Raw genomic sequence first — 228,354 nt, forward strand, 5'->3', positions numbered from 1 at the left:
CGGGCCGCGGTCGGGCCCTGGTGTCCACCCCGCCTTACATCATTAGATGCCCTGGGCATCTAATGATGCGACGCGACGCACTACTCGTCTGCGAGGTCTCGATGACGGAAACGACCGCACCCGTCGCCTTCCCCCAGAGCCGGACCTGCCCCTACCACCCGCCGGCCGCCTACGACGCACTGCGCACCGAACGCCCCCTGACCCGGATCACCCTCTTCGACGGCCGAGAGGCCTGGCTCGTCAGCGGGCACGCCACCGCCCGCGCGCTGCTGGCCGACCCGCGGCTGTCGTCCGACCGCGACCGGCCCGGCTTCCCCGCCCCCACCCGGCGCTTCGCCGGGATCCGCAACCGCAGAACGGCCCTGCTGGGCGTCGACGACCCCGAGCACCGCGTCCAGCGGCGGATGGTCGTCGGGGACTTCACCCTCAAGCGGGCGGTCGAACTCCGGCCACGCATCCAGCAGATCGTGGACGAACGGCTCGACGCGATGATCGCCCAGGGTCCGCCCGCGGACCTGGTGAGCGCCTTCGCGCTGCCCGTGCCGTCCATGGTGATCTGCGCCCTGCTCGGCGTCCCCTACACCGACCACGACTTCTTCGAGACCCAGTCGCGGCGGCTGCTGTGCGGCCCGGAGACCGCCGACGTCCTCGACGCCCGCGACCGGCTGGAGACGTACTTCGGCGAACTGATCGACCGCAAACAGCGGGAGGCGGGCACCGGCCTGCTGGACGACCTGGTCCACCGGCAGCCGCGCGTGGGCGACCTCGACCGCGAGGGTCTGATCGCCATGGCCCTCATCCTGCTGGTCGCGGGCCACGAGACGACCGCGAACATGATCTCGCTCGGCACCTTCACCCTCCTCCAGCACCCCGAGCGGCTCGCCGAGCTGCGTGCGGACCCGCGGCTGGTGCCGGCCGCGGTCGAGGAGCTGATGAGGATGCTGTCGATCGCGGACGGCATGCTGCGTCTGGCCGTCGAGGACATCGAGGTGGCGGGGACGACCATCCGCGAGGGCGAGGGCGTGGTCTTCGCGACCTCCCTCATCAACCGCGACGAGACGGTCTACCCCGATCCGGACACGCTGGACTGGAGCCGCCCGGCCCGTCATCACGTCGCGTTCGGCTTCGGCATCCACCAGTGCCTCGGCCAGAACCTCGCCCGCGCCGAGCTGGAGATCGCCCTGCACAGCCTCTTCGAGAAGCTGCCCGGCCTGCGCCTGGCCGCCCCGGCCGAGGAGATCCCGTTCAAGCCGGGCGACACGATCCAGGGGATGCTGGAACTCCCCGTGACCTGGTAAGGGCCTGCGCACACATGCACATCGACATCGACATCGACATCCACATCGACAAGGGCGTCTGCATCGGCGCGGGGCAGTGCGCCCTGACCGCCCCGGACGTGTTCACCCAGGACGACGAGGGATACAGCACGCTGCTGCCGGGCGGCGAGGACAGCGGCGGTCCGCTGCTGCGGGAGGCGGCCCGCGCCTGCCCGGTCGGCGCCATCGCCGTGTCCGAGACGGTGAGCTGCCCCCCCCGGGATCCACCTCGGCCCCCCCCGAGCCGCCGGGCCGCCTCGCGCGGGCCCGGCCGCGGGCTCGGCGCTCCTGGGGAGGCCCGAAGGTCCAGGAAGCCGAGGACGCCTGGAACGCCCGTGGCCCGCACAAGGTGTCCCTCGCCTACTCGCCGGACTCCGTCCGGCGCAACCGCGACACCTTCCTCACCGGCCGCGCCGAGATCGCCGAGTTCCTGACCCGCACGTGGGAGCGCGAGCAGGAGTACGCGTTGCGCAAGGACCTGTGGGCCTCCGACGGCAACCGCATCGCCGTCCGCTTCCAGTACGAGTGCCGGGACGGGCGGGGGGCAGTGGTGGCGCCGCTACGGCGACGAGCTGTGGGAGTACGACCAGCACGGCCTGATGACCCGGCGCGAGGCGAGCATCGACGACGTGCCGATCGGGGAGAACGAGCGCCGCATTGCCGGCCCCCGGCCGGAGCCGGAACGCGCCGACACCTTGCCGGTCCGGTGAGCCCGGGGGGAGTCGCTAGGGTTCCGGGATGATCGAACAGGCCGCCCGCAAGCCCTTCCTCTACGTCGTCGTCTGCGCCGCCGGCATCGCCGCGGACCTCGGCGAACTGATCACCGCCGCACAGGCCCGGCACTGGGAGGTGGGAGTCATCGCGACGCCCGCCGCCATGAACGGCTTCTTCGACACCGCCGCGGTCGAGGCCCGGACGGATCGCCGCATACGCTCCGCCTGGCGCACGCCCGGCGAGCCGCGTCCCTTTCCGGCGCCCGATGCCGTGGTGGTCGCCCCCGCCACCACACCGTCAACAAGTGGGCGGCAGGCATCGCCGACACCCTCGCCCTGGGCACCCTGTGCGAGGCCGCGGGGCTCGGGGTGCCGATCGCCGTCCTGCCGTGCGTGGCGGACGCCCTGGCCGCCCACCCCGCCTACCGGGACAGCCTCGAACGGCTGCGGGGCATGGGCGTGAGGTTCGGGGAGCCGTACGCGGGAGAGCCGGGGGAGGACGGCGGACGACCGGACTTCGGCTGGGAGCGAGCCCTCGATCTGGTCGAACGCCGCTGACGGACAGGCCCGGGGCCACGCGCGGACGGCCTTTCAGGAGCCCCGCCCGGCCTTGCCTTTGAGCGCACACGAACACATACGCTCCCCGTGAGATCCCCCCGAGAGCAGGAGCAGCAACCATGCAGTACGTGAAGCTCGGTTCGACGGGCCTGGACGTCTCGCGGATCAGCCTGGGGTGCATGACCTACGGGCTGCCCGATCGCGGCACCCACGAGTGGACCCTCGACGAGCAGGCCTCGCGCCCGCTGATCCGGCAGGCCGTCGAGGCGGGCATCACCTTCTTCGACACGGCCAACGTCTACTCCGACGGCACCAGCGAGGAGATCGTCGGCCGGGCCCTGCGCGACTTCGCCCGCCGTGACGAGATCGTCCTCGCGACGAAGGTGCACGGCCGGATGCGGCCCGGACCGAACGGCGGCGGCCTGTCCCGCAAGGCCATCATGACCGAGCTCGACCACAGCCTCACCCGCCTCGGCACCGACTACGTCGACCTCTACCAGATCCACCGCTTCGACCCGCACACCCCGGTCGAGGAGACGATGGAAGCCCTGCACGACGTCGTCAAGGCCGGCAAGGTCCGCTACATCGGAGCCAGTTCGATGTACGCCTGGCAGTTCTCCAAGGCCCAGTACACCGCCCGTCTGAACGGCTGGACACGCTTCGTCTCCATGCAGAACCACTACAACCTGATCTACCGCGAGGAGGAGCGCGAGATGCTCCCCCTGTGCGCGGACCAGGGGGTGGGGGTGCTGCCCTGGAGCCCGCTCGCCCGCGGCCGTCTCACCCGGGACTGGGACACCACGACCCGGCGCGGCGCCACCGACGCCTTCAGCGGCAGCCTGTACCACGACGGTGACCGCACCATCGTGGAGGCGGTCACCCGCATCGCCGGCGAACGGGGCGTTTCCCGCGCGCAGGTCGCCCTCGCCTGGCTGCTCCACCAGCCCACGGTGACCGCACCGATCGTCGGCGCCTCCAAGCCCGGGCATCTTGAGGACGCGGTGGCCGCCGTGGAACTCCGGCTGACCGACGAGGAACTGGAGGAGCTCCAGCGCCCGTACGGCCCCCACCCCGTCGCCGGCCACTGAATCCACCCCTCGACGGTCAGTGAGGCCCCTGCGGCGCGAACTCCGTTCCGCAAGGGCCTGCCCCCTCGCTCTCCGCCAGCTCCACCCTCGCCCCGCTCATCGCCCGCGTCCGGTAGAACCGCCCGATCCGTTCCGTCGACCGGCCCACGTAGTGCCCGATGAACGACCGCCGGAACCGGTCCGCCGTCCGGTTCGGCTGCGAGCCGTGCACCAGGCTGCCGTTGAAGAACAGGACGTCACCCGGCGCCATGTCCACCGGCACCGGCGCCAGCCCGGCCGGCGGCGGAACGTACTCCCGGGCGAAGGACACGTCCGCGTCGGCCTGCTCGGGGCAGAACAGGTCCATCAGGTGCGTGCCCGGCACGACCTCCAGCCCACCGTTCTCCCGGTCGATCACGTCACAGGCCGTCCAGGCCGCCACACACGTGCCGGGCTCCACCCTGAGGTAGAAGTTGTCCTGGTGCAGCGCCTGCCCCCGGGCGCCCGGCGGCTTGAAGTAGAACATGCTCTGCGCGGCCAGCACCTCCTCCCCGAGCAGCGCCTCCAGGACCGTCCGCAGCCGGGCGTCGAGCAGGATCTCGCGCGCGAAGTCGTTGATCTCGTGCGGGTGCATCACCCGGGGCCACACGTGCAGGGGATCCGCATCCGGCCCGTCCACCGCGCGCGGCTCGAAGTGCCCGGGCACCGGACCGGCCGCCCGCAGTGCCGCGAACTCCCCGCACAGCCGGTCGATCTCGTCGACCGCGAAAAGCCCCCGTACCACCGTGAAACCGACCTCGTCGAATTCCTCCCGGTACCGGTGGAGCCCCTCGCGGTCCAGGATGGAGGCGCCGACTGCACCGTTGCCCGTGACTGTCATGAATGCACTCCTCGCTCGGGTGTCCTCGGCGGAAAACGCTAGGCCCCCGCGCCGCCCAGGAGGATGCCCGTGCGTGCTGACGGATTGCCCGAGACTGGCGCGCCGAGAAAGACCGGGCGGACGGGGGGTACCGGGGACGCCGAGGAAACCGGGATCGCCAACGGTGCCGGGAAGGCCGACGGTGCCGGGATCGCCGACGGTGCCGGGAAGGCCGACGGTGCCGGGATCGCCGACGGTGCCGGGAAGGCCGACGGTGCCGGGAACGCCGACGGTGCCGGGAACGCCGGGGATCCCGCCCCGCCGCCCGGACTGGTGGTGCTCGGCCACTTCGACCAGCCGCACGGGTACGGCGTCAGCCGGCCGCACGGGTCCGCGAGCTGGCTCTTCACCTGGACCACCGCAGGCCGGGGACGGCTGTGGCAGGGCGGTGCGAACACCTCGGCCGGGGCGGGCGCACTGGTCGTACTCGCCCCGGGCGTCCCGCACGGGTACGGCGTCGAGCCCGGCGCCCGGAACTGGCGGTTCTGGTGGGCGCACTGCCAGGCCCGCCCGTCCTGGGCCGCCTGGCTGCGGCCGTACGACGCCGGTCACGGGATGTACGTGGTCACCTCCGTCCCGGCCGGCGTGCACGGCCGCGTCGGGGCGGCGTTCCGGCGGATGCACAGCGACGCCCGCTGGACCGGCACCGAAGCACCGCCCGGCGGGGCACCCCCGGACGGGCAGGTCGCCGTGGCGCACGGCAGCGCTGCCCGTGAACTGGCCCTGTGCGCACTGGAGGAGATCGTCCTCCTCACCACCGCCCGGCTGCCGGCTCCCCGGCCCGGCCTCGACGCACGGGTCCGTCGCGCACAGGAGCTGATCGACGCCGACCCGGGCGCCCCGCACACCGTCCGCTCACTCGCCGAGGGCGTCGCGCTGTCGCCGTCCCGCTTCGCCCATCTGTTCAGCAGCCAGCTCGGCCGCTCGCCCATGCGGGCCCTGCGCGAGGCGCGGCTGCGCCATGCCGCCCGGCTGCTGGAGAGCACCGACCTGCCCGTGGAACGCGTCGCGGTGGCCTCGGGTTTCGTCAGCCCGTTCCACTTCAACCGCGCCTTTCGCGAGCGCTACGGGGCACCGCCCGGGGCGTACCGCGCGACACACGGCGGTGCGACCGGCTGAGCACCGCTATTGGTTCTGCCGCGGACCTCGAAAGACCGGTGCGGAAACGCCGCCCACCGCGTGAGCTGCTGCTCGGGGGTGACTCAATGGTTTCCAGGCACCCGACGGGCAGGAAAATGTCAGTCGTAAAGAAAGGGGTAGACGGCACGGAAATCCCTTTCGCGCCACTGGCTGACTTCTTGTCAAAAGCCGCTGTGCGCCCACGCAATACGCGAAACCGCGAGATCGCTTGTTCCCTGTCCCTGACCTGTGCAAAGGTGTGCTCTGTCGGTGTGCCCCCACACGCCTTTCTTTCGTATGCGTGCGGCCGCCGGCCGGCATACCCCTTGGTACGGACTTTGTTCCGCATGTCCTTGAGAGGAATGCAGCCGTGAAAGACGCAGGCCCGTCGAATTCCCCGGCCCCGGCCCGCGGGTTCGGTGCGACGGACGAGCAACTGAGCTCGGAGCTCAGGAAGTGGACCGGGGCGACGCCCGCACTCCACCCCGTCGGCGAACTGCTGGACCGGCACTGGGAGGCGGCCTTCTCCTACGCCCGGCTGTGCACCGACGGTCCGCGCTCCGCGGGCATGCTCACCACCGCGGCGTTCACCCGGCTCTTCGGCGAGACCCTCCGGCAGAACGGACCGACCTCCGCGTGGCGGCCCCATCTGCTCCTCACCGTGCGGCGGATCGCGGCCGAGTGGGCGGGCGACCACCGATTGGACATGCTGCACCCGGCACTGCTGGCCGGCACCGGCGAGGGGGAGCGGCCGGCCTCCCGGCTGCTGCCGTCGCGACACCGGCGCCTGCTGTCCGGCGCCTTCCAGCGGCTGCCCCAGTCCGCCCGCTGCCTGCTGTGGCACGTCGAGGTCGAGGCCGAACCGCCGGCGTCCCCGGCCGCGTTGCTCGGCCTGGACGAGGAGGGCGCGCGCGTCGAACTGGACCGGGCCCGCGACCGGCTGCGCGAGGAGTGCCTGCAGCTCCACCGTGAACTCGCCCCCGACGAGGAGTGCCGGCGCTATTTGCGGCTGCTCGACGTGACGTACCGGCGTGGGGGTCTCGAGATCGACCCCGATCTACGCGCGCATATCGAGGGCTGCGGGCACTGCAGCGTTGCCGCGGACCAGCTCGACCAGTTCAACCACGGCCTCGGCGTCGCCCTGTCGGAAGGGGTGCTGGGCTGGGGCGGGCGGGGCTACGCGGAGAGCCGGACCAGCGAGGCGGGAGACCACGCCGGAGGTGGGCGGCCCGCGGAGCGCCGACGGCCCGGTGCGGAGGCCGGTGCGGCCGCCGGGGCCATGGTCGGCGCGGCACGCGAGCTGTTCCCGGACCCGGTGGCCCTGGCCCGCGAGGTCTTCCCGGAGCCGGCCGGTATGGCGTACGAGATCATGCCGGACCCGGTCCGTGCGGCGCGCCAGGGCTTTGCGGGACCGACGGGTGGCGAGGGGCTTGCGGAGTCGGCCGGTGAGGCGGGCGAAGGCTTCCCGGCCTCGCCGCGTGCGGCACGCGGGGCCTTTCCGGGGCCGTCCGGTGCGGCGCGCAAGGGCCTTTCGGATCCGGTCCGTGCGGCTCGCGAGGGCTTTGCGGGGCCGAGGGGTGCGGGACGCGAGGTCCCCCCGGGGCCGAGGGGCGTGGGACGCGACGTTTCCCCGGGGCCGACGGGTGCGGGGCGCATAGGTTTTGCGGGACCGACGGGTGGCGAGGGGCTTGCGGAGTCGGCTGGTGAGGCGCACGAAGGCTTCCCGGCCTCGCCGCGTGCGGCGCGCAAGCTGTCTTCGGGGGCGGCCCGTGCGGCACGCAAGGGCCTGACGAATCCGGCCGGTGCGGCGCGCAAGAGCCTGACGGATCTGGCCCGTGCGGCGCGCGAGGGCTTGTCGAGTCCCCGCGCGGCGCGCGAAGGCCTCGCGGATCCGGCCGGTGCTTCGCGCGAGGGCTCCGCCGGCCCGGCCGGCACGGCGGGTCGGTCGTTCCCTGCCCCGTCGCGTGCGGCGCGGGAGTCCTTCCCGGGGCAGCCCGGCGACGGGCGTGAGGTCTTCCCCGACCCGGTCGCCCTCGCCGGCGCGGTGGGGGAGTCGTTCACCGAGCCGAGCGGCCCGGCGTCCGCTCCGCCGCCCCCTGCCGGGGTTGAGAGCCGCGACCCGGCCGAGGACACCGCCGAGGCTCCGGCCGGCGCGGGCCGCTCCCTGCCGACCGCCACAGTGGCCCCGGCCCACCGACGCGAAGGCTCGCGAAGCGCTGCCCGAAGGTCGGGCAGGTCCGCCCGGAGGGCCGCCCGCCGTGTCGCACGGCGGCGCAATCTCACCGTGGGCATCCTGACCGTCGGCGGCCTCGTGGTCCTGCCGCTGGTCCTGTGGTCCACCGGCGACTCCGGTGACAACGCCCCGGCCGGCGCGGGCCGACCCGCCGGGGAGGCACCCGACCCCGACGCCGGCGAAGGGAACACCGACCCGTCCCGGACCGGCGCGGGTGACGCACGCCAGGGCGCCCTGCACGGCCGGCTGCGCAACGTCGCCTCGGACCTGTGCGTCGGCATCGACGGCAAGAAGGCTGTCGAGGGCGCGGAGGCCGAGCTGACGACCTGCTCCGCGGACGCCGCCCAGCAGTGGACGTACGAGACCGACGGACTGCTGCGCAACGGCGCCGCGCCGGACCTGTGCCTGGACTCGCAACTCGGCTACTCGCTCCGGCTGGCTCCCTGCGCGGGCGCCTCCCGGCCGGACCCGAAGAACATCCGCTACGACTTCACCCTGCAGGGCGCCCTGGTGCCCCGCTGGGACCAGGACCTCGCCCTGGCCCCCGCCGCGACCGACGGCTCGGGCGCCCTGGTCCTCAAGGCCCGGACGGACGACGAGGTCCAGCGCTGGGTGATCGACAGCACCAAGGCCGATCTCCAGATGCAGGCCGTGAACTGGAGGGACACCGTTCCGGCGACCCGCTCCGCCCCCGCACCGTCCCCCGGTCCCGCACGGTCGAAGACACCCGAGCCCACACCGACTCCGTCCCCGGCCTCCACGGCGCCGGAGAAGACGCCGAGCAGCCCGGACGCCACCGACCCGTCCTGCTACCGCTACGGCTACTACTGCGACTCCGACGGCCGGTACGGCAACCCTGGCCATGGTTACCCCGGCTACGGCTACGGCCGCGGCGGAGACGGCCGCCGCTGACCGGGCGTGGGCTCAGACGCCGACGACGGCCAGTGACAGCCACAGTGCGGTCACGGCCGACACCAGCGCGGCCGGTACGGCGAGCAGCCCGAGCCGTGTGAACTCGCCCAGCCCGACCCGGTGCCCGCCCTGCTGGACGATCCGCCGCCACAGCAGGGTCGCCAGCGATCCGGCGTAGGTCAGGTTGGGGCCGATGTTCACCCCGAGCAGCACCGCCAGCACGGCACCGGGACCGGACCCGGCGGTCAGGGGCAGCAGCACCAGCACGGCGGGCAGGTTGTTGATGAGGTTCGCCAGGACCGCGGCCAGCGCCGCCACGCCCAGCAGGGTGAGCAGCCCCGAGCCGTCGGGCAGGACGTGCCGCAGCGCGTCGGCGAGCCCGTGGTCGACGACCGCGCGCACGACGACGCCGAGTGCGAGCACGAACGCCAGGAACGCCGGTTGGGCCGAGCGCACCACCGCGAGCGGCGTGGCCCGGCGCCGCACCAGCGCCCGCCCGGCCAGCACCAGCGCACCCGCCGTCGCGGCCCAGGCCGGCGCGATCCCCACGGCGGAGGCCACGACGAACCCGGCGAGTGTGCAGCCGACCGTGACGAGGGCGAACAGCGGGAGCGGTTCGGGACGAGGGGCGGGGTCGGGGGAGGGGACGGGCGCCGCGAGTTCGTCGTCGAAGAAGCGGCGGAACACCAGGTATTCGGCGGCGATGGCGGCCAGCCAGGGCAGGGCCATCAAGGCCGCGAAGCGGGTGAAGCTCAGTCCGCTCGCGGTGAAGGCCAGCAGATTGGTCAGGTTGGAGACCGGCAGCAGCAGCGAGGCGGTGTTCGACAGATGGGCGCAGGCGTACAGGTGCGGTCGTGCCTGCACGCCCATGCGGGTGGCGGTGGCGAGCACCACCGGGGTCAGCAGGACGACCGTGGCGTCCAGACTGAGTACGGCCGTGATGACGGAGGCAAGCGCGAACACGGCGGTCAGCAGCCGTGTGGGGCGCCCCGCCGCCCAGCGGGCCATCCACGCCCCGCAGGCGGTGAAGAGCCCTTCCACGTCGCAGAAGTGGGCGAGCACCAGCACGGCGGCGAGGAAGCCGACCACGGGCCCGAGGCGCTGGATCTCCTCCCCGGCGTGCTCCGGCGAGATCACCCCGAGGGTGATGGCGAGTCCGGCGGCGGGCACGGCCAGCACGGCCTCGGGCAGGCCCTTCGGACGGGCGACGGCCCAGATCAGCACAGCGGCGAGCAGGGTCACGGACAGGACTTCGGCGAGCGGGGCGTTCAGGGCGGTGTCCTCCGGAGCGTGATCTGGTCGTGCCCGCCCATGAAACCAGGCGCTGGTAAGAGAACTGCCGGGGCCTGCCCCGTCCTGTCCGGCGCGCGCCGCCCGTCGCGAAGACCGCGGGGGTCACCGCCCGGCTGCCGGCCGGTTCGGCGGCCGCCGCGGCGGCACCGTGCCGCCGCCCGCCTGCCGGTGCGGAGCGGGTGCTCAGAGCTCGTCGCCGAGCAGGGCCAGCTCCGCCCAGATCGTCTTGCCCTCGCCGGTGTGCCTGCTGCCCCACCGCTGGGTGAGCTGGGCGACCAGGAGCAGACCGCGACCGCCCTCGTCCCAGGTCTTCGCCCGGCGCAGGTGCGGTGCCGTGTGGTTGGTGTCGGACACCTCGCAGATCAGCGTGGCCGCGTCATGGATCAGCCGGAGCCGGATGGGCGGGGCGCCGTAGCGGATGGCGTTGGTGACCAGCTCGCTCACCACCAGCTCGGCGGTGAACGTGGCTTCGAGCAGCCCCCAGCGCTCCAGCTGGTCGACGACCTGCTTGCGGATGGGGGCCACCAGTGCCGGGTCGGCCGGGATGTCCCAGGTGGCGACCTGGGCGGACGGCAGGCCGCGGGTGCGGGCCAGCAGCAGGGCCACGTCGTCGCTGGAGCCGCCCGGCGGGAGGAGGGTGTTCAGCACGCGGTCGCAGGTCTCGTCCAGGGAGCCGGAGGAAGCCGACAGGGCCTCGCGGAGCATCCGGCCGCTCGTGTCGACGTCCCGCTCACGGCTCACGAGCAGTCCGTCCGTGTGGAAGACCAGGACGCTGCCCTCACGCAGCTCCACCTCGGCCGCCTCGAACGGCAGCCCCCCGACACCCAGCGGTGGCCCCGAGGGCAGGTCGAGCTGGCGCGCCGGGCCGCCCGGCGGCACCAGCAGGGGCAGGGGGTGCCCGGCGCGGGCCAGGGTGCAGCGCCGTGACACCGGGTCGTACACCGCGTACAGGCAGGTCGCGCCCACCTCTCCGGTGCCGTCGTCCCCGCCGGACTCCTCCGACAGCCGGACGACGAGGTCGTCGAGGTGCGTGAGCAGCTCGTCGGGCGCCAGGTCGATGTCGGCGAGTGTACGGACGGCGGTGCGCAGCCGGCCCATGGTGGCCGAGGCCTGGATGCCGTGACCGACGACGTCGCCGACGATCATGGCGACCCGCATCCCCGACAGCGGGATCACGTCGAACCAGTCACCGCCCACGCCGGAGCGCGTGGCCGGCAGGTAGCGGGACGCGGCCTCCACCGCCGCCGTGCGCGGCAGGGTGCGGGGCAGCAGGCTGCGCTGCAGGGTCAGGGTCGTCTCGCGCTCGCGGGAGTAACGGCGCGCGTTGTCGATGCAGACGGCGGCCCGGGCCGTGACCTCCTCGGCCAGGAGCACGTCGTCGGGGGTGAACGCCTCGGGGCGGCGGAAGCGGGTGAAGACCGCCACGCCGAGGGTCGTGCCACGGGCCTGCAGCGGCACGGACATCGTGGAGTGGATGCCGTACTCCTCGATCCGCTGGAAGCGCAGCGGGTCCCAGGCGAGCCAGCGCTCGAGGTCGCCGGACGCGCCCGAGGCCACGACCGTGTGCCCGGCCACCAGGGAGGCGGCCTGCGGGGAGTTCTCCGGGTAGACATCCACCTGCCCGGGCTCGGCGACGGCCTCGGGGCTGCCCTTGTTGACGGACTGGTGGGCGGACCGGCGCAGGCTCAGTGGCGGGATCGGCGGCCCGGAGGACTCGCCGCCGTACTCCCGGGGGTCGAGCAGGTCCACGCTGACGAAGTCGGCGAGCGCCGGCACGCACACGTCCGCCAGCTCCTGCGCCGTACGGGTGACGTCGAGGGTGGTGCCGATGCGCACGCTCGCCTCGTTGACCAGCAGCAGCCGTTCCCGTGAGCGGTACTGGTCGGAGAAGTCGTGGGCCGTCACGCACACGCCGCGCACCCGGCCGGTGCCGTCGGTGAGCGGGGCCATCCTGGCCAGCCAGGCGTGGGCCCCCCGGCTCTCGCCGGTCGCCTTCATGTACGTCTGCATGTCCTGCCGCCGGCCGGTGCTCAGCACCCGGCGCAGATGCTCCTCGAGCTCGGCGTTCTGCGGCCGGCTGCCGATGTCGGTGGGCTTCAGGCCCAGCATCCGCGCGGCGGGCAGCCCCAGGAGGTCCGCCATGGCGTCGTTGAGGCCGCGCAGCCGCAGCCGCTCGTCGAAGATCATCGTGGCGCAGGGCGACTGCGTCAGGGCCAGGCGCACCAGCGGGTCGTCCGAAAGCTGCTGGTCGGCGGCCTCCGGCGGGGACACCGCCAGCCAATCGGTCGCCTCGGCTCCGTCGGGCGGTCTGCGGTGGGCGAGCACCCAGAGGGACACCGCATGCCCGTCGCGGTGACGCAAGGTGAGCGTGCCGCTCCAGCGGGAGCCCTCCCGCACGGACGGCGGGTCCGCGCCGTCGGCCAGCAGCGCGGCGGCCGGGCGGCCCACGACCTCGTCGGCCGTGTGCCCCAGCAGACGGCGCGCACCCTCGCTCCACTCGGTGAGCGTGCCGTCGACGGCGATGACGGCACGGGCGGCCACGCCATCGTCGAACGGCTCGTCCGGACTCATCGTCGCGACTCCATACGGACACTCACAGTGAACAGGGAAGTCAGTTGAGTTCCAGCGTAGTCCGTAGGCGCCCGGCGTGGACCGGTAACCCCGGTGCCGCTCCCCGGCGGGGGCGGGGCGCAGTTCCGGCCGAAGTGATCGCCGGGGCAGAAGGGCCCGGCCGCACCCTTGACGTCCGGGTGTGACGCCTCGACAGAATCTGTTTGTTCGCGATCAGTTGTGAGTACTTCTGGGCCCTCGTGAGGGAGATTCCATGTCGGTCACGCGCAGATCGGTTCTGTTCGCCTCCGCGGCCGCGCCCGCGGCAGGAGCGCTGCCCGGTGCCCCGGAGGCGTGGGCCGCCGGGCAGACCGGCGGCGCGCCCGGCCGCCGGACCGTCGCACTGCGCGACGGCTGGCGCTTCGCGCTGGTGAACCCGGGGGGCATCACCGACCCGACCGGCGCCTTCGCGGACGCCCACCTTCCCGGCTACGACGACTCCGGATGGCGCGAGACGGCCGTCCCGCACGACTGGAGCATCGAGCAGACCCCCACCACCGAGCACGGCACCACCAGCGGCACCGGCTTCCTGCCCGGCGGCCTGGGCTGGTACCGCCTGGCCTTCACCCTGCCGCCCACCCTCGCCGGCAAGCGCGTCTGCGTGGAGTTCGACGGCGTCTACATGGACTGCACCGTCTACTGCAACGGCACGGAGGCCGGCCGTCACCCCTACGGCTACACCGGTTTCGCCCTCGACCTCACCGACCTGGTGCACACCGACGGCACCACCGAGAACGTGATCGCCGTCGAGGTCCGCAACCGGCTGCCGAGCAGCCGCTGGTACTCGGGCAGCGGCATCTACCGCGAGGCCCGCCTGGTGATCACCGAACCGGTGCACGTGGCCCGCTGGGGCACCCGCGTCACCACGCCCGAGATCTCCGCCGAGCGTGCCGTCGTACGGGTGGCCACCTCCGTCGTCGACGCCTCCGGCAAGGGCGCGGACGTCGAGATCGTCTCCCGGATCACCGACCGCAGGGGCCGGACGGTCGCCCGTACGTCCTCCACCACCGCGGCCGTCACCGGCGAGCGCACCGTGACCCACGAACTGAGGGTCAGAAACCCGGAGTTGTGGGACTTCGCGACACCGCACCGCTACACCCTGCACACCGAACTCCGCGTCGGCGGCCGGACCAGCGACACCTACCGCACGGTCTTCGGCTTCCGCACCTTCCGCTTCGACCCGGACGAGGGCTTCTTCCTCAACGGCACCCACCACAAGATCAAGGGTGTCGACCTCCACCACGACCTGGGCGCGCTCGGCGCCGCCGTCAGCATCGACGCCGTCCGGCGGCAGCTGGAGATCATGCGCTCCATGGGCGTCAACGCCCTGCGCACCTCGCACAACCCGCCCGCGCCCGAGGTGATCCAGGTCTGCGAGGAGCTCGGCGTCGTCCTGCTGGTGGAGGCGTTCGACTGCTGGCGGACCGGAAAGAACCGGTACGACTACGGCCGGTTCTTCGACGAGTGGTGCGAGAGGGACGCGACCGAGATGGTGCTGGCGGCCCGCAACTCGCCCGCCGTACTGGCCTGGTCCATCGGCAACGAGGTCCCCGACTCCACCTCGACCGCCGGCCTCGCCATGGCCGACCGGATCATCGGGGCGATCAGGGCGTCCGACGACACCCGCCCGCTGGTCATCGGCTCCGACAAGTACCGCCGCCTGCCCGCCAAGGGCTCCGCGGCCGATCTGATGCTGGCCAAGCTGGACGGCCTCGGCCTGAACTACAACACCGCCAAGTCCGTGGACCAGCTGCACGCGGCCTACCCGCACCTGTTCCTCTTCGAGTCCGAGTCCTCCTCGGAGACCTCCACCCGCGGCGCCTACCAGGAGCCCGAGCGCCTCAACACCGGCGAGAACCACACCCCGGGCCGACGCGCGACCTCCTCGTACGACAACAACCTCGCCTCCTGGACCATGAGTGGCGAGTACGGCCACAAGAAGGACCGGGACCGTAAGTGGTTCGCCGGGCAGTTCCTCTGGTCGGGCATCGACTACATCGGCGAACCCACCCCCTACGACGTCTTCCCGGTCAAGGCGTCCTTCTTCGGGGCGGTCGACACGGCAGGCTTCCCGAAGGACATGTACCACCTGTTCCGCAGCCAGTGGACCAGCGAGCCGATGGTCCACCTGCTGCCGACGACCTGGAACCACGACAAGGGCGACACGGTCGAGGTGTGGGCGTACGCGAACGTCGCCACCGTCGAGCTCTACCTCAACGGGAAGTCGCTCGGCGTACGGCGGTTCGACACCAAGAAGACCCTCGACGGCCGCACCTACCTGGAGACGACCGAGGCGACCGGTGACGACAAGACCTTCACCGACGGCCCCCACCCCGGCAGCTACACCAGCCCGAACGGCAGCGCCGGCAAGCTCCACCTGACCTGGCGGGTTCCCTTCGAACCGGGCGAGCTGAAGGCCGTCGCACGGCGGGGCGGCACGGTGGTCGCCACCGACGTGCTGCGCACCGCGGGCGCTCCGCACGCGATACGCCTGACCCCGGACCGCGAGTCCGTCGCCGCGGACGGCCGCTCCCTGGTCTTCGTGACCGCCGAGGTCGTCGACCGGCACGGTGTGGTGGTGCCGGACGCGGAGCACCTGCTCTCCTTCACCGTGAAGGGAGGGTCCCTCGCCGGACTCGACAACGGCCGGCAGGAGAGCGCCGAGCGCTACCAGGCGAGCACCCGGACCGCCTTCCACGGCAAGGCCCTCGCCATCGTCCGGTCCGGCACCGAGGCCGGTGCGGTGAAGGTGACCGCCCGCGCCGAGGGGCTGCGCGCGGACACGGCGACCGTACGGGCCACCCGGGCCGGGGACCGGGCCGAGACCGCGCCGCCCGCCTTCGAGCCCGCGCACCCGGCCCCCGGCGGCCACCCGCACGCGGACGCGAGCTACTCCGGCCGTCCGGACACCCTCCCCTCCGCCATGCTCGACGGCGACTCCGCCACCGGCTGGTCCAACGGCTTCCTCAAGGAGGCCACCGCCCTGCTGCCGGCCTTCGACGGCGCGCGGGCCGAGGACTGGGTCTCGGTCGACCACGGGCGCACCCGCGGCTTCGACCGGGTGGACGTCTCCTTCACAGTCGACGCCGCCCACAGCCTGCCCGCCACGATCGCGGTGGCGGTGTGGGACGGCCGCGCGTGGCAGGGGGCCCGGGACACAGAGATCGACTGGGCGGCCGCGTCCGGCGCCCCCACTGTGATCACGTTCAAGGCCCTGCGCGGCTCCCGTATCCGGCTCACCATGACCAGCCGGCACCCCGGCGAGCCCCGCGGCGCGATCCGCATCAGCCGGCTGGACACTCCGCCCGCCTGAACCCCGGGCGCCACGGTCCGGACGGGTGACGAACAGCCAGTCCCGTCCGGACCGTTGACGGGGCGTCACATCTGCCACAACCATGGCCTCGTCCGCATCTGGGAGCGCTCCCACGCCGAGCGCCACCCGCACCTCCCGGAGGAGCCCAGACGTGAAACGACGCAGAACCGCCCTGCTGTCCCTGACGGCGCTGATGGCCACCGCGCTCACCGCGCTGCCGTCGGCGCCCGCCGGGGCCGACGAGGCCGAGCAGGTCAAGAACGGCACCTTCGACACCGGCACCGCGCCCTGGTGGACGACCAGCAACGTCACCGCGGGCGTCTCCGACGGCCGGCTCTGCGCCGACGTCCCCGGCGGCACCACCAACCGCTGGGACGCCGCCGTCGGGCAGAACGACATCACCCTCGTGAAGGGGGAGTCGTACCGCTTCTCCTTCAGTGCGACCGGGACGCCCGCCGGGCACGTGGTGCGGGCGATCGTAGGCCTGTCGGTGTCGCCCTACGACACCTACCACGAGGTGACACCGCAGCTCAGCGTCTCCGGCGACCGCTACTCCTACACCTTCACCTCGCCCGTCGACACCGCGCAGGGCCAGGTCGGCTTCCAGCTCGGCGGCAGCGCGGATCCCTGGCGCTTCTGCATGGACGACGTCTCGCTGCTCGGCGGGGTGGCGCCGGAGCCGTACGAGCCCGACACCGGGCCCCGGGTCCGCGTCAACCAGGTCGGCTATCTGCCCGCCGGGCCCAAGAACGCCACGCTGGTCACCGACGCCACGGCGAAGCTGCCCTGGCAGCTGAAGAACTCCGGCGGGACGGTCGTCGCCAAGGGCACGACCCTGCCCCGAGGCGTCGACGCCTCGTCCGGGCAGAACGTCCACTCGATCGACTTCGGCGCCTTCCGCACCAGGGGCACGGGCTTCACGCTCGTCGCCGACGGCGAATCCAGCCGGCCCTTCGACATCGACGCGAGCGCCTACGAACGGCTCCGTCTCGACTCGGCGAAGTACTACTACACCCAGCGCAGCGGCATCGCGATACGCGACGACCTGCGGCCCGGCTACGGCCGCCCGGCCGGGCACGTGGGAGTGGCGCCCAACAAGGGCGACACCGCCGTGCCCTGCCAGCCGGGCGTCTGCGACTACACCCTCGACGTCGGCGGCGGCTGGTACGACGCCGGCGACCACGGCAAGTACGTCGTCAACGGCGGCATCTCCACCTGGGAACTGCTCAGCACCTACGAGCGCGCCCGGCACGCGCGCACCGGGCGGGCGGACAGGCTGCGCGACGGCACGCTCGCCATCCCGGAGAGCGGCAACAAGGTCCCGGACATCCTCGACGAGGCACGCTGGGAGCTGGAGTTCCTGTTGAAGATGCAGGTGCCCGACGGCAGGCCACTGGCCGGCATGGCCCATCACAAGATGCACGACGAGCAGTGGACCGGCCTGCCGCTCATGCCGCACGACGACCCGCAGAAGCGTGAACTGCACCCGCCGTCCACCGCCGCCACCCTGAATCTGGCCGCCACGGCCGCGCAGGCCGCCCGCCTGTACCGGCCCTACGACAGGGCGTTCGCCGGCAAGGCCCTGGCCGCCGCGCGCAAGGCATGGTCGGCCGCGCTCGCGCACCCCGACCGCTACGCCTCCGAGAGCGACGGCATCGGCGGCGGTGCCTACCCCGACAGCGACGTCACCGACGACTTCTACTGGGCGGCGGCCGAGCTGTACCTGTCCACCGGGGAGAAGCGGTACGAGGAGTACGTCCTGAAGTCGCCGGTCCACACGGCCGACCTCTTCAAGCCCATCGGCTTCGACTGGGCCCGCACCGGACCGGCGGGGCGGCTCGACCTGGCGACCGTGCCGAACAAGCTGCCCGGCCGGGACGCGGTGCGCCGGTCCGTCGTCCAGGGCGCCGACCGCTACCTGGCCACCCTCAGGGCACACCCCTACGGCATGCCGTACGCGCCCGACGGCCACACCTACGACTGGGGCTCCAGCCACCAGGTGCTCAACAACGCCGTCGTCCTCGCCACCGCGTACGACATCACCGGCGCCTCGAAGTACCGGGACGGCGCGCTGCAGAGCATGGACTACATCCTGGGCCGCAACGCGCTGAACATCTCCTACGTCACCGGCTACGGCGAGGTCAGCGCACAGAACCAGCACAGCCGCTGGTACGCCCACCAGCTCGACCCCGCTCAGCCCAACCCGCCGAAGGGCACCCTCGCGGGCGGGCCGAACTCGAGCATCCAGGACCCCTACGCGCAGAGCAAACTCCAAGGTTGCGTCGGCCAGTTCTGCTACGTCGACGACATCCAGTCCTGGTCGACCAACGAGCACACGATCAACTGGAACGCCGCCCTGACCCGCATGGCGTCCTTCGTGGCCGACCAGGGGTAGGAGAGGGGCAGCGATGCGCTGCCGGGGGAGTCCGTCGGGAGGACTCCTCCGGCACGCGCGCGTAGCCTGGTGTCATGCCAGCGGTGCGGGTCGACGGCATCGAGGTCGCGTACGACCGGGTGGGCCAGGGCCCGCCCCTCGTGCTCGCGCACGGCGCCATCGCGGATGCCCGTCAGTTCCGCCCCCAGGCCGAGGACCTGGCCGACGAGTTCACCGTCGTCGCCTGGGACGAGCCGGGCGCCGGCCGCTCCTCCGACGTCCCGCCCGCCTTCACGCTGGCGGACTACGCCCGCTGCCTCGCGGCCGTCGTCGAGGACGTGGACCTCGGCCCCGCCCACGTACTCGGCACCTCCTGGGGCGGGACCGTCGTGCTGGAGCTCTACCGGCACCACGCCGAGGTCGTCCGGACGCTGCTTCTCGTCGACACCTACGCGGGCTGGAAGGGTTCGCTGCCGGCGGCGGAGGTGCGGTCCCGGGCCGAAGGGGCGGAGCGGATGCTGGCCGTCCCGGCCGAGGCGTTCGCACCGACCATGCCGGGTCTGTTCGCCGGGAAGCCACCCCCCGAAGCCGTACGCCTGCTGTCCGTGATGTCGGCCGACACCCGGCCCCAGAGCATGCGGACCGAGCTCACCGTCATGGTGGAGGCCGATCAGCGGGATCTGCTGCCGCGGATCGCGGTACCCACGCTCCTGCTGTGGGGCGAGCTCGACACCCGCTCACCCGTGGCGTCCGTGGCCCACCAGTTCCTCGAAGCGATCCCGCGGGCCACGCTGGTCGTGCTCCCGGGCATCGGGCACCTCAGCAACATCGAGGCCCCTGAGCCGTTCAACCGGACCGTCCGGGAGTTCTGCCGCGCCCACTCCTGACCCGCGGCGCGGTCCCGTCCGCCCGCGCCCGATCGTGGGCCCGGGGGTCACTGGGCCGTCCTCGGCAGGTGGGCGAGCTTGTCGGGGTTGGCCACGACGTAGATGCCGCGCACCCGGTCGCCCTGCGGCGTGAGGTCCAGGACCAGGACGGCGAACGGCGCGTCACCGTCGAACAGCACCACCGCGTCGTCGCCGTTGACACGTCGGCGGTGCCAGACCGGGTGGTCCGGGCCGCCCCGGCCGGCGGTGAGCAGACGGGCCACCTTGTCCCGGCCGTGCACCGGACGCAGACCGGCCCGCCGGCGCTTGCCGCCCGCGTCGGTCCACGCCGTGACGTCCGGCGCGAGCACCTCCATCAGCTCGGCGATGTCCCCGCCCAGCGCCGCCCTCAGGAACCGCTCGGTCGCCTCCCGCCGCACCCGCGGATGCGCCTCATACCGTGGCCGCCGGGCGTGCACGTGCTCCCGGGCCCGGTGCGCCAACTGGCGTACGGCGGCGGGGGAGCGGTCGATGATCTCCGCGATCTCGGCGTGCGGATAGCCGAACACCTCGCCCAGCACGAACACGGCCCGCTCCAGCGGTGTCAGCGACTCCAGGACCACCAGCATCGCCAGTGACACCGACTCGGAACGCAGGGCCGGGCTCTCGGCGGTCTCGCTCTCCTCCGGGGCGACCAGGGGCTCGGGCAGCCACGGGCCGACGTACGTTTCCTGCCGACGGCTGATGACGGCACGGCGGCGCAGCGCGTGGTTGACCGCCACCCGGACGAGATAGGCACGCGGGTTGCCGACGCCGGCCAGGGGGGCGCCCCCACCGCGGGCCGTCCAGGACAGCCACGTCTCCTGCAGGACGTCCTCGGTGTCGGCGACGCTGCCGAGGATGTTGTAGACGACGCCGAACAGCAGCTCGCGATGGTCGGTGAACACCCCGGTCGCCTGGTCGAGCGGCGAGCCGGTGCGGTCTACGGAGAACTGGGTCATGCGTGGGCCTCCCGTGGACGTCTCACCCCTGTGAGCCGGACGGGGCCCCGGAATGTGACACCGAACGGTCTCCTGTGACCCACATCACCGGACGACCTTGCTCGTGGTACCACCTGAAAACCATCCTGACCTGGGGGTATTTACGAGTCAGTACCCGAGCGGTACCGTGATGGCATGCCAGCTCTCAACGTGGAGTTCAGCGACCGCGAACTTGAGGACCTCAGGCAGATCGCCAAGGAGCGCGGTACGTCCATGAAGGCACTCGTGCGGGAGGCGGCCGCGGCCGACATAGCCCGCCACCGGGCCCTGCAGGAGGGCGCGGAGGCCTTCCGCCGGTTCTTCGCCACCCACGCCGACGAGTTCGCCGCCGCGTTCCCCGACGACGAACCGCCCGCCAAGGGCGAAGGGCGGGCCGCCTGACCCATGGCGCCCGTGATCCATATCGACGTGCCCTGGCTGCTTCAGCGCCATGAAGAGGTGCTGCCGGACCAGCCCACCGTCAACGACTTCTCCGCGCTGGTCGCCGCCGTCGCCCGGCACCGTGTCGACCCGCCGCGTCTCGGGGTGAACTCCGACCCGGCCTGGCGGGCCGCCGCGCTGCTGCACGCCATCACCGTGCTCCGGCCGCTGCCCTCGGCCAACGCCCGCTTCGCCTGCGCTACCGCGGTGGCGTACATGTTCGTCAGCGGCGTCGGCATCGACCCGCCCTACGGCGCCCTGGTCGACCTCGCCCGCGACCTGCTGTCCGGCACCACCGACGTCTACGGCGCGGCGGACCGGCTGCGGTCCTGGCAGATCTGAGGAAGCGGGCCGGGTGCCGATGCACACAGGCCGCAGGGAAATGTCGAAAACGGGTGCGATCCGTGCACATCCGTTCCCCGTTTCTGACTTTCTGTCAATGGTGGGGATGTTGTCCGGGCGCCTTGTTGGCCGTGTGCGGGTTGTGCGAGAGTGAAACGCGCGTGCGGGGGGAATGGCCGGGTGTCGCACGTGATTTGTGGACCACGTCCGATTCGCCGTCGGTGAATTATCACCTCCCGCGCACCGTCAAAAGAGGAACGCACCAACCGGGCCTCCTTTTTCGGCGACAGAACTTCTGTGTGTCACATGCGTGGGAAGGAACCATCTCAGTGCCCACCCCCCACCCCCCTCGTCCTCCGTATCCCCCGCCCGGCGGGGATCCGGGGGAATCCGATGAATCACTCGCCGCCCCACTGAGAGGCAGTCCGGAGGGCGAGGTCGCCGCCCATTCCGTGGCGCTGCTGATGGCGCGGCACTACCAGCCGGTGCACGACTACGCGGTCATCTGTCTCGCCTCGTCGGCGCAGGTCGCCGCCATGGTGACCGGGACCGCCTTCCACCGGACCCTCAACCGCCTCGCGTTCGGCGAGTCCGCCGTCGCGCTGCGCCCGGCCCTGCTGGTGACCGTGCGCGACACGATCCGCGAGTGGTCCGCCGACGATCGAATAACAGCCGTTCTGCCCGCCTTGCAGAAACCGGCCGGAGGACGCGGGCTGCGCGCGGCCACGTCCATGACGCCCGAAAATCGGACCCTCGCGGAGCGGGCATTCCAGGCACTTCCCGCGGACTCGCGCTGTTTGCTCTGGCACGCAGAGGTCGAGGCAGATCCTTTAAGCGTCCCGGCCGGACTGCTCGGCATCGACGCCGACATCGCGGCGGCGGCCCTCGAACAGGCGCGGGAGGCATTCCGCCGAGGCTGTGTACAGGCCCATCGCGAACTCGCACCGACCCATGATTGCCGGTTCTACAACCGCCTCCTCGACGTCCCGATCCGCCGGGGCGGCGCACTGCTGCCGGACGTCCAGCAGCACCTGGACGAGTGCCGCTACTGCCGGAACGCCGCGGAACAACTGAGCCATTTCGAGGGCCCGCTGGGACCTCTGATCGCCGAGGCGGTGCTCGGCTGGGGCGCCCGCCGCTACCTCGACTCACGCCCGGGACGTGCCGCGCAGGCCACGGGGGGCGCTCGTGCGAACCGGCGCGGCGGCGGACGCCGGGGCGGCGGGCGGCACGGGCTGCTGTCCCGGCTCCCCGTGCCCGCCCGAGGCCTTCCGGAGGCGCTGCGCTCCTCGCGGGCACTGCTCTCGGGCGTCGGCGCGGTGTCGGCCGGGGTGCTGGCGACGATCCTCATCATCAGCGCGTCGTCCTACGACGGCGGGGAGGCCGACCCGGCCGGCTCCGACAGCGCCGCCGGCGGCAAGGGCTCCTCGTCGGTCACGCCCCCCGGCAAGGCCGGGCTGCCCGCGGCCGAGGGGGTGATGCGGCTGCGCAACGCCGGTGCCGATCTGTGCCTCGACATCCGCGACCTGCCGAAGGAGGGTTCCGGTACGAAACTGGCGGACTGCTCCCCGGTGTGGACCCAGCAGTGGACCTACGAGGACGACGGGCTGCTGCGCAGCGTCGCCGATCCCGGGCTGTGCCTGGACTCCCACAAGGACGCCGGTGTCGTCGTCCTCGGCACCTGCGCCGAGGAGGATGCCGAGCGGGGCGAGGACGTGCGCTACGACCTCACCGTGCAGGGGGAGTTGCTGCCCCGCTGGGACGAGCAACTGGCCCTCGCCCCGGCCGGGGACGACCCGGACGCCGACATCGTCGTCAAGGTCCGCGACCGCTCCTCCGACGCCCAGCGGTGGCAGGCCGAGCCCCTGCCGGCTGCGTCCGGTTCCCTGTCGATCGAGGAACAGGGCGACCCGGCGGCCCGCCAGGTGACCCTGGCCGACGGCCGGACCGGGTGACGAAGGACCCTGAGGCCTGACGGGGCTGTGCGGCGGACGCGCCGCGCAGCCCACCCCTCACGCCGGATCCTCGACGAGGTCGGCAGGACCGATCGTGTCCGGCGTCGCATGGCCCGACAGGGCGAGCGTCAGGTCCAGTTCGGCGAGCAGGCAGCGGATGACGTGCTCGACACCGGACCGGCCGTCGAGGCCGAGGCCGTAGACGTAGGGGCGGCCGACGAGGACCGCGCGGGCGCCGAGGGCGAGGGCCTTGACGATGTCGTCGCCGGTGCGGACGCCGCTGTCGAAGAGGACGGTGAGCCGGTCGCCCACCGCCTCGGCCACGCGGGGGAGCGCGTCGGCCGCCGCGACGGCCCCGGCCACCTGACGGCCGCCGTGGTTGGAGACGACCACACCGTCCACCCCGGCGTCGGCGGCCAGACGCGCGTCGTCCGGGTGCAGGACGCCCTTGAGGACGATCGGGCCGTCCCAGTTCTCCCGCAGGAACGCCAGGTCCGGCCAGCTCTTGGCCGGGTCGGAGAACATCCCGACGAAGTGCATCACCGCCGCGTTCGGATCCTCGTGCACCGGCTTGGCCAGGCCCGCCCGGAACGCCGGGTCCGAGAAGTAGTTGGCGGTGCCCACGCCATGCAGGAACGGCAGATAGGCCTGGTCGAGATCGCGCGGCCGCCATGACAGCAACGGCGTGTCCAGGGTGACGACCAGGGCGGAGAACCCGGCCGCCTTCGCCCGGTTCAGGAAGCTGCGGGCCACCTCCGGGTCCTTCGGCCAGTACAGCTGGAACCAGCGCTCGGCGTCGCCCATCGCCTCGGCGACCTGCTCCATGGGCGTGCTGGACGCCGACGACAGGATGAACGGCACGCCCTGCGCGGCGGCGGCCCGGGCCGCGGCGGACTCGGCCTCCGGGTGCATGATCGACAGCACGCCGACCGGGGCCAGGGCGAGCGGGGCCGGGAGGGCACGGCCCAGTACCTCGACCGACAGGTCCCGCTCGTGCACGTCCCGCAGCATGCGTGGCACGATCCGGCGGCGCTCCAAGGCCGCCCGGTTGGCGCGGGCCGTACTGCCGTTGCCCGCGCTGCCCGCCACATAGCCGACCGGCCCGGGCCCGAGCCGCCGCTCGGTGAGCTCCTCCAGCCGGGTCAGATCGGTGGGGAGCCGCGGTACGGCGCCCGTCATCCCGTTCAGATAGATCTCGTACTGGAAGTCCGCCCAGTGCCTGCCCACCGTACGCCCCGCCTCTCGTCGTCTCCTCGTCGAGACCGCCCTGCGGGCGACGATACCGAGCGGTATGCGGTCCGCGGGATCAGGGCCGGGCCACCGCCGCGTGCAGGACGCGGGCCAGTTGGCGCGGCTGCGAGAACATCGGCCAGTGCCCGGTGTCCAGCGTCACCAGGTCCCAGCCGGAGTTCTCGAGGAGCGCGGCCACGGCCGGCATCGGCTCGTCCCCGTCGAGGAGACACTTCACGTACGTCGCCGGCAGTGCGTCCAGGGGGCCGGCCAGGACGGCGGGTTCGGTGAGCGTGACGCCGGGGTGCGGGGTCGAGCCGCCCACGATCCGGGCGATCTGCTCGTCCGTCAGCCCCTGCCCCGCGTAGTCCTGCGGGCCGAGGGGCAGCCAGTACCCGGCATGGTCGTCGATCGCCCGCCGGACGTGGTCACTGGGCCAGCCCGACAGGAAGGACTCCCCGTCCACCGGAACGTTCCCGTCGACGAACACGACGCGCCGCAGCCGGTCGCCGATCCGCTCGGCGGCCTGCCCGACCGGGATGCCCGCGTAGCTGTGCCCGACCAGCACGACCTCTCGCAGACCGAGTCGTTCCACCTCCTCCACGATGTCCCGCACGTGCGTCCGCTGCCCGGCCGGCTGTGTGTCCCGCCGCTCGGCGAGGCCCGACAGCGTCAACGCATGGACCGCGTGCCCGGCGTCGCGGAGTTCCGTGGCCACCTCGTCCCATGCCCACGCCCCGAGCCAGGTCCCTGCCACCATCACGAAGTCGCTCATGCGGGCAACGTAGCCGCGTGCTCTGACAACGCCTCGCGGCCGCCGGGCTGTCGGCCCTGTGTCACTCCTGGTCGTCCGCACCGGACGTGTGGTCCGGCTCTGCGTCCGGACCTTGGGCCCGGACCCGCCGCACGTGCTCGAGCGAGTCGCGCAACTCGGCGAGCCAGTCGTCCGTGTGGCGCTGCACCAGGCGCACGCACCAGGCCAGCGCCTCGCTGCGGCTGCGGGCGACGCCGCCGGCGATCAGGGTGTCGAGTACCTGGCGTTCCGGCTGCCGCAGCCGCGTCATGACCGGCGCGGCGACGTGCGTGAAGAGCGTGCGCCGTCCGCCGCACTCCACGCCCCAGGACACCTTGCGGCCGAACCGGTGCTCGGCCTCCCGGGCCACGGCCATCCGGTCCTCACGGGTGCGCTCCCGGAACTCCTGCGCCCGGCTCTCCAGGGCCGCGTCCCGTTCGCCGGCCGGGGCGTCCCCGGCCAGCCGCGGTGCGGGGATGCGGCCGATGACGGTGATCTCCTCGCGGTCGACCGTGATCTCGGCCAGTTCCTCGAAGAGGTCATCGGGCAGGCGGCCGGCGAACCAGCCGCGAAGCTTCTCTCGCTGCTCATTCGTAATCATGTAATGACGATTACTCGGCCAGTCCATGAACACAAGGGGTCACGAAGGAGTCGGCCCAGAGCGGAATCGGAATGTTTCAGGCCTATTAACGAAGACGTGGAAACCGGCCAGCTGGCCGCTTCGCACCCCCGGGAACCGCGCGGTTACGGGCTCCACCGGCGTGAACTCCGTAACTTCGCGCCACTGATTCAATACGCAAGGTTACTGAAACCCGTGGGGTCGATGTGTGTTTCCGCGGCGGACTCGGCAGACTCGCGCTCGCCGCTCCGGGCACCGACCGAGCACGGACGGCACACCCTGTCATCGATGCGGAAGGATGCACACAATGCGGACCACCGCGCGCTGGGCCATGACCATCGGCATGACGGCCACCGCCGTCTGCGGACCCCTCTCCGGGGCCGCGCTCGCCTCACCGGGTCAGGCCCCCACCGCGCTCTACGCCCCGTCGGCCCTCGTCCTCACGGTGGGCCACGGCGAGAGCGCGCTCGCAGCGACTCCGGAACGCGCGGTCACCCTGACCTGTGCCCCGAAGGCGGCCGGCACGCACCCGGCGGCCGGGGCGGCCTGCGCGGAACTGCGCGGTGTGGGCGGCGACTTCGACGCCCTGACCGCGAAGGACGGTGTGATGTGCACCAAGCAGTACGACCCCGTCGTCGTCACCGTCGACGGCGTGTGGCAGGGCAAGCGCGTCTCCTATGAGCGCACCTTCTCCAACGACTGCATGAAGAACGCCTACGGGACGGGCGTCTTCTCCTTCTGAGAGGGCTGAGCCCACAGACCGGGATCGCGCTGGAACCGTGAAGCACAGCGGGCCGTGGCTGGGGAGCCGGGCCGTTGTCACGAGGAGTCGCGATCTCGCACAAGGAGGCCGGCGGGCAGTGTGGGGCTGCCCGCCGGCCTTCGGCCTTTCGCTGCCCCGCGGCCTGGGGTCCTTATCTCTCAGGCCCGGTCGCGGTGGCTGGTGTCGCACCACGGGTAGCGGCGGCTGCGGCGGCATGTGCACAGGGCCACGCGGAAGCGGTCGGAGGTGACCACCGAGCCGTCCTCCAGCTCCACCTCCACCGGGCCCTCCATCAGCAGAGGGCCCTTGCGCTGGACGGTGACGCGGCGTGGCTCGGCGGGCCGGTCAGACGGGGAGTTCGGCACGGACGACCACCAGCTCTTCCTTGTCGTCGGTCGCGGGCAGCAGCCCCCGCTCCCGCAGCCAGCTTTCCCGGCCGCGCAGCACCGGCCCCAGGGCGATCCGGTGCCGACGGGTCACCGCGGCCTTCAGACCGGCCGTGCGCAGCTGCCCGACGGTCGCGTCCGGGCCGCTGAGTGCCGACTGCACGAGCAGCAGGACCCCGCCCGGCCGCAGCAGTCCGGGCGCCTCCCGGCAGATACGGTCGACGACCAGACGCCCGTCGGCGCCCGCGTCCCAGGCCCGGGCCGCGCCTCGCGGCGGTCTGCGATGACCGTCCGGCGCCGGCACGTACGGCGGATTGGCGAGGATCAGGTCGAACGTCTGTCCCCGTACGGGGTCGAAGAGGTTCCCGTGCCGGATGCGGACCGGAAGCCCCGCGAGCCGGGCGTTCAGGCGTGCGGCCCATACGGCGCTCCAGGACACGTCCACGGCGGTCACACGGTGGCCCCGGCGCGCGGCGTGAAGGGCCAGGGCACCGCTGCCGGTGCCCACGTCGAGGACTTCCGCACCCGGGGGCAGCGGCTCGTCGGACAGGGCACCGGCCAGCAGCTCGGTGTCCTCCTGCGGGGCGTACACGCCCGGGGGTACCAGTGCAATCACGGACGCCGGGTACCCCGGCCATCAGGAGATATGAGCTGTTTCCCGGGCAAGCGGCGCACGCAGTGACGAACGGGAGGCACGCCAGTCGGTGAGCAGCCGGGCGCCGAAGCGTTCCTCGACGAACTCGGTGGCATCGACGCCGAAGGCGATGTCCGGAGCGAGGTACGGCTCACGCTCGAGCAGTCCGCCGATGACGTCGTGGCGCACCACCTGCTCGTGGACCGCGTCGGCCTCCACGTGCTCGTCGTAGAAGTGCTCGGCGGCGGGCCCGGCGCCGGTGCGGCGCATCGCCTCGGCGAGCCGCCGCGACCCCGGTGACGAGGTGATCTCAACCGTCGCGAAATGGCCGACCAGGGCGCCCCTGAGAGCCCGGTGCAGCCCGAACAGGGACATCATGTTCACCGTGACCAGGGCCTCGGCACACGCCGCGTCGAGATAACGCCCGTACGCGGTGTCCAGGCCCAGGTCCGTCATCAGGTCGGCGAACAGGCGGGCGTGGACCCGCTCGGCGCGGCCGCCGCCCCACTCGTCGAACTCCACCGCCGCCATCGCCGCCTTCGCCCGGCCCGACAGCCGCGGCAGCACCCAGGCGTGCGGGTCCGCCTCCTTGAGGTGGTAGAGGGAGCGCTGTGCCGCGTACTCGCGCACCTGCCACAGCTCGCCCTCGTCGCGCAGGAAGTGACTGACGCCCGTGCCCTGCACGGGCTCGACCAGCAATCCGGCCAGTGCCTCGTCCACGCTGTCGTGTACGTGCGCGTCGGTGCGCAGCGCCGACAGAAAGCGGTGTTCCATGGCAGCTCGGACGCGCAGCAGGTCCGGGTCCCACTCGCGCTCCGGGGGAACCTCCGCGAATCCGCGGTAGTGCAGCTCGTAGCACAGGTACAGGGCGAGCTGGAGGTCGTCGCCGTACACCTCGGCGCGGGCGACGTCCTCGAGGCCGGGCAGCCGGCCCGCGCCCCGCAGATACGCGTCGACGCCCCTGCTCAGGGGGCCGCGCGGGGTGGGCAGTGGTGGTCCGTCGTGCTCCATGCGCGCCGGGTACCCACCCGGCGGCCGAGGTCACCCGCCGAGTGGCGCTCGCCCAGGGGGTACTCCGGCGTGTCATGAGCAACCGGGCTGCGGGGGTGGTCGTCACCGGTAACGAGGACCGGGGCACATCATGTGATCAACGAGATGAGATCTCGGGGCCTGGAGGACATCGGCTGGACCATCCCCGGCCAGGCGTGGACGTACGGGAACCAGGGGCCCGGCCCCGGGCCGGGTTTCCCCGACGCGGAGCGGGGCCACGACTGGTTCGCGGTCGACGGGGCGAGCCGTGGCCGCGAATCCGCCCGGGGTGGCACGGGCCCTGGCGGCGCGGCCGCTCGGGCCAGCAGCCCAGTGGCAACGGCGCGCCCGCATCCCGTCAGTCTCCCTCGGACTGCTCCTGCGCGCGCGTGTTGGGGGTGATGGCCTCCCCGGCCTCGCCCCGGTGGCGGCGTTCCTCTGCGGAGTCCGCGGTGCGGGTCTCGGCGTCCTCGACCTCGCGCAGCACCTCCTCGAGTGCCGTCTCGGCCGGCTTGCCGTGCCGGTCCTCGGCGTGGTCGTGGTCCTTGTGCTGGGACACGGGGTCTCCTTTCCTCGTGTGGTTCGTCCTGTCTCGGCGGGTGTTCAGCTTCCGGCGCGGGCTATGCGCAGCGGCACCGGATCGGCGGGGGCGGTCTCCTCACTGCGCAGGGCGACCTCCGCCCACCAGGAGGGGCCGTCCTCGATGTGGCGCAGCAGCACTCCCTCGCGGATCGCCCAGGGGCAGACCGTGACGGCCTTGATGCCGGTGAGCTTCAGCGCGGTGTGCCCGACCACGGCTCCGGCCAGGCTCTGGGCGGCGCGGGGTGCGGAGATGCCGGGCAGGTGCGCGCGTTCGGCGGCGGGCAGGGCGGCCAGCCGCGCGATCGCCGTCCGCAGGTCGGAGCGGGTCATCTGCCGGTCCACGAAGGGGCCATGGCGTCCGGGTGCCGCGCCGCACAGCCGCCCCAGTTGCTGGAAGGTGCGGGAGGTGGCGACCGCGGTGCGCGGGCCCTCCCAGCGGATCCGCGCCGCGACGTCCCGCAACTGGTGGCGGACCTTGCGACGCAGCGCCCGCACCCGCTCCGGCGACGGCGGGTCCTCGTCCTCGAAGAACTCGTGCGTCAACCGCCGCGCCCCCAGCGGCAACGACGCCACGAAGTCCGGCAACCGGCCTCGTCCGAAGGCGACTTCGAGCGTCCCGCCGCCGATGTCGAGCAGTGCGAGCGGTCCCGACCGCCAGCCCATCCAGCGTCGGGCCCCGAGAAACGTCAGTTCCGCCTCGACCTCACCCGGCAGGGTGCACAGGTCGACGCCCGTCCGGGCGCGGACGGCGCGCAGCACCTCGCGCCGGTTCGGCGCGTTGCGCACCACGGCGGTCGCGAAGGCCGGCGGTCCGGCGGCGCCCCACCGGGCGGCCGTCCTGTCGGCCTCGGCCACGGCGTCGACGAGTTGCGCCACGGCCTGCTCCGGAATGGGTCCCCCCGGTGCGACCTGCTCGGACAGCCTGAGCCGCCATTTGGCGGTGTGCACGGGCAGCGGCACACCGTCCGCCGCGTCCGCGACCACGAGTCTGACCGTGTTCGATCCCACGTCCACCACGCTGATTCGCATGGCCGGTGGGTACCCACTTCCGGGTCCGCCCAACAGGGCGCGGGCGGCGGACCGGCGAGGACGCGCCACCGGCGGCAGGGGAGGAGGGGGCAGCGGGGAAGGGACGGGGAGAGGGGACGGCCGTGGCCCTGCGCACGACGGTCCCCGGCACCCCCGTCGGTCACATGTGCACGACCGGCGCCGCCTCCGGGTCCTGCTGCGGCACCCCGCGCCGGTGCAGCACCAGGGTGATCAGCGCGCCCGCGGCGAAGAACCCGGCCGACCACCAGAACGCGGTGGTGTAGCTCTCGATCGTGGCCTGGGCCCGCACGAGCCCGCTGCTCGGGTCCTTGCCGGCCAGGTAGTCGGTCGCCGCGCTCGCGGCGAGGGTGTTCAGCAGTGCCGTGCCGATCGAACCGCCCACCTGCTGCATGGCGTTGACGGTGGCGGAGGCCACGCCCGCGTCCTCGGCCGCGACTCCGCCCGTGGCCAGTTGCATCGCCGACGGCATCACCAGGCCGAGCCCTACGCCGACCACGACGAGCTGCGGCAGCACCGCGCTCGCGTAGGAGGAGCCGACGCCGATACCGGTCAGCCAGGCCATGCCGGCGGTGGCGACGGCGAAGCCCAGCGGGACGACGGTCCTGGGACCGAGGCGCGGAAGCAGCACGGTCGTGCCGAGCTGGGCCATCACCATCAGAGCACCGACCATCGGCAGGAACGCCACACCGGTCTTCGTGGGGCTGAAGCCCAGGTGGAGTTGCAGATAGTAGGTGAGGAAGAGGAACACCCCGAACATGCCCGCACCGCTGATCAGCAAGGCCAGGAAGGACGCCCCGCGGGTGCGGTCGAGCAGGATGCGCAGGGGCAGCAGCGGGTGGGCGGCGCGGGTCTGCCACCAGGTGAAGGTGGCCAGCAGTACGGCGCCGGCGATCAGGAGGCCCCAGGTGAGCGGCGAACCCCAGTCGTGGGTCTCCGCGTTGGAGAAGCCGTAGACGACGGAGAACAGGCCGCCGGCGACCAGGATCGTGCCCGGCACGTCCAGTTTGGCGGTCGTGGCGTCGCGGCGGTTGCTCAGCAGGAGCCAGCCGCCCGCGAAGGCAACCACCGCGATGACGACGTTGACGTACAGCGTCCAGCGCCAGTCCAGGGCGTCGGTCAGGATGCCGCCGAGGAGCAGGCCCACCGCACCGCCGGCACCGGCGATGGCGCCGTAGACGCTGAAGGCGCGGGCACGCTCGCGCGCGTCGGTGAACGTGGTGTTCAGCAGTGACAGCGCGGCCGGTGCGAGCAGAGCGCCGAAGACGCCCTGGAGGGCGCGGGCGACGACCAGCGTCTCGAAGTCGCTCGCCGCGCCGCCGAGCGCCGAGGCGGCGGCGAAGCCGACGATGCCGACGAGGAAGGCCGGTTTGCGGCCGAACAGGTCGGCGATCCGGCCGCCGAGCAGCAGCAGGGAAGCGAACGCCAGCGCGTAGGCGGTGACGATCCACTGCCGGTCGCCGTCGGAGAAGTGCAGGTCGGCCTGGGCCGACGGCAGGGCGATGTTCACGATGGTGGCGTCCAGCACCACCATCAGCTGGGCCAGGGCCACGACCGCGAGGATCCACCACCGCTTCGGCGAGGCCGCAGGGGGCGTCGTCCGGGCGGCGGCGCTCTCGGGCGCGCTGTCGGTGAGGGATTTCTGTGGCATGGGAGCACCCGTTTCCAGGGATGGCGTACGAGAGAGGCATGATCAGCTAAACGAAACGGTTTCGTACACACAGAGGTTAGAGGAGTCTGAGCGAAACGACAACGTTTCGCTAGCGTTCGCTCGCCTCGTGCCGGTCGAGGCGCTCATATTCCTTGACGTGCATATAACGCAAGGGGCATATTGGGGCCATGTCCGACGCCGCCCTCTGGACCGCGCTCGCCGACCCCCATCGGCGGGCCATCGTCGCCCTGCTCCTGGAGCGGCCGCGATCCGTCGGTGAGATCGTCGAGGCGTGCGGACTGAGCCAGCCGAGCACCTCCAAGCACCTGAAGGTGCTGCGCGAGGCCGGTCTGGTCCGGGTGCGGCAGGACGCCCAGCGCCGCGTCTACGCCCTCGACCCGGGCCCCATCGCCGCCCTCGACGCCTGGCTCGCCCCGTACCGGGCGCTGTGGAACAAGAGCCTCGACGCGCTGGGGCGCCGCCTCGACGAGACGCCGGAAACCCCCGAACCGCCCGCAGCGAAGGACTGATCACCGTGACCACGGACCTCACCGGCACCTATGTGACCCTGGGCGACGGCCGCCCCGCCGTCCGTTTCAGCCGCGTCTACGACCATCCCGTCGACCGGGTCTGGCAGTTCGTGACCGACCCGGATGAGCTGGAGCGCTGGTTCCCCTCCCGCGCCGAGATCGAGCTGCGCCCAGGCGGCACCATCTCGTTCAGCGGAGACCCGCACATGGAGGCCTCCACCGGCCGGGTCCTCGCCGTCGACCCGCCCCGGCACCTGTCGTTCGACTGGGACGGCGACGAAGTCCACTTCGACCTGGCGGAGACCGACGGCAAGCGCACCCGCTTCACCCTCACCAACGTCCTCGCCGCCGAGGACACCGCCGCCCGCAACGGCGCCGGCTGGGAGCTGTGCCTGACCGCCCTGGACACCAGGGCGAGAGGCGAGGAGGCCACCGGTCCGCACGCCGGACCCGACGCACCCTGGAGGGACCTCTACGCCGCCTATGTCGCGGCCGGCCTGCCCTCCGGCGCGCCCGTGCCGGGACAGGACTGACGCCTCACGCCATCTGACGCCGCACCAGCTCGTGCAGCCGCCCGTTCGTGTCCGCGAGGAGCTGGGCGGGCGGGCCCTGCTGGATGACCTTGCCCTCCTCCATCACCACGACCCGGTCGGCGTCCATCACCGTCGACAACCGGTGCGCGATGACGACCCGGGTGGCGTTGAGGGCCTTGGTGCTCTCGATGACCGTGCGCTGCGTCTCGTTGTCGAGCGCGCTGGTCGCCTCGTCGAAGAAGAGGATGCGCGGCCTGCGGATCAGCGCCTGGGCGATCATCAGCCGCTGGCGCTGGCCGCCGGAGACGGCTCCGCTGCCCGCGACGATGGTGTGCAGCCCCATCGGCATCCGCTTGATGTCCTCCGCCAGACCCGCCATCTCCGCCGCCGCCATCGCCTCCTCCGGCGTGTACGGCTCGGTGCCGCAGATGACATCCAGGATGGAACCGTTGAACGGCTGCGCGTGCTGGAGCACCACACCGCACTGACGGCGCACCGCCGACTGGTCCAGGGCCGCCAGGTCCTGCCCGTCGTACAGCACACTGCCCGACACGGGCCGGTCGAAGCCGATCAGCAGCCGCAGCAGCGTCGACTTCCCGCAGCCGCTCGGGCCGACGACCGCGACGAACTCGCCCGGCCGCGCCTCGAACGACACGTCGTCCAGGACCAGCGGACCGTCGTCCGCGTACCGGAAGGACACCCGCCGCGCCTCGATCGCCCCCGTCAGCGGACCCGGCCGGGTGCTCGCCGTGCGCACCTCCGGCGTCGCGTCCAGCACCGGCTTGATCTCCTCGAACAGCGGCAGCGCGGCCACCGCCGAGACGAACGAGCCCGTCAGCTGGGTGACGGAGGTCAGCACCATCGTCACCGAGGTGTTGAAGGTCAGGAACGCCGCCGCCGACATCGAACCGCGGGCCGGACCGGCCAGCAGCATGAACATCAGCAGGGTGCACAGCGGCAGGTACACCGCGCCCAGCACCGTCGTGAGGTTCTTGATGCGGCCGACCTTCTGCTGGAGCTCACGGCTGCGCGCGAACTCCGACGCCCACGCGGCGTACGCGTAGTTCTCGGCGGCGGCCACCCGCAGCTTGGGCAGACCGCGCAGCGTCTGGAACGCCTGGTTGTTCAGCTTGTTGGCGAGCACCACCAGCCGTCGCTGCCAGCGCACCTGCCACAGCCCGAGCGCCAGGAACACGGACGCGATGACCACCAGCATGCCGATCGCGGCCATCGCCATCGGCACGCTGAACCAGAACAGCAGCCCCAGGTTCATCGCGCCGACCGTCACCGACTGGGCGACCGTCGGCCCGACTCCCGCCAGCAGCCTGCGGATCGAGCTGATGCCCATGGCCGCGCTGGCCAGTTCGCCCGTGGAGCGCTCGGTGAAGAACTTCGTCGGCAGCCGCAGCAGCCGGTCCCACACCGCCGGCTGGAGCGTGGCCTCGATCCGGCCCTCGATCCGCAGGATGGTGAGATTCTGCAACAGCATGAAGGCCGCGGCCACCACACTGCTCAGCATCACCGCGAGACACACCTGCACGATCAGGCCCGTCTGCGCCTTCGGCACGAACTCGCCCAGCACCTTGCCGGTGGCGACCGGTACCAGCGCGCCGATCGCCACCGTCACCAGTCCGCTGAGCAGCAGACCCGTCAGATCGCCGCGCATGCCCTGCATGCAGAACCGCAGCAGCCCCAGCGGACTGAGCCCACGCTCCGGCAGGGGACGGTAGAACATCACCGCGCGCGGCTCGAACTCGTCGGCGTTGGCCTTCTCGATCGGCGTCTCACGCCCGGTCGACGGATGCACCGCGACATAGCCGCCGCGCCGCCACAGCAGCGCCACCGGCGCGCCCGACAAGGCTCGCTGGCCGACCAGCGGCCCCACGTTGTCCCGCCACCAGCGCCCGTCGAGCCGTACGGCCCGGGTCCGGACGCGGGAGGCGAGGGCGACCTGCTCGACCGGGTCGAGACGGTCGCCGCCGGTGCCCTTCTGGGTCGGCTCGGTGATGCGGATCCCGGCCGCCTGCCCGACGAGCTTGCACGCCGCGTACGTGGCGTCCGCGTCGGCCGAGGTGGTGCGTTTCGAGGAGCGCTTGCCGATGGAGGCGAGCAGCGTCCGGTCGGCGTGGGCGCGCACCGCCTCACCGGCCTTGATGCCCTCGGCCGTCCGGGTCTCGTGGGTACGCTCCAGCTGTTCGATCCAGCGGTCCAGCGTGGTCAGCAGCCGGTACTGCTGGTCGACCATCGACTGCCACAGCGCCGGGTCCATCAGCAGGTCGGCCGCGGCCTCCGCGCCGTACAGCGAGCCGTACTGCACGCTGCCCGGCGGCACCTGCATCCAGAACACGTCGTCGTCAGTGGGCGCGGCGGCCCGTTCGGTGGCCATCGGCGCCTGGAAGAGGATCGACAGGCTGCGGCCGACCCCGAGGGCGAGCGCGTACTCCAGCGGACTCGTCGTCGGCGGCACGTACTGCGGGTTGCCGTACTCGTCGTACGACCAGGTCGCCGTGTTGGCGGGCTGGTACAGCTCGCGCAGGCCGATGCGGTGCACCACGCAGTCCCGCAGCGGCCGGGCCACCAGGGTGTGCTGCGGGCCCGGCACCGGGCCGAGCACCAGCGAGCCCGCCTCCAGCCGGCCCAGGTGGTGCCAGTGGCCCTGCTGCCCGGCGTCGACCGCGAACAGGTCCACGGCGCCGGAGGCGACCAGCCACAGCACCTGCGGGCCTTCGAGGTCGAGCCGGTTGAACCCGGCGCAGTCGATGCGCGAGCCCATCTGCCCGAAGGCGCCCAGCACGAGGTCGCCGTCGTGTCCTTCGTGAACGGCCGTCATCTCACCGCTCCCTGACCAGTGCCGCGTACGCTCCGCCGCGGGCCACCAGGTCCTCGTGCCGTCCCCGCTCCACGACCGTGCCGTGCTGCAGGACGACGATCTCGTCGCTGTCGCGCACCGTGCTGAGCCGGTGTGCGATCACCACGCAGGCGCAGCCGCGCCGGCGCAGGTTGTCCATCACGACCAGCTCGGTCTCCGCGTCCAGGGCGCTCGTCACCTCGTCGAGCACCAGGATGCTCGGCCGTCGTACCAGCGCCCGCGCGATCTCCAGGCGCTGGCGCTGCCCGCCGGAGAAGTTGCGGCCGTCCTGCTCCACCTTGCTGTGGATGCCGCCCGGGCGGCGTGTGATCACGTCGTACAGGGCGGCGTCGCGCAGCGCGTCCTCCACCGCGTCGTCCGGGATCGACGGGTCCCACAGCGCCACGTTGTCGCGGACCGTGCCCTCGAAGAGGAACACGTCCTGGTCGACGAAGGACACCGAGGCGGCCAGCGCCCCGCGCGGGATGTCCTCGATGCGCTGCCCGTCGATACGGATCACGCCCTCCCAGGGCGCGTACAGCCCGGAGATCATCCGAGACACCGTGGACTTGCCGCTGCCCGAGCCGCCCACCAGCGCCACCTGCTGACCGGGGCCGACCGTCAGATCGAAGCCGGTCAGAAGGGGCTTGTCGAGGGGGCTGTAGCCGAACGTGATGTTCTCCAGCTCGACATGGCCCTGGAGACGGCGCGTCGACTCGGCGCCGCCCGGGCGGCCGTAGAGCGGGTCGGCCTGGAAGTTCTCCACGTCCTTCAGCCGGGCCACGTCCGCCGCGAAGTCCTGGATACGGCCCGCCACGCCGTTCAGCCGGGTCAGCGGGGCCGTGAAGCGGGTGACCAGGGCCTGGAAGGCGACCAGCAGACCGACCGAGATGTGCCCCTCGACCGCCCGCATGCCGCCGATCCACAGGATCAGCGCGCTGTTGAGGGTGGCCAGGGTCGGCGCGACCACGCCCAGCCAGGCACTCGGCACGCCGAGCCGCTGCTGCTCCTCCAAGGTGGTGGCGTGCTGCCCGGCCCACTTGCGGAAGTAGCCGTCCTCGCCGCCGGTCGCCTTCATCGTCTCGATGAGCTGCAGGCCCGTGTACGCGGTGTTGGTGAGACGTGCGGTGTCCGCGCGCAGCTTCGCCGTGCGCGTCGCCCGCAGCCGGACGACGACCCGCATCGCGACGATGTTCAGCAGGGCCACGCCGATACCGACGAATGTCAGCTGCGGGTCGTAGGAGTACAGCAGCACCGCGTACAGCACGACCACGATCGCGTCCACGCCCGCCGCCGCGAGGTCGCGGGACAGGGTCTCGGACACCGCGTCGTTGGACTGCAGGCGCTGCACCAGGTCGGCCGGGCTGCGCTGGGAGAAGAACGTCACCGGCAGCCGCAGCAGATGCCGCAGGAAACGGGCGCTGGAGAGAGTGGAGGAGATGATGCGGCCGCGCAGCAGGTTGGCCTGCTGGAGCCAGGTCAGCACGACCGTGAGCAGGACGCAGGCCGCCATCGACGCGAACAGCACGCCGAGCAGCGAGGTCTGGTTGCCGATCAGGAACTCGTCGATGTAGGTGCGGCTGAGCGCGGGCACCGCCGCGCCGACCGCCACCAGCAGCAGGCTCGCCAGGACCGCGGCGGGCATGGTGCCCGCGGTGCCGCGCAGCCGTGCGGGCATCGCGCCCAGGACGCCCGGCTTGCGGCCGCCCCGGGTGAAGTCCTCGCCGGGCTCCATCACCAGCACGACACCCGTGAAGCTGCCGTCGAAGTCCTCCATGGGGACGAAACGGCGGCCCTTGCCCGGGTCGTTGATGTAGACGCCCCGGCGTCCGAAGCGCCGGCCCATGCCGTCGTAGACGACGTAGTGGTTGAACTCCCAGAACAGGATGGCCGGCGACTTCACCTCGGCGAGGGCGGCCAGGTCCATCTGCATGCCCTTGGCCGTCAGGCCGTAGGAGCGGGCCGCCTTGAGGAGGTTGCTGGCGCGCGAGCCGTCCCGGGAGACGCCGCAGGCGATGCGCAGCTCCTCCAGCGGGACGTGCTTGCCGTAGTGGCCGAGCACCATCGCCAGGGAGGCGGCGCCGCACTCGACGGCTTCCATCTGGAGCACGGTGGGGGTACGGACGCTCTTGGCCCGGGCCTTGGGAACCTTGCGCTTGGGCGGGGCGGCGCGGCGTCTGCTCCGGGGCTCCTGTGCGGTCGCGCTCATGGCAGCAGCCAGTCGACGGGGCGCTGGTCGGCCAGCCGGATCGAACCGGAGGCCAGCGTCATGGAGGCCAGCTTGTAGGGCGGCCCGTCCGCCGACGACCACCGGTAACCGCTCTTCGTGGCCGAGGACTTGTCCAGCCGCACCGTCACGGCCACCGGCCTGCCCTTCCTGGTGAACTGCTCGCCCAGCTGACTGTCCCCGAGGAACGCCGCGATCGTCTGCGGGGACTGGGCCGAGCGGTCCACGGACTTCACATGGCCGCGCAGCACGCCGTACTCCTGCGTCGGCACCGACTGCACGGTGAGGTCCACGGCGGCGTCGTCGGGGATCGAGGCGGCGTTCTCGGCGGGGACGTACACGGTGGCGTAGAGCGGGTCCGTGGTGTGGGCGACCTTCTCCACGGCGGCGACGTTCGCGCCGGTCTGGATGATCTGCCCGACGGTCGCGGCGAGCGCGGAGACCCGGCCCGCGTCGAGCGTGCGCACGACCGCTTCGCCCTTGGCGGTACGGACCTCGAGCACGGGGGAGTCCGCGGGCACCTGCTGGCCCTGCTTCGCGAGCACGGCGGTGACCTGGCCCGCGACGGGGCTCTGCAGGAGGTAACTGCCCTGCCCGTGCGTGATGATGGCGGGCGCGCTGACGGTGGAGGTCACCGATCCGGTCACCGCCCACACCGAGGCGGCCGCCATCGCGACCACCGTCACCGAGAGGACGAGCCAGCCCTGCGGACGGGCGAAACGCACCGGGAGGTCGAGTTCCTCCGGTGACTGGAGCTTGGCGAGGGCCTGTTGGCGGAACTGCAAGGAACTTCCCTCACCCGTGGAAGAGGTGGTTACGGAACCCGAAGAACCCGGAACCGCCGGCTGCGGTTCCGGGAATCAACGGCACAAAGGCTCGATCAGAGGCCGGAGACCAGGCCGGTGACCGGGGCCGTGTTCAGGCCGGTGACGCCCTCGACGGTGCCGACGGCGGTGTCGACCAGGCCGGAGACCGGGGCAATGCCGTCGACGGTGTCGGTGACGGTGTTCACGGCGTTCACGGACAGGCCGCCGGAGATGGCGTCGAGCTGGGCGTCGGCGATCTCGACGGTCTCAACCTGGGGGGTGGAGTTCATGGTGGAACTTCCCTTCATATGGATATCTCACAAGGGGGGAGCGGCCCCCTCTGGGGACAGATGACGGCCGCGACCGCGAGCGCCGGGCATCCGTTTCCGAGTGCCCTGAGCGGCCCCCGCGGTGCGATGGATCAAAGCACGCCGCTGCTTCGCGCTTCCAATCAACCAACCTCCTCACCAGGCAACTTGCGCCCCACCGGCACCGATCCGTGGAGATCCGGGCACTGCTTGGCGGCGAGTTCTTCACATGCGCCACCGCATCGGCGCATCCAGGCCCTTGAGCCGCCGGGCGGCGAATCCGGCACTCCCGCCCCAAAGGCGTGACCGACACGGCCGGGCTGTGGATAACCCTCCTTTCGGTGACCGGGTTGAGCAGTCGATGTGCAGATTCGCTGAAGCCGGGGTTTGACTCCGTGATCGCGACAGATCGTTTCCGGACGGATACGGAGCGTTCCGTTCCGTCATGCCGGGGCGGCGCCCGGTGCTGAAAGGCCGTCATCCGGCCATGGCTCGCCGCGGCCCGGCCCGTCCCGCCCTGCTGGACCGGCCCAGGTGAACAGGGCGGTCCCGGGATCAGCGGTCGGCCTGCCCACGGCGGGAGTTGGCTGATTCCGCGATGCGAAGGGATCACTTGCAATCGGAATTGAACGCGCCGTGCGGCACGTGCGTACCAACAGCCATCCAGGCGCCCCCCAGAAGCTGCCGGACGACGGCACCTACTCCGTTCCCCAGGAGGAGAGAAGTTTGAGTCACAAGCGAATTCCGAAGCGCAAGGCCGCGATAGCGGCGGGCGGCGTGGTGGCGCTCGGCGCGGCCGCGATCCTGCTCCCCAACGCCAACGCCTCGCAGGACGGTTCGTCCGGCGACGCGGCTGCCGCGCCGAAGACCCTGAAGGCGGGCGACGCCTCGGATCTCGCCTCGCAGCTCTCCGGGCTCCTCGGTGAGGCGTTCGGCGGCTCCTACTACGACAGCGACAGCAAGCAGCTCGTCGTCAACGTCGTGCCGGGCGACAACAACAACGTGATCGTGCAGGCGAAGGCGGCCGGCGCGAAGGTCCGCGAGGTCGACAACAGCTGGTCGGAGCTCCAGGACGGCGCGTCGACGCTGAAGTCCGAGGCGACCATCGCGGGTACCTCGTGGTCGATCGACCCGCGCACCAACAAGCTCCTGGTGACCGCCGACAGCACCGTGACCGGTGCCAAGTGGGACAGACTGCAGAGCACCGTGCAGGAACTCGGCTCCGGCATGGCCACGCTCAAGAAGTCCTCCGGCACCTTCAAGCCGTTCGTCTCCGGAGGCGACGCCATCTTCGCGGGCGGCTCGCGCTGCTCCCTCGGCTTCAACGTCACCGCGGGCGACGGCTCCCCGGCCTTCCTGACGGCCGGTCACTGCACCCTCGGCGGCAACGAGTGGTCCGACACCCAGGGCGGCCAGCCGATCGCCACGGTCGACCAGTCGACCTTCCCGGGCGATGGCGACTTCGCACTCGTGAAGTACGACGACCCGGCGACCGAGGCGCCCAGCGAGGTCAACACCGGAAACCAGACCGTCCCGATCACGGAGGCCGCTGAGGCCACCGTCGGGCAGCAGGTCTTCCGGATGGGCAGCACCACCGGGCTCAACGACGGGCAGGTCCTCGGCCTCGACGCCACGGTGAACTACCCGGAGGGCACGGTCACCGGTCTGATCCAGACCGACGTCTGCGCCGAGCCCGGAGACAGCGGCGGCTCGCTGTTCACCCAGGACGGTCTCGCCATCGGCCTTACCTCCGGCGGCAGCGGTGACTGCACGGCCGGCGGTGAGACGTTCTTCCAGCCGGTGACCACCGCCCTGGAGGCGGTCGGCGCGACCCTCGGCGCGGGCGGTGCCGCGGGCGGCGGTGCCGGTGACGAGGCCGGTGCGGGTGCGGGCGAGGAAGCCGGCGCGGGCCAGGAAGCCGGTGCGGGCGACGAGGCGGGCGCCGGTGAAGAGGCCGGTGCCGGTGAGGAAGCCGGTGCGGGTGCCGGAGCCGGTGAAGAGGCGGGCGCCGGAGCCGGTCAGGACGCGGGTGCCGGTCAGGACGCGGGTCAGGGTGTCGAGGACAACTCCGGTCTGACCGAGTCCCGCTGACCCTCGAAGAGCCGTCGGCAACCGGTCCGACGCAGCCGGCCCGGGTCCGCCCCCTTCCTGGCGGAACCGGGCCGGCTCCCCTGCGCTCGGGGCCGGTTGCCGCGCCCACCGGCCCTACCCGAGGGCCCTGATCAGCAACAGGGCGATGTCATCGAGCCGTTCCTCCCCGTCCGCGCGGTGCCGCTCGTGGTGGACGAGGCTGTCGGCCAGTTCGTCCAGCGGCTGGTCCCCCGCGTCGGTCAGCTGCCGGCCCAGATCCGCGAGAGCCTCCTCGAAGTCGGTACCGGGAGACTCCACCAGCCCGTCGGTGTAGAGGACGAGCAGCGAACCGGGGGGCAGGGCGACCTCCGTCGTCGGGTACACCGCCGAGGCGTCGATGCCCAGCAGCGGACCGCCCGCCAGATCGAGGACCCGTACCCGCCCGTCCGGCCGTCTCAGCAGCGGCGGGGGGTGGCCGGCCCGGGACATGACGGCCCGCCCGTGCTCCGGGTCGAGCCGCAGGTACAGGCAACTGGCGAACAGGTCGGACCCGAGGTCGAGCAGCAGCCGGTTGGTGCTGCGCATGACCTCCTCGGGTGCCTGCCCCACGGTCGTGTAGGCCCGCACCGCGGTGCGGACCTGCCCCATCAGCCCGGCCGCCGTCACATTGTGACCCTGCACGTCCCCGATCACCGCCGCCGCCCGCCCCTGGGTGCCCACCAGGTCGTAGAAGTCGCCGCCGATGTCCATGCCCTGAGTGGCCGGAACATAACGGCCGACCGCCTCGATGCCGGGCAGCGACGGCAGGGAGTGCGGCAGCAGCGCCTCCTGCAGGCCATGAGCGAGCCGGTGCTTGGCGTCGTACAGCAGTGCACGCTCCAGCGCCTGGGCGATCAGCCCGGCCATGCTCGTCATCACCGCCTTCTCCTCCGTGGGGAACGGGTGCGGCTCGGCGTAGGAGAGCACGCAGGTCCCCACCGGGCGGCCCTGGGCGATCAGCGGCAGGAAGGCCCAGGCCGCGAACCCGTCGGGGGTCGCGAGCCGCGCCGGGTACAGGCGCTCCAGCTCTTCCTGCGTCTCGAAGAACGCCGGCACACCCGTCCGCAGCACCTGCGTGCCCGGTGTCGACTCGGTCAGGGGCATCCCGTCGAACCGTTCCACCACGTGCGGGTCCCGGTACCCGCGGTGCCCGAGCACCCGCAGCCGCTTGGCCCGCGAGCCCAGCATCACCAGGGCCTGGCTGCCCACCGCCGGAGCGATCTCGTCCGCGACCAGCTGCACCACGTCCTGCACCCCCACCGCCTCGGTGAGCGCGCCGGCCAGGTCCAGCACCTGGGAGATGGTGACCAGCCGGGACGGTGCCCCGTCGCGCGGCGGTTCGGTCCGGTTCATCCGGGACACGGCCCTGGACCTGGTGATGCGGACGCTCAGGCCCGTCGTGCTCGGGTACAGCCGGAACGACAGCCATTCACCGGGCGGGCGCAGCGCCACGAACGAGGTGACGTGCTGGCTCAGCAGCGCCGCCCGGTAGCGGTCCTCGTAGACCGGGTCGTTGAGCCAGGGCACCGACGCCCACAGCTGCGTGCCGAGCAGCCGGCTGACCGGGACGTTCAGCAGCTCGGCCGCCGCCGCGTTCACGAAGCCGACCCGTCCGTGCAGGTCCAGCGAGACCAGCCCGTAGGGCAGCCGGCTCACCATCCGGGCCGCCTCGACGGTGCCGAGCGTGCCGGCCATGCCGCCCACCAGGGGCGAGGCGAGCAGGTCGGTCTCGGGGTGTGGGGGGATGCTGTGCTCGGCGGCCCGCTCCAGCCGGACCGCCAGCCGGCCGCAGGCCGCGGTCAGGTGCTCCCGCTCGTGGTCGGACATCTCCGCCGGATGCGCGCCCGGCCACGTCACGAAGACCGCGCCGTAGACGGTGGACTCCGTGGCGACCGGCACCGCGGCCAGGGCGAAGGGGTAGGGCAGTACCACGGCGATCCGCGGATACAGGCGGGCCATCTGCTCCTCGCCGCCGACCCACACCAGCCGCCGCTCGCGCGCCGCGTCGGAGACCGGGATGGGCGCGCTCAGGCCCACCCGCTCCCAGGGCGCGGCGAACGCCCGCGGCAGACCGGCCATCACCGCCATCTCCAGCACGGGCTGGTCCGGTGCCATCAGGTACACCGCTCCGGAGTGGGCGTGCACCTCGTCCATCATCGAGGCCAGCGCCAGCGAGAGCAGGGGACGGCCGACCGGCGTCCTGGCGGCTGCCGGCGCCTGCGCGGACGACTGCACGTCGGACACGCCGACCACCTCCTCGCACGGCCGCGCGACCGGGTCCAGGAACAAATCTCCCCCCTGGCGGCCCGTCCCGCACGACGAGCGGTTCGGGAACGGTGCCGGTTACCGTCGGTCACACGGCTGTCGGCCCCACAAGGGGCCCTCTCGTACCCCGAGCGCCCCGACCCATGCCCCCGTAGTCGAAGCGTCGGCGGGCGTACGGGCGCTGGGCGTGCGCCCCCGCGCCTCCTGATGGCCGGTTTCTCGTGTACACGCAGGGTCACGGTCGCGAACAATGGGGCACGCGCTCAACACGACGAGCGGGCGTACGGCGAGCGGAGGGGGTGGCAGTGATCCGGGTGCTTCTGGTCCACGACGAGTGTCTGGTGCGGTCGGTGCTGGCGGAGTGGCTGCGGCAGGAGTCCGGCCTGGCGGTGCACGACACGTCGTGGCGCGGCGCGCCGGGCCTGGTGCGGTCGGTTCGGCCGGACGTGTGCGCGGCGGACCTGGAGTGCGCGGACTCCTACGGCATCCCCCCGCTCGGCGAGCTGTGCCGGCCGGGTCCGGACCGCGTGCGCCCCCGATTACTCGTGCTCGCCACCGCGAACCGCCCGGGCCTGCTGAAACGGGCCGTCGAGGCGGGGGCGCTCGGGTACGTCGACAAGGAGGGATCCCCGCAGAATCTGCTGCGCGGGATCCGTCGTGTCGCCGAGGGGGAACGTTTCGTCAACGACTCGCTCGGCTTCGGGTTCCTCAAGGCGGCAGAGATGCCGCTGACCCGAAGAGAGCTGAGCGTGCTGACCCTCGCGGCCGAGGGCGCCTCCATCGCGGAGATCGCCGGGAGCCTGCACCTGTCCCACGGGACGGTGCGCAACTACATGGCCGCCATCACCCGCAAGACCGGGGCCCGCAACCGCATCGACGCGATACGCATATCGCAGGGCCAGGGCTGGCTCTGACTCCTGCCGGGCCAGTGCGGGAGTCCAGCTCCCGCCGGGCCAGTGCGGGAGTCCAGCTCCCGCCGGGCCGTGCGGAGTCCAGCTCCTACCGGGCCAGTGCGGGAGTCCAGCTCCCGACGAGGTCCCGGTACAGCGCGGAGGCCCGCAGCAGTTCCTCATGACCGCCGTACGCCGTGTTCCGGCCGTCCATCACCAGGATCCGGCCGGCGCGGCGGGCCGAGCTGATGCGGTGGGCCACCACCACCAGGGTCCCGCCCGGACGTGCGGCGAACGCCCGCTCGGCACGCGCCTCCGTCTCCGGGTCCAGATGGCAGGTCGCCTCGTCCAGCAGGGCGAGCGGGGCGTACGAGAGATAGGCCCGGGTCAGCGCGACCAGCTGCCGTTCGCCGGCCGACAGCGCCGTGGGATCCACCCGGGCGCCGAGCCCTCCGAGCCGGTCGGCCAGGGGGGCCAGGCCGACCGCCTCGGCCGCGGCCAGCAGCTCCTCCTCGGGCACCGGGTCCGGACGCAGGTAGGTGAGGTTCTCGGCCACAGTGCCGCCGAAAACGTACGCCTCCTGCGGGATGAGCACCCGCGCGGCGGCCGCCTCGGGGCCGGGGACGGGGTGCCCGCCGACCCGGACGGTGCCGCGCGAGGGCGTGAGCAGCCCTGCCACGAGCGCCGTGAGCGTGGACTTGCCGGTGCCGCTGGGTCCGACGACGGCCAGGTGCGCGCCGGGCGGGAGAACGAGGTCGAGGTCGTGGACGACGGGCGCGGAGGCGGGGCCGTAGGCGAAGGTGACGGAGGCGAGGGAGACGGCCGGGGGCGGGTCCGCGGTGGCCTGGTTCCGCGTGGGGCGGGGGAGCGGCATGCCGCGGCCGTCGTGCGCGGGGCGGGTGCTCCCGTCCCGACCGGGTGCGTCGGTGTGGTGGGCCGGTTCGCCGGCCTCCTGGGGACTGGCGGTCGTGGCGGTCGTGGGGCGGGGGCTCGCGGCCTCGGGCGCGACGGCCTCGCCACCCGGCGCCGGCTGCCGCCTCCCGGCGCGCGAAGGCGGGGCGGCGTGGTCGTCGGCGGCGGGTGGCGCGGCCAGTCTGCGCAGGACCACCGTCAGGCGGGAGCCGCTCGTGCCCAGGCCGTGGATCAGGTTGCGCAGGGCCGGAAGCAGGGACTGGGTGACGTAGGCGAGGGCACCGACCAGGGCGCCCGGGGTGACGCCGTGGGCCAGGAGCCAGGGGGCTGCGGCGAGCAGCAGCACGATCGGCAGCTGGCCGCCGATCGTCAGGGACGCCACCCGCAGCACGCCCCAGTGGGCGAGCGCGCGCGCCGCCCGCAGTTCCGCCTCGACGCGCTCCCCGGTGCCCGCGGCGATCTGCGCCTCGGCGCCGGTCGCCGTGATGTCGCGCAGGCCCGGGCAGACGGTGCCGAGATCACCGGCGAGGGCCTCGTCGGCGACCAGGAACGCCTCCTGCCGCCGGGCGAGGGGCCGCAGCGTCGCGGCGAACAGCGCCGTGCCGACGGCCAGCGGCGGTCCCACGACCAGCAGGAGCGGCGGGGCGAGCGCCAACAGGCCCGCGAGGGCGCCGGCGGAGGTGAACACGAAGGAGCGGGAGACCATGACCAGTCCGGCGAAGGTGTCCCGGGCGATCTCCACCTGCTGGGTGAGCCCGGACAGCGAACCCGCGTCACCGCTGCGCACCCCGCGTGAGACCACCCGTTCCACGAGCCGGTCCCGGAGCGGTTCGACCAGGTCGGCCACGGCGGCGTAGACCCGGGCGGTGCCGTACGCGCCGAGCAGGACGCCCAGGCCGGTCACCGCCAGCCAGACCAGGCCCACGTCCGCCCGGCCGCGCAGGAACCCCTCGTCCAGGGCCCGGGCGGTGCCGTACCCGATGAGGAAGGTCTGCCCGGTCTCCAGCACGGACCAGACGGCGAGTCGCAGCAGCACCCGCCGGCGGGCCAGCAGGAAGCGCAGGCCCCGGGCGGGGAGGCCGGTGGCGGGCATCACGAGCACACCCCGTTCCCGGCAGGAGCAGCCGCACACGCCCGGCCACTCATGCCGTCACGTCCTTTTCCCTGTTCGTCCCGCCACGGGTGTCCGGAACCGGCCGTGAACCGCCGTCGCCCGCTCGGGAGCCGGCGGCGTCCGGCCCCTCGGCGAACACCGCCCGGTACTCCGCCAGCCGCCACAGCTCCTCGTGCCGTCCCACCGCCCGCACCCGTCCGTCGTCCAGCCACGCCACCGCGTCGGCGCTCGCGGCCGTCGCGCCGCGGTGGGCGACCAGGAGCCGGGTGCCGCCCGGGCCGTCGCCGAAGAGGGCGTCGGTGATGTGGCGTTCCGTCACCGTGTCGAGGCTGGAGAGGGCGTCGTCGAGGATCAGCAGACGCCCACCGTGCGCGAAGGCCCGGGCGAGGCCCAGCCGTTGGGATTCACCGCCCGAGCGCGGGGCGTCGGCGACGGCCGTGCCGTATCCGTCCGGCAGGCGGCGCACGAAGTCGTCGGACAGGGCCGTGCGGGCCGCCTCCCGGATCCGGCCGGGGGAGGGGGAGGGCAGGCCGAGGCCGATCGCCTGCTCCACCGTGCCGCCGAGCAGGGCGGGGCGGGCGAAGGCGTAGCCGACGGCGCCGCGCAGGTCGTCGTGCGGCAGTTCGCGCAGCGGCACCCCGTCGAGGAGCACGTCGCCGCCGTCCGGGTCGGCCAGCCGTCCGGCGAGCGCGGCCAGCAGCGACTTGCCGGAACCGGACCGGCCGACCACCGCCAGCGTCGTGCCGCCCGGCACGTCGAGGTCCACCCCGTCGAGCACGGTGCGTCCGCCGCGCCGGGCCGTCACCCCGCGCAGCTCCAGCCGCCCGGGACCGTCGGGCAGCCTGCGGGCGCCGTACGCGGTGGCGGGTTCGGTCGCGACCTCGCCGAGGCGCCGGGCCGCGGCCCGGGCCCGGGCCAGGCCCGCGAGCCGGCCGACCAGCACACCGACGCCGGTGGCGAGCACCGCGTACCGGGAGGCCGCGAGCACCTCGCCCACCGAGAGCCGGTCGCGGCTGAGCAGAACCCCGGCCACGGCGACGACCGCGAGTTGCAGCAGGGGCGCCACGGCGACCGCCCGGGCCGCGGCCCGCCCCTGCACCCGCCACATGCGGTGCCCGGCGCGGGACAGCTCGGGCAGCGGCCGCAGCACACGGGCGGTCTCCCGGAGCTCCGTGCCGGCCGCCCGGACGGTGCGCACCCCTTCGACGGCCTCCGCCAGCGCGGCCGCGATCCGGCCCTGGGCCTGCTGATAGCGCGACGCGGTCTCGGAGGTGTCCCGCGAGACGGCGCGCAGGAGGAGGGCCAGCACGGGGGCTCCGGCGAGGAACACGGCCGCGAGCCACCAGTCGATCACCGCCAGCGCGACGACCCCGCCGACGGGACCGGCGAGCGCGGCCAGCAGCGCGGCACGGGCCGCCGGAGCGGTGCCCGCCTCGGCGGCGTTGCCCACCAGGCGCGCGACGAGGTCACCCGCACCGAAGCGGTCCGCGGCGCGCGGGCCCACGCCCAGGACGTGCCCGGTCAGCCGGCGGCGCAGCCAGGCCGTGGTACGGGCGTCGACGGTGCCGGTGAGGACGGTCTGGGCCGCGTCGAGCAGCCCCAGCAGCAGGACGAGGCCGGCGCAGCAGAGCACCCAGCGGGTCGCCGGGGCCTGTGCCAGCAGAAGATCGAGGGCCCGGCCGAGCGCGGCCGGAAGCAGCAGTTCACCACCCGTCGCGGCGATGCTCACCAGGCACAGCGCCACACAGCGGGACCCGCTGTACCGGGTCGCCGTGCGCAGCAGCGTGCGCGCGTGTCCGGCCGCCGGGTCGTCGTCGCCGCGCGAGGTCATACGGGCCTCTCCTGAAACGGGAAGGACCCCGGGCGGCCCCTCCCCGAAGGGAGAGAGCCGCCCGGAGCCTGCAGACCGTAGATCAGAGACAGAGCAGAACGCTCGCGGCGCTGATGCAGGAGAGCAGGCTCACCGTGCTGTTGCCGCCGCCGGTCATGCGCTCGTCGGACTCGATGGTCTGCAGGTCGAGAAGTGCCATGGTGTGTCCTTCCATTGGGTGTCCGTCCGTGGTCATCCGTGGGGACGGGGTGGTGTCACGACTCCGCGGGATCGCGGAACCGCGTCATTGGGGCCGCCTGCCAGGCGGCGGGAGGAACGGCAGGTGGGCGCCGGTCGCCGGGTCGAGGGCCGCGCCGAGTGCCAGCAGGCAGCCTGCCGTTCCGGTGGCGAGGTCCATGGAGAGCCGCATCATCTGGTGGCCGGGGAAGGCCAGTTGGCCCTGGTAGGCCATCGCGAACCAGCCGAGCCCGGCGATCTGCGCGGCCAGCCGGTCCTCGGTCGCGCCCGGCGTCGTCGTGCGGCTGAGGTGCAGGATCATTCCGGCGCGGCCCTGGAAGAGTCCGGGCTGCGCGTAGAAGCGGGAGGTGGCCGCGGTGAGCACCCCGGAACGGGCCGCCTCGAACTCCCCGGCGAGACCGGGGGAGTGGGCCACGAGGTCGTCGAGGACCATGCCGAGGCCCGCGCTGCCGTCACCGAGGTAGGGCAGGGTCCGCCAGCCCTCGTCGACCTCCAGTGACCCGTTCTCGCGGGTCACGCAGGACGCCAGGTCCCGGCGCAGGGCCACGGCCGCCGCCTCCAGCCAGGCCTCCTCACCGGTCCACTCGTACTGCCGCAGCATGAGCAGGGCGGCACCGCTCGCGCCGCGCAGCAGCCCGGCGCGCGGGCGGGACGTGGCGGGCACCGGCTCGGTGAGGCGCTGGACGAGGATCCGCGCTGCCTCGTGCGCCCGCTCGCCCAGAGCCGCCTCGCCGGTCGTACGGGCCAGATGCCCGAGGACCAGGCCCAGTCCGGCCAGTCCGCCGTGCAGGTCGGAGGAGAGGTTCTGCCACCGTTCGGCGAGGATGCCCTCGACCAGGTCCAGCGCCCGCTGCCGGTGCCCCAGCCGGTCGAGGACCAGGGCGACGCCGGCGAGCCCGTCGTACAGGCCGAGCGGGGTGCCGACCGGCGCCGGTGCCGTGCGGTCCAGCAGCCAGCGCTCGCCCTCCTCGTACCGCTCGGCGCCGGCCGCGTCCAGCGCGAGCAGGACGCCCGCGGCGCCGTTTGCGAGCCCCAGCCCGCCGCCGTCGGAGAACTGGGCCACGTCGCCGGGGAAGAGCCGGTCCTCGCGCTCCGGGGTGGCCGAGGCGAGGATGGCCTTGACCATCGAGTCGCGGCTGTAGGGCCAGTCGCCCGGATCCACCGGCGCGCAGGGAGCGGCGGGCGTACGGCCGGACACCTCCCGCGTGATCTCGGCGACCGCCTGGTCGAGGAACTCCCGCGGTACGTCCGGGAACTGCTGCGAGATCACCTCCGCCAGATGCGCCGCCTTGCCGCGGTCGACCACGAACAACGTGGTCACCGGCAGGAACAGGGCCAGCCGCAGACAGGCCAGCGCGTACCGGTCGATGTCGGCGCCCCGGCGGTCCGGCGGCGCGAAGAACCCCGGGTGGGCGACGACCTGACGGCCGTTCTCCTCGGCCGGGGCCGCGGCCTCGAAGTCGAGGAGGAACACCGTCTCCTCGTCCGGGGCGACCATGATGTTGAAGACGTGCAGGTCGTTGAAGACGATGCCCCGGGCGTGCACGGCCGCCACGGCCTCCTCCACCTTGCGGTGGATGCGCAGCGCCCACGCCGTGTAGGAGGCGACGGCCTCCGCGTCCGGGTCCTGGGTGAGCAGCGGATGCCGCTCGGCGAAGAAGGAGTTGAGCGGACGGCCCTCGAGGAAGTCCATCACCAGGAAGCGGTGCCCGCCGAGTTCGAACCAGTCGCGCACCTCCGGGACCACGCCGGTGCCCGCGACCTGCTCCAGCGCCCGCTTCTCCCGCTCCAGCCGGGCGATCGCGTCGGCGCCGTCCGAGGCGAGCCCCGCGTGCGGCCGGCCCTCCTTGAGGACGACCTTGCGCCCGTCACGGGTGTCGGTGCCCGCGTACACCCCGCCGCCGTTGGAGAAGTGCAGCGCCTTCTCGATGCGGTAGGGCAGCTCGCCCGTCGTCGTGTTGTTCCGCGCGTCGAGATGCGGCTTGAGGAACGCCGGCAGCGCCACCCACTCGGGCACCTGGAAGGACGGCGACCGCCGGTCCGGCACCAGCCGTCCCTCGCCGTCGCGCACCGCCGCCACCAGCGAGCCCCGCTCGTCCACGACGAACGCCCGTGCGAAGGCGCCGTAGCGGACGTACAGGGGACCTTCGCCCCAGCGCAGATCGGTGAGGATGTACGGCCCCTCGAACCCCTCCAGTAGGGCGCCCAGCTCGCGCAGCACCTGGTGCAGCTGCTCCTCGTCGGCCGGGTAGACGGTGACGAACTTGCCGCTGCCGTCGCGCGGCGCGTACTTGGTGTTGCGCAGGTGGAGCAGGTGCGGTCCCGGCACGAACTTGAAGGGAACGCGCCGCTCGACGCAGTAGTCCCACACGATCCGGGCGACGTCCTCCGCGTTCGCCCGGGTCGCCGAGGCGTGGATCTTCCACCCCTGGGCCGGGCCCTGCAGCGGTTCGCCGTCCGGGCCGAGCGGCGTCATCGTCTGCCAGTCGCCGATCCGGGCCGACGTCCAGCCCTCCGGCAGCGGCCGGCGGGCCGTCTCGTAGAGGTGGGCCGCAGTTCCCTGCCCGCCCCGCGCCAGCCGGTCCGGCGTCTCGTAGAAGTGCCGGTCGGCCAGCGCGTACACCTCGTACCGCTTGTCCATGCGTCCCCCTCCTGACGAGCACCGAGCTTTCCAGCCACCGGACGGGCACGCACAGTCACGCCTGTCACGAGAACACCGTGCGGAACGCATGCGTAAAGACATGTTCGGTTTCTTTCGAGCGTGGTCGCCGACGCTCCTCCACGGAACGCCCACAGGGGCTGCGCAGGTGTCTCATAAGCGCTGTAATGGCCAACGTGGTCAGTCAGGGCGCCCAGGAGCGCGGAACGCGAACGCTGCGTGCCGAAGGTGCCCTCAGGGCGATCGCGATCGATCAGGAGTCGCCCGAACGGCTGCGCCGCGTCCTCGAACAGGCACTGGTCTTCGCCGGTGCGTCGCTCGCCGCCGTCTACGCGCCCAGCGAGGACGGCGAGCTGCTGTGCCTGATGGAGTCGGCCGGAGTCCCGAGGGCCCTGTACGGGCTGCGCGACAGCTACCCGCGCGCCGGGCGGTCCCCCGTCGCCGAGGCCCATCGCCGCGGACGGCCGGTGTCACTGGGCCCCGCGGAGCTCGCCGAGCACGCCCAGGCACGGCGCGTGCCCAGCCGGGAGTTCTTCCTGACGGCCCTCCCCGTGCGGGGGGACGGTGGCTGCCTGCTGGCGGTGAGCGAGCGCCCCGAGGGGTTCGCCGCCGACGACCTCAGGTGTCTGGAGCTGATCTCCGACGCGGTCGCCTTCACCGCCCCGGCCGCACCCCCGGAGGCCGGCGAGCTGCCACCGAGCGCTTTCACCCTCGCCATGGACACCGGCCGCGTCCGGGTGGGCGACGACCTGCTGGACCTGTTCGGCCTGGACCCGGTGGAGTTCGACGGCCGGGTCGAGACGCTGCTCGGTCTGACCGTCCCCGAGGACCTGCCGTCGCTGATGTCCGTGGTGGAGGCCGACCACATGTCGATCGGCGACCGCGAGCTGGAGTTCCGGGTGCTCCAGCCCGCCGGCCCGCCGAAGTGGCTCCGGCTGCGCGGGCGCCTGCTGCCCGGCGGCGAGGGCCGCCCGGCACGGCTCGTCGGCACGGTCGTCGACGCCTCCACGCTGCGCTCCGACGTCACCGACGTGGCCCGGGTCCAGCGCCTGGCCACCGCGCTGGCCACCGCCGTCACCGTCCGCGACGTCGGCAAGGCCGTGGTCGCCGCACTGCGCAGGCCGCTGCGGGCCGACCGGATCGCCCTCGCCGAGCTGGAGAGCGAGCGACTCGTCGTCACCGTGCTCGACCCGCCCGAACCCGAGGCCTGGCCCGAGTTGTGGCGGTCGGAGTGGCGCACCGAATGGCCCGACGCCCCCGTGCGCGCGATGCCCACCCTCGCCGCGGCACTGCGCGAGGGCCGGGCCCGCATCTGGCCCGCCGGCAGCCCCCTGGAGCGCGCCCTGGCCGAGGTGGGCCCCGGCGGCCTCGCCGTCCTGCCGCTGCCCGCCGGGAACCGTATGGCCGGCGCCTGCCTGATCGGCTGGGACACCCCGCACGACTTCGGCACCGACGAACGCGCCCTGCTCACCGCCTGCGCCGGACTCGCCGGACAAGCCCTGGTCCGGGCCCGGGCCTTCGACGCCGAGCACGAACTCGTCGGCATGCTCCAGCGCCAGTTGCTGCCGCGCAGCCTGCCGCGGCTGCCGGGCGCGGTGGCCGTCGCCCGCTACCTGCCCAGCACGGCCGGGCTCGAACTGGGCGGCGACTGGTACGACGTCATTCCGCTGCCCGATCACCACGTCGCCCTCGTCATCGGCGACGTCCAGGGCCACAGCGCCGGCGCCGCCACCCTCATGGGCCAGATGCGCACCGCGCTGCGCGCCTACGCCGTCGAGGGGCACCCCCCGGACGTGGTCGTCGCGCACGCCAACCGGCTGCTGACGGACATGGAGAGCGACCTCTTCGCCACCTGCTGCTACGTCGACGTCGACCTGGAGGAGGGCGCCGCCTGGTGCGTGCGGGCCGGGCACCTGCCGCCGGTGCTGCGCTACCCGGACGGCCGGACCGAGATCGCGGAGGCCGAGGGCGGCCCGCCGCTCGGCGTGGTCACCCGGGCCGACTTTCCCATGAGCCCGCTGCGGCTCCCGCCCGGCACCCTGATCACCCTGGCCACGGACGGGCTCGTCGAGACGCCCGACTCCGACATCGACGAAGGCATGGACCACCTCGCCGGGCGACTCGCGGACGCCGACCCCGCGGACCTGGGGCTGGTCGCCGACGCCCTCCTGGGCGACGCCCCGCGCAGCGACGACGTCGCCCTGCTCCTGTTGCGCTACGACGGCATGGCCCTGCGCCCGCTGCGGGAGAGCTGGACGGTCTGGCGGGTGCCGCAGGCCGTCGGGCACGCGCGCCGCTTCGCCCGGCGCACCCTGCGCTCCTGGGACGTCACCGCCGACTACGACGCCGTCCTGCTCGTCGTCTCCGAACTCGTCACCAACGCCCTCGTGCACACCGACGGCAAAGTCCGCATGGACCTCACCCTCATCGGCAACCGTCTGCGCGTCGCCGTGGCCGACGCCTCCCCCCGCTCGCCGGTCAGGCCCGCCAGCATCGGCTGGGAAGCCACCGGCGGCCGCGGCATCCTCCTCGTCGAGGCCCTCGCCGCGACCTGGGGCACCCTGCCGGTCAGCGGCGGCAAGCAGGTGTGGGCCGAGCTGCTGCTGGGGCGCTGAGCACCCGTCCGGCCCGGGCGGTCGCTCGGCTCAGCCCAGCCGCTTCAGCATCTCCTCCGCCAGTGGGGCCGACGACGCGGGGTTCTGGCCCGTGACCAGATTGCGGTCGGTGACCACGTGCGGGGCCCACGGCTCACCGGCCCGCACGGTCGCCCCGGCCTCGGTGAGACGGTCCTGGAGCAGCCAGGCGGCCCGGTCGGCGAGACCGCCCTGGATCTCCTCGGCGTTGGTGAACGCCGCGACCTCGTAGCCCGCGAAGACGTTGCGGCCGTCGGCCCCGACGGCGGCCAGCAGCGCGGCCGGCCCGTGGCAGACGACACCGAGCGGCCTGCCCGACTCCAGCGCCCGGGCGAGCAGGCGGCCGGAGTCGGCGTTCACGGCGAGGTCCTCCATCGGGCCGTGGCCACCGGGGTAGAAGACGGCCGCGTAGTCCTCCAGCCGGACGTCCTCGAGCCGCACGGGACGCCGCAGCTCGGTGAAGGACTCCAGCGCCTTCGCGATCCGGTCGGCGTTCTCCTGGCCCCCGTTCACCTCGGGCGCCAGGGACGCCCGGTCGACGGTGGGCTCGACACCGCCGGGCGTGGCCACGACGACCTCGTGGCCGGCGGCCCGGAACGCCTCGTAGGGGGCGACGGCCTCCTCGGCCCAGAAGCCGGTGGGGTGGCCGGTGCCGTCGGCCAGGGTCCAGGTGTCGGCGCCGGTGACGACGAAGAGGATCTTCGACATGGGGTGCATCTCCAAAAGACGGGCCGCGGTCGTACGGTGCGGCGATGGCTCGGACGAGGACGACCGTAGGCGCCCGGGCCACAGGTTTTCCAATGGCCCATCCGATGGCAGCCATAGGCTTTCCGATGGCGGGGCGCGCTATGGTCGGACGGCGTGAGGCCCATCGACCCCCTCGGCACGACCGGCACCCCCGCGCAACCGGACCTGAACCTGCTGCGCACCTTCCTGGCCGTCTACCGGTCCGGCTCCTTCACGGCCGCCGCCCCGCTGCTGGGCCTGTCCCAGCCGACCGTCACCGCCCAGATCCGCTCGCTTGAACGGCAGACCCGTCGGGAGCTGTTCGAGCGGCTGCCGCGCGGGGTCGCCCCCACCGCCGTGGCCCACGAACTCGCCGCTCGCGTGGCGGCCCCCCTCGACGCCCTCGCGGCGGCCACCGGGCACGGCCCCCGGGCGGAGTCGCACGCCGAGCCGGTCCACCTGGCCGGGCCCGCCGAGCTGCTCTCCACCCGGGCCCTGCCGGCCCTCGCCCCGCTGGTCACCGAGGGCGTACGGCTGCGCGTCTCGACGGGGCTGACCGATCCGCTGCTCGACGAGCTGCGCGCCGGCCGCCACGACCTGGTGATCGCCACCACCCGGCCCCGTGGCCGCACCCTGTCCGCGGTCCCGCTGACGGACGAGGAGTTCGTCCTGGTCGCCGCACCCGCCTGGGCCGACCGCCGGGCGGAGCGCCCGGCCGCGGACGGCCCCGCAGGGTTGCACGACGTCCCGCTGATCGCGTACGCCGAGGATTTGCCCATCGTGCGCCGCTACTGGCGGCACGTCTTCGGCCGCCGCCTGAACTGCCGCGCCGCGGTCTCGGTACCGGACCTGAGGGCCGTCCTGGCCCTGGTCAAGGCCGGGGCCGGATTCAGCGTGCTGCCGCGCTACCTGTGCGCCGGGGAACTGGCGTCCGGCGCCCTGGTCCTCCTCGCCACCCCCGAGGACGCGCCGATCAACACCGGCTTCCTGGTCCAACGGCCGGGCACCTCGGACAACCCGCACGTCACCCTCGTGCGCGACCGGCTGATGGAGGCCGGCCGTACCTGGTGATGCCGCGGCACGACCGGGTACCCGGAGTGGCGCAGGACGGAGAAACCGCCACGAGCCGAAGGAAAAGGAAGCGACACATCATGGCTCAGCATGTCCGCGACATCATGACCGCCGATCCGGTCACCGTCGAGCCGCAGACCTCCGTTGCCGAGGTGGCGCGCATCATGCGCGACGAGGACCTCGGGGCCGTCCTGGTGACGGACGGCGACCACCTTCGAGGCCTGGTCACCGACCGCGACCTCGTGGTGCGGTCGGTCAGCAAGGGCGGCGACCCGGAGCGGATCAGCGTGGCCGGCGCGTGCAGCGACGAGCTGGTCACCGTCGGTCCCGACGAGGATCTGGTCCAGGCGGTGGAGCTGATGCGCGAGCACTCCGTGCGCCGCATCCCGGTCGTCGACCACGGTCACCCCGTCGGCATCGTCTCCCTGGGAGACATGGCCATGGAGCGCGACCCCGAGTCGGCGCTCGGCGACATCAGTGCCGCGCGCCCCAATGCCTGACAGGGCATCCCGTCGAACGGTCCCGCGCCTCCAAGGGGGCGCGGGACCGTTCGCGTGTGCCCGGAACGCCGGCAGATCCGAGAGGAGTTCCGACGCGGCCGCGCAGGTGTTCCGCGCCTGGTTTGTTCGGTTTCTCGCCGGGCACTCGAACACGAGCGGAACCAGAAGGAAGATGATGAGTCGTGGAGTCCATGGACACCAGTGAGAAGCCCGTCGTCCGTCAGTACGAGACCGGCTGGTCGAAGGCACGCCGCCTGCGCGGAAAGGCCGCGCTGCGGACCTGCCTCCCCGCCGTCGGAGACCGGGGCACCCCCGGAACGGTGCGCTCCGGTGCGGAGTGGAACATCGTCCGTGGTGAGGACTGACACCGCCTGATCCCCCTCCATGAGGCCGCGTGGTGACGATCCGGGCAACTGCGCGCATCGGCATCCGTAAGAAGTGATGTTCACGACCGCCGGTTCACGACTAAGGTGAGCCGAATGAAGGCTCTCGTGCTGTCCGGCGGCGCAGGAACAAGACTGAGGCCGATCACGCACACGTCGGCCAAACAGCTCGTGCCCGTGGCCAACAAGCCCGTGCTGTTCTACGGGTTGGAGTCGATCGCCGAGGCCGGCATCACCGAAGTGGGCATGATCGTCGGGGAGACGGCCGCGGAGATCGAGGAAGCGGTCGGGGACGGGTCGAAGTTCGGTCTGGACGTCACCTACATCCCTCAGGAGCGGCCCCTCGGGCTGGCGCACGCGGTGCTGATCGCCCGGGACTACCTCGGTGACGACGACTTCGTGATGTACCTCGGTGACAACTTCATCGTCGGCGGTATCACCGGCCTCGTCGAGGAGTTCCGCGAGAACCGGCCCGACGCCCAGATCCTGCTCACGCGCGTCGCCGACCCGCGCGCCTTCGGAGTCGCCGAACTCGACCCGTCCGGCCAGGTCATCGGCCTGGAGGAGAAGCCCGACCAGCCCAAGAGCGATCTGGCGCTGGTCGGCGTCTACATGTTCACGCCCCTCATCCACGAGGCGGTCCGCGCCATCGAGCCCTCCTGGCGCGGCGAACTGGAGATCACCCACGCCATCCAGCACCTGATCGACACCCGCGCCGACGTGCGCTCCACGGTCATCAAGGGCTACTGGAAGGACACCGGCAACGTCGGCGACATGCTCGAGGTGAACCGCACGGTCCTCGAAGTCGTGGAACGCCGCATCGACGGCGACGTGGACGACGGCTCGGAGACCGTCGGGCGGGTGGTCGTCGAGGAGGGCGCGCGGATCGTGGGCTCCCGTGTCGTCGGACCGGTCGTCATCGGTTCGGGCACCGTCGTCAGCAACTCCTACGTCGGTCCCTTCACCTCCGTCGCCGAGAACTGCCGGATCACCGACAGCGAGCTGGAGTTCTCCATCGTGCTGCGGGACTCCTCGATCCAGGGCGTCGGCCGGATCGAGTCCTCGCTGATCGGCCGGCACGTCGAGGTGACCCCCGCCCCCAGCGTTCCCCGCGCCCACCGCCTCGTCCTCGGAGACCACAGCAAGGTGCAGATCACTTCATGAACCTCCTCGTCACCGGCGCCGCCGGGTTCATCGGCTCCCGCTACGTCAGCGCCCTGCTCGCCTCGGACGCGCCCGACGCGCCGCGCATCACCGTGCTGGACAAGCTCACCTACGCCGGCACCCTCGACAACCTCGAACTGACCCACCCGCGGCTGGAGTTCGTCCAGGGCGACATCTGTGACGCCGAACTCGTCGACAAGCTGACGGCCGCCGCGGACCAGGTCGTGCACTTCGCCGCCGAGTCCCATGTGGACCGCTCCATCAGCGGCGCCGCCGACTTCGTCCGCACGAACGTCCTCGGCACCCAGACCCTGCTGGACGCCGCCCTGCGCCACGGGGTGGGCCCCTTCGTGCACGTCTCCACCGACGAGGTCTACGGCTCCATCGAGTCCGGCTCCTGGCCCGAGGACCACCCGCTCCAGCCGAACTCCCCGTATTCGGCCTCCAAGGCCTCCTCCGACCTGCTCGCCCTGGCCTACCACCGCACCCACGGCCTGGACGTGCGCGTCACGCGCTGCTCCAACAACTACGGCCCGCACCAGTTCCCCGAGAAGGTCATCCCGCTGTTCGTCACCAACCTTCTCGACGGCCTCCCGGTGCCGCTGTACGGCGAGGGCCGCAACGTCCGCGACTGGCTGCACGTGGACGACCACTGCCAGGGCGTCGACCTCGCCCGCACCAAGGGCAGGCCCGGCGAGGTCTACAACATCGGCGGCGGCACCGAACTCACCAACAAGGAGCTCACCGGCCTCCTCCTGGAAGCCTGCGGCGCCGGCTGGGACCGGGTGGAGTACGTCGAGGACCGCAAGGGCCACGACCTGCGCTACTCCGTCGACTGCACCAAGGCCCGCGACGAACTCGGCTACCGTCCCCGCCATGACTTCACCACCGGCCTCGCCGAGACCGTCGCCTGGTACCGCGACAACCGCGCGTGGTGGGAACCCCTGAAGCGGCGCGTCGCCCAGGAGCGGGCATGAGGTGGCTGGTCACCGGCGCGGGCGGGATGCTCGGCCGTGACGTCGTCGAGGAACTGACCCGCCGCGGCGAGAGCGTCGTCGGCCTCGACCGCGCCGCCCTGGACATCACGGACCCCTCGGCCGTGGACACCGCCGTACGGCAGCACCGCCCTGGCCTCGTCGTGAACTGCGCGGCCTACACGGCCGTCGACGACGCCGAGACCGACGAGGCCCGCGCCCAGGAGATCAACGGCGACGGCCCGCGTCTGCTCGCCCGCTCCTGCGCCGCGCACGGTGCCCGCCTGATCCACGTCTCGACCGACTACGTCTTCTCCGGCGAGGCCCGCACCACCCCCTACCCGGAGGATCACCCGACCGGCCCGCGCACCGCCTACGGCCGCACGAAGCTGGCCGGGGAGCAGGCGGTACTGGAGGAACTCCCCGGCGCGAGCGCGATCGTGCGCACGGCGTGGCTGTACGGCGTCCACGGCGGCAACTTCGTCCGGACCATGATCGGTCTGGAGGCCCGCCGGGACACCCTCGACGTCGTCGACGACCAGCGCGGTCAGCCCACCTGGAGTGCGGACGTCGCCGAGCGGATCGCCGACCTCGGCCCCCGGCTCGGCCCCGAGGCGCACGGTGTCTTCCACGCGACCAGCTCCGGCGAGGCCACGTGGTTCGACCTCGCCCGGGAGGTGTTCTCCCTCATCGGCGCCGACCCGGACCGGGTGCGCCCCACCAGCAGCGCGGCCTTCCCCCGGCCGGCGCCCCGCCCGGCGTACAGCGCCCTCGCGCACCGGAGGTGGCAGGAGATCGGCCTGCCCCTGCCCCGTGACTGGCGCTCCGCCCTGCACGAAGCACTGCCCCGTATCCGCAAGGAGATGTCCCAGTGAGACGGCACGGGTTCCTGCCCCGTGCGGCGTGGCATGCCGAGCAACGCTGAAGGTCAGCCGCGGCGGCGCGTGCGTCACGTCGACCCGCCGGAGGTGTTCCCGCCCGCCCGGCGTCGGCCACGCCACCTCGCAGCCCGCCGACAGTGAGTTGCTCCACCGTCCGGTGTCCGGCCGGTAGGCCCCGATGAAAGGAAATGCCCCCGCGATGTCGATGCGTACGATTGTGAAGTCTGCCTTGGGCGAGAAGAACCTGCGGGTTCTGCGCCGACTGAAGAAGCGCCTCTCCGGCCAGCCGGCCAGGCCGGCCAAGCCGACCGGACTCGCAGCGATCTCCGGTGATCTCAACAAACTGGCCGTGCATTTCAAGACGGACAAGTGGGGAACGCACCGGTACACGCAGCACTACCAGCGCCATCTCCAGCACCTGAAGAACGAGTCGTTCAACCTCCTGGAAATCGGAATCGGCGGTTACAGCCGGGCCGGCCAGGGCGGGGCGTCGCTGCGCATGTGGAAGCACTTCTTCCCGAAGGCGCAGATCTTCGGGATGGACATTCACGACAAGTCTTTTGTGGACGAGGACCGCATCACGACGTTCGTCGGCGACCAGTCCGACCCCGCGTCCCTGAACGCCGTCGCCGACAAGATCGGCGAACTCGACGTCATCATCGATGACGGCAGTCACCGCAGCCCGCACGTGATCACGACGTTCGAGACGCTCTTCCCCCGGCTCAAGGACGGCGGCATCTACGTCGTCGAGGACACGCAGTCCTCATACTGGCCCGAATGGATGGGCAGCGAGGACCTCGACGCCCCGCACACCAGCATGGCGATGCTGAAGCGGCTGACGGACGGGCTGAACTACGAGGAATTCGTGGATGAGGACTATCAGCCGACCTATACCGACCTGAACGTCGTGGGCGTGCACTTCTACCACAACCTGGTGATCATCGAGAAGGGCAGGAATGCCGAAGGCAGCAACAAGCGGAGTGCGCTCAAGCAGCGCTACGCCAAGTCCTGACCCCGGCGAGTGCGACAACCCCGGCCGCCGGGTCTTCTCGCCGGCTGTTCGGTGGCATCTCCAGGAGCGAGGCCGGGCAGACAAGGTCGCTACGACCGGCTCGGGCAGAGTCCGGCAACCGCCGGGCTCTGCCCGATCAAGCGTGTCGCACGGTCGGGCGGAGGCCCGGTACGAGCTCAGCTGTTCAGCCGCCCCCGCAACCGCTCGTAGTGGGCGGCGCAGTCCGCGTACGCGGGAAGCAGTCCTGACCGCTCCGCCGCAGCCAGAGACGGCGCCGCGGCGTCCTTGTCGGACAGTACCGGCGTGATGCCCTCGGGCCATTCGATGCCCAGGGCCGGGTCGAGCGGGTGGATGCCGTGCTCGCGGCCCGGGGCGTAGCCCTCCGAGCACAGGTAGACCACCGTCGCGTCGTCGGTGAGGGCCATGAAGGCGTGGCCGAGGCCCTCCGCGAGGAACACCGCGTGATGCGTGTCGTCGTCGAGCCGTACGGCCTCCCATGCGCCGTAGGTGGGGGAGCCCACCCGGATGTCGATCACCACGTCCAGGACGGCACCGCGCACACACGTGACGTACTTGGCCTGGCCGGGCGGCACGTCGGCGAAGTGCACGCCCCGCAGCACGCCCCGCCGCGAGACCGAGCAGTTGGCCTGGGCCAGGGACAGGTCGTGCCCCGTCGCCTCGCGGAACTCCGCGCCGCGATACCACTCGTGGAAGCTGCCCCGGTCGTCCGGGAAGACCTTGGGTTCCAGGACCCAGGCGCCCTCTATTCCCAGCGGTCGCATGCCGTCACCGTCCTTGGATCCTGATGCGGGAATTCACCTTCCGGCGTGCGGCGCCGAGCACCCGGCGCGCGCCCCGGGCCAGCCGCAGCGCGACCCCGGGCCCCGGCACCGGCGTCACCAGCACGCTCCCGCCCCCGGCCCGCAGCGCGAACGGCAGGCCGGCGAAGCGAACTCCCTCGGCGCCGGGGTTCAGGCACACGGCCACCCGCCAGACGTCGCCCGAGAGGTCCTCGGCGGGCAGGTCCGCGGCCAGCAGCGAGCCGGGCCGGCCGGCGTCGGGGGAGAGGGTGCCGGACGTCTCCAGGATCCGGCTGGAGGAGACGAACCTCAGCGGCACCTCCGTGTCGCCCGGGACGTGCACCGGGAGCGCGACACGGATCCGCCCGCCGGAGACGGTGACGTCCCCCAGCTGCACACGGCCCAGCCCGAGCCGCTTGCCGCGCGCGCCGAGCTCCAGGGAGAGGTTGCCGTGCGGTTCGGTCCAGTACGGCAGCACCGGGCGGTCGCCGACGACTCCCGCGTGCGGCGTGGGCCGGTCCTCGCGCGGCACCGGGCCCAGCCGGCACTCCTTGGTCCAGCCACCCGACTTCACCCGGACGAGCGCGTCCCAGGCGCCGTCGCGTGGCAGGTCGGCCGGGTCGACGGTGGCGGTCGCCCGCAGCACCAGGCGGACCTCCTCGCCGTCGCCGACCGGCACCGTCTCGCGCGTGAACTCCACCGGCTGGAAGTACTGCGCGGCGCTGGAGCGCTCCCGCAGCAGCAGATCGGCCGTGGCCTGCCCGAACCGGGCGGCGGTCTCCGAGGCCACCCACCGCACCGCCTCGGATACGTCCTTCGGCACGTCGGTGAGCGGCGTGGCCTCGGCGCCGGCGGGGAACAGCATCGGCTCGCCGCCGGACAGGTACTCGGCCGTGAAGCCGATACGGAGCGAGCCGTCGCGCCACTCGATGTCCCCTGGGACGGCGGCGGGGGCGACGCCCGCCTCCCACTCCGCGAACGCCACGACGTCGTCGTAGCGGTCGGCCGCCGTCAGCGCGGCGATGACCTGCTGCGTCGGCTGCAGTCCGGCGGCGACACCCGGCCCGAAGCGCTCGACGACGACCTCGTGGATCTCCCCGAACAGCTCCCTGCGGTAGTCGTCCGGCAGGTTCAGCAGACGCCGCGCCCGCAGCCGCTCCACCATCTCCACGCGCAGCCAGCGCCGGAACAGCCGGTCGCGCACCGGACCGGGTTCCGTGTACTGCTCGACGACGTCGAGGGCCTCGCGCAGGTTCTTGAAGTAACCGACGGGATCGAAGCGTTCGAAGCCCGCGTTGGAGCCGTCGTCCCGGCGGATGTGGTAGTAGCAGACGTAGTCGCTGAGCACCGAGACGTTCTCCGCGCGCAGATACGCCTCGGCGATGAAGACGTGGTCCTCCAGGCGCCTTCGGCCCTCGGGAAAGCGCAGGCCGATGCGGTCCAGGAAGGCACGGCGGAGCATCTTGTGCGGGGTGAGACTGTCGATGAGCGGGGCGTTCTCGACGGTGGCGCGCGGGCGGTTGCGGCGGAACAGCTCCACCGGCACCCCGCGGTTCTTGCCGGCCATCTTGCCCACCACGACATCGGCGCCGTGGGTCACGCCGTAGTCGTACATCCGCTCCAGGGCCTCGTCGCCGAGGTAGTCGTCGTTGTCGACGAACATCACGAACTCGCCCCGGGAAGCCTCGATGCCGACGTTGCGGGGCTTGCCCGACCAGCCGGAGTTCTCCTGGTGGATGACCTTCATCCTGGGGTCCTCGGCGGCGAGCGCGTCGAGCCGGGCCGGCGTCTCGTCGGTCGAGCCGTCGTCGACGAAGATCACCTCGAACTCGTCGGGAGGCAGCGACTGCCGCTGCAGCGAGGAGATGCACTCCTCGATGTAGATCCCCGGGTTGTACACGGGGACGATGACGCTGACCTTGACCGGCATCGGGTTTCCGGGCCCCTTCGGGTCGCTTGCCGTAGACGTCCTGTTGTACTGCGTGTTGCCCGATGCTAACCCGCTCGGCGAGGTCGCCTCACCTTTCGAGACCTCGCCGTGATCATCTCCGCGGACGGCAACTGAGCTGCTGCGTCTGTCTGTTCGCGGTCAAGGGGGTTGCGGGCCGGAGCGGCCCGCAGCGCCTAGGCTGAGGGCGTGCGCCTGCTTCTCATGTCGGACACCCACCTGCCCAAGCGTGCCAGGGAACTGCCCGCCCCCCTGCTCGCCGCGCTCCCGCACGCCGACGTCGTCTTTCACGCCGGGGACTGGGTCGACACCGGCACGTTCGATCTGCTGGAGGCCCGCTGCCGCAGGCTCGTCGCCGTGTACGGCAACAACGACGGGCCGGACCTGCGCGCCCGGCTGCCGGAGGTGGCCTACGCCGAGCTGGGCGGGGTGCGGTTCGGCGTGATCCACGAGACGGGGTCCAAGCAGGGGCGGGAGCAGCGGTGCGCCGCCCGCTTCCCCGATCTGGACGTGCTGGTCTTCGGCCACAGCCACATCCCCTGGGACTCCACGGCCCCCTCCGGCCTGCGCCTGCTGAACCCGGGCTCCCCGACGGACCGACGCCGTCAGCCCCACTGCACGTACATGACCGCCACGGTCGCCGACGGGCGGCTCACGGACGTGGAACTGCACCGGCTGCCGCCCCGCACACCGAGCTGACCCGCCCCGGCGCGCCCGTGGCATGATCGCCGCATGGGTCAGGACGAGGGCTACCTCCTGGACAACCGGCAGGCCGAGGCCGGCACGCGCTTCGACGCGCTGTCGGCCCTCTTCGACGCCTCGACGTTCCGCCACTTCGAGACGGCCGGGATCGCCGAGGGCTGGCGGTGCTGGGAGGTCGGGGCCGGCGGGCCGAGTGTCGCTGCGTGGCTGCGCGAGCGGGTCGGTCCGGCCGGGCGGGTGCTCGCCACCGACATCGACGTGTCCTGGACCGGTACGGCGGCCACCGAGGGGGTCGAGGTGCTCCGGCACGACGTCGGCCGGGACGCCCCTCCGCCCGGCCCCTTCGACCTGGTGCACGCCCGTCTCGTCCTGGTCCACGTCACCGAGCGCGAGGCCGCGCTGCGCTCCATGGTGCAGGCCCTGCGGCCCGGTGGAGTGCTGCTGGTCGAGGACGCCGACCCCGCGCTGCAGCCGCTGATCTGCCCCGACGAGCACGGTCCCGAGCAGCGGCGGGCCAACCGGCTCCGCACCGGCTTCCGGGAACTGCTGCGGCAGCGCGGTGCCGACCTCTCCTACGGGCGCAGACTGCCGAGGCTACTGCGCGAGGGCGGCCTGGCGGACGTCGAGGCCGACGCCTATTTCCCGGTCACCTCGCCCGCCTGCGACGTCCTGGAGGCGGCCACCGTCCGGCAGGTACGGGACCGGCTCGTCGCGGCGGGCCTCGCCACGGACGAGGAGATCGACGGGCATCTCGCCGCAGTGGAGGCAGGACGCCTGGACCTGGCCACCTCGCCGATGATCTCGGCCTGGGGCCGCAAACCGACGGGCGACGGCTCGCACACGCTCGTCTGAGGTCGCCCCTCTGACAGACAGCCCCTCACCCGTGCCCCTCTTCCCCCTCCGGGAAGCCGGTGCAGGGGAAGCCGGGCTCCAGTTCCACACCGGTGGCGTTCAGGAAGAAGGCCACCATCTGGTACTGGCCCACCAGCATGACGATCTCGATCAGTTCGGCGTCGCCGAAGTGCCCGGCCAGACCCTCCCAGGTCGCGTCGGACATCCTGGCATCGCCGTGCAGCTCGTCCGCCGCGCGGATCAAGTGCCTCTGAAGGTCCGTCCAGCCAGCAGCCTCCGGCCCTTCGCCGATGCGGTCGATGTCCGCGTCCGTGACGCCCTCGGCCCTGGCCAGGGGGAGGTGCCGCCCCCACTCGTAGCGCGCGCCGGTGTTCCACGCGGTACGCAGGATCAGTAACTCACGCACGTCACCCGGCAGTCGGCCGCTGCCGAGCAACTGGCCACCGAAGGGCAGGAACCGCTCGTACAGATCGGGGTGGCGGACGAGCGTGGTGAAGATGTTCGGGATCCCGCCCTCGGGGTCGTGGGGAGCGAGCGCCAGCAGGTCCCGGATCCGCGCGTCCCACCGCTCCTCGGGGAGCGGCGTCAGCCGTGGACGGGTCGGTCGGGCGGCTTCGTGGCGCTGTGACATGACGGCCTCCAGTCTCCGGGGGACTCACCCTAGGAGACCGGCCGAACGCTCAGCGAGTGAAAGGCGTGGAGTGGATTCAGCCGGTCGGGTCGAGCACGATCTTGCGGACGCCGTCGGAGCGGCCCGCGAACAGTTCGTACGCCGCCGGGCCTTCCGAGAGGGCGAAGCGGTGCGAGACCACGACCTCGGGCCTGATCCGTCCGGCACGGGTGAGGGCGATCAGCGGAGGGAGTTCGTAGTGCACCGAGCACAGCCCGATGGCGAACTCCAGTTCCTTGACCTGCGCCAGGTACATGTGGAACGGGAACGCCTTGTTCTGGCTGACCCCGATCACACTGACCCGGCCCGCCTGCCGGACGGCCTTGACGGCGAGCTGGATGGTGGCGTCGGAACCCACCGCCTCCACCACGGCGTCCGGTCCGCGGCCGGATGTCATCTCCCGGATGGCCGACCGCACGTCGTCACCCTCGACCGGCTCGACGCCCAGGCCCGCGGCGAAGGCGCGGCGCTCCGCGACCAGGTCCACGCCCAGCACCCGGGCCGCGCCCATCGCGAAGGCGGACTGGGCGGCCATGAGGCCGACCGGTCCGAGGCCGACGACCAGGACGGTCTCACCGGGCTGGATGCGGGCACGGCGGCAGCCGTACCAGGCGGTGGGGGCGTTGTCCGTGAGGACGACGGCCGCCTCGTCGGAGATGTCCTCGGGCAGGTGGACCAGATTGACGTCGGCGCAGGGCACGGCCAGGGCCTGCGCCTGGCTGCCAGGAAGCTTCGGGCCGACTCCGTAGCAGAGCTCCGTGCTCGACGTGGCGCGTTCGCAGCGGGCGGTGAACCCGGCCGCGCACTGCCCGCACCGGGCACAGCCGACCGAGGCGGGCACCAGAACGCGGTCACCGGGCTTGAAGCGGGTGACCTGGCTGCCGGTGTCGACGACGACGCCGACGCACTCGTGTCCCGGCGTGTAGCCCAGTTCCGGGCTGAATCCGTTGCCGCCGTAGATGTGCAGGTCGCTGCCGCAGATGCCGGCCGCGGTGACCCGCACCACCGCGTCGGACGGGCTGGTGACGGCCGGGTCGGGGACGTCCCCGTAGCGGATGTCGTGACGGCCGTGGTAGGTCAGTGCCTTCATCGGATCTCTCCCGCCCCGGTCCGGTCAGTCCGCGATCTTCAGCACGAGCTTGCCGTGGTTGTCACCGCGGAACAGGCGCATCAGGGTCTCGGGGAAATCCGCGACCGAGCCGGAAACCACGTCCTCCACGGACTTCAGCCGGCCCTCCGCCCGCCACGCGGCCATCCGCGCGATGCCCTCCGCGTACCGTTCGGCGTAGTCGAACACCACGATGCCCGTCATGGAGGCGCGGTTCACCAGCAGCGACAGGTAGTTGGCGGGGCCCTGCGGCTCGGTGCTGTTGTACTGGGAGATCGCGCCGCAGACCACGACGCGGGCACCGCGCGCCAGCCGCAGCAGCACGGCGTCCAGAACGTCGCCGCCCACGTTGTCGAAGTACACGTCGACGCCGTCGGGGGCGTGCTCGCGCAGGGCCTTGCGGACGTCCTCGCTCTGGTAGTCGATCGCGGCGTCGAACCCGAACTCGTCCACCACCATCCGGCACTTGGCCTCGCCACCCGCGATGCCGACGACCCGGCAACCGAGGATCTTGGCGATCTGCCCGACGACGCTGCCGACGGCACCGGCCGCTCCGGAGACCACGACGGTCTGGCCCGGCTCGGGACGCCCGACCTCGATCAGGCCGAAGTAGGCCGTCAGACCCGACATGCCGAGTGTGCCGAGATAGGTCGGCAGGGGAGCGGCCGCGGGATCGACCTTGGTCACGCCGCGTCCGTCCGACACGCAGTACTCCTGCACGCCGAACGTGCCGGACACGTGGTCGCCGACCGCGAACCCCGAGTGCCGGGAGGCGACCACCCTGCCCACCGCGACGGCGCGCATCACCTCGCCGATCTCCACCGGGCGGATGTAGGACCTGCCGGCGTTCATCCAGCCGCGCATCGCCGGGTCGATCGACAGACAGAGCACCTGTACCAGGAACTCCCCATCGCCCGGCTGCCCCGCCGGCTCCTCGGAGTGCTCCCAGTCGGTGGAGCGCGGCTCTCCCACGGGACGTGCGGCCAGGCGTATCCGGCTATTGATCAGGCTCATCTGCGGCGACTCTCCTCGGCTCCGTACCGTCCAGTCGGTACGGCCGTGAGCGTACGGGTGACCGCCGTGCGGGGCAAGAGCCGGTCCGCTACGTCGTGCCGTTCATGCCGCCGGCCCGTGCGGCGGGTCAGTCCTGTCCCGGCACCGCCATCTCGCCGAGGAGCGACCAGTCGTCCTGCGGGACGTTCGCGTTCACGATGCGCGGCGTCTCGGCCAGATGGGGAGGCAGCGTCTGCTGCGCGGCCTTGAAGTGGGCCGACTGCACGTGTGCGGCACCGGCCTCGTCGTCGCGGAAGGCCTCGACGAGCACGTACTCCGACGGCTCGTCCACGCTGCGCGACCAGTCGAACCACAGGCAACCGGGCTCGGCACGCGTCGCCCGGGTGAACTCGGCGGCGATCTCGGGCCAGCGGTCGGCGTGCTCGGGGCGGACGCGGAACTTCGCGGTGATGAAGATCATGGGAGATTTCCTCTCGCTGGTGCGCTGGTGCGCTGGTGCGCTGGTGCGCTGGTGCGCTGGTGTGATCACTGTGTCAGGAGGACCCGCGCGGATGCACCGCCCCCTCCGTCGCGGTGAGCGGCGCTCCGGTGCCGCCCCAGCGCAGCGCCACGATCTCGGCGGCCACGGACACCGCCACCTCCTCGGGTGTCCGGGCCCCCAGGTCCAGGCCCACCGGTGAGCGCAGCCGGGACAGTTCGCGTTCCGTGAGCCCGGCCTCGGCCAGTCGTGCGGCCCGGTCGGTGTGGGTGCGGCGGCTGCCCATCGCCCCGATGTAGGCGGCCGGCCGGCGCAGTGCCTCCGTCAGCAACGGCACGTCGAACTTGGGGTCGTGCGTGAGCACACAGATCACGGTGCGCTCGTCGGTGTCGGTCTCGCGCAGATAGCGGTGCGGCCACCGGGCGACCACCTCGACGCCCTCGGGGAAGCGCCGGGGCGTGGCGAAGACGGGGCGGGCGTCGCAGACGGTGACCCGGTAGCCGAGGAAGCCGCCGATGCGGGCCACGGCCGCGGCGTAGTCGATCGCGCCGAACACCAGCATCCGCGGCGGTGGCGCGAAAGACTGCAGGAACACGCTGACGGCGTCCTCGCGGCGCTGTCCCTCGGGTCCGTAGTGCCGCATGCCGGTCGCGCCGAGGGCGAGTTCGCCGCGGGCGTCGGCGGTCACGGCCGCGTCCAGGCCGCGTGTGCCGAGCGTGCCGAGGGTCCGGTCCGGCCACACGGCGAGGGCGGCTCCGCGCGGCGCCGGTCCGTCGGCCACGGTCGCCACGGTGACCGGCTCGCCCGCCGCGACCGATTCCGCGACCGCGCCGAAGCCGGGATCCCACTCGGGCGTGACGGCCCGCACGAGCAGTGTGATCTCGCCGCCGCAGGTCAGGCCGACCGCGAAGGCGTCGTCGTCGCTGTAGCCGAAGGTCTCGAGCCGGGCCTCGCCGTCCGCGGCGACGGCCTGCGCCAGCTCGAACACCGCGCCCTCGACACAGCCCCCGGACACGCTGCCGACGACCTCCTCGTCCGGGCCCACCGCCATCGCCGCCCCCGGATCGCGCGGCGCGCTGCGGCTGACCCCGACGACCGTGGCGAGGCCGAACGGGACCCCGGCCGCGTACCAGCGGCCCAGCACCGGCAGAACGTCACGCACGAGCCACTCCTCTCCGTCGGACGCCCCGCCGGGTACCCCCGTGGCGGTTAATTCCGTTGTGGCCCCCGGCACGCGTCTGCTGCACTGCACAGGACAGCGAGATCGGCGAGTCCCGAGGAGTTCCGAATGCGCACTGCGTGCATGTCCCCCCAGCCAGGAACGGACCTCTCTCCGAAGGACATGACGCTTCGTGCACCTGCTCAACCTTGGAATTCTCGCCCATGTCGACGCCGGTAAGACCAGCCTGACCGAGCGACTGCTCCATTCGGCCGGGGTGATCGACGAGATCGGCCGCGTCGACGACGGGAACACCCGCACCGACACCCTCGCCCTGGAACGCCGGCGCGGTATCACCATCAAGTCCGCCGTCGTCTCGTTCCCGCTCGACGGCGTGACCGTCAACCTCATCGACACCCCCGGCCACCCGGACTTCATCGCCGAGGTGGAGCGCGTCCTCGGCGTGCTGGACGGCGTCGTCCTCGTGATCTCCGCCGTGGAGGGCGTGCAGGCGCAGACGCGGGTGCTGATGCGGACGCTCCAGCGGCTGCGCATCCCGACCCTGCTCTTCGTCAACAAGATCGACCGGAGCGGGGCACGCCACGAGGCGGTGCTGCGGGAGATCGCGGCGCGGCTGACTCCCGCGATCGTGCCGATGGGGACCGCCGCCGGCCTCGGCACGCGCGCGGCCCGCTTCGTCCCCGGCCCCGGACCGGCCGGTGCCCTCGACGTCCTGACCGGGCACGACGACGCCCTGCTGTCCGCGTACGTCGAGAACACCGTCACGGACGAGCTGCTGCACGGGTCCCTCCTCGCGCAGACGAGGGAGGCGCTCGTCCACCCGGTGTACTTCGGCTCCGCCGCCACGGGCGCGGGAGTGGAGCCGCTGCTGTCCGGCATCGAGACCCTGCTGCCGGTGGCCGACGGGGACGCGGACGGCCCGGTCTCCGCCACCGTGTTCAAGGTGGACCGGGGCCCGGCGGGGGAGAAGGTCGCCTACGCCCGCATGTTCTCCGGGACCTTGCGCACCCGCGACCGGGTCCCCTTCGGGGCGGACGGCGCCGAGGGCCGGGTCACCGGCATCAGCGTCTTCGGCGACGGCACGGACGTCCGCGAGGACTCCGTGGCAGCCGGCCGGATCGCCCGCCTCACCGGGCTCGGCGACATCCGCATCGGTGACGCGATCGGCCAACCCCGGTCGGCGTACGAGCACTTCTTCGCCCCGCCGACACTGGAGACGGTCGTCGTCCCCGGCCCGGACGTCGACAGAGGGGCGCTGCACCTGGCGCTCACCCAGCTGGCCGAGCAGGACCCGCTCATCGGCCTGCGTCGCGACGAACGCCGTCAGGAGACCTCCGTCTCCCTGTACGGCGAGGTGCAGAAGGAGGTCATCCAGGCGACCCTCGCCGAGGAGTACGGCCTCGACGTCGCCTTCCGCGAGACGACGCCCCTGTGCGTCGAACGGCTCGTCGGCACCGGGCAGGCCGTGGAGTTCAACAAGAAGGACCCCAACCCGTTCCTCGCGACGGTCGGCCTGCGCGTCGAGCCGGCACCCGTCGGCTCGGGCGTCCGCTTCCGGCTGGAGGTCGAGCTCGGGTCGATGCCGTACGCCTTCTTCAGGGCCGTCGAGGACACCGTGGGCGAGACCCTCGACCAGGGCCTGCACGGCTGGCAGGTCACCGACTGCGTGGTCACCATGACCCACAGCGGCTACTCGCCCCGCCAGAGCCATGCCCACCAGGGCTTCGACAAGAGCATGTCGAGTACGGGCGCCGACTTTCGCGGTGTCACCCCGCTGGTGCTCGTCGAGGCGCTGCGGCGGGCCGGTACGCGGGTGCACGAGCCGATGCACCGCTTCCGCATCGAGGCGCCCGCCGACACCCTCGGCGCCCTGCTGCCGGTGCTGGCCCAGCTCGCGGCCGTACCCGAGACGACGCGGAACCGAGACGACCTGTGCGTTCTCGAAGGCACCGTGCCGGCCGCCCGGGTGCACTCCCTCCAGCAGATTCTGCCGGGGCTCACCCGGGGCGAGGGCGAGCTGGAGAGCTCCTTCGCCCACTACGCACCCGTCACGCACGGCACGATCCCCGAGCGCCCCCGCACCGACCACAACCCGCTGAACAGGAAGGAGTACTTGTTGAACGTGACACGAAGGGTGGGTGGTTGACCTGCGAGGGTTCAGCGAATGGGAACTTACTCTGGAGTCAGGGGTGTTGACGGTGTCCTGATATCGCCGGACTGTAGTGGACATGCCGACTATCCGAGCGCGTCTCCTGGTCGTCCTGATCGTCCTCTTCGGTTCGGTGTCGGTGGCGGGCGTCCCGCCGGCCACCGCCGCGCCCCCGTCCGGCTCCCTCTGGTTCGACGACCCCACCGTCACCGTGCGCGACGGCCGCTTCACCGACGCCCACGGGCGCGAGATCGTGCTGCGCGGCTACAACGTCTCCGGCGAGACCAAGCTCGCGGAGAACAAGGGCCTGCCCTTCGCGTCGGTCGCCGACGCCCGCAAGTCGGCGACCGCGCTGCGCGCCCTCGGCGGCGGCAACACCGTGCGCTTCCTGCTGTCCTGGGCCTACGCCGAGCCCGAACGCCGCCAGGTGGACACCGCCTACCTGGCCGCGGCCACCGACCAGATGAAGGCCTTCCTCGACGCCGGCATCCGGGTCTACCCCGACTTCCACCAGGACCTCTACTCCCGGCACCTCTTCGACACCGACAGCTGGTACACCGGCGACGGCGCTCCCAAGTGGGCCGTGGACGCAGGGAACTACCCCGACGAGTCCTGCGGCATCTGCCTCTTCTGGGGGCAGAACATCACCCAGAACGAGGCCGTGAAGCGTGCCTCGTACGACTTCTGGCACAACGCGCACGGCGTGCAGGACGCCTTCCTCGCCACCGCTCAGAAGACCATGGCGTACGTGCAACAGCACCTCAGCGCCGACCAGTTCAAGGGCATCGCCGGCTTCGACCCGTACAACGAACCGCACGCGGGTGCCTACGACTCCGGGCAGACCAGCCGCGCCTGGGAGAAGGACGTGCTCTGGCCGTTCTACGAGAAGTTCCGGGCCCGCATGGACACGGCCGGGTGGCGTGACAAGCCCGCGTTCGTCGAGCCGAACCTCTTCTGGAACGCCAACATCGACTTCCAGAAGCAGGAGGGCGGCCTGCTGGACGCCGGCGCCCTGGGACCGCGCTACGTCTTCAACACGCACTTCTACGACCAGAAGGCCATCTCCGGTGTCTTCATGTGGGGCAAGGCGGCGGACGGCCAGTACGCGGGCGACTTCCGCACTGTCCGCGACCGGGCCGCCGCCGCGCGGACGGCCGCCGTGGTCAGCGAATTCGGGCACCCGCTCGCGGGCAACGTCTCCGACAAGGCGCCAACCGTTCTCAAGGCGATGTACCAGGCACTCGACTCACGCCTCAAAGGCGCCGACTGGTGGTCCGACCCGGCGGCCTCGGGGCCCGTGCTCTCCGGCTCCCAGTGGCAGTGGGACATCTACAACGGCCGTCACCACGAACCGATGAACGGCAACCCCGGCAAGGTGCTCACCGCCGGCGACGCCTGGAACGACGAGGACCTGTCCGCCGTACGCCTCGACGACGCGGGCAGGCCCGTGCTGCGCCAGGACGCCCGGCTCCTGGACCGTCTCTACCCGAGCGCCACGGCCGGTGAGACCGTCGGCTTCACCTACGAGGACCGCTCCCGGGACGGCTCGACGACCCTGACCTGGAACCCGGTGCCCGGCTCACTGCCGAACGTGCAACGACTCGTGGGGTCAGGGCAGTACGGGCTGCTGCTGTGGCGCTCGAACGGCGGCTCGGCACCCACCGAACTGCACCTCCCGGCAAGCTTCCCGACCGCGTCCACCACGGTCGTCTCCGATCTGGGCGCGACCCACGCCCCGCCGTCGTACACCGCCTCGACCCCGGTCGGCGTGGCCCAGGAGCCCGGAGGCACGGGCAGCCGCCGCCTGCTGCTCACCGCGCCGGACTCGGGCGTCCTGCACTACGCGCTGGTGACCAATGGGGCGACGGCTCCCGCGGCGGATCTGCTCGCCGCGGCCCGCTCGGAACTGGCGGCCTGGGCGGCGAAGGAGGTCAACTAGCGGACGGGCTCGTCCAGCCGGCGGCTACATGGCCGAGCCGGACGCGCTGCGGGTGGTCACCGACCGGTACGGACACGACCTTCTTCCCGGTGGCGAAGTCGATGGCCGTGACCTGGTCGGTGCCGCTCTCGGAGACCACGCAGGACTTGCCGTCACCGCTGACCGTGGCCCAGTAGGGCTTGGAGGCGGTGACGAGCGGGCCCTCCTGGAGGGTGGCGCGGTCGACGACGGTGGCGTAGTCGTCCATCGTGCCCGCGACGCACAGCTTGCGCCCGTCCGGGCTCATCGAGATGCCGTGGTGGCGCGAGTCGTTGACGAAGGTCGTGCGGTCGTCGCCGGTCGCCGGGTTCTTCGGCAGGGTCTTGGTCCGGGTGATCTTCTCGGTGGCGATGTCGTACTCGAAGAAGCCGTTGAAGAACGAGACCTGGAAGTACAGCTTCGACTCGTCCGGCGAGAAGACGGCCGGGCGGACGGCGTCGGAGTAGTCCTTGAGGCCGAGCGCGTCCAGCTGCGGGCGCATGTCGATGACCTTGACCTGCTCGAACGTCCTGGCGTCGACGACGGTGATGCGCCGGTCGCCCTTCGTCCAGTCCAGCCACGGAGCGTCGGTCTGCGTGTTCACGTCGCCGATCGCCATGTTGTAGATGTACTTGCCGTCCTGGGTGAAGATGTTCTCGTGCGGCTTGTCGCCGGTGCCGAACTTGCCCAGCTCCTTACCGGAGACGATGTCCAGCACGTGCACGGTGTTCGAGGTCGACGCCGACACCGCCACCCGCTTGCCGTCGGGGGAGACCGCCATGTGATCGGAGCGGTAACCGGACACCGGGAAGCGCCAGTTGAGCCGCCCGGAGGCGAGGTCGATCGACACGACGTCGGCGAAGCTCGGCCGGGAGACGACCACCGACTTTCCGTCCGGCGTCGAGTACATGTCGTCGACGAACTGGTCGTGCCCCTCACCGACACTGTTGCGGATCGCCATGAAGTAGATCCACTTGATCGGATCGGCGTTGATCGCCGCCATCCGCTCGTCCTTGTCGGGGATGACGTTGATCCGGCCGATCTTCGCGAAGTCACCGCTGGAGCGGATGACGTCGGCGGTGCCGTCCCAGTTGTTGCCCACGAACAGCACCTCGCGCAGCGCGGCGGAGGAGCCCGGAGCGGCCGCGGTGGCGGTGGTCGCGGGAACGGTGGCGGTCAGGGCCAGGGCTGCGGCTACGGAGCACAGGTGCCGGCGTCGGAAGACGGGCATGACGGCTCCCCTCTCTGCTGTGGGGTCGCTGCTGGGGGGCGAGCTACGTGAGTGGGACATGCCAAATCGGGCCACGTGCGGAAACTGAACACGCGTGCTTTCAGAGTCAACTTACTGAAAAGTAAGGAAGGGGCGGCCTTCTCCACAAGACCGCGTGCACGACAAAATCGGTGGTCGGACGACGAAGGGAGAGCCGGTGCCGGGCAGACTCAGAGCGCCGACCGGCCGCTACGGCGGCAAGACGGCCGGGGAGCGGCAGGCCGAGCGACGCCGGCGGTTCCTCGACGCCGCGCTGCGGCTGTTCGGCGACACCCCGGGCTTCCGCTCCACCACGGTCGCGGCCCTCAGCGAGACGGCCGGGCTGTCCACCCGGCAGTTCTACGAGGAGTTCCGCACCCTCGAGGACGTGCTCGCCGCACTGCACCTCCAGGTCAACGGCTGGGCCGAGGCCGCGGTGCTGGAGGCCGCCGCGGGCGCGGCCGACCTGCCCCTCGCGGAACGCGCCACGGCTATCTTCCGCGCCTACGCCGGGAACGTCACCGCCGATCCGCGCCGGATCCGCATCACCTTCGTCGAGATCATCGGTGTCAGCCCGCACCTGGAGGAGCAGCGGCTCGCGCGCCGGGCCGGCTGGGTGGACCTCATCTGCGCCGAGGCCGACGCGGCCGCCGCACGGGGAGAGGCCGCACCCCGCGACTACCGCCTCCCCGCGACCGCCTTCATCGGCAGCGTCAACGGCCTGCTGCACGACTGGAGCACCGGCTGGGTCGACGCCACGCTCGACGAGGTCGTCGACGAACTGGTCCGGCAGCTGCTGGGGATCCTGTGGCCGCCGGGATGGAAGCCGGAGGGGTGACGGCGGCCGCGGGGGGCGGGGACCTGGACCGGTCCTGACCGGCTAGGCCCACACCAGCACCACGAGATCCACCGCCACCAGCAGCGCGACTCCCAGCAGCACTCCGGCCAGCAGCCACGCCCGGAGCCTGCGGTGGACCGCCTCGTACTCGGCCCGCAGTTCCTCCGCGCGTCGGGCCGTGCGCTGCCACGAGGCCCGGGAGAGGGCGAGATGCTCCGCCGCGAACCGCCGGGCCACCTCCGCCCGTTCCGCCTCCGGCAGCCGGTCGAACCCCGCGGCGAAGCGGGCGGCGGCCGTACGCGCCTCCTCGCGGGCAGCGGCGGCCAGGAGATGGCCCTCGACCTCGTTGTGGAATGCCCGCAGGTCCACGGGGAGCCCCTCCATGGCGGTCATCGGTGCGTCAGCTCCCGCTCGGCCGCCGCGACGGCATCGTGGTGCAGGTCGAACGCCGGGGCCTCGCTGCGTATCTTCGGCAGGGCGACGAAGTTGTGCCGCGGCGGGGGGCAGGACGTCGCCCACTCCAGGGGCCACGTCCTGCTCGACCGGACGTACCCGCCCAGCTGGAGCGACGCCCCGCCCCAGTCGCCCCCGCCCCACGACCCGGCGCGGCTGCGCGCCTACCTGACGGAGGCTCAGTTCACCGACGGGCCGCTGACCACGCCTGAACTGCTGGACGCCACGGCGACGCTGCTGGACCACTGGACCCTCGGCGCACGCGAGAGCGCGGCGCTCGCCCGGCTCCTGGCCACGGCGGAGGGACTGCGGCCGGCCAGGTGACCGACCGGCTGGGCCGGCGAGGCCAGGCCTACGTGAACGACTCCCGCGGCGTCCGCCGCATGCTGATCATGGACCCGGGCACCGGTGCCGTCCTCGGACTGGAGAGCACCCTCACGGCCCCGGAACCCGCGTTCGGTGCCGAGGAGGGCGACGTAATGTCGTACAGCGCCTGGATGCGCTGATCACACCCCGGGTCCCACCTCAGCGGTGTCGCTCCTCCTAATCGTCCCAGGCCTGGATCAGGGTCTGCTCCGCGATCTTGCCATCGCGCAGCGTGAGCATGGACTCGGACAGGACGCGCACACCGTCTGCATACTGACAGCTCTCGCTGTAGGCGGCCTCGTCGCCCTGGACGATGCACCGCTCCACCTTGTGCGTCATGTCCCGGCTGTAGACGTCCTCCAGCATGCGACCGATCTCGTCCCGGCCGTGAAGGACTTTGGGGTGGCTGGGCTGGGTGGTGTGGTCGACGATGCGGAACTCCGCGTCGTCCGCGTAGAGCGAGAGCAGGATGTCCGGCTGTCCTTCCACGCCCCGGCGCAGTGTCTCTCCGTCGAAGGCGGGGTCTGCCGCGGTTCCCATGATGGACCTCCTTCGAAGGGCCGCGACCCGCTCGGCAGCGGGCCGCGAGGGTCTCACTCCCGAGCCTCCTCCCGCCCGGCGGTCACGGCAAGCGCAGCGGAAACAGTGAGCTTCACCCGGGTTCTCACCTCAGTCCGCCGAGGCCAGGAACTGCGTCGCCGCCAACTCCGCGTAGAGCGGGTCCCCGGTCACGAGCTCACGGTGGGTACCGACGGCACGGACCCGGCCCGCGTCCATCACCACGATCCGGTCGGCCATCGTCACCGTGGACAGCCGGTGCGCCACGACGAGGACCGTGGTCGTCCGGGCCACGTCCGCGACGGTGTCGCGCAGCGCCGCCTCGTTCACCGCGTCCAGCTGCGAGGTCGCCTCGTCGAGCAGCAGCAGCCGGGGGCGGCGCAGCAGCGCCCGGGCGATGGCGACGCGCTGGCGCTCGCCGCCGGACAGCTTGGTGCCGCGGTGCCCGACCAGCGTGTCGAGGCCGCCGGGCAGCCGGGTGACCAGGCCGTCGAGGCGGGTCGTCTTCAGTACAAGCGCGAGGGCGTCCTCGTCCGCCTCCGGATTTCCCAGCAGCAGGTTGTCCCGCAGGGAGCCCGACAGGACGGGGGCGTCCTGCTCCACGTAGCCGATCGCGGCACGCAGCAGCGGCAGCTCCCAGTCGTTCAGGTCCCGCCCGTCCAGGGTGATCACGCCGGACTCCGGGTCGTAGAACCGCTCGATCAGCGAGAAGACGGTGGTCTTGCCGGCGCCGGACGGGCCGACGAACGCCGTCATGCCCTGCGCGGGCACGGTGAACGTGACCCCGTGGTGGACGTAGGGAAGGTCGTCGGCGTAGCGGAAGCGGACGTCGTCGAAGGTGACGGCGGCGGGCTGCGCGCCGGGCTCGGGCAGGCCGGCCGCCTCGGCGGCCGGCTCGGCGGGAAGGCGCAGTGCCTCCTCGATGCGGGTCAGGGCCGCCGCTCCCGTCTGGTACTGCGTGACCGCACCGACGACCTGCTGGATCGGGGACATCAGGTAGAAGACGTACAGCAGGAACGCCACCAGGGTGCCCACGTCGACCGCGCCGGTCGCCACCCGGGCGCCGCCCACGGCGAGGACCGTGATGAAGGCGACCTGCATGGACAGCCCCGCCGTGTTGCCGGCGGCGGCCGACCACTTGGCGGCCCGCACGCTCTGCCGCCACGACTCCTGCGCCGCCTCGTGCAGCGTCCGCTCCTCCCGGTGCTCCGCGCCGGACGCCTTCACGGTGCGCAGGGCGCCCAGGATCCGCTCCAGCGAGGCGCCCATGACCCCGACCGCGTCCTGCGCCTGCCGGCTCGCCTTGTTGATGCGCGGCACGATCACCCCGAGGACCACGCCCGCCCCCAGGATCACAGCGAGGGTGACGCCCAGCAGCACGGTGTCCACCAGACCCATCATCACGACCGTGGCGACGAGCGTGAGCCCGCCCGTGCCCAGGCCGACCAGCGAGTCGGTGGTGACCGCCCGCAGCAGGGTGGTGTCGGAGGTGATGCGGGCCATCAGGTCACCGGGTTCGCTGCGGTCCACGGCCGTGATCCGCAGCCGCAGCAGATACGACGACAGCGCGCGCCGCGCGCCGAGCACCACCGACTCGGCGGTGCGGGTCAGCACGTACGAACCCAGCGCCCCCAGCGCCGCGTTGGCCACGACCAGGGCCGACATCGCCAGCAGGGCACCGGTGATGGCCCGCTCGTGCGACAGGTCGTCGATCAGGTCCCGCGCCACCAGCGGCAGCAGCAGCCCGGTCGCCCCGGTGACCAGGGACAGCAGCGCACCGGCGAACAGGGACCAGCGGTGCGGCCGTACGTATCCGAGGAGCTGCCGCCACGCGGGGGTGGCCGTCTCGGTCTCTGCGATGCTCACGGCGCTCCCTCGGCGTCGGCGGAGCGTTCAGGCTACGTCTCAGCCGCCCCCGCGGCCTGCCCCTTTCGCGTCTTCGCGGGCGGAGCGGGTGGCCGATCCGCGCCCCTTACCGATCAGTCGCGCGTAGGGTCGGAGGGGAACGGACCCCGGCCGACGAAGGAGTCAGCACCATGGCCCAGGAAGTACGCGGCGTGATCGCACCCGGCAAGGACGAGCCGGTGCGGATCGAGACGGTCGTGGTGCCCGACCCGGGGCCGGGCGAGGCCGTGGTGCGGGTGCAGGCCTGCGGGGTGTGCCACACCGACCTGCACTACAAGCAGGGCGGCATCAACGACGAGTTCCCGTTCCTGCTGGGCCACGAGGCCGCGGGCGTGGTCGAAGCGGTCGGCGCCGACGTCGGCGATGTCGAGCCCGGTGACTTCGTGATCCTCAACTGGCGTGCGGTGTGCGGAAAGTGCCGGGCCTGCCTGCGCGGGCGGCCCTGGTACTGCTTCGACACGCACAACGCACAGCAGAAGATGACCCTCGCCTCGACCGGCCAGGAGCTGTCCCCGGCCCTGGGCATCGGCGCCTTCGCCGAGAAGACGCTGGTCGCGGCCGGCCAGTGCACCAAGGTCGACCCGCGCGTCGCCCCACAGGTGGCCGGGCTGCTGGGCTGCGGTGTGATGGCCGGCATCGGCGCCGCGATCAACACCGGTGACGTCGGCCGGGGCGACTCGGTCGCCGTCATCGGCTGCGGTGGTGTCGGCGACGCGGCCATCGCCGGGTCGCAGCTGGCCGGAGCGGCGACGATCATCGCCGTCGACATCGACGACCGCAAGCTGGAGACCGCCCGTTCCATGGGCGCCACGCACACCGTCAACTCGCGCGAGAACGACCCGGTCGAGGCGATCCGCGAGCTCACCAACGGCTTCGGCGCCGACGTCGTCATCGAGGCCGTCGGCCGCCCGGAGACGTACGAGCAGGCGTTCTACGCCCGGGACCTCGCGGGCACGGTCGTCCTCGTCGGTGTCCCCACACCCGAGATGAAGCTCGAACTGCCCCTGCTCGACGTCTTCGGCCGCGGCGGAGCACTCAAGTCGAGCTGGTACGGCGACTGCCTGCCCTCCCGGGACTTCCCCATGCTGATCGACCTGCACCTGCAGGGGCGCCTGGACCTCGGCGCGTTCGTCACGGAGACCATTCAGCTCGACGAGGTGGAGAAGGCCTTCGAGCGGATGCACCACGGCGACGTGCTGCGCTCGGTGGTGGTGCTGTGATGACGACGCGCATCGAACACCTCGTCACCTCCGGGCAGTTCAGCCTCGACGGCGGCACCTGGGACGTCGACAACAACGTGTGGATCGTCGGCGACGACCACGAGGCGATCGTCATCGACGCCGCCCACGACGCCGACGCCATCGCCGAGGCCGTCGGGGACCGGCGGCTCACGGCCATCGTGTGCACGCACGCCCACAACGACCACATCGACGCCGCCCCCGCCCTCGCCGAGCGCACCGGGGCCACCATCTGGCTGCACCGCGACGACCTGCCGCTGTGGAAGCAGACCCACCCGGACCGCGAGCCGGACGCCTGGCTGGTCGACGGCCAGGTGCTGGAGGCAGGCGGCGCCGACCTGCGGGTGCTGCACACCCCGGGGCACGCCCCCGGCGCGGTCTGCCTCTACGACCCCGGACTGGGCACCGTCTTCACCGGCGACACCCTCTTCCAGGGCGGCCCCGGCGCCACCGGCCGTTCCTTCTCGCACTTCCCGACGATCATCGACTCGATCCGCGACCGGCTGCTCGTCCTGCCGTCGGAGACGACGGTCCGCACCGGCCACGGCGACTCCACGACCATCGGCGCGGAGGCCCCGCACCTCGAGGAATGGATCACGCGCGGCCACTGAACGCGACTCGCCCGTAAAAGGCGACAGAAGATGTCCGGCTTACCCGTCACGCTGAAGGCCGCCAAGCAGTCACCGTCATGGGAGGCCGGACATGTCAGCTCCGTTGCAGGGCAAGGTCGCACTGGTCGCGGGTGCGACCCGGGGCGCAGGGCGCGGGATCGCCGTGGAACTCGGTGCGGCCGGCGCCACGGTCTACGTCACCGGCCGCACCACCCGCGCCCGCCGCTCGGAGTACGACCGCCCCGAGACCATCGAGGACACCGCCGACCTGGTCACCGCGGCGGGCGGCAACGGCATCGCCGTGCCCACCGACCACCTCGACCGGACGCAGGTCAAGGCGCTGGTGGACCGGATCGCGCAGGAGCAGGGCCGCCTCGACGTCCTGGTGAACGACATCTGGGGTGGCGAGAAGCTCTTCGAGTGGGAGACCCCCCTGTGGGAGCACGACCTCGACAACGGCCTGCGCCTGCTCAGGCTCGCCGTCGAGACGCACACCGTCACCAGCCACCACGCCCTGCCCCTGCTGCTGCGCAACCCCGGCGGTCTCGTCGTCGAGGTCACCGACGGCACCGCCGAGTACAACCGCGAGAACTACCGCGTGAACTTCTTCTACGACCTCGCCAAGGCCTCGGTGCTGCGCATGGCCTTCGCCCTCGGCCACGAACTGGGCCCGCGCGGCGCAACCGCCGTCGCCCTCACCCCCGGCTGGCTGCGTTCGGAGCTGATGCTGGACGGTTTCGGAGTACGGGAGGAGAACTGGCGCGACGCCTTGGAACGCGTCCCCCACTTCGCCATCTCCGAGACCCCGCACTACGTGGGCCGGGCCGTGGCCGCACTCGCCGCCGACGCGGACGTGGCGCGCTTCAACGGCCGGTCCCTCTCCAGCGGCGGACTCGCTCAGACGTACGGCTTCACCGACCTCGACGGCAGCCGCCCGGATGCCTGGCGTTACCTGGTGGAGGTCCAGGACGCGGGGAAGCCGGCGGACGCGACCGGCTATCGCTGACGAGGACGCCCGGAAGTCAGTTGTCAGTAAGACCCCACCTGCACGGATATGTCCCCTCCGTGCCGGTGGGGTATGTCACTGTTCCGTCCCAGCACGCCCGACCGCACAACCGGAACCGCCCCTCGTCCGTCTAGCTGGCAGACATCACAGACCCGTTTTCGCGAAAGGGCATGACCAGCCATGGGGGACGTACGCAGACGGAGCGCCGTCGCACTGGGGATCACCGGTCTGGTGGCACCGCTCACGCTCGCACTGGGCGCCGCACCGGCCCAGGCCGCGAGCTGCACCACACAGGCCGGCCCGTACCAGAAGCAGGTCGAGAAGTTCCTCGGCCGTCCGGTCGACGGCAAGCAGTCCGCCGCCGACTGCAAGGCCATCCAGGCCTTCCAGACCAAGCACGGCATCACGCCGAACATCGGCTACGCCGGATCCGTCACCTGGGGCGTGATGGACCTGATGCAGAAGCAGAAGGCCGTCGGGTCGAACCCCAACAAGGACGGCAAGTGCCCGGTGAACAAGGGCCGCATCGCCTGTGTGAACCTGACGCTCCAGCTGAGCTGGATCCAGGACGGCAAGAAGCTCGTCTACGGACCCGTCCCGGTCCGCACCGGCCGTAACGGCGACGAGACCCGCACCGGCCTGAAGAAGATCTACTGGCGCAACATCGACCACGTCTCGTCCATCTACGACGTGCCGATGCCCTACGCCCAGTTCTTCGACGGAGGCCAGGCCTTCCACCAGGCGAACGTCAGCATGTGGAACCCGCCCGGCTCACGCGGCTGCGTCAACATGACCAAGACCGACGCCAAGAAGTACTGGTCGCTGCTGAAGAAGGGCGACGACGTCTTCGTGTACGGCCGCAAGCCGGGCACCTGATCACAGGCACCCGGCTCGAACCTCGCGTCCCCTACTGGGGCGCGTCCCCGAAGTCCGGGATCTCCAGCCTGACCCCGCCCTGCCGTGCCGACTCGTGCGCGATGATGCCCGGCAGGGTGTAACGGGCCGCCACCCAGGCGTTCACCGAGGGCAGCGTGCGGTCGTTGACCGCGGTCACGAAGTCGTCCACCAGGAAGTGGTGGCTGCCCTCGTGGCCGTTGTGGAGGTGGTCGAACTCCCTCGGCAGCCGCGCCCGGTCGTGCACGGGCGCCGACCCGGAGGTGAAAGCGGCCCGCAGCTCCGGCGCGATGTGCTGCAGCGAGGGGTCGTCGGGCGCCATGGTGGGCTTGGGCTCCAGCAGTTCGCTGATGTCCTTCACCCCCTGCTTGTCCTGCCACAGGGCGACCGTGGCGAGCTGCTCCATGCTCGCCTCGGTGCCGAAGAAGCGGAAGCGTGATTCCCGTATGTGCGAGGGGTAACCGACCCGCCGGAACTCGTTCGTACGGAACGAGCCGCCGCCCGCCACCTCGAACAGCGCGGTGGCGTTGGAGACGTCGTTGCCGAACTGGCTGACGTCCTTGTCGAAGACGCCGTCGCCCCGGTCGTCGACCACACCGATCGCCGACACGCTCACGGCGTGCGTCCTCCAGGCGCCCAGCACACCGCCGACCGCGTGCGTCGGGTACAGCAGCGGGGGATAGCTGGCGGTCGCCTTCCAGTTCTCGCCGCCGCTGTACTGGTAGGCCTCGTAGAACCCGAGATCCATGTCGTGGACGTAGTCGCCCTCGGCGTAGAACAGCCGCCCGAAGGCGCCCTCGGCGATCTGGTTGCGGGCGTGGACCGTGGCCGGGTTGTACTCGCTGGTCTCGCCCATCATGTAGGTCAGCCCCGTGGCCTTGACCGCGTCGATGATCGCCGCGATCTCCTCCGTGCTGATCGCCATGGGCACAGCCGAGTACACGTGCTTGCCGGCGTTGAGGCCCTGGAGCACCAGCGGCCCGTGCGTCCAGCGCTGGGTGAAGATCGCGACGGCGTCGACGTCCTCCGACTCCAGCATGGCCTGGTACGAGGGGAAGGTACCGGCGAGCCCCTGGGCGGCGGCGAGCTGTTCGGCCCGCTCCGGCAGCAGGTCGGTGACGTAGACGTCGCTGACGCCGGGGTGGGCCTGGAACAGCGTGGCGAACTGGCCGGAGAACTGGCCGGCGCCGACGATGCCGAGGGAGAACGTCATGGAGCGCGTGCCCTTCACTGGGAGAGGATGAGGTTGATCTGGTCGTTGGTCTGATCGAGGCTGCTCACGGGCTTGCCGTTGCCGTAGATGTCCTCCATGGCAGGGGCCATGAGCGCCGTCATGTCCGCCGAGTAGCTGGCGATCGGGTAGGAGAAGGTCCGGGAGTGCTTCTTGTCGGCCACGGGTTCGGTGAACGCCGAGACGTCGATGCCCTTCTCCCGGTACGCGGCGACGGCCGCCTCCGTCCCGGCCCGGGTGGCGGGGAAGACCACGCCGGACTTGCCGACGACGGTCTGGCACCGGTCCGAGGCCAGGTAGGCCACCCACTTGCGGGCGCCCGCCTTGTTCTTGGAGGCCTTGGTGATCGAGTCGGCGAGGCCGTTCATCATCGTGGCGCGCTTGCCGGTCGGGCCGACCGGCGTCAGGGCGGTCTTGATGTCCTTGCCCTTGAAGCCGGCGTAGGTGGAGATCATCCAGGCCCCGTCGAACGCGGTGGCCGCCTTGCCCGCCGCCACCTGGGTGTTCGCCTGGTTGGACTGGACGTTGTAGTCGGACAGCGGTGGCATGTAGCCCTTCTTCGCCAGGCCGAAGTACCACTGGACGACGGACTGGAAGGTCTTGCTGTCGTACTGGTACTTCGTGCCCCAGCGCGGCTTGTCGAGGTAGTTCCACCCGGCTGAGGCGGCGAAGTTGCTCCACTGGGTCTGGCCGTCGCCGAAGCCGCCGCCGTTGCTGGCCATGCCGTAGACCTCGACGTTGTCCTTGTCGAAGCCCGGCTCGTCGCCCCGCTTGCCGTTCCTGTCCACGGTGAGGTGGGCGATGGCCTTCTCGAAGGTGCCGCCGTCCCGCGGGTTCCAGGAGAGGCCGTTCAGCTGCTCGGCAGTGAGCCCGGCCGCCCGGGTCATCTTGGAGTTGTAGAACAGCGCTACGGTGTCCCAGTCCTTCGGGGCGCCGTAGCGGTGGCCGTCCTGGCCGATCCAGTTGGCGGCGAGGCCCGGCTGGTAGTCGGAGTCCTTGATGCCGAGGTCGTCGAGCGGTTCGAGGACCTTCAGGTCGGCGAACTGGCCGAAGTTCTGGATGTGGTCGGTGAACACGTCCGGCTGGGTGCCCGCGATGAACCCGGCGGTGAGCTTGGTCCAGTAGTCGCTCCAGCCCAACTGGGTTATTTTCACGTTCAGTCCGGGGTTCTCCTTCTCGAACCCCTTGGCGCAGGCCTGGTAGGCGGGCAGCTGGTTGGCGTCCCACAGCCAGTACGTGACGGTGTTCGCGGACGATCCGGCGGCACCTCCCTGCGCGCATCCGCTGACCAGGGACAGCGCCAGCGCTCCGGTCACCGCGGCGAGCGGACGAAGTCGAATTCGCATCACAGTCCCCTTACTTGATCCCGGTGAAGCCGATGGAGCTGACGATGCGGCGGGCGAAGCAGGCGAACAGCACCAGCATCGGCAGCGCGGCGATCAGCGTCGCGGCCATGAGCCCGGACCAGTCGACGCCGGTCGCCGGGGTCTGCGCCCGGAAGACCGCGAGCGCCACGGTGAGCACGCGCGAGCTGTCGCTGTAGGAGACCATCAGCGGCCAGAAGTAGTCGTTCCAGGAGGTGATGTACGTCAGCACGGCCAGCGTGATGATCGGCGTGGACGCCATGGGCAGCACCACCCGGAAGAAAATCTTGATCTTCCCGGCGCCGTCGAGCAGCGCGGCCTCCTCGACCTCCTTGGGGATGTTCATGAAGAACTGGCGCAGGAAGAACACCGCGAACGGCGTCATGAACATCGTGGGGAGCGCGATGCCGAGGAGCGTGTCGATCAGGTGCAGCTGCTTGATGAGTACGAAGTTCGGCAGCAGCGTGAAGATGGCCGGCACCATCATCCCGGCCAGGAAAAGCCCGAACACCTTGTCCCGGCCCCGCCAGCGCAGCCGGGAGAAGGCGTACGCGGCCATCGCGGAGAAGAAGATCTGGCATCCGGTGATCAGGGTGGACACCAGCACGGAGTTGAGCAGGTAGCGCCAGAAGTCCAGCCCGCCGCCCGCGCCGCCCTGTGCGACGGCCTCCTCGGCCGACTGCAGGCCGAGCGCCCGTTCGAAGCCGCTGGTGGTGAGGTCCACCGGCAGGGGGTTGGTGGGGTCGGCGCTCAGCCCCGCGTTGGTGGACAGCGCGGTGCGCAGGATCCAGTAGAACGGCAGCAGGGTGATGAGGACGATCAGTCCCATCACGGTCCAGGCGGCGGCCCTCCCGAAGGGGAACCTGCGCCGCACCGGCCGCAGGGTCGTCGGTGGCGTTGTCGTCACGGCAGTCATGGCGGTGTCTCCCTTCCGTCAGCCGAGGTCGGTCCGGCCGGCCCGGGTGAGCCGGTACTGCAGGACGGTGATCGCGCTCAGCACGACGAGCAGGGCGACGGACATGGCCGAGGCATAGCCGAACTGGAAGCGGCCGAAGGCGGAGCCGTAGATGTAGTACTGCAGGACGTTGGTCGCGTTCGCCGGACCGCCGGCGGTGGTCACGGCGACCGTGTCGAACACCTGGAACGACCCGATCACCGTCATGATCAGCACGACAGCGAGCACCGGCCGCAGCAGCGGCATGGTGATCCGCCAGAACATCCGCCACTCGCTCGCGCCGTCCACCCGGGCCGCCTCGTACATGTCGTTCGGGATCGCCTGGAGACCCGCGAAGAGCAGCAGGGCGGTGTACCCGACGTGCCGCCACACGTTGATGAGCGCGATCGTCGGGATCGCCCAGGTCTCGTCGGCGAGGAAGGGGATGCGGTCCACCCCGAGACCGCTGATGATCTCGTTGCCGATGCCGAGCTGGGTGTCGAGGATCCACAGCCAGACCAGACCCGCGACGACGTTCGACATCAGATACGGCGTCAGCACGATCCCGCGCAGCATCGCCGACTGCGTCAGCCGCTGGAGCAGGACGGCGATGGCGAGCGCCGCGACCGTCTGGACGCCGATGTTGATGACGACGTACTCGACGGTGACCCACAAGGAGTCCCAGAAGATGGGGTCGTTGACCATGCGGACGTAGTTGTCCAGACCCACCCACTCCGCGGGCGTCAGCAGGTTGAAGCGGGTGAAGCTCAGATAGATGCCCCGCAGCGTCGGCCAGAGCAGGAACACCAGGAAACCGAGCAGCGCCGGCGCGATGAAGACCGCGGCCAGCCGACCGTCCCCCCGGTCCTCGCCGGACACCCCCCGGCGCGGCCCGGTCCTGCTGCGGGCCTCCGCCGCCTCGCCCGAGGGCAGACGCGACGGAGGACTGCTGGAGGCGATGGTCATCGGGAGACTCCCTCGCTGCGGCGGCTCGTTCTGGCGGGACTTACTTTTGGTGCGAAACAATTGCTGCGTCAAGGGCCCTGCAAACATCTTTTCTCAGGAACCGACATCTGCTTAGAGTGGTCATGTTGGTTTCAGTGCGAAAAAAACGGGTGAGGGGAGTCGGACCTTTCATGACCGAAGGAACCTCCGGCTGGCTGCCGCTGAGCCCGGGCGAGCGCTCCGTGGCGATCGAGGTACTGGTCCACGGTCCGCTGTCGCGCTCGGAACTCGCCCGCAGGCTGGGCCTGTCGGCAGGCAGCCTCACCCGTCTGACCAAACCGCTGATCGAGTCGGGTCTGCTGGTCGAGGTGCCCGAGGCGGGGACGCCCGCGGAGGCGCGCCAGGGCCGCCCCTCGCAGCCGCTGGACGTCGTCGCCGAGTCGGGCTTCTTCCTCGGTTTCAAGATCACCGAGGATGCGGTCTACGGCGTCGTCACCACCCTCCGAAGTCACATCGTGGCCCGCCACGACCGCGTGCTCACCACCCACGACCCCGCCGAAGTCGCCGATGTGCTGGCCGCGATGACCGCCGAACTGGCCACGGGTCACCCTCGCCTCGCCGGGATCGGCATCGGGGTCGGCGGCTTCGTCCAGGACCGCGCGGTGGTCGGCGAATCCCCGTTCCTGCTGTGGCGGGACGTCCCCCTGGCCGAATTGGTCGAGGAGCGTACCGGCCTGCCGGTGATCGTCGAGAACGATGTCGCGGCCCTGGTCGAGGCGGAGACCTGGTTCGGCGCCGGGCGCGGACTGGACCGCTTCGTCGTTCTGACCATCGGCGCCGGCCTCGGCTACGGGCTGGTCCTGGGCGGCAAGCGGGTGCCCTTCGCCGAGGAGGACCGTGGCTTCGGGAAGCACTGGATCATCGACTCCCACGGGCCGCTCACCCCGGACGGCAGGCGCGGAAGTGCCGTCTCGCTGCTGACCATCCCCAGCATCCGCTATCAGATCCGGGCCGCCACCGGCGAGGACCGCACCTACGAGGAGATCCTCGCCCGCGCTGCCGCCGGGGACCCGATGCCCGCCCGGGTCGTCGGCGAGGCGGCGCGAGCCCTGGGCACACTCGTCGCGCAGATCTCCAACTTCGTGATGCCGCAGAAGATCCTGCTCGCGGGGGAGGGGGTCGGGCTGATGGACGTGGCAGGCGAGACGGTCGAAAAGACGGTTCATGAGCTCAGGCACCCGCTCGCCGCGCCGGTCGGCCTGGAGACGAAGGTGTCCGACTTCCACGACTGGGCCCGCGGTGCGGCCGTGTTGGCCATCAAGGTGCTGGTGCTGGGGTCGGCCGAAGCGTGAACGACGGCGAACCTCCCGCAGCCGAAAGGTACTCACAGGCGGTTGATGTGAACAGCCTCACGTTTACCGGGAGATGGACGTGATCAGTAACACTGTCCGAAATGACCGTTTAGCTCGTGATTACTCACATCGCCTTCACGTCCGGCGACGTATGCTTCACAGCATGTCCACCACTGTTGAAACCTCATCCGAGCGATCGGCTGACGAGGTCAACGAGGAGATCCGTGCGCTGTGGCGCCGGTCGGGCGGGACACTGAGCGTCGAGCAGCGCGAGGAATACCAGCGGCTCGTCCTGGAGTGGGCCGCCGCGGCCCCGAACTAGGCGCCCGCGGCCCGCCCCTCGTTCCGGCCCGTCAGCGCATCGGACCCTCGTCGAAGGGCACCCCTGATCCAATGGGTGCCCTTCCGGCACTGTCCTCGGCCGTCGTCTACGGCATCGTCGTCCCCCAAGCTCTCGGCTGCGCTCGAGCAGGGTGCTGCCCCCACCGCCGGCGGTCTGCTGTCCCGGCGGGTGCACCACACCGCCGTCGCCTTCCTCGGAGCCGGTGCGGCCCTCTCGCCGTCGCCGTGGCCGGTGCGGGGGTCGCGACCGTGCTGCTCACGCTGGGCTGACGAGGACACCCGGCGACGGCCCGCCGCCGACGGCGTCATCCCCAAGTCGCCGAATAATACTGCCGGTACGCCTTGCGGTCCTGTTCCGCGCGGATCCAGCGGGTCGCCACCAGGGCGACGAGGCTGCCCGCGATGACGAGCATGCCGGGGCCGACGTTGCGAGGGTCGGTGAGGCGGCTCAGCAGGGTCGACACGTCCGTGCCCGTGATCGGCGCCGACGTACCCGGCGAGGCCGCGCCCTGCGACGCCGACGGGGCGGGTGCGGCGCCCGTGCCGCCGGCCGACTTGGCCACGATCAGCTTGACGCCCAGGTCGGTCAGCGCCTTCGTCACCGGCTGGAAGAAGGTCGTACCGCCCGCCTTGCAGTCCCCGCTGCCGCCCGACGTCAGCCCGAGCGCGATGCCGTCGGCGAACATCGGGCCTCCGCTGTCACCGGGTTCGGCGCACACGTTCGTCTCGATGAGGCCGCTGACCGTGCCCTCGGGGTAGTTGACCGTGGCGTTGAGCGCGGTCACCTCTCCCTCACGCAGTCCGCTGGTGCTGCCGCTGCGGAAGACCTTCTGCCCGACCTCCGCATCGGCGACGCCCGTGATCCGCACACCCTTGCCGTCACCGATCGCCACCACGTCCGCGCCCTTGCCCGCGCGGCCGGCGTCGTACTTCACCAGGGAATAGTCGTCGCCGGGAAAGCTCCCCTTGAGCGAGGTGCCGACCTGCTGCCGGCCCCGGTCGTCGGCGAACCAGACGGAGCCGTCGGGACCGCAGTGCCCCGCCGTGAGGATGAAGTCGCTCTCCCCGTCGGTCACGTTGAACCCCGCAGAACAGCGCCCGGCCGTCGACAGGATGGGCTGCGCGCCGTTGAGTCGCGTCGTGAACGTGCCCTCGGTGCGCTCCATGCGCACGAAGGAGCCGATGCCCTCGGCGACCTCGGTCATCCGGGACCAGGCCGAGGCGGAGACGGTGCTGTCGCCCCGCACCACCACCTGGTTGTTCTTGTAGTCCAGGGCCCACGAGGTGCCGGAGACCCGGGGGGCCGAACGCAGTGTGGCCGCGGCGGACTTGAGGTCACTCATGCTGTGGCCGACCATCTTGGCCCGCGCCCCGGCGCGCTCCACCTCGGCGGCCGCCTTCTCGTCCGTCACCGCGACGACCGGCCGCCCGGACGAGTCGATCCAGCTGCCCGCCGTGCGCGCGTTGCCGAGCCGGGACACGAGGTCGGTGCCCTCACCGGTCGCAGGGGGTGCGGTGAAAGGGACACCGATGACCGGAGCCGATGGCTCGCTCGCCACGGCGTTGGTGACCATGGCTCCTCCGAGGAGGAGTCCGCCGACGGCCGCCAGCCGTGTCACTCGCCGGACGACCCGTCGTCGTGCGTGCCTCATGCATGGCTCCCGAACCCGAACATCACGCTGCGAACACCGCGGGGCCCTCCTTGAGTTGAGTGCCCCTCATCCATACGGGGCGCAGCCCCGCCGCGTTCAGCGCACCGGTGATCTCTTCGGGCCTCACCCGGCGACCGGGTCCGCGAGCAGCGCCCCGCTGCGGGCGTCGCCCCACACCGAGCCCGGATCGACGTAGGGCCGCAGCAGGGCCGTGAGCGCCGGATCCCCGCGGCCGTTCAGCTCGTCGGAGGCGATCTTGCGGGCGATGCCGGCGAGGAAGTCCGCCACCTGCACCCGTGCGTCGTCACGGGCCACGACGAGCCGCAGCCCGGCCAGGCCGGTCCCGGCCTGCCGGGCGGCCCCCTCGATCCACGCGATGCGGTCGGGCGTCAGCATGTTCTGCCGGTCGTGCACGAGGTGGACGGGCCGGCCGTCGCGGCTCCAGAGGGCGGCCGTGCGCACGATCGCCGGGAGCAGCGGGTTGAGCAGCGGGATCAGCGGCGGCCCGGCCAGAAGACCGTCCCGGTAGGCAACCGCCCGGTGCCGGGTCGCGGCCAGGCGCTCCAGGACGCTCGCCGCGTCCGTCCGCGGCCGCTCCCGGAGCAGGGTGTCGACGGTGCCGTAGAAGGTGTCCACCGGGTCCCCGTCCTGACGGACCCGCAGCAGCCGGTTGGCCGCCTGGAGGAACGTCCGCCAGCCGGCCTCCCCGAAGGCCGGGCGCCCCGCGCGGAACAGAGCGGCCGCCTCGACCGCCTCGTCCAGCAGCAGGCCTAGGGTCCGGTCCACCACGAAGAACGTCTTCTCCATCAGGTGCACCCGCGCCCGCCCGTGGATCGGCCCCCGCGACGCGAGCAGCCACTCCAGCACCGCGCGGTGCTTCTCCCGCAGCAGGTGGTTCGCCTTGTACTCCTCGGCCGGTGACCTGATGCGGTCCCGGATCTCCCGCACCGTCGCCGCGGCCGCCGCCTCGGACAGCGAGACACCGGCGTGCGCGAAGACGTCGGTGTTCCCGCCGGTGAGGTTCTCACCGTCCGACCCCGACTCGTCGCAGGCGATCTCCAGCAACGGGTGCACCGCCCCCCGATGGCCGTCCGCACGATTCCCGCTCACCGCACCGCCCCCTATCGTGTGCCCATGAGCAGGATCCCGCACGATTCGTCCGGTGAACCCGATCCCCTGCAGCACCTCACCCTCGACCGCCTCCGGCGGCGCACCAGCGTGAAGTGGCGCAGCTACCCGGAAGACGTGCTGCCGCTGTGGGTGGCCGAGATGGACGTGCCGCTCGCGGAGCCCGTCGTGCGCGCCGTCACCGACGCGCTCCACCTCGGCGACACCGGGTACCCGGCCGGCACCGCCTACGCGGAGGCCCTGGCCGCCTTCGCCGGGAAGCGGTGGGGCTGGGACGGGCTCGCCGTGGAGCGCACCGCGCTCGTGCCGGACGTCATGCTGGGTGTCGTCGAGATGCTCCGACTGGTCACCGCACCCGGTGACACCGTGGTCGTGAACCCGCCGGTGTACCCGCCGTTCTACCAGTTCGTGGAGCACATGGACCGGCGGGTGGCCGAGGCCCCGCTCGGGGCGGACGGGCGGCTGGACTTCGGCGTCCTGGAGGAGACCTTCCGGCGGGCCGTGACCGACCGGCGACGGGCCGCCCATCTGCTGTGCAGCCCCCACAACCCGACCGGCACCGTGCACACGGCCGCGGAGCTGTCCGCCGTCGCGGCTCTCGCCGAGCGGTACGGCGTGCGTGTCGTCGCCGACGAGATCCACTCCCCGCTGGTGCTCGGCGGCGCCGGGTTCGTGCCCTATCTCAGTGTGCCGGGCGCCGAGCGCGGCCTGTCGCTGATGTCCGCCTCGAAGGGCTGGCACCTGGCCGGGCTCAAGGCCGCCCTCGCGATCGCCGGGCCCGGGGCCGCCGCCGATCTGGAGCGGATGCCCGAGGAGGTGGGGCACGGGGCCGGCCACGTCGCCGTCATCGCCCACACCGCCGCCCTGCGCGACGGCCTGACCTGGCTGGACGCCCTGCTGGCCGGGCTCGACGCCAAACGGCGGCTGCTCGCGGACCTGCTGGCCGAGCACCTGCCGGCGATCCGTTACCGGCCGGGCGATGCCACCTACCTGGCCTGGCTCGACTGCCGTGCCCTCGGGCTCGGCGACGACCCGGCCGATGTCTTCCTGCGCCGCGGCAGGGTCGCCCTCAGCTCCGGCCTGCCCTTCGGCACGGGTGGCACCGGCCATGCCCGGCTCAACCTGGCGACGTCGGACGAGGTGCTCACCCAGGCGGTGCGGGCCATGGCGGCGGCGCTCCACTGAGGCCCGGAGCGTGCTCGTACACTGCCCGCCATGGACGACACGACGCTGGACGCGCTCGGCGCGGGAAAGTACCTGCTGCTCACCAGCCACCGCAGGAACGGCACGCCCGTCGCCACCCCGGTCTGGGTGGTGCGCGACGGTGCGGCACTCGGCGTGTGGACGGCCGCCGGCTCCTGGAAGGTGAAGCGGATCCGTAACCGCGCCGACGTACTCGTCGGCCCCTGCGACCTGCGCGGCAACCCCACCGGCGACCAGGTGCCCGCGACGGCGGAGATCTGCGACCCCGCCACCACCGCCCGCTACCGGCGGCTGATCGCCCGCAAGTACGGCCTGACGGGCCGGCTCACCCTGCTCGGCAGCCGGTTGCGCCGGGGCGTGGACGGCACGGTGGGCATCCGCATCGCTCTTTGATGAGGAGGCGTCAGCTCCACGCCCGGTAGGGCTCGTCCAGGAGCTGGAAGACCGGCTCGCCCCGAACCGGGTCCTTGGCCGTGGACAGCCGTACCCGGTCGCCGCTGTGGATACCGATCGGCGGGCCCATCACCCGGCCGCGCACCACGAAACCCTCGGCCATCTCGATCAGCGAGACGTTGCGCGCCGCGGGGGTGTTGCGGTGCACCACGGTGGAGTGGCGCACCGTGCCCGTGCCCTCGGCCCGCTCCGTGCGCAGCTCGCTGCCCCGGCAGACCGGACAGAGCAAGCGGTGGTACATGGCGGTGCCGCACCAGGTGCAGCGCTGGTAGAGGATGGCCTCGGAGTCCTGGCCCCTCGGGCCGAGCAGACCCGTCGCGGAGCCGGCTGCCTGCTGAGTGACGCTTCCTGAGTGGTACACGCTGGTCAACTCCCTGCACTCGGCCGGAATCCGCGTACGCGATCACTCGCGCACACGGGTGCGCGGCTCGCCGTGCCACCGTGCACGCAGCACAGAGTATGGCACTCAGTGCCACTCGTAAAGGCACTCCGTACCCTCAATCTGGGGTGGCTCAGCCGCGCCCCAGCGTCGTCTCGATCTCCTGCACGACCCGCCACAGCGGCGCCCCGCGCCGCGACACGACGACCACCACGTCCTCCGGCTGCTCCACGGCGGGCGGCACCGGCACGCCGCCGAACGCCGACTGCACATAGGTCAGCGCGCGGTCGACCGCTGCGCTCGCCTCGCCCTGGCCGTCCGAACGCAGCCAGGAACGCAGCGCGTTGTTGTGCGCCGCGACCACCGCCGCCGCGATCACGTCGGCCTGCAGGGTGCCGTCCCGGCAGGTGGCGAAACGCCGGCGCAGGTACGCGGCGAGGGCCCGCTCGTAGCGCCACACCACCGACAGTTCGTAGGCGCGCAACCCCGGGACCTGCTTGGTGAGGCGGTAGCGCTGCACGGAGAACGTCGGGTTCTCGGCGTACATGCGCAGCACGAGCCGGGCCGCGTCGCAGACCCGTCCCACGGGTTCGTCGTCGTCGGAGCCATCCGCCAGGAAGGCCGTCATGTCGGCCAGGCAGCGCTCGTGGTCGGGGAAGACCACGTCTTCCTTGGAGGGGAAGTAGCGGAAGAACGAGCGCCGGCCGACTCCGGCGAGGGCGACGATGTCGTCGACGGTGGTCTGCTCGTACCCCCGCTCCAGGAACAGATGGAAGGCCGCCGCCACCAAGGCATCCCGCATGGGCCGCTTCCCGGTGCCCGCCTCGGCTTTCTCGGAGCTCATGAACGCGAACGTAGCACCCGGAAGGGAGATGGCACTCGGTGCACTCGCAGGGAGGTACTGAGTGCACTGTCCGCCGGACGTGACCGGCCGCTGAACCCCGGGCGCGACGGCCGCGTATCCAACGTCGGACGCCTCGAAGGCGGGCGCCCCCGGCCCGGACGAAGGAGAGCAACGTGTCGACACCGTCCGAGCCCAGGCCGCCGCAGGACGGCCCGGCCCTCGAACCCATCCGCGTCCTGCGGCCCCGCCGCACCGACGCGCTCGCCGAACTGATGCGGGAGTTCCGGCAGGAGACCGGTCAGGAACCCGGCGGCCACCATTCCGTCACGCTGCCCGGGCCGCCAGCCGGCTCCGAGGCCCGGACCGAGGAACTCCCGCCCGTGGCCCGCGAGCTGCGCCGGCCCGCGGACGCCGTACCCCCGGGAGCCGGGCTGCGCCGTGCCGCCGTCGCGGTGGCCGTCCTCGCGGCCGCGGTCATCGGCTTCGGCGGTGCGCTCCTGCTCCGCGGCGAACACCCCGACGACCACGCGGCGCCCGCGCCGCCGCGGTCCGCCCCCTCCGCCCCCGACCCCACACCCACACCGCCCCCCGCATCGCCCGCCCCGCCCGCCGCCGCGCCCGTGGACCCGGACGGCGCCGGCACCCTGCGCGAGGGAGCGTCCGGTCCCGAGGTGACCGAACTCCAGCAACGCCTCCTGCGCATCCCGGACGTCTACCGGGACGGCTCCACCAGCGGACGCTACGACCCCACCCTCACCGCGGCGGTCGCCCGCTTCCAGCTCTGGTACGGCATCCGCGGCGACGAGACCGGCGTCTACGGCAACGACACCCGGGCAGCCCTGGAGTCCCGCACCCCGGCGGGCACGAGCTGATGTGTGACCATGGCCGGCATGGACGAGTTCATCGACCGGCTGAACCCCGAGATGTACGTGGTCACGGCCGCCGCAGGGGGTGAACGAGCGGGCTGCCTGGTCGGGTTCGCCTCGCAGTGCTCGCTGCGGCCCGTGCGGTTCGTCGTGTGGCTGTCCGAGCTCAACCACACCTTCCGGGTGGCCCGGAACGCGGACGTTCTCGCCGTGCACCTGGTCGGCCGCGAACAGCACGGCCTCGCCGAACTGTTCGGCGGACACACCGGCGACCGGACCGACAAATTCAGGGACGTGCCCGTGCGGGAGGCGTACGGCGGGGCCCTGGTCCTCACGGACGCGCCGGCCTGGTTCGTCGGCCGGATCGTGACGCGCACGGGCGGCGGCGACCACATCGGCTTCGTCCTCGACCCGGTCGAGTGGGGCGGCCGCCGGGAGGACGGCGGGCCGCTGCTGCGCCTGTCCGACGCCGTCACCATCGACCCGGGCCACCCGGTCGACTGACGACGCTCCCCGGCAATCGAAAGCCGGGCAACGGCTGGGGCAAGCAGCGGAACGGCGAGTCCACGCGGCCGCACCCTGGCCCCGGGCGACGCACGAGGCGCCCGAACCGCCGCGAACCGAAGGCCATGCCCATGAACGGCTCCCGCATCCCCGGCCTGGTGCTGCCCACCCTGTTCCTGCCGGCCCTGCTCGCGGGCCTGTGGTGGTACTGGCGTCACCGCGGGGACTCGCGAGGCGGCGTGCCCTACCGGTCCTCAGGCCCCGGGACCCGGACGTCCACCACGCACACGTCGTCCCGCCGCACATCGGGCAGCATCCGCGCGAGCAACGGCCCCAGCGACCCGGGCCCGTCGCCGTGCGGAGCGGCCACCGCCTCGGCGAGCTGCTCCAGCCCCCGGTCGATGCTGTCCGGAGGGTGCTCGACCAGGCCGTCGGTGTACAGGATGAGCCGGTCGCCCGGGTCGAGGCGGCACTCCGCCTCCTGGTAGACCGGCCTGGCGGCCGCCCCGAGCAGCATGCCGCCGGGGCGGGGCAGATACCGCGCCCGCCCGTCTCGCAGCAGCAGCGGCGGGGGATGCCCCGCCTGGGCCCAGACCAGGCGCCGGCGGCGGGGCTCGTAGCGGGCGAGCACCATCGTGGCGGTGGTGTGGGAGTCACGTGAGTGCAGCAGCAGCGTGTTCAGCCGGGCGAGCGCCCCCGTCAGGGACGAGCCCGTGATGACCATGCCCTTCGCGGTGAACCGGAGCTGGGCCATCGTGGCCACGGCGTCGACCCCGTGCCCGGCGACGTCGCCGACCACCAGCAGCGCGTCCCCGTCGGGCAGTTCGATCGCACTGAACCAGTCACCGCCCACGTGCACACCCGACTGGGCCGGCAGATAGGCGACCTCGACGCGCAACCCGGCCAGGTGCACCGGCCGGTTGGACATGGGCAGCAGCGCGTGCTGAAGCCGCGAGGCAAGGGTCCGCTCGGCCTGGAGCACGTCGTGCTGCGTCAGGATCGCCCGCTCGCTCTCGACCAGGGCCAGCTCCGCACGCCGCCGGGCGGTCATGTCCTGTACGAAGCCGTGCACCTCCACGGGTGTGCCGTACCGGTCGGGCACCGCTTCCGCCACCAGGCGCAGATGGCGGATCCCGCCGCTCGTGCGGATCCGGAACGGCACGTCGAACGGCCGCCCGTCGTGGACGAGTTCCCCGACCGCGCGCGTCAGCGCCGGCGTGTCCTCGGGCAGGGCGAGCTCCGGCACCTCGGGCAGGGGCACCGGACCGTGCGCGGGATCCCGCCCGACGAGCGAGAACACCTGGGTCGACCAGGACGCCTCCTGCGTGGCCAGGTTCCAGTTCGCCCAGCCGAGACTGCCCAGCCGTTGCAGGTCCGCCAGGCGCTGTTCCTGCCGGTCGGAGGAGCCGTGCCGGATCCACGAGACGACGAGGGCGTCGCCCAGCGGCGCCACCCGTGCCCGGTAGACGGACAGCTCGGCGACGCCCGCCACGACCTCCTCGTGCGCGAACGGCTCGCCCTCGTACGCCGTCCCGGTGGCCAGCACGTGCAGACAGCCCTGCCACAGCGGCTCGGCCGCCAGGGCCGGGCGCAGTTCCAGCAGGCGCCGCCCGGCCGGTTCCTCACCGGTCCGGCCCAGCAGATCGCCCACCTGGGTGGTCGCGGCCTCCACCCGGAAGTCCTCTGTCTCACCCGTCGCGGACCGCAGTGGCGTGAGCAGCATCGCCGCCACCGGCAGCGCCTCGAACAGCGCCTGCACCGCGTCCGTGGCGGCGTCGGCGTCGCGCTCGGGCGGGATCTCGAAGGCGCGCAGCCGGCCGGCGCACAGACCGGTGACGCCCCGCAGGTGGGTGCGGTCGCGTGGGGTGAAGGCCCCGGCACGGCCGCGCAGCACACCGATGCAGACCTCGGCGGAGCCCGCGGCGAGCACGGGCAGCCAGGCCCGCGAGCGCCACCGGTCGGGAGGGTCCCCGATGAGCAGGTACCGCCGCTCGTCCGCGGCGAAGTCCTCCAGCCAGCGCGGCTCGCCCGCCTGCAGCGCGTCCAGCGCCGCCATTCCGCTCAGCGGCGGCACCTGGCACCACTGGGCCGCCAGTTTGTCGTCGATCCCCGCGTGCCCGATCAGCCCCAGGCCACCGTCGGGCCTGCGGGCGTAGATCAGGACCGCGTCCGCCGACATGTCGGGGCCGAGATGCTCCAGCAGGCACCGGGCGAGGTCGTGCGGCGTCATCACCCGAACGAGGGCTTGGCCGAGACGGGCCAGGGCGGCGGCGACGTCGTCCGGTACCCCCGGCTCCTGCGGGGCACCGGCCCGGCCGGGCGCCTCGATGCCGTAGGACTCGCTCGCCCTGCCCGGGCCGGACGGCATCGGCGTGAGTGTGCCGAGGGTGATCCAGCACTCTTCCAGCAGGGTGCGGCGGGCGGACTTGGCCCGCTGGAGCAGCTGCTCACCCGCCGCGTCCGCGGAACAGCCGGTCAGCGCCATCACCGCGCCCTTGGCCCGCTCCACGACAGCGGAGACGGCCGCCTGGTCGCGCAGCCGGTCCATCTCGGCGCGCTGCCGGGCGACGATCTTGGCCAGTTCGACCAGGTCCGGTGCGGCACCGGACTGCGCCGGCGTCACGGGCTCGCTCGTCACGCGTTGAGCATTGCACACCTGGCCCGATCCGCAGACCGGCTTGCGCGCAGGGACAGCTTGTGCGCCTCCGTGGCCCCTTCGGTCACACAGGTCTCAGGGGACACCGGTCAGTGGCCGTCGCGCGGGTACAGCCACAGCCGCAGCAGCCGGCTGAGCCGCGGCATCACCAGGTACGTCAGAAGGGGCAGCAGCACCAGCGGGAAGACGGCGGCCCGCAGGGGCAGCGGCCAGCCGGTGGTGTGAGGTGTCACCAGCCACTGGATGAGCAGGGTGAAGGGGTAGGCGCCGAGGAAGGTGGTGAGGACCATCTTCCACCGGGGCGGGGCCTGCACCGTGGTGCCCGGCAGGCTGAACCACGTCTCCATCCCGCTCGTCGACTGGCGTTCGCTGCTGACCTCGGTGGCGACGTCCTGGATCCGCCGGTGCCAGCGCGCACGCTCCTCGGACTCCAGCCAGGCGGCGAGCCGGTGCTGATCGGACCAGCGCAGCACCGCGTGGTAGCGGTGGCCGTCCTCGGGGGTCAGCCACGAGACGCCCTCGTTGCCGGGGAACTGTCTCGCGCAGCGGGTGATGCCGTGCGTCCACTCCTCGAACCGCTCTTCGCGGCCGGGGCGCACCTGCCAGGTCAGGACCGTGGTCACGGGCTCGCCGCGCCGGGCTTTCGTGGTGCTCATTCCTCCACGTGTGCCACGCACGGCGCCCGTCATGCCCGGTGGCTCAGGGCTGGCGGTTCGCCTCGACCAGGGCCTGGGTGACCGCACGGACGCTGCGCGCGATGTGCTGGAGCTGCATGACCTCGGCCGCGTACAGCTTGATCGTGTGCTCGATGACCCCCTCGTGCAGGCCCAGTCCGGGCAGGTCCGCGCGGGCGGTCTGCAGGGCGGTGCGGGCGACCCGGATCTCGTTCTGGACCTGGATGTGGGCGTGCCGGGCGAGGAGAACGGGGTGGCGGATGAACACGGGGTAGCCGGCGTAGCGCGTGGGCACCAGTTCGCGCAGCCATTTGGCCGCCGAGCGCTCCCAGTCGTAGCTCCCGGGCGTCTTGACCTGGCAGGGCCAGTCGGGGCTGATGCGCGTGGTCGTCAGTTGCATGATCATCGCTTCCGGGTGTGCGGCGTCGTAAGGGTGGACGACGGGTCGGGGCGGCCCCGGCCTAGGGGATGACCGGGGCCGCCACGGACACCCGGGACCCGGAGTGGGTAGGACCCGGCTCCACGGGTGCGGAACGGATCCGGAAACCGGCCGGGTCGCGATCCGTGAGCAGTATTTATATATGCCATCCGGTTTGCAAGGAGCATGAAAACATTCATGCGCGCTTTGTTGTGGATGGTCTTCTTGTGGGAGCCACCGGGCGCCGTCAGTCCCTGAGGAAGAACTGGTGCTGGTCGGCCACCTGCTCGTACTCCTCAAGACGCGCCTGCGTCCGCTCCGGATCCGCGTCGGTCATGGCCTGCAGCAGTGCCGAGCACATCACGCCCGGGGCCGCATAGGAGTCGAACACCAGCCGCGACCCCGTCCCGATGGCGAAGACGACGTCGGCCTCGTCCGCGAGCGGTCCCAGTGCCAGATCGGTGATCAGCGCGACCTTGAGCCCGGCGCCCCGCGCGACCCGCACGGCCGTCAGGGTCTCCTGGGCGTGCCGCGGCATGGAGAACGCCAGCACCCAGGTCCCACCCGCCTCACGCGACTGCAGCAGCGCGTCGTAGGCGACGCTCCCGCCCCGCGTGACGAGGCGTACGTCCGGATGGATCCGGCGGGCGGCGTAGGCGAAGTACTCCGCGAGCGAGACGGAGATGCGCAGTCCGAGGATCGTCAGGGGGGCCGACGAGGAGAGCTTGCGGCCGACGTCGATGACCACGTTCGGGTCGGCGAGGTCCCGCCGCAGGTTCTCGAGGTTCTCGATCTCGGCGTCGACGGCCGCCTGCAGTTCGTTGCCCCGCATCTCCTCACCCGGGCCGCCCGCGAGGGTGCCCAGCGCGATCGACTGCAGTTTCTCCCGCAGGGCCGGGTAACCGCTGAAGCCGACCGCCGAGGCGAACCGCGTCACCGAGGGCTGGCTCACGCCGACCCGGTCCGCGAGATCCGTGATCGACAGGAACGCCGCCTCGGTGATGTGCTCGATCAGGTACTGCGCGATGCGCCGCTGTCCCGGGGACAGCCGGGGACGGTCGAAGAGCGCCCTGAGCTGGGCGGACGGGGAGACCTCCGCTTCGGGGGCGGCTTTCCCCGAAGTGATCGCGGATGCCTGTGCGCGTGCCTGCTGCGGCGATGGCACCGGTGCGCCTCCTTCGTCTCCCACGGACGTTCAACATAGCTCACGCGCAGGGTGACCAGGGCTTCTCCGGGCGGCATGAGCTGCCCGGCAGGGGGTTACCCGTACGCCGGGCGGGAACCCGCCGCCGCACAGACCCGAAGAGAGGAGCCCCCGTCATGACCGTCCCCGAGGAGAACCGGCCGAAGACGGAGACCACCGACGAACTGCTGGAACAGCACGACGAGAACCGCACGCGCCCGCCGGGCGCCACCGGCCGCACGATGCGCGAGGCCCTGGAGGAGGCCGAGGTGCGCCCCGACGACTTCGACGACCGCTAGGGGCACCCCCCGACACCCGGCCAACCGACGACGCATCCGGCAGGAGAGACGGCATGGGCGCGCTGAGTGCGCTGGAACAGACCCTGGAGAACCGCTGGGACGCGCTGTGGGCGCGGCTCCTCGACAAGGAACCGGTCGAGGTGCTCGACGCCCTTCGGCGCGAGTGCGACGACAACGCCGTCGTGTGCCGTGAGGGCCGCGTCATGGTCCCCAACGCCTACGACGTGGAACTTCCCGACGACGTGCACGACCACCTGACCCGCACCGGCACCGACGTGGGCCAGGCACTGACCGACAGCCTGTCCCGCCACGCGGAACGCCGCGGCTACGAGTTCGCCGGCCCGCTGGCGGTCCATGTGGCGAAGTGCCCCGACGTGCCCAACGGCCGCTACCGGGTGGCGAGCAGGGTCATGCAGCACGTGAGCGCGGACGGATTCTTCTACGCGGCCCACTGACGTGCGGGCCACGGCACTCAGCGGCGGTACAGCGTGATCGAGTGCCCGACATCGTCGACGGGGCGGCTGCCGCCGATCAACTCGGCCAGCCGCCCCGTGGCCTTCGCGGCAGCCGAGTCGGACACGGCGAGCAACCCCCGCACTTCACGGAGCGGCACCCGCCGGGGATCCGACGCCTCGATGCCGTAGGCGGACGGCACCCCACCGCCCTTGTACACGAGCCACACCCGCTCACCCGGATACCGCTCCCGCAACCGGTCCGCGAGCCGCCCGAGATCCTGCCCCCAGTCCACGTTCGAGTCGTGCAAGTACTCCCGGGTCCGGCCCGGCCCGCCGAACGCCTCGTTGGAGTAGGGGAGATAGAAGGGGTACGTCCGTACCGAACTCACCGCGGCGAACGCGATCAGCACCGCCACCCCCACGGACACCCACCGCCGCCGCGCCACCAGCACGCACCCCGCCGCCACCGCGAGGAACAGGGGCAGGAACACGGCGTACCGGGTCCCGAAGTCCCGCGCTCCCTGCATGGCGGCCGCCAGCAGCACCAGCGGACCGGCCAGCACATAAGGGGCGGCAGGCCGCAGCCGCCGGACCCCGGCGACGGCCGCGGCACCCCCGGCCCACAGCACGAGCATCCCCAGCGGCGTCTTCACCAGCAGCGCCGCCGGCAGGTAGTACCAGAGCGAGCCGTCGTACAGCCGCCCGAACAGAAACCCCCGCCAGGGCCGGTTCTCCAGCCCGAACTGCAGGCGCATCCCGTCCCGGTAGGCCTCCGGGAACGGCATCATCTCCACCAGCAGCCCCCGCAGCCCGCGCACCACCGGCACATGCTGCTCCGCAACCCAGCGCAGCCGCGGATCCACCATCAGATACGTGACCCACACGACGGCGACCGCGGCCAGGGCCACACCGGAGGCCGCGAGGACGGCCCGGCGCCGGCCGGCTCCGGAAGCCCGCCGCACGGACACCGCGGCCAGCACCGCCACCACCGGCACGGCGGGCAGCGTGCTCATCTTCGTGGCCAGGGCCGCGCCGAGCGCGACCCCGGCGAGCGGCACGTACAGCCGGGGCCTCCGGCGCGCCCGCCACACCAGCCACGCCGACGTCAGCGTGAACCCGGCGGCCGGTACGTCGAGGGTGGCGAGCGAGCCGTGGGCGATGACGTCGGGGGAGAAGCAGTACAGCGCGAGCGCGGCCGACCCCGCCGCCCGCCCGGCCAGTTCACGGGCGAAGGCGAACACCACCAGGCCGAACGACAGGGTCAGCGCGATCATCGGGAGGCGGGCCCACAGCATCAGCCGCCAGGGGTCGTTGCCCGACCCGTACAGCAGATGCCGGCCCCACTGCCCCTGGTCACCCGCGAAGCCGGGGTCGACGTGCGGATCCGCGAGGGCGACCCCCGCACCGAGGACCAGCTTGCCGAGCGGCGGATGCTCGGGGTTGTGCCGCAGCCGGTGCTCGTGCACGTACTCCGCGGCCGCGCCCACGTACACCGGTTCGTCGATGGTCGGGGTCTGCTGCACGGCGGTCGTGACCATCGCGAAGGCCATCTGGGCGAGCAGCAGGACCACGAGGAGGGTCACCGGCCACCGTCGGCGCGGCCTGCGGGCGGTGCCGGCCGGTGCCGGGGGCGACAGCGACACGGGCCGCGGAACGGCGGGAGCGATCCAGAGGTCCCTCATGGACCCACTCTGCATCAGCCCCCGCCGAAGAAGGCGTTACCGCCTCACGAGTCGCACCGACAGACCGTCAGCCGTGTACACCGGCACGGCCCGCAGCGTCGTCGAGTCCAGCGTGACACGGTCGAACCGGCCGCGCAGCTGCGAAGCCGACAGGACGGCAACGGTCGTCCCCGCGGCCGGCGGCCGCTCGGCGTCGAGCCGCAGGGACAGCACACTGCCCCGGCCCAGCAGGATTCGCCGGCTCACCGTCAGGGCCGGGCCGTGGTTCCCGCGCAACGGCAGCTCCAGCGTCGACTCGCCCTCCTGGACGTACGAGCCGCGCACCCGCGCGACCCGGCCCGCGCGGAGTGTGCCGCCCGTGACGTGCACGTCGCCCTGGCCGAGGGCGCCCGGTGAGGCGGCGACCAGGGTGCCGGCCTCGACGGCGGTACCGCCTCGGTAGCAGTTGCGGCCCGTCAGGGTGAGCGAGCCCGAACCGCGCTTGGTCAGACCGCCCTCGCCCTCGATGTCGTTGCGCCAGCTGTCGGCCGCGTGGAAGCCCCCGGCCGCCGCGTCCAGGGTCACGGTGACGTCCCGTTCGAAGGCGCCGTACCCGTCCGCCGCGGCGAACAGGTTCAGCCTGCCCCACTGTTCGAAGCCGTCCAGCAGGACGTACCCCGACGGCAGCGCGGTCGTCCGCAGCACGTCACGCCGCTGGTCTGCGGTCAGGTAGGGCAGCCGCGTCTCCAGCAGCACCTCCGCGCCCTTCGGCACCGTGAGCGGGTCCTCGCGGCCGCGGCGGGGCAGTATGTACGTCAGCCGGGGCCGGACCGAGCGGGCGTTGGCGTCCCGGTCGGCGTAGGGGTCGGTGCCGGTGTCCGCGGAGTGCGCGTACGCGTACAGGGTGTCGGCCGTCGTGCCGGTCTTCTGCGTGAAGTAGGCCAGGGCCTGGGCGCGGGCCGCCGCCTTCACCCCGGAGTTGGCCGGGTCCGCCAGCGTGGCGGCGGCCAGTGCGGTGGCCATGATCCGGCCCCCGACCACGTCGACGGGGGAGTGCATGCCCGAGACGATCCGGGTGTCGGCGAGTTCCAGGGCGCGCGTCACCAGCTCCTGGAAACGCTCCGGAACCGCGTACGCGTAGGCCAGCGAGGCCAGGTGCACGGCGTTGGTGTGGCCGCTGGGGAAACCGCCGTCCTCGGCCGGCTTGTCGCTGCGCTGGCGCAGCAGCTGCGGGGCGACGACGACCTTCGACTCGTACACCGGGAAGCCGAACTCGTCCTTCCTGCCGGTGTCGACGACCTCGCTGTCCTCGTTCATCCGCCACGGCCGCGGGTACAGATAGGCGAACTTGGCCGGGTTGCTGGAGGCCCAGTTGCCGCGCAGGGTGTCCACCAGCCGGGCCACTTGGCCGAGTTCGGAGTCGTACGAGCCGGCGCCCAGCGCGGAGCCCGCCGGGGCGCCGGCGGGCACGGCGTCGTCGATCTTGGCCGGCGGTGTGCCGTCCGGGGCGCCGGTGATCGACGTGACGGCCTTGGCCCCCGTCTTGTACAGGGCGGCGAGCGGGCCGAGGCCGTCGATCATCGAGTAGCTCTGGTGCTGGCGGTCGATGACGAAGGCCTTCTTCGCCTCCGCGTCGGTGCGCTCGGCGGTGATCCGCTCGCAGTAGCGCACGTTGGCGCGCAGTATCTCCGGCATGAGGGGGGCGCCGGTGTTCCAGGCGCCGCCGGTCTTCCATACCTGGGCGAAGCCTCCCAGGGCCCGGACGACCGCGTTGGTCTCGGGGGTCTGGTTCGCCGAGACGTTGGTCTTGTAGTCGTCGACGAACGCGGCGGGGGCGGTGGCTGCCTTGGCGTCCGCGGCGCCCAGCCACCCGACGAAGGCCGGCGCGGCGACCAGCGCGGCCGAGCCGCCCAGGGAGGTTCTGAGGAAACCCCTCCGGTTCAGGGTGGGGGAGTGGTGCCCGGCGGATGACGGCATGGGTGTGCCTCTCTTCGGTTCTGCGGCCCTGCGGCCGGGTGCGATCGTGCGATCTTGCCCGATGCGACGGGGAGTTGGGTGTCCCGTGCGTCGGGTGGTGCCTGGAAGCGAAGAACTACGGCCGGGGCGTGTCCCGTCGGCGAGGGTGCTGCGGCCGGGACATGTCCCGCGGGTGAACGAGGAGGACACCCGCGCCCCGGCGCGTCACAGCAGCGAGCGTGCCAGTGCCACCGCGCCCTCGACCGGCGGCTCGCGCAGCGGCCTGGTGCGGGCCGCGGGCACGGTGTCGGCGAGGGCCGCGGTGAGGGCGTCGTAGAGCGCGGGCTGGGACAGCACGGTGCCGCCCGCGACCACCACGTCGTCGACGACGGCCCCGCGCGCGGCGAGACGGGCGACGAGCGCGGCGAGGGAGCGTCCCGCCTCGGCGATCACGGCACGGGCGAGCGTCGAGCCCGCCTCGGCGGCCGTGAAGACGACGGGAGCGTGCCTGCCCCACTCGGCGGAGACGTCGGCGGCGCTCTCCAGGGCCGCGCCCAGCGCCGGTACCTCAGGGACGCCCAGCGAGGCCACGAGACCCAGCGCCAGCTCGTCGGGTTCCTCGCCCCGGTCGTGCGCCGCCCAGACGGCACGGGCCGCCTCCCGGACGAGACCGGCGGCGCCGCCCTCGTCGCCGAGCACGGCCCCCCAGCCGCCCACCTGGACAGCGGTGCCGTCGGGCAGCCGCCCCACGGCGACGGACCCGGTACCGGCGACCAGGCCGACGCCCTTGGCCAGACCGGCGGCGGGAACGAGGAGCTCCGCGTCGCCCACGACCAGCACGGGCACGCCGAAGGCACGCTCCAGACCGTCGCGGATCCGCGCGCACTGGCGGGGCGTCTCACAGGCGTGCGCGCCCACGGCGAGAGCCGAGGGCCGGGCACCGGCCGGCAAGGTCTCGCGGACCAGGCCGGTCAGCCGGCCGACCGCGGCCGCGGGGTCGTGCGGCCGCCAGCCGGCACTCGAACGGACGTGATCGACGACGCGGTGGTCCCCCGCGTAGGCGCGGAGGTGCGTCTTGGTGCCGCCCACGTCGATGCCGAACACGAGAGGGCTCGCGGGGGTGGAGTCCTGCACGGATCCTCTTTCGTCGGTGCGCAGTGCTGCGACGGCGGGCGAACCGTGCCTGAGAGAAGGGCAGTTGACAACTCTGGAAGCCCCGGGACGGGCCTCTGGCGGAGTCACGGCAGGCGAGTACCGTGATGTTCGTTAGGAAGTTAACTAACGAAGTACAGTGCGTCAAGAGGAATCCCATCGCCGCATCCACGGAGCCGTTCGCGAAGCCGACCGCCCCGGGGAGAGCGGCCCGTGACCTGTGTGGGGTAACTGTTGGAACAAGACCTGGCAAGAGCCCCCCGACTGACCGAGAGCGCGGCCGCGGTGTTCGCCGTGCTGGCCGGGGCCGGCCATGCGACCCGGCCCCAGCTCGCGAGCCTCGCGGGCCTGTCCAAACCGACGGTGTCCTCCGCCGTCGCGGAACTGGAGAGCGTCCGGCTCGCCGCCCACTCCGGCACCGCCTCCAGCGGCACGGGGCGCAATGCCGCCGTCTACCGTCTCGGGCCGGCCGCGGGGGCCGTGCTCGCCGTCGACCTCGGCCCCGCCCTCACCCGGGTCCGCGGCTGCGCCCTGGACGGCACGCTGCTCGCCGAGGCCACCGGGCCCCGGGAGGGCGCCGCCGACGTCGTGCGCGAGGCGCTCGACGCGCTGCCCGCCGGCGCCCCGCTGCGGACCATCGTCGTCGCCGTCGGTGACGTCACCGCGCCGCGCGAGGAGGGTGCCGGCATGCGTCCGGCGACCGCAAAGGCCGGTCCGGTCTTCGACGCCGTGACCGTCGCGCTGCCGCCGGGCGTCCCCGTCCACCTGGAGAACAACGTCAACTGCGCCGCCCTCGCCGAGCTGCACGAAGGTGCCGCCCGGGGCCGGAACATCTTCGGCTACCTGCGGATCGGCGTCGGCATCGGCCTCGGCATCGTCGTCGGCGGCCAGGTGCTGCGGGGGGCGAACGGTGCCGCAGGTGAGCTGGCCCGGATTCCCTATCCGTGGGACGACGGACGCGAGCCCCGTCACGAGGCCCTGGAGGAGTACATCGGCTCGCGTTCCCTGCTGCGGCGCGCTGCCGAGGCCTGGCCGGGCACCGACGGGCCGTGCCCCGGCACCGTCGAGGAGCTCTTCGCCCTCGCCGGACAGGGCCGTGCCGCCGCCCGGGCCGTGGTCGACCGCCATGCCGTGGACGTGGGCCGGCTGGCCGCCGCCGTGACCGCGGTACTGGATCCGGGGCTGGTCGTGCTGGGGGGCAGCACCGGCGCGTACCCGCAGCTCCTGCACGGTGTCCGGGCCGAGCTCGCCCGGCTGAGCTGGCCCACCGAAGTCGTCAGCAGCACGGTCGGCGATCTCGGTACCGTCGTGGGCGCCGCCAGGCTCGCGGTTTCCCGAGGAGTCCAAACCGTGACCGAGGTCGCCGGGGCGAAGGATTGACGGCCTCCGACTCGTCGTGCCAATGTCCGGACAAGCGCTTTCTGAGTCGGCCGGGACGCCGACTCCGGGTGAGCCTCCCGCCCGTACGCGAAGTACGGCAGCCGCACGAGGGCGTGCTTGTGCGACGCCGGCCGTCATGGCCGGGGACCCCACCCGTCAAGGCGACGCGGCCGGGCGAGGCCGCGCCCCTAGAAAGCGAAATTTCCTGCAAAATGCACCCGTGCCGCCTCGGCTGGCGCCGTGCTTCTTCCGCTACGAAGAAAAGGGATCGAAGATGATCAGTGTGGGTGTGCGGCGCTCCCGCCGACTCGGCCGCGGCGGTATACGCCGCGTGGTTCCCCTCGCTGCCGTGGCCACGGCAGGTGCCCTTCTGCTCACCGCCTGCGGGTCGGGGTCCGACTCGGGCGGCACGTCCAAGTCGCTGACGTTCTGGATCTCCACGGTTCCGGGGCAGGACGCGGGCTGGAAGAAGATGGTGTCGCAGTACAAGAAGGACACCGGCGTCACCGTCAAGCTCGTCAACATCCCCTACGACGGCTACACGACGAAGCTGCACAACGCCGCCCAGGCGAACTCTCTGCCCGACGTGGCGGCCGTGCCGGCGCTGGACCCGATCTGGTCGAGCAAGCTGATCGACCTCAAGTCCATCGCCGACAAGAAGAGCAACAAGATCAACACCAACTTCCTCGCCAAGGACTCGTCCGGCAAGGTGCTGGCCATCCCCTCGGACGTCACCGCGTCCGGCATGTTCATCAACAAGTCGCTCTTCAAGAAGGCCGGCGTCTCCTTCCCGACCTCGCCCCAGAAGACCTGGACCTGGACCGAGTTCATCGAGGCGGCGAACAAGGTCCGCGAGAAGACCGGCGCCAAGTACTCCCTGACCTTCGACCAGTCGCCGTCCCGGCTGCGCGCCATGGTCTACGAGATGGGCGGGAAGTACGTCCACGCGGACTCCTCCGGCAAGTTCTCGGTGGACGCGGCCACCAAGAAGGCCGTGAACACCTTCGTCGGGTGGAACGACAACAAGACCATGCCGAAGTCGGTGTGGACCAGCGGCGCCGACCCGTCCGCCATGTTCCAGAGCGGTGACGTGGTCGCCTACTGGTCCGGTGTGTGGCAGGTCGCCGCCTTCTCCGAGAGCATCAAGAAGTTCGACTGGGCCAGCGTCCCGACCCCCGCCCAGCCGGTGCAGGCCAGCGACGTCAACAGCGGCGGCCTGATGGTCGGCTTCAACAACAACGGTGACGCGGCCACCGCCACGCAGAAGTTCCTGTCCTGGGTCTACGAGCCGGACAACTACCGCGTGCTGTGCGAGGCCTCCGGCTTCCTGCCGGTCGAGAACGGCCTGAACCCGAAGTACCCCTTCAAGTCCGAGGCGGCGCAGGCGGCGTTCAAGCTGTACAACGAGTCGATCCCGCTCTACGCCCCGATCTCCGGCTACTTCAACGGCGCGCAGACGCAGTGGGTGCTGAAGGGCAAGAGCCTCACCGAGGACCCGACCAAGACGGAGCTCGGCAAGGCGATCAACGGCCAGCAGTCGCCCGACAAGGCCCTGGAGAACATCGTGGCCGGCTACAACCAGCAGGTCGGCGGCGGATCGTAGGCCGCGGGGCCGGGCGGCGGGGGTGAGACCCGCCGCCCGGCCCTCGGCACGCCCCGCGATCCGGGCTCACGGCGTGAGCCCACCTGCAATCCCTTCCACCAGCACGGAGTCAGGAAGATGACCACACACGCCTCGGCCGTGTCCGCGAGCCCGCCCAGGAAACGCAGTAAGTACACTCTTGCGCCGCTCGTCCTCATCGCGGCCAATGTCGTGCTCTTCGCGCTGTTCTTCGTCTGGCCTGCGGTGATCGGACTTGTCTACTCCTTCACGAACTACACGGGCGTGGGGGTGTTCCAGTGGGTCGGACTGGACAACTACGACAACCTGTTCGGGGACTCCACGTTCTACGACGCGCTGAGCCGAACGCTGCTGTACACCGTCCTCTTCGTCCCGCTGAACTTCGCGCTCTCGCTGCTCGCCGCCAACCTGGTGGTGAACAAGCACGCCAAGGGCTCCTCGGTCGCCCGCGTCATCTTCTTCATCCCGTGGCTGCTGTCGCCCATCGTCGTGGGCGTCCTGTGGCGGTGGATGTTCGGTGAGAACTTCGGACTCGTCAACTACGTCATCGAGAAGTTCGGCGGAGACGCCGTTCCGTGGCAGTCGAACGCGGACCTGTCGCTGCTGGTGGTGGTGATGGCAGCGGCCTGGGCCTGGACCGGCTTCACGATGCTGCTGTTCATCGCGGCGATCAAGAACGTCCCGGTGTCGTACTACGAGGCGGCCGAGCTCGACGGAGCCGGTCCGTGGCGCAAGTTCGTCAGCATCACGCTGCCGAGCATCGCGCCCACCTCGTTCATCGTCATCCTGCTCAACACGATCAACGCGATGAAGGAATACCCGGTGTTCGTCGCCCTCAACAACGGCGGACCCGGAACCTCGAACAACCTGCTCGTCCAGTACATCTACGAGACCGGCTTCAAACGGGGCCAGATCGGCTACGCGAGCGCCGCGTCGTTCGTGCTCATGCTCATCCTGATGGCCGTCGCGATCATCCAGCTGATCGTCAACCGGCGGGTGGAGAACCGATGACAACCACAGACATGCCCCGCCCGCTCGACGCCGACGCCAAACAGCACGTGTCCAAGAAGCCACCCCGCAACGCGGCCGGCGGCGGGCTCCGGCGGGCGGTGCCCGCGACGACTCTGCTGTGGATCCTGGCGTGCCTCTACGGGGTCCCGGTGCTGTGGTTCATCCTCAGCTCCTTCAAGCCGGCCAGCGACCTGTTCTCCTATCCGCTGACGCTGGTCCCGGACAACCCCACCCTGACGGGCTTCAAGGCGGCGTGGGACAGCGCCAACTTCTCCCAGTACTTCCTCAACACGGCCATCGTCTGCGTGATCACGACGATCCTCACGGTGGGCGTCAGCTGCTGCACCGGGTACGCGCTGGCCAAGTACGACAACCGGTGGCTCAAGGCCTTCTTCCTCTGCATCCTGGCCACCACGATGCTGCCGGGCGAGGTCATGCTCGCCCCTGAGTTCCTGGTGGTCCGCAACCTCGGCCTCTACAACTCGTTCGCCGGCATCATCCTCCCGGCCGTGCTCACCGCGACCGGATGCTTCATGTTCCGCCAGTTCTTCCTGACGGTGCCCGACGAGCTCGTGGAAGCCGCGCGCATCGACGGCGCCCGTGAACTGTCGATCTTCCTGCGGATCATGGTGCCGATCTCCCGGCCCATCATGCTGACCCTGGCCATCCTGTCCTTCCAGTGGCGCTGGAACGACTACATCTGGCCGCTGCTGATGCTCAACGACCCCAACAAGTTCACCGTGCAGATCGGTATCCAGAGCATCGTCGGCGCCCAGAACATCAACTGGTCGGTCCTGCTCGGCGCGTCGGTCATCTCCATGATCCCCCTGATCGCCGTCTTCCTGGTCTTCCAGCGCTACGTCATGGGCGCCGACATCAACGCCGGACTGAAGGACTGACCTTGCCCACCCCGCTCGACCACGAGTTCGTCCGGTCGGCGGCGGCCGCCGCCGACCGGCTCGCCGCCCCGCTGGCCGCCCGCCCCGACGAGGAACCCGCAGGTGTGCCCCACCGCGCCCTGGCACGCCGGGTGAAGACCCTGATCGCCGCGTACCGGTCCCCGGATTCGGCGCTGCACGGCAGCGGGCAGGCCGTCGCCGCCGCGACGACCCACCTGCGAGCCCTGCGGGCCGCGCAGACGGCCACCGGCCTCTTCGCCGGCGGCGACAACGTGCAGTCCCCGCCGGACTCCGCGTTCACCGTCAACGACGTGTGCGACGCGCACGTCCTGGCCGCCGGCGGGGGACCGGAGCTGCGCGACGTCACGGCCGCGCTCGCCGAGATCGCCCGCGCCGCCTCCGGCAGTCTCCTGACCGGCGGGGTGCACACCCCGAACCACCGCTGGGAGCTGTGCGCCGCGCTGGCCCGGCTGCACCGGTCGTTCCCCGACGACCGGCTGCTCGACCGCATCGAGGAGTGGCTCGCCGAGGGCGTCGACATCGACGCGGAGGGCCTGTACTCGGAACGCAGCGCCAACTACGCGGCGTACGTCTCCAACCCCTCGCTGCTGCTGCTGGCCGGTGTCCTCGGCCGTGCCGACCTGCTGGACGCCGTGGAACGGAACCTCACCACCACCCTGGACCTCCTCAGGCCGGACGGCACGGTGGAGACCGTCCACTCGCGTCGGCAGGACCAGAACCACCCGTTCCCGCTGGCGCCCTACCTGCCGCACTACCGGCTGCTCGCGATCCGCACCGGCCGGGGCGATCTCAGCCGGGCGGCGACGCTGGCCGCCGCGGGCGGCATCGACGACCCCGACCTGCTCGCCGAGACCCTCCTCACCCCGGACCTGTGCCGCGTGCTGCCGCCCCCGGCCGCGGAGCCCCTGCCGCGTGACCGGTACCTCACCACCGCGCGCCTCGCCGCACGCGCCACGGCCACCGCGCACACGGTGGTGTACGGCGGCTCCGACGTGCCCGAGCACCGGCGCATCCGTTCGGGTCTCGCCTGCAACCCCACCTTCCTGCGCCTGTTCGCCGGCGACGCGGTCCTGGACTCGGTCCGCCTCTCGCGGGGCTTCTTCGACCTGGGCCCGTTCCGCGCCGCCGACATGCGACAGGCCGCCGACCACCGGTACCGGCTCACCGAAACCCTCACGGCCGCCTACTACCAGCCGCTCCCGCCGGGTGAACGTCGGGACGACGCCGCCTACCGGATGGCGGACGAGGGACGTTTCTCGGCCGCGATGGCCTTCGCGGACCGGCCCCGCGACGAGGTATCCCACACGACCCGCGTCGAGGTCGACCTGCGGGAGGACGGCGCCGACCTGCGGATCGACATCAGCGGACCACGGGTGCCCTGGGCCCTGGAACTGACCTTCCGGCCGGGCGGCGTGCCCGAGGGTGCCGTACCGATCGGCGACGGGCGCTGGTGCCTGGGGACCGGGCCGGTGACCTACCGGGCCGGTGCCGACGGGATCCGGATCGAGGCCGACGTCCAGGCAGGTGAACCGCTGGCCGGGCCCGACCGGAGCGAGGTGCTGCAGTACGACCCGGGGCAGGACTACACCGTCGTCGGCGGCACCGACGCGACGACCGGGAACCGCATCTACCTCGGCGGACTCGGCCCGCACACCCTGACTGTCGCCCTGCGCGCCCACCGGTCGGCACCTGCCGTCTGACTCGGACGACCGACGCCGTGGCCCCCCGGCCACGGCGGGCTGCCCCCGGCGCACACCCCTCACCGGCCGGACGCCGCTGCACCGCTCAGCGGCGGCTTCCGGGAGGGTGCGGCGGCCATGGCCCCAGGACGGGAAGCCCCTCCGTCGCGACGGGCAGGGTGGCGGGGAGGCGCCCCGCCATCCAGGCGGCCAGGTCGCGCACCCGCCCGGTGACGACCGGGTCCGGCCCGCCGTCGCGGGCCCATTCCCCCCGCACGTCCCGGGCGCGCACGCGAGTGCCCGCCGGCAGCCGGCACAGCAGGAAGTCGATGGCGTGGCAGGCCAGTTCCTCAGGCCAGTGCCCCGGCCGTACGCCGAGGTCCAGGTCGACCCTGTGGATCCACACTTCGCGCCTGCGGGCGTGGACCGTCGCCGTGACGTCCGCGTCCCGGAACGTCACGGGCCGGTCCCAGTCGGCATCGGTGAAGCGGGTCCGGACCGACTCCAGTTCCGCCGAACGGGCGGCGAGTGCGGCACGGTGCCCGGCGGCACTTCGGCCCGCGCCGGCCTCGATGATCGCGTTCCGCTCCTCGGTGCCGCCGTCGTGGGCCGGCACGAGTTCCCCGCGCAGGGCGTGCTCCGCGAGACGCGCGAACATCCGGGCGTTGTCGGTGAGGTGGGCCGGCACGTGCCCCCGAGACCAGCCGGGAAGGGCGGACGCCGCACGGACCTGCTCGTCGTCGAGCGGGGCGGCGAGCCGGGCCGGCACGGCGTGAGCTCTGATCACCTCGGTCACAGGGGGGCGCGCGAATTTCCCTCCTGCGCGTCGGCGGCCGGGTTGCGGACGGGCGGTGCCTGCGCCGCGAGCCCCCGGAGGGGATCACCGCTGAGCCTGCACACCTTCCACTCGTCCATGAACTCCACCCCGAGCGACGTGTAGAAGTCGATCGTCGGCGTGTTCCATGCCAGGACCCACCACTCGAAGCGGTCGTACCCGTTGCGCCGGCAGATCGCGGCGAGGGCGGCGAGCAGGGCCTTGCCGTGGCCCGCGCCGCGAGCGTGCGGACGGACGTAGAGGTCCTCCAGGTGCATGCCGCGGGTGCCCGTCCAGGTCGAGAAACGCGGGAACCACAGGGCGAAGCCCATGATGTCACCCCTGCCGTCATCCTCGGCGATCAGGGCGAAGGCGGCCGGGTGCTCACCGAACAGAGCCTCGCGCAGCTGCCCCTCGGTGGCCCGTGCCTGCTCCACCGCCCTTTCGTACGCGGCGAGTTCGCGAATCATCGTGCGGATCTCGGGGATGTCGTCCGGGGTGGCGGCTCTGATCATGCGGCAGATCATGCCCCATCGCCGAGATGCCCGGAAACCGCTTGCCGGAACGCGTCAGGTCGGTGAACCGGAGGGACGTCCACCCTCCGTCGTCGCGCTCGTCGGCGCCGCCGCGGGCCTGGACGCCTGAGCGCGTTCAGGCGCGCACACGTGGCATCGCCGACTCCGGCACCACCAAGTCAGCCCGCCCCCGGGTCGACGCGACCAGTTCGGCGTTGCGCTCGTCCGAGCGTGACACCCACGCCTCCGCCTCCTCGTGTGTCTTGCCGAACCGCTCGTGGCGGGCCACCAGACGGCGGACGCGCACGCGCTCGGGCAGCTCGCAGAACCACACCTCGTCGACGAGGGGACGCACACGCGACCACGAACCGGTGCCCAGCAGAAGGTAGTTGCCCTCGGTGACGACCAGACGGGCCGTCGGGAGCACCGGGATCGCGCCCGCGATCGGCTGCTCCAGGCCCCGTTCGAAGCCGGGCGCGTAGACGACGTCGTCGCCGGCCTCCTCGCGCAGCCGTGTCAGCAAGGCCGCGTACCCGGCCGCGTCGAACGTCTCGGGCGCGCCCTTGCGGTCCCGCAGGCCGAGGCGCTCCAGTTCGGCGTCGGCGAGGTGGAAGCCGTCCATGGGGAGGTGCGCGACCCATGGGGCACCGGTGCCGTTCAACTCCCGCACCAGATGCTCGGCGAGCGTCGACTTGCCCGCCCCGGGGCTGCCCGCGATCCCGAGGATCGCGCGACGGCCGCCCCGGGGCAGGGCCCGGGCACGCTGGAGGAGGTCGTCGAAGGTGAGCGGCACAGGGAGAGTCTGTCACCCGGCAGCGGATGCGGACGCCGGGCGCCCCGCCCCCTCGCGCCCCCGGCGTGTGGCGTGCGCCACTCACTGGAACATCTCCGCGAGGGGAACCGGTCCTGTATGACGCAGCTCGGTCTTCCCGAAAGCATCCATGCCTGTCTGTTCGACCTCGACGGCGTCGTCACCAAGACGGCCGTCGTGCACGCGGCCGCGTGGAAGAAGATGTTCGACGCCTTCCTGCGTGAGCGCGACGGCGCGGATTTCCGGCCCTTCGAGGCGGCGGACTACGACGAGTACGTCGACGGGCGGCCACGCGCCGACGGGGTGCGCACCTTCCTCGCCTCCCGCGGCATCGACCTGCCCGACGGCGACCCCGACGACCCACCCGGCGCCGGAACCGTGCACGGGCTCGGCAACCGCAAGAACGAGCTCGTCCTCGAGAAGATCCGCACCGAGGGCGTCGAGGCCTACGAGGGCACCCTGCGCTATCTGGAGGCCGTCCGCGCCCACGGGCTCAGCACCGCGATCGTCTCCTCCAGCGCCAACTGCCGTGACGTGCTCCGCTCGATCGGCGCCGAGCACTTCTTCGACGTCCGCATCGACGGCGTCGTCGCCGCCGAGCGCAAGCTGCCCGGCAAGCCGCAGCCCGACACGTTCCTGGCCGCGGCCGAGGACCTCGGCGTCCAGCCCTCGGAAGCGGCCGTCTTCGAGGACGCCCTGGCCGGCATGGACGCGGGCCGCGCGGGGCGCTTCGGATACGTCGTCGGAGTCGACCGGGTCGGGCAGAGCGACGCGCTGTACCGGCACGGCGCCGACATCGTGGTGCAGGACCTCGCCGAACTGGGGGACACGCGGTGATCGCACAGCGGGCGTACAACGTCGAGCCCTGGACGGTGCGCGAGACGGAGCTCAACCTCGACGTCCTGGCACAGAGCGAGTCCGTGTTCGCCCTGTCCAACGGCCACGTCGGCTGGCGCGGCAACCTCGACGAGGGCGAACCCCACGGCCTGCCCGGCTCCTACCTCAACGGCGTCCACGAACTGCACCCGCTGCCGTACGCCGAGGCCGGCTACGGCTATCCCGAGTCCGGCCAGACCTCCATCAACGTCACCAACGGCAAGGTGCTGCGCCTGCTCGTCGACGACGAGCCGTTCGACCTGCGCTACGGGCGGCTCGTCACCCACGAGCGGACCCTCGACCTGCGGCGGGGCGTCCTGGAGCGGGTCTGCGAATGGACCTCACCGGCCGGCTCGACCGTCCGGGTGCGCTCCACCCGCCTGGTGTCCCTCACCCAGCGCGCGATAGCCGCCGTGGCGTACGAGGTGGAGCCCGTCGACAGCCGGACCCGCGTGGTCGTCCAGTCGGAACTCGTGGCCAACGAGAGCCTGCCCGAGCCGGACGGCGACCCGCGTGCCGCCAAGGCACTGAAATCGCCGCTGGAGCCGGAGGAGGACCTGGCCGAGGGCGGCAGGCTGCGCCTGGTCCACCGCACCCGCCGCAGTGGCCTGAGGGTCGCCGTGGCCGCCGACCACACCGTCGACGGGCCCGAACGGACCACCACGAGCAGCGAGAGCAACGTGGACGTGGCCCGGCTGACCATCACCTCCGTCCTGGAGCCGGGGGAGCGGTTGCGCGTGGAGAAGCTGGTCGCGCACGGCTGGTCCGGTGTGCGCTCCCGGCCCGCGATGAGCGACCAGGTCGAGGCGGCCCTCGCCGCGGCCGGGCACAGCGGCTGGCAGGGACTGCTGGAGGACCAGCGGGCCTACCTCGACGGCTTCTGGGCGCGCGCCGATGTCGAGATCGACGGCGACGAGGAGATCCAGCAGGCCGTCCGCTTCGCCCTCTTCCACGTCCTCCAGGCGGGTGCCCGCGCCGAACAGCGCGCCATCCCCGCCAAGGGACTCACCGGCTCCGGCTACGACGGCCACGCCTTCTGGGACACCGAGGCGTTCGTGCTGCCGCTGCTGACCTACACCGCGCCGAAGTCCGCCGCCGAGGCCCTGCGCTGGCGCCTCGACACATTGCCCGCCGCCCGGGAACGCGCCACCCAACTCGGCCTGCGCGGCGCCGCGTTCCCCTGGCGCACCATCGCGGGCTCGGAGGGCTCCGCGTACTGGCCGGCCGGCACGGCGGCCTTCCACGTCGGCGCCGACATCGCCGACGCCGTCGTGCGGTACGTGGCCGTCACCGGCGACGAGACGTTCGAACGCGAGGTCGGCGTGGAGCTGCTGGTGGAGACCGCCCGTCTGTGGCGCTCCCTCGGTCACCACGACGACCGGGGCGTCTTCCACATCGACGGCGTCACCGGGCCGGACGAGTACAGTGCCATCGCCGACGACAACACGTACACCAACCTCATGGCCCGGGCGAACCTGCTGGCCGCCGCCGACGCGTGCAAGCGCCATCCCGACGAGGCAGCGCGGCTCGGCGCCGACGAGGAGGAGAGGGCCGCCTGGCGGGACGCCGCCGAGGCCATGAACGTCCCCTACAACGACGAACTCGGCGTGCACGAGCAGCACGCCGGCTTCACCCGCCACCAGCGCTGGGACTTCGACCGCACCGGCCCGGGCCAGTACCCCCTGATGCTGCACTTCCCCTACTTCGACCTGTACCGCAAGCAGGTGATCAAGCAGGCGGACCTGGTGCTGGCGATGTACACCTGCGGCGCCTTCTTCGAGGAGTACTTCGACGAGGAGCAGATCGCCCGCAACTTCGCCTACTACGAGCCGCTGACCGTCCGCGACTCCTCCTTGTCCGCCTGCGTCCAGGCCGTGATGGCGGCCCGCTCCGGCCACCTCGACCTGGCCGCCGACTACACGGCCGAAGCGGCGCTCATGGACCTCGGCGACCTGGAGCACAACACTCGCGACGGACTGCACATCGCCTCGCTGGCCGGCACCTGGATGGCGCTGGTCGCCGGGTTCGGCGGCATGCGGTGCAGCGACGGCGCGCTGCGGTTCGCGCCCCGCCTGCCCGGGCGGTACAGCAGGCTCGCCTTCACGGTGGGTTTCCTCGACCGGTGCCTGCGCGTGGAACTGACCGCCGACCAGGCCACCTACACGCTGAACTCCGGCACGCCCCTGACCATCCGGCACCACGGCACCGAGCTCACGGTGAGCGAGGACGCCCCCGTCTCCCGGCCGATCCCCGAGCCGACCCACCGCCCGGCCCCGAGCCAGCCCCCGCACCGGGCCCCGCACGCCCGCTGATTCGCGCCACGAGTCAGGCACATGGCCGAGTTCCGCCCTGCACCTCCCCGCCCCGCGGGTTAGCTTGATCATGTTTTCCGATCATCGGGGTAAGGGGCGGAACATGCCTGGTGGCGCGAACGCCATCCTCGTCCGCAGGCGCAGACGCGAACAGGCGGCCGGGCCGCGCACCGTCTTCACGGCGCGCGGCAACAGGCCGCTCGCCGTCCTGGCCGCCGTCTTCGTCCTCGCGCAGCTCGTCCTCGTCCGGCCCGTCCTGGGCCTCGGCTGGGACGAGATCGTCTACGTCAGCCAGGTCACCTCCCACCACCCCGCGGCCTTCTTCAGCGCCCCCCGCTCCCGCGGCGTCTCGCTGCTGGTCGCACCCGTCGCGTCCTGGTCGTCGTCCGTCCCGCTGCTGCGCGTCTATCTCGCCCTGCTGTCGGGCCTCGCCCTCTACCTGGCCCTGCGTTCCTGGCGGGGTCTGTTCCCGGCCCGCGTCCTGGTCGTCGCCGGTGCCCTCTTCGCCTCGCTGTGGATGACCCTCTTCTACGGCCCGCAGGCCATGCCCAACTACTGGGTCGCGATCGGCGCCCTGATCAGCGTCGGCTGCTTCCTCCGAGCGCGGACCGAACGTTCCTCTCCGGCGCTCCTGTGGGGCCTGGGAGCCGGTGCCGCGCTCATGGCGTGGATGCGTCCCACCGACGCGGCGTACCTGGCCGTGCCCCTGCTCGTCCTCGCCCTGGTGCGCCGGCACCGGCGCATCCTCCTCGTCCTCTCGGCAGGCCTCGCTGCGGGCGCGGTGCCCTGGGTGATCGAGGCGTACGTGAGCTATGGCGGGCTGGGCGAGCGGCTCGCTGAGGCCTCCCGGATCCAGGGCGGACTGGGCTGGCGGATCGCCGTCGACGACCAGCTGCGCAGTCTGGGCGGACGGGCCCTGTGCCGGCCGTGCACCGGGCCGATGCCCAGCCCCCTGGTCACCGTCTGGTGGTTCGCCCTGCCGGTCCTCGCCGGTCTCGGAGTGGCCGTCGCGGGCCGGGCCCGGCGTCTGGAGCGGACCCTCGTCCCGTTGGCCTGCGCGGCCACGGCCGCGCTGCCGTACCTCTTCATGATCGGCTACGCGGCGCCCCGTTTCCTCCAGCCCGCCTACGCGCTGCTCGCGATCCCGGTCGCCGACGCCCTGTGGCACCTGCTCAGAACGCCGGGCGGAGCCTGGCGCCCGGTGACCGCCCCGCTCGTCGCGCTCGCCCTGGCCGGGCATCTCGCGGCGCAGCTCGCCGTGCTGGACGGTGCCGTCTCCCGCAACACCGAGAGCCGCCGTGACTGGGGCCGCACCGCCGACGCCCTGCACCGGCTCGGTGTCCGCAGCCCCTGTCTGCTCACCGGCCACGAGGCCATCCCGATCGGCTACTACACCGGCTGCTCCTCGGGGGCGACGTCCGGGAACAACGAGAACACCACCGCGGCGGACATCCTGCGCACCGCGGAGCGTCGCCCGGTCGCCCACCTGGCACCGGCCGGCGGCACGCCGCCCCGCTACGCGCGGTCCTGGCCCGTCCACCGGATCTCGGACCTGGACGTCCGCGTGGCACCGCGCCGCTGACCCCCCGATCGCGTTTCCGGCCCGTCCGGCTCAGGCAGGAGTCGGGTTGACGGTCACTGAGGGGGGAACGGCATGACGGCGAGCGAGCACGAGGGCAGGCTGGGCGAGGAGTTCTTCACCCCGGGCTGTTCGTCCTTCACCGACTTCCTGGCGGCCCACCGCCCCGAGCTGCTGAGCACCCGCCGCGTCCTGCCGCACGGTGTCCGCGCCGAGGGCGCCCCGCACGGCACGACCGTACTGGCCCTCACCCACCGGGACGGCGTACTGATCGCGGGCGACCGGTGGGCGACGATGGGCAACCTGATCGCCCAGCGCGACCTGGAGAAGGTGCACCCCGCGGACGACCACTGCGCGGTCGCCTTCGCGGGCACGGTCGGGCTCGCGGTGGACCTGGTGAGGCTGTACCAGGTCGAGCTGGCGCACTTCGAGAAGATCGAGGGCATCCCCATGACCCTCGCCGCGAAGGCGACCCGGCTGGCCACCATGATCCGCGACAACCTGGGCCAGGCCATGCAGGGCCTCGCGGTCGTCCCGCTGCTCGCCGGCTACGACCCCGCGGCCCCCGAGGGGCAGCAGGGCCGCATCTTCCCCTTCGACGTCGCCGGCGGCCGCTACGAGAAGTCCGGCTTCCACGCGGAGGGCTCCGGATCGCCCTACGCCCGGGGCGCGCCGAAGAAGCTGTACCGCCCGGGGATGTCCCGCCGCGAGGCGGCTCTGGCGGCCCTGCAGGCGCTGTACGACGCGGCGGACGACGACTCGGCGACCGGCGGTCCCGACCTCACCAGTCGCATTTTGGAGGCACCCGGCCGGCTCGACCGCCCGGCGCCGGTCCGGCGGAGTTTTCGGTTCCATGGACAAGACCTGTCACCGGCTTTACTGCACACCACTTGCAGGTACAGCAGGATGGCACGAGGCTGTTCACCGCAGCCGTCCGTCCGACAGAAAGACCTTCCCCCCGATGACGGCCGCCCCTGAGTCCACTCCGCCCCTCCCCGCCCCGGCCCCCGCCCAGCGCACGGCCTGGCACCGCGTCCGCACGTCCATGACGCGGCGGGAGTGGGCCAGGGCCGGGGGGATGGCGGCCTTCATCCTGGCCCTGCATCTGATCGGCTGGTTCACCCTCGTCGAGGTCGTCGCCCCGGAGCACCACGCCATCGGATCGCAGACCTTCGGCATCGGCATCGGCGTCATCGCGTACACGCTCGGCATGCGGCACGCCTTCGACGCCGACCACATCGCCGCCATCGACAACACCACCCGCAAGCTGATGGGAGAGGGGCAGCGGCCGTTGTCCGTGGGCTTCTGGTTCTCCCTCGGCCATTCCAGCGTCGTCTTCGCCCTGGCCTTCCTGCTCACCCTCGGGGTGAAGACCCTGGCCGGGCCGGTCCGTGAGGACGGCTCCGCCCTGCACGACGTCACCGGCCTGATCGGCACGACCGTCTCCGGCACGTTCCTCTACCTCATCGCGGCCGTCAACCTCGTCGTCCTGGCCGGCATCTGGAAGGTGTTCCGCGCCATGCGCTCGGGCCGCTACGACGAGGCCGCACTGGAGGAGCAGCTGAACAACCGCGGGTTCATGAACCGCCTGCTGGGCCGGGTCATGAAGTCGGTCTCCAGGCCCTGGCACATGTACCCGCTCGGCCTGCTGTTCGGCCTCGGCTTCGACACCGCCACCGAGATCGCCCTGCTCGTCCTGGCCGGCTCCGGCGCCGCATCCGGACTGCCCTGGTACGCGATCCTGTGCCTGCCCATCCTGTTCGCCGCGGGCATGTGCCTCCTCGACACCGTCGACGGCTCGTTCATGAACTTCGCCTACGGCTGGGCCTTCTCCAAGCCCGTCCGCAAGGTCTACTACAACCTCACCGTCACCGGCCTGTCCGTCGCCGTGGCCCTGCTCATCGGCACGGCCGAACTCCTCGGCCTCCTCGCCGGACGACTCGGCCTGCACGGTCCCTTCTGGGACTGGATCTCCGGCCTCGACCTCAACGTCCTCGGCTACGTCGTCGTCGCCCTGTTCCTCGCCACCTGGGTGGTGGCGCTGGTGGTGTGGAGGGTCGGACGCATCGAGGAGAAGTGGTCGGGGGACCTGGCGGGGCCGGAGGGCGGCGTCAGGTCATGACGGCCATGGCATGGGCGAGCGCGAGGATCACCGCAAGGCCGACGGCGGCCACCGCGAGCACGCCCGCGCCGAACAGGCACGTCACCACGGACATCCCGGTCCAGGCGACCCGGCGGGCGCGCGGCCTCCCTGGCCACGTCGCCGTCCTCGTACCCGCCGTCATCAGCCATGTCACCCTCCCGGCGGGGAGACTGCGGCCAGGTGCTCACGCCCCCAGCCGCAGCTCCTTGCGCCACTTGGTGATCTGTTTCTCCGCATCACCGGTGTACGACCACGGCGTGCGCGTCGCACGGGGCCCCAGCATGCCCAGCAGGACACCCGCGATGTCCGTGGCGCCCGCGGAACAGGCCGCGTGGGCCAGGTAGTTGAAGTCACGGAGCTCACCGGGAGCGATGCCGGTCTCCCTTCGGCCCATCACCCAGCGCTGCCAGGTCCGCCGCAGGTCGCTCGCCGCGCCGTCGTGACTCCAGTGCTGGGACAGGCCCACGGCGGAGTGCCTGCCCTGCGCCGCGTCCAGGGCGAAGCGGTACTCCTCGACCCGGGCGTACTGCACCAGCACCGGCAGCGGACAGCCGGGCGGCGCCACTCCGGCCGCGTCCCGCGCGAAGTCGTACATCAGGCCGTGCGTGCCGTGCCAGCGCGCCGAGTAGTAGTGCAGCACCTGCAGGTGCCCCTCGACGCTGTAGGGATCCCGGCCGTGCAACTCGTCCCACCAACGCCCCAGTTCCTGTCGGCGCACGCCCCTCGGGTACAGGCGCGCCACCGAGATCAGCGACACCCACGGCGTCGGGTCCTCCGGGTGCGCCTCCGCCGCCGTCAGGCAGGCCAGCACCGCCGCGTCCACGCGGTGCTGGTCGATCGGTACGCCCCGCCCCGCCGCGATGGCCACGTTGAAGGTGCGGGCGGTCTCCGTCGCCGCCCGCAGCACCAGCGCGTCGGCGCTGTGGGCGTCGGCCGAGAGCCAGGACTCCACCGTCGAACTGCCCGCGCACACCTGCGCGAGCTGCCGGATCCGGTGCCCCCGGGCCGTCCAGTCGTGGCCGGTGGCGGCCAGCAGGTCCCGCAGCCCCTGCCAGCGGCCGATCACGACGTCCTGGCGGGCGGAGGTGAGGTCGGTGTCCCCGCAGTCGGGGTCGAAGTCGGGAGTGAAACCGCGTCTGAGACCGCGTGCCATCGGTGTCCCCCTCAGAAGTCGGTGGACAGACCCTCGTGGACCCGGGCGTGTGCGTCCTGTTCGTCGGGGACGTAGTCCGTCTCGACCGCGCGCGAGGCGTCCAGCTTCGCGGGCCGGTAGTAGTCGCTGCCCTGCCTCCAGTACCAGAGCATCGGGACGAGCCCGACCGCGAGGCCGCCGATGCCGATCGAGATCGCGGCGCTGCTCAGCTCTCCCAGCGACTCCACGAACACCCAGAACATGAACAGGGCGCCGCACAGCGGCCACAGGCCACCGAAGAGGAAGTTGGCCGGGGACTTGAACAGCATCTTCCGGTACGCGACGACCACCGCGAGTCCCGCAAGACCGTAGTAGACGGCGATCTGCAGGCCGATCGCCGAGATGGCGTCGGAGAGGATGTCGCCCACCGAGCCCAGGGCGTTGGCGGCGATGAACATCGCCAGCGCCACCGCCCCGACCACCACGATCGCCACCCAGGGCGTGTTCCACCGGCGGTGCACCCGGCCCAGCGCCGACGGCATCGTACGGTCCCGGCCCATCGCGAACAGCGAGCGCGTCACCTGGATCAGCGTCGTCTCCAGGGTGGCGATGGTGGACAGCATCACGGCCACGATGAGCAGCTTGCCGCCCCAGCCCGGCCAGATCTCCTCGCCGAGCACCGCCAGCACGTTCGCGTCGTTCTCCTCGATCTGCTTCGAGGTCAGGATCACGTTCACCGCGATGGTGAACACCTCGAACAGCAGGAACACGATGCCCACCCCGATCAGGCCCGCGAGGCCCGTCGTACGACGGCTGTTGCGGGTCTCCTCGCTGAGGTTGCTGGTGACGTCCCAGCCCCAGTAGTAGAACGCCGCGATGAGCGCGCCCGAGGCGAAGCCCGCCATGCCGTCGAAGTGCGAGAAGCCGAGCCAGGACCAGTCGAAGGCGCGGGCGTGGCCGGTGTGGAAGAAGGCGAGCACCGCGAACAACGCCAGGACTGCCAGCTCGACGCCGGACATGATCAGCTGGGCGCGGACCGTGAGCCTGGCGCCGCCGAGCACCACGCCCAGCATGACGAGGAACCAGGCCGCGCCGACCACCGTGGACAGCGCGGTGTCGTCCGCGAGGCCCTCGTCGAAGAGCGCCAGCGTCATCGAACCGGCGGGCAGCGACCCGGCCACCATGAAGATCGTCGCCGAGATCACCAGAGCCCAGCCGCTGATGAAGCCGAGGAAGGGGTGGAGCGTGCGCCCCACCCACGAGTAGCTGGCGCCCGCGTTGACGTCGATCCGGCCGAGGTAGCTGAACGCCAGCGCGATGCCCAGCATGGGTATCGCGCAATACAGCAGGGCGGCCGGACTCGCCAGTCCCACCGCGCCGACCAGCACGGCGGTGGTCGCCGCCAGCGAATACGCCGGGGCGCTGCCCGCGACCGCCATCACCACGGTGTCGAACGTGCTGAGGACATTGGCCTGCAGCCCTCTGCCCCTGCTGTAGCTCATGGATGCGCTGCTTTCACTTGTGCGCGACCGGAGGCGGGCAGGCCGTCCCGGAGGCGTTGGGGGGTGGGGGTGGAGCTCGCCGCCGGACGGAGGAAGGGTGGCCTCGGTTTCGGTGGCGTGAGAAGGGGTGGCGGATACCCGTGCTGCCGCCGCGTCGACAGCCGGTCACACCGTGTGTGCGAGTGATGATAGCCCTACTGATTGAGCTTTCAAGATTAACCGGCGGGTAATCTCCGGTGCCTCGCAAGGTTTTGACTTCCTGTTGGTGCCCCCGACGTCCGGGCACTCTGCCGGTGCCGGCCGGCGTCCGCCGAGGTTAGAGCCCGCGTAACGGGAAACGCGGAACGGACAGGCGAGACGAACGAGCCGAGAAGCGGACAGGAAGGCAGGAGTGATGGGCACGGAACCGATGCGCCCCGAACCGATGGCGGACGACGCGTACCAGCCCACCGGTACCAACGAGGAGCAGGAGGACGCCGCGCCGCTGGACCTGCAGGACGCCATCGACGAACGGACGTACGACGACACGCTCGACGAGGGCTACTCCCCGCCGGAGAAGCCCTTGGGCGTCACCAAGCGCGGCACCACCGCGGCCGAGCAGCACGAGGGCGAGAGTCTCGACGAACGGCTGGCACAGGAGGTCCCCGACGTGTCCGCCGAACCGGCCGGGGACGGCGTGGGGGACACCCCCGACAGCGACGGCGAACCGGTGGACCCCGAGGCGGGCACCGCCCGCGCCGGCCGCCTGGTCGCCCCGGACGAGGGCGCCCACACCGACACCACGAAGGAGACCGTCGCCTCCGACGTCGGCATCGACGGCGGGGCGGCCGGCGCGGAGGAGGCCGCCGTGCACGTGGTGGAGGACGACACCGCACTGCCCGGGGACGACGGCAGCGTGTGACCCGTCCACCGGCGTGCGGCAGTGCCGGCACCCGTGAAGCCACCGGGCCCGTGACGCCGAGCGTCACGGGCCCGGTGGCTCCCTGCGCGGCGAGGGCGCCGACGGGAGAATGGCTAGGGCAGCAGTTTCTCCAGGGCGGCAGGTCCCTCCGCCGCCAGCTTGCGCCTGGCCCACTCGAGGGTGTGCGGGTTGAGGTCCTTGCCCGAGGCGAGGACGAGGTCCTCCGGCGACACGTCGGTGCCGGTGCGGGCGTGGAGCAGGCGGTCCGGGGTGGCTCGGTCCTCGGGCGGCCGGGAAGCGGCAGGCTCTGACGTCGACATGTTCTCTGCTCCTAGGGTCCGGATCGCTGGGGAGGCCCCGGTGCTGAAAAACCGGTCCGATATCACCATTCCCCGCGGAAGCGCGGCGTGCATCCGGAGAGCGCGGCCCCGGCCCGGGCGCCCCGTTCGGACGACCATGGATGTCGCGGGGTCCTCCTCCGGGTGACGGTGGAACCACGTGTCCCTGCTACTGACAGGAGCTTTTCCATGCGTACGCGTGTGACTGCCGCAGCCGGTCTGGCCTGCTCCGCCCTGCTCGCCTTCGCCGGTACGGCGAGCGCGAACGACGGCCCCGTCGGTATAGCCGTCGGTAGCCCCGGCGTTCTCTCCGGCAACGTCGTGCAGACCTCGATCGACATCGACGCCAACATCTGCGGCAACACGGTCAACGTGTTCGGGGCGCTCAACCCGGCGATCGGCAACAAGTGCACGATCAAGGACTGACACATCGGTCGTGACGTGCCGGCGGCGGCCCGCGTGCATCGCGGGCCGCCGCCGGCCGTCGATGTCAGACCCCGCCCGCGCCGTCGCGCGTACGCGGCGCGAGCACCAGCATCGTGACGTCGTCCTGCACGTCCGGGCAGTGCCGTACGAGATCGGTCCAGACCCGCTCCGCCAGCGCGACCGGATCCTCGGCGGCCAGGCCCGGCAGCCGTTCCGCCAGCGGGTAGAAGGCCCCGTGCGTGTCCCTGGCCTCGGTCACCCCGTCGGAGGCGAGGAAGAGCCGGTCACCGGCCCTCAGCGGCACCGAGACGACCCGGGGCGGGGCCGCCCCGGCGAGACCGAGACCCAGCGGTGTGCACGGCTCGACGTCCAGCTCGACGGCCCGGCCGCCCCGCAGCAGCAGGGGCCCGGCCTGCCCGCACGCCACGATCCGCACCAACCGGGCGTCGGCGGAGAAGTCGAGCAGCACCGCCGTCGCGAACAACTCGGCGTGCGGATCGCCCGCGGAGTCCACCGCCAGCCTCCGGTCGAGCCGGGCCGCCACCGCCTCCGGGTCCGGCTGGTCGAGCACCGCCTCCCGGAAGGCGCCCAGCAGCGAGGCGACCGTGGCCACGGCCGAGAGCCCGTGGCCCTGCACATCGCCCATGACCGCCCGTACGCCGTAGGGGCCCGCCCGTACGTCGAAGAAGTCACCGCCGACCAGCGTTCCGCGCTGCGCGGCCCGGTACAGCCCCGCGCACCGCACCGGCCCGACCCGGTCCGGCAACGGCGGCACCACGGCCCGCTGCGCGACCTCGGCGACGGCCCGCTCGGTGACCAGCTGCGCGTCCCGCCGGGATCGGACGTACGACAGCAGCACGCTCAGCACCGAGACGAAGCACACGGTCAGCAGGTCCGTGCTGCCGGGATCGTTGAGGTTGAAGACGGGCACGGTCAGCACGACCACCACCAGCGCGCCGAGCACCGCCGTCGCCACCGGACCGTGCGCCAGCACGGCCAGCGGCGGGATGGCACCCAGCAGGAAGCCGATGTCGAGCGGATCCGGGGTGATCAGCTCCGCCAGGCAGACGCCCGCCAGCAGTGCCGACGGCAGCACGCGGGCCCAGAGCGGCGGAGGTGCGCCACGCAGCCAGCCACGCCGGTCCGAGTCCCGGCGCGTCGGCCGGCCGCGCACACTGCTCACACCACCACGCTGCTACGGCCGACCGGCCGCCGCACCCGGGACCGCACCGCCGCGGGCCGCCGGGAGGCCACCCCTCGGGGGCTACGGCTGGCACCCGGCCACCCTCTCGAGCGGTCGTCCCACTGTGCCGTAAATCGATGGACCTCCCGCCCGAAGATCCCGTAGCGTGTGCCGCGCCACGCCCCGAGACCTGCGGAAGGAGGGCAGAGCCGTGCAGTTCACACAGACCCCGCGCTCCCTCCCCGTTGTCCCGGCGTGCTGCGACTGACCGACCGGGAGCGCTCCGAGCGGTATGCGTCCCGGAGGACACCCCATGACCGACGTGGTCATCCGCGCGCTCGACACGAGCGACGCCGAACTCTTCGACACCCTGCCCGACCCGCTGGGCGCCCGTGAGGCCCACCGGCTTACCCGGCACCGCCCCGACTGGAAGCGTGTGGCCCTGCGCGACGGGCGCGTCGTCGCCCGCGGCGCCTGGTGGGGCGGTCCCGACGACAGCGAACCCATCAACCTCAACTGGTTCGACGTGGCCGAGGGCGAGGAGGAGGCGGGCGCCGCACTCCTGCGTTCCGCCCCCTGGCAGGTCGAACTGGAGCTGAACCTGCCCGCCGGCTGGCGTGACGACCCGGCCCTGCGCGCCGCCGCCGAGACCTGCTTCACCGCCGCCCGGACCGCCGGCTACGACCTCCTGGTCGAACGCCTCCTGTACCGCTGGACCCCCGGCCTCGGCCTGCCCGAGCGGCCCGGCCGTCTGGAGTTCCGCGCCGAGCCCGACGACGCCGTGTTCTTCGACGCCCTGCGCCGCATCCACTCCGTCACCCTGGACGCGCACGCACTCAAGGCCATCGAGAAGGGCGGGCTCGACCGGGCGGCCCAGGAGGAACTCGACTTCTTCCACTGGTGCCCGTCGCCGCGCGAGTGGTGGCAGGCGGCGTACACGCCGCGGGGCGACCTGGCCGGCATCCACATCCCGGCCCACAACCCGGCGGGGCCCTGCATCGGCTTCATCGGCGTCCTTCCGGAGCACCGCGGCCACGGCTACGCCTACGACCTGCTGGCCGAGTGCACGCACTTCCTGGCCGAGCAGGGGGCGGACTTCGTCGCCGCCGCCACGGACCAGGGCAACTTCCCCATGGCGGCGAACTTCGCCAAGGCCGGCTACCCGGTGGTGAGGGAGCGGCTCAACTTCGAACCGGCGTAGGGAACAGGGCCGCCCGCGCGCTCAGGGGTTCAGCAACTCCTCCGCGGCCGTGAGGATCTCCGTGACCCTCAGGCCGAACGCGGCGTCGCAGGCGTGCGGGCGGCCGGTCCGAGCGGCGTCGAGCAGCGCGTCCGCGGCACGCATCAGTGCGGGCACCGCCCCGTCGGAGCCGTCCGGAAGCGCCGTGACCCCGGCCTCCCCGCGCAACTCCAGGGCGGCACCGGCCGCGGCGGGCGGCGCCGTCAGGCTCAGGGTGAGGGTGCTCGACGCGCCACCGCTGTGGTCGAGGACGACGTGCGCCGTGTCGCCCGGGCCGTACGCCGCCGCGGTGACGCGCCGCACGTCGCCGAGGACCGGCAGCAGGACGGACAGGGCGTGCGGGCCGACGTCCCACAGGGCGCCCTTCTCCCGCCGCCACGGCGTCGCGAAGGGGCTCTCGCTGGTGAACACGGCCCCGAGCCACTCGGCCCGGGCCGTGAACCAGCCCGGCACCGCCGCCTGTTCGGCGATCCACGCCGCCGGCCCGGGCTGGAAACGGGTCGTGAAGAACACGACCGAGGCGACACCGGCCTCCCGGGCCGCCTCGACCACGGCTCGTCCCTGCTCCACCGTCGGCGCGAGCGGCTTGTCGAGCAGCAGATGGCACCCGGCCCGCGCCGCCCGCGCGGCGAGTTCGGCCTGCACCTGCGGCGGCAGTGCGACGGCCACCGCGTCCACGTCGGCGAACAGTTCGTCGGCATCGTCATAGGCACGGACCCCGTGCCGCTCGGCCAGTTCCTTCGCGGCTTCGGGGCGACGGCCCCACACCCCCGTGAAGTCCAGCTCCCCGTGCCCGCTCAACGCGGGGGCGTGGGCCATCCGCGCCCAAGGTCCGGTGCCGAGCAGTCCTATGCGCATGCCGCCGCCTCTCCACGCTGCCAGAACGACGAGCGTGCCATACGAGAACGGCCGGTGGGCACCGGGGGCGGGCATCAAAAAAAGGCGAGGAGTGCTCTCCGTCGATCCTCGACACGTGGCCGGCCGGGCATGCCGACGGGATCGCCTGTGTGATCGGAGATCCGGCGTTCCGGCCCCGGGAGCTGTCGAAGGGTCTGGAGTTCGACCTCGTGGTCCTGGTCGACCCGGAGGACTTCGGTGACGGAGTCGAGGGTGCCGTCGACCGCTATGTGGCGATGACCAGGGCGACGCGGGAGCTCGTGATCCTCACGCGCCCCTGACCCCTCGATCGGCCGGGCGCCCTTCCTCGTAAGACGGCCGGGAAAAGCGCGCCCGGAGCTCGGCCTCGAGCGTTTCCAGCGTGCGGCCACCGGTCTCGGGAACGTACCGCTTCACGAAGAGGAGGGACAGCAGCCCCGCGGCCACGAACAGGAAGAACGTCGGGGAGATCCCGATCCCGGAGACCAGGGACGGGAAGACCAGCCCGATCACGAAATTGGTCAGCCACAGCACCACGGCCGCCGCCCCCATCCCGAAGCCGCGCAGCCGCATCGGGAAGATCTCCGACAGCATCAGCCAGGTCACCGGCGAGATCGCGCCCTGCTGGAAGGCGAGGAACGTCACCGTCATCGCGAGCACCGCGAACGCCCGCGGATCACCCGGGGGCAGCACCAGCGAGAAGACACCGATCAGCAACAGCGCGGTGGTCGTCCCCACCTGACCGGTCATCAGCATCGGGCGGCGCGGCACCCGGCCCAGCAGCCAGATGCCGACGAAGGTGGCCAGCACCGAGATCACACCGTTGGCGATGTTCGCCGTCAGCGCGCTGTCGGCGGCGAAACCGGCGTCGGTGAGGATCTGCGTGCCGTAGTACATGATCGTGTTCACACCGGTGATCTGCTGCACGACGGCGATCCCGAAGCCGACGAACAACAGCTTGCGCATCCACGGTGTGCTCCTGAGGTCCTGCAGGCCGCCGAGCTTCGCCTGCTCGTCCTGCACGGCGAGCGCGGAGACCTCCTGCAGCTCGGCCTCGGCCCGGGCCCGTGACCGCACCTGCTGCAGAACGCCGAGGGCCTCGCCGAAGCGGCTCTCGGAGGCGAGCCAGCGCGGGCTCTCCGGCATCACCAGCATGCCGAACCACAGCACCACGGCCGGCAGTGTGGCGACGACCAGCATCCAGCGCCAGACGCCGCCGGACTCGCCGCCGATCCGGGCGATGACCGCGTTGACCGTGAACGCCAGCAGCTGGCCGGTGACGATCATCAGCTCGTTGCGGGTGACGAGGGGGCCGCGTCGTTCGGCGGGCGACACCTCGGCGAGATACACCGGCACGGTCACCGAGGCACCGCCGACCGCGAGGCCCAGCACGAACCGGGCCACGACCATCACGGCGGTCGTCGGGGCGAGCGTGCAGCCCAGGGCGCCGAGGAAGAACAGCGCGGCCAGCAGCAGGATGGTGCGCCGCCTGCCGCGTGCGTCCGACATCCGGCCGCCGGCCACCGCTCCCAGCGCGGCACCCAGCAGCAGCGAGCTGGTGACCATGCCCTCGGTGACGGGGGTCAGACCGAGGTCCGCGGTCATGTAGGGCAGGGCGCCGTTGATGACGCCCGTGTCGTAGCCGAAGAGCAGACCGCCGAACGTGGCGATGGTCGTGATGACCCGCAGCCGCCGCGAGACCGCCGGCGGCGTCCTGTCCGCGACGCCGCCGGCGGGGGTGGGGGTCGGTGCCGTCTCGACCCTGACGTCCATGGCCGCTCCTTGCCTGTCGAAGTCCGGCCGCCGGGCCCCGGCCGCTCGCGGCCGGCCGGGTGCGCACGGGTGCCGGCCGCGCTGGGCAGCGGCACCCCGGCGGGTGCGACTCGCCTACCCCGTGCAGCGCGGTCTCACCGGACGCGGATCAGGCTCCCGCGGGCCGCTCAGCTCTCCGTGCCGATGTTGACCATCCACGGGACGCCGAAGCGGTCCGTGCACATGCCGAACACGTCGCCCCACATCTGCCTCTCCAGCGGCACCGACACCGAGCCGCCCTCGGACAGCTTCTCCCAGTAGGCGCGCAACTCGGCTTCGTCGTCGCCGCTCAGGCTCACCGAGAAGCGGCTGCCCTGCTCGGACTCCATGCCCGGCGGGTCGTCGGCACCCATCAGGGTGAAGCCGCTGGTGGTCTCCAGCATGCCGTGCATGATCTTGTCGGCGTTCGGGGCGTCCGCCTGCCCGAACTCGCCGTAGCTGTTGAGGTCGAGGGTGCCGCCGAAGACCTCTCGGCGAGCCGTTGCCGGTGCCCGGGGATACGCTGCGCGAAAACGGCTCTTTGCCCTCTTCTGGGAGGTTTCTATGGCCTCGCGTCTCAACCCGTATCTCACCTTCAGCGGTGACGCCCGGCAGGCGATGGAGTTCTCGTGCCGCCGGTGCTGGACGCGCGTGGCGCCCACCGGATCGCGTTTCCGCCATGGCGACGCGTGGCCTGGGGGCATGCGGGGGCCGGGAGCGGGAGCGGGAGCGGCGCCGTCGCGGCCGAGCCCGGCGCCCACCCCCGCCAGGTCGCGCTCGCCCGGCTGCCCGATCGTGCACCGGTCGCCCCGCCGATCCCGGGCACGGCTCAGGCCTCGTCGGACGCCCCGTTGTTCCAGTCGTACGGGCCGCCGCCCTGCCACTCGATCAGCTCGGTGTCGTCGACGGCCGTGTCGGTGGTGGGCAGGCCCTCGCGGTGCAGCAGGTCCAGCACGTCGAAGAGACTGTAGGCGACGCCCATGCGCTCGCCGTGGATGGTCACCAGCCGTCCGCCGTCCGTCGCGGGCGGCTGCACGACCACAGGGGGTTGACCGTCCATAGCCCCACCATGCTCCCGAAACGGCCGGTCCGCAGCTCGGTGGCGTCCAGAAGCGGTACGGGCCACCTCTACGCCGGGACCGTGCGCACTGTGCGCCGGTGACAAGCCGGCGTCCGGAAGCTGAGTTCTCATCAGCACTCACTGAGAGCGGTCGTGCCACCGCCCTAGCGTCCATGGCATGGACACGGACCGTACCTGCAGAAGGAAGTGGCGTCGTGCCGCACTCGCGGTACTGCTGACCGCCGGGACACTCACGGCCGGCGCCCCGGGTGTACGCGCCGAGGGAACGCGCACCGAGACGCCGGTGAGGTCGACCTCGCCGGTGACCGGGGTGACGGAGTCGATGGTGCGGGTGAAGGTGCCGCTGCCGGAATCGGCCGGGCCCCGTCCGGCGGCCTGCGACTGGCTGTCGTACCTGCGCTACCGCTCGGCCGACGGCCCGGCCGCATCGGCCGACGCCGACCGGATCCTCGTCGCCCAGCCCGGCATCCTGGAAGGGGCGGGGGCCTTCGACAGTGTCGCCCGCAACACGGTCACGCGGGCCGCCGAGCAGGGGCTGCACATCGAGTTCTGGGCGCTGGACCGGCGCTCCAACTGTCTGGAGGACCGCACCGGCATCGCCACCGGCGACCAGCACACCGCCGTCGACTACTACTACCGCGGCAAGCAGGTCGGCGGCCGGACCTTCGGCGGCTACGCCGGCAACGCGCAGCTGGGCTGGATGGCGAAGCTCGGGATCGAGCAGACCGTACGCGACCAGTACGGCCTCCTCACCGCCGAGTTGCCCTCCCCGGCCCAGCGCAAGCGGAAGGTGCTGTGCGGCGGGCATTCGCTGGGCGGTGTCATCACCGGCTACTTCGCCGCGGCCGACTTCGACGGCGACCGCGCCACCACGGCGGACGCCGGGTACAACCAGTGCGCCGGCTACTTCGCCCTCGACACGACCGTCTCCACCACGCTGGGCGACCTCGGCGGCGGCATCCCGGGCGACACCAACCTGCCCGACACCGGCCTCGGTCACGGCGTCGTGCAGGCCGGGCTGGACAGCGGGGTGCTGCCGCGCACCCTGTCCGCGCCGGTGCTGCTCAACCCCGAGACGATGACGCTCCTCGGCATCGCGGGACTGGGAGCCCTGAAGGACCTGGACGGTGAGGCGGACCTGCCCGGCTACCTGCCCCGCAACCTCAACATCGAGGCCACGCACCGCTTCCTGTTCGCCAAGGACACCGCGGCCTTCCTCAGCGGTTCGCCGGGGGTGCAGGACTTCCGGCTCACCAACGGGGCCGTCCTCGGGGCGCTGCTGGACGACAACTCCGTCCCGCTGGCGTTCCTGCAGACGAGTGTCGGCTTCTTCGACGGCGGGCCGATCGCCGACAAGAGCTTCCCCGCCGCCAACGGGGGTGACGCTCGACCGGGGCTGTACGGCACCGCGTACAAGGCCATCCCGGACCGGCCGCGGGGTCCCCTCTACACCTGGCGTACCTACGACCGCGTGGGCGACGCGGACGACCCCGGCCACCGGTCGGCCGACGGCACCCCGTTCACCGGCCCCGACGAGGAGGTCACCGACATACGCCAACTGGCCCGCAGCCTCGCCGAGCAGCCTCTGGACTTCACCGAGCAGTACTTCCCGACCAAGCTGGTCACGGACATCGAACTGGCCACCTCACCGCAGGTGAAGAAGCTCGTCGTCCACCCGGAGGGGCTCAAGGCCAACCCGGTGCTCACCGTGCTCGCCGGTGAGGGCCTGCTGGCCGGACGGGTCCCGGCCGACCTGCACCCGGTCGTCGCGGACGGCTACCAGCACCTCGACGTCCTGACCGCCGCGCCCGTGCAGAACAACGGCCGGCCCGAACCCGTCTCCACCAGCCTCGCCGGCTTCGCGCGCACACCGCGCTAGCCCCTCCGGTACGCATGCCCGGGGCCCGGGAGGACGCAGCCTCCCGGGCCCCTTCGTGCCGGACGGGATCAGAGCCGGCCCGCGGCGAACGTGGCCGCCTCCTCGGCGTCGTCCCGGTAACTCAGGTGCGCCCCGACGTCGCCCCCGCCGTTCTCGCAGACGGGGTCGCCCTCGGCGCAGAGGTCGAGCGTGCGGCTCTGGTAGGTGCCGGTGACGCTCTTGCCGAGCGCCCGGATGGGGTTGCCGAACAGCAGCACCGCGGCGACCTTCGGCTCGACCGCCGCGGGCAGGGTGGCCACGATGGGGCTGCCCACCACCGCGCCGGCGCTGCTCACGCCGATCGAGTTGTCGACGACGTTCGCGCCCTGTGAATAGCCGACGAGAACGAACTTCTGGCCCGGGCAGGCAGCGGCCTGGCTCTTCACGTGGTTCACCAGATCCAGATTTCCCTGTGCCGCGGACGTGGGGGAGAGGTCGGCGGGATAATTCACCTTGTAGCTGGACAGGTTCTTGCCCGCCGCCTTCTTCTGCAGTGCGGAATACACCGGGTCGCCGACGATGAAGCCGAGCGTGCCCGGCTCGAAGGTGCCGCGAGCCGAAACGACCTCGATGTCCGAGCAGGCCGCGGCCATGGCCGGGGGAGCCGAGAGGGTGGCGAGTCCGGCCCCGCCCGCCAGGGAGAGGGCCGCGAGACACATACGGATACGCATGGGGGATCCTCCGCGTGGAAAGGCGCGTGCAGCGCCTGCGAAAAAGGACGCCCCGAACGTATGGGCTTTCTCTCGCCCGCTGTTATGGACGGGATTATCAAAACCCCGCCGTTTTTTGTCGCCGATTGAGTACGCCGCTCGAACAGGGAAAGTCAGTTCTCCCGCGCGTGCAGTGATTCCGCGCGCAACGCCAGAATGAGATCGAGGCGCGTCGCCGGGTCGTGCAGGGCCTCGCCGAAGAGCTTGTCCAACTGGCGCAGGCGGTAGCGGACCGTCTGAGGGTGGATGTGCAGCCGCACGGCGACGTCCGGCACGTTGCTGCCGCTGAGCAGCCAGGCCAGCAGTGTCTCGGCGAGCCGGTCGCGCTGCCCCGCCGACACCGTGTCGAGGGGCGCCAGGGCCCGGCTCCGCAACCGCCCCAGCAGCGGTTCGTCGCCGTGCAGCAGCAGCGTCGACAGATGCTCGTCACAGCGCACCACGCCCTGACGGGGCAGCACCCCACGGCCCATCAGCCCGAGCGCCCGGGCGGCCAGGCGCAGCGACTGCGCGGCCTCCGTGACCGTGACCGTCGGGCCGATCGCTGCGGGCCGGCCGCGCAGCGCGAGCGTGAACGCCCGGCCGCCGATGCCCCCGGAGCCGTCCGGGTCGGGCACCAGCATGCGCGGCGGGCGGCACCCCATGTCCACCAGCGCACCCGCCGCCGCCAGCGGCCGGTCGTCCTCCCGCCGGTCCGGCGCCGCCGCGAGGGCCACGACGGCGACCGACCGGGGCACGGGCCAGCGCGCGCTGTGCGCGAGGTCCTGCACGGCCTCCGGCGCCACCGGCCCGTCCTCCAGCAGCAGGTCGAGCAGCCGCTTGCGGCGCCGCTCCAGCTCGTCGGAGCTGCGCAGCCGGGCTTCCGCGTACCCGGACGCGGCGGCCTGGGCGACCTCGTGCACGGTCCGGAACGCCAGCTCCCCCAGCGCGGCCACGAGCGTGGAGTCCAGCCCGAGTTCCTCCGCCGTGCGGCCCATCTGCCGCCAGGCGCACATCCCGCCGACCCGCAGCGCGGACTGCAGGGCGTCCAGGCTGCGTCCCTCCAGGGCCTCGCCCCGCCCGAGTTCGTAGTACGTCGCCGCGATCGCGCCCCCGTCGTCGCGCGGATCGGCGATGTGGTCGACGAACAGGGTCAGCGCCTGCACCACCCCGGACCGCAGATTCTGGAGGTACGCGCCGTCGGCGGGCCGGGCGTACTCGGGGACCTGGCGGCGCACCTCCTCCTCCACCTCGTCGGCGACGGCCGCCAGGTCGGCGCGCAGCACCTTCGCCAGCTCAGGGGGGAACTGCGGCGCGACGGGGCGGTCCGGCACGCCGTGCGGGGTGGGCACAGCCATCACGGACACTCCTTTCGACCGGAAACGGCTCCCCCGCGGGCTGTCGCCTGTGGGACGAGTGGGGAGTCCTGAGTGGGACGGACGACCCCTCCGCTCCGTTCCGTGCCCCGACGGCACCCCCGTCACTCGGGCACGCCCAGCGCACGGGCGAGGACCGGCCACGAGGCCGTGAACTCCGGCTTCCAGTGCGCCCAGTCGTGCCCGCCGCCCCGGTAGAGGTGCGTGGTGGCCGGGACCCCCATGAGAGCCAGCGTGCGGGCGAAGCCCTGGGCCGAGGGCCACAGGGCGCTCTCCAGGATCCCGGGCAGCGGATCACCGCCGTCGCCCACCCCGCTGCCCTGCGACACGTACAGGGCCGTGCCGCGCAGCCCGGTGGCCCGGGCGCGCGGGTTGAAGTCCCGCCAGGTCAGGAGGTTGAACACCGGATTGCCCCAGAGGGACCCGGCCGGAAGGTCCTCGCGCGCCACGATCGCGTCCACGATGGCGGGAACACCGGGGGCCGTGGTGTCGAGGATGCCGCTGTAGGAGGCCGCCGCGGTGAACGCCCCGGGATGGCGGGCCGCGTGCGCCATGGCCCCGTAGCCGCCGGTGGAGACCCCGGCGACCGCCCGTGTGCCGGAGGCCCGGAAGTCCCGGGCGAGCAGCGCCGGCACCTCCTTCACCTGGAACGTCTCGTAGTCGGGGCCGCCCCGCCAGGCGCTCGGGATGCCGGTGGGACCCGCGTCCGGCATCGCCACGATCAGGTCGCGGCCGGCGGTGAACGCCTCGATGTCCGTCTCGCGCGTCCAGGACGTGTAGTCGTCGTGGGCACCGTGCAGCAGATACAGCACCGGGTACTTCTTCTCCGGGCGCGCACCGAAGTCCGACGGCAGGATCAGCCGCACCGGCGCGCTGCGGCCGAGCGCGGCGGAGGGCACGGACACGTCCAGCGTGCGCGGTCCGAGCCGGGTGGCCGCCCTGGCCGTACCGGCCGCGGCCCCGAGCAAGGCGGCGAGACCGGCGGCGGCCGTCGCTCTGGCGACGGTGCGCCGGGACACTCCGGCGGCGGGCTTCTGCGGCAGGTGGGGCATGACGGCTCCTCGGGTTCCCTGTCAGGGGGCCGGCTCGGCGAGCGTCCGGCTCAGATGGGCGGCGATCTCGGCGACGTGCGGTGGATCGAGCAGCGACAAGTGGTGACCGGCCACCGGCACCACCTGCAGACGCGGGCACACCTCGTCCCAGCCCAGCGCCGGGTCGTCCCGCTCGTACGCCGGGTCGCGCACGGTGTGCGGCGCGGGTTCGGTGGCGCGGTAGAGGACCACCGGCCCGTCATGGGGAGCGGGGGTGTGCGACTCGCCGATGCCCATGTCCAGGTACGAGGACCGCTGGTGCTCCAGCGCTGCGGGCGGCACGTCCGCGGCCTCGCGCAGGGTGCGCAGCACGGCGTCGATACGGGCCGCGTCGTCGTCCGTCGCCACGAGCTCGGCGTACGGCAACTCCAGGTGCACGCCGTAGGTGTCGGCGACGTGGCGGGCGAAGCCCTCGAAGTGCGCCCGGATCCGGTCGGATCGCGTCGACCCCGGGCGGGGGAGGGGCCGTACCGAGTCGATGAGCACGACCAGCCGCACCTCCCGCCCCGCGGCGGTCAGGTGCCGCGCGGTCTCCTGGGCGACGAAACCGCCGAAGGACCAGCCCCCCAGCAGGCACGGGCCGTCCGGGTGGACGGCGTCGATCGCCTCGGCGTAGCGCCGCGCCTTCTCGGACACGGTCCCTGCCTCCTCGATCCGCTCCAGCCCGAACACCGGCTGGTCGTCGCCGAGGAGTTCGGTGAGCGTCCGGTAGACGCCGACGGTGCCGCCGGCAGCATGGACGAGGAACAGCGGCGGCCGCGAGCCGGTGGCGCGCAGCGGCCGCACCGGGGTGTCGTCCCGGGCCAGGGCGCGCTCGACACGAGTGGCGGCGTCCTCGACGGTGACGGCGGCGAACAGGTCGCGCAGGGGCAGTTCGACGCCGAACTCGCGCTCGACGGCCGTGCGGACGCGTACGGCCATCAACGAGTCCAGCCCGAGGTCGGTCCATGCGGTGGCCGGGGTGACGCGGGCGGGGGAGTGGCCGGTGACGGCGCATATGTGGTGGGTCAGGCGGGCCAGGACCGTGGAGGGCCCGGTCTCTGCCGCGGGAGGCTCCTGCGGCAGCGGCTCGGTGTGTGCGGCCCGGCCGTCCGTCCACCAGTGCCTGACGTGCCGCCACCGGGGCAGCGGCAGGTCGATGACCCGCCCCTGCGGCACCGGCAGTCGCTGTCCTGCGGCGTACAGGGCGCCCAGCTGCGTGGCGAACGCCTCCGAGCCGTCGGCGTCCCGGCGCAGCGTGGCCAGGGCGAGGGCGCCGGGCACGGTGTCGGTGACGGCCCCCCTCAGCACGGGGTGGGGGGAGATCTCGACGAAGGCCGTGCGACCGTCGGCCGCGGCCGACGCGAGTGCCCGGTCCAGTCGCACGGGCCTGCGCAGGTTGGCGGCCCAGTGCGCGGCGTCGAAGGTGCACTCTCCGCGCGGGTCGTCGAGGACCGTGGAGTGGACGGGGACGCGCGGCCGCCGCCCCCGGATGCCGGACAGCGCGTCCACCAGCTCCGGCAGCAGCCCGTCCACCTGCGGCGAATGTCCGGCGCCGACGACCCGCATGGCCCTCGCCGCCCGGCCCTGCCCCTCCAGCCGGCGCACCAGCCCGGCCACCGACGCCTCCTCACCCGTGACGACCTTCTGCCGCGGGGAGGAGTGCACGGCGACCTGCACGTCCGCGAACTCCCGCCCCAGCCATTGCAGTTCGGCGTCGTCCAGGTCCACCACGGCCATGGCCCCGCCCCGCAGCCCGCTCAGCAGCCGGGCCCGTACGGCGATGACACGCGCCCCGTCCGCCACGTCGAGCGCGCCCGCGCACACGGCAGCCGCCACCTCGCCCATGGAGTGACCGATCACGGCGGCGGGCTCGACCCCGTGGGACCGCCACAGCTCGGCGAGCGCCAACTGCAAACCGAAGAGCACCGGTTGGGCGACCTCCAGACGGTCGAGTCCGTCTCCCGAGGACACGTGGTCGTACAGGGACAGACCGCATGCGGAGGCGAGCTGCGGGTCGAGTTTCTCGACGGCGGCGGCGAACGCGGGTTCCTCGGCCAGCAGCCGGCGCCCCATGCCGGGCCACTGGCTGCCGTACCCGGAGAAGACCCACACCGGGCCGCGCCCCACGCGGTCGCACTCCCCGGTCGTCACCCGTGCGTCCGGCCGCCCGGCCGCCAACGCGCCCAATGCGTCGGCCAGTTCGGGCCGGTCGCGGGCGACCACCGCGGCCCGCACGGGACCTCGGCCGGTGCGTCCGGCCAGGGTCCGGGCCACGTCGGCGGGGTGTGCGGGGCTGTCGCGCAGCCGGCCCGCGAGCCGGCCCGCGGTGTCGCGCAGGCGCTCGGTGTCGAGGTCGGAGAGCACGTACAGCCGGGCCGCCGGTTCGTCGGCAGGCCGCGTCCGGGACGCTGCCTCCGCCAGCACCACATGGGCGTTGGTGCCGCCGAACCCGAAAGCCGAGACGCCCGCGACGGCCGTGCCGCCGTAGCGGGGCCAGGGCTCGGGCTCGGTCACCACCCGCAGCCGGGCATCGGTGAGGGAAGTGCCCCGCTCGCAGTGCAGGGACGGCGGGATGGTGTCGTGGTGCAGAGCCAGCACGGTCTTCACCAGGCCCGCGATGCCCGCCGCCGACTCCAGATGGCCGAGGTTGCTCTTGGCGGACCCCAGCAGCAGCGGCTGGTCGGGGTCCCGGCCCACGCCGAGCACCGCGCCGAGCGCACCCGCCTCGATCGGGTCGCCCAGTGGGGTACCCGTGCCATGCGCCTCCACGTAGTCGACGTGCTCCGCGGCGAGCCCGGCCTGCGCGTAGGCCCGCTCCAGCAACGCCTGCTGGGCGGCCGGGTTCGGCGCCATCAGGCCGTTCGAGCGGCCGTCGGAGTTGACGGCGCTGGCCCGGATGACGGCCAGGACCCGGTCGCCGTCGCGCTCGGCGTCGGACAGCCGCTTCAGGATCACCGCCGCGCAGCCCTCGCCGCGTCCGATGCCGTCGGCCGCCGCGGAGAACGGCTTGCAGCGCCCGTCCGGTGCCAGGGCGCCCGCCCGGTGGAAGGCGACCGTGACGGCCGGCGACAGCAGCAGGTTGACCCCGGCCGCGATCGCCGTGTCGCTCTCGCCCGTGCGCAGACTGACGCAGGCGTGGTGCACGGCGACCAGCGAGGAGGAGCAGGCCGTGTCGACGGCCAGGCTCGGTCCCCGGGTGTCCAGGACGTAGGCGAGCCGTCCCGCGGCGACGCCGAGCGCGCCCCCGGCCGGCGCCCAGGGGTCGACGGCCGCCGGGTCGGCTCCCGTCACCTGCCCGTACTCCGGTGCGGAGATGCCGACGAAGACGCCGGTGGCCGTGCCCGCCAGGGACCTGGCCGGCACCGCCGCGTGGTCGAGCGCCTCGTGGACGACCTCCAGCAGGATCCGTTGCTGGGGGTCCATCACCGCGGCCTCGCGCGGGGTGATGCGGAAGAACTCCGCGTCGAACCCGGCGATGTCGTCCAGATAGCCGCCGTACGGACAGGCGTCGGCGGGTGGGAACGCGGTGAAGTCGCGCCAGCGGTCCTCCGGGACGCGCCGGATCGCGTCGACACCCTCGGTGAGCAGCCGCCAGTAGTCGTCCGTGCCGTGCACGCCCCCGGGCAGGCGGCAGCCGGCCCCGACGACCGCGACCGGCTCGGCCGTGCCGCCCGGCCCCGTGGGACGCGGCACCGGCGCCCCCTCGGCCCCCGGGGCCGTGGTGCCGCACAGCCGCGCCACCAGGGCCGCCCCGGTGGGTGCCTCCCACAGCAGCGTCGTCGGCAGCTCCCGGCCGGTGGCGCGGGACAGCTCGCCGGCCAGGGCGACGGCATCCCGCGAGGCCATGCCGAGATCCGCGAGGGGCCGGTCCATCGGGACGTCCTCGGGGGACGTGCCGTTCCAGACGGCGACCCGCTCGGCGATCAGCCGGCGCACCGCGGCCTCGTCGACGCGCCTCATACCGCGGCACCCGCAGCCCGGGCCTGCCCGCCGTAGACACCCTCCAGGTACCGGGTGCGGGTCAGTGCACGTGACACCTTGCCGCTGGAGGTGCGCGGCACCGTCCCCGGCGGCACCACCACGACGTCGGCCAGCCGCAGCCCGTGCCGGGCGGACACGGCGCCGCGCACGGCACGTGCCAGGACGGCCACGTCCAGCTCGGCGAGGTGCGTGGTCCGCGTGTGCTCCGCCACCACGACCGCACACTCGCCGCCGGCACCCCCCGGCACCGCGAAGGCGGCGAGCCGGTCCCGGCGCACCGCCTCGTGCGCCTCCTGCACGGTCGCCTCGACGTCCTGCGGATAGTGGTTGCGCCCGTCGACGATGATCAGGTCCTTCAGCCGTCCCGTGACGACCAGCCGCCCCTGCAGCACCGTCCCCAGATCACCCGTGCGCAGCCAGCGTCCCGGACCAGCGGCGGGGTCCGCGAACTCCGCGCCGAAGACCTCCCGCGAGTCCCGGCTCCAGTAGCCGCGGCCCACATTCGGCCCCTGCACCCAGATCTCCCCGACCTCGCCCTCCGCCAGCAGGGCCCGTGACACGGGGTCGGCCACCCGGACCCGCTGACCCGCCGGAGCACCACAGCCCGCCAGCAGCACCGCCCGGGGATCGTCCGGCCGGGCCGGCAGGGCCTTTCCGGCCGCCAGGGCGTCGCGGTCGAGCGCGAACCGGCTCAGCGGCTGGCCCGGCCGGGCCGCGCACACGAACACCGTGGCCTCGGCCAGCCCGTACGACGGGCAGTGCGTCCCCGGCGGCAGGCCCTGGTCGGCGAACGCCGCGTGGAACCGGTCGGCGGTGCCCGGGCGCACCGGCTCGCTGCCGTTGATCAGCGCCGTCACCCCGTTCAGCCGCAGGTCCTCCTTCTGCTCGGCGGTGACCGTCGCGACGCAGTAGTCGTAGGCGAAGTTGGGGGCGGCGCTCACGGCGTTCGGGTGCGCGGCGAGCAGCCGCAGCCAGCGCACCGGCTCGTGCAGGAATGCCGCCGGGTCCATCAGCACCGACAGCGCCCCGCGTGCCACGGGGGCCGCCACGCTGAGCACCAGCCCCATGTCGTGGTAGAGCGGCAGCCAGCCCACGCAGGTCGGGAGACGGGTGTCGAGGCCGTAGGCGGTCAGCGCCTGGCGGGCGTTGGCGACGACGTTGCCGTGGGTGATCTCCACGCCGGCCGGGGCGCGGGTCGAGCCGGACGTGTACTGCAGGTAGGCGGTCGCCCCGGGGTCCGGGGCGACCGGTCGCCGGTCCCGCCCGTCGTCGTCGGGCACCTCGTCCGCGACGACGATCCGCGGCCCGCCGGCGCCGAGGAACTCCCGCACCTCGTCCAGGACCCGGCCGGTGGTCACCACCACCGTGGGACGCGCGTCGGCCAGGACGCCCGCGAGGCGGTCCGCGTGCCCGGGCAGGCCCGGCGTGTACAGCGGTACGGCGACCAGCCCGGCGGCCAGGGTGGCGAGGAAGGCGGTCACGTACTCCGTGCCCTGCGGACACAGCAGCGCGACCCGGTCCCCGGGGTCCGTCTCCCCTGTGAGACGGGCGGCGATCGCCCGCACCCGCACGTCCAGGCGGCGCCAGGTCAGGGTGCGGTGGACGCCGCGCGAGTGCGGTGCCGGGTGTTCGACGAAGGTGAAGGCCCGGCGGTCGGGGGTGGTCTCGGCCCAGTGCCGAACGTACTCCGGCAGGGTGGGACACGCGGGCGCGAGCGGGGGGCGGCGGCTGTCCATCGGGCGGGGCTCCTCACGGCGCGGATGGGCCTACGGGTCGCAAAGGGGGAGGGTCGCTGAGGGGGACTTGCTCAGCGCAGGCGGGAGAAGGGGGGAGGGCTAGAGGGGGATGTTGCCGTGCCGCCGTTCCGGCATCGGGGCGCGTTTGCCGCGCAGCGCGCGCAGGGCGCGGCAGACCTGCTCCCGGGTCTCGCGCGGAGCGATGACGGCGTCGACATAGCCGCGTTCGGCGGCGAGGTACGGGGTGCCGTGGGTGCGTTCGTACGCGTCGAGCAGGCTTGCCCGCAGTGTCTCGGGGTCGTCGGACGCGGCGAGCTCACGCCGGTGCAGGACACCCACGGCGCCCTCGGCGCCCATGACGGCGATCCGGGCGGTGGGCCAGGCGAGGTTGACGTCGGCGCCCAGGTGCTTGGAGCCCATCACCGCGTACCCGCCGCCGTACGCCTTGCGCACCACGACCGTGACCTTGGGGACGGTGGCCTCGGCGTAGGCGTACAGCAGCTTCGCGCCGCGCCGGATGATCCCGGCCTGCTCCTGCCGTACCCCGGAGAGATATCCGGGCACGTCGGCGAAGGTCAGCAGCGGGATGCCGAACGCGTCGCAGAACCGTACGAACCGCGCCGCCTTCTCCGACGCGTCGATGTCGAGGACCCCGGCGGCGTGCAGCGGCTGGTTGGCGACGACGCCGACCGAACGGCCCTCGACGCGGGCCAGGGCGCAGACGATGTTCGGCGCGAACAGCTCCTGCACCGGCAGCAGTTCACCGTCGTCGACGACCGCGTGCAGGATCTCGCGCATGTCGTAGGCCTCGCCCGGCCGGTCCGGGACGACCTCGTCCAGCCCGGTACCGGGCGGGGCGTGCCCGGGGGCGTACTCCGGGGGCCGTTCCAGATTGTTCGCCGGCAGGTACGACAGCAGGTCGCGCACGGCGTCGAGGGCGTCCTCCTCGTCGGCGGCCAGGAAGTGGGCGTTGCCGCTGACGGTGTTGCTGGTGCGGGCGCCGCCCAGTTCCTCGGCGGTGGTGCGCTCGCCCGTGACCGTCTCGATGACGTCGGGGCCGGTGACGAACATGTGCGAGGCGCCGTCCACCATGACCGTGAAATCGGTGATCGCCGGGGAGTAGGCGGCGCCGCCGGCGCACGGGCCCAGGACGACCGAGATCTGCGGGATCACCCCGGAGGCCTTGACGTTGCGCCGCACCAGTTCGGCGTAGAGGGCGAGAGCGGCGACCCCCTCCTGGATCCGGGCCCCGCCGGAGTCGTTCAGGCCGATCACCGGGCAGCCGGTCTTCAGGGCCAGCTCCATCAGGGCGACGGTCTTCTCACCGAAGGCCTCGCCCATGCTGCCGCCGAACACGGCGGAGTCCTGGGCGAAGACGCACACCTGGCGGCCGTCGACCGTGCCGTACCCGGTGACCACCCCGTCGCCGTAGGGACGGGGGGAGTCGGGCCCGGCGGGCCGGGCCCGGACGAACAGGCCGGTCTCGGTGAAGGAGTCCTTGTCCACGAGCCGTTCGATCCGCTCCCGGGCCGAGAACTTCCCGCGTCTGCGCGGCCCGCCGGGGGCGACCGCCCGCTCCCGGCGGTGCTCCAGGCCGGCGACGCGCTCCGCGGTGCCCCCGGGTGTGCGCGTCGCCGTCTCCCCCGGACCGGATGGTGTCACCTCTGTGCTCACAACCACCTCCGAAGTGGCTCTCGAATATGGCAGTGAGGCGGGGGAGTGCCGAAGGGATCGCCGCTCTGTGTGGGGGAGGTGAGTCCTCGGGCGCGGGGTTTCATCCGGGTGTGACAAGAGGGTCGGGGGTGATTCAGCGGACCCGGTGCTGAATGCGTTCTCCTTCTTCTATTGGACCTCCGGCCGTACGGCGTCCAGGCTGGAGCGCACCATCGCCCGTCAGCCGGAAGAAGGTCACGGCCCATGCACACCCGCCGCATCGGTGACGTCGAGGTCAGCGCGATCGGCCTGGGCGCGATGCCCATGTCCATCGAGGGACGACCGGACGAGGAACGCTCCCTCGCCACCATCCACGCCGCGCTCGACGCCGGTGTGACCCTGATCGACACCGCGGACGCCTACCATCGCGACGCCGACGAGGTCGGTCACAACGAGACCCTGATCGCCAAGGCCCTCGCCTCCCACGACCGCGGCGGCGAGGTTCTGGTCGCCACCAAGGGGGGCCACCTGCGCCCGGGCGACGGCAGATGGACGCTCGACGGCAGCCCCCGCCACCTCAAGGCGGCCTGCGAGGAGTCCCTGCGCCGGCTGGGCGTCGAGGCCGTCGGCCTCTACCAGTTCCACCGCCCCGACCCGCGCGTCCCCTACGCCGAGTCCGTCGGCGCGATCCGGGACCTGCTGGACGAGGGCAAGATCCGCATGGCCGGCATCTCCAACGCGAACCCCGAGCAGATCCGGCAGGCCGCCGACATCCTCGGCGGACGTCTGGTCTCCGTGCAGAACCAGTTCTCCCCGGCCTTCCGCTCCAGCGAGCCGGAACTGCGCCTGTGCGACGAACTCGGGATCGCGTTCCTGCCCTGGAGCCCCCTCGGCGGGATATCGAAGGCCGGTGAGCTCGGCTCGGGCCACGCTCCCTTCGCCCGCATCGCCGAAGCGCACGGGGTGAGCCCGCAGCGCGTGTGCCTGGCCTGGATGCTCGCCAAGTCGCCGGTGGTCGTCCCGATCCCGGGCGCGAGCCGGCCCGAGACCATCCGCGACTCGCTCGCCGCCACCGGCCTCACCCTGACGGCCGGGGAACTGGCGGAGCTGGACGCCGCCTGAACGGACCAGGAGACGCGACGCAGCCCGCGCGCCCCCGGGGTGACCTGGTACCGGCTGCGCAAGCCGGGTGTTCCGGCGATGCACTCGGCCCTGATCACACGTGGCGGGTGAGCCGACGGAGGGGCCCACCCGCCGCGTCACCTTCCGTGGCCGGTGCCCGCCGTCACGGGGACTGCCGCTTGCCGCTGTAGCGCTGGGCGAGCCGGGCGAGGGCCACCGCGCCGAGCAGCAGGCCGAAGTCGCGCAGCGCGATGTCGTAGAAACCGGGGATGGTCAGCAGGTTGACGATGATCCCGGCGAGCCAGCCGGCCACCAGCCAGCCGCCGAAGCGGGGTGCGAGCGCGACGACCAGACCCGCGACGATCTCGATCACTCCGACTGCGTACATGGCCGCCTGGGCACTCCCGGGAACGATGTCGTCGATCCACGGGGCGAGGTAGGTGGGCCAGTCCACGAGCAGGTTGGCGAACTTGTCCAGCCCGAACAGGATCGGCGCCACGGTGAACCCGGTGCGCAGGATGGCGAACGCCTGGTAGCCGGGATCACGGAGCGCGGGCCGCCGGGAAACGGTGGAGGTCGGGGTTGTGGTTGCTGACGACATGATGCTTCCTTCTATCGACAACTCTCATTAACGATAGAAGCGCGGAAAGCCGATTTAGTCAATCGCTGTTGGTTTTACACTGGTGTTCGTGGATCCCTCGAAGGAAGTACCCCGCCCCGACGTCTCCGCCGTCGCCGCTCTCGACGAGCCGACCCGCAGGAGGCTCTACGACCACGTCGTACGCCAGCCGGAGCCGGTCAGCCGCGACGAAGCCGCCAAGGCCCTCGGCCTTGCCCGGCAGACGGCGGCCTTCCACCTGGACCGGCTGGCCGAGGAATCGCTGCTCGACGCCGTCTACGAGCGGCGCAGCGGTCGCACCGGACCCGGAGCGGGCCGGCCCGCCAAGCTCTACAAGCGGTCCGCCAGACAGGTCACCGTCAGCCTCCCGGAGCGGCACTACGAGCTGGCCGGGCGGCTCCTGGCCCAGGCGCTGGAGGAGTCCGAATCCACAGGTGAACCGGTTCGTTCGGTTCTGCACCGGAAGGCCCACGCGCTGGGCGCGCGACTCGCCGGGCCGGGCCGCTCGGATGTGTTCGCCGTACTGGAGGACAACGGCTTCGAACCCCGCTTCGACGGTGATGCCGTCGTCCTGGGCAACTGCCCCTTCCACGCGCTCGCCCGCGAGCACACCCAGACGGTGTGCGGCATGAACCTCCACCTGCTCCGAGGCCTGCTGGACGGGCTGGCCGAAAGCGGCCTCCAGGCGCGCCTTGCGCCCAGCCCCGGTCACTGCTGCGTCCGGCTGGAGCCGGAGGGCTGCGTTTCCCCGTGTTCTGGATCTTGAACTCGAGACAGACGAACTGCTCGCCGGCCTCCCGTCGCCGGTCAGGCCGGTGGAGCGGGAGTGCCAGGGTGGCGCGAGCGGATCACTCCCGCCCGCACCTCTGCCTGGGGGAGTGCTGCGGGCGGGAGCCCGGAGGGGTGGTGCGTCGCCCCGGCCGGCAGCCCCCGCCCTGGTCCGGGGCGGGGACGTTCTCCCGGTCACGAGAGGGGGTTCAGTTGGCGTTCACCAGGTCGTGCGCCGGTACGGTGACCGTCCGGTTGCCCGGCTTGCCGCCGAGCACGATCTTGCGCAGGGCACTGTTGTTGCCGAGATCGGTTTCCTTCAGCCGCTTCTCGGGGTTGGCCAGCACCTGGATGTAGTAGGTGCCGTTGGGCACGTCGGTGATGTCGAACGACTGGCCCGGCAGGTCCTGGGTGTACGTGTCACCGGAGCCGACGTCCAGCACCTCGCGGACGGAGATCGAGTTCTCCTCACCGCAGGCGGTGGCCAGGTCGGTGTTGTACGGGTGCCAGTTGGCGTTCTTCACCGTGTAGTCGATCGCGTCGGTGTTGGCCAGGCAGAACGCCTCCTTGCCGCTGCGCACGGCCTCCTTCTTGTCGGCCTTCAGCAGCCGGTAACTGGCGAAGTCGGTGAAGTGCCAGTGCACGTGTCCCGGCCGCGGGTCCCACTCCATGGTGCCGGTCGGGGTGTAGCCGACCTGCTTGCCCTTGGCGTCGTAGAAGTACTGGAAGGCGTCCATCTTGGCCTTGCCGGGCGAGCGGAACCCGTCCACCACGAGCTGCGCCGGGCCGGCGTTCCAGACGTTGGCGCTGAACGCCAGGTAGTCCTTGCCCGGGATGTTCCTGTCACCGTCGGTGATGGTGATGCCGTAGGCCGGCAGCGAGCGCAGGTCCGGCTTGGGGACGTCCGGGACGGAAGGCTTGCCGGAGGGCCGCTTGGACAGGGGTTCGAGGGCGGGCGCCTGACGCGAGCCGTCGGTCTGGCCGCCGCTGTCCCGGGCCTGTTGAGACAGCGCGGACGCCTGCTTCTTCTTCAGCGCCCACGGCAGGGCCGGCGGCGCTGCCTTCAGCGGACCGTGGCCCACGTTGTACGAGGGGCCCGCACCACTCGTCACCGGCGCGGCGGCCTCGGCGGGCGCCGGGGCATGTCCCGGGCCGTGACCGGCGTGCGCGGTCGGCGCCCGGTGTCCGGCAGCGTGCCCGGCGTGCTCGCCGGCCTTCGCGGAGCGGGGTGCCGCCCCGGTGGAGCCCTCTTCGTCCTCTTCGCTTCGCTCCACCACGGTCACCTTGACCGTGGCCGCTTTGTCGGCGATGCCGAACAGATCGCGGTACTTCTTGGCGACGCCGATCTTTGCCGTGTACGTACCGGCCGGCACCTGGACCGGCTCGGTGTAGGAGCCCGCATAGGTGTTGGCCGCCCAGCCCTTCTCGACGCCCCACACGGAACCGAGGGTGAAGGGGTTGGTGGAGCAGCTCTCCGGATACTTGGAGGTGGAGGGGGCGTCGGGCCGCACCCGGCCGCTGGCGTTGTTCGGGCAGAAGCTCTCGCTGCGCGTGAGAACCTTCTTGCCGGCCTTGTCGATGAGGGTGGTCTCCGTGAAGCCGGGCAGCCCGGAGAAGTCCTTCACCGTGCCCGTGGGCAGCTTCTTCGCCTTGGCCTTGCCGCCCTCGTACACGGTCTGCGTGACAGCCACCGGGTCCTTGTAGGACTTCCGGGTCACCTTGAGCTCCAGCGGCCTCCCCTCGGCGATGAGGTAGGTGCCGAGGTCCAGGTACACGCCCGGCTCCTCCTTCCAGGAGGTGAGCGTCACCGAAGTGGTCGCCGCGACGAGGCTCAGCTCGGGGCCCTTCGCGGCCTTCGCGGGCTCCTGCGCAGCGGCCACGATGCCGGCCGTGACGGCTGTCACGGCCACGGCCGTGGTGCCGGCGAGCAGCGTGCGCCGCAGCCGAGCGGTGCGTCTTCTGGTCATGGTTCCCTCGTCCTCCGGTGCTGTGAGAAGGAAGCAGGCGGCGCGGCGCGTCGGCGAGGCCCGGGCCGGTGCCGCCTCATGGGAGGCGTTCGCCTCGCCCGCGCTGTGAGAGGAACAGGCCGGTTGCTTGGTTGTCCGAAAGGCGGCAGGCGGTGGAGTGTTGGCCGAATGCCGTCGTAGTGACGAGATCCGGTCGTCGCTGCGGCCAGGCGGGGCGTACGTCACTTTGCTCGGCGGCCGAGTCGTCCAAGACCGGTCGCAACCGATCAGTTCTCGTCAAATCCACCTCAGGTGAGAAAATCGTGTGAATGTTTACGCCTGGTTCGGGCATACGCAGCGAAAACACAGAGAGGGGCGCTACGTGCTTGTACCGGACCGGAAGATCGTCAGGGAGTTGCTGACGCGGTACGCGTCGCTGAGGATCGCTCAGTCGGAGAGGCACGTGCCGACGGCGGCACGCGAACTGGAGGACGTCAGCTACACGCTGTGCGTGATGATGGGGACGTCCGACATCAGTGACGCCATTGCCAAAGCGGATGTGCTGCTGCTCACGGAGCGGCGGCCGGACGCCGCGGACGCGGACGGGGAGAACGGCCTGACGCTGGTCGGCTGACGTTCGACGAAAGACCCGGCACGGACCGGGCATCACGCCTCGGCGGCCCGGGAAGGGGCCGTCGAGGCGTTCGTCCGCCCGTGGAACGCCGTGCGGTACGCGTACGGCGTGGTACCCGCCACCTTGCGGAACCGCTCCCGGAACGCGGTCGGCGACCCGAACCCCGCCTGGCGCGCGATCCGTTCGACGGAGTGATCGGAGTTCTCCAGCAGGTACTGGGCGCGCCGGACCCGTGCCCGCAGCAGCCACTGCAGCGGCGTGGTGCCGGTCTGCTCGCGAAAGCGGCGGCTGAAGGTCCGCTCGCTCATTCCCGCTCGCGCCGCCAGTGCGCCGAGCGTCACTTCGTCGGCCAGGTGGTCCTCCAGCCACTCCAGCACCGGTTCGAGCACGGACCCCCGGGGTACGGGCGGATGCTCGTGCACGATGAACTGTGCCTGACCGCCTTCGCGTTCCAGTGGCATGACCGACATCCGGGCGCTGTTCGCGGCGACGGCCGAGCCCAGGTCCCGCCGGATCATGTGCAGGCACATGTCGAGCGCGGCGGCGGCACCGGCCGAGGTGAGGATCTGTCCGTTGTCGACGTACAGCACGTCCGGTGCCACCTCGACCCGTGGGAAGCGGCGGGCCAGTTCACCGGCGGCCACCCAGTGCGTGGTGGCGCGCAGTCCGTCCAGCAGCCCGGCCTCCGCCAGCACGAAGGCTCCGACGCACACCGACGCGATCCGGGTGCCGGTCCCGGCCGCCTCGCGCAGGGCCGCCAGCACCCGGGCGGACGGCGGCGCGGCATCGGGGGAGCAGCCGGGCACGATGATGGTGTCCGCCTCCGCCAGCGCCTCCAGGCCCCGTTCGACCCGCAGCGTGAAGCCGCCGTCCGCGCGGACCTCCGGCGTCTCGGCGCACAACCGGACCCGGTAGGCGGGCCGCCCGTCCGGCAGGCGGGTCCAGTCGAACGTCTGCTGGGGCGCCGCCATGTCGAACGGCACCACATGATCGAGAACCAGGATCGCCACGGAGTGCATGGCCGTCACCCTAGGGGGATTCCCGCCGGCCGGATGAACGTGGGTGACGGTGGCCCCGGAAGGGAGAACGCAGGTGGGACGGGGTGGCGAGAACCCGTTGGAAGCTGTCGGTCCGGCCTCTGTGTGATCACGCCGGGGCGCCCTAGCGTGGGCGCACTCCCTCGACCTCACGGAAAGAGCCCCGGTGACCAAGCTCCTGCTGTCCCTCCATGTCCTGGCGGCCATCGTCGCCGTCGGTCCCGTGACCGTCGCGGCCAGCATGTTCCCGCCCGCCGCGCGCCGCACGGCTGCCACGGGCATCGGCACGGCGGCGCTTCTGCACCGCATCTGCCGGGTCTACGCCGGCGTCGGCCTGACCGTTCCGCTCCTCGGGCTGGCCACCGCGGCCGCCATGGGCGTGCTCGGCAGCGGATGGCTGGTCACCTCCATCGCCCTGACCGCCGCGGCCGCGGGCGTTCTGGCCGCCTTCGTCCTGCCCAGGCAGGAGGAGATCCTGGAGCAACTGGCGGGCGAGCAGGCACCCGATCACCGCGCCACCGTGCAACTCGCCATGTCCACCGGCGTCTTCAACCTGCTGTGGGCGACGGTCACCGTCCTGATGGTCGTCCGCCCCGGTTCGACGACGGGAGCGTGAACAGCCCGCCTTCGCCTGTCACGGATGTCCGGTCTGCGTCAAGTCATCCCAAGGAATTCACACTCCGGGACACCGTGCCGCCTACACTCGCAGTCTCGCCCCCGCACGGGGCCGACGAGAAGAAAGGCGCGTTGACGGGTGTTCCAGGATTCCCCCATCTACGACCGACTCATCGCGGAGCGCGGTGACGTACCCGCACAGGTGCGCCGCGAGGCCGAACGTGTGAGCAGGGAACTGGAGCTGGTCATGCGGCCCTCACAGTCCCTCGGCTACGACCGCCCGCACTCCCCGGGCGCGGGCTGGCAGCGCGCGGGCATGCTTCCCGGCCCGCGCCCGCAGTGAACCGAAAGACTGCCCGGGCCCGGTCTGCCGCCGGGCCCGGTACTCAACGGACCTTCGCACGGGAGCCGTTGACGTGGGACGGCTGGACCGGGACGGGCCGGGCCAGCCAATCGGCGATGGTGCGGGCGATCGGCTGACCCGTCTCCACCTCGACGAACCCGAACTGCCCGGACTGGTTGCACTCCAGGAACCACCAGGTCCCGTCGGCGTCCTCCACGAAGTCGAAAGCCCCGTACGCCAGTTCGGCCTCGCGCAGATATGCCAGGACGCCCGGCGCGATGCGGGGCGGCACATCGGCGGGCAGCCACGGCGAGCCCGGAGCCGCGAACCGTACGTCGACGTCCTCCGGGTCCGCGTCCTCGGCGGTCGCCTTGCGCGCGGCGAGCATCCGCTCGCCCACGACGGTGAGCCGGATGTCGGCCCGCTTGGTGATCCGCCGCTGCAGCAGCGTCGGCCCGAACGCCACGGCGGAGAAGTCCGTGTCCGGCGCGACCCGGCTGGTCGGCACCGCCCGTGGCGGGTCCTGTGGATGCGCGCCCGACACCGGCTTGACCACCAGTTCCGGGTAGCGCTCGGCGAACTCGCGGGCGGCCCGCGGGAACGTCGTGATCAGCGTCGCGGGCACGGGCAGGCCGCATCTCTGGGCGAGCCGCAGCTGCCACGGCTTGTGCCGCGCCCGGCGGGCCGCGTCGGGGTGGTTCATCCAACGCGCGTCCGAGCCCCGCAGCATGCCGTAGAGCGCCTGACCCGCCTCCTCGGTCAGCCAGGAGGACGGCTGAGCCGCCCGTGCGGCCGGGGCGCCGGGCCGGCGCACCCACACGGACCGGAGCCCCCCGATGCTCACCAGCCGCCCCCCGGCGGACAGATGGCCGCGGAACCGGCCGTGCACGTACTCCCCCGAGAGCGAGACACCACCGGTCAGGTCCGCGGGATCGACCCGGACCACCGGCACCCCCGTCGCGTTCAGGTGCACGACCACCATGTCCGCGGTGACGTCCTCCTCGCAGGTGAGGATCAGTACGGTCATCGTCGGCGGCCCGTAATCAGTCGTCGAAGTGCGTCTTGGAGCCGGCGGTGGACGTCGTGGTGCCGAACTCTCTCAGCAGGGCGAAGTCACAGGCCGCGACCCGGCCGTCGCGGAGCACGTTCAACTGCAGTCCGGCGTCGTACACGTACGGAATGGCAGCTTCCAACTCCACTGCCGGGCGCGCGTAGTTGAGCGCGAACGGTTGCATCGTCTCTCCCTCGTCGGTACTGCGCCGAGCAGGCGATGACCCAGGGGCGAGTCCGCCCCGTCCACCGCCTGATTCGGCTTCCAGAGACTTATACGAGTCGAACGGGTGGTTGGTTTCCTTACTTTCCGTAGTCATCGGCCAGTTGCCGGTCCGGCCCGTGTGCCGAACTGCGCTCCCGTTCGCCGAGGGAGCCGCGGACAGTGCGCAGAGCGAGCAGCAGGACCCCGATGTCGTCCAGGTACACCGGGTCGGGCACCAGATCGGTGGGCAGCACGAGATACAGCACCGCACCCCAGAAGACCCAGCGCGGGCCCGTGGGCAGTCCCGCCTGCCGCAGATCGCGCCGTGCGCGGATCAGCCGTACGAGGACGGCGACGGCGACGGCGAGGACGACGGCCGCGACGACCGCGGCCAGAATGATCACTCGGGTGGTCGTGTCCACGGGGCGCCCTCCTCCTGGCATGCCACGACACGAGGTGTCCTTAGCTGGATTCCCCTTTCCGGCGGCTGTATTGCGGCCGGGGCCCGACATGTCGGCGAGTCGGCGGATTTTCCCGTGCGCATGGTCATCCCGGTGGCTCATCCGAGTGGCACGGGGTGACGGGGACGCCTAGTAATGGTCACCGTAACGTCGCTCGTCACACGACGGGGGGCGCAGGAGCGGCCGCACTCTTCCCACGGAGGTGAGTATGACCACCTGCTCTTCATCACCCCGCTCGAACGAACCCGCCATACTCCACGAGCCGAACGGGTCCGCCCAGCCGTCCGCCGAGACGACCACCGCGACCGGCACGCACCAGGTGGCGCAGACGAGCGCGCAGTCCACGGCCGGCCCGCACGAGACGGACCCGGCGGCAAGCTCCGAGCCCGTGGCCGGTTCCCACCCGGCCGACCGGGTGGCCGCCGAGCCCACCGCCCTCGGCCCCCCTCCCGCGGCCGGTACACCGACGCAGCCGCCCGCTTTGGAACCGGACCGGCCGCCCGCTTTCGAACCGGCGGACCGGACGCCTGTCTTCGAACCGGACCGGCCGCCCGTCTTCGAACCGGACCGGACGGACCGGACCCCCGCCCGGCCCGTCGCGTACGACCCGGACGAGACGGACACGTCCGCCGCCGACGCCCCGGACCGGGCCGCGGCCCAGCCGGCTCCTCCCGTCGAGGACTGGCTGGATCCCGCCGAAGCGATGCCTTCGGCTCCCGCGCCGGACGGCACGGACGCCGCTCACGGGCCCGCCCCCTCCGCTGCCGCAGACCCGGGCGAGAGCGCCGAGCCCGCGCGCGGCGGGGAGAAGACCGAACCGCCGGCCGGGCCCGGCCCGGACGTCGCCGACCGGGCGGGTGCGCGGCCGTTCGTCATCCGGTCGCTCGACGACAACCCGGTGGAGCTCCGGCCCGGCACCGGTCCGGCCTCCGGCGCACCGTACGGCGACGCCGTCAGTGACCTGGTGCACGCCGCCGTGGCCGACCGTCCGCTGGAGGAGGTCGTCGACCTCATCGTCTCGCTGGAGGAGTCGCCCGACCACTCCCGGGCGAGAGTGGACGCGCTCCGCACCGCCGGGGTGCGCCGGTCCGTCGAGGACGTCTCCCGGATGATCGCCCTGCTGACGAAGCCTCCGCGCGACGCCGAATGCGCGGACGAGGCCATCCGCGCCGCGGCCGCCCACCGTCCGGTGGAGGAGGTGACCCGGCTGGTGACCCTGCTGCACAAGGAGCCGCAGGAGCCCCACGTCCGCGAGGAGGCCCTGCGCGCGGCCGCCACCGGCCGGTCCGTCGGAGAGCTGGTCGAGCTGATCGACCGCCTCGGCCTGGAACGGCTGGACCGCGAAGGCCCACGCCCGGAGGAGACTTCGCCGCCCGCGGCCGGGACGGGCGGGCCCGAGGCGCCCGGACGTCCGGGCAAGCGCCGTGCGGTACTCCAGGGAACGGGCCGTCAGAACCACCGCACCCTCGACCGGGCACCGCTGGACCGGGTGTCCGCCACGGACCGGCTGGACCGGGCCGTGTCCTGGTCGGGCTGGCTCGCCGCCCTGGCTCTCGTCGTGTGCGCGGTGGTCCACTTCCCGCTGCAGCGGGGCGACGCGTCCCTGCAGCTGCACGCATTCGCCCTGGGCCTGTCGGTGCTGTGCACGGTGCTGGCGCTGCTGCTGGCCCTGCGTCCCGTGGCGCTGGTCCTGGCCGGGGCGGTGCTGGTGCCCACCGTGCTGGCCGGGGCCCAGGCGTACGGGAACTCCTTCCCCTCGGCGTCCCTGCCCCAGGCCGTCGACCTGGCCCTCGCCCCGCCGTGGCTGGCCGCCGCGGTCGCCGTCTGCGCGGCCCTGCTGGCCCTGGTCGCGTTGGTCTTCCGGGTCCTGGCGCCCATCGCCGCCCGGCAGTGGACCGCCGCCCCGGCGTCCGAGGCGCCCGGCACGGCGGAGTGAGGTTCGCAGCGTTCCCTTCCCCCTGCGGCAGACGTCCGTCTTCCGCAGGGGGAAGATCGTCGGTCATCGGAGACTTCGCCGTCCCGTGAGGGCACCGGTCGAGCACGACGTCGCCCCTCTCAAGAACTGGCCCTGACGGCGGCGTCCGAAGATCGTTCAGCGCGGGCCGCCGAGCCCGTCCCAGTGAGGCAGCGGCGGGCCCGCCGCGCGGGTCACGGCAGTTGCTGTTCCGTCCAGATGACCTTGCCGTGGGGGGTGTAGCGGGTGCCCCAGCGGTCGGTGAGCCGGGCGACGAGGAAGAGACCGCGGCCGCCCTCGTCCTCGGTCCGGGCGCGTCGCAGGTGCGGGGAGGTGCTGCTGCCGTCGGAAACCTCGCAGATGAAAGTGCGATCGCGCAGGATGCGGAGCTGAACCGGACCGGAGGCGTGGCGGATCGCGTTGGTGACGAGCTCACTGACGACGAGTTCGGTGGTGAAGGCCAGTTCGTCGAGACCCCAGGCGGACAGCTGCTCGGTGACCGCCACCCGTGCGCGGGAGACCAGCGCCGGGTCGCTGGAGACGTCCCACTGGGCTACGCGGTCCGCGCTCAGGGCGTGGGTGCGGGCGACGAGGAGGGCGACGTCGTCGGCGGGGCGGCCAGGGAGCAGGGCGTCGAGGACCGCCTCGCAGGTTTCCTCGGGCTCTCGGCCGGGGCGGGCCAGGACGGTGCGCAGTCGGTCCAGGCCGTTGTCGATGTCCCGATGCCGGTCCTCGATCAGGCCGTCCGTGTAGAGGACGAGCTGACTGTTCTCGGCGAGTTCCATCTCCACGGTCTCGAAGGGCATACCGCCCAGGCCCAGGGGTGGGCCGGCCGGCAGGTCGACGAAGTCCACGGCTCCGTCGGGGCCGACGATCGCGGGGAGCGGGTGCCCGGCGCGCGTGAGGGTGCAGTGCCGTGACACCGGGTCGTACACCGTGTACAGGCAGGTGGCGCCGACGATGCCGGAGTCGGCCTGGGCGTTGTCCACCTCCCAGCCCTCCCCCCGGTCGAGGCGTCCCACCAGGTCGTCGAGGTGGGTGAGGAGTTCGTCGGGCGGCAGGTCCAGGGAGCAGAAGTTGTGCACGGCGGTGCGCAGCCGGCCCATGGTCGCGGTGGCGTGCAGGCCGTGGCCGACGACATCTCCCACCACCAACGCCACCCGTGCGCCGGACAGCGGGATGACGTCGAACCAGTCACCGCTCGCCCCGGCCTGTGCGGGCAGGTACCGGTAGGCGACCTCGACGGCGCTCGGTTCGGGCCGGCCATGGGGCAGCAGGCTGCGTTGGAGAGCGAGCGCGGTGTTGTGCTCGCGGGTGTACCGGCGGGCGTTGTCGATGCTGATCGCGGCCCGGCCGACCACTTCCTGGGCCAGGGACAGGTCGTCGTCCTCGAAGGGCTCGGGCTTCTCGGAGCGGTAGAAGACCGCGATGCCGAGGGTCGTGCCGCGCGCCCGCAGCGGCACCGTGATCAGGGAGTGGATGCCGGCCTCCAGCACCTTCCGGAGCCGTTCCGGGTCCTGTGCGAGCCAGCCCTTGGCCGCGGACAGGACGGGTTCGAGGATCGACTGTCCGGCTTCCCAGCTGCGGGCCTGCGGCGTGGAGGGGACGTACCGGAACAGATCGCCGACCTCGTACAGGTGGGACTCCTGGTGGATGGACTCCAGCGCGACCCTGCGGAGCATGGATTCGGGCCCCTGCGGCCCGGGCTCGTCGCCGTGCAGCACGGAATCGGGCAGGTCGACGGCGGCGAAGTCGGCGAAGCGGGGTACGGTCACCTCCGTCAGTTCCTCGGCGGTACGGGTCACGTCCAGGGTGGTGCCGATGCGGACGCTGGCGTCGTGCAGCAGCTCCAGGCGCTTGCGGGCCAGCACGGCGAGCCGCCCGACCCCGGGCTCGCCCACGAGCAGTACCCATCCCTCGGCACCGGATTCCTCTTGGGCATGGTCCGGCTGGACCTCTGGGGACGCAAGCGTCGCGGGAACGGCCGGGGATGTGGCCGTCGCCCTTGCCGTCGGCACGGTCCCGGGCATCGGGTTCGCGGCCCGCGCCCTTCCGGGTGGGGCGATCGTGGCGCCCTCGGTCAGCGTGCCCGGGGAGAAGATCGCCCCTTCCGGCCCATCGGTGCCCCGGGCCGGTACGGTCGGCCCCGCCGGGCCGGTGAGCTCGATGTGACGCAGGCGCGGGCCGCCCAGGACGCGCGCCTCGACGACCACGCCGGTCTCGCCCGCGGCGCCCGTGATCGGGCGCCGCAACAGGGTCGCCACCCTGCCGCCGGAGAGGGTCACCTCGTCGAGGGTGCGGTGCGGTGAGGCGATGAGTTCCTCGGCCTTCTCGCGCAGCACGGCCAGGTCGATCCTGCCGAGACCCTCGCCGTCCTGGCCGTCTCCCGGCTGCCAGAGCCGGTGCTTGGACTGCCGTGGCCCGTCACCGGCGGCGCTGCTTCCTCGCGCGGCCGTCCGGTACGTGGCGAGCAGTGCCCGCTCGCGTTCAGTCGACTGCTGCAACAGCCGCGCCTCGATGTTGTGGGCGGCCTTTTGCACCAGCCGCATCATGGCGGGGTCGCCGTCCTCGCGGAGGCAGGAGATGTCGAGGACAGCCTCGATCCGCCCGCTGAGCGGGTTCCGCACCGGTGCGCCGGCGCATGCCAACACCGACATGCACTCGGCGAAGTGTTCTCGTCCGACGAGATAGGTGGGCCCCCGCCCGGCCAACGCGGTACCTGCGCCGTTACTGCCGGCAAAGTCCTCGGCGGCACAGAAACCTGGAGCGAAGTTCATGTCGTCCAGGAGTGCGGACAGTCGGCCTTTACCGCCGCGCCGCTGCACCACGCGGGCCTGCCCGTCGCAGATGGCGACGGCCATACTCACGTTCGCGAGTGAGGTGGTCAGCTGCTCCAGTACCGGGTCGGCCGCACGAAGCAACGCTTCCTCCATCACCACGTCCGGCGAGTAGGGGACCACCAAGTGGTGCGGCTCGAGTCCCGCGGAACGACATCGCTTCCAGGACTCGAGCACCGAGCCCCGGACATCCGAGTCGACGCGCGCCCCGGCGAAGAAGCGCTCACGGACATCGACGAGCCCGCCGATGTCATCCCAGGCGACGGACAACGGGATCACTTCCCTCGCCCGGATGCGCCCCCGCAGCGCACCGCCGCTCGGATTGCTTGGCGGGGATACTCCGGGCCTTTCCACCCTAATCCTCGTTTGGTGCAACTTACAAATGTTGAGCGCGGCCCCTGAGCTCGTCCTGCGCACGTCAGTCCGTTGCCGGCCTTTCCGTGCCGCTCGCCGTTCTCGGCGGGCGCTCCGCCCCGTGAGTCGTCAGGCGTCCCATGGCCCCTTCGTGGTCGCGCCGTGCGGCGCCACCACGTGTGTAACCAGCAGCCCCCGACGGCGGTTGGCGTGTTGTGTGAGCTCGTCCGTGCGGTGCTGTGGTCAAACGGCCCCCGGCACCCGGCGATCGAGCAGCCCGGTCAGCACTCGGTCCGGCGAGAGCGGGAGTTCACGCAGGCGCACGCCCGTGGCGTGGTGCACCGCGTTGCCGATCGCCGCGGCCGTTCCGACGATGCCGATCTCCCCGATCCCCTTGCTGCCCATGGGGTTGAGCCGGGAGTCCTCCTCGTCGAGCCAGTGGGCGTCGATCTCGGCGATGTCGGCGTGCACCGGCACGTGGTACGACGCCAGGTCCGACTCGGTGAAGTCACCGAACGCCGCGTCCATGGTGCTGCCCTCGGTCAGCGCCATGCCGAGGCCCATCGTCATGCCGCCGACGAACTGGGAGCGTGCCGTACGGGCGTTGAGGACGCGGCCCGCCGCGTACACGCCCAGCAGTCGGCGGACCCGCACCTCGCCGGTGACCGTGTCCACGGCGACCTCGGCGAAGTGCGCCCCGAAGGCGTGCCGGGCGAAGTCGCTCTCGGCGTCCGCAGCGCCCCTGGTGTCGGCACGGACGTCGAGGCCCTGTGCGGGCAGCGGCCCCGGGTGCTCGGCGAGCCGCCGGGCCAGCAGGGCGCACGCCTCGTGCACCGCCCAGCCCCAGGAGGCGGTGCCGGACGAGCCGCCGGCCAGCGACGCCGGGGGGAGTTCGGTGCTGCCGACCTCGATCCGGACCCGCTCCAGCGGCACCCCCAGGGCGTCGGCCCCGACCTGCGCGAGCACGGTCCGGGCGCCCGTCCCGATGTCGGTGGCGTTGATCCGCACCAGGAACGTCCCGTCGGGCCGTGCGTGAGCCGTTGCCGCGGACGGGGCCACCATGACGGGATAACTCGCCGCCGCCACGCCCGTCCCCAGCAGCAGGGGCCCTTCCCGGCGGGTTCCCGGGCGGGGGTCGCGACCGGCCCAGCCGAAGCGGCGGGCGCCCTCGCGCAGACACGCGACCAGGTTCCTGCTGCTGAACGGCTTGCCGCTGTCGGGCTCGACGTCCGGCTCGTTGCGCACGCGCAGCTCGATCGGATCCATGCCGAGTTCGGCGGCGAGCTCGTCCATGGCGGACTCCAGCGCGTACATGCCGGGAGCCTCGCCCGGAGCCCGCATCCAGGACGGCGACGGCACGTCCAGCGCCGCCACCCGGTGCACCGTGCGAGTGTGCGGCGCGGCGTACATCACCCGCGCGGGCACCGCCGCCTGCTCCACGAACTCCTTGATGCGGGAGGTGTGCGTGGTGACCTCGTGCACGACGGAGCCGAGTCGGCCGTCCGCGTCGGCCCCGAGCCGCAGCCGGTGCAGGGTCGGGGCCCGGTGCCCGACGACGGCGGGCAGGTGACGGCGCGGCAGCGACACCGTCACCGGACGCCCGGTGTGACGGGCCGCCATGGCGGCGAGCACCACGTCGGGCCGGGGTGTCCCCTTGGAGCCGAAGCCGCCGCCGACGTGCTCGGCGGTGACGACGATCCGCTCCTGCGGCAGGCCGAACAGCGCGGCGAGCGTCGCCCGTACGACACCGGTTCCCTGGCTCGAGGTGTGCACGGTGAGCCGGCCGTCCACCCACCGGGCGGTGCTGGCGTGCGGTTCCATCGGGTGGTTGTGCAGCGGCGGCACCCGGTACGCGACGTCCACCCGGGCGGCCGCGGAACCGAACGCCTCGTCGGGATCGCCCTGTTCACGCACGGCCGGATGACCGCCGTTGGCCTCCTCGGGCACGTACACACCCGGGTGCGAGACGCTGAGGGCCACGTCGTGCTCTTCGACGTCGTAGGTGACCCGGACGGCGGCGGCACCGGCCCGGGCCGCCTCCAGGGTCTCGGCCACCACCAGCGCCACGAACCAACCGCGGTGCGGGACCCGGGCGTTCTGCAGCACGGCGAGCGTGGGATCGTCCGGCTCCGCGAGGCGCGGCGCGTTCTCGTGGCTGAGGACGGCGAGGACGCCGGGCACCGCCAGGGCATCAGCGGTGTCGACGCCGGTCACCCGGCCCCGGGCCACACCCGCGGGCACGGGCCAGGCCTGCGCCCGGCCGGGGGCGTGGAACTCGGCTGCGTAGCGGGCGGTGCCCCCGACCTTCTCGCGCCCCTCCCGGCGCTCCGCGGGAGCGCCCACACTGCCGGTCATGAGGCCCTCCCGGTGAGTGCGGTGTCCGTGAGCCGCGTCAGCACGTCCACGGCGAGATTGCGGGCGAGCGGCACCTTGTAGGCGTTGTCCCGCAGTGGCTGCGCGGCGGACAGCTCCTCTTCGGCGGCGTGCTCGAACGCCGCGCGGGTCGGGGCCGCACCCAGCAGTGCCTCCTCCGCCCGCCGGGCCCGCCAGGGCCGGTGCGCCAGCGCCCCGAAGGCGAGCCCCGCATGGCCGATGACCCCGTCGTCCAGACGCAGCACGACCGCGACGGAGGCGAGCGCGAAGGCGTACGAGGCCCGGTCGCGGGCCTTGCGGTACGCCGACGGCAGCCCGGCCGTGGCGGCCGGCAGCACCACGCCGGTGACCAGCTCGCCGGGCCGGATCTCGGTGTCCTGCTCGGGCCGGTCCCCGGGCAGCCGGTGGAAGCCGGCCGCCGGAACACTCCGGGCGCCTTCGGGCCCGTCCAGCTCGATGTGCCCGTCGAGTGCGGCGAGCGCCACCGCCATGTCCGACGGATGGGTGGCGATGCAGTGCGCCGAGTGGCCGAGCACCGCGTGATCACGGTGGACACCGTCCCGCGCGCCGCAGCCGCTGCCCGGCTCGCGCTTGTTGCACGGCTTCGACAGGTCCTGGAAGTACGGGCACCGGGTGCGCTGGAGCAGGTTGCCGCCGGTCGTCGCCGCGTTGCGCAACTGTCCTGAGGCACCCGCGAGCACCGCCTGGGACAACGCCGGGTACCGGTCGCGGACGAGGGGGTGGGCGGCGAGGTCGCTGTTGCGGACCGTCGCACCGACGCGCAGGGACCCGTCGGGCAGTTCCTCGACGGTGTCCAGGGGCAGCCGGGTGACGTCGACGAGTGCGGCGGGCGCCTCGACGCCGAGCTTCATCAGGTCGACCAGGTTGGTGCCGCCACCGAGGTAGCGGGCGCCCGCGTGCGCGGCGTACGCGGAGGTCGCCTCCTCGACGCTGCCGGCACGGACGTAGGCGAACTCCTTCACGGGATCACGTCCTCGACGGCTTCGGCGATCCGCGGATACGCACCGCACCGGCACAGGTTGCCGCTCAGCCGCTCCCGGATCTCCTCCCGGTCCAGCCGCACCGGCTCGCCCGAGGGTGTTGCCGGATCGGTGACGTGCGAGGGGTGACCGGCCGCCGCCTCGGCGAGGGCACCGGCCGCGGAGCAGATCTGTCCCGGGGTGCAGTAGCCGCACTGGAAGGCGTCGCGCTCCAGGAAGGCCCGCTGGAGCGGATGCGGTTCCTCACCGTCGCCGGACAGCCCCTCGACGGTGGTGACCTCGCAGCCGTCCAGGGCGACCGCGAACAGCAGACAGCTGTTGACACGCCGCCCGTCCACCAGGACCGTGCAGGCGCCGCACTGGCCGTGGTCGCAGCCCTTCTTCGCGCCCGTGAGCCCGAGATCCTCGCGCAGCAGGTCCAGCAGGACCCGCCGGTGGTCGACCGTGAGCGTGTGGGGTTTGCCGTTGACGCGGAGTGCGGTCCGCGAGTGGTGCTGGTGGTTGCCCATGTCGTGGAGGACCTTCCCGGGCGGGCCGTGTTGCCGTACGGACCGCGTATCCAGGAGGGGGCGACCGACACGTGCGCCCTGCAGGGTGTTACCGCTCCGACGCCACACGCTGAGACGAGGTGCTCTCCTCGCCGCTCTCCTCGCCGCCCGTGTCGTGGCTCTTCTCGTCGCCGGGCGGTGCCGGGCGCTTGACCTTGAAGCGTTCGAACGTCCGGGTGAGCTGCTGGAGCGGGGACGCGGCGGGCGGATCGGACGGACGGGGTCTGGCCGGAGCGCTCGCGGCGGACTCCTGATAGGCGGCCAGGGCCTCGTGGGCGCTCTCGGCCGCCTCCCGGTACAGGTCACGGGACTTCGTCATGGCTTCCAGCGCCTCGGCGTACATGGCGACCAGGCCACGCTGGCGCTCCAGCTCCTCCTGGAGGTTCAGCAGATGCCAGTCCTCCCGCAGCGCGGTCAGGGCGTCCTCGGCGCCGTCGGGCAGAGGCCTCGGGAGTGCGGCGAACCGCGTCACCGCTTCGACGAGGTCCGCCGGCTCGGAGCCGTCGAGGAAGACCGCGCGGACCGAGAAGTCCCCGGCCCGGTAGTGCTCCGGCGCCGGGACCCCGGGCAGGACCACCGCTCCACCGCGCGGCACCTCGACGCCGGTGTCCCGCAGGGCCCAGTTCAGGCCGCGCAGCTGCTGCGGGGCGGCGTGATGCTCCACCACCCGGTGCCGCAGACCCGGCGGCAGCCACCGCGCCACCGGCGCACGCCCCCGGTCGTCGGTGGTCATCGCCTCGTGGACGACCACGTGGATGTGCCACCCGCCGCGCACGGCGTTCCGCAGCAGGCGACGGATCTCCCTGTCGTCCTGGGGGAGGACGTTGATCTCGCCGAGGGCCAACGGCGTGGCGGTGTCCTGGTTCCAGGCGGTGTCCGGCTCCTCGGGCCAGAACACGCCGACGGGGGAGGGCCATGCGTCGTCCCACGGCTGCTCGGCCTCGGCGACCAGGATCCACTCCTGCCCGGGCCCGGCGTCCCCTCCGGGACGCACGCTCAGCCGGGCCCGTACGGTCACGTCGTCGCCGACCCGCCAGCGGGCCTCGAAGACCCGCTCCGCCGAAGCGGTTTCGTCCTCGGGCAACTCGAGGAAGTCGTCGATGGCCTGGCTGTCCTTGCGCTGCTGCAGCGAGCGCCGGAGAACGTCTTCCGCGGAGCCCGGGGCGTGGCGGCCGCGCGCCAGCCACACCGTGTCGGGAGTCATGGTGCGGACGGTGAGGGAGGTCTGCATGGGTCCATCTGTGAACGGGGGTGGGTGCGCCTGCCAGTATCGTCGCCGCGGGCCGACGGGGGCTACCCGGGGTCGCACGGGGCTCCGGGCGCCGGTGGCGTACGTGTCTACGACTCTTCACCTCCCCGGTGGAGCAGGGTGCGCCGCTCTCCGGGCCATGGCCACCGGGCGCACCGGGCCGTCCGCCCGCTCCGGCCCGCTCGCGGCTGACGCCCCCTCTCGCGCGAAGCACCCGTTTCCTCGTCCGTCTCGCCGTGGGTCATGCGCACCGCCTACCCGCGCGGTGCCGTGCCATGTGACACGCGGCCGGTGGCGTGCGACGACCGCGCGGCGTGAGGCGGCACGCGGCAGCGTGAGCCCAGCGGGCGGCGCCCCGGGGTGGTGCCGGGTGCACGGGATGTGCGCCGTGCGCGCGGGGTGTGCGCGCCGCGCGCACATCGGGTGATCTCACCCGTGGTCCGTCCGCCGTACGGTCCCGACAATGATGCGCACGAGCGGGACCCGCCCACCATCCGCATCGGGGCGGGTCCTGCTCGCCTGTACTCCCTCCACCAGGAACGCGAGGGCTTCCGGCGGTTCGCCGAGCCGATGCCCGAGTGACGATCTCGGATGCCTGGCGGAGCGGGGAGCGGGTACTCGTCTCCCGCACGAGCCGGTGCTGGGACGCAGGAGAGGGGACCGGGGGCAGTGGCGGTAAAAGCGATGGGGTGGGCGCACTCGTTCCGTATGTCGCAAGGAGTGCGGGCGGGCAGGGAGTGGACACGCGAGCGCCTCGAAACCCTGCCCTGGGCCGCTGCCGAGCCGGACACGGTGGATTCGGTGGTCCTGGCGGTGTCCGAGCTGATCACCAACGCGCACATCCATGCGCACAGCGACGCGCACCTGGTCCTCACGTGGGACGGCGACTGCCTTCATGTGAGCGTTCACGACGAGGACCCGACCCTGCCGCGCCAGCGTGAACCGGAGCCCGGCGAGGCTTCCGGCCGCGGAGTGGCGATCGTACGCACGCTCGCCGACGAGTGGGCGATGAGGTGCCAGCGGCACGGCAAGACGGTGACCGCGTGCTTCCGTCCCGCCGACCCCGAGGGCGGCAGCGCACGTTGAGTGCTGCTCACCGACGAGGCCCGCTTCCGAAGGAGAAGTGTTGTGTACCTGGCACGAGGGTCGAGTGACGACGACCCCTACGTCTGGCTCTGGGTCCTGGGCGCCCTCGCGCTGTACGCACTGATCAGTTACGGGCTGCAGTACCGCGCCCGTGCCCGGCGCGGTTCCGCCCATCCGGCGCACGACGCCCTGCACGACCTCAAGGACCGGGAGGACCCCCAGCCGCCCGAGGACCGCTTCGTCAGCCGCGTGATCATGCTGTCCGGAGCGGGGCTCACGGGGCTGGTCGCCTACCTCACCCATGGCGCCTTGCGGCTGCTGGCCGTCGGCCTCACCGTCGTGGTGGCCGTGACCGTCTGGGCGTACTACGACCACCGCACGGAGACACGCGCTTCCGCCCGCTCCTGAGGCGGACACGGGGCCCCTCACTCCGGAAGACGGAGGTGAGGGGCCCGTATGCGTCAGCCGGTCCCGGGGTGCTTGCCGGGTCCCTCGGCGCCCGGGAACAGCGGAGTCGGCGACAGCGTCGTGTCCTCCTCACCCGGCTCCAGCAGGGTGTCGGCGGCGCCCACGATGAGGGGGTCGGGTGTGCCCACCGCCTCCTGGTCCTTGCTCGCGTAGTCGATGCGTGACAGCAGACTGCGCATGGTCTCCAGCCGGGCGCGCCGCTTGTCGTTGCTCTTGACGACGGTCCAGGGGGCGTGCGCGGTGTCCGTGGCGCGGAACATGTCCACCTTCGCCTCGGTGTAGTCGTCCCAGAGGTCCAGCGAGGCCAGGTCGGTGGGGGAGAGCTTCCACTGGCGCACCGGATCCACCTGCCGGATCGCGAAGCGCGTGCGCTGCTCGGAGCGCGACACCGAGAACCAGAACTTCACCAGCAGGATGCCGTCGTCCACCAGCATCCGCTCGAAGGCGGGGCACTGGTCGAGGAACAACTCGTACTCGTCCTTGGAGCAGTAGCCCATCACGCGCTCGACGCCCGCCCGGTTGTACCAGGAGCGGTCGAGGAAGACGATCTCCCCGGCCGTCGGCAGATGCGCGATGTACCGCTGGAAGTACCACTGGCCCGACTCGCGTTCGGTGGGCTTGTCCAGTGCGACGACGCGTGCGCCGCGCGGGTTGAGCCGCTCGGTGAGCCGCTGGATCGTGCCGCCCTTGCCCGCCGCGTCCCGCCCCTCGCACACGACGACCAGACGTGCGCCGGTGTCCTTGACCCAGCGCTGGAGCTTGAGCAGCTCTATCTGCAGGATGCGCTTGGTCCGCTCGTACTCCTTGCGGCCCACCTTCCGGTCGTAGGGGTAGTTCTCCCGCCAGGTGCGGATGGGGCGGCCGTCTCCGTCCAGCACGATCGGCTGCTCCCGCCGGGTGGTGTCCACGGTCAGCCCGTCCAGCAGCTTGCCCGCGTCTTCGGCGCTCATCACTCGACTCCCCGTTCGGCTCGCACGGTCGGCACCGAGCGTACGGCGCACGTCGTGCGGACACGGCTCCCGTCGCTGGTGAACGCACACACGGGTGCCCCGCCCGGCCTTGCCCATGTGAGGTGCATGAAGGGGATGCGGCGTTCGGTGTCCCGGCCGTGCGCCTCGAGCCGGTGCCGGACCCCGCAGGCCCGGCTCCGCTGACGCCCCCGGCGGGCCGCGGCCGAGTGGGCCCGCGCTCAGAGCGCGGTACCCGTCTCCTCGGCCAGGGTCTGCACGAGACGGTCCTGGAACGCCTCGTCGTGGACGGCCTCGTGCGGCTGCGACCGCCGGCCGTGGTACCAGTACCCGCCGGTGGTCAGGGCCTCCGGGTCGTCGCTCGACGCCAGCCACTCCTGCGTCCGGTGCCCGAGCTCCAGGTCGTCCGGCGCACTCGGCCCGCCCATCCTCGTCGGCACCCAGCCGGGATCCACGGCGTTGCTCGGCGCTCCGGGGCGCAGCCGGGCCACCGCGGCCGCCAGCGCTGTCACGAACAGCTTGCTGTCGGCGTACGATCCCGCGCTCTCGCCGCGCCAGTCGGTCTCCTCCAGGGCCGACGGGCGCCCGCCGAGATGCGAGCCGCTGCTCAGGTACACCAGCCGGCGCGGCCCGCGCAGGAGGGCGGTCAGCAGATAGGGCGCGACGATGTTGACCGGCATGACCCCGGGTCCGCTCCACACCCCGGCGTTGTGGACGACGGCGTCGAGCGGTGGCAGGGCGTTCAGCTCGTCGGCGACCCGGCGCACGGCGTCACGCTCGGCGAAGTCCCCCACCACGACATGTGCCCCGCGGGCGGCCGGCTCGTCCAGTACCTTCGCCCGCTCGGGACTGCGGGCGTGCACCACCACGTCGTGCCCGGCGGCCAGCAACGCCTCTGCCGTGGCCCGCCCCAGCCCCTCCGCGGACCCGGTCACCAGGATCCGGCGCACCGTTCCTCGCACGCGACTGCCTCCTTCCGCAGGATGTGCGTCGGTTGCCCGATTCCGGGGTCAGGTCGGCGGCCGGCCCTGGATCTGCATGCCCGGTCGGCGGCGGTGGACCGTCACGTACGACAGGCCGCCCGCGCCCGCGGTCAGGCTGCGGACGCTGCCGTGCGGCAGCCAGACGAGGGAGCCGGGCTCCACCGGGTGCGGTCCGGCCGCGGAGCCGAGCGTGCCGTCGCCCGACACGACGAGCAGCAGGACGTCGAGATCGGGTTCGGCATGGGCGTCGATGGTCCCCCGGGGCGGGACGCGCACGAGGTTGGCATCCAGCTGCCGGCCGGGTTCGGCCAGCCGCCACAGCGCGCCGGTCGCCTCCGGGGCGGCTGCGACGAGCGATCCGGTGTTGCCGAGGATCCGGGGAAGAGGAGTGCCGGCCGCGGGGAGCTCCTCCGGGTCAGTCATGGATCGTGCCACCATCCGATACGGGCCTGCCCTGGGCCGGTTCACCTGTGCGGCGGGCGATCCGCGCCTCTCACGGGCGGACGCCCAGAGGAATCTAGCATCGGCCGCGGTCCCGGCCGCGGCCGATGGCGCTCACTCCTCGTCGGAGGTGGTGGGGCGCGTCCGCCCGGGCTCCGGCGCCTCGCCCTGTTGCGCGCGGGCGTGCAGGACGTCGCCGATGAAGAGGTCGTACACCAGTACCCCGATCACACCGCCGATGAGCGGCCCGACGATCGGGATCCACCAGTAGGCGCTGAACGCCCCGGCCAGACTGCCGGGAAAAGCCAGTCCGTCCCATCCCGCCATCCAGGTGAACAGGCGCGGGCCGAAGTCGCGGGCCGGGTTGATGGCGTACCCCGCGTTCGCCCCGTAGGACATGCCGATGGCCGCCACGACGAAGCCGATGACCAGGGGGCCGAGGTTCGCCTTCACAGCCGTGTTGCGCAGGTCGATGATCGCCACGACCAGCATGACGAGGAAGGCGGTGCCCACGATCTGGTCGATCAGCGGCCCCCAGACGCCACCGTTGAAGTACGGCGCCGGGAACGTCGCGAAGATCGAGAACGAGGCGAGGGTCTTCCCGTCGGTCTTCGGCCCCTTGAAGGCGTCGTCGAAGGCGTTGATGGCGTCGTGGTACACGGCGTAGACCAGGGCCGCCCCCGCCAGGGCGCCGGCCACCTGGGACACCCAGTAGGGCAGGACCTTGACCCAGGGGAACCTGCGGCGGACGGCGAACGCCAGAGTCACCGCCGGGTTGATGTGCGCTCCGCTGACGCCGCCGGCCACGTAGATGCCGAGGATCACGGCCATGCACCAGCCCCAGGTGATCAGGAGCCAGTCCCCGGCGCCGAGGAAGAAGATGGTGGGCCCCTCGGTACGTCCCGAGCCGGGCAGCGCCGCCACGGTCATCGCCACCACGCCGCACCCGAAGGAGATGAGGACGAACGTCCCGAGGAACTCGGCCAGGCACTCGCCCGCCAGGCCTGCGCGACGTCTGAGCCTGGAGGGTTTCACCAGAGGCTTGATCTCCACTGCCATGTGATTTCTCCCTGGGGTCGCTGCGGTCACACGTGACGCGTCGTAGTCACGTGGTAACCCGCAGCGTGACCCGCGGCAACCGCAGGAGACCCGCCGGCGACTCGCTCACCGAACGCCCGAGGAGCGAGTGGCGTGCGGCTCCGGCACCCCTCAGGGACCGGGGGGTGTCTCCTCGGCCGACTTACCGCTCCCGGTGCCGAGCCGGACACAGCACTCCCCGGGTTCCGGTGCCGGTACCGCGTCGACCCCGCTGACCTCCAGACCCTCGAGGTAGCCGCTGAGGAACTCCTGGTTCATGCCGCACACCAGATCCGGCGCCCGGGCGGCCAGCGGGTGGAAGGGGCAGTTGCGCAACCGGATCCGGGTCGGGGTTTCCCGCACCGGCTCGTAGCCGTACTGGTCCAGCAGCCGCTCGCAGGCGGTCAGCCCGCGCTCGGGGCCGAGCCGGCCCGGGCGGATCTCGTGCCGTGCGGCCTCGCCCGCCCGCAGGCCGCGCTGCCGCGCGACGCTCAGCGCGGCCTGTGCGGCGTCTTCGCCGGCCTGCGCGGTCAGAACGGCGTCGAGCAGCAGGTCGGCCAGCAACTCGTGCCGCCGGTCGGGGATGTTCACGGTGATCTGGGCGCCGGTGGGCTCGTACACCTTCGGCTGCCTGCCGACCTTGCGGGTCCCGCCCGGCGCGTCGTAGTGGGCGCGCAGCAGGCCGGCGTCGACCAGCTTGTCGAGGTGGAAGGCGGCGAGTTTACGGGAGATGCCGACGCTGGCGGCGGCCTCGTCGCGGGTGACGGGGTGCCGGGCCCGCCGGATGAAGGCGAACATGCGCCGGCGTGAATCCTCGCTCAGGACGCTGACGGAGTCGATGGCGCTGTCGGCCGGAGCGGCCGGCGCGGGCGGGTCGGAATCCACACCACCACGGTAACTCCCACATCGGTGGGAGCGAGAGCTGTTCGGGCTCCCTGGTCTGCGGGCCTTGACGGTGGCGCAGAATAAAGGAAAAATTTGTTGGTGAAACTCCTGGAGGTCACCATGGTCCCGCTCTCACCGCCCTCGGCATCGGAGGCACCCGGCATGACGGCACCCGTGCGGCCCGCCCTGCGGGTGGTCCACGAAACCGACGGGATCGACCTGGCCGCCGCCGAGGTGGCGGCAGGCCGGTTCCTGGAGGCCCTCGGCATCTCCACGGCCTCGGAGAGTCTGCGCGGCACCCCCGGCCGGATGGCCCGCGCCTACGCCGAACTCTTCAGCCCGCGCCCCTTCGACCTGACGACGTTCCCCAACGACGAGGGCTACGACGAACTCGTCCTCGCCCGGCGCATCCCGGTCCGCACCGTCTGCGAGCACCATCTGCTGCCGGTGGTCGGTACCGCGCACGTCGGCTATCTGCCCGGGGCCCGCATCCTGGGCCTGTCCAAGCTGGCGCGTGTCGTCGAGCACTTCGCCTGCCGCCCCCAGGTCCAGGAGCGCCTGACCAAGCAGGTCGCCGACTGGCTGCAGGAGCATCTGGAGCCCAAGGGCGTCGGCGTGGTCATCGAGGCCGAGCACTCGTGCATGACGCTGCGCGGGGTGCAGGCCACCGGCTCCGACACCCTGACCTCGACCCTCCTCGGCCTCCTGCGCTCCGACGCCCGCTCCCGCGGCGAATTCCTCGCCCTGACGGGTGTGGCCAGGTGAGCATGGCCCGGAGCCCGGGACCGTCCCCGACGGTCCCGGGCTCCACGCGTCAGCGGGTCATCGCACCTGCCGCGCAAAGGGCGCGACGGTGATCCGGTCGATCAGCGGCGCGTAGCGGGAGCGGAGCAGTACACCGGGGAAGGTGTCCGAGGCGTAGGTGGTGCCGTCGAAGTTCGGCAGTTCCTCGGAGCGGAAGCCGATCGTGTTCTCGCCCTTCTTCAGCTGTACCGGGACGGTCAGCTCCCAGAAGTTGTTCCGGTGGAAGCTGTGCGGGAAACCGACGCGATGGGCCGGGCCGCCGTTGACGCTGATGTCGGCGTGGCGGGCGAGCGGGTCGGGGTTGTAATGGGTGGCCTCGGACTGTTCGGGGTTGGAGTAGCGGATGCGCAGCGCGTACAGGCCGGCCCGGTCGGCCGTGACGGTGAAGGTCGCGGTGCTGCCGTTGCCGGGGGCCCCGCCGATGCCCGTGATCGCCGTGCCACCGGTGGCGAGGGACAGCGGGGCGAGCGTGGCCGAGCCGGCGAGCTTGGCGTCTCCGGCTTCGTAGGTGCGCGTCGGCAGGGTGCCCTCGGTCGGCGTGACCGTGAGGCGGTCGACCAGGGTCGTGGCCGGACCACCGGTCACCGTCACCTTGTTGACGCCGCCGGAGAGGGAGACCGCCGCACTGCTGCGGCCCTTGGCCAGGCGCAGGACGTCGTGGCCGTTGACGGAGAGCCGGGCGCCCGTGCCGCCGAGGGTGTCGAGCCTCAGGGTCGCCTCGCGGTCGGCCGGGGAGTAGACCCAGAACGTCGCGCTCTGGCCCTTCGCGAGCCGGACCGCGCCCGAACCGGAGGCCGCCTGCTTCACAAGGTCGTACACCGGGCGTGCCCCACCGGCCGGCCACGCCAGTTCGCCTTCGTACACCCGCGTGTCCGCCGAGGCGCGGGGGAGGGAGAGGGTCAGGCGGTCGACGATGGCGTCGCCCTGCGTCGCACGCTTGCCGTCGGCGCTCCTCGCTGCGAGCGTCAGGGTGTGCTTGCCCTTGGTGAGTTCGACCTTGGTGTCGGCGTGGTCCCACACGACCCACTTGTAGCCGAGCGGCAGGTGCAGTTCCTGCTCACCGGCCTCCTTGCCGTCCACCCGCAGGAAGACGTTGGTGGGGCCCTGCTCCTTCACCTTGTCGTAGGTGTTCAGGGAGTTGGCGAAGACGCTCAGGTCGTAGGTGCCGTCCTCGGGCACGTCCACGGTGAAGTCGAGTGCGACGTCCGAGCCGGTGCGCAGGCCGCCGACGTCGTGGCCGCCGGAGGTGTAGAACTTCGACACGTCACGCGGTGAGCCCTCCGGGCCGTTCTTCGACCATTCGGAGCCGGTGTGCGCGGCGTCCTCGGCCTCGTACGAGGACTGCCAGCGCACGGGTGGCGCCTGCGTGCCCTTCGCTTCCCCGGCAGGGCTGAGGACGACCTCGTAGGCCGAGGACTCCTTCAGCTCGGGCATGGCGCCGTCGCCGAAGTCGAGCGCCACCGTGCCGTCGTCCGCGACCGTCAGGTTCGTCTCGGCGAGCAGCTTCGGACCGGACGAGTCACCGACCTGCCCGCTCCACTCGATCTCCCGCACCCAGGCGTGCACCCGCTTGCCGAAGACCTTCTCCGGGACACCCGCGAAGGTGATGTGGCCCTTGCCGGTCGACCCGCCGAAGATCAGCCGCGACTGTCTCCTCTTCTCGTCGAGGGTGGCGACGCCCTGCATGGTGTAGTTCTCGCCCGGGAACGGCGGCGCCACCTTCACCGTGTGGCCGCTCATGGAGGCGTACGAGTTCAGCAGCCACCACTGCCCGTTGCCCCGGTTCGACTGCACCGCGGAGTCGGAGAGGTTGCCGTCGATGTTCCAGTACGCGATGTCGGCATCGACCTTGGACTCCTCGATGGCGGACACCCACTGGATCATCTGGCCCGGCACCGAGGTGTGGTAGTTGAACGCGTACTCGTTGATGTTGATGGGGAGTTGGGTGCCTTCCCGGTCGGTGCCCTTGAACAGGTCCTTCTCCCAGGCCCGGTACGTGGCGACGCTCCGGCGCACCGCCTCCGGGTGGCTGAGCTCGTGCCAGGTGATGACGTCCGGGAGGGTGCCGGCGGCCAGGGTGTGGGTGAGGAAGCCCTTCACCTGGTCGTACAGGACGCTGGTGTTGGGCCCGGCGATGCGGGCGCCGGGCATCCTGCCCTTGATCAGCGCGTACGCGTCGTCCCAGGCGGCGAAGTAGGCGTCGGGGTCACTCAGCCAGCTGACCTTGTCGTAGCTCCACTCGCCGGTGCCGAACATGTTGCCCTCGGGCTCGTTGAACGGCACGAAGACGATGTTGTCCTGGTACTGCTCCGGCAGCTTCAGGACCTGGTCGACCTGCTGGGCGATCTTCTCCTTGTAGAGCTTCAGCTTCTCGGCGGGGGTGTCGCCCGGCCACTGGTACGGAAAGCCCCGGTGGATGTCGGTCATGTAGATGTACACGTCCCCGTCGGTGGAGTCGGCCAGCGGCTTCACCACCTCCAGGGCGTCGGCGCCGGGGTGCTGCGGGCCGTCCTGCGCCTTGGTGGAGACCGTGCGCAGACCCATGCCCTCCATGAGGTTGTTGGTCGGGACGTCCGGCCCGTACACGCCGTAGAGGGTGCCGGAGGCGCCGCCGTGGAACGCGCCGGTGTCCGAGCCGAGGTCGACGGTGAGCTCCCCCTCGCGGACCACGGTGACGGTGGCCTTCACGGCGCGTCCGGCCGCGGTTCCGGAGACCGTGAAGGTCCCCGGCGCGGCGTACTCGTCGGAGGGCACGGCATCCCAGGTGACGGGCGTGTCGCGGTCGTAGCCGTCGGAGAAGGAGGCGCGGACGGCGGCGGGCAGGGAGGGCGCGGTCCCGGTGGTGGTACGGACCTCGAAGGACGTCCGTGCAAGTTCCTGGAGGGTCGGCACGGCACCGACCGTACCGGCCACCTGGTCGGGGCTCAGTGCCGCGTGCCACACCGTGAAGTCGTCGATCGCGCCCCGCAGCAGCGGGTCCGGGTAGAGGGACTTGCCTATGTACCCGGCGGCGGTCGCAGAACCGTCCAGCAGGTCTCCGGCCCTGATGCCCGTCGCGGCGGAGGAGACCGCCACTCCGTCGAGGTAGGTGGTGAGCCGGCCGGCGGCGGTGTCGAGGGTGACGGTGACCGTCCGCCACTCGTCCGCGGGCAGGCTCGCGTAGCCGCGCACCTGGTTCTCCGCGCCCCCGCCCCCGGTGGTCACGGAGGTCTGGAACAGCCCGCTGCCGTTGTAGGGCGTGCTGAACAGGTACCTGCTGGTGTCCGTGCCCAGGTCGAAGATCCGCTGCCAGGGGGACGTGCCGCCGCTCCACTTCACGCGGGCGGAGACGGTCAGGTCGGTCGTGCCGGCGAGCACTTGGCGCGGAAGGCGGACGTACGCGCCGTCGGAGGTGGCAGCGCCGCCGGGCAGGGACAGTGCCTTTCCGCCGGCCGGGCCGTCGACCGAGCGGGCGGTGGAGGCGTTCACCAGGGTCGCCGTCAGACCGTTGCCCGAGCTGTCGGTGATCTTCCCGGAGGCGAGGTTGTCCTGGTCGAAGGAGTAGCGCGCGGCGGGCTGCGGTGCCTCGGCGGCCTGCGCGGGGGCGGCCGGTGCGGCCAGCAGGCCCGCCCCGAGGGTCAGCGCCACGGTGGCCGGGGCCCGGCGCCGCGTGAATCTGTCAGCGGATGGCATGGATGGCGTCCTCAGTCGTCGTGTCGTCCGTCGTGTCGTCGCTTCGTCGAGCAGCGGTCCGGCCCGCACGTCCGTCGAACCGGTTCGATCCGTGGCCGGTGCGAGTGGAGGGGGTCTGTGTCGGGTGGCGGGTGCGCCGGTGCACGGATGGGGACATGAGGGTCTGTCCCGCCGCGACCGAACGGGCCGATGCGTCGAACCGGTTCGCGAAGCTAGCACCGGCACCGCGGGTCAGCAATGGTTGTGACGCGAGGATTCCGGGCCGGATCCCCCCCGACCGGCGGAGTCCGCCCCAGGTGTTGACAGGACTCGGGGCGCTTCCTACCTTCCTGCCATGCGAACCGGTTCGACGAGCCAGGAGATGCCGTGAACATCGGGGAGATCGCCAAGCGTGCCGGTGTCTCGCGGAGCACCGTGTCCTACGCACTCAGTGGCAAGCGCCCGGTCTCGGAGGACACCCGCCGGAAGATCCAGCAGGTCGTCGACGAACTGGGCTACCGGCCCAGCGCCAGCGCCCGCGCCCTGGCCAACGGACGGACCAGCACCATCGGCCTCGTCTTCCCGCCGGCCGGCAACCACTACACCGGCATGCAGCTCGACTTCATCGGCAGTGTCGTGGAGGCCGCCGCGGCCTACGACTACGACGTGCTGCTGTCGCCGAGCGGCGTGGACAGCGACCGGTCCTTCCAGCGGCTGCTGGGGGAGCGGCGGGTCGACGGCGCCATCCTGATGGAGATCCGGCTGGAGGACGACCGGGCCGATCACCTCGCCGCGCTCGACTTCCCCGCCGTCGCCATCGGCCGCACCGCCCACCCGGAGAGCGGCTGGTGGGTGGGCCTGGACCACACCGCGCTGGCGGCGGCGTGCGTCCACCACCTCGCGGACCTGGGCCACCGCCGGGTCGCCTTCGTCAACCGCCCCGAGCAACTCCTGCGCGCCGGGTACGAGTCGGCACACCGTGGCCTCGACGGGTTCACCAAGGCCGCAGCCGAACGCGGACTGACCGTGCGGACGTACTGCTGCGGGGACGACGCCGGCTCCGGCCAGGCGTGCCTGGAACGGATCCTGCGCGACGATCCGGACACCACCGCCCTCGTCACCCTGAACGAGGCCGCGCTGGGCGGCCTGTACCGAGGACTGGCCCGGGCCGGCCGCCATGTGCCGCGCGACTTCTCCGTCACCGGGGTGGTGGCGAGCCGGTGGGCGGAGACGGTGACCCCGCAGCTCACCGCCGCGGACGTACCGGCGGAGGAACTGGGCCGGCGCGCCGTCGAACTGCTCGTGGAGCGGCTCGACCGGCCCGGCGCCCCCGCTCGGCACCACCTGCTGACACCCCCCATCTCGCTGCGGGCCAGTACCGGACCCGCCACCGGCTCCCCACAGCCCTGACCCCCGTCCTCGGCCCCTCTCCCCTCCCCTTTCTTCGAGCACACCACCGCGACGCCTCCCTGCGGTGTGCCCGCTTCCCCCCATCGCCCCCCCGCCACGGCACCCCTGTGCCCAGAACGAAGGAACCCGCGATGCACAGCTCCTCCAGACGGCGTCTCGCCGCAGTGGCCCTGTCGACCGTCCTCGCCGCGGCCGGCACCGCCTGCTCCTCCGGCTCGGGAAGCACCGACACCAAGGGCGCGGACAGCGGCACCTACACCATCTGGGACCCCTACCCGCAGTTCGCCAAGGGCTCGGCGTGGGTGAAGCTGCTGGACGCCTGTGGCGGCAAAGCGGGCGTGAAGGTCAAGCGGACCGGTTTCGACACCAGCGACCTGGCCAGCAAGACGCTGCTCGCCGCCCAGCAGGGCAACTCCCCGGACGTCCTCATCGTCGACAACCCGGTGGTGTCCACCCTCGCCGAGGCGGGCGTGCTCACCACCACCGACGAGAACAAGCTCGACACCTCCGCCGTGGACCCCAACCTCCTCGCGGCCGGCCAGTCGGACGGCAAGACCTACGGCACCCCGATCGGCGCCAACACCCTCGCGCTCTACTACAACAAGAAGATTCTGAAGGAGGCCGGTGTCGACATCGCCTCCGTCAAGGACTGGAAGTCGCTGACGGCAGCGCTGTCCGAGGTCGAGAAGGCGGGCAAGAAGGGCATCACCTTCTCCGCGATCGGCACCGAGGAGGGCAGCTTCCAGTTCCTGCCCTGGTTCTGGGGCTCCGGCGCCGCCCTGACCGACCTCGACTCGCCCGCGGCCGTCTCCGCGCTGTCCCTGTGGAAGACCTGGCTGGACAAGGGCTACGCCCCCAACTCCGTGCTCAACAACACCCAGACCACCAGCTGGCAGGAGTTCGCGAGCGGCGACTACGCCTTCGCCGAGAACGGCACCTGGCAGCTCGCAGCCGCCAAGAAGGCGGGCTTCGACTACGGCGTCCTGCCCATCCCGGCCACCGGCGGAGGCAGCGCCGCGGCCCCGACGGGCGGCGAGTTCGTCACCGTCCCCGTCCAGAGCGACACCGCCCGCTACGCCACCACAGCCAAGCTCACGGCCTGCCTGACCAGCTCGGCCCACCTGTACGACACCGACACCACCCTGTCCTACGTCGCCCCCACCGAAGAAGTCCGGAACAAGCAGGTGGCGACCGACCCCGCACTGAAGCCGTGGGTCGACGCGGTCAAGGCGGCCAAGGGGCGCACCAGTGACGACCTGGGCACGACGTACCCCAAGATCTCCGAACAGATGTGGAAGGCCGTGCAGTCCGCGCTGAGCGGGTCCAAGTCGCCGAAGGACGCGCTGTCGTCCGCGCAGGCCGCGGTCAAGTGACGTGGGGCCGATGAAGCAGACCGTCCGTCCGCCGGACCACCGGTCCGTGCGGCCGCGGAACGGGGCGGCCCGCGCCGCCCCGCCCCCGGCCCGCACCACGGAACGCCGCCGGCCCACCTCCCCCCAATGGGCCGCCTGGGCCTTCCTCACCCCGGTGACCCTCTATCTCGCCCTCTTCTACGCCTATCCGCTCTACCGCAACCTCGACCTGAGCCTGCGCAACTACACCGTCCGCTCCTTCGTCCAGGGCGACGCGCCGTTCAGCGGCCTGGAGAACTACCGGAAGGTCTTCGACGACCCGACCTTCGCCCCGGCCCTGCTGCACACCGTCGTCTTCACCGGCGTGTGCCTGGCTTTCCAGTACGCCATCGGCCTGGCCCTCGCGGTCTTCTTCAACCAGCACTTCCGGCTCTCGGCGACCCTGCGGGCCCTGTTCCTCGTCCCCTGGCTGCTGCCGCTGATCGTGTCGGCCTCGACCTGGTCGTGGATGCTCAACAGCGACTCCGGCATCGTCAACGCGGCCCTGCACGCCGTCGGCCTCGCCCCCGTCAACTGGCTGACATCACCGTCCTGGTCACTCACCTCGGTGATCATCGCGAACATCTGGATCGGCGTCCCGTTCAACCTGGTCGTGCTCTACAGCGGCCTGCAGTCCATCCCCTCCGGCCTGTACGAGGCGGCCGCCCTCGACGGGGCGGGAGCCTGGCGCCGCTTCTGGAGCATCACCTTCCCGCTGCTGCGCCCCGTGTCCGCGATCACCCTGCTCCTCGGGCTGGTCTACACACTCAAGGTCTTCGACATCATCTGGATCATGACCAAGGGAGGCCCGGCCGACGCCTCCACGACCTTCGCCACATGGTCCTACCGGCTGGGCTTCGGCAATCTGCTGCCGGCCTTCGGCCCGGGCGCGGCCGTCGGCAACCTGCTGGTGGTGGCCGCCCTGGCGTTCGGCCTCCTCTACATGAGGGTCCAGCGAAAGCAGGCGTATTCATGAGAAGCCGACGCACCCTGGGAAAGACGACCGTAGGCCTCCTCCTGACCGGGATCATGCTCTTCCCGGTTTACTGGATGCTGAACGTGTCCCTCACCCGCGACCAGGACAAGCGCAAGTCCCCGCCCGACCTGTTCCCCGTCCACGGCACCCTGGCCGGCTACCGCACCGTCCTCGACGAGCAGTTGCCCTACCTCGGCACGAGCCTGGTCATCGGCCTGGGCACCGTCGCCCTCACCGTGGCTCTGTCCGCCCCCGCCGGTTACGCCCTGGCCACACTGCGCCCGCGCGGCGGAGGCGTGCTGAGCTTCCTCCTCCTCGCCGCGCAGATGATCCCCGGCATCATCATGGCGATGGGCTTCTACGCCGTCTACCTGCAACTGGGCCTGCTCCAGTCCGTCCCCGGACTGATCGTCGCCGACTCCACCCTGGCCGTCCCCTTCGCGGTGCTCATCTTCACCGCGTTCATGTCCGGCATCCCCGGCGAGATGCTCCAGGCGGCCCGGACGGACGGCGCCGGGCCCGTGCGCACCTTCTGGTCGATCGTCCTGCCGATGAGCCGCAACGCCGTGGTCACGGTCTCGCTCTTCGCCTTCCTGTGGTCCTGGTCCGACTTCGTCTTCGCCGGCACGCTGGTCAACGGCGGGGCGCACGAGCCGATCACCCTCGGCATCTACCACTACATCGGCAACAACAACCAGGAGTGGAACGCCATCATGGCCACCGCCGTCGTGGCGTCGCTGCCCGCCGCGGTCATCCTCGTCCTGGCCCAGCGCTACGTGGCCGCCGGCGTGACGGCCGGCGCGGTCAAGGACTGACCTTCCCCCTGCTCGAGAAACGAGTGACACCTCATGACCGCCGACCGCTCCGGCCCGGCCTTCTCCGTCCAGGACATCCCGTTCAGCACGTACGGATCCTGGTTCGGCATCTCGCCCGTGGTGGCCGAGAAGACGTACGCCGAGGATCTGCACCTGGTCTCCCACCAGAACGGCATGCACGCCGTCCTGAGCCTGACACCCCTCGACCCGGTCACCGGGGGCCGGGCCGCGACCCGCGTGGAGGCGAGACCGGGTCTGCTCAGCTGGATCGGCGCGGAGGGACGCGCCGACCTCGCCTACGAGTCGCCGGACACCGTGCGCCTGCGGGGGAGAGGCCTGGGCATGGCCGTGCGGGCGGCCGCGCGGACCCTGACGCCGTTCAGCGGAACCTGGTTCTTCCACGACGCCGCCGCCGGCGCCCACGTGTTCACGTCCTACGAAACGGGCCGCCGGTACCGCGTGACCGCGCTGTCCGGCACCCTCGACGCGACGGGCGCCCAGACACTGGGCAGCGCCGAGCGCGGTCTCGCCACGGCCGTGACGGACGACGGGACCTGGGAGATCGCGATCGAGGAAATCGACGCCGCCCGCCCGCCGTACACGTCCGCCGCGACCTTCGACGACATCGCGGCGTCCGCGCGAGGCTCGTTCGCCCGGTTCGTGGACGCCGTGGCTCCCTGGCGCTCCTCCGCCACCCCGGCCGCCGAACTGGCCGCCTATGTCGTCTGGTCGGCCACCGTGAACCCGACCGGTCTGGTCACCCGGCCGGCGGTGCTGATGTCCAAGCACTGGATGGACAAGGTGTGGAGCTGGGACCACTGCTTCAACGCCCTCGCTCTGGCACCCGGTTGTCCGGAACTGGCGCAGGACCAGTTCGCCCTGCCCTTCGACCACCAGGACGGCAGCGGCGCCCTGCCCGACTCGGTGACCCACTCCGAGGTCCTCTACAACTTCGTCAAACCACCCATCCACGGCTGGGCCTTCGGCCGTCTGCGCCGCCGCCTGCCGACGCCTCCCGGCCCGGCCGAACTGGACGAGACCTACCGGCGGCTGGAACGCTGGACGCACTTCTGGCTCACCGCCCGGCGCGCCCCCGGCGCCGCTTTCCCCCATTACCAGCACGGCAACGACAGCGGCTGGGACAACGCCACCACCTTCGACCCCGAACGGGTGGTCGAGACCGCCGACCTGTCCGCCTTCCTCGCCCTCCAGCTACACGAACTGTCGCATCTCGCAGCGGAGTTGGGCCGAGGTGACGAGGCCCGCCGCTGGGCGCGAGCCGCCGAGGAGATCCAGACGGCACTGCTGGACCAGCTCTGGAGGGAGGACCGGTTCGTCGCCCGGGGCGTCGGTACGGGGGACACCTGGAGCAGCGCCAGTCTCCTGGACCTCATGCCCATCGTGCTCGGCGAGCATCTGCCCGGCCACGTCAGCGGTGCCCTGGCCGACCACATCAAGGCCCACCTGACGCCGTACGGTCTCGCCACCGAACTGCCCACGTCCGTCCACTACCTCGACGACGGCTACTGGCGCGGCCCCATCTGGGCCCCCGCAACCGTCCTCATCGAGGACGGCCTGCGCCGCGCAGGCCACCACCGGCTGGCGGACGACATCAGCAGCCGTTTCCGCGCCCTGTGCGAGACCCACGGCTTCGCCGAGAACTTCGACGCCCTCGCCGGAACGGGCCTGCGCGACCGCGCCTACACGTGGACCGCCAGCGGCTACCTCCTCCTCGCGGAGGCGTACGCACTCCGAGGCGATCATGATCTGACGTGAACACCGTGGGCGGCGCTCATGACCGGGCGAGACGCGCGACCCGGTCATGGAGGCGCTGCACGTGGTCCTCGGACTCCGGCTTCATCAGGACGCTGCGCAGGATGCGGGCCCCGTCGGCGTCGGCGGTGACCTGCGGGTGGCGTGCGGTGAAGGCGTCTGGGTCGGCCTTGAGGGTGCTGAGGAAGACGGGGTCGGGGCCCGTCATGCCCTCGGCCAGGACGCGTGCCGACGCCGCGTCGACAGCGCTGAGGGTGGCGGGCTCCACCGAGGGGAAGTAGGCGACGATGTCCAGCTCGGGCCGCTGGTACAGCTCCAGCTCGTCCGAGGAGGTGATCAGGTCGGCCCAGCGCAGCGCCGCCCGTCGGCCGGCCCCGAGGGCACGGCCCAGTCCCCCGGGCGTGGGCGGGAGCACCTGGAAGGTGAGCCACAGGGCCGCGGCCGAGGCGCCGGCCCGGGAGCACTCCAGACTGATCTCGCCCAGATGCAGCTCACTGGAGGTGAAGTAGGTGTAAGGCGAGTCGTGCAGGTAGAAGCGGCCCACCTCGGGATCGCGGAAGAGGACGGCACCGCAGCCGTAGGGCTGGAGTCCGTGCTTGTGCGGATCGACGACGACCGAGTCGCACCCGGCGATCGCCCGCCAGGGCTGCGGGGGCAGCCCCTCCGGCCCTTCGGCACCGGCGAGCAGGGTGAAGAAACCGCCGTACGCGGCGTCGACATGGAGCCGGACGCCGTAGCGCTCCTTGAGGGCGAGGGCGTCGTGGACCGGGTCGACGGCTCCGAGGCCGGTGGTGCCGGCGGTGAGCACGACCGTGCCGACCTCTCCCGTCCGCACGATGTCCTCGAGCGCGTCGAGGCTGATGCGGCCGCGGTCGTCGGCCGGGACCGGGTACCCCTTCATGCCCAGGACGTGGCACATGCGGCCGTGGGTGTAGTGGGCGTCGGCGCTGTAGGCGATGCCGCGGCCGGGGTGGAGCTCGCGGGCGACGAAGAGGGCTTCGAGGTTGGCGATCGTGCCGCTGGTGGTGAGGTGACCCAGGTGGGTGTCGTAGCCGAACATCGAGGCCAGCTGCGCGACGGCCTCGCGTTCCATGCGGGCGGTGGCGGGGCCGCCGTCCAGGGCGTGGTTGTTGGGGTTGATCAGCATCGTGGTGAGGTGGCCGACGATCGCGGCCGGGTGCGGGGGCTTGAGCATCTGCCCGGCGTAGCGCGGGTGGAAGAAGGGATAGTTCTCCTTCAGCCTCCCGATCAGCTCCTCGAAGGCGGCGGCGAAGCGGTCGTCGTCGACGAGGAGGGACGGGTGCTGCTCATAGGGGCCGAAGGTGTCGGCCCACCGCTGTATCGCGTCATTGGCCCGACCGAGCCAGTGCTGCAGGTCCACTGCTCTCCCTCTCTCTGCCGACGTCCGGGGTGGCCCACACGGTAGAGCTTTGTTGACTGCTCAGCAATTGATTGCTCAGTAATTGAGACGGCAGTAGGTGAAGACGCAGTAAAGTCAGCGGGGTGAATCCCGTGAATCGAGACGACGACGAGGCCGCCCGAGCCGCCGACAGCCGGCTGGTGCACGACTTCGGCCTGCTGATCAAGACGGCCACGCGCCTGGAGCAGCGGATCGACGCCACTCTGCGCAAGGAGTGCGAGATCAGCCACACGATGTTCGAGGTCCTCATCCGGCTCTGCCGGCATCCCGACGAGGAGATCTCGCAGCGTCGGCTCGCCGACGACCTCACGCTCACCAGCAGCGGCATCACCCGCCTGGTCGACCGCATGGAGGCGACCGGCCTGGTGCGCCGCGTACCGGCTCCCGGAGACCGCAGAAGCGTCCTGGTCGAGCCGACCGGGCAAGGCCGTACGGTCTTCCTCCGGGCAGCCGTGGTCCATGCGCAGGTCGTCGAGCGGTACTTCGTGGCGCCGGTGACCCCCGCCGACTACGGGCGGCTGACCCGCTCGCTCGGCGAGATCGAGAAGGCGCTGCGCGACGCCTGACCGTTCGAGGCCGCCATGGTTGCACGATTACGCAAGCGATCAACTTTCGTGATGTGATCGGAGGCAGGAGCCACCGACACGCGACGAAAGAGGTGTTCTGGTCTGTCCGGGCTTCCACCGCAAGAAAACGCCGGCCCGAGCACGCTGCCCCCGCGCGGCGACCGGGAGACACGGCACTCCCCACCCCGAGTCCCCCGTGGAACGAGCGGACGGGCGACCGGAGACCGGCCGGCGGCCCCCACGAGCAAACCCAGAGACGCGTTCTTCGACAACGCCAAGTACCTGGCCATCGTCCTGGTGGCCATCGGACACGCCTGGGAGCCACTGCGCGACGGCAGCCGGGCCGTCACCGCGCTCTACACCCTCGTCTACGCCTTCCACATGCCGGCGTTCATCGTCGTCTCCGGCTACTTCTCCCGCAGTTTCGACGCCGGTCCGGAGCGGATCAAACGCCTGGTCACCACCGTGGTCGTGCCGTACGTCGTCTTCGAGGTGGCGTACACCTACTACACCCGATGGACGAGCGGCGACCCCGACCGCGCCATCAGCCTGCTGAGTCCGCTGTACCTGACGTGGTTCCTGGCGGCCCTGTTCATCTGGCGGCTGACCACCCCGGTCTGGGGACTCCTGAGGTGGCCGCTGCCGGTCGCCCTCGTCATCGCGGCCCTGGCGACCCTCTCGCCGTCCATCGGCGACGACCTCGACCTCCAGCGCGTCCTGCAGTTCCTGCCCTACTTCGTGCTCGGCCTGCTGCTGAAGCCGGAACACTTCCGGCTCGTGCGCCGACGGGAGGTGCGCCTGGTGTCCCTGCCCGTCTTCGCCGTGGCCCTCGCCGGGGCGTACTGGATCACGCCCCGGTGGGACTACGCCTGGCTCTTCCACCGCTCCAGCGCCGAGGAACTGGGCGAACCCGGCTGGTACGGGCCCGTGATGACCCTGGCCCTGTTCGGCTGCTCGCTGCTCCTCGTCGCCTGCTTCCTCGCCTGGGTCCCGGGACGGCGCACATGGTTCACCGCCCTCGGCGCCGGCACCCTGTACGGCTACCTGCTGCACGGCTTCGTCGTCCAGGGGGCCAAGCACTTCGGCTGGTTCGGTCCCGGCTGGGTCCACGATCCCCTGGGCGAGATCACGGTCACCCTCGTGGCGGCGGCGGTCATGACCGCCCTGTGCACGCCGCCCGTGCGGCGGGTGTTCCGCCCCGCCCTGGAACCCCGGCTGGAGTGGGCGTTCCGGCGGGACCGCGCCGTTCAGGGCGTGTAGACCGTCGGCCGGGGCGCTGTCGCCATGCCGTTTCCGATGAAGAAGCTCGGGTGCGGGGGCTGGTTGTAGGCGGTGTTCTGCCAGGCCAGGGCGGTGCGGTACTGAGAGTCGTGGAGCAGGGTGGTGATCTTGGTGGTGGTCTGGTGCGGCGTCGAGTAGATCCTCAGCGCCCGGTTGTCGCCGGTACGCCAGACGACCTCCTCGCGCCAGTCGCCGAGCAGATCACCGGACAGGACGGGGGTGGACTTGGTGCCGTTGTTGGAGGCGACGCCGGAGCCGGTGAGCAGCCGGGTGTCGCCTGAGGTGCCGTACTTGTCGATGCGGGTGCCGTCCAGGAGTTCGCGCACGGGGTCGCCGTCCCACCAGGACACGAAGTTGAGGCTGGAGGGTTCCCGGCCCAGGGAGGCGCCGGTGGCGGAGCGCAGGGTGGTGTCGGAGGCGGACCAGGCTTCGGCTCCCGGGCTGCCGGCGTAGACGTCGGCGGCGACACCGCGGCCGTTGTCCGAGCCCGACGCCGTCTGCCACAGCCTCGCCCCCGTCCGGGCGTCGGCCATCCAGGAGCCCGGCTTGCTCGAGTCCTCCGAGACCTTGAAGTACTCCAGACCCGTACGGGAGGGATCGAGGTCGCCGACGTGACCGGCGTCGCCGTGACCCAGCCTGGTGGTCCACAGGCCGTTGCCGTTGTCGTCGACGGTCATCGCGCCGTAGACGATCTCGTCCCTGCCGTCGGCGTCGACATCGGCGACGGACAGGCTGTGGTTGCCCTGCCCGTCATAGCCCCTGCCGGTGTTGGACGAGGACGCCGTGTCGAAGGTCCAGCGGCGGGTGAAGGCGCCGCCCCGCCAGTCCCAGGCGGCTATCACCGTGCGGGTGTAGTAGCCGCGCGCCATGATCAGGGAGGGGCGGGCGCCGTCGAGGTAGGCGGTGCCGGCGAGGAAGCGGTCCACGCGGTTGCCGTAGTTGTCCCCCCAGGAGGACACGGTGCCGCGGCCCGGGACGTAGTCGACGCTCTGCATCGCCTTGCCCGTCCGGCCGTCGAACATCGTCAGGTACTCGGGCCCGGACAGGACGTAGCCGCTGGAATTGCGGTGGTCGGCGGAGGAGTTGCCGATGACCGCGCCCGTGCCGTCCCGGGTGCCGTCGGCGGTCTTCATGGCGACCTCCGCCCTGCCGTCTCCGTCGTAGTCGTAGACCTGGAACTGCGTGTAGTGGGCGCCGGAGCGGATGTTGCGGCCCAGGTCGATGCGCCACAACCGGGTGCCGTCGAGCCTGATGCCGTCGACGACGGTGTTGCCGGTGTATCCGGACTGGGAGTTGTCCTTGGCATTGGTGGGTTGCCACTTCAGGACGAGGTCCAGGACGCCGTCGCCGTCGAGGTCGCCGACCGAGGCGTCGTTGGCGTCGTAGGTGTAGGCGGAGTTGCCCGGGGCGGTGCCGCCCGCGGGCGGGGAGAGCGGCACGTCCTTGTAGCCCGTGCGGAACTGGACCGCGGGCGCCGACGCGGCCTGCTCGGTGCCGTTGACCACCGCGCGCACGGTGTAGTCGGCCGAGTCCGCGCCGCCCGCGTCGAAGTAGTTCGTCGAGGCGGTGACGGGCGAGGAGTTGAGTCTCGTGGTGCCGCGGTAGACGTTGAACGACACGTCGTTCGGGTCGGTCGCCAGCCACCGCCAGGACACCAGGTTCCCGCTGCTGGTGTGCACGCTGGCCACACCCCGGTCGAGCTTTTCGACCTGGCGGGCTGTCGCCGCGTGCGCGGACTGCGGCAGGACGACGAGTGCGGACACCGCCAGTGCCGCGGCGGACACGCAGCCGACGATCCGGCTGCCCGGCCGGTGGGGCGAGCGCCGGGGTCGTAAGACGGTGAGGGGACGCCGGTGCGGGTCGGTCACGGTGGCCTCCGGGGCGTGGGGGTATGGGAACGCTCCCATATCGAGGGAGAGTAAGAACGGTCTGATGGCTCGTCAAGGATTCTGTCCGGTCCGCTGTGCGGCCCTGTTGGGATGCGTGAGTTTGTCCGCGCCGGCGCATTGACAGCCCAGCGGCGAGCCTTGAACACTGCGAGATGCGCCCCACCGGCAAAGGCGGCCGAAGTCGCATCGGCCGGTCCAGTCCGGTGATCGGGCGCGGGGCGACAGCCGTTCATGTCTCTCCGTACCCGCACATGTTGTGAACGCTCCCAGTGCACGGTCACGCGGTCCCGGAAACTCCACCCCCACAACCCGCTGCCCGCCGGTCGCGGCACCTCACGCGCGGCCGGTGGACAGGGAGGAGCGCCATGTCCCCCACCCCTGCTCCCGTTTCCTCTCGGATCACCCGCCGGACACCGCTCCAGGCCGCCCCCGGGAGGGCGGGGCTGGTGGGAACGGCGAGCCTGCTGGCCTTTGCGGCACTGGCCGGTACCGGTGCGGTGACACAGACCGCGGCAGCCGCGCCGCCGGCCCTGCCGGCCGGCTGCTCCGGAACTTCGCCGGTCACCTGCCATTACGGTGTCGCACCGGGCACCTACGACGTGACGGTCTCCGTCGGTGGCGCCGTCGCCGCTCGGACCGAAGTGTGGGCCGAGGCCCGGCGTCTGATGCTCCCGGTGACGAGCACCGCGGCCGGAGCCGTCGCCACGTACGCGTTCACCGTCGACGTGCGCCGGCCGGAAGGGCAGCCGACCGGCCAGGGCGGTACGGGCAGCCCCGGACTGGATCTTCGCTTCACGGGTGCCGCCCCACCTCGGCCGTGTCGGTGAAACCGGCGGCGCGGCCACTGGTCGCCTACCTGGCGGGTGACTCGACGGTGTGCGACCAGCCGGCCGCTCCGTACACCGGCTGGGGCCAGATGATCACCTCGGCGGTGCGTCCCGGCGCCGCCGTCGCCAACTACGGTGACTCAGGGGAGAGTTCGGGAAGCTTCCTGAGCAACTCGGCGCTTCTGCCCCCGTTGCTGCCGAAGGTCGGGGCGAACGACCCGGTCTTCATCCAGTTCGGCCACAACGACAAGCAGACCAGTGCGTCCGCCTACCGGAACAACCTCACCACCATGATCGCGCGGGTCCGCGCCGAGGGCGGCGTCCCGGTCCTGGTGACGCCGCCGGTCCGCCGGCTCTTCGACGGCAACCGGCTCACCCCGACGGCACTGCACGTCAACGGCGTGGGCGCCGACCTGCCCGCCGAGATGCGCGCGGTCGGTGCGGCGCAGCGGGTCCCCGTGATCGACCTCACCGCCCGCAGCAAGGCGCTGGTCGAGTCCCTCGGACCGTCCGCCTCCGCGCAGCTCTTCCTCCGCTCCTCCGTCGACGGCGTCACGGACAACACCCACTTCTCACAGTACGGCGCCACCCGGATGGCCGGGCTGGTGCTTCAGAGCATCCGGGAGCAGAACCTGCCCCTGGCCTCGTACCTGCGCTGACCGACCCAAGGGGGACACACGATGAAGAACCTCCGTGCGCTCGTCACGACGGCGCTGGTGATCGCCTTGTCGAGCCTCGGCGTCAGCTCCGCCTCAGGGGCCGACAGTGCCGCGGCGAGATGCTCCGGCGCCACCGGCTCCGAGGCCCCGGCCACACGCGCGGCGGCCGCACCGGTCACGGTGTGGCTGGCCGGGGACTCCACCATGGCCAACCCGGGCGCCGCCCGTTGCCCGGTGGGCTGGGGCAGCCGGTTCGACGCCCTGTTCAACGCCGACGTGACCGTCAGGAACCAGGCGGTGGGAGGCCGCAGCATCCAGACCTGGATGTACGAGGGCAGCGTCAGCGGCACCAAGGGCTCGGACGGCGAGTGCCGGCTCACCTCCGGCACGTACTCGGCACGCTGGCAGTCGATGCTGAACGCGAGCACCGGGATGAAGGCGGGTGACCACCTGTTCATCCAGTTCGGCATCAACGACTCCTCCTCGACCTGCCCCCGGCACGTGGGCCCCGCCCGCTACCGGCAGCTGATGACCACCATGGTGCAGGCCGCCCTGGCCCGGGGAGCACACCCGGTGCTGCTCACCCCGGTGGCCGCCCTCACCTGTTCGGGAAGCACGGCGACGAAGAACCGCGGCTTCGTGAACGAGACCTTCGCCGTCGGGTCCGCCACCGGGACGCCGGTCGTCGATCTGCACTCCCTCAGCGTCTCGCTCTACAACAGCCTGCGGTTCTGCCCGCACGACGGCGACTTCGGATCGGGCCCCGTGGGCGCCTTCTTCTGCGAGGACCGCACCCACTTCGAGACGTACGGCGCGCAGCGGATCGCCGGACTCGTCGCCGGTGACGTGCGCAGGCAGAACGTGCCGCTGGCCGCGTATCTGACGGAGCGCCGGGATGCGGTCGCACGTCGCTGACTAGCATGGCCGACGACATCCGGTGACGCCGTGCCGGCCTGCCGGCCGAACCGGCTCCGGCAGGGGACAGGAAGGCGCAGCACGATGACGGGGCTCAGCGACGCCGCCGCACTCGACGACCCGGTGGGCGAGTCGCTCCGCGGGCACCACGCACACCTCGCCCGCCGGGCCGGCGGTGCCGTCACCTACGTGCCCGAGGTCGCGACCTTCTCCGCGGTGCCGGCCGAACCGGACGCGGCGGCATGGGCCGACCTGGCCAAGCTGCTGGGTCCTGGCGAGTTCGCTGGCCGCGTATCTGACGGAGCGCCGGGATGCGGTCGCACGTCGCTGACTAGCATGGCCGACGACATCCGGTGACGCCGTGCCGGCCTGCCGGCCGAACCGGCTCCGGCAGGGGACAGGAAGGCGCAGCACGATGACGGGGCTCAGCGACGCCGCCGCACTCGACGACCCGGTGGGCGAGTCGCTCCGCGGGCACCACGCACACCTCGCCCGCCGGGCCGGCGGTGCCGTCACCTACGTGCCCGAGGTCGCGACCTTCTCCGCGGTGCCGGCCGAACCGGACGCGGCGGCATGGGCCGACCTGGCCAAGCTGCTGGGTCCTGGCGAGTTCGCCGACCTGTTCAGCTGCCCGGCGACGCCACCACCGGACTGGGAACCGGTCTTCGTCCTGGAGGGCCGCCAGATGATCTGGACCGGCCAGGGCGGGCTTGCCCCCGGCGCTGCCGAGTCCGGCTCCGACGTGGTCGAGCTCGGCGCGCAGGACGTGCCCGAGATGCTCGACCTCGTCGAGCGGACCCGGCCGGGCCCCTTCCGGCCCCGCACGCACGAGCTCGGCACCTATCTCGGCGTCCGCGACGGCGGCACGCTGGTGGCCATGGTGGGGGAGCGGCTGAGGCCTCCCGGATGGACCGAGATCAGCGCCGTCTGCACCGCCCCCGAGGCCCGCGGGCGGGGACACGCGGTCCGCCTGCTGCGCACGCACATCGCACGGATCACGGCTCGCGGGGACCGTCCCTTCCTGCACGTGGCCGAAGCGAACAGTGGTGCTCTCGCGCTCTACGAACGACTCGGATTCGAGACCCGCAAGCACGTGACGTTCCGCGGGTTCACGACCCCGTGACGGGTCGGTCCCGTGGACGGCGTGTCCGGCGCCACCGGGAAACCCGCGCGATCGGCCGGTGACGTGATCGCCCGGTCCGCCGGCTGGTCCGGCCGCCGGGACGGCGGGGAGACGATCCGCGAGGTGGGCGGCATCGACCTGGGACAGACGACTCACCAGGCCGCGTCCTCCCACTGGTCCAGCAGGGCGTCGGCCGGCAACTCCTCGGGCTCGCCCGCGGGGTCACGGGTGGACTGCTCGGTCCAGATCACCTTGCCGCGGGCCAGGTAGCGGGTGCCCCATCGCCGGGCGAACCGGGCGACGAGGAACAGCCCCCGCCCGCCCTCGTCGGTGATCGCGGCCCGGCGCAGGTGGGGCGAGGTGCTGCTGCCGTCGGCGACCTCGCAGATCAGACTGTCGTGGTCGTGCAGCACCCGGAGCCTGATCGGTTCGATGCCGTAACGGATGGCGTTGGTGACCAGTTCGCTGACGATCAGCTCGGTCGTGAAGGCCATCTCCCGCAGTCCCCAGGTCCGCAGCCGCCCGGTGACCTCCGCCCGGAGGGCCGCGACGGCCGACGGATCGCCCGGCACGTCCCATTCGGCCACCTGGGAACGGTCCAGCAGCCGGGTGCGGGCGACGAGCAGGGCGATGTCGTCGCTCGACCGGGCGGGCAGCAGCGCGTCGAGCACGTCCCTGCAGGTCTCCTCCGAGGTCCGGCCCGGGCGGGCCAGGGCATGGCCGAGGGCCTGGAGGCCGGTGTCGATGCCCCGCTCCCTGTCCTCGACCAGGCCGTCCGTGAAGAGGACCAGCCGGGAGCCCTCGGGGAGGACGACGTCCGTGGTCTCGAACGGTTCGCCGCCGCCCAGACCGAGCGGCGGTGAACCGGACACCCGCAGGAACTCCACGGTGCCGTCGGGATGCACCAGGGCCGGCTCGACATGCCCGGACCGGGACAGGGAGCACCTCCCGGAGGCGGGGTCGTAGATGGCGTAGAGACACGTCGCGCCCGAGACGCTCTCGCTGTCCCGCTCCACGTTCTCGTCGCCGTCGATCTGCGCGACCAGCTCGTCCAGGTGCCCGAGCAGCTCGTCCGGGGGCAGGTCCAGGGCGGAGAAGTTGTGCACCGCCGTGCGCAGCCGGCCCATCGTGGCCGCGGCGTGCAGGCCGTGCCCCACGACGTCGCCGACCACCAGGGCGACCCGCGCACCGGGCAGGGGAATCACGTCGAACCAGTCGCCGCCCACGCCCTCCAGGGCGGGCAGATAACGGTGGGCGACCTCCACGGCCGAGTGCTCGGGCAGGGAGCTCGGCAGCAGTCTGCGCTGCAGCGTCTCGGCCATGGTGTGCTCGCGGGTGTAGCGGCGGGCGTTGTCGACGGCGACCGCGGCCCGGGCGGCCAGTTCCTCGGCGGTCGCCAGATCGTCCCCGTCGAAGGGACCACCGTCGGAGCGCCAGAAGCTCGCCATGCCCAGCACCACGCCGCGGGCCTGGAGCGGCACCGTGATCAGGGAGTGGAAACCGAGGGCCAGCAGCCGCCGGGCCCGCTCGGGATCCTGGGCGTTCATCCAGCCTCCGGGCCCCGTCAGGTCGACGTCCAGCACCGCACGGCCGCGCTCGGCGCCGACGGCCACGGGCGATGTGGGCACACAACGGATCTGCTCACCCACCGGACAGAGGGACCGGGCCCCGTCGACGCCGTGCACCGCCACCCGGCGCATCTCCTGACCCGGGCCGGCCGACACCGCACCCCGCAGGAGCGGATCCAGCAGATCGACCGTCGCGGCGTCGGCGAACCGGGGGACCGCCACCTCGGCCAGCTCCTCCGCGGTGCGCACCACGTCCAGCGTGGTGCCGATCCGTACACCCGCCTCGTACAGCAGTCCCAGCCGCTCCCGCGCCACCTCCGCCCGGCCCGCCAGCGCGCGCAGCTCCGTCGTGTCCCGCAAGGTGGCCACGCTTCCCGCAGGGGGGTCGTCGGGGTCGACCGGCCGTACGCTGACCGCCAGCAGCCGGTCGCCGGCCCGGTGCACCACGTCCGTGACCTGCCGGCCCGTGCCCAGCAGCGCCGCGGTGCCCGCCTCCAGGCCCAGCTCCGCGACCCGGCGCTCCTCGGCGTCCGCGGGCAGATCGAGCAGCCGCCGCGCCTCGTCGTTCGCGAGCAGCAGCCGCCCGTCGCCCCCGGTGATCAGTACGCCCTCCCGCACCGCGTGCAGCACCGCGTCGTGATGCTCGTACATCCGCGTCATCTCCGACGGATCCAGTCCGCGGGTCTGGCGTCGCAGCCGCCGGGAGACCAGTGCCGTGCCGCCCGCGGCGACGGCGAGCGCGCCGCCGGCGAACCCCAGCAGCTGCGGCAGCTGGTCCTGCACGACGTCGTCCACGCTGGCCACGGTGACCCCGACCGACACGAAGCCGGCGATGGTGATCCCGTTGGTGTCGTAGACCGGAACCGTCGTGTCCACGGCCAGGCCGAGACTGCCCTCGAAGGTCTTGGTGAACGGCCGGTCGGCGGCGGCGCCCTCGCGCACGGCGTAGATGTGCTTGCCGATCAGCTTCGGGTCGGGGTGGGTCCAGCGGAAACCCTGGGGGTCGAAGGTCACCACGTAGTCGACGCCGGTGTTCTTCCGGGCGTCCTCCGCGCGCGGCTGGAGCAGCTCGGTGGGGTCGCCGGACTTCATGGCGGCCAGGGTTCCCGGGGCCCGCGCGAACGACTGTGCGACGCCCTTCGAGAGCTGACGCGCCTCCTGCGTGCTCGACTCCCGCGCCTGCACGACGAGGGCTCCTCCCGCGGCGGCGGCGAACAGCACCATGATCACCGATTGCAGCAGGAACACCTGGCCCGCGACGCTGCGCACCCTCGGCAGAGTCCGCCATCGCGCTCCCGGAGACCGGGCGCCGGACTCCTGCCGCGCGTCGTGCCGCCCCGGCCGCCGTGAGGCCGACCGGGGACGCCCCCCGCTGCGCGGGGAGGAGCGGAAGGCCGAGAATCGACCGGGGTGCCGGGACATACCGACTCTTTACCATGCACGTTCATATTCAGCCATATGGCTGCATTCAGTCGGTCAGGTGCGAGCCCACTCCTGCCAGCGCCTGGTCACGGCCTCACCGTTCTCGAGCCACCACTCGATGTCCAGATCGAAGCCCGACAGCAAATGGCCGGGAGTGCTCGCCAGATGCACCGCGGTGGACTCGGTGAGGTACCCGTAGGCTGCGGGCACCACGGGGCCGTCGGGGTAGAGCCGGGCCATGTGGGCCTGGACCTCGGGCCGCAGCGCGAAATCGATCAGCCGGTAGGCGGCGTCCGGGTTCGCGGAGCCCTTGGGGATTCCGTAGCCGTTGCTCTGCCGACGGGCACCGTTCCACTCGTACGCGAGCGGAACCCCGTCGTCGATCAGATGCTGGAGCCTGCCGGCCCACGTGCTGGAAGCCATGACGCTGCCGCGCGAGAGCAGGTCGCCGGGCTCCGCGCCGTACTCCCAGAACGTCCGCACCGAGCCCCTGATCTCGTCGAGGACCTTGAAGGCGCGATCCACGTCGAGGGGGTAGAGCCCGTCGAGCGGAACACCGTCGGCGAGCAGGGCGAACTCGAGCTCGGGCCAGTCGACCTCGCCCTGCAGTGCGCGGCGGCCCGGGAAGGCTGTGAGGCTCCAGAAGTCCGCCCACGACTCGGGCCTTCTCCCGTCGAAGGCGTCGGTGCGGTAGGCGAGGACGCTGGCCCAGTAGCTCTTGCCCACGCCGTTGGGGGTGAGCAGCGACTGGGCGATACCGGCGTTCCTGGTGTTCTTCAGCCGGCCGTAGTCCAGCGGCTCGGAGGCGCCCTCGTGCTCGAACAGCACCAGGTTGGACATGTCGATGTCCATGACGTCGAACTGCGGACGTCCTTCCCTGATCTGCGCGAGCATCTGGTCGTGCCCGAAGTTCACCACCCGGACCCGGATGCCGGTCTCCTTGGTGAACGGGTCGTACACGGCCTCACGGTTGGCCTCGCCGTAGGAACCGCCGAAGTTGCGGACGACGAGCAGTCTGCCGCCCTCGCCGGCGCGCCGCCCGGTGCGGGTGTCGCACGCGGTGAGCGGTGCGGTGGCCACGCCGGCGGTGACCCCTCCGACTCCGGCCAGGAAGGCTCTGCGGTCCATGTCGACGCCTCCCACCGGCTGCCCCCACACCGTCTGACGTTACGCCGGACCGGCGCCGTACAGCACGGCGAACGGTCCCTGGGCGCGGGTGCCGTCGGGCACCTCCCACGAGCCGGCGACCTGGCCGATCGCACCCTGCGGAGGGAGGGCCGGCCCGTCCGGGGAAGGCCGCAGGGCCCGATGTACACGGAGGGTCGCACCGTGCGGCGTGGTCAGTGCGGTGCCGTCCTGGTCGTCGGTGACCGTGAGGCCCGGCGGGAGGGAGCCTTCACCGGCGCACGAGACGACGACCTCCCGCGCGGGAGCGTCGCTGATGTTCTGGTCCTGGGCCCGCACGCGCCCCTCGATCAGGGCCGCCAACTGGGCCACCGCCACCGCGTCGTGGCAGCCGTCGTAGGCCCAGCGCCGCCCCAGCACGCCGTGCTCCATCGTGCCGACCAGTGCGTGCTCCGCCCCTTCGAGCGGGGCACCGCGATAGGTGAGGGGCACCAGGTAGGCGACCGGCCGGGGACCGGAGGCGTCGGTGACGACCATGAACTCGATCCCCACCGCCCCGCGCGGATCGTCGAGCCGGAAGCCGCCCGCCTTCGCCAGCTGCGGTTCGCCCGGGCCGCCGCGGTACCACGGACGGGACGGCAGCCAGGACGTCAGCAGTTCCAGCTTGCTCGGCTCGAGGGTGGTGTGATGGATGACGGCCATGCCGAAATTCCCTTCCGACGAGTCACACGGGTGATCACACTGTCGCACCGCCCGGCTGTGGCGGGGCTGTTGCCTACCAACCGGTCCAGGATGCGCCGCTCCGAGTGCCCGGAAGGCCCGAGAAGATCACCCCCGCGGAGGACGGCGCCTCGTTCAGCACCCACAGACCGATCAATGTGGCCAGCGCGAAGACGACGGTGATGAGCACGGCGAGGACGAGCCGGCGACGGCGTTCGCGACGCAGCCATGCGCCGCGTGCCGTGCGATAGGCGTCGGGCGCGGCCCGCACCCCGCCGGCCAGAGCGGCCAGGGCCTCGGCGAGCTCCTGCTCCGTGCGGTCCGGTTCGGTGTGGTTCATCGCCGGGCCTCCATCGCCTGGGTCAGTGCGGCGAGGCCGCGTGCGGTGTGCGTCTTGACCGAACCCGGGGAGATGCCCATCGCGGCCGCGATCTCGCCCTCCTTCAGCCCGAGCCAGTGCCGCAGCACGAGCGCCTCGCGCTGCCGGGCCGGCAGGTGCTGCAGCGCGTCGATCAGCACGCGCTGGTCGTCGCGGAGCAGCGCCGCGCTCTCGGCGGAGACGACGGTCTCCTCGGGCGGGCTCTCCGCGTGCTTGCGGGCGACCTGGAGGTGCCGGATGCGCATCCGGGTCAGATTGCACACCGTGGATCGCAGATACGCCTCCGCCGCCTCGATGTCCCTCAGGCGCCGCCACTTCCGGTAGATCTGGTAATACGCCTCGGCCACCACGTTCTCCGGGTCGTCCGCGCCCAGCAGCACGGCCAGGCGCAGCATCGAGGCGTAGTGCAGCTCGAAGAGCCCGGCGAGTCCCGCCTCGCGTTCCAGCTCCGCAGGGTCGGCCGGCGCGGGCGCCAGCGTCTCGACGCCGGGTTCCGGCACCGGTATCGGATGTCTGTGTCTCACTGCTGGCTTGCTCCCGTCTCCGGACGCCGCCCGGTGCTCAGGCGGGACGGCAGGTCGGTCAGATCGGCGCCCCGCGGGACGCCGAGACGTTCGAGTACGGCGGTGCCGGCCTCCGCGACGATCAGGTTGAGCACGAGCGCGGCAAGGCCGGCGTAGATCTCCAGCGGCCCGGCACCGAGGCCCACGATGGAGGAGAAGCCTCCGCGCACGACCAGGAAGGTCCCGGTCACCATGCCCGCGCCCCACCCGGCGAGCAGCGCCCGCGGATGCAGTCGCGCGGTGTACAGGCCGACGGCGACGGCGGGGAAGATCTGCAGGATCCAGACTCCGCCGAGCAGCTGGAGGTTGATCGCGTCCTGGTCGCGCAGTCCGATGACGAACGCGACCGCCCCGGCCTTCGCGATGAGCGACACGGCCTTGGCGATGCGCACCTGCCGTTTGGGGGTGGCCGTGGGGTGCACGTATGCGACGTACACGTTGCGTACGAAACTGGTGGCCGCCGCGATCGACATCACCGCCGCCGGGACGAGTGCCCCGACGGTGATGGCGCCGAAGACCAGCCCGGCCAGTGGTCCCGGCATGAGCCGGTCGACGAGCATCGGCACGGCCGCCTCGGCGCCGCCCTCCGGTGCCCGCACCCCGGCCGCGAGCGCCGCGAAACCGAGCACGCCGAAGAGCGCGAGCAGGCCCGTCCAGGCGGGCAGCGCCACCGAGACCTTGCGCAGGGTGCGCGGCCCGTCGGCGGCGAAGCCCGCCGTCAGCACGTGCGGGTACATCATCAGGGCGAGCGCGGAGCCGAGCGCGAGGGTGGCGTAGGCGGGCTGCTGGGCCGGGGTCAGGACCAGCGCCTGGCCGCCGAGCCGCCGGGCCGCTCCGTCGAAGACGGCGCCCGGCCCGCCGAGCCGCTCAAGGACCAGCCAGGTGACCGCGGTCAGCGACACGAACACGGCCACCGCCTTGAGCGCGGAGATGACCGTGGGCGCGCGCAGCCCGTGCCGGTAGGTGGCCACGGCGAGACCCGCGAACAGCGCCACCATCACCAGGTCCCCGGCCGCACCGCGCGGATACACCCCGCCGGCCGTCAGCACGGCCCGTATGCCGAGCAGCTGGAGCGCGAGGTACGGCATGGTCGCGAGGATCCCGGTCAGCGCGACGACCAGCGCGAGGGGCGGTGACCCGTACCGCCCGCGCACGAAGTCGGCGACGGTGACGTAGCCGTGGGCGCGGGCCACGGTCCACAGCCGGCTGAGCAGCACGAAGGCGAGGGGGCAGACGATCACCGTGTACGGCACGGCGAAGTAGGCCGCCGCGCCGTTGCCGTACGCCAGCCCCGGTACGGCGGTGAAGGTGTACGCGGTGAAGATCGTGCCGCCCAGCAGGAACCAGGTCCACACCGGGCCCAGACTGCGGTCGGCCAGCGCCCAGCCCTCCAGGGACGGCAGCCGGTCGCTGGGATGCAGGCGCCGCGCGGTGACGGCGAGCAGCGACGCTCCGCCGATCACGGCGAGGAACGTCGCGGTCATGGTGCCGTCGGCCATGGGTCACCGTCCTTGGTGTGCCTGATCCTCACCGGGGAGTTGCGCCACGGCCCCGATCGGAGGACACGGAACCGGCGGGAAATCCTCTGGACATTCGCTGTCAACCGGTTCCGGGGGGTGGGCAACTCTTGCACAGACCGACAGCGAGCGGGAGAGCCGCCGTTTCGCCGATCCCCCAGCACCTCGTGTCACGAGGTGCCTCGCATCACCCTGGTGAGGAGCCGCCATGCCTGCGTCCACCCTGCCCGAAACCGGCCTGCCGACGCCCGAAAAGTCGCGTATATCACCTCGATCCGTCCTGGTGTGGACCGTCGTGGCCCTGCTCGGGGCCGTCGCCTGGGGTGTCCTCGCGCTGGCCCGCGGCGAGAAGATCTCCGCGGTCTGGCTCGTGGTCGCCGCGCTCGGCTCGTATGCCATCGCCTACCGCTTCTACGCGCGGTTCGTCGCCCGCCGGGTGCTCCGGCCGGACGACCGCCGGGCCACGCCCGCCGAACGCCTGGAGGACGGTGTCGACTTCCAGCCGACCGACCGCCGGGTGCTGCTCGGCCACCACTTCGCCGCGATCGCCGGCGCTGGGCCGCTGGTGGGACCGGTCCTCGCGGCGCAGATGGGCTATCTGCCGGGCACCCTGTGGATCGTCGCCGGGGTGATCTTCGCCGGGGCGGTGCAGGACATGGTGGTGCTGTTCCTGTCGATGCGCCGGGACGGCAAGTCGCTCGGGCAGATGGCCCGCGAGGAGATCGGGCGTGCGGGCGGAGTCGCCGCTCTGGTCGCCGTCTTCGTGATCATGATCATCCTGCTGGGTGTGCTCGCCCTGGTGGTCGTGAACGCGCTGGCCCACTCGCCGTGGGGCACGTTCTCGGTCGCGATGACCATCCCCATCGCCCTCTTCATGGGCTTCTGGATGCACCGCGTCCGCCCTGGCAGGGTCGTCGAGACCAGCCTCATCGGTGTCGCCCTGCTCCTCCTCGCCATCGTCGGCGGCAGCTGGGTGCAGAACTCCTCCCTGGCCGGCACCTTCACCCTCAGCCCCACCACCCTCGTCTACTGTCTGATCGGCTACGGCTTCGTCGCCTCCGTGCTGCCGGTGTGGATGCTGCTGGCCCCGCGCGACTACCTCTCCACCTTCATGAAGATCGGCACGATCGCGCTGCTCGCGGTCGGAGTGGTCGTGGCGGCGCCGGTGCTCAGGGCGGACGCGGTGAGCGACTTCGCGGCCTCGGGCGCCGGGCCGGTCTTCGCGGGCTCGCTCTTCCCCTTCCTCTTCATCACGATCGCCTGCGGAGCGCTGTCCGGCTTCCACGCCCTGGTCTCCTCCGGAACGACCCCCAAGCTGATCCAGAAGGAGTCGCAGGTGCGGCTGATCGGCTACGGCGCGATGCTGATGGAGTCGTTCGTGGCGATCATGGCGCTGATCGCCGCGGCGACCCTGGAGCCGGGTCTGTACTACGCGATGAACGCACCGGCGGGCCTGCTCGGCGCGACGGCCGAATCCGCCTCCCACGCGGTGGCGGGCCTCGGCTTCACCATCACCCCCGACCAGCTCACCCAGGCGGCGAAGGCCGTCGAGGAACAGACCCTGATCGCCCGCTCCGGCGGGGCACCGACCCTCGCGGTCGGCATGTCGGAGATCTTCTCCGGAGTCTTCGGCGGGTCCGCCATGAAGGCCTTCTGGTACCACTTCGCGATCATGTTCGAGGCGCTGTTCATCCTGACCACCGTGGACGCCGGAACCCGGGTCGGCCGCTTCATGCTCCAGGACATGCTCGGCAACGTCTGGAAGCCCATCGGCCGGGTCAACTGGAAGCCCGGTATCTGGCTGTGCAGCGGCCTGGTCGTCGCCGCCTGGGGCTACTTCCTCCACACCGGCGCCACCGACCCGCTCGGCGGGATCAACCAGCTCTTCCCGCTCTTCGGCATCGCCAACCAGCTGCTCGCCGCCATCGCCCTCGCCGTCTGCACCACCGTCCTGATCAAGTCCGGGCGGCTGCGCTGGGCCTGGGTCACCGGCGTCCCCCTGGCCTGGGTCACCGCGATCACCTTCACCGCCGGCTGGCAGAAGATCTTCTCCGCCGACCCGAAGATCGGCTTCTTCGCCCAGCGGGCCCACTACGCCGACGCCCTGGACGCCGGCCAGATCCTCGCCCCCGCCAAGTCGACGGCCGACATGCGCACCGTGATCACCAACTCCACCGTCGACGGCGTCCTCATCGCCCTCTTCCTGCTCCTGGTCGCCGTGGTGATCGGCAACGCGGCGGTGGTCTGCGTACGCGCGATGCGGTCCGCGACGCCGCTGCCGACCACCGAGGCGCCGTACGTCGAGTCCCGCATCGACGCGGCGGGCAGCCCGGTCGATCCCCTGGCGGGAGCGGGAGCGGGAGCGGGACCGGCAGACGGAGCCGAATCCGGTGTCGGAGTCCGCTCGTGAGCATCCGGCACTGGGCTCGGGCCGTGCGCTGGTATCTGCGCGAGCTGACCGGCGAGGCCGAGTACGACCGCCACTGCGAGCGGCACCGGCGCCACCACCCGCTCGCCCCGGTCCCGACCCGCCGCGAGTACCAGGTGCTGCGCCTCCGGCATCAAGAGGCCCGCAGCCACAGCCGCTGCTGCTGAACGGCAAGAGCCGCGACGGAGAACCGGGTCAGGACCCGCGCGGCTCAGCTGCCCACGACGCTGCGGAAGTCGCGCAGCGCGAGGGACAGGAGCGGCCGACGCCGGCCGAGGACGGACAGGGCATCGTCGGGCCCGGTCGTGACACGGCCGCGGCCGAGGGCCGGCCGCCCGCTGATGCGCATGGGGACGCGGCACTGGGTACCGTCGGACAGTTGCTGCACCAGGTGGGCGCGGGCGGGCAGCCTGCAGGGCAGCCGCAGCACGTCGCGGTACGTGAGGCGGAGAGCCGGAGACCCGGGGCAGGTCAGCTCGCCCCGGGCGCTCCGGCCGTTCAGGCGGAGCGTGATCGCGGCCCGCTCCTTCGGGATGCCCCACAGGGCCCGTCCCCCGGCGAGGGACTGTTCGTCGTCGACCCAGGCGGCCACGGTCGTGGCGGTGGGGCCGCGTCCCTGGCGCACCACCAGGGCGATGAGGAACTCGCGGTAGGTGAGCACGCCACCGGGCCGGTAGTCGACCCAGAAGCCGACCAGGGTGGCGCGCCGCCGCACGGTCAACGGGCGAACCCCCGACGGCAGAGGCCATTGCGGCAGCTCGTCGACGGGGACGCGCCACAGGGAGACGATCATGTCACCGGTGAGGTGCCACGGCGAAGGAGGAAAGGGGAGGGCTGGTCGTTCCACGGCGTGATGACCGACTTCCTCGATTCGGACTCGTACGGCCGATTGTTCCACTCGACATGGCGGGGGCGGGCCTGCGACGCGTCGCCACCGGCCCGCCCCGGCCGGGCTCAGCGGTCTTCGGCCAGCGCGACGAGTTCGGCGAACAGGCCGCCGGCGTGGACGAGTTCCTCGTACGTTCCCTGCTCGACGACCCGGCCCTGGTCCATGACGAGGACACGGTCGGCCAGGCGGGTGTTCTCTGGGGGTTCCCAAGCTGTGGCGTGTCGTCGTGCGGCGTCCCTTCGTTGGGGAGTTTGCGACGGTTCTCAGGGGGTGTGGCTCTGCGGTGGATCGTTGCGGTCGACTCGTGGAGTAGAGGTACATCAGTGCGTGCATTCCCTGTACAGCTGCCGTCAGGCATCCGGTACTGGACCGTGGTGGACGACGAGTTGGAGGTGGTGGAGGAAACCGATCGGTTCCTACGGGGCTGAGGCTGGCCAGAGGGCGGGCGGAGACGACGACGAAGGCGTACGCCGAGGCCGTCGTGCTGTTCCTGGTGTGGTGCGCGACCACCGGGCGGGAGTGGCGCACGGCAGCCCGGGATATGGGGCTGTTCATGCTCTGGCTGAAGTGGACCCCGGGGAACGGTGGTCAGCGGCGTGTGGTGGTGCCCGGGCCGGGTGCGAAGCCGGTCCGGGGCGAGCGTCGGATCAACACGGTGCTGACTGCCGTCCGGATGTTCCTGGTACATGCCGTGGTGAACAAGGTTGCGCCGACCTGGGTGTTGGAGCAGATCTACGAGCTCGGCGACGATCGCGACCTGCCTCATGAGGCTCGCGGTGAAAGCGGCGCCATGCGGTACCGGATGCGGGCCCGCCACGGGCTCCAGGAGCCCGAGAGCGCCATCGACCGGGCCAGCGACGATGAGATCGTCGCGATGTTCCTGCAATGCCGCTCCGCCCGCGACCGGCTGATCCTTCTGCTGTTGTCGCGGGTCGGACTGCGCCCGGGGCAGGTCGCCGGTCTGCGCCGCTGCGATCCGCATCTGCTGATGGACTCCCGCTCGCTGGGTTGCGGCGTCGAGGGCGCCCACGTCCACGTCATCCGGCGTGAGAACGAGAACCGCGCCTGGTCGAAGTCGAAGAAGTCCTGGGCCATGCCGGTCGACTTCCTCGTGGTCCAGGCATTCGACCAGTACGCGCTGGAACGCCACGAGCGCCTGGGCGCCGGAGGCAGCGACTTCCTACTGGTCAACCTTTTCCGGCCGCCCTACGGGGCGCCGATGACGACCGACGCGATCGGCGATCTGTGTGAGTCGTTGTCCCGGCGGGCCGGGCTGGGCCGGAAGATCGGCCCCCGGATGTGTCGGCATGCGATGGCCAGCAATGTCGCCGATGCTGGCGGCAAACTGGACGAGGTCCAGGCACTGCTCGGACAGAAGAGCGCGGAATCGCCGCGACCCTACCTGCATCCCAAACCATCGCGTCTTCGCGAGGCCGTTGAGCGGGTGCCTCTTCCGCGTGTGAACGGCAAGGAGGGCGATCGATGACGATCGCTCTGGTCGAGAACCTGCCAGTAGAGCTGGACGATGTCACCGGTGCTCTCATGGGGGCAGTGACCACGGAGTTCCAGCAGCTCATGAGCTGGGATGGGGAGGGTCGCCAATTGGTCTTCCCTCGTGATCATCCTCTGCTCGGCGGCCCGGAGTGTCTGGTGACGGGCTGCGACAAGGTCGTCTTCCACACGAAGGACCATGGGCTCTGCGTGGGCTGCGCGAAGCGTCTGAAGGCCAGTGGGCAGGGCCTCGAGGAGTTCGTGTCCACCGTCAAACGGCACTGGCGCTCGATCGGCGTCAGCAACTGCCGGGTCTCGGAGTGCGGGCGCCCGTCAAAGACATCACGCGCCGAGTTGTGCAGTGCCCACCTGGGCCAGAGGAAGTCGCTCGGCCTGTCGGTGGAAGAGTTCATCCGCCACCCGTCCGTCAAGTCTCTGCCCGGCTTCGGCCCCTGTGAGGTCGCTGCGTGTCCCCGATCCCGCGACGGGCACAGTCGCCGGTACTGCATGGCCCACTACCAGCGCCGTCTGCTGGACGTGCACAAGGGCAGCACCTTCGATGAGGAGACCTGGCGGCTGACGACCCCGGCCATCGCCCAGGCTGGCGTGGTGAGTCTGCTCGGCCTGACCGACCGGGTCGTGGTCGAGATCCTCTACGGGCTCCAGGAACGCATCGCTGCCGGCATCAGGCACAAGGACCACCACGTCCGGCCCTTCTGCGATCTCGTCCGAGCCCGGCAGATCGGTTCTCTGGCCGAGCTCGACGTCTCCGGCCTGAGCAAGATGAACGCCGCGCTGGCGAAGGGGTTCCTCAAACACGTTCTTCGCCGGACCATGTCGCCGGAGACCGAGCGCCACAAGGACACCTGGAACGGCGCCGCGTTCGGAATGACCGGCTACCTCCACTTCGAGAAGATCAGTCAGCCGTGGCTGCTCAGAGCCACGCAGGACTGGGCGGTCGACGACGCTCCCCGGCACCGGGGCACCAACCCACGCGGGGCGATGCAGACGCAGATCAACTGCATCGTCAGGCTCTCCGAAAGCCTGCGGCTGAGCCGGCCGGACAAGGGCATCGACCCGCGGCTTCTGGGCCGCGACGACATCGTGGCCTTCCTCAACCGGATGCGCTACCTGGTGCAGCAAGGAGAGGTCGCCGCCGCCCGCCACGTCACCGATGTCCGGCACTTGCGGCGCAGCCTCCAACGCATGCGAAGCCTCGGGCTGACCCAGCCTGACCAGCCCCTGCACGGCCTGCCCGAGCAGTTCACGCTCCGGCCCGAGGACATCCCGGACGACCCCGAGGACACCGCGGCCGGCCGCGATCTCCCGCCAGAGGTGATGCGCCAACTCTGCGACCAGATCGACGCCTTGGGCGCAGTGCGGGCCTGCAGGCCCGCACTGCCGTCGAGCTGCTGATGGACACCGGCCGCCGTCCCGACGAGATCTGCAAACTGCCCCTCGACTGCCTCGAACGGGACGGCGACGGCGAGCCCGTCCTCGTTTACGACAACCGCAAGGCGCTCAGAAACGGCCGACGGTTGCCGATCGCCAAGGCCGCCGCAGCCCTCATCATCGAGCAGCAGCAGCGAGTCCGGGCCCGATTCCCCGACACCGCGGCCAAAGACCTCGCACTGCTGCCGACACCTGTCGCGAACCCTCACGGCACGAAGCCCCTGACCGCCAGCTGGCTCGGCGTCCGCCACCGAGCGTGGGTCGTCTCCCTGCCGGAGTTTCTCGTCCCCACCGTCGTCGAGGTCGCTGGCGAGCGCGTCACGAAGATGCTGCCCTTCGACAAGGGGAAGATCTTCCCCTACGCCTACCGCCACACCTATGCACAGCGTCACGCAGATGCTGGGATCCCCGTCGACGCCCTGAGGGTCTTGATGGACCATCGCCAACTCGACACTACACAGCGTTACTACAGGGTCAGCGAGAAGCGCCAACGAGAAGCTGTCGAGCGTGTCACAGCGATGCAGTTCGACCGGCACGGCAAACGAGTCTGGCGGCAGGTCAAGGCCGTCCTTGACTCCGAGCACGCCCGCCGGGCGATCGGCGAGACCCAGGTTCCCTACGGCACCTGCACCGAACCTTCGAACGTCGCCGCCGGCGGCCATGACTGCCCGGTCCGGTTCCGCTGCGTCGGCTGCAGCCACTTCCGTACCGACGTGTCCTACCTGCCCGACCTGGAAGCCTATCTGGCGGATCTCCTGCGCAACCGCGAGCGGTTGGCCGCGTTCACCGACGCCGACGACTGGGCCAAGGGCGAGGCCATGCCCTCGGACGACGAGATCACCCGAGTGCGCCGCCTGGTCAGACGGGTTCGCGATGAACTGGACGACCTCACCGACGAGGACCGGGTCCAGATCCAGCAGGCCGTCACCGTCGTCCGCAGAACGCGGGCGGACGTCGTCTCGCTCGGCATGCCAAAGGTGAGGCAGCCCCTGCCCGACATCCGCCCCGAGAGGACCGCATGACGTCCAGCATGATCGAAGGCAAGCAAGCCGACTCCGCACGGCGCCGCGATCGCGTAATCCAGGCGCTGGATGCGGCCCTGCGGACCGGCGGCGACATCACCGTCTCGGGCCTCGCCCGCACGGCCCGAGTCGACCGCAGCTTCCTCTACCGTCACCGTGACTTGCTCGAACGCGTTCACGCCGCTGCCAGCACACCCCTCCAGGACGGCCGACTGGCTGCCGTCAGTCAAGCTTTCCTACAGGCGGATCTGGCCAATGCGCTGGAGCGGAACACCCGTCTCGCCTCGCGAGTCCGCCAGTTGGAGAAGCGGCTTTCCAAGCAGTTCGGCGAGCAGGCGTGGAGCGAGTCCGGACTCGGTGCCCCACCGGATATCGATCAACTCCAGAGGCGCATCGTCCTGTTGGAGCAGGAACTGGCCCAGAAGCGAGGAGAACTTGAAGAAAGGACAGAAGAACTCGAAGCCGCCCGGGCCGCCAACCGGGAGCTGACACGCGCAATCAACTCGCCTTCACCCGCGCAGAGTTGACAACACTGCCTTTTCTCGCCGCTCCGCCTCGCCATCGCTGCTGCTTCCGGTGTTCAGTAGGACGAGAGCAGCAAATGCTGCCGCCACCGCGAGCGCCACAGTTACTGCGATGCCCTTTTGGCGAGTGCTCCAGTTTGCAAACATGTCACAATCTCCTGAGTCACTCGTCGCTCCAAAGGTGTATGAATTAGGAGTGGAGGCGCGCATTACCCCAGGATCCGAAGTAACCATTTCCGGCACTATCTTGGCCGGAATAGGTTACGGTCAACTTCATCCGTAGCGCGTCACTCACGTCCAGACCGATCTTTTTTGACTTTCCGAGTGGAATCGCCTCACTAAATTCCTGCTTGCCGTCGACGGACACCTCGAAGGTCAGTTTCCCACCGGTCGGTGAATCATCGCGCAGCCCGACGGTAGCGGAAAATCTATCCCAGTGTCTACCCAGGTTATATTCGACACTATTGACAGGGCCTGCAGCGCTGACAATCATTGTCACGGCTCGGGCGAAGCCTTCCCCATTGATCTCGACCGTACTCGTGTCCACCCCTTGGGTGGATTTCAGTGGGTCGAGATCGCTCAGATACTGAGTTTGTGATGCCGGGCCTGTAGGCGCGGACGCGCTCGGTGCGGACGGCTCGCTCGCCGTCGCCGTCACGGTAGGGGGCGTTTTGGTGATGGTCCGCGTGGGCTGGGAAGTTCCGGATTCATTCCCTCCACAGGCAGCGGTGCCCGCCAGAAGGGCAACTGTTGTGAAGCCCACGGCTGCCATATGGAGCCGCTTGGGAGATATGTTCCTTGGCTTGGATAGGCCGCTCATGGAGCACACTCCTCACCTGTTGCCGGATCCGTGGGAAGAGTCGGGGCGGGGCACCTTCTGCTCCAGGTCTTTCCGCTCCCTGACAGCGTGCAGGTCAGCCCCTATCCGAAAGATCACCATTGTGAGTTCGAGAGTAATCCGGCACACCAGGAGCCACAGCAGCGCGACGATAGGGCCGAAGATAAGCACCAGTAGCCCGGCCCCCGGAGAAATACTGAATCCCAGAATAATGTAGAAGATCCAAGCAAGGGCAATGATTATCGTCACTACCACGTAGACGAACTTAACAACTTTGGGTGTGATGAAGTCGGTGAAGCCGAAATCAAACAAGTCGGCGAAGAATCCCTTACCGCGCGATGGTGGTTCGCCGGGCGGGGGTGGTGTGGGGCCGAAGGGAGGTGGCGAGCCGTACGAAGGCGGTCCGGCCGAGGAACGCCCTGACGGTGTTCCGTGGCTAACCGTCTCATCACCTATGGATTGTGCGAGCCGGTGACCGCATTCTGAGCAGAAGGCGTCGGTCGGTGCTGTTGAAGCACCACAGTTGGGGCAGCGGGCTGCTTCAGGCATTGTCTTTCGCTCCTGTCAGCCGCCTGAGTCAAGGGTCTCTGTGCGGCTTTCGGTTGGAGTCGCTGCGTAGTGCCCGGTGCGGCTTAAGAGAAGATCGCGCCTAAAGAAGAGCATGACTCGGCTCTGAGGGATGGGCAACTCGAATTCTTGATCATTGACTGTGGATATCGGCCGCGACGATGACACCGTTGTGCACGGTGTATGTGCCGGCGAAGTATCGGTGTGTTCCGTCGGTCTGCGTGGCGTCGAGCTCGACCTCCACGGTGTCGCCCACTACAGAAATGATCGTCACCGAGTCGTGGGCTGTGTCTTCGAAGCCCTGCACGAAGGACGAATAGGACCCCTCTTGGAGGTTCTTGCCTCCGAGTTCCCAAGCACGCTCGTAGTCACCGGCGTTGATGGCGTCAAAGTAGGCCAGAACCGCGCGCTCTGGGCTTTCTTCGGCGGGCGATGACTGTGTGGTGGGGCTGCTGGGCGTCGGCGAGAAGCTGGGAGGTTGATCAGTGGGCCGCGGCAGGGCCGTCTCGCTCGTGGTCGGCGAGGGAGACACGGACGCCGGCACCGTACTCGTCGGCGGTCCAGTGTCCGAGCCGGTCCACTGGGTGATGCCGAAGTACGCCCCGCCGCCTATGAGCAAGGTGAGGAGAACAGCCGCTGCAATGATCAGCAGGCGCCTGTTGGGTCGGCTCGTCGGAGGTGTCGCGACGGGCGGCCCATCCTCAGGCGGAGCTTGTTGGGCTTGCCCTTCGTCGGTGGCAGATAGGCCAGTGGGGGACAACGGCGTGCCACACACGCTGCAGTACGGGGCAGGTTTGACTTCATGACCTTGGGAGCAGGTAACGACCATCGGCGCGCCGCAGGTGGCACAGAACCTCGATGGCATCTTCCCAAGCGGAAGTGTGTGCCCGTTCGGGCAGTGGAGTCGCGACTGATTCATGATCAGCAGTCCCTGGCCTGATCAACGATCTCCCCTCGTTTCCATGCTGCGTCACCAACGCCACTTCCGCACCTGCTGGCAACGGGCTCGGCTTACGCCGTCAGGCTGTCATTTCGCTACTCGGCGGCAGGTCTGGCCGTAACGATAGCCCCATCTCGAACTATGTAAGTTCCAGCGAATTCTTGATGCGTTCCATCGGCTAGCCTCGCATCATATCGCAGCGTGACTTCACCCCCGTCAACAGAATAGATGGTAACGGTCAGATTCGATACTTTCGAAAGTGCGTCAGTATAGGAATCATAAGAGCCTCCCACCAGATTCTTCCCGCCGAGTTGCCATGCACGGGCGTGATCGTGCGCTTTTACCGCGGAGAAATAGCTGTTGACAATCCAGCCGGGATGAGCGGACGCTGCAGCACCCGCCCACGCCTTCTTTCGATTCACGTAGACTGCAACCAGGATTGCGTCTGTAATGACCCACAGGGCGGCGATTACGAACAGGGATCCTGAACTGATGCGAGCACAGTCCTCCCCGTAGGGGCAGGATTTGTCGGCATAGTTCTTAGCGAGGAGGAGCCACGCCACGAAAGCTATCTGGACGATTCCAAATATCCAGGGAAATGCCTGGATCAGTCGTGATCTCTCTTTCGGTGGGGTTGATGCTTTGGCTGATGTCCCGGAGATGGCGTCTCGCTGTTGTGATGTTTCGCGTCCGCACTCCGGACAGAATTTATCCGCTCGCTCGATCGGTGCGCCGCAATTTTGGCATGTTGCCATATCTGACATGTACTCAATCCTTCTATCTCAGCCTTCATCGAACTGGAGACAGCCGGGCAGTGAGGCTCCGCCAGAAGAGTGACCAACATGAACTAGGACTCCCCCTGGCCCTTATAAGATCATGCTGTCAGTCGCTGCGATTTTCTTGCATCTCGAACTGATTGACCCCCAATCGAACGGTGCAACCGGGGTGCGGGTTAACTGACATGCCGAGAGGCGGCTGTCGAGGATGATTCGTAGAAGCGTACCGGCCCTGGGTCCCCGACGGACTGTGGGAACTGGTCGTCCAGTTGCTGCTGCCGTTCAATCCTGGGGTCAACTCACCCGCCAGAGACGAATACCATCGTTGGACTGACTGGCCGCGGCAAGGAAAGCTCCGTCGGGGCTGAATGTCACGGATGCGACCCAACCTGAAAGGCTGAGAGTGGCAATGCTGCTTCGATTTGGTACGTCCCAGAGGCGCACAGTGTTGTCGTCCCCGCCCCCAGAGGCAAGCAAGGCTCCATTGGGACTAAATGCCAGCGCATTCACGTCCTTTCTGTGACCCTTCAGTGTTGCGATAACCTTATGACTCTCCAGGTCCCACAGGCGGACCGAATCGCCGAAGCCGGTCGCGAGTGTCGAGCCGTCTGGCTTGAAGGCCATAGAGCCCGATGGGCCTCGGAGAGTCGCAGACACCGAGCGGGAGGCGATATCCCAGAATTGAATTATCCCGGTCGACATGCTGGCTAGCGAAGAGTCCCTTGGGTTAAAGGCCACCACGCTCACAGGACCCTCGGCAGTAAGGGTGACGGTGTTTTCCGCGCTAGCCACATCCCACAAGCGGATCGTGGCGTCTTTGCCTCCACTGGCAAGCAAGGAACCGTTTGGGCTGAATGCCACAGTCCACACGGAACCAGTGTGGTCGGTGAAAGTAGCGGTGGCGTTTTGGGTAGCCGAATCAAGCAACATAATCGAGCCATCGTAATTTCCGCTGGCCAGGATTGCGCCGTCAGGGGAATACGTCAGCGACTCCACCGCGCTGAACGTTCCTCTCTCCAGGGATGACGTGACGATTTTTCTCTTGCTATCCACGTCCCACAGATCGACTTGTTCCGTATTGCCACCGCTAGCGAGCGTCTTGCCGTCGGGACTGAATGCCACGTCGTAATCGAGCCCATTGCTACTGCTGAATTTGGCCCACAGGCGTGGAGTTGGACGCGGAGAGGGAGAAGCCGTGGTCGAGGGAGAATTTCCGTCGCATGCTGCAACGAAGGCGGCAAGCCCGCCAAAAACGATGGTGCGGCGGGGCAGTCCCCGAGGCGCCGCATACGAAGGAAGCTGAGACCGTCCGCTCGAATCAACGCCCGCATCACTCATGACGATCAAGCTAACAATGACCTAACGGATCAGCATGTCGATCATTACCGGACCTGACCGCCCACTCCGGGCATGCATCGCGTACGCACAGAGGTGCCAAGCGGTGGCCGAGGGCTGCAGGACGGCGGCGGGTCTGTCGGAGACCACCAAGGCGATTGTCTGCTCGGTGAGCGAACCCATGGAGTGCGAACGGGTGACCTGCTGGACGCGGCCGCGGTCACCAGCCTGAGCGCCGAGCAGGCCATACCCGCTCAGCTCGCGAACATGATTCGGTCGCACTGGCAGATCGAGGCCCACCCACTCGCACTCCCCGGCCTCACTATCACGCGACTACGCCGAAGCCCTGGGGGCTGTCCTTGCCATCTGCAGCCACCCTGCAGCTCTCACTGCACTGGTGCTCACCCCCTGCAGTCATCCCATCGGCCGTCACCCCTCATGACTCGTACCGGTGATGGCGCCACACCTGTTGTGATGGGTAGGCTTCGCAGCACTGCTGTTGAGCTGCATCAATGTGAGAAACGGCCACGGCAACAGCTCAAAATCCCCAGAGAATTGGTGTTCGCCAGTTGGTGGGTGACGACGATCGTCATGCGTTCGGCGGCGATTCTCTTGATCTCCAGGAAGATGGCGTGTTCGCCGCGCGCGTCCATCTGGGACGTCGGCTCGTCCAGGATCAGCAGCGGCGTCCGGCGGTACAGGGCCCGTCCGCACACCAGCCGCTGCCACTGTCCACCGGAGAGTTCGGCACCGCCCCACAGCTCCTTGGCGAGCAGCGTGTCGAGTTTCCGGGGCAACTTCTCGACGGCCTCGCGCATGCCGACGGCGTCGACGACCTCCCACACGGGACCGTCGTCGAAGCTTTTCGGCTGCCCCAGGGTGATGTTCTCGCGGGCGCGCAGCGGCCAGCAGGCGAAGTTCTGCGGTACGAGAGCGGTCCGTTTCCACACGGCGTCGGGATCGGCGTGCGCCAGGTCGACGCCGTCCCACAGCACGCGTCCCTTGTCGGCGAGGAGGATGCCTGTGACGAGCTTGGCGAGGGTGGACTTGCCCGAGCCGTTCTCGCCGACGATCGCCAGGATCTCGCCCCGGCGCAACGTGAGCGACACCCCCGCCACGGCCGGTTCCTCCTTGCCCGGGTAGCGGTATACGACCTCGTCGAGACGAATCTCGTCGACGCGCTCCGGGACGGTCAGCTCGCCGCGTCGCGGGGCGCGATCGGCGGCCATGTCCAGGAAGGCCCGCATGTCGGCCAGGTAGAGCGAAGTGTGGAACATCGCGGCGCCGTGGATGACGAACTGGCCGAGCGCGGCGAGGGTGGTCTGCACGGCGACGACGGCCGTGGCGGCGACGGGCAGGGCGACCCGGCCGTCGGCGGCCAGCCAGGCGAGGGTGGCCCACGTGCACAGCAGGAACACTCCGCCCAGGGCGCTGGTGGTCAGCACGATGCGCAGCAGGCGCGGGGCGGCGGTGAGGGTGCGCTGGTCGATGCGGTCGGACAGGGCCCGGTACCAGTAGACGAGATACCCGGTCATGCCGTTGGCGCGGACCTCGTCGCCGAACCGGGAGTACGTGGCCCACCAGCGCATCATGGAGCGCACGTTGCGGTCGCCGACATTGAGGTAGTGGGTCTCGTAGTCGACGCGGGCGGACAGGACGGCCCCGGCGCCGGCCGGGAGGACGGCCAGGAGCAGCAGGGGCAGCATCAGCGGGTGCAGCGCCGTGATGACTCCGCTCGCGGCCATCATGCGGATCAGCGCCGATACGAACCGCTGGGCGTCCTGGACCATCATGCGGGTACGGGTGACCCCGACTTCGGCGGCTTCCTGCCGGTCGGCGAAGCCGTCCTCGCCGTAGGCAGCGCTCTCCACCCGGCACACGGCGGTGACCAGGGCGATGTCGGCCTCGGTCGTCAGCAGTGGAGTGATCCGGCCGTCGGCGTAGGAGGACAGGGCGCTGCTGACCCGGCCGACGGCCGCGGCCGCCGTCACCACGATCAGGGCGGGCAGCGCGCCGTGCAGGCGTTCGGGAACGGTGCCGCTGCCGAGGATGTGCGTCATGGCCTGCGCGGTGAACGCCAGGACGACCGCCGCCGCGATGCCGGTGAGGAGCTGGCACGCGAGGAGCAGCAGGACGCCGGTCCGGTCGACGGCCCACGCCATCCGCGCGGTGTGTCCGAGGACGGACGGCAGACGGCGGCACATCGCTCCGAAACCGGCCTCGGCCAGCGGGTTCTTGCCGTACGTCCCGCCGAACGTGATGGTCGCCGGCGGGGGAGGGGGCGGAGTGTTCTCGTCAGCGGTCGAGGCATGGGGCACCGTCACCTGAGGCCCTCCTGGGGTCCGTGCCGAGCCCGGACGGCTCGGCGGTGCACGGCCTAACGACGCGATTCCTGATTCGAACGCGCTCGATTCCGGACGCGCTGAGACCCGGGCCGCACAAGGGATCGGCCCGAGCGGCTCTTTGCTGGGGCCGCTCCCGGCCGCCCGGAGTTGGCCGAATCGCGGAGGCTCGAAACGCATGAGACGTATGGGTTTTCGGAGCCGGACGAGCGGGAGACAGCGGGGCTGTGCAGAAGGCGCCACCGGCGGCGCTGTAGCGGCCCGGGTCTACTTCGCTCCGGCGGACCTCGTGGCGGATCTCGCCGCCGGGGCGAGCGCCGGCACGCTCAGGCCGAACATCAGCACGCCCATGGGGAGACGGAGCGACGGGACGTGCGCGATGCCGAGCACGACCTGGAGCGAGGCGAGCGCCGAAAACCCGAGGCGTACCAGATCGGCCGGGGCGTGCCGCCGCCCGGCTTCCACGTCGGCACCGCCGCGAGCACGTACAGCATCGACGCCCCGCCGTGCCGCTCCGGGCGCCGCCCGACACCTGGCCGTCCGGTCCGGACCAGCAGGCCAAGTCCTCGCGGCCGGGCCGTGCGAGAAGCCGACTTCGCGCGAAGTCTTGACGCGGCGCGCTCGACTGCGTAGATATGTCTGCGCAGTCATGACAGCGCAGTCACCCGGCGATGCGGCGGGCGACCCAGGCCGTCGACACGATCCGATCCACCGCACACCGGGAGACGCCATGACGCGAGCAAGGGGGCGGGACGGCGGTCCCGCCGCGCCGCGAGGCGTCGACGTGGCCAGGGCCGCGGGTGTCTCCCAGAAGACGGTGTCCCGGGTCCTCAACGGCGAGCGGTACGTCTCGGTGGACGTGCGCCGCCGCGTCCTGGAGGCGGCCGACCGTCTCGGCTACCGGCTGAACACCGCGGCGCGGGCCCTCGCCTCGGGGCGGTCCCGGACCATCGGCGTGGTGGCGCTGGGAACCGCCCTGTACGGTCCCGCCTCGCTGCTCCTCGGTGTGGAGCGGGCGGCGCGGGACGCCGGGTACGCGTTGAGCGTGGTCAACACCCTCGAAGGCGACCAGGGGGGCGTCAGCGGCGCCGTGCAGTCGCTCCTGGAACGGGGAGTGGACGGCATCGTCGTGTCGGAGCCCATCGACGACGACGCCGATCCCCTCCCGTCGGAGGTTCCGGTGCTCGTCCTCGGGGCGCCGGCCGGCGGCCGCACGGGGGAGCGGACCATCGCCGCGGGGGTCGACTCCGAGGCGCTGGCCAGGGCCGCCACCGAACACCTGCTGGACCTGGGACATCCGACGGTCCATCACCTCGCGGGTCCCGAGCGGTGGTTCGCCGCCCGGGACCGGCTGGCGGGCTGGCGGCAGGCGCTCGCGGCCCATGGCCGGGAGCAGCCCCCGGTCGCGCAGGGGGACTGGTCCGCCGCGTCCGGGTACGCGGCAGGACGTGAACTGGCCGCCCGCAGCGACCTCACGGCGGTGTTCGCCGCCAATGACGACATGGCCGTCGGCCTGATCGGCGCCCTCACCGAGGCCGGGTTGCGGGTGCCCCAGGACGTCAGCGTGGTCGGCTTCGACGACATCCCGCTGGCCGCCTACGTCCGTCCGCCGCTGACGACGGTGCGCCAGCCGTTCGACGCGGTGGCCGGTGAAGGGCTGCGGCTGCTCGTCCACGCCATCGAGAACCCGGAGGCGGAGCTGCCGACGGCGCAGGGGCACCCCGTCGAGCTAGTCGTCCGTTCCTCCACCGCGCCGCCACCGGCCCGGACGGGCCCGGCTCCGGTACGACATACCGTGCCGCCCCCGGCCGGAGAGGCGCACGCCCCTTCGGCCGCCTGACCGGGACGCCACGCCCCGTTCTGGCCACCCGCGGGGGTGCGAGGGCACCAGACGTGACCGGACATCCGACAACACGTCCTGGTCCCGCACCCGCCAGCCGTACAAGCCCCACCACAGGCGGTCGCCCACCCGGCCCACCAGAGACCGCCCATGGCGCAGTACCCGTTCTCCGGCTCGGTCACCTCGACGCCCGCGGTCACCGCTCCCCACCCTTCGTGCACCACGCTTGCCCGGGCATGCCGCTGCCGGCCTCTGCCTTCCCTCTTCCATCGCCTCGGCGGGAGTCCAGCATGTCCAGAACCCCCATCCCTTCGTCCGCACCGAGCCGCCGGTTCTTCCTCACCGCCACCGGCGCGGTGACGCTCGGCGCGGCCCTGTCCGCCTGCGGCGGTGGCGACTCGGGCGGCTCGTCCGCCGCGGCCAAGCCGGTCAGCCGGTCCGAGATCGACAAGGCGATGCGCAAGCCGACCCAGCTGACGTTCTGGACCTGGGTCCCGAACATCCAGCGCGAGGTCGCCCTCTTCGAGAAGAGGTACCCCGCCATCAAGGTCAACGTGGTCAACGCCGGCCAGGGGATCAAGCACTACACGAAGCTGCGCACCGCGCTCAAGGCCGGCAGCGGGGCCCCGGACCTGGCACAGATCGAGTACCAGGCGATCCCGACGTTCACGATCACGGACAGCCTGCTGGACCTGGGCCCGCACGGCGCCTCGGCCCTCAAGGGGAAGTTCGTCGACTGGACCTGGGGGCAGGTCAGCGGACCGAAGGGGGAGGTCTGGGCGATACCCCAGGACACCGGCCCGATGGGGATGCTGTACCGCAAGGACGTCTTCGACCGGCACGGCATCCAGGTCCCCAAGACCTGGGACGACTTCGCCGCCGCGGCCCGCAAGCTGCACAAGGCCGACCCGGACGTCTACCTGACCAACCTCTCGGCCAACGAACCCGCCGCCTGGCACGGCCTGTTGTGGCAGGCGGGCGCGAGCCCGTACGGCGTCTCCGGCAAGAGCGACCTGTCCATCAGCGTCGACGACGCGGTCTCCAAGAAGCTCGGCACGTACTGGGGCGGGCTCGCCAAGGAAGGCGTCATCAGCACCGACCCCGACTTCACCGACGGCTGGTACGCGGGCTTCAACAAGGGCAAGTACGCCACCTGGCTCACCGCGGCCTGGGGGCCGGCGTTCCTGTCGGGTTCGGCCAAGTCCACCGCCGGCAAGTGGCGTGCGGCCCCGCTGCCCCAGTGGGACGCGGCCAAGCCGGCCTCCGGCAACTGGGGCGGCTCGACCACGGCCGTCCTGCGGTCGACCAAGAACGCCATCGCCGCCGCGCAGTTCGCCCAGTTCCTCAACAGCGACCCCGCCAGCGCGAAGCTCTTCGCCACGGAGCAGTCCTTCTTCCCGGCCACCAAGTCGCTGCTCACCGACCCCTCCTTCACCGGTGACGCCGCCCCCTTCTACGGCGGTCAGAAGGTCAACGAGCTCTTCGCGTCCATCGGCGACACGGTCGACCCCGCCTTCCAGTGGCCGCCCTTCTACGACCAGGCGGCGACCGACTGGATCGAGACCGTCGGCACGTCCCTGGCCGGCAAGAGCGACACGGGTGCCGCGCTCGGCGCGTGGCAGACGCGCCTGACCACGTACGCCAAGAAGCAGGGCTTCACCGTCAAGGGAACGTGACATGACCGCCGCCACCGCACCCCCCGTCTCCAGGCCGAAGGGAGCCGGCCCGCGTCGCCGCCGCGTCGCAGGCCCCCTGTTCGTCGCCCCGTTCCTCATCCTCTTCCTGCTGCTCTTCCTCACCCCGCTCGGCTACGCCGCCTACCTGAGTCTCTTCCAGGAACGCCTCGTCGGCGGCACGGTGTTCGTCGGTCTGGACAACTACGTCACCGCCCTGACCGACCCTCAGCTCCTGAGCGGTGTCGGCCGCGTGGCCCTGTTCTTCCTCATCCAGGTCCCGCTGATGCTGGCCCTCGCGCTGGTGTTCGCCCTCGCCCTGGACAGCGGACTGCTGCGGCTGGCGCGTGTGATCCGGCTGGGCATCTTCGTGCCGTACGCCGTCCCGAGCGTGGTCGCGGCCCTCATGTGGGGCTACCTGTACGGGCCGGACTTCGGCCCGTTCGCGCAACTGAGCCGCGAACTCGGCATCCCGGCACCGGACTTCCTCAGCGACGGGTGGATGCTCGGCAGCCTCGCCAACGTCGTCACCTGGGAGTTCGTCGGCTACAACATGATCATCCTGTACGCGGCCCTGCGGACCATCCCGCACGAGCTGTACGAGGCGGCCGCGATGGACGGGGCCGGCCCCTGGCGCATCGCGAGGTCGATCAAGCTCCCCGCGCTGAAGCCCGCCCTGCTGCTGACCCTGCTGTTCTCCGTGATCGGCAGCTTCCAGCTCTTCAACGAGCCGAACCTGCTGATGAAGATCGCGCCCGACGTCATCAGCAGCTCCTACACCGCCAACCTCTACGCCTACTCCCTCGCCTTCACCGGCCAGCAGGTCAACTACGCGGCCACGGTCTCCTTCCTCCTCGGCCTGGTCATCGTCATCGCCTCCTACGGCGTCCTGCTCACGGCGAACCGCAGGAGGACCCCGTGACCATGACCACTCCCGCGGGCACCACCGCCGCTCGCCCAACCGAGCGGAAGCACACCCCGGCGCCGCCGGCGCGTCGCCGGAACCGGCCCCGCCGCAGCACCCCGCTGACCATCGCGATGCTGGCGGCGCTCGCCTACTTCCTGCTGCCGCTGCTCTGGCTGCTCGTCGCCTCCACCAAGAACACCCAGGACCTGTTCGACAGCTTCGGCCTGTGGTTCTCGCACGCCCCGCAGTTGCTGACCAACATCCGGGCCACTTTCGCCCAGGACGGCGGTGTCTTCGCGCACTGGCTGCTCAACACCGTCGTGTACGCGGGGGTCAGCGCGGCCGGGGCGGCGCTGCTGGCGGCCGCCGCCGGGTACGGGTTCGCCAAGTTCCGCTTCCGCGGGGACCGCCTGGCCTTCAACCTGGTCCTCGGCGCCATCATGGTCCCGGCCACGGCCCTGGCGATCCCGACCTATCTGCTGTTCGCAGGCGTCGGCCTGGTCAACACCCCGTGGGCCGTCATCCTGCCCTCCCTCGTCAACCCGTTCGGCCTGTACCTGATGCGCGTCTACGCCGCCGACGCCGTCCCGGACAGCCTCCTGGAAGCGGCCCGCATCGACGGGGCCGGCGAGGCGCGGATCTTCTTCGGGATCGCGCTGCGCCTGCTGGCCCCCGGCCTGGTGACCGTCCTGCTCTTCACCCTCGTGGCGACCTGGAACAACTACTTCCTGCCGCTGATCATGCTCAACGACCCGGACCTGTACCCCATCACGGTCGGTCTGTCCTCCTGGGCGGAGCAGGCACAGAACGGTGGCGCGGGCGCCAGCAGCGACATGCTCCCCCTCGTCGTGACCGGTTCCCTGATCTCGATCGTGCCGCTCGTCGCGGCCTTCCTGCTGCTCCAGCGCTACTGGCAGAGCGGTCTGGCCGCCGGCAGCGTCAAGCAGTAGGGCGCGCGCAGCCCTCGTTCCCCTTCCTCGTTCACGGAGGTTCCTCCCATGGCGGATCTGCCCGCCCGCGTTCTGTTCGGTGCCGCGTACTACCACGAGTACACCCCCACGTACGACGCCGGCCTACGGCCCGACGAACGGCTGAAGACCGATCTCGACCTCATGGCCGAGGCGCATTTCACCGTGATCCGGGTGGGGGAGTCGGTCTGGTCGACCTGGGAGCCCGAGAACGGCCGCTTCGACCTCGACTGGCTGCAGCCGGTTCTCGACGGTGCCCACGAGCGCGGCATCTCCGTCATCCTCGGCACACCGACGTACGCGGTGCCGCCGTGGCTGGCACGCCAGTACCCCGAGATCACGGGGGAGCGGCGCACCGGTGAGCGCATCGGCTGGGGAGCCCGCCAGGAGGTCGACTTCACCCACCCGGCCTTCCGCTTCTTCGCCGAGCGGGTCATCCGCAGAATCGTCGCCCGGTACGCGGACCATCCGGCGGTCATCGGCTGGCAGGTGGACAACGAGCCGGGTCTGCACCTCTTCCACAACCGCGGCGTCTTCCAGCGCTTCACGGACCACCTGCGGGAGAAGTACGGGGACGTCGAGACCCTCAACCGCGAGTGGGGCCTGGTCTACTGGTCGCACCGGCTGTCCACCTGGGCCGACCTGTGGACCCCGGACGGCAACGAACAGCCCCAGTACGACGTCGCCTGGCGGGAGTTCCAGGCCCGCCAGGTCACCGAGTTCATCGGCTGGCAGGCGGACATCGTCCGTGAGTACGCCCTCCCCGGCCAGTTCGTCACGACCTGCATCTCCTACACCCGGCAGGGCGTCGCGGACGACGAGCTGTCCGCCCGGCTCGACATCGCCTCCGGCAACCCGTACTACGACATGCAGGACGGCCTGCTGCTGCCCGACCCCACGCCCGACGAGCACGAGCAGGTCTGGAAGACCACCGGCGTCTGGTCGATGTACCAGACCGCGGACTGGATGTTCTCCTCCCGCCAGGAGCCCTTCCTTGTCACCGAGACCAATGCCAACTCCATCGGCTTCTGCTGGGACAACCGGCCCGGCTACGACGGACAGTGGCGCCAGACCGCCTGGGCGCACGTGGCGCGCGGTGCGCGGATGATCGAGTACTGGCAGTGGCAGACGCTGCGCTTCGGCGCCGAGACGTACTGGGGCGGAGTCCTGCCGCACACCGGGCAGCCCGGCCGGACGTACGCCGAGATCGCCCGGCTGGGCGCCGAGTTCGACCGGGCGGGCGCGCTCGTCGCCGACCTCGAACCGGACGCCGACATCACGGTCGTCTACTCCACGCCCAGCAAGTGGCTGATGCAGAAGTACCCGCCGCTGGCGAACGCCGCCGGCGAACCGGACCCGGCCGCCTACCACCGCATCCTCGACCCCTTCTACCGCGGCGCCTTCGAGGCCGACCGCCAGGTCCGCATCGTCCACGCCCGCCAACTGCACGACCCCCGCGGTGAGAACGCGGGCCTGACCCCCGAGGAGGCCGTGCACCGCCACCCGGTCCTGGTCGTCCCGGCGCTCTACATCGCCCACGACGAGCTGCTCGACTGGCTCGCCGCCTACGCCCACGCGGGCGGCCACCTGGTCCTCGGCCCCCGCACCGGCTACGCCGACCACGAGGCCCGGGCCCGGCACGAGGCGGCACCCGGACGTCTCACCGAGGCGGCGGGGGTGTCGTACGACGAGTTCAGCAACCTCACCGGTGCCCTCCCGGTGCGAGCGGCGGCCGGCAGCCCCCTGGAGGTGCCGGAGGAGGCGACGGCGACCCACTGGGTGGACGGCCTGACCGTCACCGACGCCGACGTCCTCGGCGAGTACGACCACCCGCACTTCGGACGCTGGCCCGCACTCACCACCCGCCGCCACGGCGCCGGCCGCGTCACCCAGGTCGGCACCGTGCCCGGCCGTGGCCTCGCCCGGGCGCTCGCCACCTGGCTCGCGCCGGAGCCCCGCAGCGGCTGGCGCGACCTCCCCCCGTCCGTCACCGTCACCACCGGCACGGCCGCCGACGGCCGCCGTGTCCACGTCGTCCACAACTGGAGCTTCGAGCCCGCCCGGGTCGAAGCACCTGTGGAGCTGACCGACGTCCTGGACGGCGGTGCGCTCCAGGCCGGCACGTCCGTCTCACTCGGCGCGTGGGACGTGCGCGTCTTCGTCGCAGCATCCGAATAGAGGAGGCACACCACCGATGAACCGAGCCGCACCCTGGCCGTCCCCGAAAGGGACCACCAGAACCACCAGGACGGTCAGAGCCCTGGGAACCTTCGCCGCGGCCTCCGCGCTGCTGGCGATACCCGCCGCAAGCGCGCAGGCGTACAACCCGACGGGCGGGATCCTCTACCAGCTCGGCAGCGAGCCGTGCCTGAAGGGCCGGGGCAACTGTGCCGTCTACCCGAAGACGGCACAGCTGCCCGGCGGGCGCCTGGTCGCCTCGTTCGAGAAGTCCACCGTCGTACCCGCGTCGGGAAGCGCCGACGGCCAGACCCTGCCCGTCTACAAGAGCGACGACCACGGTACGAGCTGGCAGCCGCTGTCCGAGGTCAAGGCACCCGCGTACCTCTCGAAGGACCCCAAGTACGCCAAGTACACCAGCAACTGGACGAACCCGTACCTCTACGTGCTTCCGCAGAACGTAGGAAAGCTCAAGGCGGGCACCCTGCTCCTGGCGAGTGTCGTGTCCGGCGACGACGCCTACTACAAGGAGCACAAGGCGGCCGACCCCGGCTGGACGCCGAGCAACGACGGCGACCGCAGTGACCTGGCGATCGCCCTGTACTCCAGCACCGACGAGGGCAAGACCTGGAAGGTCCTCAACATCGTCGCGACGGGCGGCTGGCAGGGCGGCAGCGCGGGTGCCATCGGCCGGAACGTCGCCGACGCGAACAAGACCAAGCAGGTCGATCCCCTCTGGGAGCCGTACCTGATGGTCTACAAGGGCAAGCTGGTCTGCTACTACTCCGACGAGAACGACTACCTCGGCTTCGACGCCAGGACCGGCGCTCCGAAGCCCGACCCCGCGAACGGCACCGCCACCGACTCGCACGGCCAGATCCTCGCGCACCGCACGTGGGACGGCAGCGCCACGCAGTGGAGCGACGCCGTCCTCGACCTCGCCGGATCGGTCCAGGACATGGGAGGCGGCAAGACGGAGATCGGCGGCGGCCGGCCCGGCATGACCAACGTCGTCCGCACCACCGACGGCAAGTGGATGCTGACGTTCGAGTACTGGGGCGGCGGGGCCAACACCCGGTACGTGATCGCCGACGACCCGCTGAAGTTCTTCCGCGGCTCCCAGACCGGCATGTCCGTCGGCTCACTGCCCGTCACCGCCGGTTCCCGTCCGCTCTCCGGCGGCGGCAGCCCGGTCCTCATCCGGCTGCCCGACGGGCGCCTGGTCTACAACGCGGCGAACAGCGGCAACGTCTGGGTCAACGAGAGCGGACGCAGCGACGGCGTGTGGACGGAGTACCAGACGACCTCGCAGCCCGGCTACAGCCGCAACCTCCAGTACGTCGAGGGCACCGGCCGCGTCGCGATCCTCAACAACCAGGGCACGTCCCAGATCGCCTACGCCGAGGTCGACCTCGGCGACTCGGACGGCGCCTACTACCGGCTGGTGAACCGCAAGACCGGCCAGGTGATCGGCACCGGCAACAGGACCAACGACGCGAACATCGGCAACGGAAACGTTCCCGACGTGGTCCTGGAGGACGCCGGCGCCGCGGCGAACCCCGACACCCAGTACTGGCACGTGGTGACCGAGCCGAAGGGCGGCACGACGCTGCTCAACAAGTCGGGCGGGCGCGCGGCGGCCATCTGGACGGGCAGCGCCACGGCCGGCCAGCGGATCGGCCAGTGGGTCGACGACAGCCCCACGGGCAGCTGGAACCTCGTCGAGAACGCCGACGGTTCCTACAAGCTCCAGTCGGTCAAGAACACCGGTCTGTATCTCACCGGCGCGACCGCGGGTGGACCGCTGACCCTCCAGAGCGCCGCCTCGGACGGTTCGCAGGACTGGCGGCTCGTGAGGGACACCCGGCGCGGCGGGTCGTGATGCCTGCGTCCGCGGGCCGCTGAATGGCTCGGACGCGGCGCCTCCTGCTCCCCGCACCAGGCGCCGCGTCCCTGCCTCCCCGTGGGGCCTGCCGGTGAGACTGAGCGGTGCAACGGCAGGGGAGGCTGGGCCGTTCAGGGGGTGGACAGGTCGAACCGCGTCACGCGGACCGAGCCGCCCAGCGCCTGCGTGGCGTGGTTGAAGAGGGCGAACCGGTAGCCCATGAAGAACCGCCAGTCGTTGCCCATGGCGAAGGCGGGGCCCAGGCGGGTGAAGGTGACGCCGTCGGTGCTGTACGAGAAGGTGCCGGGCCGGGACGCTCCGGGGCGGATGTCGGCGTTCGCCCGCAGCCAGAGGCGACCGCCCGGCACGCTTGCACTCGCCCGCTCGGTCCCGGTGCCGGTGGTGTTCCAGTTGCCGTCCATCGTCAGGCCGTCGACCATGACCACCCGCGTCGCACCGCCGTCCCGCTTCAGGCCGATCCAGGCGGAGGAGTTGCGCAGCAGCGCGAGCCCGGCCCGGTCGCCGTCCCGCATCGCGGAGTGGTCGAGCTGGACCGTCGCCGTGGAGGTGGGGCCCTGGATGCGGTGGGTGAGGGTGTTGCGCGCCCAGTAGAGGTCGTTGGTGACCGTGGCGGTGCGCAGGGTCAGGCCGTTGTTCACCGACCAACGGCCGTTGTCCGGGTTGTGGTTCCACTCCCACCTGGGCTTGAGGACCGTGCCGTCGAACGTGTCGGCACCGGTCAGGGGAGTGACCTGCCGGGGTGGCGGCGGTACGACCGGGGTGGGATACGACCTGCCCCACGCGCCGTTCACGAGCTGGACGACCGGCCAGCCGTCCGAGGTCCAGGTGACGGGCGCCAGGGCGGGCATACGCCCGCCGGGGTAGGCGTCGACGAACGCCATGTAGTACCAGGCACCGTTCTGGGTCCGCACCAGCCCGCCCTGGTGCGGAACGCCGCCGCCGGAGATCGGCCCGGGCAGGTCGAGCAGGACCTGCCGCAGGGTGTAGGGGCCGAAGGGGCCACTGGTGGACCGCAGGATGTACTGGCCGTTGGCCGGGCGGGTCAGGAAGATGTAGTAGTTCCCGTTGATCTTGTAGAAGCGGGACCCCTCCAGGGTGCCGATGCTCGACGGGGTGCTGAACACCTGCTGGGCCCGCACCTGGCTGCGGCCGTCCGCGGACAGCTGGGCCACGCTGATCGTGCCGTTGCCGTACGCCACGTACAGGGTGTTGTCGTCGTCCACCAGCAGGCCCGCGTCGTAGTACACCTGAGGAAGCGTCGCGTGCCTGCTCCAGGGTCCCTCGACGGAGCGGGCCGTGTACACGTGGGTCCGGGCGAAATCGATCTGGCCGAGCCAGTAGAACGTCCGGTCGGCGGGGCGGTACGCCAGGGACGAGGCCCAGATTCCCCTGACGTAGCCGCGTCCGCCGTTCAGGTCGTACTTGGCGCCGAAGTCGAGGACGGGCACCGCGTGGCCGGCGATCTCCCAGTTCACCAGGTCGTACGAACGCAGGACGGGGGCGCCCGGCGAGTAGTGCATCGTCGAGGCGGAGCAGTAGTAGGTGTTGTCGACGCGGATGATGTCGACGTCCGCGAAGTCCTGCCAGATCACGGGGTTCGTGTAGGTCGCGGCCGGTCCGGCCGCGGCTGCTCCCGCCGTGCCGTGAGGCAGCAGGGCGCCGGCGGCCAGACCGCCGGTCGTGGCCAGGGCCGCACGGCGACTGAGGATGTGACCGGTCCATGTCATTCGAGATCCGCCTCGGGAGTGGGGGCTGCCATGAAAGGGCGGTGGACTGTCTGTTCTGTATGCCGAACGCCAGCTGTCCTGTCGAACGTTCTGGATGATATGAGCAGGACCTGACGGGTCGTCAAGACATCTCGCAGCATTCGATTCCCATGGCGAAATGTTTCGCTCTGCCCCCGGGACGGGTCAGGACGGGCCGGGTGCCGTCATCCAGCGCCACTGCGTGAACGCTTCCAGGCTGGCCGTGCCGCCGATGCGGGAGGTGTTGCCCGAGATCCCCATGCCGCCGAAAGGCGCGTTCGCGGCGTCCTTGGCGGACACGTCGTTGATGTGGATCATGCCCGTGCGCAACCGCTGAGCCAGGGCCGTCGCCCGCGGAACGGACCGGGAGTGAACGGCGGCGGCCAAACCGTACGCCGTGTCGTTGGCGATCTCCACGGCCTCGTTCTCGTGGCGGAACGGGATGACGGGCGCGACCGGCCCGAAGATCTCCTCGTGGAAGGCCGGCATGGACCTCTCGACGCGGTCCAGCACGGTGGGCGGGTAGAAAAGCCCTTCGCGGGTGCCTCCGGTCAGCACGCGTGCTCCGGCGTCCACACTCCGGTCCACGATCCGTGCGATCCGGGCCGCCTGCCGTTCGCTGATGACCGGGCCGAGCGCCACGCCCTCGTCGCGCGGATCTCCCACCGGCATCGCCTTCGCGTGCCGGACCAGCGCCTCGGTGTACGCCTCGACGACGTCCGCGTGGACGACGTGACGTCCGGCCGCGACACAGGCCTGGCCCTGGTAGCCGAACGAACTCATGGCCCCGGCCACTGCGGCCGCCTCCACGTCCGCGTCCTCCAGGACGACGATCGAGTTCTTGCCGCCCAGCTCCAGGGACACGCGCTTCAGTCCCTCGCCGGCGATCCGGGCCACCTCCCGCCCCGCCCCGGTCGAGCCGGTGAAGGAGATCATCGCGACATGGGGATCGGCGGCGACCGCACGCCCGGTCGTGGCATCGCCCGGCAGGACGTGCAGCACACCCTCGGGCAGCCCGGCCTCGGCGAACAGCTGCGCGACCAGGACACCGCCCGAGACCGGGGTGAGGGGGTCGGGCTTGAGCAGCGCGGTGTTGCCCAGGACCAGCGCCGGCGCCAGTGCCCGCATCGCGAACAGCAGCGGCGCGTTCCACGGGGTGATGACCCCCACGACCCCCAGCGGCACCCGCCAGGCCAGGCTCGTCCCGCCGGGAACCTGCGGAACGAGGACCTCACCCGGAGGCTGGGACGCGAGTCCGACCGCGTTCCGCAGCTGAGCGAGGCCGGCCGCGATCTCGTAATCGCCCTTGGCCGGGACGCCCCCCGTCTCCCGGACGATCCACTCACGGACCGCTCCGCTGCGCTCCCGCAGGGCACGATCCGCCCGCATCAGCACATCGACCCGGTCGGACACGGTGGTCGCCGCCCACTCCGGCGCGGCCCGGGCGGCCCGGGCGGCCGCCCGTTCGACGTCCGCCGCAGAGGCCAGGCCCACGTCCGCCAGGGGCTCCCCGCTCGCCGGTTCGACGACCCGGAGGATGCCGCCCTCGGCGGCGCGCCAGCCCTCGCTGTGGATCTTCCCGGTCCACTCGGCCGCGTCCGGCCAGATCAGCTCGCCGTCGACAGACATGGTCACGACCTCCGCGCCCGGTCGGTGGTGATGCACACGCCGCTCACCAGCTCACAGGCCATTCAACCTGGCTGAGGAGATATCTGTCATTCTTGGGGCATATCAGAATCACGTAGTAAGGGTGCCTAGAGGGTGAGGCGGGTTGAGGCTCCATGGCGAGATCTGCGTCTGTCCCGGGCGAGGGCAGCGGGCCACCGCCTGAGGGCTCCGCCGACGAGACCCTCACCGCCAAGGCCGTCGTGGACGAGCGCGGCGTCGTCACGGGATGGAACGAAGGAGCACGCAGACTGCTCGGCTATCAGGCCTCGGAAGTGATCGGCCGGCCCGGGTCCGCGCTGCTCGTCGACGAGCCCCCGCCCGGTCTCCTGAGCTCCCTGCTCACCCTCCCCAGGTGGAACGGCGCCGCGGCGCTCCTGCACCGCGAGGGACACCCCCTGACCGTGAACCTCCTGGCCCACCTCCGGCGCAACGACGGCGGTCACAGCGAATGGCTGCTGCTCACGGCGGTCAGCCGCCGTGAGGTGAGCCCGGACGACGACGCGTTCCTCAGGAGGAGCTTCACCCAGTCCACCTGCACGACGGCGCTGTACGACACCGGCCTGCGGCTGGTCAGGGCCAACGCCGACATGGAACGGGTGATCGGCCTGCCCGAGGAGGCGATGCGCGGGCTGCGTGTCTCGGAGATCGTGCACCACCCGCAGGCCGACCTCACCGAGCAGGCCATGCGGCGAGCGCTGGACACCGGTGAGCGACAGGACCTCCAGGTCTCCCTCCAGCTCGCCGGCCATGAACGCCCGAGCGTGTGGACCATCTCCCTCGCCCCGGTCCGCGCGGGCGACGGCCGGGCACAGGGGGTGCTGCTCTCGGCGCACGACATGACCGAACAGCACCAGGCCCGGCAGCGGCTGGCCTTGGTGAACGAGGCGAGCCTGCGCATCGGCAGCACGCTCGACCTGGTCCGCACGGCGCAGGAGCTCGCCGACGTCGCCGTACCGCGGCTCGCCGACTTCGTCACGGTCGACCTGCTTCCGTCCATCGACGACGGCGACGACCCGCCCACCGGTTCCCCCCGGGGACCCGTACGGCTGCGCCGCGTCGCCCACCAGTCGGTGCTCGACGGCTGTCCCGAGGCCGTGGTCCCCAACGGGACGGTGGCCGTCTACCCGGAAAGGTCGGCGGCGGCCGAGTGCCTGGCTGCCGGGCGGCCGCTGATCCAGCAGGTCACCCCCGAGGCCATGGAGCACGTACTGCGCCAGACCCCCGAGCGCGGGGAACGGATGCGCCGGTTCGGCTTCCACTCCGTGCTGGCCGTGCCCATGCGCGCACGCGGCCTTACCCTGGGGGTGGCCACCTTCTCCCGGCACCGCAATCCGGAAGCCTTCGAACAGGACGACCTGCTGCTGGGCCAGGAGATCACCGACAGGGCCGGCCTCTGCATCGACAACGCCCGCCGGTTCACGCGGGAGCGGGCCACCTCCCTGACGCTGCAGAGCAGTCTCCTGCCGCAGCGGCTGCCCGAACAGTCCGCCCTCGACGTCGCCTCCCGCTACCTGCCCGCCAGCGCCCGGGCCGGGGTGGGCGGGGACTGGTTCGACGTCATCCCGCTGTCCGGCGCCCGCGTCGCCCTGGTCGTCGGTGACGTCGTCGGCCACGGCATCCAGGCCTCCGCCACCATGGGGCGGCTGCGGACCGCCGTCAGAACCCTCGCCGACGTCGACCTCCCTCCCGACGAGCTGCTCACCCACCTGGACGACCTGGTCAGCCACCTGGCCGCGGACGCCGACGGTACCGGCGACATCGGGGCCACCTGCCTGTACGCCGTGTACGACCCGGTCTCCCGCCGCTGCTCGCTGGCACGCGCGGGGCATCCCGTCCCGGTGCTGCTGACACCGGACGGGCGGGCGGAGTTCCTCGAGATACCGGCCGGACTCCCCTTGGGGCTCGGCGGTCTGCCCTTCGAGGCAGTCGAACGCGAACTGCCCGAAGGCAGCATGCTCGCGCTGTACACCGACGGACTCGTGGAGGCCGGGTCCCGTGACATCGACGACGGCCTGGACACCCTGCTGAGTACACTGCGGACCTCCGACGCCTCACTCGAGGGCACCTGCGACGAGGTGCTGCGGGCCCTGCTTCCGGAACGTCCGGCCGACGACGTGGCCCTCCTCGTGGCCCGCACCCGCGCACTGGACGCCTCCCGCGTCGCCGCCTGGGACGTACCCCCCGACACCTCCGCGGTCGCCGTGGCACGCAAGAACGCCTGCCGGCAGCTGGCCGAATGGGGCCTCGACGACTTCGCGTTCGTCACGGAGCTGGTGGTCAGCGAGCTCGTCACCAACGCCATCCGGCACGCCGAACCCCCCATCGAGCTGAGGCTGATCTACGACCGTTCCCTCATCTGTGAGGTGTCGGACGGCAGCACCACCGCCCCGCACATGCGGCGGGCCCGCACCTACGACGAGGGCGGCCGCGGCCTGCTCCTCGTGGCCCAGACGTGCCAGGGCTGGGGCGCGCGCCACACGACCGACGGAAAGGTCATCTGGGCGGAGCAGGCCCTTCCCTGACGCATCGGCAGGGTCGTCGTACTCTCCGGAGCCCCCCTCACACGTCGAGCAGGTCCCGGGTGTGCACCGGGCCCCCCGACTCGAAGGACCGGTTCGCGGCGAGACCCGTCACCAGTGAGCGTGCCCCGTCGACCGCGTCCGCCGCCCGGCCCAGCGGGTCGGCCACGGGTACGCCGAAGAGATCCTCGAGCATGCGGACGTCCCCGCCGCCGTGGCCGCCCCCCTCGGTCCGGACCTTCAGTTCACGCGGCGGCTGCCAGAACCGGCGCAGCATCAGCTCCGTGCGTCCCGCCGTGTCGCCGGCCGACTCCCCGTGCAGCACGGCACTCCCGCCCTGGACCCCAGCCCGGGGCCGGGTCCAGGTGGACTCCTCCACCAGCAGCTCGAGGCGGCCTTCGCTGCCGTTGAAGGCGATCCGGTACCCCTCCCACGGGGCATAGGCGGTGAGGTGGTAGGTCAGGGTGGCGCCGGTCGCGTAGCGGACCAGCACCGCCATGTCGTCCTCGATCGTCACCCCGGGCCCGAAGACGTTCTGATCCCGGTGGTAGCCGTCTGCGGCCTCCGCGTCCAGATACAGCGCGGAGAGCAGCGGCGAGTCGGCCATCCGTACCGCGAAGGGATCGTCCGCCGCCGCCGGTGAGCCGTGCGCCCTCGCGTAATCACGGGCCAGGCCGCGCCGCGTACCCGCCTCGTCGCCGTAGAAGAACAGCCCGCCGTGTGCGTACACCGTCTCGGGCTCGGTGCCCAGCCACCAGTTGACCAGGTCGAAGTGGTGGCTGGCCTTGTGCACCATCAGACCACCGGAGTTGGCCTTCTCACGGTGCCAGCGCCGGAAGTAGTCTGCGCCGTGCCGCAGGTCGAGCAGCCATTCGAAGTGCACGGAGCCGATCTCGCCGATCTCCCCGGCCGCGAGGGTCTCCCGGACGGCGGCGTGCACCGGGTTGTAGCGGTAGTTGAAGGCGACCCGCACCTGACGGCCGGTGCGGCGCTGTGCGTCGAGGATGCGCCGGGCGCGGTCGGCGTCCGTCGTCATCGGCTTCTCGGTGACCACGTCGCAGCCGGCCTCCAAGGCCTCGACGATGTAGTGGTCGTGGGTCCGGTCCACGCTGCAGACGACGACGAGATCGACGCGTTCGCGGCGCAGCATCTCGGCGAAGTCCTCAGCGCCGTAGGCGGGTACCGAGGCGCCGATCCACTCGTTGTGCACGGCCATGCGGTGGGGATTGACATCGCAGAAGCCCACCAGGTCGATCCGGTCCGCGTAGGGACCGGCGAGCGCCGCGGTGAACATCCGGGCCCGGGCACCCAGTCCCACCACGGCGCAGCGGCGGCGTGCGGGGTCAAAAGGCATGCGGTCTCCGTATCGGTTCGGGGCGGGCCGGGCGGACGACAGCGCCGGCGAGGGCGAGCGGCCCGAGGACACGACCCGAGGCTGGCACCCTGGCGTACGAGCGTCAATGCGGGACCAGCTCCGTGCGCTGACGGCACGGGGAGGCAGGGTCGTGCTTCGTTGGCGATCGAGATTCCCCTCTATGGGCGCAGGTCCTGCTCGCTTCGGATCGATCACTTCGCGCTCCTGCTCGCTCTCCTGCACATTCCTTTGGAAAATGCCAAAGCGTTCACCTGCGCCCACCACTTTCCGTAGTGTCGTGCTCACGTTCGCGGGAACGGCCGTGCAGGGGGAGGGGATTCGGCGTGCCCGGAATCGACGAGAGTCTGCTGGAGGCCATGCGCCTACCAGGTGCTCGAGGGGCGTCGGTGGTCGACTGGATCAGTGGTCTCGCCCTGGGCGCGGTGGGTGACGCACCCGGTGGCGACGCGGAGGAGACGGCTGCGGAAACCGCGGAACTCGCCCGCCTCGCGACCGAGAGCGGTGTTCTCGCCGTCACCGGCCGGCCGGCCGGTGACGGCACAGGCGCGTCGCCCGGCGGCGCCGACGGGCCCTTG

General features: G+C 71.7%; 191 protein-coding genes and 8 pseudogenes (1 of these 199 running past the window's edge). 97 read left to right on the forward strand and 102 right to left on the reverse strand.

The genetic code is table 11. The annotated features are described in order from the left end of the window. Positions 1–101 precede the first annotated feature (101 nt). The 5 genes and pseudogenes from AB0F04_RS19515 to AB0F04_RS19535 all read left to right on the forward strand — a co-directional run bounded on the left by AB0F04_RS19515 (position 102) and on the right by AB0F04_RS19535 (position 3,675). Positions 102–1,298, forward strand: a complete 1,197-nt coding sequence (locus AB0F04_RS19515) for a cytochrome P450 (protein WP_362043120.1) — start codon at positions 102–104, stop codon at positions 1,296–1,298. A gap of 14 nt (positions 1,299–1,312) precedes the next feature. Then, positions 1,313–1,522 (forward strand): annotated as a pseudogene (locus AB0F04_RS19520) (ferredoxin); the annotation flags it as partial. Between the two features lie 95 nt (positions 1,523–1,617). Then, a pseudogene (locus tag AB0F04_RS19525) lies at positions 1,618–2,026 on the forward strand (DUF1348 family protein); the annotation flags it as partial. Between the two features lie 28 nt (positions 2,027–2,054). Further along, positions 2,055–2,587, forward strand: a pseudogene (locus tag AB0F04_RS19530) (flavoprotein). A 119-nt stretch (positions 2,588–2,706) separates the two neighbouring features. Next, positions 2,707–3,675 (forward strand): aldo/keto reductase, encoded by a 969-nt coding sequence (locus tag AB0F04_RS19535; protein WP_362043122.1) that lies wholly within the window; start codon positions 2,707–2,709, stop codon positions 3,673–3,675. Between the two features lie 16 nt (positions 3,676–3,691). On the opposite strand, the gene AB0F04_RS19540 is transcribed toward AB0F04_RS19535, so the two are convergent. After that, a complete protein-coding gene (locus AB0F04_RS19540) occupies positions 3,692–4,534 on the reverse strand; it encodes a phytanoyl-CoA dioxygenase family protein (protein ID WP_362043124.1) in 843 nt (280 codons plus the stop codon). A 312-nt stretch (positions 4,535–4,846) separates the two neighbouring features. Between AB0F04_RS19540 and AB0F04_RS19545 the strand changes: the two genes are divergently transcribed. From AB0F04_RS19545 to AB0F04_RS19555, 3 genes and pseudogenes are all read left to right on the forward strand, one after another. Continuing rightward, complete coding sequence (locus AB0F04_RS19545) at positions 4,847–5,692, forward strand: helix-turn-helix domain-containing protein (RefSeq protein ID WP_362043521.1); 846 nt, start codon at positions 4,847–4,849, stop codon at positions 5,690–5,692. 370 nt (positions 5,693–6,062) lie between these two features. Next, positions 6,063–6,884, forward strand: a pseudogene (locus AB0F04_RS19550) (hydrolase); the annotation flags it as partial. Between the two features lie 177 nt (positions 6,885–7,061). Continuing rightward, the gene (locus AB0F04_RS19555) at positions 7,062–8,837 is read left to right on the forward strand and encodes an RICIN domain-containing protein (protein ID WP_362043522.1); all 1,776 of its coding nucleotides are present in this window, start codon (positions 7,062–7,064) and stop codon (positions 8,835–8,837) included. A gap of 12 nt (positions 8,838–8,849) precedes the next feature. Here the strand turns inward: AB0F04_RS19555 and AB0F04_RS19560 are convergent, their stop codons facing one another. Next, entirely contained in the window at positions 8,850–10,109 is a 1,260-nt protein-coding gene (locus tag AB0F04_RS19560; RefSeq protein ID WP_362043523.1) for an SLC13 family permease, read from the reverse strand. Positions 10,110–10,313: 204 nt separating this feature from the next. Further along, positions 10,314–12,701, reverse strand: coding sequence for a SpoIIE family protein phosphatase (locus AB0F04_RS19565; RefSeq protein WP_362043126.1), 2,388 nt, complete (start codon positions 12,699–12,701; stop codon positions 10,314–10,316). Between the two features lie 253 nt (positions 12,702–12,954). Here AB0F04_RS19565 and AB0F04_RS19570 point away from each other — a divergent pair, with 253 nt between their 5' ends. The 3 genes from AB0F04_RS19570 to AB0F04_RS19580 all read left to right on the forward strand — a co-directional run bounded on the left by AB0F04_RS19570 (position 12,955) and on the right by AB0F04_RS19580 (position 19,314). Then, positions 12,955–16,053, forward strand: a complete 3,099-nt coding sequence (locus tag AB0F04_RS19570; RefSeq protein WP_362043128.1) for a glycoside hydrolase family 2 TIM barrel-domain containing protein — start codon at positions 12,955–12,957, stop codon at positions 16,051–16,053. Between the two features lie 151 nt (positions 16,054–16,204). Beyond that, positions 16,205–18,448: a glycoside hydrolase family 9 protein gene (locus AB0F04_RS19575; protein WP_362043130.1), complete on the forward strand. Its 2,244-nt coding sequence runs from the start codon at positions 16,205–16,207 to the stop codon at positions 18,446–18,448. 74 nt (positions 18,449–18,522) lie between these two features. Beyond that, complete coding sequence (locus AB0F04_RS19580; RefSeq protein ID WP_362043132.1) at positions 18,523–19,314, forward strand: alpha/beta hydrolase; 792 nt, start codon at positions 18,523–18,525, stop codon at positions 19,312–19,314. A gap of 47 nt (positions 19,315–19,361) precedes the next feature. Here the strand turns inward: AB0F04_RS19580 and AB0F04_RS19585 are convergent, their stop codons facing one another. Beyond that, entirely contained in the window at positions 19,362–20,294 is a 933-nt protein-coding gene (locus AB0F04_RS19585) for a sigma-70 family RNA polymerase sigma factor (RefSeq protein ID WP_362043134.1), read from the reverse strand. Between the two features lie 174 nt (positions 20,295–20,468). On the opposite strand from AB0F04_RS19585, the gene AB0F04_RS19590 reads away from it, so the two are divergent. The 3 genes from AB0F04_RS19590 to AB0F04_RS19600 all read left to right on the forward strand — a co-directional run bounded on the left by AB0F04_RS19590 (position 20,469) and on the right by AB0F04_RS19600 (position 23,050). Next, positions 20,469–20,714, forward strand: coding sequence for a hypothetical protein (locus tag AB0F04_RS19590; RefSeq protein WP_030845137.1), 246 nt, complete (start codon positions 20,469–20,471; stop codon positions 20,712–20,714). Between the two features lie 3 nt (positions 20,715–20,717). Further along, positions 20,718–21,095: a toxin Doc gene (locus AB0F04_RS19595; RefSeq protein ID WP_190896391.1), complete on the forward strand. Its 378-nt coding sequence runs from the start codon at positions 20,718–20,720 to the stop codon at positions 21,093–21,095. 329 nt (positions 21,096–21,424) lie between these two features. Then, positions 21,425–23,050, forward strand: coding sequence for an RICIN domain-containing protein (locus AB0F04_RS19600; RefSeq protein ID WP_362043136.1), 1,626 nt, complete (start codon positions 21,425–21,427; stop codon positions 23,048–23,050). 57 nt (positions 23,051–23,107) lie between these two features. On the opposite strand, the gene AB0F04_RS19605 is transcribed toward AB0F04_RS19600, so the two are convergent. The 3 genes from AB0F04_RS19605 to AB0F04_RS19615 form a co-directional block, all read right to left on the reverse strand. Continuing rightward, positions 23,108–24,277 carry a lactate 2-monooxygenase gene (locus tag AB0F04_RS19605; RefSeq protein WP_362043138.1) on the reverse strand — a complete coding sequence of 390 codons (1,170 nt, stop codon included), beginning with the start codon at positions 24,275–24,277 and terminating at the stop codon, positions 23,108–23,110. Between the two features lie 79 nt (positions 24,278–24,356). After that, entirely contained in the window at positions 24,357–25,055 is a 699-nt protein-coding gene (locus tag AB0F04_RS19610) for an alpha/beta hydrolase (RefSeq protein ID WP_362043140.1), read from the reverse strand. A 61-nt stretch (positions 25,056–25,116) separates the two neighbouring features. Beyond that, positions 25,117–25,674 (reverse strand): hypothetical protein, encoded by a 558-nt coding sequence (locus AB0F04_RS19615; RefSeq protein ID WP_362043142.1) that lies wholly within the window; start codon positions 25,672–25,674, stop codon positions 25,117–25,119. A 325-nt stretch (positions 25,675–25,999) separates the two neighbouring features. Here AB0F04_RS19615 and AB0F04_RS19620 point away from each other — a divergent pair, with 325 nt between their 5' ends. Further along, the gene (locus tag AB0F04_RS19620; RefSeq protein ID WP_362043144.1) at positions 26,000–26,434 is read left to right on the forward strand and encodes a protease inhibitor; all 435 of its coding nucleotides are present in this window, start codon (positions 26,000–26,002) and stop codon (positions 26,432–26,434) included. 179 nt (positions 26,435–26,613) lie between these two features. Here AB0F04_RS19620 and AB0F04_RS19625 read toward each other — a convergent pair whose 3' ends face one another. Genes AB0F04_RS19625 through AB0F04_RS19635 form a run of 3 tightly spaced genes read right to left on the reverse strand, consistent with a single transcriptional unit; the run spans position 26,614 to position 28,486 of the window. Continuing rightward, positions 26,614–26,820 carry a CDGSH iron-sulfur domain-containing protein gene (locus AB0F04_RS19625; RefSeq protein WP_352100971.1) on the reverse strand — a complete coding sequence of 69 codons (207 nt, stop codon included), beginning with the start codon at positions 26,818–26,820 and terminating at the stop codon, positions 26,614–26,616. Further along, positions 26,801–27,457, reverse strand: a complete 657-nt coding sequence (locus AB0F04_RS19630; protein WP_362043146.1) for a HemK2/MTQ2 family protein methyltransferase — start codon at positions 27,455–27,457, stop codon at positions 26,801–26,803. The genes AB0F04_RS19625 and AB0F04_RS19630 overlap by 20 nt, the downstream gene beginning before the upstream one ends. 21 nt (positions 27,458–27,478) lie before the next feature. Continuing rightward, positions 27,479–28,486: an iron-containing redox enzyme family protein gene (locus AB0F04_RS19635; protein ID WP_362043148.1), complete on the reverse strand. Its 1,008-nt coding sequence runs from the start codon at positions 28,484–28,486 to the stop codon at positions 27,479–27,481. A gap of 80 nt (positions 28,487–28,566) precedes the next feature. Between AB0F04_RS19635 and AB0F04_RS19640 the strand changes: the two are divergent. Further along, a pseudogene (locus AB0F04_RS19640) lies at positions 28,567–28,823 on the forward strand (flavodoxin family protein); the annotation flags it as partial. A 39-nt stretch (positions 28,824–28,862) separates the two neighbouring features. Here AB0F04_RS19640 and AB0F04_RS19645 read toward each other — a convergent pair. From AB0F04_RS19645 to AB0F04_RS19655, 3 genes are all read right to left on the reverse strand, one after another. Beyond that, positions 28,863–29,063 (reverse strand): hypothetical protein, encoded by a 201-nt coding sequence (locus AB0F04_RS19645; RefSeq protein ID WP_362043150.1) that lies wholly within the window; start codon positions 29,061–29,063, stop codon positions 28,863–28,865. A 44-nt stretch (positions 29,064–29,107) separates the two neighbouring features. Further along, positions 29,108–30,115: a Ppx/GppA family phosphatase gene (locus AB0F04_RS19650; RefSeq protein ID WP_362043152.1), complete on the reverse strand. Its 1,008-nt coding sequence runs from the start codon at positions 30,113–30,115 to the stop codon at positions 29,108–29,110. A gap of 160 nt (positions 30,116–30,275) precedes the next feature. Beyond that, a complete protein-coding gene (locus tag AB0F04_RS19655; RefSeq protein ID WP_362043153.1) occupies positions 30,276–31,784 on the reverse strand; it encodes an MFS transporter in 1,509 nt (502 codons plus the stop codon). 188 nt (positions 31,785–31,972) lie between these two features. Here AB0F04_RS19655 and AB0F04_RS19660 point away from each other — a divergent pair, with 188 nt between their 5' ends. After that, on the forward strand, positions 31,973–32,314 hold the full coding sequence (locus AB0F04_RS19660) for a metalloregulator ArsR/SmtB family transcription factor (protein ID WP_362043155.1): 342 nt from the start codon (positions 31,973–31,975) through the stop codon (positions 32,312–32,314). A gap of 5 nt (positions 32,315–32,319) precedes the next feature. Further along, positions 32,320–32,847, forward strand: a complete 528-nt coding sequence (locus AB0F04_RS19665; RefSeq protein WP_362043157.1) for an SRPBCC family protein — start codon at positions 32,320–32,322, stop codon at positions 32,845–32,847. A 4-nt stretch (positions 32,848–32,851) separates the two neighbouring features. On the opposite strand, the gene AB0F04_RS19670 is transcribed toward AB0F04_RS19665, so the two are convergent. The 4 genes from AB0F04_RS19670 to AB0F04_RS19685 all read right to left on the reverse strand — a co-directional run bounded on the left by AB0F04_RS19670 (position 32,852) and on the right by AB0F04_RS19685 (position 39,018). After that, positions 32,852–35,677 (reverse strand): NHLP bacteriocin export ABC transporter permease/ATPase subunit, encoded by a 2,826-nt coding sequence (locus AB0F04_RS19670; RefSeq protein WP_362043159.1) that lies wholly within the window; start codon positions 35,675–35,677, stop codon positions 32,852–32,854. A 1-nt stretch (position 35,678) separates the two neighbouring features. Beyond that, a complete protein-coding gene (locus AB0F04_RS19675; RefSeq protein ID WP_362043161.1) occupies positions 35,679–37,904 on the reverse strand; it encodes an NHLP family bacteriocin export ABC transporter peptidase/permease/ATPase subunit in 2,226 nt (741 codons plus the stop codon). After that, positions 37,901–38,707, reverse strand: a complete 807-nt coding sequence (locus AB0F04_RS19680; protein ID WP_362043163.1) for an HlyD family efflux transporter periplasmic adaptor subunit — start codon at positions 38,705–38,707, stop codon at positions 37,901–37,903. The genes AB0F04_RS19675 and AB0F04_RS19680 overlap by 4 nt, the downstream gene beginning before the upstream one ends. 95 nt (positions 38,708–38,802) lie before the next feature. Next, on the reverse strand, positions 38,803–39,018 hold the full coding sequence (locus tag AB0F04_RS19685; protein WP_003994898.1) for a hypothetical protein: 216 nt from the start codon (positions 39,016–39,018) through the stop codon (positions 38,803–38,805). Between the two features lie 744 nt (positions 39,019–39,762). Between AB0F04_RS19685 and AB0F04_RS19690 the strand changes: the two genes are divergently transcribed. Beyond that, positions 39,763–41,127: a S1 family peptidase gene (locus tag AB0F04_RS19690; RefSeq protein ID WP_362043165.1), complete on the forward strand. Its 1,365-nt coding sequence runs from the start codon at positions 39,763–39,765 to the stop codon at positions 41,125–41,127. Between the two features lie 114 nt (positions 41,128–41,241). Here AB0F04_RS19690 and AB0F04_RS19695 read toward each other — a convergent pair whose 3' ends face one another. Further along, positions 41,242–43,389, reverse strand: a complete 2,148-nt coding sequence (locus AB0F04_RS19695; RefSeq protein WP_362043166.1) for a SpoIIE family protein phosphatase — start codon at positions 43,387–43,389, stop codon at positions 41,242–41,244. A 326-nt stretch (positions 43,390–43,715) separates the two neighbouring features. Between AB0F04_RS19695 and AB0F04_RS19700 the strand changes: the two genes are divergently transcribed. Continuing rightward, a complete protein-coding gene (locus tag AB0F04_RS19700; RefSeq protein WP_362043168.1) occupies positions 43,716–44,324 on the forward strand; it encodes a response regulator transcription factor in 609 nt (202 codons plus the stop codon). A gap of 85 nt (positions 44,325–44,409) precedes the next feature. Here the strand turns inward: AB0F04_RS19700 and AB0F04_RS19705 are convergent, their stop codons facing one another. The 4 genes from AB0F04_RS19705 to lanKC form a co-directional block, all read right to left on the reverse strand. Beyond that, on the reverse strand, positions 44,410–46,305 hold the full coding sequence (locus tag AB0F04_RS19705) for an ATP-binding cassette domain-containing protein (RefSeq protein WP_362043170.1): 1,896 nt from the start codon (positions 46,303–46,305) through the stop codon (positions 44,410–44,412). A gap of 49 nt (positions 46,306–46,354) precedes the next feature. Further along, positions 46,355–48,157 (reverse strand): ABC transporter ATP-binding protein, encoded by a 1,803-nt coding sequence (locus AB0F04_RS19710; RefSeq protein ID WP_362043172.1) that lies wholly within the window; start codon positions 48,155–48,157, stop codon positions 46,355–46,357. Between the two features lie 82 nt (positions 48,158–48,239). Beyond that, positions 48,240–48,356 carry a SapB/AmfS family lanthipeptide gene (locus AB0F04_RS19715; RefSeq protein WP_053673473.1) on the reverse strand — a complete coding sequence of 39 codons (117 nt, stop codon included), beginning with the start codon at positions 48,354–48,356 and terminating at the stop codon, positions 48,240–48,242. A gap of 84 nt (positions 48,357–48,440) precedes the next feature. Next, positions 48,441–51,035 carry a class III lanthionine synthetase LanKC gene (gene lanKC, locus AB0F04_RS19720; RefSeq protein WP_362043175.1) on the reverse strand — a complete coding sequence of 865 codons (2,595 nt, stop codon included), beginning with the start codon at positions 51,033–51,035 and terminating at the stop codon, positions 48,441–48,443. A gap of 185 nt (positions 51,036–51,220) precedes the next feature. On the opposite strand from lanKC, the gene AB0F04_RS19725 reads away from it, so the two are divergent. Next, a complete protein-coding gene (locus AB0F04_RS19725; protein WP_362043176.1) occupies positions 51,221–53,668 on the forward strand; it encodes a SpoIIE family protein phosphatase in 2,448 nt (815 codons plus the stop codon). 30 nt (positions 53,669–53,698) lie between these two features. Here AB0F04_RS19725 and AB0F04_RS19730 read toward each other — a convergent pair whose 3' ends face one another. Then, positions 53,699–54,394, reverse strand: a complete 696-nt coding sequence (locus tag AB0F04_RS19730) for a type 1 glutamine amidotransferase domain-containing protein (RefSeq protein ID WP_362043178.1) — start codon at positions 54,392–54,394, stop codon at positions 53,699–53,701. 153 nt (positions 54,395–54,547) lie between these two features. Here AB0F04_RS19730 and AB0F04_RS19735 point away from each other — a divergent pair, with 153 nt between their 5' ends. The 7 genes from AB0F04_RS19735 (at position 54,548) to AB0F04_RS19765 (ending at position 60,397) form a co-directional block, all read left to right on the forward strand. Further along, entirely contained in the window at positions 54,548–55,483 is a 936-nt protein-coding gene (locus tag AB0F04_RS19735; protein ID WP_362043179.1) for a LysR family transcriptional regulator, read from the forward strand. Positions 55,484–55,563: 80 nt separating this feature from the next. Continuing rightward, complete coding sequence (locus AB0F04_RS19740; RefSeq protein ID WP_362043181.1) at positions 55,564–55,983, forward strand: CBS domain-containing protein; 420 nt, start codon at positions 55,564–55,566, stop codon at positions 55,981–55,983. Between the two features lie 182 nt (positions 55,984–56,165). Continuing rightward, positions 56,166–56,348: a hypothetical protein gene (locus AB0F04_RS19745; RefSeq protein ID WP_362043539.1), complete on the forward strand. Its 183-nt coding sequence runs from the start codon at positions 56,166–56,168 to the stop codon at positions 56,346–56,348. A 114-nt stretch (positions 56,349–56,462) separates the two neighbouring features. Continuing rightward, positions 56,463–57,530, forward strand: coding sequence for a glucose-1-phosphate thymidylyltransferase (locus AB0F04_RS19750; protein ID WP_362043183.1), 1,068 nt, complete (start codon positions 56,463–56,465; stop codon positions 57,528–57,530). Then, positions 57,527–58,507, forward strand: coding sequence for a dTDP-glucose 4,6-dehydratase (gene rfbB, locus AB0F04_RS19755; RefSeq protein WP_362043184.1), 981 nt, complete (start codon positions 57,527–57,529; stop codon positions 58,505–58,507). The genes AB0F04_RS19750 and rfbB overlap by 4 nt, the downstream gene beginning before the upstream one ends. Further along, positions 58,504–59,379, forward strand: a complete 876-nt coding sequence (gene rfbD, locus AB0F04_RS19760) for a dTDP-4-dehydrorhamnose reductase (RefSeq protein ID WP_362043185.1) — start codon at positions 58,504–58,506, stop codon at positions 59,377–59,379. The genes rfbB and rfbD overlap by 4 nt, the downstream gene beginning before the upstream one ends. 205 nt (positions 59,380–59,584) lie before the next feature. After that, positions 59,585–60,397 (forward strand): class I SAM-dependent methyltransferase, encoded by an 813-nt coding sequence (locus tag AB0F04_RS19765; RefSeq protein ID WP_362043187.1) that lies wholly within the window; start codon positions 59,585–59,587, stop codon positions 60,395–60,397. Positions 60,398–60,573: 176 nt separating this feature from the next. On the opposite strand, the gene rfbC is transcribed toward AB0F04_RS19765, so the two are convergent. Together rfbC and AB0F04_RS19775 are read right to left on the reverse strand one after the other, a co-directional pair. Continuing rightward, on the reverse strand, positions 60,574–61,179 hold the full coding sequence (rfbC, locus tag AB0F04_RS19770; protein WP_362043189.1) for a dTDP-4-dehydrorhamnose 3,5-epimerase: 606 nt from the start codon (positions 61,177–61,179) through the stop codon (positions 60,574–60,576). 4 nt (positions 61,180–61,183) lie between these two features. Next, a complete protein-coding gene (locus AB0F04_RS19775) occupies positions 61,184–63,127 on the reverse strand; it encodes a glycosyltransferase family A protein (RefSeq protein WP_362043191.1) in 1,944 nt (647 codons plus the stop codon). 207 nt (positions 63,128–63,334) lie between these two features. Here AB0F04_RS19775 and AB0F04_RS19780 point away from each other — a divergent pair, with 207 nt between their 5' ends. After that, positions 63,335–63,844, forward strand: coding sequence for a metallophosphoesterase (locus AB0F04_RS19780; protein WP_362043192.1), 510 nt, complete (start codon positions 63,335–63,337; stop codon positions 63,842–63,844). Positions 63,845–63,877: 33 nt separating this feature from the next. Continuing rightward, positions 63,878–64,699 (forward strand): methyltransferase domain-containing protein, encoded by an 822-nt coding sequence (locus AB0F04_RS19785; RefSeq protein ID WP_362043194.1) that lies wholly within the window; start codon positions 63,878–63,880, stop codon positions 64,697–64,699. 25 nt (positions 64,700–64,724) lie between these two features. Here AB0F04_RS19785 and AB0F04_RS19790 read toward each other — a convergent pair whose 3' ends face one another. From AB0F04_RS19790 to AB0F04_RS19810, 5 genes are all read right to left on the reverse strand, one after another. After that, positions 64,725–65,330, reverse strand: coding sequence for a carboxymuconolactone decarboxylase family protein (locus AB0F04_RS19790; RefSeq protein ID WP_362043196.1), 606 nt, complete (start codon positions 65,328–65,330; stop codon positions 64,725–64,727). Positions 65,331–65,406: 76 nt separating this feature from the next. Beyond that, entirely contained in the window at positions 65,407–66,459 is a 1,053-nt protein-coding gene (locus AB0F04_RS19795) for an alcohol dehydrogenase catalytic domain-containing protein (RefSeq protein ID WP_362043198.1), read from the reverse strand. A gap of 24 nt (positions 66,460–66,483) precedes the next feature. Then, positions 66,484–67,491, reverse strand: a complete 1,008-nt coding sequence (locus tag AB0F04_RS19800; protein WP_362043199.1) for an NADP-dependent oxidoreductase — start codon at positions 67,489–67,491, stop codon at positions 66,484–66,486. 127 nt (positions 67,492–67,618) lie between these two features. Then, complete coding sequence (locus AB0F04_RS19805; RefSeq protein WP_362043201.1) at positions 67,619–67,951, reverse strand: putative quinol monooxygenase; 333 nt, start codon at positions 67,949–67,951, stop codon at positions 67,619–67,621. 73 nt (positions 67,952–68,024) lie between these two features. Next, complete coding sequence (locus AB0F04_RS19810) at positions 68,025–69,131, reverse strand: XdhC/CoxI family protein (protein WP_362043203.1); 1,107 nt, start codon at positions 69,129–69,131, stop codon at positions 68,025–68,027. A 190-nt stretch (positions 69,132–69,321) separates the two neighbouring features. Here AB0F04_RS19810 and AB0F04_RS19815 point away from each other — a divergent pair, with 190 nt between their 5' ends. Together AB0F04_RS19815 and AB0F04_RS19820 are read left to right on the forward strand one after the other, a co-directional pair. Next, positions 69,322–71,295: a translation factor GTPase family protein gene (locus AB0F04_RS19815; RefSeq protein WP_362043205.1), complete on the forward strand. Its 1,974-nt coding sequence runs from the start codon at positions 69,322–69,324 to the stop codon at positions 71,293–71,295. 82 nt (positions 71,296–71,377) lie between these two features. Further along, the gene (locus tag AB0F04_RS19820; RefSeq protein WP_362043207.1) at positions 71,378–73,237 is read left to right on the forward strand and encodes an endoglycosylceramidase; all 1,860 of its coding nucleotides are present in this window, start codon (positions 71,378–71,380) and stop codon (positions 73,235–73,237) included. Here AB0F04_RS19820 and AB0F04_RS19825 read toward each other — a convergent pair. Next, complete coding sequence (locus tag AB0F04_RS19825) at positions 73,230–74,486, reverse strand: YncE family protein (protein ID WP_362043209.1); 1,257 nt, start codon at positions 74,484–74,486, stop codon at positions 73,230–73,232. The two genes, AB0F04_RS19820 and AB0F04_RS19825, sit on opposite strands and share 8 nt — an antisense overlap. 196 nt (positions 74,487–74,682) lie before the next feature. On the opposite strand from AB0F04_RS19825, the gene AB0F04_RS19830 reads away from it, so the two are divergent. Continuing rightward, positions 74,683–75,342 carry a TetR/AcrR family transcriptional regulator gene (locus AB0F04_RS19830; RefSeq protein WP_362043211.1) on the forward strand — a complete coding sequence of 220 codons (660 nt, stop codon included), beginning with the start codon at positions 74,683–74,685 and terminating at the stop codon, positions 75,340–75,342. Positions 75,343–75,384: 42 nt separating this feature from the next. Here AB0F04_RS19830 and AB0F04_RS19835 read toward each other — a convergent pair whose 3' ends face one another. After that, positions 75,385–75,735 carry a hypothetical protein gene (locus AB0F04_RS19835; RefSeq protein WP_362043213.1) on the reverse strand — a complete coding sequence of 117 codons (351 nt, stop codon included), beginning with the start codon at positions 75,733–75,735 and terminating at the stop codon, positions 75,385–75,387. A 93-nt stretch (positions 75,736–75,828) separates the two neighbouring features. On the opposite strand from AB0F04_RS19835, the gene AB0F04_RS19840 reads away from it, so the two are divergent. Further along, entirely contained in the window at positions 75,829–76,119 is a 291-nt protein-coding gene (locus AB0F04_RS19840; RefSeq protein WP_362043215.1) for a hypothetical protein, read from the forward strand. Continuing rightward, the gene (locus tag AB0F04_RS19845) at positions 76,116–76,301 is read left to right on the forward strand and encodes a hypothetical protein (protein WP_362043217.1); all 186 of its coding nucleotides are present in this window, start codon (positions 76,116–76,118) and stop codon (positions 76,299–76,301) included. The genes AB0F04_RS19840 and AB0F04_RS19845 overlap by 4 nt, the downstream gene beginning before the upstream one ends. Before the next feature lie 37 nt (positions 76,302–76,338). Here the strand turns inward: AB0F04_RS19845 and AB0F04_RS19850 are convergent, their stop codons facing one another. Further along, a complete protein-coding gene (locus tag AB0F04_RS19850) occupies positions 76,339–76,701 on the reverse strand; it encodes a nuclear transport factor 2 family protein (RefSeq protein ID WP_362043219.1) in 363 nt (120 codons plus the stop codon). A 129-nt stretch (positions 76,702–76,830) separates the two neighbouring features. After that, positions 76,831–78,585: an ABC transporter ATP-binding protein gene (locus AB0F04_RS19855; RefSeq protein WP_362043221.1), complete on the reverse strand. Its 1,755-nt coding sequence runs from the start codon at positions 78,583–78,585 to the stop codon at positions 76,831–76,833. A 170-nt stretch (positions 78,586–78,755) separates the two neighbouring features. On the opposite strand from AB0F04_RS19855, the gene AB0F04_RS19860 reads away from it, so the two are divergent. From AB0F04_RS19860 to AB0F04_RS19875, 4 genes are all read left to right on the forward strand, one after another. After that, entirely contained in the window at positions 78,756–79,844 is a 1,089-nt protein-coding gene (locus AB0F04_RS19860; RefSeq protein WP_362043223.1) for an S-(hydroxymethyl)mycothiol dehydrogenase, read from the forward strand. After that, complete coding sequence (locus tag AB0F04_RS19865; protein ID WP_362043225.1) at positions 79,844–80,473, forward strand: MBL fold metallo-hydrolase; 630 nt, start codon at positions 79,844–79,846, stop codon at positions 80,471–80,473. Before AB0F04_RS19860 ends, AB0F04_RS19865 begins: the two co-directional genes overlap by 1 nt. Positions 80,474–80,564: 91 nt before the next feature. After that, positions 80,565–81,479, forward strand: coding sequence for an SDR family oxidoreductase (locus AB0F04_RS19870; protein WP_362043227.1), 915 nt, complete (start codon positions 80,565–80,567; stop codon positions 81,477–81,479). Positions 81,480–81,659: 180 nt separating this feature from the next. Then, the gene (locus AB0F04_RS19875) at positions 81,660–82,355 is read left to right on the forward strand and encodes a L,D-transpeptidase (protein WP_362043228.1); all 696 of its coding nucleotides are present in this window, start codon (positions 81,660–81,662) and stop codon (positions 82,353–82,355) included. A 31-nt stretch (positions 82,356–82,386) separates the two neighbouring features. Here AB0F04_RS19875 and AB0F04_RS19880 read toward each other — a convergent pair whose 3' ends face one another. From AB0F04_RS19880 to AB0F04_RS19895, 4 genes are read right to left on the reverse strand one after another with little or no spacing between them, the layout of a single operon-like run. Then, a complete protein-coding gene (locus AB0F04_RS19880; RefSeq protein WP_362043524.1) occupies positions 82,387–83,586 on the reverse strand; it encodes a Gfo/Idh/MocA family oxidoreductase in 1,200 nt (399 codons plus the stop codon). Positions 83,587–83,600: 14 nt separating this feature from the next. Next, positions 83,601–84,950 carry a sugar ABC transporter substrate-binding protein gene (locus AB0F04_RS19885; protein WP_362043230.1) on the reverse strand — a complete coding sequence of 450 codons (1,350 nt, stop codon included), beginning with the start codon at positions 84,948–84,950 and terminating at the stop codon, positions 83,601–83,603. A gap of 10 nt (positions 84,951–84,960) precedes the next feature. Next, positions 84,961–85,884, reverse strand: a complete 924-nt coding sequence (locus AB0F04_RS19890; protein ID WP_362043232.1) for a carbohydrate ABC transporter permease — start codon at positions 85,882–85,884, stop codon at positions 84,961–84,963. Positions 85,885–85,902: 18 nt separating this feature from the next. Next, entirely contained in the window at positions 85,903–86,868 is a 966-nt protein-coding gene (locus AB0F04_RS19895; RefSeq protein WP_362043234.1) for a sugar ABC transporter permease, read from the reverse strand. 170 nt (positions 86,869–87,038) lie between these two features. Between AB0F04_RS19895 and AB0F04_RS19900 the strand changes: the two genes are divergently transcribed. Together AB0F04_RS19900 and AB0F04_RS19905 are read left to right on the forward strand one after the other, a co-directional pair. Next, entirely contained in the window at positions 87,039–88,199 is a 1,161-nt protein-coding gene (locus tag AB0F04_RS19900) for an ROK family transcriptional regulator (protein WP_362043236.1), read from the forward strand. Between the two features lie 163 nt (positions 88,200–88,362). Next, positions 88,363–88,521, forward strand: coding sequence for a hypothetical protein (locus tag AB0F04_RS19905; RefSeq protein WP_199825719.1), 159 nt, complete (start codon positions 88,363–88,365; stop codon positions 88,519–88,521). Positions 88,522–88,846: 325 nt separating this feature from the next. Here AB0F04_RS19905 and AB0F04_RS19910 read toward each other — a convergent pair whose 3' ends face one another. Both AB0F04_RS19910 and AB0F04_RS19915 read right to left on the reverse strand, forming a co-directional pair. Beyond that, positions 88,847–90,193: a S1 family peptidase gene (locus AB0F04_RS19910; protein ID WP_362043238.1), complete on the reverse strand. Its 1,347-nt coding sequence runs from the start codon at positions 90,191–90,193 to the stop codon at positions 88,847–88,849. 123 nt (positions 90,194–90,316) lie between these two features. Continuing rightward, positions 90,317–91,303, reverse strand: coding sequence for a hypothetical protein (locus tag AB0F04_RS19915; protein WP_362043240.1), 987 nt, complete (start codon positions 91,301–91,303; stop codon positions 90,317–90,319). A gap of 24 nt (positions 91,304–91,327) precedes the next feature. Here AB0F04_RS19915 and AB0F04_RS19920 point away from each other — a divergent pair, with 24 nt between their 5' ends. Both AB0F04_RS19920 and AB0F04_RS19925 read left to right on the forward strand, forming a co-directional pair. Beyond that, positions 91,328–92,506, forward strand: a complete 1,179-nt coding sequence (locus tag AB0F04_RS19920) for an aminotransferase class I/II-fold pyridoxal phosphate-dependent enzyme (RefSeq protein WP_362043242.1) — start codon at positions 91,328–91,330, stop codon at positions 92,504–92,506. 30 nt (positions 92,507–92,536) lie between these two features. Next, on the forward strand, positions 92,537–92,917 hold the full coding sequence (locus AB0F04_RS19925) for a PPOX class F420-dependent oxidoreductase (RefSeq protein WP_362043244.1): 381 nt from the start codon (positions 92,537–92,539) through the stop codon (positions 92,915–92,917). Positions 92,918–92,927: 10 nt separating this feature from the next. Here AB0F04_RS19925 and AB0F04_RS19930 read toward each other — a convergent pair whose 3' ends face one another. After that, positions 92,928–93,338, reverse strand: a complete 411-nt coding sequence (locus tag AB0F04_RS19930; protein WP_362043246.1) for a zinc ribbon domain-containing protein — start codon at positions 93,336–93,338, stop codon at positions 92,928–92,930. A gap of 151 nt (positions 93,339–93,489) precedes the next feature. Then, positions 93,490–94,158 carry a TetR family transcriptional regulator gene (locus tag AB0F04_RS19935; protein WP_362043525.1) on the reverse strand — a complete coding sequence of 223 codons (669 nt, stop codon included), beginning with the start codon at positions 94,156–94,158 and terminating at the stop codon, positions 93,490–93,492. A 215-nt stretch (positions 94,159–94,373) separates the two neighbouring features. Between AB0F04_RS19935 and AB0F04_RS19940 the strand changes: the two genes are divergently transcribed. Continuing rightward, positions 94,374–95,072 carry a peptidoglycan-binding domain-containing protein gene (locus AB0F04_RS19940; protein WP_362043247.1) on the forward strand — a complete coding sequence of 233 codons (699 nt, stop codon included), beginning with the start codon at positions 94,374–94,376 and terminating at the stop codon, positions 95,070–95,072. A gap of 9 nt (positions 95,073–95,081) precedes the next feature. Continuing rightward, positions 95,082–95,570: a flavin reductase family protein gene (locus tag AB0F04_RS19945; RefSeq protein ID WP_362043249.1), complete on the forward strand. Its 489-nt coding sequence runs from the start codon at positions 95,082–95,084 to the stop codon at positions 95,568–95,570. Between the two features lie 244 nt (positions 95,571–95,814). On the opposite strand, the gene AB0F04_RS19950 is transcribed toward AB0F04_RS19945, so the two are convergent. From AB0F04_RS19950 to AB0F04_RS19965, 4 genes are all read right to left on the reverse strand, one after another. Then, positions 95,815–98,118: a SpoIIE family protein phosphatase gene (locus AB0F04_RS19950; protein WP_362043526.1), complete on the reverse strand. Its 2,304-nt coding sequence runs from the start codon at positions 98,116–98,118 to the stop codon at positions 95,815–95,817. A gap of 197 nt (positions 98,119–98,315) precedes the next feature. Continuing rightward, a complete protein-coding gene (locus tag AB0F04_RS19955; RefSeq protein WP_362043251.1) occupies positions 98,316–98,882 on the reverse strand; it encodes an antibiotic biosynthesis monooxygenase in 567 nt (188 codons plus the stop codon). Positions 98,883–98,925: 43 nt separating this feature from the next. Beyond that, the gene (locus AB0F04_RS19960) at positions 98,926–99,306 is read right to left on the reverse strand and encodes a hypothetical protein (protein WP_170321006.1); all 381 of its coding nucleotides are present in this window, start codon (positions 99,304–99,306) and stop codon (positions 98,926–98,928) included. A 259-nt stretch (positions 99,307–99,565) separates the two neighbouring features. Then, positions 99,566–100,483, reverse strand: coding sequence for a MurR/RpiR family transcriptional regulator (locus AB0F04_RS19965; protein ID WP_362043253.1), 918 nt, complete (start codon positions 100,481–100,483; stop codon positions 99,566–99,568). A gap of 155 nt (positions 100,484–100,638) precedes the next feature. On the opposite strand from AB0F04_RS19965, the gene AB0F04_RS19970 reads away from it, so the two are divergent. Both AB0F04_RS19970 and AB0F04_RS19975 read left to right on the forward strand, forming a co-directional pair. After that, entirely contained in the window at positions 100,639–100,800 is a 162-nt protein-coding gene (locus AB0F04_RS19970; RefSeq protein WP_344455851.1) for a hypothetical protein, read from the forward strand. A 53-nt stretch (positions 100,801–100,853) separates the two neighbouring features. Continuing rightward, positions 100,854–101,255, forward strand: coding sequence for a DUF3662 domain-containing protein (locus AB0F04_RS19975; protein ID WP_362043254.1), 402 nt, complete (start codon positions 100,854–100,856; stop codon positions 101,253–101,255). 17 nt (positions 101,256–101,272) lie between these two features. On the opposite strand, the gene AB0F04_RS19980 is transcribed toward AB0F04_RS19975, so the two are convergent. The 3 genes from AB0F04_RS19980 to AB0F04_RS19990 form a co-directional block, all read right to left on the reverse strand. After that, complete coding sequence (locus AB0F04_RS19980) at positions 101,273–102,805, reverse strand: phospholipid carrier-dependent glycosyltransferase (RefSeq protein WP_362043527.1); 1,533 nt, start codon at positions 102,803–102,805, stop codon at positions 101,273–101,275. A 168-nt stretch (positions 102,806–102,973) separates the two neighbouring features. Then, complete coding sequence (locus AB0F04_RS19985) at positions 102,974–104,893, reverse strand: phosphatase PAP2 family protein (protein ID WP_362043256.1); 1,920 nt, start codon at positions 104,891–104,893, stop codon at positions 102,974–102,976. A 204-nt stretch (positions 104,894–105,097) separates the two neighbouring features. Then, complete coding sequence (locus tag AB0F04_RS19990) at positions 105,098–106,006, reverse strand: BadF/BadG/BcrA/BcrD ATPase family protein (protein WP_362043257.1); 909 nt, start codon at positions 106,004–106,006, stop codon at positions 105,098–105,100. A 252-nt stretch (positions 106,007–106,258) separates the two neighbouring features. Between AB0F04_RS19990 and AB0F04_RS19995 the strand changes: the two genes are divergently transcribed. From AB0F04_RS19995 to AB0F04_RS20015, 5 genes are all read left to right on the forward strand, one after another. Continuing rightward, positions 106,259–107,404 (forward strand): ROK family transcriptional regulator, encoded by a 1,146-nt coding sequence (locus AB0F04_RS19995; RefSeq protein ID WP_362043259.1) that lies wholly within the window; start codon positions 106,259–106,261, stop codon positions 107,402–107,404. A 274-nt stretch (positions 107,405–107,678) separates the two neighbouring features. Next, entirely contained in the window at positions 107,679–109,007 is a 1,329-nt protein-coding gene (locus tag AB0F04_RS20000) for an extracellular solute-binding protein (protein ID WP_362043260.1), read from the forward strand. Between the two features lie 117 nt (positions 109,008–109,124). Then, on the forward strand, positions 109,125–110,036 hold the full coding sequence (locus AB0F04_RS20005; RefSeq protein WP_362043262.1) for a sugar ABC transporter permease: 912 nt from the start codon (positions 109,125–109,127) through the stop codon (positions 110,034–110,036). After that, entirely contained in the window at positions 110,033–110,935 is a 903-nt protein-coding gene (locus tag AB0F04_RS20010) for a carbohydrate ABC transporter permease (RefSeq protein ID WP_362043263.1), read from the forward strand. Before AB0F04_RS20005 ends, AB0F04_RS20010 begins: the two co-directional genes overlap by 4 nt. Before the next feature lie 2 nt (positions 110,936–110,937). Further along, the gene (locus tag AB0F04_RS20015; RefSeq protein WP_362043265.1) at positions 110,938–112,656 is read left to right on the forward strand and encodes a hypothetical protein; all 1,719 of its coding nucleotides are present in this window, start codon (positions 110,938–110,940) and stop codon (positions 112,654–112,656) included. 85 nt (positions 112,657–112,741) lie between these two features. Here the strand turns inward: AB0F04_RS20015 and AB0F04_RS20020 are convergent, their stop codons facing one another. The 3 genes from AB0F04_RS20020 to AB0F04_RS20030 form a co-directional block, all read right to left on the reverse strand. Further along, on the reverse strand, positions 112,742–113,422 hold the full coding sequence (locus AB0F04_RS20020; protein WP_362043267.1) for a maleylpyruvate isomerase family mycothiol-dependent enzyme: 681 nt from the start codon (positions 113,420–113,422) through the stop codon (positions 112,742–112,744). A 5-nt stretch (positions 113,423–113,427) separates the two neighbouring features. Then, complete coding sequence (locus AB0F04_RS20025) at positions 113,428–113,964, reverse strand: GNAT family N-acetyltransferase (protein WP_362043269.1); 537 nt, start codon at positions 113,962–113,964, stop codon at positions 113,428–113,430. Positions 113,965–114,100: 136 nt separating this feature from the next. Next, positions 114,101–114,757, reverse strand: coding sequence for a nucleoside/nucleotide kinase family protein (locus AB0F04_RS20030; RefSeq protein ID WP_362043271.1), 657 nt, complete (start codon positions 114,755–114,757; stop codon positions 114,101–114,103). 117 nt (positions 114,758–114,874) lie between these two features. Here AB0F04_RS20030 and AB0F04_RS20035 point away from each other — a divergent pair, with 117 nt between their 5' ends. The 5 genes from AB0F04_RS20035 to AB0F04_RS20055 all read left to right on the forward strand — a co-directional run bounded on the left by AB0F04_RS20035 (position 114,875) and on the right by AB0F04_RS20055 (position 121,664). Next, positions 114,875–115,612 (forward strand): beta-phosphoglucomutase family hydrolase, encoded by a 738-nt coding sequence (locus AB0F04_RS20035; RefSeq protein ID WP_362043273.1) that lies wholly within the window; start codon positions 114,875–114,877, stop codon positions 115,610–115,612. Beyond that, the gene (locus AB0F04_RS20040; RefSeq protein WP_362043275.1) at positions 115,609–117,963 is read left to right on the forward strand and encodes a glycosyl hydrolase family 65 protein; all 2,355 of its coding nucleotides are present in this window, start codon (positions 115,609–115,611) and stop codon (positions 117,961–117,963) included. Before AB0F04_RS20035 ends, AB0F04_RS20040 begins: the two co-directional genes overlap by 4 nt. Positions 117,964–118,066: 103 nt before the next feature. Next, positions 118,067–119,545: a hypothetical protein gene (locus AB0F04_RS20045; protein WP_362043276.1), complete on the forward strand. Its 1,479-nt coding sequence runs from the start codon at positions 118,067–118,069 to the stop codon at positions 119,543–119,545. A gap of 72 nt (positions 119,546–119,617) precedes the next feature. Next, on the forward strand, positions 119,618–120,520 hold the full coding sequence (gene prcB / locus AB0F04_RS20050; protein ID WP_362043278.1) for a proteasome subunit beta: 903 nt from the start codon (positions 119,618–119,620) through the stop codon (positions 120,518–120,520). Continuing rightward, positions 120,504–121,664 carry a HoxN/HupN/NixA family nickel/cobalt transporter gene (locus tag AB0F04_RS20055; RefSeq protein WP_362043280.1) on the forward strand — a complete coding sequence of 387 codons (1,161 nt, stop codon included), beginning with the start codon at positions 120,504–120,506 and terminating at the stop codon, positions 121,662–121,664. The genes prcB and AB0F04_RS20055 overlap by 17 nt, the downstream gene beginning before the upstream one ends. 205 nt (positions 121,665–121,869) lie before the next feature. On the opposite strand, the gene AB0F04_RS20060 is transcribed toward AB0F04_RS20055, so the two are convergent. Together AB0F04_RS20060 and AB0F04_RS20065 are read right to left on the reverse strand one after the other, a co-directional pair. Further along, complete coding sequence (locus AB0F04_RS20060) at positions 121,870–122,838, reverse strand: hypothetical protein (protein ID WP_362043281.1); 969 nt, start codon at positions 122,836–122,838, stop codon at positions 121,870–121,872. An 11-nt stretch (positions 122,839–122,849) separates the two neighbouring features. Then, positions 122,850–124,319, reverse strand: a complete 1,470-nt coding sequence (locus AB0F04_RS20065) for an APC family permease (protein WP_362043283.1) — start codon at positions 124,317–124,319, stop codon at positions 122,850–122,852. A 409-nt stretch (positions 124,320–124,728) separates the two neighbouring features. On the opposite strand from AB0F04_RS20065, the gene AB0F04_RS20070 reads away from it, so the two are divergent. Continuing rightward, positions 124,729–125,220 (forward strand): DUF5709 domain-containing protein, encoded by a 492-nt coding sequence (locus AB0F04_RS20070; RefSeq protein ID WP_362043528.1) that lies wholly within the window; start codon positions 124,729–124,731, stop codon positions 125,218–125,220. Between the two features lie 113 nt (positions 125,221–125,333). On the opposite strand, the gene AB0F04_RS20075 is transcribed toward AB0F04_RS20070, so the two are convergent. Next, complete coding sequence (locus AB0F04_RS20075) at positions 125,334–125,540, reverse strand: hypothetical protein (RefSeq protein WP_362043285.1); 207 nt, start codon at positions 125,538–125,540, stop codon at positions 125,334–125,336. Positions 125,541–125,747: 207 nt separating this feature from the next. On the opposite strand from AB0F04_RS20075, the gene AB0F04_RS20080 reads away from it, so the two are divergent. Continuing rightward, positions 125,748–125,984 (forward strand): chaplin family protein, encoded by a 237-nt coding sequence (locus AB0F04_RS20080; protein ID WP_362043287.1) that lies wholly within the window; start codon positions 125,748–125,750, stop codon positions 125,982–125,984. 64 nt (positions 125,985–126,048) lie between these two features. Here AB0F04_RS20080 and AB0F04_RS20085 read toward each other — a convergent pair whose 3' ends face one another. Next, positions 126,049–127,167: a PP2C family protein-serine/threonine phosphatase gene (locus tag AB0F04_RS20085; RefSeq protein WP_362043289.1), complete on the reverse strand. Its 1,119-nt coding sequence runs from the start codon at positions 127,165–127,167 to the stop codon at positions 126,049–126,051. A gap of 313 nt (positions 127,168–127,480) precedes the next feature. Between AB0F04_RS20085 and AB0F04_RS20090 the strand changes: the two genes are divergently transcribed. Beyond that, a complete protein-coding gene (locus tag AB0F04_RS20090; RefSeq protein ID WP_362043291.1) occupies positions 127,481–128,368 on the forward strand; it encodes a GNAT family N-acetyltransferase in 888 nt (295 codons plus the stop codon). A gap of 21 nt (positions 128,369–128,389) precedes the next feature. Here the strand turns inward: AB0F04_RS20090 and AB0F04_RS20095 are convergent, their stop codons facing one another. Then, positions 128,390–129,265 carry a Gfo/Idh/MocA family oxidoreductase gene (locus AB0F04_RS20095; protein ID WP_362043292.1) on the reverse strand — a complete coding sequence of 292 codons (876 nt, stop codon included), beginning with the start codon at positions 129,263–129,265 and terminating at the stop codon, positions 128,390–128,392. 101 nt (positions 129,266–129,366) lie between these two features. Here AB0F04_RS20095 and AB0F04_RS20100 point away from each other — a divergent pair. Further along, positions 129,367–129,585: pseudogene (locus tag AB0F04_RS20100) on the forward strand (AAA family ATPase); the annotation flags it as partial. On the opposite strand, the gene AB0F04_RS20105 reads toward AB0F04_RS20100, so the two are convergent. The 3 genes from AB0F04_RS20105 to AB0F04_RS20115 all read right to left on the reverse strand — a co-directional run bounded on the left by AB0F04_RS20105 (position 129,572) and on the right by AB0F04_RS20115 (position 132,134). Continuing rightward, positions 129,572–131,056, reverse strand: coding sequence for a sugar porter family MFS transporter (locus AB0F04_RS20105; RefSeq protein WP_362043294.1), 1,485 nt, complete (start codon positions 131,054–131,056; stop codon positions 129,572–129,574). The pseudogene AB0F04_RS20100 and the gene AB0F04_RS20105 sit on opposite strands and share 14 nt — an antisense overlap. 167 nt (positions 131,057–131,223) lie before the next feature. Next, complete coding sequence (locus AB0F04_RS20110) at positions 131,224–131,736, reverse strand: VOC family protein (RefSeq protein ID WP_362043295.1); 513 nt, start codon at positions 131,734–131,736, stop codon at positions 131,224–131,226. A gap of 167 nt (positions 131,737–131,903) precedes the next feature. Beyond that, a complete protein-coding gene (locus AB0F04_RS20115) occupies positions 131,904–132,134 on the reverse strand; it encodes a hypothetical protein (protein WP_031143787.1) in 231 nt (76 codons plus the stop codon). Positions 132,135–132,312: 178 nt separating this feature from the next. On the opposite strand from AB0F04_RS20115, the gene AB0F04_RS20120 reads away from it, so the two are divergent. Then, positions 132,313–134,034 (forward strand): hypothetical protein, encoded by a 1,722-nt coding sequence (locus tag AB0F04_RS20120; RefSeq protein WP_362043297.1) that lies wholly within the window; start codon positions 132,313–132,315, stop codon positions 134,032–134,034. A gap of 68 nt (positions 134,035–134,102) precedes the next feature. Here the strand turns inward: AB0F04_RS20120 and AB0F04_RS20125 are convergent, their stop codons facing one another. The 6 genes from AB0F04_RS20125 to AB0F04_RS20150 all read right to left on the reverse strand — a co-directional run bounded on the left by AB0F04_RS20125 (position 134,103) and on the right by AB0F04_RS20150 (position 144,599). Next, entirely contained in the window at positions 134,103–134,744 is a 642-nt protein-coding gene (locus AB0F04_RS20125) for a cutinase family protein (RefSeq protein WP_362043299.1), read from the reverse strand. A gap of 152 nt (positions 134,745–134,896) precedes the next feature. Next, a complete protein-coding gene (locus AB0F04_RS20130) occupies positions 134,897–136,117 on the reverse strand; it encodes a helix-turn-helix domain-containing protein (protein ID WP_362043302.1) in 1,221 nt (406 codons plus the stop codon). 122 nt (positions 136,118–136,239) lie between these two features. Next, positions 136,240–137,187 (reverse strand): alpha/beta hydrolase family protein, encoded by a 948-nt coding sequence (locus AB0F04_RS20135; protein WP_362043304.1) that lies wholly within the window; start codon positions 137,185–137,187, stop codon positions 136,240–136,242. A 21-nt stretch (positions 137,188–137,208) separates the two neighbouring features. Then, positions 137,209–141,168: a type I polyketide synthase gene (locus AB0F04_RS20140; RefSeq protein WP_362043306.1), complete on the reverse strand. Its 3,960-nt coding sequence runs from the start codon at positions 141,166–141,168 to the stop codon at positions 137,209–137,211. Further along, complete coding sequence (locus AB0F04_RS20145; protein ID WP_362043308.1) at positions 141,165–142,925, reverse strand: fatty acyl-AMP ligase; 1,761 nt, start codon at positions 142,923–142,925, stop codon at positions 141,165–141,167. The genes AB0F04_RS20140 and AB0F04_RS20145 overlap by 4 nt, the downstream gene beginning before the upstream one ends. A gap of 99 nt (positions 142,926–143,024) precedes the next feature. Next, positions 143,025–144,599 carry an acyl-CoA carboxylase subunit beta gene (locus AB0F04_RS20150; protein ID WP_362043310.1) on the reverse strand — a complete coding sequence of 525 codons (1,575 nt, stop codon included), beginning with the start codon at positions 144,597–144,599 and terminating at the stop codon, positions 143,025–143,027. A gap of 243 nt (positions 144,600–144,842) precedes the next feature. On the opposite strand from AB0F04_RS20150, the gene AB0F04_RS20155 reads away from it, so the two are divergent. Next, positions 144,843–145,700: an aldo/keto reductase gene (locus tag AB0F04_RS20155; protein ID WP_362043312.1), complete on the forward strand. Its 858-nt coding sequence runs from the start codon at positions 144,843–144,845 to the stop codon at positions 145,698–145,700. A gap of 163 nt (positions 145,701–145,863) precedes the next feature. Here AB0F04_RS20155 and AB0F04_RS20160 read toward each other — a convergent pair whose 3' ends face one another. After that, entirely contained in the window at positions 145,864–146,301 is a 438-nt protein-coding gene (locus AB0F04_RS20160) for a hypothetical protein (protein WP_362043313.1), read from the reverse strand. Between the two features lie 82 nt (positions 146,302–146,383). On the opposite strand from AB0F04_RS20160, the gene AB0F04_RS20165 reads away from it, so the two are divergent. Next, positions 146,384–147,085 (forward strand): helix-turn-helix domain-containing protein, encoded by a 702-nt coding sequence (locus AB0F04_RS20165; protein WP_362043315.1) that lies wholly within the window; start codon positions 146,384–146,386, stop codon positions 147,083–147,085. A 211-nt stretch (positions 147,086–147,296) separates the two neighbouring features. On the opposite strand, the gene AB0F04_RS20170 is transcribed toward AB0F04_RS20165, so the two are convergent. Next, positions 147,297–149,054 carry a lysyl oxidase family protein gene (locus tag AB0F04_RS20170; protein WP_362043317.1) on the reverse strand — a complete coding sequence of 586 codons (1,758 nt, stop codon included), beginning with the start codon at positions 149,052–149,054 and terminating at the stop codon, positions 147,297–147,299. Positions 149,055–149,415: 361 nt separating this feature from the next. On the opposite strand from AB0F04_RS20170, the gene AB0F04_RS20175 reads away from it, so the two are divergent. Further along, positions 149,416–149,667, forward strand: a complete 252-nt coding sequence (locus AB0F04_RS20175) for a DUF5133 domain-containing protein (protein ID WP_053673753.1) — start codon at positions 149,416–149,418, stop codon at positions 149,665–149,667. A gap of 32 nt (positions 149,668–149,699) precedes the next feature. On the opposite strand, the gene AB0F04_RS20180 is transcribed toward AB0F04_RS20175, so the two are convergent. Next, positions 149,700–150,686 carry a helix-turn-helix domain-containing protein gene (locus tag AB0F04_RS20180; protein WP_362043319.1) on the reverse strand — a complete coding sequence of 329 codons (987 nt, stop codon included), beginning with the start codon at positions 150,684–150,686 and terminating at the stop codon, positions 149,700–149,702. 184 nt (positions 150,687–150,870) lie between these two features. Here AB0F04_RS20180 and AB0F04_RS20185 point away from each other — a divergent pair, with 184 nt between their 5' ends. Further along, positions 150,871–151,320, forward strand: a complete 450-nt coding sequence (locus tag AB0F04_RS20185; RefSeq protein WP_362043321.1) for a hypothetical protein — start codon at positions 150,871–150,873, stop codon at positions 151,318–151,320. Positions 151,321–151,458: 138 nt separating this feature from the next. Further along, positions 151,459–151,662, forward strand: a complete 204-nt coding sequence (locus AB0F04_RS20190; RefSeq protein ID WP_031111422.1) for a hypothetical protein — start codon at positions 151,459–151,461, stop codon at positions 151,660–151,662. A gap of 43 nt (positions 151,663–151,705) precedes the next feature. Here the strand turns inward: AB0F04_RS20190 and tgmB are convergent, their stop codons facing one another. From tgmB to AB0F04_RS20205, 3 genes are all read right to left on the reverse strand, one after another. Next, positions 151,706–152,689, reverse strand: a complete 984-nt coding sequence (gene tgmB / locus AB0F04_RS20195) for an ATP-grasp ribosomal peptide maturase (RefSeq protein WP_362043323.1) — start codon at positions 152,687–152,689, stop codon at positions 151,706–151,708. A 16-nt stretch (positions 152,690–152,705) separates the two neighbouring features. Further along, positions 152,706–152,897, reverse strand: coding sequence for a putative ATP-grasp-modified RiPP (tgmA, locus tag AB0F04_RS20200; RefSeq protein WP_053673313.1), 192 nt, complete (start codon positions 152,895–152,897; stop codon positions 152,706–152,708). A gap of 118 nt (positions 152,898–153,015) precedes the next feature. After that, on the reverse strand, positions 153,016–153,339 hold the full coding sequence (locus AB0F04_RS20205; protein ID WP_362043325.1) for a YkvA family protein: 324 nt from the start codon (positions 153,337–153,339) through the stop codon (positions 153,016–153,018). A gap of 247 nt (positions 153,340–153,586) precedes the next feature. Here AB0F04_RS20205 and AB0F04_RS20210 point away from each other — a divergent pair, with 247 nt between their 5' ends. Continuing rightward, a complete protein-coding gene (locus AB0F04_RS20210; protein ID WP_362043327.1) occupies positions 153,587–155,314 on the forward strand; it encodes a hypothetical protein in 1,728 nt (575 codons plus the stop codon). Positions 155,315–155,526: 212 nt separating this feature from the next. Here AB0F04_RS20210 and AB0F04_RS20215 read toward each other — a convergent pair whose 3' ends face one another. The 5 genes from AB0F04_RS20215 to AB0F04_RS20235 all read right to left on the reverse strand — a co-directional run bounded on the left by AB0F04_RS20215 (position 155,527) and on the right by AB0F04_RS20235 (position 163,676). Beyond that, positions 155,527–158,448 carry a SpoIIE family protein phosphatase gene (locus AB0F04_RS20215; protein ID WP_362043328.1) on the reverse strand — a complete coding sequence of 974 codons (2,922 nt, stop codon included), beginning with the start codon at positions 158,446–158,448 and terminating at the stop codon, positions 155,527–155,529. Between the two features lie 318 nt (positions 158,449–158,766). Then, complete coding sequence (locus AB0F04_RS20220; protein ID WP_362043329.1) at positions 158,767–160,878, reverse strand: xanthine dehydrogenase family protein molybdopterin-binding subunit; 2,112 nt, start codon at positions 160,876–160,878, stop codon at positions 158,767–158,769. Further along, entirely contained in the window at positions 160,875–161,879 is a 1,005-nt protein-coding gene (locus AB0F04_RS20225; protein ID WP_362043330.1) for a xanthine dehydrogenase family protein subunit M, read from the reverse strand. Before AB0F04_RS20225 ends, AB0F04_RS20220 begins: the two co-directional genes overlap by 4 nt. Beyond that, a complete protein-coding gene (locus AB0F04_RS20230) occupies positions 161,876–162,406 on the reverse strand; it encodes a 2Fe-2S iron-sulfur cluster-binding protein (protein ID WP_362043331.1) in 531 nt (176 codons plus the stop codon). The genes AB0F04_RS20225 and AB0F04_RS20230 overlap by 4 nt, the downstream gene beginning before the upstream one ends. Positions 162,407–162,494: 88 nt before the next feature. Beyond that, the gene (locus tag AB0F04_RS20235; protein WP_362043332.1) at positions 162,495–163,676 is read right to left on the reverse strand and encodes a hypothetical protein; all 1,182 of its coding nucleotides are present in this window, start codon (positions 163,674–163,676) and stop codon (positions 162,495–162,497) included. Positions 163,677–164,363: 687 nt separating this feature from the next. Between AB0F04_RS20235 and AB0F04_RS20240 the strand changes: the two genes are divergently transcribed. Both AB0F04_RS20240 and AB0F04_RS20245 read left to right on the forward strand, forming a co-directional pair. Further along, complete coding sequence (locus AB0F04_RS20240) at positions 164,364–164,780, forward strand: ATP-binding protein (RefSeq protein WP_362043333.1); 417 nt, start codon at positions 164,364–164,366, stop codon at positions 164,778–164,780. A gap of 42 nt (positions 164,781–164,822) precedes the next feature. Continuing rightward, positions 164,823–165,188, forward strand: a complete 366-nt coding sequence (locus AB0F04_RS20245; RefSeq protein WP_362043334.1) for a hypothetical protein — start codon at positions 164,823–164,825, stop codon at positions 165,186–165,188. Positions 165,189–165,241: 53 nt separating this feature from the next. On the opposite strand, the gene ppk2 is transcribed toward AB0F04_RS20245, so the two are convergent. The 5 genes from ppk2 to AB0F04_RS20270 all read right to left on the reverse strand — a co-directional run bounded on the left by ppk2 (position 165,242) and on the right by AB0F04_RS20270 (position 169,602). Continuing rightward, positions 165,242–166,198, reverse strand: a complete 957-nt coding sequence (gene ppk2 / locus AB0F04_RS20250; protein WP_362043335.1) for a polyphosphate kinase 2 — start codon at positions 166,196–166,198, stop codon at positions 165,242–165,244. Between the two features lie 239 nt (positions 166,199–166,437). Then, complete coding sequence (locus tag AB0F04_RS20255) at positions 166,438–167,178, reverse strand: SDR family NAD(P)-dependent oxidoreductase (RefSeq protein WP_362043336.1); 741 nt, start codon at positions 167,176–167,178, stop codon at positions 166,438–166,440. A 48-nt stretch (positions 167,179–167,226) separates the two neighbouring features. Continuing rightward, positions 167,227–167,622 (reverse strand): hypothetical protein, encoded by a 396-nt coding sequence (locus AB0F04_RS20260; RefSeq protein WP_362043337.1) that lies wholly within the window; start codon positions 167,620–167,622, stop codon positions 167,227–167,229. 132 nt (positions 167,623–167,754) lie between these two features. Further along, entirely contained in the window at positions 167,755–168,699 is a 945-nt protein-coding gene (locus AB0F04_RS20265; protein ID WP_362043338.1) for an MIP/aquaporin family protein, read from the reverse strand. A 150-nt stretch (positions 168,700–168,849) separates the two neighbouring features. Continuing rightward, a complete protein-coding gene (locus AB0F04_RS20270) occupies positions 168,850–169,602 on the reverse strand; it encodes a transcriptional regulator (RefSeq protein ID WP_362043339.1) in 753 nt (250 codons plus the stop codon). Between the two features lie 162 nt (positions 169,603–169,764). Here AB0F04_RS20270 and folE point away from each other — a divergent pair, with 162 nt between their 5' ends. Then, positions 169,765–170,367: a GTP cyclohydrolase I FolE gene (folE, locus tag AB0F04_RS20275; RefSeq protein WP_362043529.1), complete on the forward strand. Its 603-nt coding sequence runs from the start codon at positions 169,765–169,767 to the stop codon at positions 170,365–170,367. Positions 170,368–170,424: 57 nt separating this feature from the next. On the opposite strand, the gene AB0F04_RS20280 is transcribed toward folE, so the two are convergent. Continuing rightward, positions 170,425–174,078 carry a LamG-like jellyroll fold domain-containing protein gene (locus AB0F04_RS20280; protein ID WP_362043340.1) on the reverse strand — a complete coding sequence of 1,218 codons (3,654 nt, stop codon included), beginning with the start codon at positions 174,076–174,078 and terminating at the stop codon, positions 170,425–170,427. 366 nt (positions 174,079–174,444) lie between these two features. On the opposite strand from AB0F04_RS20280, the gene AB0F04_RS20285 reads away from it, so the two are divergent. The 5 genes from AB0F04_RS20285 to AB0F04_RS20305 all read left to right on the forward strand — a co-directional run bounded on the left by AB0F04_RS20285 (position 174,445) and on the right by AB0F04_RS20305 (position 180,425). Next, a complete protein-coding gene (locus AB0F04_RS20285) occupies positions 174,445–175,467 on the forward strand; it encodes a LacI family DNA-binding transcriptional regulator (protein WP_362043341.1) in 1,023 nt (340 codons plus the stop codon). Positions 175,468–175,598: 131 nt separating this feature from the next. Beyond that, the gene (locus tag AB0F04_RS20290; protein ID WP_362043342.1) at positions 175,599–176,840 is read left to right on the forward strand and encodes a sugar ABC transporter substrate-binding protein; all 1,242 of its coding nucleotides are present in this window, start codon (positions 175,599–175,601) and stop codon (positions 176,838–176,840) included. 10 nt (positions 176,841–176,850) lie between these two features. Further along, positions 176,851–177,834, forward strand: a complete 984-nt coding sequence (locus tag AB0F04_RS20295) for a sugar ABC transporter permease (protein ID WP_362043343.1) — start codon at positions 176,851–176,853, stop codon at positions 177,832–177,834. Continuing rightward, positions 177,831–178,649 carry a carbohydrate ABC transporter permease gene (locus AB0F04_RS20300; RefSeq protein ID WP_362043344.1) on the forward strand — a complete coding sequence of 273 codons (819 nt, stop codon included), beginning with the start codon at positions 177,831–177,833 and terminating at the stop codon, positions 178,647–178,649. Before AB0F04_RS20295 ends, AB0F04_RS20300 begins: the two co-directional genes overlap by 4 nt. A gap of 33 nt (positions 178,650–178,682) precedes the next feature. Next, entirely contained in the window at positions 178,683–180,425 is a 1,743-nt protein-coding gene (locus AB0F04_RS20305; protein ID WP_362043345.1) for a trehalase family glycosidase, read from the forward strand. Between the two features lie 16 nt (positions 180,426–180,441). On the opposite strand, the gene AB0F04_RS20310 is transcribed toward AB0F04_RS20305, so the two are convergent. Beyond that, positions 180,442–181,803 (reverse strand): aminotransferase class I/II-fold pyridoxal phosphate-dependent enzyme, encoded by a 1,362-nt coding sequence (locus AB0F04_RS20310; RefSeq protein ID WP_362043346.1) that lies wholly within the window; start codon positions 181,801–181,803, stop codon positions 180,442–180,444. A gap of 131 nt (positions 181,804–181,934) precedes the next feature. Between AB0F04_RS20310 and AB0F04_RS20315 the strand changes: the two genes are divergently transcribed. Then, on the forward strand, positions 181,935–182,408 hold the full coding sequence (locus AB0F04_RS20315; RefSeq protein WP_362043347.1) for a MarR family transcriptional regulator: 474 nt from the start codon (positions 181,935–181,937) through the stop codon (positions 182,406–182,408). A 144-nt stretch (positions 182,409–182,552) separates the two neighbouring features. After that, on the forward strand, positions 182,553–183,668 hold the full coding sequence (locus AB0F04_RS20320; protein ID WP_362043530.1) for an acyltransferase family protein: 1,116 nt from the start codon (positions 182,553–182,555) through the stop codon (positions 183,666–183,668). Here the strand turns inward: AB0F04_RS20320 and AB0F04_RS20325 are convergent. Then, positions 183,656–185,596, reverse strand: a complete 1,941-nt coding sequence (locus AB0F04_RS20325) for a rhamnogalacturonan lyase (RefSeq protein ID WP_362043348.1) — start codon at positions 185,594–185,596, stop codon at positions 183,656–183,658. The two genes, AB0F04_RS20320 and AB0F04_RS20325, sit on opposite strands and share 13 nt — an antisense overlap. Positions 185,597–185,943: 347 nt before the next feature. Between AB0F04_RS20325 and AB0F04_RS20330 the strand changes: the two genes are divergently transcribed. The 5 genes and pseudogenes from AB0F04_RS20330 to AB0F04_RS20350 all read left to right on the forward strand — a co-directional run bounded on the left by AB0F04_RS20330 (position 185,944) and on the right by AB0F04_RS20350 (position 189,102). Further along, on the forward strand, positions 185,944–186,405 hold the full coding sequence (locus tag AB0F04_RS20330; protein WP_362043349.1) for a hypothetical protein: 462 nt from the start codon (positions 185,944–185,946) through the stop codon (positions 186,403–186,405). Further along, positions 186,396–187,064, forward strand: a complete 669-nt coding sequence (locus AB0F04_RS20335; protein ID WP_362043350.1) for a rhamnogalacturonan acetylesterase — start codon at positions 186,396–186,398, stop codon at positions 187,062–187,064. The genes AB0F04_RS20330 and AB0F04_RS20335 overlap by 10 nt, the downstream gene beginning before the upstream one ends. 21 nt (positions 187,065–187,085) lie before the next feature. Further along, positions 187,086–187,979 (forward strand): GDSL-type esterase/lipase family protein, encoded by an 894-nt coding sequence (locus tag AB0F04_RS20340; RefSeq protein ID WP_362043351.1) that lies wholly within the window; start codon positions 187,086–187,088, stop codon positions 187,977–187,979. Between the two features lie 84 nt (positions 187,980–188,063). After that, positions 188,064–188,264, forward strand: a pseudogene (locus AB0F04_RS20345) (GNAT family N-acetyltransferase); the annotation flags it as partial. A 130-nt stretch (positions 188,265–188,394) separates the two neighbouring features. After that, the gene (locus AB0F04_RS20350) at positions 188,395–189,102 is read left to right on the forward strand and encodes a GNAT family N-acetyltransferase (RefSeq protein ID WP_362043352.1); all 708 of its coding nucleotides are present in this window, start codon (positions 188,395–188,397) and stop codon (positions 189,100–189,102) included. 152 nt (positions 189,103–189,254) lie between these two features. Here AB0F04_RS20350 and AB0F04_RS20355 read toward each other — a convergent pair whose 3' ends face one another. From AB0F04_RS20355 to AB0F04_RS20380, 6 genes are all read right to left on the reverse strand, one after another. Beyond that, entirely contained in the window at positions 189,255–191,894 is a 2,640-nt protein-coding gene (locus tag AB0F04_RS20355) for a SpoIIE family protein phosphatase (protein WP_362043531.1), read from the reverse strand. A 252-nt stretch (positions 191,895–192,146) separates the two neighbouring features. Further along, positions 192,147–193,220, reverse strand: a complete 1,074-nt coding sequence (locus AB0F04_RS20360; RefSeq protein ID WP_362043353.1) for an ABC transporter substrate-binding protein — start codon at positions 193,218–193,220, stop codon at positions 192,147–192,149. 39 nt (positions 193,221–193,259) lie between these two features. Continuing rightward, positions 193,260–193,919 (reverse strand): 1,4-alpha-glucan branching protein, encoded by a 660-nt coding sequence (locus tag AB0F04_RS20365; RefSeq protein WP_362043354.1) that lies wholly within the window; start codon positions 193,917–193,919, stop codon positions 193,260–193,262. Positions 193,920–193,992: 73 nt separating this feature from the next. Then, positions 193,993–194,277, reverse strand: coding sequence for a hypothetical protein (locus AB0F04_RS20370; RefSeq protein ID WP_362043355.1), 285 nt, complete (start codon positions 194,275–194,277; stop codon positions 193,993–193,995). Then, on the reverse strand, positions 194,274–194,822 hold the full coding sequence (locus AB0F04_RS20375; protein ID WP_362043532.1) for a sigma-70 family RNA polymerase sigma factor: 549 nt from the start codon (positions 194,820–194,822) through the stop codon (positions 194,274–194,276). Before AB0F04_RS20375 ends, AB0F04_RS20370 begins: the two co-directional genes overlap by 4 nt. Before the next feature lie 14 nt (positions 194,823–194,836). After that, positions 194,837–196,378 carry a sodium:solute symporter gene (locus tag AB0F04_RS20380; protein WP_362043356.1) on the reverse strand — a complete coding sequence of 514 codons (1,542 nt, stop codon included), beginning with the start codon at positions 196,376–196,378 and terminating at the stop codon, positions 194,837–194,839. Between the two features lie 226 nt (positions 196,379–196,604). On the opposite strand from AB0F04_RS20380, the gene AB0F04_RS20385 reads away from it, so the two are divergent. Both AB0F04_RS20385 and AB0F04_RS20390 read left to right on the forward strand, forming a co-directional pair. Next, on the forward strand, positions 196,605–198,806 hold the full coding sequence (locus AB0F04_RS20385) for a carbon starvation CstA family protein (protein ID WP_362043357.1): 2,202 nt from the start codon (positions 196,605–196,607) through the stop codon (positions 198,804–198,806). After that, the gene (locus AB0F04_RS20390; RefSeq protein ID WP_362043358.1) at positions 198,803–198,991 is read left to right on the forward strand and encodes a YbdD/YjiX family protein; all 189 of its coding nucleotides are present in this window, start codon (positions 198,803–198,805) and stop codon (positions 198,989–198,991) included. The genes AB0F04_RS20385 and AB0F04_RS20390 overlap by 4 nt, the downstream gene beginning before the upstream one ends. Positions 198,992–199,035: 44 nt before the next feature. Here the strand turns inward: AB0F04_RS20390 and AB0F04_RS20395 are convergent, their stop codons facing one another. After that, positions 199,036–199,722, reverse strand: a complete 687-nt coding sequence (locus tag AB0F04_RS20395; protein ID WP_362043359.1) for an acetoacetate decarboxylase family protein — start codon at positions 199,720–199,722, stop codon at positions 199,036–199,038. 472 nt (positions 199,723–200,194) lie between these two features. Between AB0F04_RS20395 and AB0F04_RS20400 the strand changes: the two genes are divergently transcribed. Genes AB0F04_RS20400 through AB0F04_RS20415 form a run of 4 tightly spaced genes read left to right on the forward strand, consistent with a single transcriptional unit; the run spans position 200,195 to position 204,205 of the window. After that, positions 200,195–201,199 carry a tyrosine-type recombinase/integrase gene (locus AB0F04_RS20400; protein WP_362043360.1) on the forward strand — a complete coding sequence of 335 codons (1,005 nt, stop codon included), beginning with the start codon at positions 200,195–200,197 and terminating at the stop codon, positions 201,197–201,199. After that, positions 201,196–202,620, forward strand: a complete 1,425-nt coding sequence (locus AB0F04_RS20405; RefSeq protein WP_362043361.1) for a hypothetical protein — start codon at positions 201,196–201,198, stop codon at positions 202,618–202,620. The genes AB0F04_RS20400 and AB0F04_RS20405 overlap by 4 nt, the downstream gene beginning before the upstream one ends. Continuing rightward, positions 202,620–203,678, forward strand: a complete 1,059-nt coding sequence (locus AB0F04_RS20410) for a hypothetical protein (RefSeq protein ID WP_362043362.1) — start codon at positions 202,620–202,622, stop codon at positions 203,676–203,678. Before AB0F04_RS20405 ends, AB0F04_RS20410 begins: the two co-directional genes overlap by 1 nt. Further along, positions 203,675–204,205, forward strand: a complete 531-nt coding sequence (locus tag AB0F04_RS20415; protein ID WP_362043363.1) for a DUF6262 family protein — start codon at positions 203,675–203,677, stop codon at positions 204,203–204,205. Before AB0F04_RS20410 ends, AB0F04_RS20415 begins: the two co-directional genes overlap by 4 nt. 187 nt (positions 204,206–204,392) lie before the next feature. On the opposite strand, the gene AB0F04_RS20420 is transcribed toward AB0F04_RS20415, so the two are convergent. The 7 genes and pseudogenes from AB0F04_RS20420 to AB0F04_RS20450 form a co-directional block, all read right to left on the reverse strand. Further along, positions 204,393–205,022 (reverse strand): NPCBM/NEW2 domain-containing protein, encoded by a 630-nt coding sequence (locus tag AB0F04_RS20420; RefSeq protein ID WP_362043364.1) that lies wholly within the window; start codon positions 205,020–205,022, stop codon positions 204,393–204,395. Between the two features lie 12 nt (positions 205,023–205,034). After that, positions 205,035–205,589 carry a DUF4282 domain-containing protein gene (locus AB0F04_RS20425; protein WP_362043365.1) on the reverse strand — a complete coding sequence of 185 codons (555 nt, stop codon included), beginning with the start codon at positions 205,587–205,589 and terminating at the stop codon, positions 205,035–205,037. Between the two features lie 151 nt (positions 205,590–205,740). Continuing rightward, positions 205,741–206,139: a hypothetical protein gene (locus AB0F04_RS20430; protein ID WP_362043366.1), complete on the reverse strand. Its 399-nt coding sequence runs from the start codon at positions 206,137–206,139 to the stop codon at positions 205,741–205,743. Between the two features lie 503 nt (positions 206,140–206,642). Next, the gene (locus tag AB0F04_RS20435) at positions 206,643–207,311 is read right to left on the reverse strand and encodes a zinc ribbon domain-containing protein (RefSeq protein ID WP_362043367.1); all 669 of its coding nucleotides are present in this window, start codon (positions 207,309–207,311) and stop codon (positions 206,643–206,645) included. A 306-nt stretch (positions 207,312–207,617) separates the two neighbouring features. Then, positions 207,618–208,445, reverse strand: coding sequence for a WD40 repeat domain-containing protein (locus AB0F04_RS20440; RefSeq protein ID WP_362043368.1), 828 nt, complete (start codon positions 208,443–208,445; stop codon positions 207,618–207,620). Positions 208,446–209,167: 722 nt separating this feature from the next. Continuing rightward, positions 209,168–210,862 (reverse strand): ATP-binding cassette domain-containing protein, encoded by a 1,695-nt coding sequence (locus tag AB0F04_RS20445; RefSeq protein WP_362043533.1) that lies wholly within the window; start codon positions 210,860–210,862, stop codon positions 209,168–209,170. 405 nt (positions 210,863–211,267) lie between these two features. Beyond that, positions 211,268–211,503 (reverse strand): annotated as a pseudogene (locus tag AB0F04_RS20450) (hypothetical protein); the annotation flags it as partial. A gap of 227 nt (positions 211,504–211,730) precedes the next feature. On the opposite strand from AB0F04_RS20450, the gene AB0F04_RS20455 reads away from it, so the two are divergent. From AB0F04_RS20455 to AB0F04_RS20480, 6 genes are all read left to right on the forward strand, one after another. After that, on the forward strand, positions 211,731–212,840 hold the full coding sequence (locus AB0F04_RS20455) for a LacI family DNA-binding transcriptional regulator (RefSeq protein ID WP_362043369.1): 1,110 nt from the start codon (positions 211,731–211,733) through the stop codon (positions 212,838–212,840). Between the two features lie 290 nt (positions 212,841–213,130). Beyond that, positions 213,131–214,516 (forward strand): extracellular solute-binding protein, encoded by a 1,386-nt coding sequence (locus AB0F04_RS20460; RefSeq protein ID WP_362043370.1) that lies wholly within the window; start codon positions 213,131–213,133, stop codon positions 214,514–214,516. Position 214,517: 1 nt separating this feature from the next. Further along, on the forward strand, positions 214,518–215,435 hold the full coding sequence (locus AB0F04_RS20465; protein WP_362043371.1) for a sugar ABC transporter permease: 918 nt from the start codon (positions 214,518–214,520) through the stop codon (positions 215,433–215,435). Beyond that, positions 215,432–216,370 carry a carbohydrate ABC transporter permease gene (locus AB0F04_RS20470; protein ID WP_362043372.1) on the forward strand — a complete coding sequence of 313 codons (939 nt, stop codon included), beginning with the start codon at positions 215,432–215,434 and terminating at the stop codon, positions 216,368–216,370. The genes AB0F04_RS20465 and AB0F04_RS20470 overlap by 4 nt, the downstream gene beginning before the upstream one ends. Before the next feature lie 48 nt (positions 216,371–216,418). After that, complete coding sequence (locus tag AB0F04_RS20475) at positions 216,419–218,566, forward strand: beta-galactosidase (protein ID WP_362043373.1); 2,148 nt, start codon at positions 216,419–216,421, stop codon at positions 218,564–218,566. A 16-nt stretch (positions 218,567–218,582) separates the two neighbouring features. After that, positions 218,583–220,448 (forward strand): RICIN domain-containing protein, encoded by a 1,866-nt coding sequence (locus AB0F04_RS20480; protein WP_362043374.1) that lies wholly within the window; start codon positions 218,583–218,585, stop codon positions 220,446–220,448. A gap of 134 nt (positions 220,449–220,582) precedes the next feature. Here AB0F04_RS20480 and AB0F04_RS20485 read toward each other — a convergent pair whose 3' ends face one another. After that, entirely contained in the window at positions 220,583–222,199 is a 1,617-nt protein-coding gene (locus AB0F04_RS20485) for a glycoside hydrolase 43 family protein (protein WP_362043375.1), read from the reverse strand. Between the two features lie 183 nt (positions 222,200–222,382). Next, positions 222,383–223,846: an aldehyde dehydrogenase family protein gene (locus AB0F04_RS20490; protein ID WP_362043376.1), complete on the reverse strand. Its 1,464-nt coding sequence runs from the start codon at positions 223,844–223,846 to the stop codon at positions 222,383–222,385. Positions 223,847–223,998: 152 nt separating this feature from the next. Here AB0F04_RS20490 and AB0F04_RS20495 point away from each other — a divergent pair, with 152 nt between their 5' ends. After that, complete coding sequence (locus AB0F04_RS20495) at positions 223,999–226,407, forward strand: SpoIIE family protein phosphatase (RefSeq protein ID WP_362043377.1); 2,409 nt, start codon at positions 223,999–224,001, stop codon at positions 226,405–226,407. Between the two features lie 37 nt (positions 226,408–226,444). Here the strand turns inward: AB0F04_RS20495 and AB0F04_RS20500 are convergent, their stop codons facing one another. Next, on the reverse strand, positions 226,445–227,758 hold the full coding sequence (locus AB0F04_RS20500; RefSeq protein ID WP_362043378.1) for a Gfo/Idh/MocA family oxidoreductase: 1,314 nt from the start codon (positions 227,756–227,758) through the stop codon (positions 226,445–226,447). A gap of 344 nt (positions 227,759–228,102) precedes the next feature. Here AB0F04_RS20500 and AB0F04_RS20505 point away from each other — a divergent pair, with 344 nt between their 5' ends. Continuing rightward, on the forward strand, positions 228,103–228,354 hold the 5' portion of the coding sequence (locus AB0F04_RS20505) for a hypothetical protein (protein ID WP_362043379.1). It continues 186 nt past the right edge of the window; 252 of the gene's 438 nt are visible here — the first part of the coding sequence; it begins with the start codon at positions 228,103–228,105; the stop codon falls past the right edge of the window.

The organism is Streptomyces sp. NPDC029041, from assembly GCF_040637515.1.
In the GTDB taxonomy this organism is placed as follows: Bacteria; Actinomycetota; Actinomycetes; order Streptomycetales; family Streptomycetaceae; genus Streptomyces.

Coding starts and splice junctions, on each gene's coding strand:
- AB0F04_RS19515 (WP_362043120.1), top strand. CDS start 102: ATGACGGAAACGACCGCACCCGTCGCCTTCCCCCAGAGCCGGACCTGC.
- AB0F04_RS19535 (WP_362043122.1), top strand. CDS start 2,707: ATGCAGTACGTGAAGCTCGGTTCGACGGGCCTGGACGTCTCGCGGATC.
- AB0F04_RS19540 (WP_362043124.1), bottom strand. CDS start 4,534: ATGACAGTCACGGGCAACGGTGCAGTCGGCGCCTCCATCCTGGACCGC.
- AB0F04_RS19555 (WP_362043522.1), top strand. CDS start 7,062: ATGCCGGACCCGGTCCGTGCGGCGCGCCAGGGCTTTGCGGGACCGACG.
- AB0F04_RS19565 (WP_362043126.1), bottom strand. CDS start 12,701: ATGAGTCCGGACGAGCCGTTCGACGATGGCGTGGCCGCCCGTGCCGTC.
- AB0F04_RS19570 (WP_362043128.1), top strand. CDS start 12,955: ATGTCGGTCACGCGCAGATCGGTTCTGTTCGCCTCCGCGGCCGCGCCC.
- AB0F04_RS19580 (WP_362043132.1), top strand. CDS start 18,523: ATGCCAGCGGTGCGGGTCGACGGCATCGAGGTCGCGTACGACCGGGTG.
- AB0F04_RS19585 (WP_362043134.1), bottom strand. CDS start 20,294: ATGACCCAGTTCTCCGTAGACCGCACCGGCTCGCCGCTCGACCAGGCG.
- AB0F04_RS19590 (WP_030845137.1), top strand. CDS start 20,469: ATGCCAGCTCTCAACGTGGAGTTCAGCGACCGCGAACTTGAGGACCTC.
- AB0F04_RS19595 (WP_190896391.1), top strand. CDS start 20,718: ATGGCGCCCGTGATCCATATCGACGTGCCCTGGCTGCTTCAGCGCCAT.
- AB0F04_RS19610 (WP_362043140.1), bottom strand. CDS start 25,055: ATGAGCGACTTCGTGATGGTGGCAGGGACCTGGCTCGGGGCGTGGGCA.
- AB0F04_RS19615 (WP_362043142.1), bottom strand. CDS start 25,674: ATGATTACGAATGAGCAGCGAGAGAAGCTTCGCGGCTGGTTCGCCGGC.
- AB0F04_RS19620 (WP_362043144.1), top strand. CDS start 26,000: ATGCGGACCACCGCGCGCTGGGCCATGACCATCGGCATGACGGCCACC.
- AB0F04_RS19635 (WP_362043148.1), bottom strand. CDS start 28,486: ATGGAGCACGACGGACCACCACTGCCCACCCCGCGCGGCCCCCTGAGC.
- AB0F04_RS19650 (WP_362043152.1), bottom strand. CDS start 30,115: ATGCGAATCAGCGTGGTGGACGTGGGATCGAACACGGTCAGACTCGTG.
- AB0F04_RS19655 (WP_362043153.1), bottom strand. CDS start 31,784: ATGCCACAGAAATCCCTCACCGACAGCGCGCCCGAGAGCGCCGCCGCC.
- AB0F04_RS19660 (WP_362043155.1), top strand. CDS start 31,973: ATGTCCGACGCCGCCCTCTGGACCGCGCTCGCCGACCCCCATCGGCGG.
- AB0F04_RS19670 (WP_362043159.1), bottom strand. CDS start 35,677: ATGACGGCCGTTCACGAAGGACACGACGGCGACCTCGTGCTGGGCGCC.
- AB0F04_RS19675 (WP_362043161.1), bottom strand. CDS start 37,904: ATGAGCGCGACCGCACAGGAGCCCCGGAGCAGACGCCGCGCCGCCCCG.
- AB0F04_RS19685 (WP_003994898.1), bottom strand. CDS start 39,018: ATGAACTCCACCCCCCAGGTTGAGACCGTCGAGATCGCCGACGCCCAG.
- AB0F04_RS19705 (WP_362043170.1), bottom strand. CDS start 46,305: ATGCCCGCCACCGGCCTCCCCGCCCGGGGCCTGCGCTTCCTGCTGGCC.
- AB0F04_RS19710 (WP_362043172.1), bottom strand. CDS start 48,157: ATGACCTCGCGCGGCGACGACGACCCGGCGGCCGGACACGCGCGCACG.
- AB0F04_RS19715 (WP_053673473.1), bottom strand. CDS start 48,356: ATGGCACTTCTCGACCTGCAGACCATCGAGTCCGACGAGCGCATGACC.
- lanKC (WP_362043175.1), bottom strand. CDS start 51,035: ATGGACAAGCGGTACGAGGTGTACGCGCTGGCCGACCGGCACTTCTAC.
- AB0F04_RS19725 (WP_362043176.1), top strand. CDS start 51,221: ATGGCCAACGTGGTCAGTCAGGGCGCCCAGGAGCGCGGAACGCGAACG.
- AB0F04_RS19730 (WP_362043178.1), bottom strand. CDS start 54,394: ATGTCGAAGATCCTCTTCGTCGTCACCGGCGCCGACACCTGGACCCTG.
- AB0F04_RS19740 (WP_362043181.1), top strand. CDS start 55,564: ATGGCTCAGCATGTCCGCGACATCATGACCGCCGATCCGGTCACCGTC.
- AB0F04_RS19750 (WP_362043183.1), top strand. CDS start 56,463: ATGAAGGCTCTCGTGCTGTCCGGCGGCGCAGGAACAAGACTGAGGCCG.
- rfbB (WP_362043184.1), top strand. CDS start 57,527: ATGAACCTCCTCGTCACCGGCGCCGCCGGGTTCATCGGCTCCCGCTAC.
- rfbD (WP_362043185.1), top strand. CDS start 58,504: ATGAGGTGGCTGGTCACCGGCGCGGGCGGGATGCTCGGCCGTGACGTC.
- AB0F04_RS19765 (WP_362043187.1), top strand. CDS start 59,585: ATGTCGATGCGTACGATTGTGAAGTCTGCCTTGGGCGAGAAGAACCTG.
- rfbC (WP_362043189.1), bottom strand. CDS start 61,179: ATGCGACCGCTGGGAATAGAGGGCGCCTGGGTCCTGGAACCCAAGGTC.
- AB0F04_RS19775 (WP_362043191.1), bottom strand. CDS start 63,127: ATGCCGGTCAAGGTCAGCGTCATCGTCCCCGTGTACAACCCGGGGATC.
- AB0F04_RS19785 (WP_362043194.1), top strand. CDS start 63,878: ATGGGTCAGGACGAGGGCTACCTCCTGGACAACCGGCAGGCCGAGGCC.
- AB0F04_RS19790 (WP_362043196.1), bottom strand. CDS start 65,330: ATGTCACAGCGCCACGAAGCCGCCCGACCGACCCGTCCACGGCTGACG.
- AB0F04_RS19795 (WP_362043198.1), bottom strand. CDS start 66,459: ATGAAGGCACTGACCTACCACGGCCGTCACGACATCCGCTACGGGGAC.
- AB0F04_RS19800 (WP_362043199.1), bottom strand. CDS start 67,491: ATGAGCCTGATCAATAGCCGGATACGCCTGGCCGCACGTCCCGTGGGA.
- AB0F04_RS19805 (WP_362043201.1), bottom strand. CDS start 67,951: ATGATCTTCATCACCGCGAAGTTCCGCGTCCGCCCCGAGCACGCCGAC.
- AB0F04_RS19820 (WP_362043207.1), top strand. CDS start 71,378: ATGCCGACTATCCGAGCGCGTCTCCTGGTCGTCCTGATCGTCCTCTTC.
- AB0F04_RS19825 (WP_362043209.1), bottom strand. CDS start 74,486: ATGCCCGTCTTCCGACGCCGGCACCTGTGCTCCGTAGCCGCAGCCCTG.
- AB0F04_RS19835 (WP_362043213.1), bottom strand. CDS start 75,735: ATGACCGCCATGGAGGGGCTCCCCGTGGACCTGCGGGCATTCCACAAC.
- AB0F04_RS19850 (WP_362043219.1), bottom strand. CDS start 76,701: ATGGGAACCGCGGCAGACCCCGCCTTCGACGGAGAGACACTGCGCCGG.
- AB0F04_RS19860 (WP_362043223.1), top strand. CDS start 78,756: ATGGCCCAGGAAGTACGCGGCGTGATCGCACCCGGCAAGGACGAGCCG.
- AB0F04_RS19865 (WP_362043225.1), top strand. CDS start 79,844: ATGACGACGCGCATCGAACACCTCGTCACCTCCGGGCAGTTCAGCCTC.
- AB0F04_RS19870 (WP_362043227.1), top strand. CDS start 80,565: ATGTCAGCTCCGTTGCAGGGCAAGGTCGCACTGGTCGCGGGTGCGACC.
- AB0F04_RS19875 (WP_362043228.1), top strand. CDS start 81,660: ATGGGGGACGTACGCAGACGGAGCGCCGTCGCACTGGGGATCACCGGT.
- AB0F04_RS19880 (WP_362043524.1), bottom strand. CDS start 83,586: ATGACGTTCTCCCTCGGCATCGTCGGCGCCGGCCAGTTCTCCGGCCAG.
- AB0F04_RS19885 (WP_362043230.1), bottom strand. CDS start 84,950: ATGCGAATTCGACTTCGTCCGCTCGCCGCGGTGACCGGAGCGCTGGCG.
- AB0F04_RS19890 (WP_362043232.1), bottom strand. CDS start 85,884: ATGACTGCCGTGACGACAACGCCACCGACGACCCTGCGGCCGGTGCGG.
- AB0F04_RS19895 (WP_362043234.1), bottom strand. CDS start 86,868: ATGACCATCGCCTCCAGCAGTCCTCCGTCGCGTCTGCCCTCGGGCGAG.
- AB0F04_RS19900 (WP_362043236.1), top strand. CDS start 87,039: ATGACCGAAGGAACCTCCGGCTGGCTGCCGCTGAGCCCGGGCGAGCGC.
- AB0F04_RS19905 (WP_199825719.1), top strand. CDS start 88,363: ATGTCCACCACTGTTGAAACCTCATCCGAGCGATCGGCTGACGAGGTC.
- AB0F04_RS19910 (WP_362043238.1), bottom strand. CDS start 90,193: ATGAGGCACGCACGACGACGGGTCGTCCGGCGAGTGACACGGCTGGCG.
- AB0F04_RS19920 (WP_362043242.1), top strand. CDS start 91,328: ATGAGCAGGATCCCGCACGATTCGTCCGGTGAACCCGATCCCCTGCAG.
- AB0F04_RS19925 (WP_362043244.1), top strand. CDS start 92,537: ATGGACGACACGACGCTGGACGCGCTCGGCGCGGGAAAGTACCTGCTG.
- AB0F04_RS19935 (WP_362043525.1), bottom strand. CDS start 94,158: ATGCGGGATGCCTTGGTGGCGGCGGCCTTCCATCTGTTCCTGGAGCGG.
- AB0F04_RS19945 (WP_362043249.1), top strand. CDS start 95,082: ATGGCCGGCATGGACGAGTTCATCGACCGGCTGAACCCCGAGATGTAC.
- AB0F04_RS19950 (WP_362043526.1), bottom strand. CDS start 98,118: ATGGACCGGCTGCGCGACCAGGCGGCCGTCTCCGCTGTCGTGGAGCGG.
- AB0F04_RS19955 (WP_362043251.1), bottom strand. CDS start 98,882: ATGAGCACCACGAAAGCCCGGCGCGGCGAGCCCGTGACCACGGTCCTG.
- AB0F04_RS19960 (WP_170321006.1), bottom strand. CDS start 99,306: ATGATCATGCAACTGACGACCACGCGCATCAGCCCCGACTGGCCCTGC.
- AB0F04_RS19970 (WP_344455851.1), top strand. CDS start 100,639: ATGACCGTCCCCGAGGAGAACCGGCCGAAGACGGAGACCACCGACGAA.
- AB0F04_RS19975 (WP_362043254.1), top strand. CDS start 100,854: ATGGGCGCGCTGAGTGCGCTGGAACAGACCCTGGAGAACCGCTGGGAC.
- AB0F04_RS19980 (WP_362043527.1), bottom strand. CDS start 102,805: ATGGCCTTCGCGATGGTCACGACCGCCGTGCAGCAGACCCCGACCATC.
- AB0F04_RS19985 (WP_362043256.1), bottom strand. CDS start 104,893: ATGCCGTCATCCGCCGGGCACCACTCCCCCACCCTGAACCGGAGGGGT.
- AB0F04_RS20000 (WP_362043260.1), top strand. CDS start 107,679: ATGATCAGTGTGGGTGTGCGGCGCTCCCGCCGACTCGGCCGCGGCGGT.
- AB0F04_RS20005 (WP_362043262.1), top strand. CDS start 109,125: ATGACCACACACGCCTCGGCCGTGTCCGCGAGCCCGCCCAGGAAACGC.
- AB0F04_RS20010 (WP_362043263.1), top strand. CDS start 110,033: ATGACAACCACAGACATGCCCCGCCCGCTCGACGCCGACGCCAAACAG.
- AB0F04_RS20025 (WP_362043269.1), bottom strand. CDS start 113,964: ATGATCAGAGCCGCCACCCCGGACGACATCCCCGAGATCCGCACGATG.
- AB0F04_RS20035 (WP_362043273.1), top strand. CDS start 114,875: ATGACGCAGCTCGGTCTTCCCGAAAGCATCCATGCCTGTCTGTTCGAC.
- AB0F04_RS20045 (WP_362043276.1), top strand. CDS start 118,067: ATGCCTGGTGGCGCGAACGCCATCCTCGTCCGCAGGCGCAGACGCGAA.
- prcB (WP_362043278.1), top strand. CDS start 119,618: ATGACGGCGAGCGAGCACGAGGGCAGGCTGGGCGAGGAGTTCTTCACC.
- AB0F04_RS20055 (WP_362043280.1), top strand. CDS start 120,504: ATGACGGCCGCCCCTGAGTCCACTCCGCCCCTCCCCGCCCCGGCCCCC.
- AB0F04_RS20060 (WP_362043281.1), bottom strand. CDS start 122,838: ATGGCACGCGGTCTCAGACGCGGTTTCACTCCCGACTTCGACCCCGAC.
- AB0F04_RS20065 (WP_362043283.1), bottom strand. CDS start 124,319: ATGAGCTACAGCAGGGGCAGAGGGCTGCAGGCCAATGTCCTCAGCACG.
- AB0F04_RS20070 (WP_362043528.1), top strand. CDS start 124,729: ATGCGCCCCGAACCGATGGCGGACGACGCGTACCAGCCCACCGGTACC.
- AB0F04_RS20075 (WP_362043285.1), bottom strand. CDS start 125,540: ATGTCGACGTCAGAGCCTGCCGCTTCCCGGCCGCCCGAGGACCGAGCC.
- AB0F04_RS20080 (WP_362043287.1), top strand. CDS start 125,748: ATGCGTACGCGTGTGACTGCCGCAGCCGGTCTGGCCTGCTCCGCCCTG.
- AB0F04_RS20090 (WP_362043291.1), top strand. CDS start 127,481: ATGACCGACGTGGTCATCCGCGCGCTCGACACGAGCGACGCCGAACTC.
- AB0F04_RS20095 (WP_362043292.1), bottom strand. CDS start 129,265: ATGCGCATAGGACTGCTCGGCACCGGACCTTGGGCGCGGATGGCCCAC.
- AB0F04_RS20105 (WP_362043294.1), bottom strand. CDS start 131,056: ATGGACGTCAGGGTCGAGACGGCACCGACCCCCACCCCCGCCGGCGGC.
- AB0F04_RS20115 (WP_031143787.1), bottom strand. CDS start 132,134: ATGGACGGTCAACCCCCTGTGGTCGTGCAGCCGCCCGCGACGGACGGC.
- AB0F04_RS20120 (WP_362043297.1), top strand. CDS start 132,313: ATGGACACGGACCGTACCTGCAGAAGGAAGTGGCGTCGTGCCGCACTC.
- AB0F04_RS20125 (WP_362043299.1), bottom strand. CDS start 134,744: ATGCGTATCCGTATGTGTCTCGCGGCCCTCTCCCTGGCGGGCGGGGCC.
- AB0F04_RS20130 (WP_362043302.1), bottom strand. CDS start 136,117: ATGGCTGTGCCCACCCCGCACGGCGTGCCGGACCGCCCCGTCGCGCCG.
- AB0F04_RS20135 (WP_362043304.1), bottom strand. CDS start 137,187: ATGCCCCACCTGCCGCAGAAGCCCGCCGCCGGAGTGTCCCGGCGCACC.
- AB0F04_RS20140 (WP_362043306.1), bottom strand. CDS start 141,168: ATGAGGCGCGTCGACGAGGCCGCGGTGCGCCGGCTGATCGCCGAGCGG.
- AB0F04_RS20145 (WP_362043308.1), bottom strand. CDS start 142,925: ATGGACAGCCGCCGCCCCCCGCTCGCGCCCGCGTGTCCCACCCTGCCG.
- AB0F04_RS20155 (WP_362043312.1), top strand. CDS start 144,843: ATGCACACCCGCCGCATCGGTGACGTCGAGGTCAGCGCGATCGGCCTG.
- AB0F04_RS20160 (WP_362043313.1), bottom strand. CDS start 146,301: ATGTCGTCAGCAACCACAACCCCGACCTCCACCGTTTCCCGGCGGCCC.
- AB0F04_RS20170 (WP_362043317.1), bottom strand. CDS start 149,054: ATGACCAGAAGACGCACCGCTCGGCTGCGGCGCACGCTGCTCGCCGGC.
- AB0F04_RS20180 (WP_362043319.1), bottom strand. CDS start 150,686: ATGCACTCCGTGGCGATCCTGGTTCTCGATCATGTGGTGCCGTTCGAC.
- tgmB (WP_362043323.1), bottom strand. CDS start 152,689: ATGACCGTACTGATCCTCACCTGCGAGGAGGACGTCACCGCGGACATG.
- tgmA (WP_053673313.1), bottom strand. CDS start 152,897: ATGCAACCGTTCGCGCTCAACTACGCGCGCCCGGCAGTGGAGTTGGAA.
- AB0F04_RS20210 (WP_362043327.1), top strand. CDS start 153,587: ATGACCACCTGCTCTTCATCACCCCGCTCGAACGAACCCGCCATACTC.
- AB0F04_RS20220 (WP_362043329.1), bottom strand. CDS start 160,878: ATGACCGGCAGTGTGGGCGCTCCCGCGGAGCGCCGGGAGGGGCGCGAG.
- AB0F04_RS20230 (WP_362043331.1), bottom strand. CDS start 162,406: ATGGGCAACCACCAGCACCACTCGCGGACCGCACTCCGCGTCAACGGC.
- AB0F04_RS20235 (WP_362043332.1), bottom strand. CDS start 163,676: ATGCAGACCTCCCTCACCGTCCGCACCATGACTCCCGACACGGTGTGG.
- ppk2 (WP_362043335.1), bottom strand. CDS start 166,198: ATGAGCGCCGAAGACGCGGGCAAGCTGCTGGACGGGCTGACCGTGGAC.
- AB0F04_RS20260 (WP_362043337.1), bottom strand. CDS start 167,622: ATGACTGACCCGGAGGAGCTCCCCGCGGCCGGCACTCCTCTTCCCCGG.
- AB0F04_RS20265 (WP_362043338.1), bottom strand. CDS start 168,699: ATGGCAGTGGAGATCAAGCCTCTGGTGAAACCCTCCAGGCTCAGACGT.
- folE (WP_362043529.1), top strand. CDS start 169,765: ATGACGGCACCCGTGCGGCCCGCCCTGCGGGTGGTCCACGAAACCGAC.
- AB0F04_RS20280 (WP_362043340.1), bottom strand. CDS start 174,078: ATGCCATCCGCTGACAGATTCACGCGGCGCCGGGCCCCGGCCACCGTG.
- AB0F04_RS20290 (WP_362043342.1), top strand. CDS start 175,599: ATGCACAGCTCCTCCAGACGGCGTCTCGCCGCAGTGGCCCTGTCGACC.
- AB0F04_RS20295 (WP_362043343.1), top strand. CDS start 176,851: ATGAAGCAGACCGTCCGTCCGCCGGACCACCGGTCCGTGCGGCCGCGG.
- AB0F04_RS20300 (WP_362043344.1), top strand. CDS start 177,831: ATGAGAAGCCGACGCACCCTGGGAAAGACGACCGTAGGCCTCCTCCTG.
- AB0F04_RS20305 (WP_362043345.1), top strand. CDS start 178,683: ATGACCGCCGACCGCTCCGGCCCGGCCTTCTCCGTCCAGGACATCCCG.
- AB0F04_RS20325 (WP_362043348.1), bottom strand. CDS start 185,596: ATGGGAGCGTTCCCATACCCCCACGCCCCGGAGGCCACCGTGACCGAC.
- AB0F04_RS20330 (WP_362043349.1), top strand. CDS start 185,944: ATGTCCCCCACCCCTGCTCCCGTTTCCTCTCGGATCACCCGCCGGACA.
- AB0F04_RS20340 (WP_362043351.1), top strand. CDS start 187,086: ATGAAGAACCTCCGTGCGCTCGTCACGACGGCGCTGGTGATCGCCTTG.
- AB0F04_RS20350 (WP_362043352.1), top strand. CDS start 188,395: ATGACGGGGCTCAGCGACGCCGCCGCACTCGACGACCCGGTGGGCGAG.
- AB0F04_RS20355 (WP_362043531.1), bottom strand. CDS start 191,894: ATGGTGCTGTTCGCCGCCGCCGCGGGAGGAGCCCTCGTCGTGCAGGCG.
- AB0F04_RS20360 (WP_362043353.1), bottom strand. CDS start 193,220: ATGGACCGCAGAGCCTTCCTGGCCGGAGTCGGAGGGGTCACCGCCGGC.
- AB0F04_RS20365 (WP_362043354.1), bottom strand. CDS start 193,919: ATGGCCGTCATCCATCACACCACCCTCGAGCCGAGCAAGCTGGAACTG.
- AB0F04_RS20370 (WP_362043355.1), bottom strand. CDS start 194,277: ATGAACCACACCGAACCGGACCGCACGGAGCAGGAGCTCGCCGAGGCC.
- AB0F04_RS20380 (WP_362043356.1), bottom strand. CDS start 196,378: ATGGCCGACGGCACCATGACCGCGACGTTCCTCGCCGTGATCGGCGGA.
- AB0F04_RS20385 (WP_362043357.1), top strand. CDS start 196,605: ATGCCTGCGTCCACCCTGCCCGAAACCGGCCTGCCGACGCCCGAAAAG.
- AB0F04_RS20405 (WP_362043361.1), top strand. CDS start 201,196: ATGACGATCGCTCTGGTCGAGAACCTGCCAGTAGAGCTGGACGATGTC.
- AB0F04_RS20410 (WP_362043362.1), top strand. CDS start 202,620: ATGGACACCGGCCGCCGTCCCGACGAGATCTGCAAACTGCCCCTCGAC.
- AB0F04_RS20415 (WP_362043363.1), top strand. CDS start 203,675: ATGACGTCCAGCATGATCGAAGGCAAGCAAGCCGACTCCGCACGGCGC.
- AB0F04_RS20420 (WP_362043364.1), bottom strand. CDS start 205,022: ATGAGCGGCCTATCCAAGCCAAGGAACATATCTCCCAAGCGGCTCCAT.
- AB0F04_RS20425 (WP_362043365.1), bottom strand. CDS start 205,589: ATGCCTGAAGCAGCCCGCTGCCCCAACTGTGGTGCTTCAACAGCACCG.
- AB0F04_RS20435 (WP_362043367.1), bottom strand. CDS start 207,311: ATGTCAGATATGGCAACATGCCAAAATTGCGGCGCACCGATCGAGCGA.
- AB0F04_RS20445 (WP_362043533.1), bottom strand. CDS start 210,862: ATGTGCCGCCGTCTGCCGTCCGTCCTCGGACACACCGCGCGGATGGCG.
- AB0F04_RS20455 (WP_362043369.1), top strand. CDS start 211,731: ATGACGCGAGCAAGGGGGCGGGACGGCGGTCCCGCCGCGCCGCGAGGC.
- AB0F04_RS20460 (WP_362043370.1), top strand. CDS start 213,131: ATGTCCAGAACCCCCATCCCTTCGTCCGCACCGAGCCGCCGGTTCTTC.
- AB0F04_RS20465 (WP_362043371.1), top strand. CDS start 214,518: ATGACCGCCGCCACCGCACCCCCCGTCTCCAGGCCGAAGGGAGCCGGC.
- AB0F04_RS20475 (WP_362043373.1), top strand. CDS start 216,419: ATGGCGGATCTGCCCGCCCGCGTTCTGTTCGGTGCCGCGTACTACCAC.
- AB0F04_RS20480 (WP_362043374.1), top strand. CDS start 218,583: ATGAACCGAGCCGCACCCTGGCCGTCCCCGAAAGGGACCACCAGAACC.
- AB0F04_RS20485 (WP_362043375.1), bottom strand. CDS start 222,199: ATGACATGGACCGGTCACATCCTCAGTCGCCGTGCGGCCCTGGCCACG.
- AB0F04_RS20490 (WP_362043376.1), bottom strand. CDS start 223,846: ATGTCTGTCGACGGCGAGCTGATCTGGCCGGACGCGGCCGAGTGGACC.
- AB0F04_RS20495 (WP_362043377.1), top strand. CDS start 223,999: ATGGCGAGATCTGCGTCTGTCCCGGGCGAGGGCAGCGGGCCACCGCCT.
- AB0F04_RS20500 (WP_362043378.1), bottom strand. CDS start 227,758: ATGCCTTTTGACCCCGCACGCCGCCGCTGCGCCGTGGTGGGACTGGGT.